198 protein-coding genes, 5 tRNA genes and 1 pseudogene (1 of these 204 cut by a window edge) are annotated in these 230,686 nt (G+C 58.7%); 77 read left to right on the forward strand and 127 right to left on the reverse strand.

The window, feature by feature from the left end; all coding sequences use genetic code 11:
- Window positions 1-332: 332 nt before the first annotated feature.
- The 21 genes from tyrS to uvrA all read right to left on the reverse strand — a co-directional run bounded on the left by tyrS (window position 333) and on the right by uvrA (window position 23,636).
- Window positions 333-1,592 (reverse strand): tyrosine--tRNA ligase, encoded by a 1,260-nt coding sequence (gene tyrS / locus QP909_RS03590; RefSeq protein ID WP_284766171.1) that lies wholly within the window; start codon window positions 1,590-1,592, stop codon window positions 333-335.
- A gap of 23 nt (window positions 1,593-1,615) precedes the next feature.
- A complete protein-coding gene (locus tag QP909_RS03595; RefSeq protein ID WP_005323252.1) occupies window positions 1,616-1,789 on the reverse strand; it encodes a Trm112 family protein in 174 nt (57 codons plus the stop codon).
- A gap of 56 nt (window positions 1,790-1,845) precedes the next feature.
- The gene (ocd, locus tag QP909_RS03600) at window positions 1,846-2,883 is read right to left on the reverse strand and encodes an ornithine cyclodeaminase (RefSeq protein ID WP_005323253.1); all 1,038 of its coding nucleotides are present in this window, start codon (window positions 2,881-2,883) and stop codon (window positions 1,846-1,848) included.
- A gap of 12 nt (window positions 2,884-2,895) precedes the next feature.
- A complete protein-coding gene (locus QP909_RS03605; protein WP_284766172.1) occupies window positions 2,896-4,413 on the reverse strand; it encodes an amino acid permease in 1,518 nt (505 codons plus the stop codon).
- A gap of 219 nt (window positions 4,414-4,632) precedes the next feature.
- Window positions 4,633-6,063 carry an argininosuccinate lyase gene (gene argH, locus QP909_RS03610; RefSeq protein ID WP_284766173.1) on the reverse strand — a complete coding sequence of 477 codons (1,431 nt, stop codon included), beginning with the start codon at window positions 6,061-6,063 and terminating at the stop codon, window positions 4,633-4,635.
- Window positions 6,064-6,069: 6 nt separating this feature from the next.
- On the reverse strand, window positions 6,070-7,290 hold the full coding sequence (locus tag QP909_RS03615; RefSeq protein ID WP_049378720.1) for an argininosuccinate synthase: 1,221 nt from the start codon (window positions 7,288-7,290) through the stop codon (window positions 6,070-6,072).
- Between the two features lie 81 nt (window positions 7,291-7,371).
- A complete protein-coding gene (locus tag QP909_RS03620) occupies window positions 7,372-7,854 on the reverse strand; it encodes an arginine repressor (protein ID WP_005323257.1) in 483 nt (160 codons plus the stop codon).
- Window positions 7,855-7,857: 3 nt separating this feature from the next.
- Window positions 7,858-8,778, reverse strand: coding sequence for an ornithine carbamoyltransferase (argF, locus tag QP909_RS03625; protein WP_284766174.1), 921 nt, complete (start codon window positions 8,776-8,778; stop codon window positions 7,858-7,860).
- Window positions 8,775-9,953 (reverse strand): acetylornithine transaminase, encoded by a 1,179-nt coding sequence (locus tag QP909_RS03630; protein WP_284766175.1) that lies wholly within the window; start codon window positions 9,951-9,953, stop codon window positions 8,775-8,777. Before QP909_RS03630 ends, argF begins: the two co-directional genes overlap by 4 nt.
- Window positions 9,950-10,885: an acetylglutamate kinase gene (gene argB, locus QP909_RS03635; protein WP_284766176.1), complete on the reverse strand. Its 936-nt coding sequence runs from the start codon at window positions 10,883-10,885 to the stop codon at window positions 9,950-9,952. The genes QP909_RS03630 and argB overlap by 4 nt, the downstream gene beginning before the upstream one ends.
- A gap of 13 nt (window positions 10,886-10,898) precedes the next feature.
- Complete coding sequence (gene argJ / locus QP909_RS03640; RefSeq protein ID WP_284766177.1) at window positions 10,899-12,068, reverse strand: bifunctional glutamate N-acetyltransferase/amino-acid acetyltransferase ArgJ; 1,170 nt, start codon at window positions 12,066-12,068, stop codon at window positions 10,899-10,901.
- A 15-nt stretch (window positions 12,069-12,083) separates the two neighbouring features.
- Entirely contained in the window at window positions 12,084-13,127 is a 1,044-nt protein-coding gene (argC, locus tag QP909_RS03645; protein ID WP_284766178.1) for an N-acetyl-gamma-glutamyl-phosphate reductase, read from the reverse strand.
- Between the two features lie 146 nt (window positions 13,128-13,273).
- The gene (pheT, locus tag QP909_RS03650; RefSeq protein ID WP_284766179.1) at window positions 13,274-15,787 is read right to left on the reverse strand and encodes a phenylalanine--tRNA ligase subunit beta; all 2,514 of its coding nucleotides are present in this window, start codon (window positions 15,785-15,787) and stop codon (window positions 13,274-13,276) included.
- 24 nt (window positions 15,788-15,811) lie between these two features.
- Window positions 15,812-16,858 (reverse strand): phenylalanine--tRNA ligase subunit alpha, encoded by a 1,047-nt coding sequence (gene pheS / locus QP909_RS03655; RefSeq protein WP_284766180.1) that lies wholly within the window; start codon window positions 16,856-16,858, stop codon window positions 15,812-15,814.
- Window positions 16,859-16,961: 103 nt separating this feature from the next.
- Complete coding sequence (locus QP909_RS03660; protein WP_239279288.1) at window positions 16,962-17,765, reverse strand: TrmH family RNA methyltransferase; 804 nt, start codon at window positions 17,763-17,765, stop codon at window positions 16,962-16,964.
- A gap of 108 nt (window positions 17,766-17,873) precedes the next feature.
- A complete protein-coding gene (locus QP909_RS03665) occupies window positions 17,874-18,326 on the reverse strand; it encodes a TM2 domain-containing protein (protein ID WP_284766181.1) in 453 nt (150 codons plus the stop codon).
- A 151-nt stretch (window positions 18,327-18,477) separates the two neighbouring features.
- Window positions 18,478-18,861 carry a 50S ribosomal protein L20 gene (rplT, locus tag QP909_RS03670; protein ID WP_005323264.1) on the reverse strand — a complete coding sequence of 128 codons (384 nt, stop codon included), beginning with the start codon at window positions 18,859-18,861 and terminating at the stop codon, window positions 18,478-18,480.
- A 55-nt stretch (window positions 18,862-18,916) separates the two neighbouring features.
- Window positions 18,917-19,111, reverse strand: a complete 195-nt coding sequence (gene rpmI / locus QP909_RS03675) for a 50S ribosomal protein L35 (protein ID WP_005323265.1) — start codon at window positions 19,109-19,111, stop codon at window positions 18,917-18,919.
- Between the two features lie 36 nt (window positions 19,112-19,147).
- Entirely contained in the window at window positions 19,148-19,669 is a 522-nt protein-coding gene (gene infC / locus QP909_RS03680; RefSeq protein WP_080970442.1) for a translation initiation factor IF-3, read from the reverse strand.
- 270 nt (window positions 19,670-19,939) lie between these two features.
- Complete coding sequence (locus QP909_RS03685) at window positions 19,940-20,788, reverse strand: serine hydrolase (RefSeq protein ID WP_284766182.1); 849 nt, start codon at window positions 20,786-20,788, stop codon at window positions 19,940-19,942.
- A 7-nt stretch (window positions 20,789-20,795) separates the two neighbouring features.
- Complete coding sequence (gene uvrA / locus QP909_RS03690; protein ID WP_284766183.1) at window positions 20,796-23,636, reverse strand: excinuclease ABC subunit UvrA; 2,841 nt, start codon at window positions 23,634-23,636, stop codon at window positions 20,796-20,798.
- A 65-nt stretch (window positions 23,637-23,701) separates the two neighbouring features.
- Here uvrA and QP909_RS03695 point away from each other — a divergent pair, with 65 nt between their 5' ends.
- From QP909_RS03695 to QP909_RS03710, 4 genes are all read left to right on the forward strand, one after another.
- Entirely contained in the window at window positions 23,702-24,304 is a 603-nt protein-coding gene (locus QP909_RS03695) for an MBL fold metallo-hydrolase (RefSeq protein WP_284766184.1), read from the forward strand.
- A 77-nt stretch (window positions 24,305-24,381) separates the two neighbouring features.
- Window positions 24,382-25,398, forward strand: a complete 1,017-nt coding sequence (locus QP909_RS03700; RefSeq protein ID WP_284766185.1) for a DoxX family protein — start codon at window positions 24,382-24,384, stop codon at window positions 25,396-25,398.
- A 163-nt stretch (window positions 25,399-25,561) separates the two neighbouring features.
- Window positions 25,562-27,787: a HelD family protein gene (locus tag QP909_RS03705; protein ID WP_284766186.1), complete on the forward strand. Its 2,226-nt coding sequence runs from the start codon at window positions 25,562-25,564 to the stop codon at window positions 27,785-27,787.
- Window positions 27,788-27,807: 20 nt separating this feature from the next.
- On the forward strand, window positions 27,808-28,824 hold the full coding sequence (locus QP909_RS03710) for an App1 family protein phosphatidate phosphatase (RefSeq protein ID WP_284766187.1): 1,017 nt from the start codon (window positions 27,808-27,810) through the stop codon (window positions 28,822-28,824).
- Window positions 28,825-28,894: 70 nt separating this feature from the next.
- Here the strand turns inward: QP909_RS03710 and QP909_RS03715 are convergent, their stop codons facing one another.
- The 5 genes from QP909_RS03715 to coaE form a co-directional block, all read right to left on the reverse strand.
- The gene (locus QP909_RS03715) at window positions 28,895-29,335 is read right to left on the reverse strand and encodes a universal stress protein (RefSeq protein WP_239279280.1); all 441 of its coding nucleotides are present in this window, start codon (window positions 29,333-29,335) and stop codon (window positions 28,895-28,897) included.
- Between the two features lie 83 nt (window positions 29,336-29,418).
- Window positions 29,419-29,871 carry a universal stress protein gene (locus tag QP909_RS03720; RefSeq protein ID WP_005323274.1) on the reverse strand — a complete coding sequence of 151 codons (453 nt, stop codon included), beginning with the start codon at window positions 29,869-29,871 and terminating at the stop codon, window positions 29,419-29,421.
- Between the two features lie 129 nt (window positions 29,872-30,000).
- Complete coding sequence (gene uvrB / locus QP909_RS03725; protein ID WP_284766189.1) at window positions 30,001-32,094, reverse strand: excinuclease ABC subunit UvrB; 2,094 nt, start codon at window positions 32,092-32,094, stop codon at window positions 30,001-30,003.
- A 40-nt stretch (window positions 32,095-32,134) separates the two neighbouring features.
- The gene (locus QP909_RS03730; RefSeq protein WP_005323276.1) at window positions 32,135-32,497 is read right to left on the reverse strand and encodes a DUF4259 domain-containing protein; all 363 of its coding nucleotides are present in this window, start codon (window positions 32,495-32,497) and stop codon (window positions 32,135-32,137) included.
- 90 nt (window positions 32,498-32,587) lie between these two features.
- Window positions 32,588-33,187, reverse strand: a complete 600-nt coding sequence (gene coaE, locus QP909_RS03735) for a dephospho-CoA kinase (RefSeq protein WP_284766191.1) — start codon at window positions 33,185-33,187, stop codon at window positions 32,588-32,590.
- Between the two features lie 103 nt (window positions 33,188-33,290).
- Here coaE and QP909_RS03740 point away from each other — a divergent pair.
- Window positions 33,291-34,632, forward strand: a protein-coding gene (locus QP909_RS03740) for an IS3 family transposase (RefSeq protein ID WP_284766192.1) whose coding sequence is annotated in 2 segments (ribosomal slippage) — window positions 33,291-33,736 and window positions 33,735-34,632 — 1,344 coding nt in all. Because the reading frame shifts where the segments join, the coding sequence is not laid out codon by codon here.
- A 75-nt stretch (window positions 34,633-34,707) separates the two neighbouring features.
- Here the strand turns inward: QP909_RS03740 and QP909_RS03745 are convergent.
- Window positions 34,708-36,759 (reverse strand): glucose PTS transporter subunit IIA, encoded by a 2,052-nt coding sequence (locus tag QP909_RS03745; protein WP_284766193.1) that lies wholly within the window; start codon window positions 36,757-36,759, stop codon window positions 34,708-34,710.
- 297 nt (window positions 36,760-37,056) lie between these two features.
- Window positions 37,057-38,517, reverse strand: a complete 1,461-nt coding sequence (gene rpsA, locus QP909_RS03750; protein WP_023021654.1) for a 30S ribosomal protein S1 — start codon at window positions 38,515-38,517, stop codon at window positions 37,057-37,059.
- A gap of 250 nt (window positions 38,518-38,767) precedes the next feature.
- Between rpsA and QP909_RS03755 the strand changes: the two genes are divergently transcribed.
- Together QP909_RS03755 and QP909_RS03760 are read left to right on the forward strand one after the other, a co-directional pair.
- On the forward strand, window positions 38,768-39,499 hold the full coding sequence (locus QP909_RS03755) for a class I SAM-dependent DNA methyltransferase (protein ID WP_284766194.1): 732 nt from the start codon (window positions 38,768-38,770) through the stop codon (window positions 39,497-39,499).
- A gap of 9 nt (window positions 39,500-39,508) precedes the next feature.
- Window positions 39,509-39,979: an RDD family protein gene (locus tag QP909_RS03760; protein ID WP_284766195.1), complete on the forward strand. Its 471-nt coding sequence runs from the start codon at window positions 39,509-39,511 to the stop codon at window positions 39,977-39,979.
- On the opposite strand, the gene QP909_RS03765 is transcribed toward QP909_RS03760, so the two are convergent.
- The 3 genes from QP909_RS03765 to polA all read right to left on the reverse strand — a co-directional run bounded on the left by QP909_RS03765 (window position 39,943) and on the right by polA (window position 43,967).
- Window positions 39,943-40,299 carry a hypothetical protein gene (locus QP909_RS03765; protein ID WP_284766196.1) on the reverse strand — a complete coding sequence of 119 codons (357 nt, stop codon included), beginning with the start codon at window positions 40,297-40,299 and terminating at the stop codon, window positions 39,943-39,945. The genes QP909_RS03760 and QP909_RS03765 overlap by 37 nt on opposite strands.
- Window positions 40,300-40,375: 76 nt before the next feature.
- Window positions 40,376-41,335, reverse strand: a complete 960-nt coding sequence (locus QP909_RS03770; protein ID WP_284766198.1) for a DNA glycosylase AlkZ-like family protein — start codon at window positions 41,333-41,335, stop codon at window positions 40,376-40,378.
- Complete coding sequence (polA, locus tag QP909_RS03775; protein ID WP_284766199.1) at window positions 41,319-43,967, reverse strand: DNA polymerase I; 2,649 nt, start codon at window positions 43,965-43,967, stop codon at window positions 41,319-41,321. The genes QP909_RS03770 and polA overlap by 17 nt, the downstream gene beginning before the upstream one ends.
- Window positions 43,968-44,117: 150 nt before the next feature.
- On the opposite strand from polA, the gene QP909_RS03780 reads away from it, so the two are divergent.
- Window positions 44,118-44,191: transfer RNA gene (locus QP909_RS03780), tRNA-Leu, on the forward strand.
- 52 nt (window positions 44,192-44,243) lie between these two features.
- On the opposite strand, the gene QP909_RS03785 is transcribed toward QP909_RS03780, so the two are convergent.
- A complete protein-coding gene (locus tag QP909_RS03785) occupies window positions 44,244-46,427 on the reverse strand; it encodes a LamG-like jellyroll fold domain-containing protein (protein ID WP_284766200.1) in 2,184 nt (727 codons plus the stop codon).
- A gap of 425 nt (window positions 46,428-46,852) precedes the next feature.
- Between QP909_RS03785 and QP909_RS03790 the strand changes: the two genes are divergently transcribed.
- From QP909_RS03790 to QP909_RS03805, 4 genes are read left to right on the forward strand one after another with little or no spacing between them, the layout of a single operon-like run.
- Window positions 46,853-47,689 (forward strand): DUF368 domain-containing protein, encoded by an 837-nt coding sequence (locus QP909_RS03790; RefSeq protein WP_284766201.1) that lies wholly within the window; start codon window positions 46,853-46,855, stop codon window positions 47,687-47,689.
- Complete coding sequence (locus QP909_RS03795) at window positions 47,689-48,576, forward strand: ABC transporter substrate-binding protein (protein ID WP_284766202.1); 888 nt, start codon at window positions 47,689-47,691, stop codon at window positions 48,574-48,576. The genes QP909_RS03790 and QP909_RS03795 overlap by 1 nt, the downstream gene beginning before the upstream one ends.
- Window positions 48,569-49,522, forward strand: coding sequence for an amino acid ABC transporter permease (locus QP909_RS03800; protein WP_284766203.1), 954 nt, complete (start codon window positions 48,569-48,571; stop codon window positions 49,520-49,522). Before QP909_RS03795 ends, QP909_RS03800 begins: the two co-directional genes overlap by 8 nt.
- A complete protein-coding gene (locus tag QP909_RS03805) occupies window positions 49,522-50,286 on the forward strand; it encodes an amino acid ABC transporter ATP-binding protein (RefSeq protein WP_005323289.1) in 765 nt (254 codons plus the stop codon). Before QP909_RS03800 ends, QP909_RS03805 begins: the two co-directional genes overlap by 1 nt.
- Window positions 50,287-50,370: 84 nt before the next feature.
- On the opposite strand, the gene QP909_RS03810 is transcribed toward QP909_RS03805, so the two are convergent.
- The 8 genes from QP909_RS03810 to QP909_RS03845 are packed head-to-tail and all read right to left on the reverse strand — an operon-like array spanning window position 50,371 to window position 57,590.
- The gene (locus QP909_RS03810; protein ID WP_284766204.1) at window positions 50,371-51,114 is read right to left on the reverse strand and encodes a sulfite exporter TauE/SafE family protein; all 744 of its coding nucleotides are present in this window, start codon (window positions 51,112-51,114) and stop codon (window positions 50,371-50,373) included.
- Window positions 51,111-51,584 (reverse strand): pantetheine-phosphate adenylyltransferase, encoded by a 474-nt coding sequence (gene coaD / locus QP909_RS03815; RefSeq protein WP_284766205.1) that lies wholly within the window; start codon window positions 51,582-51,584, stop codon window positions 51,111-51,113. Before coaD ends, QP909_RS03810 begins: the two co-directional genes overlap by 4 nt.
- A 26-nt stretch (window positions 51,585-51,610) precedes the next feature.
- Window positions 51,611-52,192, reverse strand: coding sequence for a 16S rRNA (guanine(966)-N(2))-methyltransferase RsmD (gene rsmD, locus QP909_RS03820; RefSeq protein ID WP_284766206.1), 582 nt, complete (start codon window positions 52,190-52,192; stop codon window positions 51,611-51,613).
- Window positions 52,193-52,405, reverse strand: coding sequence for a biotin/lipoyl-containing protein (locus QP909_RS03825; protein WP_049377113.1), 213 nt, complete (start codon window positions 52,403-52,405; stop codon window positions 52,193-52,195).
- A 19-nt stretch (window positions 52,406-52,424) separates the two neighbouring features.
- On the reverse strand, window positions 52,425-54,557 hold the full coding sequence (locus QP909_RS03830; protein WP_284766207.1) for an ATP-dependent DNA helicase RecG: 2,133 nt from the start codon (window positions 54,555-54,557) through the stop codon (window positions 52,425-52,427).
- A 2-nt stretch (window positions 54,558-54,559) separates the two neighbouring features.
- Window positions 54,560-55,903 carry a DAK2 domain-containing protein gene (locus tag QP909_RS03835; RefSeq protein WP_284766208.1) on the reverse strand — a complete coding sequence of 448 codons (1,344 nt, stop codon included), beginning with the start codon at window positions 55,901-55,903 and terminating at the stop codon, window positions 54,560-54,562.
- A 10-nt stretch (window positions 55,904-55,913) separates the two neighbouring features.
- Window positions 55,914-56,552, reverse strand: coding sequence for a uracil-DNA glycosylase (locus QP909_RS03840; RefSeq protein ID WP_284766209.1), 639 nt, complete (start codon window positions 56,550-56,552; stop codon window positions 55,914-55,916).
- Window positions 56,553-57,590 (reverse strand): thiamine-phosphate kinase, encoded by a 1,038-nt coding sequence (locus QP909_RS03845; RefSeq protein ID WP_284766210.1) that lies wholly within the window; start codon window positions 57,588-57,590, stop codon window positions 56,553-56,555.
- Between QP909_RS03845 and QP909_RS03850 the strand changes: the two genes are divergently transcribed.
- Complete coding sequence (locus QP909_RS03850; RefSeq protein WP_284766211.1) at window positions 57,538-58,437, forward strand: DUF3515 domain-containing protein; 900 nt, start codon at window positions 57,538-57,540, stop codon at window positions 58,435-58,437. The two genes, QP909_RS03845 and QP909_RS03850, sit on opposite strands and share 53 nt — an antisense overlap.
- Window positions 58,438-58,450: 13 nt before the next feature.
- Here QP909_RS03850 and QP909_RS03855 read toward each other — a convergent pair whose 3' ends face one another.
- Together QP909_RS03855 and QP909_RS03860 are read right to left on the reverse strand one after the other, a co-directional pair.
- Window positions 58,451-59,512, reverse strand: coding sequence for a D-alanine--D-alanine ligase family protein (locus tag QP909_RS03855; protein WP_284766212.1), 1,062 nt, complete (start codon window positions 59,510-59,512; stop codon window positions 58,451-58,453).
- A 22-nt stretch (window positions 59,513-59,534) separates the two neighbouring features.
- Window positions 59,535-60,533 carry an NAD(P)H-dependent glycerol-3-phosphate dehydrogenase gene (locus QP909_RS03860; RefSeq protein WP_284766213.1) on the reverse strand — a complete coding sequence of 333 codons (999 nt, stop codon included), beginning with the start codon at window positions 60,531-60,533 and terminating at the stop codon, window positions 59,535-59,537.
- Window positions 60,534-60,694: 161 nt separating this feature from the next.
- Here QP909_RS03860 and QP909_RS03865 point away from each other — a divergent pair, with 161 nt between their 5' ends.
- On the forward strand, window positions 60,695-61,693 hold the full coding sequence (locus QP909_RS03865) for an NUDIX hydrolase (RefSeq protein ID WP_284766214.1): 999 nt from the start codon (window positions 60,695-60,697) through the stop codon (window positions 61,691-61,693).
- A 104-nt stretch (window positions 61,694-61,797) separates the two neighbouring features.
- Here the strand turns inward: QP909_RS03865 and QP909_RS03870 are convergent, their stop codons facing one another.
- From QP909_RS03870 to leuC, 3 genes are all read right to left on the reverse strand, one after another.
- A complete protein-coding gene (locus tag QP909_RS03870; protein ID WP_284766215.1) occupies window positions 61,798-62,709 on the reverse strand; it encodes a hypothetical protein in 912 nt (303 codons plus the stop codon).
- A gap of 201 nt (window positions 62,710-62,910) precedes the next feature.
- Window positions 62,911-63,501 carry a 3-isopropylmalate dehydratase small subunit gene (gene leuD / locus QP909_RS03875; protein WP_284766216.1) on the reverse strand — a complete coding sequence of 197 codons (591 nt, stop codon included), beginning with the start codon at window positions 63,499-63,501 and terminating at the stop codon, window positions 62,911-62,913.
- 21 nt (window positions 63,502-63,522) lie between these two features.
- Entirely contained in the window at window positions 63,523-64,944 is a 1,422-nt protein-coding gene (gene leuC / locus QP909_RS03880; protein WP_284766217.1) for a 3-isopropylmalate dehydratase large subunit, read from the reverse strand.
- 52 nt (window positions 64,945-64,996) lie between these two features.
- Between leuC and QP909_RS03885 the strand changes: the two genes are divergently transcribed.
- The 4 genes from QP909_RS03885 to QP909_RS03900 all read left to right on the forward strand — a co-directional run bounded on the left by QP909_RS03885 (window position 64,997) and on the right by QP909_RS03900 (window position 71,234).
- The gene (locus QP909_RS03885; RefSeq protein WP_284766218.1) at window positions 64,997-65,680 is read left to right on the forward strand and encodes an IclR family transcriptional regulator; all 684 of its coding nucleotides are present in this window, start codon (window positions 64,997-64,999) and stop codon (window positions 65,678-65,680) included.
- Window positions 65,681-65,862: 182 nt separating this feature from the next.
- Entirely contained in the window at window positions 65,863-66,156 is a 294-nt protein-coding gene (locus QP909_RS03890; protein ID WP_225747034.1) for a hypothetical protein, read from the forward strand.
- A gap of 215 nt (window positions 66,157-66,371) precedes the next feature.
- Window positions 66,372-69,023 (forward strand): YhgE/Pip family protein, encoded by a 2,652-nt coding sequence (locus QP909_RS03895; RefSeq protein WP_284766219.1) that lies wholly within the window; start codon window positions 66,372-66,374, stop codon window positions 69,021-69,023.
- 3 nt (window positions 69,024-69,026) lie between these two features.
- Complete coding sequence (locus tag QP909_RS03900) at window positions 69,027-71,234, forward strand: YhgE/Pip domain-containing protein (protein ID WP_284766220.1); 2,208 nt, start codon at window positions 69,027-69,029, stop codon at window positions 71,232-71,234.
- A gap of 759 nt (window positions 71,235-71,993) precedes the next feature.
- On the opposite strand, the gene QP909_RS03905 is transcribed toward QP909_RS03900, so the two are convergent.
- From QP909_RS03905 to gltX, 4 genes are all read right to left on the reverse strand, one after another.
- A tRNA-Glu gene (locus QP909_RS03905) sits at window positions 71,994-72,069 on the reverse strand.
- A gap of 654 nt (window positions 72,070-72,723) precedes the next feature.
- Window positions 72,724-72,796 (reverse strand) — tRNA-Glu (locus QP909_RS03910).
- A gap of 39 nt (window positions 72,797-72,835) precedes the next feature.
- Window positions 72,836-72,907, reverse strand: a tRNA-Gln gene (locus tag QP909_RS03915).
- Between the two features lie 240 nt (window positions 72,908-73,147).
- On the reverse strand, window positions 73,148-74,641 hold the full coding sequence (gene gltX / locus QP909_RS03920; RefSeq protein WP_284766386.1) for a glutamate--tRNA ligase: 1,494 nt from the start codon (window positions 74,639-74,641) through the stop codon (window positions 73,148-73,150).
- Between the two features lie 232 nt (window positions 74,642-74,873).
- Between gltX and QP909_RS03925 the strand changes: the two genes are divergently transcribed.
- From QP909_RS03925 to QP909_RS03955, 7 genes are all read left to right on the forward strand, one after another.
- A complete protein-coding gene (locus tag QP909_RS03925) occupies window positions 74,874-77,252 on the forward strand; it encodes a choice-of-anchor M domain-containing protein (RefSeq protein ID WP_284766221.1) in 2,379 nt (792 codons plus the stop codon).
- A 90-nt stretch (window positions 77,253-77,342) separates the two neighbouring features.
- A complete protein-coding gene (locus QP909_RS03930) occupies window positions 77,343-78,890 on the forward strand; it encodes a choice-of-anchor M domain-containing protein (RefSeq protein ID WP_284766223.1) in 1,548 nt (515 codons plus the stop codon).
- Window positions 78,890-80,401 (forward strand): anchored repeat ABC transporter, substrate-binding protein, encoded by a 1,512-nt coding sequence (locus tag QP909_RS03935; RefSeq protein ID WP_284766224.1) that lies wholly within the window; start codon window positions 78,890-78,892, stop codon window positions 80,399-80,401. Before QP909_RS03930 ends, QP909_RS03935 begins: the two co-directional genes overlap by 1 nt.
- Complete coding sequence (locus tag QP909_RS03940) at window positions 80,394-81,272, forward strand: choice-of-anchor M domain-containing protein (RefSeq protein WP_284766225.1); 879 nt, start codon at window positions 80,394-80,396, stop codon at window positions 81,270-81,272. Before QP909_RS03935 ends, QP909_RS03940 begins: the two co-directional genes overlap by 8 nt.
- Window positions 81,259-81,993, forward strand: coding sequence for an anchored repeat-type ABC transporter ATP-binding subunit (locus tag QP909_RS03945; protein ID WP_502868600.1), 735 nt, complete (start codon window positions 81,259-81,261; stop codon window positions 81,991-81,993). The genes QP909_RS03940 and QP909_RS03945 overlap by 14 nt, the downstream gene beginning before the upstream one ends.
- Complete coding sequence (locus QP909_RS03950; RefSeq protein ID WP_284766227.1) at window positions 81,990-82,901, forward strand: anchored repeat-type ABC transporter permease subunit; 912 nt, start codon at window positions 81,990-81,992, stop codon at window positions 82,899-82,901. The genes QP909_RS03945 and QP909_RS03950 overlap by 4 nt, the downstream gene beginning before the upstream one ends.
- On the forward strand, window positions 82,898-84,346 hold the full coding sequence (locus QP909_RS03955) for a choice-of-anchor M domain-containing protein (protein WP_284766228.1): 1,449 nt from the start codon (window positions 82,898-82,900) through the stop codon (window positions 84,344-84,346). The genes QP909_RS03950 and QP909_RS03955 overlap by 4 nt, the downstream gene beginning before the upstream one ends.
- 78 nt (window positions 84,347-84,424) lie before the next feature.
- On the opposite strand, the gene QP909_RS03960 is transcribed toward QP909_RS03955, so the two are convergent.
- Window positions 84,425-85,540 carry a CE1 family esterase gene (locus tag QP909_RS03960; protein ID WP_284766229.1) on the reverse strand — a complete coding sequence of 372 codons (1,116 nt, stop codon included), beginning with the start codon at window positions 85,538-85,540 and terminating at the stop codon, window positions 84,425-84,427.
- 100 nt (window positions 85,541-85,640) lie between these two features.
- Here QP909_RS03960 and QP909_RS03965 point away from each other — a divergent pair, with 100 nt between their 5' ends.
- Window positions 85,641-86,744 (forward strand): isochorismate synthase, encoded by a 1,104-nt coding sequence (locus tag QP909_RS03965; RefSeq protein ID WP_284766230.1) that lies wholly within the window; start codon window positions 85,641-85,643, stop codon window positions 86,742-86,744.
- Here QP909_RS03965 and QP909_RS03970 read toward each other — a convergent pair.
- The 9 genes from QP909_RS03970 to QP909_RS04010 form a co-directional block, all read right to left on the reverse strand.
- On the reverse strand, window positions 86,741-87,262 hold the full coding sequence (locus tag QP909_RS03970; RefSeq protein WP_502868601.1) for a class I SAM-dependent methyltransferase: 522 nt from the start codon (window positions 87,260-87,262) through the stop codon (window positions 86,741-86,743). The two genes, QP909_RS03965 and QP909_RS03970, sit on opposite strands and share 4 nt — an antisense overlap.
- Window positions 87,263-87,308: 46 nt before the next feature.
- Window positions 87,309-88,118 (reverse strand): fumarylacetoacetate hydrolase family protein, encoded by an 810-nt coding sequence (locus tag QP909_RS03975; protein ID WP_005327736.1) that lies wholly within the window; start codon window positions 88,116-88,118, stop codon window positions 87,309-87,311.
- Between the two features lie 175 nt (window positions 88,119-88,293).
- On the reverse strand, window positions 88,294-89,313 hold the full coding sequence (locus tag QP909_RS03980; protein WP_284766232.1) for a 3-isopropylmalate dehydrogenase: 1,020 nt from the start codon (window positions 89,311-89,313) through the stop codon (window positions 88,294-88,296).
- A gap of 117 nt (window positions 89,314-89,430) precedes the next feature.
- Complete coding sequence (gene serA / locus QP909_RS03985) at window positions 89,431-91,017, reverse strand: phosphoglycerate dehydrogenase (protein ID WP_284766233.1); 1,587 nt, start codon at window positions 91,015-91,017, stop codon at window positions 89,431-89,433.
- Between the two features lie 63 nt (window positions 91,018-91,080).
- Window positions 91,081-91,986: a hypothetical protein gene (locus QP909_RS03990; RefSeq protein WP_284766234.1), complete on the reverse strand. Its 906-nt coding sequence runs from the start codon at window positions 91,984-91,986 to the stop codon at window positions 91,081-91,083.
- Complete coding sequence (locus QP909_RS03995; RefSeq protein WP_284766235.1) at window positions 91,976-93,766, reverse strand: GmrSD restriction endonuclease domain-containing protein; 1,791 nt, start codon at window positions 93,764-93,766, stop codon at window positions 91,976-91,978. The genes QP909_RS03990 and QP909_RS03995 overlap by 11 nt, the downstream gene beginning before the upstream one ends.
- Window positions 93,767-93,878: 112 nt before the next feature.
- On the reverse strand, window positions 93,879-94,892 hold the full coding sequence (ilvC, locus tag QP909_RS04000) for a ketol-acid reductoisomerase (protein WP_284766236.1): 1,014 nt from the start codon (window positions 94,890-94,892) through the stop codon (window positions 93,879-93,881).
- A gap of 99 nt (window positions 94,893-94,991) precedes the next feature.
- Window positions 94,992-95,510, reverse strand: coding sequence for an acetolactate synthase small subunit (gene ilvN / locus QP909_RS04005; protein WP_284766237.1), 519 nt, complete (start codon window positions 95,508-95,510; stop codon window positions 94,992-94,994).
- 2 nt (window positions 95,511-95,512) lie between these two features.
- A complete protein-coding gene (locus QP909_RS04010) occupies window positions 95,513-97,363 on the reverse strand; it encodes an acetolactate synthase large subunit (protein WP_284766238.1) in 1,851 nt (616 codons plus the stop codon).
- A 308-nt stretch (window positions 97,364-97,671) separates the two neighbouring features.
- Between QP909_RS04010 and QP909_RS04015 the strand changes: the two genes are divergently transcribed.
- From QP909_RS04015 to QP909_RS04025, 3 genes are all read left to right on the forward strand, one after another.
- Window positions 97,672-98,214, forward strand: a complete 543-nt coding sequence (locus tag QP909_RS04015) for a PH domain-containing protein (RefSeq protein ID WP_198492929.1) — start codon at window positions 97,672-97,674, stop codon at window positions 98,212-98,214.
- Window positions 98,215-98,268: 54 nt separating this feature from the next.
- Complete coding sequence (gene ilvD, locus QP909_RS04020; RefSeq protein WP_284766239.1) at window positions 98,269-100,122, forward strand: dihydroxy-acid dehydratase; 1,854 nt, start codon at window positions 98,269-98,271, stop codon at window positions 100,120-100,122.
- Window positions 100,123-100,202: 80 nt separating this feature from the next.
- The gene (locus QP909_RS04025; protein WP_284766240.1) at window positions 100,203-101,477 is read left to right on the forward strand and encodes a glycosyltransferase family 87 protein; all 1,275 of its coding nucleotides are present in this window, start codon (window positions 100,203-100,205) and stop codon (window positions 101,475-101,477) included.
- On the opposite strand, the gene QP909_RS04030 is transcribed toward QP909_RS04025, so the two are convergent.
- The 4 genes from QP909_RS04030 to QP909_RS04045 all read right to left on the reverse strand — a co-directional run bounded on the left by QP909_RS04030 (window position 101,452) and on the right by QP909_RS04045 (window position 104,241).
- Window positions 101,452-101,766, reverse strand: a complete 315-nt coding sequence (locus QP909_RS04030) for a transcriptional regulator (RefSeq protein ID WP_284766241.1) — start codon at window positions 101,764-101,766, stop codon at window positions 101,452-101,454. The two genes, QP909_RS04025 and QP909_RS04030, sit on opposite strands and share 26 nt — an antisense overlap.
- Window positions 101,759-102,337, reverse strand: coding sequence for a hypothetical protein (locus tag QP909_RS04035; protein WP_284766242.1), 579 nt, complete (start codon window positions 102,335-102,337; stop codon window positions 101,759-101,761). Before QP909_RS04035 ends, QP909_RS04030 begins: the two co-directional genes overlap by 8 nt.
- A gap of 11 nt (window positions 102,338-102,348) precedes the next feature.
- The gene (locus QP909_RS04040; protein ID WP_284766243.1) at window positions 102,349-103,299 is read right to left on the reverse strand and encodes a DoxX family protein; all 951 of its coding nucleotides are present in this window, start codon (window positions 103,297-103,299) and stop codon (window positions 102,349-102,351) included.
- Between the two features lie 69 nt (window positions 103,300-103,368).
- Window positions 103,369-104,241 carry a LysR family transcriptional regulator ArgP gene (locus QP909_RS04045; RefSeq protein WP_284766244.1) on the reverse strand — a complete coding sequence of 291 codons (873 nt, stop codon included), beginning with the start codon at window positions 104,239-104,241 and terminating at the stop codon, window positions 103,369-103,371.
- Window positions 104,242-104,311: 70 nt separating this feature from the next.
- Here QP909_RS04045 and QP909_RS04050 point away from each other — a divergent pair, with 70 nt between their 5' ends.
- Window positions 104,312-105,004 (forward strand): LysE/ArgO family amino acid transporter, encoded by a 693-nt coding sequence (locus tag QP909_RS04050; RefSeq protein WP_284766245.1) that lies wholly within the window; start codon window positions 104,312-104,314, stop codon window positions 105,002-105,004.
- Between the two features lie 19 nt (window positions 105,005-105,023).
- Here the strand turns inward: QP909_RS04050 and QP909_RS04055 are convergent, their stop codons facing one another.
- The 4 genes from QP909_RS04055 to gatB all read right to left on the reverse strand — a co-directional run bounded on the left by QP909_RS04055 (window position 105,024) and on the right by gatB (window position 110,439).
- Window positions 105,024-106,094 carry an aldo/keto reductase gene (locus QP909_RS04055; protein ID WP_284766246.1) on the reverse strand — a complete coding sequence of 357 codons (1,071 nt, stop codon included), beginning with the start codon at window positions 106,092-106,094 and terminating at the stop codon, window positions 105,024-105,026.
- 16 nt (window positions 106,095-106,110) lie between these two features.
- Window positions 106,111-107,538 (reverse strand): YkvI family membrane protein, encoded by a 1,428-nt coding sequence (locus tag QP909_RS04060; protein ID WP_284766247.1) that lies wholly within the window; start codon window positions 107,536-107,538, stop codon window positions 106,111-106,113.
- 203 nt (window positions 107,539-107,741) lie between these two features.
- The gene (locus QP909_RS04065; RefSeq protein ID WP_284766248.1) at window positions 107,742-108,794 is read right to left on the reverse strand and encodes an NAD(P)-dependent alcohol dehydrogenase; all 1,053 of its coding nucleotides are present in this window, start codon (window positions 108,792-108,794) and stop codon (window positions 107,742-107,744) included.
- Between the two features lie 139 nt (window positions 108,795-108,933).
- The gene (gene gatB / locus QP909_RS04070) at window positions 108,934-110,439 is read right to left on the reverse strand and encodes an Asp-tRNA(Asn)/Glu-tRNA(Gln) amidotransferase subunit GatB (RefSeq protein WP_198492920.1); all 1,506 of its coding nucleotides are present in this window, start codon (window positions 110,437-110,439) and stop codon (window positions 108,934-108,936) included.
- 57 nt (window positions 110,440-110,496) lie between these two features.
- Between gatB and QP909_RS04075 the strand changes: the two genes are divergently transcribed.
- The gene (locus QP909_RS04075) at window positions 110,497-111,282 is read left to right on the forward strand and encodes a DUF4261 domain-containing protein (protein WP_284766249.1); all 786 of its coding nucleotides are present in this window, start codon (window positions 110,497-110,499) and stop codon (window positions 111,280-111,282) included.
- Between the two features lie 14 nt (window positions 111,283-111,296).
- On the opposite strand, the gene QP909_RS04080 is transcribed toward QP909_RS04075, so the two are convergent.
- The 3 genes from QP909_RS04080 to QP909_RS04090 form a co-directional block, all read right to left on the reverse strand.
- Entirely contained in the window at window positions 111,297-112,265 is a 969-nt protein-coding gene (locus tag QP909_RS04080; protein WP_502868602.1) for a bile acid:sodium symporter family protein, read from the reverse strand.
- Window positions 112,266-112,345: 80 nt separating this feature from the next.
- Entirely contained in the window at window positions 112,346-113,377 is a 1,032-nt protein-coding gene (locus QP909_RS04085) for an ATP-dependent 6-phosphofructokinase (protein WP_284766251.1), read from the reverse strand.
- Window positions 113,378-113,401: 24 nt separating this feature from the next.
- Entirely contained in the window at window positions 113,402-114,778 is a 1,377-nt protein-coding gene (locus QP909_RS04090) for an MFS transporter (protein WP_284766252.1), read from the reverse strand.
- 47 nt (window positions 114,779-114,825) lie between these two features.
- Here QP909_RS04090 and QP909_RS04095 point away from each other — a divergent pair, with 47 nt between their 5' ends.
- Window positions 114,826-115,149 carry a hypothetical protein gene (locus tag QP909_RS04095; RefSeq protein WP_005323344.1) on the forward strand — a complete coding sequence of 108 codons (324 nt, stop codon included), beginning with the start codon at window positions 114,826-114,828 and terminating at the stop codon, window positions 115,147-115,149.
- 73 nt (window positions 115,150-115,222) lie between these two features.
- Here the strand turns inward: QP909_RS04095 and QP909_RS04100 are convergent, their stop codons facing one another.
- The 3 genes from QP909_RS04100 to gatC form a co-directional block, all read right to left on the reverse strand.
- A complete protein-coding gene (locus QP909_RS04100; RefSeq protein ID WP_284766253.1) occupies window positions 115,223-115,717 on the reverse strand; it encodes an META domain-containing protein in 495 nt (164 codons plus the stop codon).
- Between the two features lie 86 nt (window positions 115,718-115,803).
- Window positions 115,804-117,291, reverse strand: coding sequence for an Asp-tRNA(Asn)/Glu-tRNA(Gln) amidotransferase subunit GatA (gene gatA, locus QP909_RS04105; protein ID WP_284766254.1), 1,488 nt, complete (start codon window positions 117,289-117,291; stop codon window positions 115,804-115,806).
- Window positions 117,292-117,588: an Asp-tRNA(Asn)/Glu-tRNA(Gln) amidotransferase subunit GatC gene (gatC, locus tag QP909_RS04110; RefSeq protein ID WP_005327681.1), complete on the reverse strand. Its 297-nt coding sequence runs from the start codon at window positions 117,586-117,588 to the stop codon at window positions 117,292-117,294.
- A gap of 204 nt (window positions 117,589-117,792) precedes the next feature.
- Here gatC and QP909_RS04115 point away from each other — a divergent pair, with 204 nt between their 5' ends.
- On the forward strand, window positions 117,793-118,452 hold the full coding sequence (locus QP909_RS04115; protein ID WP_250410384.1) for an ACT domain-containing protein: 660 nt from the start codon (window positions 117,793-117,795) through the stop codon (window positions 118,450-118,452).
- 10 nt (window positions 118,453-118,462) lie between these two features.
- Here QP909_RS04115 and ligA read toward each other — a convergent pair whose 3' ends face one another.
- On the reverse strand, window positions 118,463-120,532 hold the full coding sequence (gene ligA / locus QP909_RS04120) for an NAD-dependent DNA ligase LigA (RefSeq protein ID WP_502868559.1): 2,070 nt from the start codon (window positions 120,530-120,532) through the stop codon (window positions 118,463-118,465).
- A gap of 45 nt (window positions 120,533-120,577) precedes the next feature.
- Between ligA and QP909_RS04125 the strand changes: the two genes are divergently transcribed.
- The 4 genes from QP909_RS04125 to QP909_RS04140 all read left to right on the forward strand — a co-directional run bounded on the left by QP909_RS04125 (window position 120,578) and on the right by QP909_RS04140 (window position 124,241).
- Window positions 120,578-121,249: a 3'-5' exonuclease gene (locus tag QP909_RS04125; protein ID WP_284766256.1), complete on the forward strand. Its 672-nt coding sequence runs from the start codon at window positions 120,578-120,580 to the stop codon at window positions 121,247-121,249.
- A gap of 40 nt (window positions 121,250-121,289) precedes the next feature.
- On the forward strand, window positions 121,290-121,787 hold the full coding sequence (locus QP909_RS04130) for an ArsR/SmtB family transcription factor (protein ID WP_284766257.1): 498 nt from the start codon (window positions 121,290-121,292) through the stop codon (window positions 121,785-121,787).
- A complete protein-coding gene (locus QP909_RS04135; RefSeq protein ID WP_284766258.1) occupies window positions 121,787-122,779 on the forward strand; it encodes a serine hydrolase domain-containing protein in 993 nt (330 codons plus the stop codon). The genes QP909_RS04130 and QP909_RS04135 overlap by 1 nt, the downstream gene beginning before the upstream one ends.
- Window positions 122,780-123,119: 340 nt before the next feature.
- Window positions 123,120-124,241 carry a DUF8462 domain-containing protein gene (locus QP909_RS04140; protein ID WP_284766259.1) on the forward strand — a complete coding sequence of 374 codons (1,122 nt, stop codon included), beginning with the start codon at window positions 123,120-123,122 and terminating at the stop codon, window positions 124,239-124,241.
- On the opposite strand, the gene QP909_RS04145 is transcribed toward QP909_RS04140, so the two are convergent.
- Entirely contained in the window at window positions 124,238-125,152 is a 915-nt protein-coding gene (locus tag QP909_RS04145; protein WP_284766260.1) for a uroporphyrinogen decarboxylase/cobalamine-independent methonine synthase family protein, read from the reverse strand. The two genes, QP909_RS04140 and QP909_RS04145, sit on opposite strands and share 4 nt — an antisense overlap.
- Window positions 125,153-125,229: 77 nt before the next feature.
- On the opposite strand from QP909_RS04145, the gene QP909_RS04150 reads away from it, so the two are divergent.
- Complete coding sequence (locus tag QP909_RS04150) at window positions 125,230-125,598, forward strand: PH domain-containing protein (protein ID WP_086588761.1); 369 nt, start codon at window positions 125,230-125,232, stop codon at window positions 125,596-125,598.
- Here the strand turns inward: QP909_RS04150 and mnmA are convergent.
- Window positions 125,591-126,676 carry a tRNA 2-thiouridine(34) synthase MnmA gene (gene mnmA / locus QP909_RS04155; protein WP_284766261.1) on the reverse strand — a complete coding sequence of 362 codons (1,086 nt, stop codon included), beginning with the start codon at window positions 126,674-126,676 and terminating at the stop codon, window positions 125,591-125,593. The genes QP909_RS04150 and mnmA overlap by 8 nt on opposite strands.
- Before the next feature lie 94 nt (window positions 126,677-126,770).
- On the opposite strand from mnmA, the gene QP909_RS04160 reads away from it, so the two are divergent.
- Window positions 126,771-127,607 (forward strand): spermidine synthase, encoded by an 837-nt coding sequence (locus QP909_RS04160; RefSeq protein WP_284766262.1) that lies wholly within the window; start codon window positions 126,771-126,773, stop codon window positions 127,605-127,607.
- Here QP909_RS04160 and QP909_RS04165 read toward each other — a convergent pair.
- Window positions 127,588-128,748 carry a glycoside hydrolase family 25 protein gene (locus tag QP909_RS04165; protein ID WP_284766263.1) on the reverse strand — a complete coding sequence of 387 codons (1,161 nt, stop codon included), beginning with the start codon at window positions 128,746-128,748 and terminating at the stop codon, window positions 127,588-127,590. The two genes, QP909_RS04160 and QP909_RS04165, sit on opposite strands and share 20 nt — an antisense overlap.
- Window positions 128,749-128,956: 208 nt before the next feature.
- Here QP909_RS04165 and QP909_RS04170 point away from each other — a divergent pair, with 208 nt between their 5' ends.
- A complete protein-coding gene (locus QP909_RS04170; RefSeq protein WP_284766264.1) occupies window positions 128,957-130,126 on the forward strand; it encodes an HNH endonuclease signature motif containing protein in 1,170 nt (389 codons plus the stop codon).
- Here QP909_RS04170 and QP909_RS04175 read toward each other — a convergent pair.
- From QP909_RS04175 to QP909_RS04200, 6 genes are read right to left on the reverse strand one after another with little or no spacing between them, the layout of a single operon-like run.
- Complete coding sequence (locus QP909_RS04175; RefSeq protein WP_284766265.1) at window positions 130,123-131,238, reverse strand: cysteine desulfurase family protein; 1,116 nt, start codon at window positions 131,236-131,238, stop codon at window positions 130,123-130,125. The genes QP909_RS04170 and QP909_RS04175 overlap by 4 nt on opposite strands.
- A complete protein-coding gene (locus QP909_RS04180) occupies window positions 131,238-132,179 on the reverse strand; it encodes an electron transfer flavoprotein subunit alpha/FixB family protein (protein WP_284766266.1) in 942 nt (313 codons plus the stop codon). Before QP909_RS04180 ends, QP909_RS04175 begins: the two co-directional genes overlap by 1 nt.
- An 8-nt stretch (window positions 132,180-132,187) precedes the next feature.
- Window positions 132,188-132,970, reverse strand: a complete 783-nt coding sequence (locus QP909_RS04185; RefSeq protein ID WP_225747081.1) for an electron transfer flavoprotein subunit beta/FixA family protein — start codon at window positions 132,968-132,970, stop codon at window positions 132,188-132,190.
- A gap of 24 nt (window positions 132,971-132,994) precedes the next feature.
- A complete protein-coding gene (locus QP909_RS04190; RefSeq protein WP_284766267.1) occupies window positions 132,995-134,128 on the reverse strand; it encodes a THUMP-like domain-containing protein in 1,134 nt (377 codons plus the stop codon).
- Window positions 134,125-134,952: an NUDIX hydrolase gene (locus tag QP909_RS04195; RefSeq protein ID WP_284766268.1), complete on the reverse strand. Its 828-nt coding sequence runs from the start codon at window positions 134,950-134,952 to the stop codon at window positions 134,125-134,127. The genes QP909_RS04190 and QP909_RS04195 overlap by 4 nt, the downstream gene beginning before the upstream one ends.
- A complete protein-coding gene (locus QP909_RS04200; RefSeq protein WP_239277977.1) occupies window positions 134,949-135,770 on the reverse strand; it encodes an ABC transporter ATP-binding protein in 822 nt (273 codons plus the stop codon). The genes QP909_RS04195 and QP909_RS04200 overlap by 4 nt, the downstream gene beginning before the upstream one ends.
- 58 nt (window positions 135,771-135,828) lie before the next feature.
- On the opposite strand from QP909_RS04200, the gene QP909_RS04205 reads away from it, so the two are divergent.
- Complete coding sequence (locus tag QP909_RS04205; RefSeq protein WP_284766269.1) at window positions 135,829-137,838, forward strand: maltotransferase domain-containing protein; 2,010 nt, start codon at window positions 135,829-135,831, stop codon at window positions 137,836-137,838.
- Between the two features lie 44 nt (window positions 137,839-137,882).
- The gene (gene glgB / locus QP909_RS04210; protein ID WP_284766270.1) at window positions 137,883-140,000 is read left to right on the forward strand and encodes a 1,4-alpha-glucan branching protein GlgB; all 2,118 of its coding nucleotides are present in this window, start codon (window positions 137,883-137,885) and stop codon (window positions 139,998-140,000) included.
- Between the two features lie 3 nt (window positions 140,001-140,003).
- Here the strand turns inward: glgB and QP909_RS04215 are convergent, their stop codons facing one another.
- The 19 genes from QP909_RS04215 to rho all read right to left on the reverse strand — a co-directional run bounded on the left by QP909_RS04215 (window position 140,004) and on the right by rho (window position 156,624).
- On the reverse strand, window positions 140,004-140,930 hold the full coding sequence (locus QP909_RS04215; protein WP_284766271.1) for a tetratricopeptide repeat protein: 927 nt from the start codon (window positions 140,928-140,930) through the stop codon (window positions 140,004-140,006).
- Window positions 140,931-141,239 carry a thiamine-binding protein gene (locus tag QP909_RS04220; protein WP_005323373.1) on the reverse strand — a complete coding sequence of 103 codons (309 nt, stop codon included), beginning with the start codon at window positions 141,237-141,239 and terminating at the stop codon, window positions 140,931-140,933.
- 10 nt (window positions 141,240-141,249) lie between these two features.
- Entirely contained in the window at window positions 141,250-141,534 is a 285-nt protein-coding gene (locus tag QP909_RS04225; protein ID WP_284766272.1) for an Rv1322 family protein, read from the reverse strand.
- Window positions 141,534-142,226, reverse strand: coding sequence for an endonuclease NucS (gene nucS, locus QP909_RS04230; RefSeq protein ID WP_179386385.1), 693 nt, complete (start codon window positions 142,224-142,226; stop codon window positions 141,534-141,536). The genes QP909_RS04225 and nucS overlap by 1 nt, the downstream gene beginning before the upstream one ends.
- 23 nt (window positions 142,227-142,249) lie before the next feature.
- Window positions 142,250-142,726, reverse strand: coding sequence for a DUF2550 domain-containing protein (locus tag QP909_RS04235; RefSeq protein ID WP_284766273.1), 477 nt, complete (start codon window positions 142,724-142,726; stop codon window positions 142,250-142,252).
- Between the two features lie 184 nt (window positions 142,727-142,910).
- The gene (locus QP909_RS04240; RefSeq protein ID WP_238801023.1) at window positions 142,911-143,279 is read right to left on the reverse strand and encodes a F0F1 ATP synthase subunit epsilon; all 369 of its coding nucleotides are present in this window, start codon (window positions 143,277-143,279) and stop codon (window positions 142,911-142,913) included.
- A gap of 10 nt (window positions 143,280-143,289) precedes the next feature.
- Window positions 143,290-144,735, reverse strand: coding sequence for a F0F1 ATP synthase subunit beta (gene atpD, locus QP909_RS04245; RefSeq protein ID WP_005323378.1), 1,446 nt, complete (start codon window positions 144,733-144,735; stop codon window positions 143,290-143,292).
- 3 nt (window positions 144,736-144,738) lie between these two features.
- A complete protein-coding gene (locus QP909_RS04250) occupies window positions 144,739-145,728 on the reverse strand; it encodes a F0F1 ATP synthase subunit gamma (RefSeq protein WP_284766274.1) in 990 nt (329 codons plus the stop codon).
- A 50-nt stretch (window positions 145,729-145,778) separates the two neighbouring features.
- Window positions 145,779-147,419: a F0F1 ATP synthase subunit alpha gene (gene atpA, locus QP909_RS04255; RefSeq protein ID WP_023021750.1), complete on the reverse strand. Its 1,641-nt coding sequence runs from the start codon at window positions 147,417-147,419 to the stop codon at window positions 145,779-145,781.
- A 60-nt stretch (window positions 147,420-147,479) separates the two neighbouring features.
- The gene (locus tag QP909_RS04260; protein WP_239191482.1) at window positions 147,480-148,295 is read right to left on the reverse strand and encodes a F0F1 ATP synthase subunit delta; all 816 of its coding nucleotides are present in this window, start codon (window positions 148,293-148,295) and stop codon (window positions 147,480-147,482) included.
- A 6-nt stretch (window positions 148,296-148,301) separates the two neighbouring features.
- Window positions 148,302-148,874 carry a F0F1 ATP synthase subunit B gene (locus tag QP909_RS04265; protein WP_179386381.1) on the reverse strand — a complete coding sequence of 191 codons (573 nt, stop codon included), beginning with the start codon at window positions 148,872-148,874 and terminating at the stop codon, window positions 148,302-148,304.
- Window positions 148,875-148,918: 44 nt separating this feature from the next.
- Window positions 148,919-149,161, reverse strand: coding sequence for an ATP synthase F0 subunit C (locus QP909_RS04270; protein ID WP_049361381.1), 243 nt, complete (start codon window positions 149,159-149,161; stop codon window positions 148,919-148,921).
- 103 nt (window positions 149,162-149,264) lie between these two features.
- Window positions 149,265-150,077 (reverse strand): F0F1 ATP synthase subunit A, encoded by an 813-nt coding sequence (gene atpB / locus QP909_RS04275; RefSeq protein WP_049361382.1) that lies wholly within the window; start codon window positions 150,075-150,077, stop codon window positions 149,265-149,267.
- Between the two features lie 458 nt (window positions 150,078-150,535).
- Window positions 150,536-150,913 (reverse strand): Cg1360 family ATP-synthase-associated protein, encoded by a 378-nt coding sequence (locus QP909_RS04280; protein WP_239273018.1) that lies wholly within the window; start codon window positions 150,911-150,913, stop codon window positions 150,536-150,538.
- 73 nt (window positions 150,914-150,986) lie between these two features.
- Window positions 150,987-152,162: an MraY family glycosyltransferase gene (locus tag QP909_RS04285; protein ID WP_239277970.1), complete on the reverse strand. Its 1,176-nt coding sequence runs from the start codon at window positions 152,160-152,162 to the stop codon at window positions 150,987-150,989.
- Between the two features lie 13 nt (window positions 152,163-152,175).
- A complete protein-coding gene (locus tag QP909_RS04290; RefSeq protein WP_005327639.1) occupies window positions 152,176-152,844 on the reverse strand; it encodes an L-threonylcarbamoyladenylate synthase in 669 nt (222 codons plus the stop codon).
- 32 nt (window positions 152,845-152,876) lie between these two features.
- Window positions 152,877-153,713, reverse strand: coding sequence for a peptide chain release factor N(5)-glutamine methyltransferase (prmC, locus tag QP909_RS04295; protein ID WP_284766275.1), 837 nt, complete (start codon window positions 153,711-153,713; stop codon window positions 152,877-152,879).
- A gap of 6 nt (window positions 153,714-153,719) precedes the next feature.
- Entirely contained in the window at window positions 153,720-154,796 is a 1,077-nt protein-coding gene (prfA, locus tag QP909_RS04300) for a peptide chain release factor 1 (protein ID WP_284766276.1), read from the reverse strand.
- A complete protein-coding gene (rho, locus tag QP909_RS04305; protein ID WP_284766278.1) occupies window positions 154,789-156,624 on the reverse strand; it encodes a transcription termination factor Rho in 1,836 nt (611 codons plus the stop codon). Before rho ends, prfA begins: the two co-directional genes overlap by 8 nt.
- A 354-nt stretch (window positions 156,625-156,978) precedes the next feature.
- Between rho and QP909_RS04310 the strand changes: the two genes are divergently transcribed.
- From QP909_RS04310 to mobA, 5 genes are all read left to right on the forward strand, one after another.
- Window positions 156,979-158,760 (forward strand): long-chain fatty-acid--CoA ligase, encoded by a 1,782-nt coding sequence (locus tag QP909_RS04310; protein ID WP_284766279.1) that lies wholly within the window; start codon window positions 156,979-156,981, stop codon window positions 158,758-158,760.
- Window positions 158,761-158,826: 66 nt separating this feature from the next.
- Entirely contained in the window at window positions 158,827-159,939 is a 1,113-nt protein-coding gene (moaA, locus tag QP909_RS04315) for a GTP 3',8-cyclase MoaA (protein ID WP_284766280.1), read from the forward strand.
- A gap of 10 nt (window positions 159,940-159,949) precedes the next feature.
- A complete protein-coding gene (locus tag QP909_RS04320) occupies window positions 159,950-161,149 on the forward strand; it encodes a molybdopterin molybdotransferase MoeA (protein WP_284766281.1) in 1,200 nt (399 codons plus the stop codon).
- A 9-nt stretch (window positions 161,150-161,158) separates the two neighbouring features.
- Window positions 161,159-161,638, forward strand: a complete 480-nt coding sequence (gene moaC, locus QP909_RS04325) for a cyclic pyranopterin monophosphate synthase MoaC (protein ID WP_284766282.1) — start codon at window positions 161,159-161,161, stop codon at window positions 161,636-161,638.
- On the forward strand, window positions 161,638-162,225 hold the full coding sequence (gene mobA / locus QP909_RS04330; RefSeq protein ID WP_284766283.1) for a molybdenum cofactor guanylyltransferase: 588 nt from the start codon (window positions 161,638-161,640) through the stop codon (window positions 162,223-162,225). The genes moaC and mobA overlap by 1 nt, the downstream gene beginning before the upstream one ends.
- A 218-nt stretch (window positions 162,226-162,443) precedes the next feature.
- Here mobA and QP909_RS04335 read toward each other — a convergent pair whose 3' ends face one another.
- Window positions 162,444-162,920: a molybdopterin-binding protein gene (locus QP909_RS04335; RefSeq protein ID WP_284766284.1), complete on the reverse strand. Its 477-nt coding sequence runs from the start codon at window positions 162,918-162,920 to the stop codon at window positions 162,444-162,446.
- 226 nt (window positions 162,921-163,146) lie between these two features.
- On the opposite strand from QP909_RS04335, the gene QP909_RS04340 reads away from it, so the two are divergent.
- Genes QP909_RS04340 through narI form a run of 5 tightly spaced genes read left to right on the forward strand, consistent with a single transcriptional unit; the run spans window position 163,147 to window position 171,434 of the window.
- The gene (locus tag QP909_RS04340; protein WP_239277959.1) at window positions 163,147-164,472 is read left to right on the forward strand and encodes a nitrate/nitrite transporter; all 1,326 of its coding nucleotides are present in this window, start codon (window positions 163,147-163,149) and stop codon (window positions 164,470-164,472) included.
- A 13-nt stretch (window positions 164,473-164,485) separates the two neighbouring features.
- Window positions 164,486-168,223 carry a nitrate reductase subunit alpha gene (locus QP909_RS04345; protein WP_284766285.1) on the forward strand — a complete coding sequence of 1,246 codons (3,738 nt, stop codon included), beginning with the start codon at window positions 164,486-164,488 and terminating at the stop codon, window positions 168,221-168,223.
- A complete protein-coding gene (gene narH, locus QP909_RS04350) occupies window positions 168,223-169,815 on the forward strand; it encodes a nitrate reductase subunit beta (protein WP_284766286.1) in 1,593 nt (530 codons plus the stop codon). Before QP909_RS04345 ends, narH begins: the two co-directional genes overlap by 1 nt.
- A gap of 8 nt (window positions 169,816-169,823) precedes the next feature.
- Window positions 169,824-170,645 (forward strand): nitrate reductase molybdenum cofactor assembly chaperone, encoded by an 822-nt coding sequence (gene narJ / locus QP909_RS04355; RefSeq protein WP_284766287.1) that lies wholly within the window; start codon window positions 169,824-169,826, stop codon window positions 170,643-170,645.
- Window positions 170,646-170,654: 9 nt separating this feature from the next.
- A complete protein-coding gene (gene narI / locus QP909_RS04360; protein WP_284766288.1) occupies window positions 170,655-171,434 on the forward strand; it encodes a respiratory nitrate reductase subunit gamma in 780 nt (259 codons plus the stop codon).
- Window positions 171,435-171,703: 269 nt separating this feature from the next.
- Here the strand turns inward: narI and QP909_RS04365 are convergent, their stop codons facing one another.
- Genes QP909_RS04365 through QP909_RS04375 form a run of 3 tightly spaced genes read right to left on the reverse strand, consistent with a single transcriptional unit; the run spans window position 171,704 to window position 175,316 of the window.
- Window positions 171,704-173,071: a multicopper oxidase domain-containing protein gene (locus tag QP909_RS04365; protein ID WP_284766289.1), complete on the reverse strand. Its 1,368-nt coding sequence runs from the start codon at window positions 173,069-173,071 to the stop codon at window positions 171,704-171,706.
- Window positions 173,072-174,250, reverse strand: a complete 1,179-nt coding sequence (locus QP909_RS04370) for a beta-carotene 15,15'-monooxygenase (RefSeq protein WP_239277953.1) — start codon at window positions 174,248-174,250, stop codon at window positions 173,072-173,074.
- Window positions 174,237-175,316: a DUF8744 domain-containing protein gene (locus tag QP909_RS04375; RefSeq protein WP_284766290.1), complete on the reverse strand. Its 1,080-nt coding sequence runs from the start codon at window positions 175,314-175,316 to the stop codon at window positions 174,237-174,239. Before QP909_RS04375 ends, QP909_RS04370 begins: the two co-directional genes overlap by 14 nt.
- 66 nt (window positions 175,317-175,382) lie before the next feature.
- Here QP909_RS04375 and QP909_RS04380 point away from each other — a divergent pair, with 66 nt between their 5' ends.
- The 4 genes from QP909_RS04380 to QP909_RS04395 all read left to right on the forward strand — a co-directional run bounded on the left by QP909_RS04380 (window position 175,383) and on the right by QP909_RS04395 (window position 179,012).
- Entirely contained in the window at window positions 175,383-175,643 is a 261-nt protein-coding gene (locus tag QP909_RS04380) for a DUF2249 domain-containing protein (RefSeq protein ID WP_239235769.1), read from the forward strand.
- A 68-nt stretch (window positions 175,644-175,711) separates the two neighbouring features.
- Complete coding sequence (gene modA / locus QP909_RS04385; RefSeq protein WP_284766291.1) at window positions 175,712-176,476, forward strand: molybdate ABC transporter substrate-binding protein; 765 nt, start codon at window positions 175,712-175,714, stop codon at window positions 176,474-176,476.
- A 4-nt stretch (window positions 176,477-176,480) separates the two neighbouring features.
- Window positions 176,481-178,313, forward strand: coding sequence for an ATP-binding cassette domain-containing protein (locus QP909_RS04390; protein WP_284766292.1), 1,833 nt, complete (start codon window positions 176,481-176,483; stop codon window positions 178,311-178,313).
- 39 nt (window positions 178,314-178,352) lie between these two features.
- Window positions 178,353-179,012: a helix-turn-helix transcriptional regulator gene (locus QP909_RS04395; RefSeq protein WP_284766293.1), complete on the forward strand. Its 660-nt coding sequence runs from the start codon at window positions 178,353-178,355 to the stop codon at window positions 179,010-179,012.
- Here QP909_RS04395 and thrB read toward each other — a convergent pair.
- The 4 genes from thrB to argS all read right to left on the reverse strand — a co-directional run bounded on the left by thrB (window position 178,999) and on the right by argS (window position 184,462).
- Window positions 178,999-179,928: a homoserine kinase gene (gene thrB / locus QP909_RS04400; RefSeq protein ID WP_284766294.1), complete on the reverse strand. Its 930-nt coding sequence runs from the start codon at window positions 179,926-179,928 to the stop codon at window positions 178,999-179,001. The genes QP909_RS04395 and thrB overlap by 14 nt on opposite strands.
- Before the next feature lie 24 nt (window positions 179,929-179,952).
- The gene (locus QP909_RS04405) at window positions 179,953-181,296 is read right to left on the reverse strand and encodes a homoserine dehydrogenase (RefSeq protein ID WP_284766295.1); all 1,344 of its coding nucleotides are present in this window, start codon (window positions 181,294-181,296) and stop codon (window positions 179,953-179,955) included.
- Window positions 181,297-181,471: 175 nt separating this feature from the next.
- The gene (gene lysA / locus QP909_RS04410) at window positions 181,472-182,809 is read right to left on the reverse strand and encodes a diaminopimelate decarboxylase (RefSeq protein ID WP_284766296.1); all 1,338 of its coding nucleotides are present in this window, start codon (window positions 182,807-182,809) and stop codon (window positions 181,472-181,474) included.
- The gene (gene argS, locus QP909_RS04415; RefSeq protein WP_284766297.1) at window positions 182,810-184,462 is read right to left on the reverse strand and encodes an arginine--tRNA ligase; all 1,653 of its coding nucleotides are present in this window, start codon (window positions 184,460-184,462) and stop codon (window positions 182,810-182,812) included.
- A 211-nt stretch (window positions 184,463-184,673) separates the two neighbouring features.
- Here argS and QP909_RS04420 point away from each other — a divergent pair, with 211 nt between their 5' ends.
- From QP909_RS04420 to QP909_RS04440, 5 genes are all read left to right on the forward strand, one after another.
- Window positions 184,674-185,459 (forward strand): (Fe-S)-binding protein, encoded by a 786-nt coding sequence (locus QP909_RS04420; RefSeq protein ID WP_198493254.1) that lies wholly within the window; start codon window positions 184,674-184,676, stop codon window positions 185,457-185,459.
- Entirely contained in the window at window positions 185,459-186,964 is a 1,506-nt protein-coding gene (locus QP909_RS04425; RefSeq protein WP_239278031.1) for a lactate utilization protein B, read from the forward strand. Before QP909_RS04420 ends, QP909_RS04425 begins: the two co-directional genes overlap by 1 nt.
- Window positions 186,961-187,581: a LutC/YkgG family protein gene (locus QP909_RS04430; RefSeq protein WP_284766298.1), complete on the forward strand. Its 621-nt coding sequence runs from the start codon at window positions 186,961-186,963 to the stop codon at window positions 187,579-187,581. Before QP909_RS04425 ends, QP909_RS04430 begins: the two co-directional genes overlap by 4 nt.
- Before the next feature lie 124 nt (window positions 187,582-187,705).
- Entirely contained in the window at window positions 187,706-189,286 is a 1,581-nt protein-coding gene (locus tag QP909_RS04435) for an alpha/beta fold hydrolase (protein WP_284766299.1), read from the forward strand.
- A 53-nt stretch (window positions 189,287-189,339) separates the two neighbouring features.
- Window positions 189,340-189,413: transfer RNA gene (locus QP909_RS04440), tRNA-Arg, on the forward strand.
- A gap of 89 nt (window positions 189,414-189,502) precedes the next feature.
- Here the strand turns inward: QP909_RS04440 and QP909_RS04445 are convergent.
- Complete coding sequence (locus QP909_RS04445; protein WP_284766300.1) at window positions 189,503-190,300, reverse strand: MerR family transcriptional regulator; 798 nt, start codon at window positions 190,298-190,300, stop codon at window positions 189,503-189,505.
- Window positions 190,301-190,398: 98 nt separating this feature from the next.
- On the opposite strand from QP909_RS04445, the gene QP909_RS04450 reads away from it, so the two are divergent.
- The 3 genes from QP909_RS04450 to QP909_RS04460 are packed head-to-tail and all read left to right on the forward strand — an operon-like array spanning window position 190,399 to window position 192,978.
- Window positions 190,399-190,905, forward strand: a complete 507-nt coding sequence (locus tag QP909_RS04450) for a hypothetical protein (RefSeq protein WP_284766301.1) — start codon at window positions 190,399-190,401, stop codon at window positions 190,903-190,905.
- 3 nt (window positions 190,906-190,908) lie between these two features.
- Window positions 190,909-191,808 (forward strand): ABC transporter ATP-binding protein, encoded by a 900-nt coding sequence (locus QP909_RS04455; protein ID WP_179386357.1) that lies wholly within the window; start codon window positions 190,909-190,911, stop codon window positions 191,806-191,808.
- 3 nt (window positions 191,809-191,811) lie between these two features.
- Window positions 191,812-192,978 carry an ABC transporter permease gene (locus QP909_RS04460; RefSeq protein WP_284766302.1) on the forward strand — a complete coding sequence of 389 codons (1,167 nt, stop codon included), beginning with the start codon at window positions 191,812-191,814 and terminating at the stop codon, window positions 192,976-192,978.
- Between the two features lie 56 nt (window positions 192,979-193,034).
- Here QP909_RS04460 and QP909_RS04465 read toward each other — a convergent pair whose 3' ends face one another.
- The 7 genes from QP909_RS04465 to QP909_RS04495 all read right to left on the reverse strand — a co-directional run bounded on the left by QP909_RS04465 (window position 193,035) and on the right by QP909_RS04495 (window position 201,714).
- Window positions 193,035-193,238, reverse strand: coding sequence for a hypothetical protein (locus QP909_RS04465; RefSeq protein ID WP_284766303.1), 204 nt, complete (start codon window positions 193,236-193,238; stop codon window positions 193,035-193,037).
- A gap of 108 nt (window positions 193,239-193,346) precedes the next feature.
- A complete protein-coding gene (locus QP909_RS04470) occupies window positions 193,347-193,646 on the reverse strand; it encodes a molecular chaperone GrpE (RefSeq protein ID WP_179386355.1) in 300 nt (99 codons plus the stop codon).
- A gap of 5 nt (window positions 193,647-193,651) precedes the next feature.
- Window positions 193,652-194,158, reverse strand: coding sequence for a MarR family winged helix-turn-helix transcriptional regulator (locus tag QP909_RS04475; RefSeq protein WP_284766304.1), 507 nt, complete (start codon window positions 194,156-194,158; stop codon window positions 193,652-193,654).
- A gap of 4 nt (window positions 194,159-194,162) precedes the next feature.
- On the reverse strand, window positions 194,163-196,748 hold the full coding sequence (locus QP909_RS04480) for an AAA family ATPase (RefSeq protein WP_284766305.1): 2,586 nt from the start codon (window positions 196,746-196,748) through the stop codon (window positions 194,163-194,165).
- The gene (locus QP909_RS04485; protein WP_284766306.1) at window positions 196,748-197,866 is read right to left on the reverse strand and encodes a metallophosphoesterase family protein; all 1,119 of its coding nucleotides are present in this window, start codon (window positions 197,864-197,866) and stop codon (window positions 196,748-196,750) included. Before QP909_RS04485 ends, QP909_RS04480 begins: the two co-directional genes overlap by 1 nt.
- Entirely contained in the window at window positions 197,866-198,687 is an 822-nt protein-coding gene (locus QP909_RS04490) for an SWIM zinc finger family protein (protein WP_284766307.1), read from the reverse strand. Before QP909_RS04490 ends, QP909_RS04485 begins: the two co-directional genes overlap by 1 nt.
- Before the next feature lie 3 nt (window positions 198,688-198,690).
- On the reverse strand, window positions 198,691-201,714 hold the full coding sequence (locus QP909_RS04495; RefSeq protein ID WP_502868561.1) for a DEAD/DEAH box helicase: 3,024 nt from the start codon (window positions 201,712-201,714) through the stop codon (window positions 198,691-198,693).
- Window positions 201,715-201,894: 180 nt separating this feature from the next.
- Between QP909_RS04495 and putP the strand changes: the two genes are divergently transcribed.
- The 3 genes from putP to QP909_RS04510 are packed head-to-tail and all read left to right on the forward strand — an operon-like array spanning window position 201,895 to window position 204,570.
- Complete coding sequence (putP, locus tag QP909_RS04500; RefSeq protein WP_284766309.1) at window positions 201,895-203,460, forward strand: sodium/proline symporter PutP; 1,566 nt, start codon at window positions 201,895-201,897, stop codon at window positions 203,458-203,460.
- 37 nt (window positions 203,461-203,497) lie between these two features.
- On the forward strand, window positions 203,498-204,076 hold the full coding sequence (locus QP909_RS04505) for an HNH endonuclease family protein (RefSeq protein WP_284766310.1): 579 nt from the start codon (window positions 203,498-203,500) through the stop codon (window positions 204,074-204,076).
- A 44-nt stretch (window positions 204,077-204,120) separates the two neighbouring features.
- The gene (locus QP909_RS04510) at window positions 204,121-204,570 is read left to right on the forward strand and encodes a DUF2269 domain-containing protein (RefSeq protein ID WP_284766311.1); all 450 of its coding nucleotides are present in this window, start codon (window positions 204,121-204,123) and stop codon (window positions 204,568-204,570) included.
- Between the two features lie 20 nt (window positions 204,571-204,590).
- Here the strand turns inward: QP909_RS04510 and QP909_RS04515 are convergent, their stop codons facing one another.
- From QP909_RS04515 to hutU, 4 genes are all read right to left on the reverse strand, one after another.
- Window positions 204,591-205,817: an HNH endonuclease signature motif containing protein gene (locus QP909_RS04515; RefSeq protein WP_284766312.1), complete on the reverse strand. Its 1,227-nt coding sequence runs from the start codon at window positions 205,815-205,817 to the stop codon at window positions 204,591-204,593.
- Window positions 205,818-205,965: 148 nt separating this feature from the next.
- Window positions 205,966-207,825: a DEAD/DEAH box helicase gene (locus tag QP909_RS04520; RefSeq protein WP_239235734.1), complete on the reverse strand. Its 1,860-nt coding sequence runs from the start codon at window positions 207,823-207,825 to the stop codon at window positions 205,966-205,968.
- A gap of 149 nt (window positions 207,826-207,974) precedes the next feature.
- Complete coding sequence (gene hutI / locus QP909_RS04525) at window positions 207,975-209,144, reverse strand: imidazolonepropionase (protein ID WP_284766313.1); 1,170 nt, start codon at window positions 209,142-209,144, stop codon at window positions 207,975-207,977.
- A complete protein-coding gene (hutU, locus tag QP909_RS04530; protein WP_284596961.1) occupies window positions 209,145-210,821 on the reverse strand; it encodes a urocanate hydratase in 1,677 nt (558 codons plus the stop codon). It abuts the gene before it with no gap.
- A 189-nt stretch (window positions 210,822-211,010) separates the two neighbouring features.
- On the opposite strand from hutU, the gene QP909_RS04535 reads away from it, so the two are divergent.
- Entirely contained in the window at window positions 211,011-211,802 is a 792-nt protein-coding gene (locus QP909_RS04535) for an SGNH/GDSL hydrolase family protein (RefSeq protein ID WP_284766315.1), read from the forward strand.
- On the opposite strand, the gene hutH is transcribed toward QP909_RS04535, so the two are convergent.
- Window positions 211,780-213,333, reverse strand: coding sequence for a histidine ammonia-lyase (gene hutH / locus QP909_RS04540; RefSeq protein WP_284766316.1), 1,554 nt, complete (start codon window positions 213,331-213,333; stop codon window positions 211,780-211,782). The genes QP909_RS04535 and hutH overlap by 23 nt on opposite strands.
- Before the next feature lie 78 nt (window positions 213,334-213,411).
- The gene (locus QP909_RS04545) at window positions 213,412-214,119 is read right to left on the reverse strand and encodes an IclR family transcriptional regulator (protein ID WP_005323462.1); all 708 of its coding nucleotides are present in this window, start codon (window positions 214,117-214,119) and stop codon (window positions 213,412-213,414) included.
- Between the two features lie 186 nt (window positions 214,120-214,305).
- Here QP909_RS04545 and QP909_RS04550 point away from each other — a divergent pair, with 186 nt between their 5' ends.
- Together QP909_RS04550 and hutG are read left to right on the forward strand one after the other, a co-directional pair.
- A complete protein-coding gene (locus QP909_RS04550; protein ID WP_284766317.1) occupies window positions 214,306-215,691 on the forward strand; it encodes an amino acid permease in 1,386 nt (461 codons plus the stop codon).
- Window positions 215,692-215,702: 11 nt separating this feature from the next.
- Window positions 215,703-216,635 (forward strand): formimidoylglutamase, encoded by a 933-nt coding sequence (gene hutG, locus QP909_RS04555; RefSeq protein ID WP_284766318.1) that lies wholly within the window; start codon window positions 215,703-215,705, stop codon window positions 216,633-216,635.
- 8 nt (window positions 216,636-216,643) lie between these two features.
- Here hutG and QP909_RS04560 read toward each other — a convergent pair whose 3' ends face one another.
- Window positions 216,644-217,990: a YjiH family protein gene (locus QP909_RS04560; RefSeq protein WP_284766319.1), complete on the reverse strand. Its 1,347-nt coding sequence runs from the start codon at window positions 217,988-217,990 to the stop codon at window positions 216,644-216,646.
- A 133-nt stretch (window positions 217,991-218,123) separates the two neighbouring features.
- Here QP909_RS04560 and QP909_RS04565 point away from each other — a divergent pair, with 133 nt between their 5' ends.
- The 7 genes from QP909_RS04565 (at window position 218,124) to QP909_RS04595 (ending at window position 227,357) form a co-directional block, all read left to right on the forward strand.
- Complete coding sequence (locus QP909_RS04565; RefSeq protein ID WP_200435155.1) at window positions 218,124-218,555, forward strand: (deoxy)nucleoside triphosphate pyrophosphohydrolase; 432 nt, start codon at window positions 218,124-218,126, stop codon at window positions 218,553-218,555.
- Window positions 218,556-218,685: 130 nt separating this feature from the next.
- Window positions 218,686-221,436, forward strand: coding sequence for a Z1 domain-containing protein (locus tag QP909_RS04570; RefSeq protein ID WP_284766321.1), 2,751 nt, complete (start codon window positions 218,686-218,688; stop codon window positions 221,434-221,436).
- Window positions 221,437-221,438: 2 nt separating this feature from the next.
- Window positions 221,439-222,431 carry a PD-(D/E)XK motif protein gene (locus tag QP909_RS04575; protein WP_284766322.1) on the forward strand — a complete coding sequence of 331 codons (993 nt, stop codon included), beginning with the start codon at window positions 221,439-221,441 and terminating at the stop codon, window positions 222,429-222,431.
- A 3-nt stretch (window positions 222,432-222,434) separates the two neighbouring features.
- Window positions 222,435-224,414 (forward strand): hypothetical protein, encoded by a 1,980-nt coding sequence (locus QP909_RS04580; protein ID WP_284766323.1) that lies wholly within the window; start codon window positions 222,435-222,437, stop codon window positions 224,412-224,414.
- The gene (locus QP909_RS04585; protein ID WP_200435151.1) at window positions 224,407-225,312 is read left to right on the forward strand and encodes a hypothetical protein; all 906 of its coding nucleotides are present in this window, start codon (window positions 224,407-224,409) and stop codon (window positions 225,310-225,312) included. Before QP909_RS04580 ends, QP909_RS04585 begins: the two co-directional genes overlap by 8 nt.
- Entirely contained in the window at window positions 225,313-226,077 is a 765-nt protein-coding gene (locus QP909_RS04590; RefSeq protein WP_284766324.1) for a DUF6339 family protein, read from the forward strand.
- Window positions 226,077-227,357, forward strand: a complete 1,281-nt coding sequence (locus QP909_RS04595; RefSeq protein WP_200435149.1) for an ATP-binding protein — start codon at window positions 226,077-226,079, stop codon at window positions 227,355-227,357. The genes QP909_RS04590 and QP909_RS04595 overlap by 1 nt, the downstream gene beginning before the upstream one ends.
- Here the strand turns inward: QP909_RS04595 and QP909_RS04600 are convergent.
- Both QP909_RS04600 and QP909_RS04605 read right to left on the reverse strand, forming a co-directional pair.
- Window positions 227,354-229,309 carry a DNA cytosine methyltransferase gene (locus tag QP909_RS04600; protein ID WP_200435148.1) on the reverse strand — a complete coding sequence of 652 codons (1,956 nt, stop codon included), beginning with the start codon at window positions 229,307-229,309 and terminating at the stop codon, window positions 227,354-227,356. The two genes, QP909_RS04595 and QP909_RS04600, sit on opposite strands and share 4 nt — an antisense overlap.
- 590 nt (window positions 229,310-229,899) lie before the next feature.
- Window positions 229,900-230,686 (reverse strand): annotated as a pseudogene (locus QP909_RS04605) (FAD-binding and (Fe-S)-binding domain-containing protein) (its annotated part continues 1,048 nt past the right edge of the window); the annotation flags it as partial.

The raw sequence follows: 230,686 nt of genomic DNA on the forward strand, positions 1-230,686 counted from the left end.
CAAACCAATCAACACACAACCATGCACACAAAAAATAAAAAGTACATTGGCACACTATTGAGTTCTCAAACATCATCCGCACGCCACAAAAAATTAACTTCCCGTTAACCTCTCGTTGGCGGCTCGTACAAACTTACTCAAATCATTGAACCCTGTCAAATCATCGAACCAAGCCCGTACAAAATTCGCAAAGAAGTAACCTCCCGGCTACCTCGCGGCGACTTGGATTAATGTAGCCCACCACAACCACACAACACAAACCCGCAGGACAGAATGCAAAAATGAAAAATGACGCCCTTCCAACGAGTGGAATGGGCGTCATCTATTGCTGCTTAGCTCAACTTAGCGCCAGCGAAGTTCTTCTTGCCTCGGCGCAGAACGAGCCAGCTGCCATGCAGGAGGTCGTCGGTAGACGGCTCCCACTCTGCCGATTCGATGCGCTGGTTATTGACGTAGGCGCCGCCTTCCTTGATAGTGCGGCGAGCAGCACCCTTGGAATCGGCCAAACCGCTGGCCACCAGTAGGTCAACAATGGTGCGCGGTTCGCCGGCGGCAATTTCCGCAACAGTAGTTTCCGAAAGCGCACCGGCAAGGGTCTTTTCATCAAGCTCGGAAAGTTCCGCCTTACCGAATAGTGCTTGAGCAGCAAGCTCGACAGCCTTGGTTGCCTGTTCGCCGTGAACCAGATCGGTCATCTCTTGAGCCAGGCGACGCTGAGCCGCGCGCTTATAAGGCTCTTCTTCCACCGCGCGCTCGTACTCCGCAATTTCCTGCTGCGTCAGGAAGGTAAACCAGCGCAGGTAGTCAATGACTACGGAGTCACCGGCATTGAGGAAGTACTGGTACCAAGAGTATGCGGAAGTCTTTTCCGGATCGAGCCATAGCTTTCCGCCGCCAGTAGACTTGCCGAACTTCTGTCCGGAGGCGTCGGTAACCAGCGGCACCGTAAGCCCATGTACCTTGGTGCCATCGATACGACGGTTAAGGTCTACGCCAGAGACGATGTTGCCCCACTGATCACCGCCGCCGATCTGCAATACACAATCTCGCTCGCGGCGAAGCTGCACGAAATCATTGGACTGCAGGAGCATGTAGGAAAACTCCGTGTAGGAAATGCCGTCACCCTCGAGGCGCCGCTTGACGGTATCGCGATCCAGCATCGTGTTAAGGGAGAAGTTCTTCCCTACGTCACGCAAAAAGTCGATAACGGACATATTCATGGTCCAATCGGCGTTGTTGACCATGGTGGCAGCCTGATCGCCGTCGAAATCGATGAACCGACGCAGCTGCCCCTTAATGGCTTCGAGGTTATGGGCCAAGTCTTCCTCACTCAGCATGGAGCGCTCGCCGACGTCGCGCGGATCACCAATAAAGCCAGTTGCGCCACCTGCCAGTGCAATTGGGTGGTGTCCCGCTTTTTGGAAGCGGCGCAGCATGATAAGCGGAACTAGGTGGCCTGCATGGAGGGAGTCACCCGTGGGGTCGAAGCCGCAGTACAGCGCGATGGGGTTCTCGCATGCCTCGCGCAGGGCCTCAAGATCGGTGGACTGGTTGATCAGTCCACGCCATTGCAGTTCATCGATGATATTCATGGGAGTCTTTCTGAGAGTCGAGGTTAAGCTGGCCATTTCTGGGCGTGGTCTACAAGCATCACTGGGATGTCATCCTCAATGGGATAGGCAATGCCCAGCCGCTCGTTGACGAGAACCTGTTTATCTTCCAGATATGTCAAAGGGCCCTTGTCTTGCGGACAGACAAGGACCTCTAGCAACTTCGGGTCAAGACTCATGCGTCTTATCTTAGCGGGTAGAGGAAGAAGTTGGATCCCCCTACCCCACTTTGGCCTTAGAGCAGGGACGGAACGTTTGCAACCAGGGAGAAGAGATCCTTGGGATCATCGGGGTTGGCGATGATGTCAATCTCGGACTCCAAATCGGTGCCCTTGACGGAATCGCGCAAGTAACGCAGGGCGGAGAAGTCGTTGATGGCGAATCCGACATCGTCGAAGAGGGTGATCTGCTCATCATCATCGCGGCCGGTGGCCTGGCCAGTGAGCACCTGGTAGAACTCGACAACCGGGAAGTCCTCCGGCTTCTGCTGGATTTCACCTTCGATGCGGGTCTGCTCTGGGAACTCTACGAAGACCTTGGACTTGTCCAGGATGGAGCTCTCCAGCTCGGTCTTGCCCGGGCAGTCACCGCCAACGGCATTGAGGTGGACGCCTGGAGCGACGTGGCGCTCAGCCAGAATCTGGTTTTGAGCCTTGTCTGCGGTACAGGTGGTGATGATGTCTGCACCCAAAACCGCCTCGTCGACGCTGGAGCAAGCAGTGATATTAAAGCCCAGTGGCTCCAAGTTGCGCTTGAACTTTTCTACCGCCTCAGGGTCGATGTCATAGATGGTGATGTCCTCAATTCCCATAACGCCGCGGAAGCCAAGCGCCTGGAACTCGGACTGGGAGCCGGCTCCAACCATGGCCATGCGCTTGGAATCCTTGCGTGCCAAGTGCTTTGCCACCATGGCGGACGTCGCGGCGGTACGCAGGGCAGTAAGCAGCGTCATCTCGGCTTCGAAGGTGGGGTAACCATTGTCGACGTCGGCAAGCACGCCAAAGGCAGTGACGGTCTGGAAACCGCGAGCCGGGTTGGAGGGGTGACCGTTGACGTACTTGAAGGAGTACTCCTTGCCATTGGAGGTAGGCATGAGCTCGATAACGCCGAACGGGGTGTGGGAGGCAACGCGCGGAATCTTGTCGAAGCGCTCCCACTCGCGGTAGTCGGCCTCGAGGTAGTCCACCATTCCGGTAATGATGTTTTCTACGCCTTCGCGCTGAATCCAGCGCGCCATATTCTCTACATCTACGAACTTAACTGCGTGGTTCATAAAAGTTCCTTTCTATTTCTTTGGGTGAAGGTCTGTTTGCGGTGCGGCCGGGAAGCTGGAGGTTGGCAGGTGCTTGGCCTTCTTCTCTTCCGCGATGGCGCGAATGCGGTCGCGCCATGCGTACCACATTGCCATAAAGACCGGAACGAGGAGCAGGGTCGACGCAAGTGCAAAAGTACCGATTGGATAATCAAAGGCCATCAAGATAATGACTAGGCCAATGAAGATGAGCACTGCCCAGTCTCCGCCTTCGCCAAACGGCGAGCGGTATCCCGGTCGGGTGTAGCTTCCACTCTTAGCCAGGCGCACAAATTTGAGGTGCGAGAGCGCAACTGCCGCCCAAGACGCCAATGTACCCAAGGCTGCCAGGTTGAGCACGATTTCAAACGCCATCTCCGGCACCACATAGTTGAGGAAGACGCCTACCAAGCCCACCATGGCCGCCATGACGATGCCTCCGTAGGGCACGCCAGACTTGGACATGCGAGCGCCAAACTTCGGGCCGGAGCCGGAAGTGGACATGTTGTACATAATGCGGCCGGTGGAATACAGGCCGGCGTTGAGCGAGGAAATCGCAGCGGTGATAACGACAAGCTGGAAAATCGGGGCCGCCGCACCTACACCGAGGGATTCAAAGAAGGTCACAAACGGCGATACGTCAGCGACGTAATTGGTGTACGGCAGCGCGAGCGTGAGCAGCAGCACGGAACCGAAGTAGAAAATCAGGATGCGCAGCAGCACGTTGTTGACTGCACGCGGAATGTGCTTTTCTACGTTCTTGGTCTCGCCGGAGGTGGTGCCGACAAGCTCAATGCCGGCATAGGCGAAGACGACGCCCTGGATGACGATCACGGCAGGCATCAAGCCATTAGGCAGCCAGCCGCCGGTATCAGAAATGAGACTAAAGCCGGTCGGGTCGCCACTCGGGTGGCCAAAGATGAGGACGCCGATGGCCACAAACATGAAGATGAGCAGCGCGACGATCTTGATCAAGGAGAACCAGTACTCCAGCTCGCCGAAGATCTTCACGGAGAGCATATTGAACAGGAGGATGCCGCAGATGACCACGAGCGCAAGTGTCCACTGCGGGACGGAGTCGAGCCACGACGTGTACTGACTAAACCACTTGATGTAGATGGCGACGGCTGTGCCATCCGCCACAAGAGTCATGGCCCAGTTTCCCCAGTACAACCAGCCGGTGACGAAAGCGGTCTTCTCGCCATAAAACTCGCGAGCATAAGACACGAAGGAGCCGGAGCTGGGGCGATAGACGATGAGCTCGCCAAGTGAACGCAAGATGATGTAGCCAAAGAAGCCACATACGAGGTACAGCACGGCGAGGAAGGGGCCCGCGTCTTGCAGGCGGCTGCCGGTGCCCAGGAGAAGGCCAGTACCGATTGCGGAACCGATGGCGATCATCTGTAACTGGCGATTGCCCATTCCCTTTTGCAGGCCGTGGTCTTCCGAGGCGTAGACCGCCTTTTCATTCTCGTGTGGCCCATCTGGGGACGGCGGAGAATTTACTGTCATAGGAGAGATCGTCCTTTCATTACGGTGAACGAGTCTGTTAGGTCACATTCCCTGCAAGAATACTAACGCACCACACTGTTACCCATGTCACCGGTACCCCCATTGTGTTCAACAACGCAGTTGAAGGGTTGGGAATGGGGGTCAATCTCCCACCCCCGCAGCGAGACAAAAAAGAACCGCATGGCCAAAGACCATGCGGTTTTTAAAGCGCACTGAGAATTAGCGCAGCGGCTTCTGCGCCCACGCGCGAGCAGCCGCGGCACGCTCGCGGACAGTCTCGCGCTGCTCAGCCACGCGGACACCAGCGGTGCCGCCCTTGGTGGCACGAGAGGCCACTGCCCCGTCGATAGTGAGTACTTCACGGACGCTAGGCTTCAGCCGCTTGTCGACGTCCGCCAATTCCTCATCGGTGAGCTCCACCAGGTCAACTCCCCGCTCCTCAGCGATGCGCACGCAGGCGCCGGACGCTTCGTGCGCCTCGCGGAAAGGAACGCCTTGGCGAACCATCCATTCGGCCAAGTCGGTAGCCAGCGTGAACCCGCGCGGGGCAAGTTCGCGCATGCGGTCCTCGTGGAAAGTCAGCGTGGACACCAACCCCGTCATTGCCGGCAGCAGCAGGTTAAGCTGCGCCACCGAATCAACGATGGGCTCCTTATCTTCCTGCAGGTCGCGGTTATAGGCCAGCGGCTGTGCCTTTAGCGTGGACAGGAGACCGGTGAGGTTACCAATAAGGCGGCCGGTCTTGCCGCGGGTAAGCTCCGGCACGTCCGGATTCTTCTTTTGCGGCATGATGGACGAGCCGGTCGACCATGCATCATCCAGGGTGACGTAGCCGTATTCCGGCGTACACCAGTAGATAATTTCTTCCGAAAGTCGGGACATATCGACGGCAATCTGCGCCAAGACGAATGCCGTCTCGGAGGCGAAGTCACGAGCCGCAGTGCCATCCAAGGAGTTCTCCGCGGCGGCATCAAAGCCGAGTTCCTCTGCAATGGCTTCCGGATCTAGCTGCAAGGAGGAACCGGCTAGAGCGCCAGAACCATAGGGCGATACAGCCAAGCGCTTATCCAGATCCTGCAGACGCTCAATATCGCGCAGAAGTGGCTGCGCATGGCCCAGTAGCTCATGCGCCAAAAGAACTGGCTGTGCCGCCTGCGAGTGAGTTTTGCCCGGCATAATGGCGTCCGGATGTGCTGCTGCCTGATCAGCCAAGGCATCCACCAAGTCGCTCACCTGAGCCGCGGTATCGCGAATGGCATCGCGCACCCACATGCGAAACAGCGTCGCGACCTGGTCATTACGGGAACGGCCGGCGCGCAGACGACCGCCTACCTCTGGACCCACAATCTCGATGAGCCCGCGCTCCATCGCACCGTGGACGTCCTCGTCCGTGGGCGCTGGGCGGAACTCACCGGAGGCCACTTTCTCCCCTAGCTCGGTGAGGCCGGAGAGCATGGTGTCCAAGTCGACGTCGGAAAGCAAGCCAGCTTTGTGCAGCACCTTGGCATGCGCCTTGGAGGCTAGTACGTCATATGGTGCCAGCACCCAGTCAAAGTGGGTAGATACAGAGAGGGCAAACATCGCCTCAGATGGACCACCCGAGAAGCGGCCGCCCCATAGGGCACCCTCATTAGTCTTATGCGGTTCCATGTGCTCCTACTTCTGCGCGCTGGTAGGGAAACCGCCGTCGCGGTCGCGCTGGTTGGAGATCTGGGTGGACAGGCCGTGCAGCTGCACAAAGCCTTTAGCAGCGGTCTGATCGAAGGTATCGCCAGTGTCATACGTAGCCAGGTCAAAGGAGTACAGCGACTGGCCGGAACGGCGGCCGGTGACTGTGGCGGTACCGGCATGCATGCTCAGGCGGATATCACCGGTGACGTTTTCCTGGGACTCCTCAACGAAGGCATCCAGGGAACGCTTCAGCGGCGAGTGCCAGAGACCGTCATAGACCTCCTCGGACCAGCGGGCATCGGTCAAGCGCTTGTAGCGAGCCAACTCGCGCTCCACGGTGACATCCTCCAGCGCCTCGTGGGCCTGGATGAGGACCATGGCGCCTGGAGCCTCATAGACCTCACGGGACTTAATGCCTACCAATCGGTCCTCCACCATATCCAGACGGCCAATGCCCTGCGCACCAGCGCGGCGGTTGACCTCTTCAATAATCTGCAGCGGGGACATCTTCTGGCCATCGACTGCCACCGGGATGCCCTTCTCGAAGGAGATGATGATTTCATCCGGGGCATTACCCAGGCTCGGGTCCTCGGTATAGGCGTAGAGATCCTTTGTTGGCGGGTTCCACAGATCCTCAAGGAAACCGGTCTCTACCGCGCGGCCCCACAGGTTCTGATCGATGGAAAATGGTGAGGAAGCGGACTGCTCAATCGGCAGGTTGATCTCTTCCGCGAAAGCGATGGCCTTATCGCGGGTCCAGGCATAATCGCGCGCAGGGGCGATGATTTCGAGGGAAGGATCCTGGGCGCGGAAGGAAACCTCGAAGCGTACCTGGTCATTACCCTTGCCGGTGCAACCGTGCGAGACGTGGGTGCCGCCGAATTCCTGGGCCGCTTTCACCAGGTGCTTGGTAATGAGAGGGCGGGAAATAGCCGATACCAGCGGGTACTGCTTCATGTACATGCCGTTTGCCTTGATGGTGGGCACGCAGTATTCCTCCGCAAACTCATCCTTGGCGTCGATAACGATGGACTCTACGGCACCGCAGTCAAGTGCACGCTGGCGAACCGATTCCATATCTTCGCCGCCCTGGCCCAAGTCCAGGGAAACGGCGACTACGTCACCACCGGTCATTTTTGCCAGGTATGGGATGGCAACGGAAGTATCAAGGCCACCAGAGTAAGCCAAGACTACGCGTGCGGACATGGTTAATCTCCTTGTTCTATTGGAAACAATTCATCTAAGTACATAATATACGATGGTGGTCTGGATTGCCACCACCGCCGTCTAAATATTCCGCGTGGTAAGTGTCACTGCCAGATCTGCTCCCGTGACGCCCTCGCGCGCCAAGACGAAGATGGTGTCATCGCCGGCGATGCAACCAATGACATCGTGTAGCCCCACCCTGTCAATAAAGCTGGCAAGGTACTGGGCCGCACCGGCTGGGGTGCGCAGCATGGCTATATTGCCGGAAGAATCATGGGAAACCACGAGCTCATCGAGCATGCGGCGCAGCTTTTCACGGGGACCGCCCACCTGGTCTTCAAATTGCTCCAGCTCACCGCCGACCACGTAGTAGGAACGACCACCATCGCGCTTTACCTTCTTCGCTCCCAACTCATCCAAGTCACGGGACAAAGTGGCTTGCGTGATGTCGATGCCGTCTGCGAGAAGAAGCTCGGATAGTTGCACCTGGCTGGTGACGCGATTGCGATCTAAAATCTCCAAGATCTTGGCCTGCCGAGCATTGCGGGTGGTCGGGGTGTTCATTACTTAGTTGGTCTCCTTATTTATTTCGAGCAACCAGACAAGAAGCGCTTTCTGCGCATGCAGGCGGTTTTCCGCTTCATCAAAGACGCGCGACTGTGGTCCATCAATTACCTCAGCCGTGACCTCATTTCCACGGTACGCCGGCAAACAATGTAAGAATATTGCATCCTTATGCGCCTTGCTCATTATGGTCGAATCAACCTGATATGGCAGAAACGGCGTACGCCTATCGCGGCCATCGTTTTCCTGCCCCATAGAGATCCAAGTATCTGTGATGACTACGTCTGCGCCTTCAACTTCATCGACGTCATCAGTAATGGTGATGTTGCCCCGCTTGCGCGCGCGGTCGACGAATTCCTGCCGCGGCTGGAATCCTTCGGGCGCGATAATAGAGACGTCCATGCCGGCCGTGGCGAAACCAATCATGTAGGAGTTAGCCATATTATTATCACCATCGCCCAGGTAGACGGCCTTTTTACCTTCAAGGTCACCCAAATTCTCGCGACAGGTCAGCAGGTCAGCCAAAATCTGGCAGGGATGCAGGTCGTCAGAAAGCGCATTCACCAGAGGAACGGTAGCAGTCTCCGCCATCTGGAGGAGATTGTCATGGTCAAAGGTGCGCCACACGATTGCCTCCACGTACCGCGAAAGCACCGCGGCCGTGTCTTGGTAGGACTCCCCTTTGCCCATCTGAGTCGTAGAAGTATCGACGGTAATGCCCTTGCCGCCCATATTCGCTACTGCGGTTTCAAAGGAAAAACGGGTCCGCGTAGACGTTTTATCAAAGAGCACCGCCACGGTCTTAGGCCCCTCTAGTGGGCGCTCTGCAAAGGGATCCTTCTTGAGCCTTTCAGCTAGATCCAAAACGGTTGCTTGTTCTTGTGGGCTGAGATCGTCGTCAGCCAGAAAGTGTCGCAGGCTCATGCCAGTTCCTCTACTATCGTCCGGAGTGTTGTCAATGCTGTGTCTAGTTCATCGTGGGAAATAACCAAGGGTGGGGTGAGGCGGAGAATTTGCTCACTGGGGGCGTTGAGGATGAGCCCCTGTGCAAGCCCATCGCGCACGGCCTGCTTAGCCACCGGTTTTGCTAATACAATGCCGAGCATCAAGCCGCGGCCGCGCACGCGTTCTACAAGCGACAATTTTTCAATCTCTTGCCGCAGATAGTCACCCTTACGGGTAACTTCCGCAAGAAAGTCCGCATCCACGGTGTCAAGTACTACGTTTGCTGCAGCACAGGCCACGGGGTTTCCGCCAAAGGTGGAGCCATGGGAGCCAGGTTTAAACAAATCCTTGGCGCGACCTCGGGCAATGGTCGCACCGATGGGTACTCCGGCGCCCAAACCCTTTGCCATGGTGATGACATCCGGTTGAACGCCTTCTACCTCGTGGGCGAAAAAGGTACCCGTACGGCCCACGCCCGTCTGCACTTCATCCACCATGAGCAAAATGCCGAATTCATCGCACAGCTCGCTTACCTTCTGCATGAATTCCGCAGGGGCCGGAATGACGCCGGTCTCTCCCTGAATGGGCTCAAGGATGATCGCCGCGGTATCGGTGGGATCTTGCTCTACCACCTGACGCAGGTAGTTCGCGTCCCCGAACGGGTAGAATTCGACCCCGCCCGGTAGTGGGTGGAAGGCGCGCTGCTTATCGGGCTGGCCGGTCAGGGCAAGCGCACCCATGGTGCGGCCATGGAAGCCGTGCTCCGCCGCGAGGATTCGGCGCCTGCCAGTCAAGCGGGCAAGCTTAAATGCGGCCTCGTTCGCTTCGGCGCCAGAGTTGCAGAAGAAGACGCGGGCACCGCTATCCCCTACCCGCCTAATCAACTTCTCCCCGGCGTCGACCACCGGCTGCGTGGCAAAGAGGTTCGAGGTATGCACCAAGGTGCGGGCCTGGTGCGAAACTGCCTGCGCCACCTGCTCATTGCCATAGCCCAAAGAGTTGACAGCAATCCCAGCGAGAAGGTCGATATAGCTCTTCCCCTCCTCATCGGTAAGCGTTGCTCCTTGGCCGGAGACGAGGCCTATCGGTGGCGTGCCGTAGGCATCTACAATCGTCTCCGACCACCGTGTGGTCAAGCTCGGTGGCTTGTTCATGCTGCATCGTCCTTCCTGAAGATGGTCCCTTCGGGGTAGTCGTGTTTGTCATAGTCATCTGGCAGCACCATGGTTCCGACGCCGCCAGGGGTAAATAGTTCTAAAAGCACCGAGTGTCCAATCCGGCCATCAATAACGTGGGCGGCCGATACCCCAGCTTTTACCGCCTTAAGGCAGGACTCCATTTTGGGAATCATGCCGGAGTCCAAGTGCGGCAATAGATGGGATAGCCGGCCACATTCAATCTTTGATACCAAGGACTCACGGTTCGGCCAGTCCGTATATAGCCCTTCTACGTTGGTAAGGATGATTAATCGCTCAGCCCCAATCGCGCTGGCCAAGGCGCCAGCCGCACTATCGGCGTTGATGTTATAAATAGCGCCATCCTCTCCCGGTGCAATGGTCGAGACCACAGGGATGCGTCCGGCCTGGATAATATCCATGACGGCTGCAGGGTTGACCTCTACGATGTCGCCGACCATGCCAATATCGGTAGGTTGTCCATCGATCTCCACCAGCCGTTTCGTAGCCCGAAATAGTCCTGCATCTTCTCCTGAGGTCCCCACTGCATAAGGACCATGGGAATTGATGAGGTTGACCAATCCGCGGCCCACCTGCCCAAACAGCACCATGCGCACGACGTCCATGACTTCCGGCGAGGTCACGCGGAATCCGCCCCGAAACTGCCCTTCAATGCCGAGCTTCTGCAGCATAGAGTTGATCTGTGGCCCGCCACCGTGGACCACCACGGGATGGACACCGACGGTGCGCAAAAAGACCATATCCGCCGCAAAGGCCGCCTTGAGCTCCTCATCCACCATGGCATTTCCGCCATATTTCACCACCACTATGGTGTCCCGATAGTGCTGGAGCCACGGCAGTGCATCTGCCAAGACAGTGGCCCGCTCGTGGTCCCTAAGTCCGCTAATCATTCTCATCTCCTCCCTAGGAGCTATACGCCGAATTGATTTCCACGTAGGCATGGGAGAGATCCGTCGTGCGCACGAATGCCGACCCCGCGCCTCCCGTGCCCAGATCCACGCGAACATCAATATCGGCGCCGCTCAGGTCCACCTCGCGTGCCCCCGGCGTGCCCGTTGATGCTAGACAGACCGGCTGGTCATTGAAATAGACGGAGATGTTGTCCGGATCCATTTCTGCATCTGCCATTCCCACAGCGGCGAGGACACGTCCCCAATTAGGATCGGAACCAAACATGGCGCACTTAAATAGGTTGTCGCGGCCCAAGGTGCGCGCGGCATTGAGGGCCTGGTTATCCGTAGCCGTGCCCTCTACCGTGATTTTGACGCGCTTAGTCACGCCTTCCGCATCCGCTTGCAATTGGTCCGCAATGTCCGCGCACACCGCGAGCACCGCCGCATCAAGGTCTTCTTGGCTGGGTGTAATCCCCGATGCCCCAGAAGACATGAGGATTACCGTGTCATTGGTGGAGGTAGACCCATCTACGTCGAGGGTGTTAAAAGTCTTGGCTGCGGCCTTGTCTAGGGCGCTGTGGAGTGCGGGAGCACTCGCGGCGGCGTCGGTAGTAAGGCATACCAACATTGTTGCGAGAGAAGGAGCCATCATGCCTACTCCCTTGCCCATGGCCCCCACCGACCAGCCGTCCGTAGTATAGGTGGCTTCTTTGGTCACGGTATCGGTGGTCATAATGGCTGCGGCTGCCGCGTGTGCGTGTTCCGCACTCGTGCCAAGGCCCTTCACTACGTCGGCCGCACCAGCCAACAACTTGTGCATTGGCATGGGCTCACCGATAAGTCCCGTCGAACAGGCGGCAATGTCTCCCTCGGGAAGGCGCAGGGAGTGAGCGACCTCGGCTACCAGCGCAGCGGCGTCCTTGTCGCCCTGCGCACCATTGCACGCATTGGCGTTTCCAGAATTGAAGATGACCGCAGCCAATTGACCATCGCTGATCGCTTTGCGGGAGAGTTTCACCGGCGAGGCCACCACGCGGTTGCGGGTAAAGACTGCCGCCGCGTCGAAGCGAGGTCCGTTATTGACCACCAAAGCCATATCGGGCGTGCCGGAGGGCTTAATCCCCGCTGTAGTTGCGCCGGCGCTAAAGCCGGCGGGGCCGGTGATCCCAGCTGTACTCATTGTATTCTCCTAGTGTTATGGGGCTACGGCCGCTTGCGGCAGGCCCGAGGTTTCATCCCAGCCAAGTGCCAGGTTCATGCATTGCAACGCGGCGCCAGCCGTTCCCTTGCACAGGTTGTCTAGCGCTGATGTGACAACGAGCCGTCGGGCGCGTTCGTCCACGTGAGCTTGGATATGGACCATGTTGGTGCCCACGACGTTCTGGGTTTCGGGTTGCTGCCCGGTGGGAAGGACGTGGCAAAAGGGCTCTTGGGCATAAAAGTCGCGGAATGCTGTCTCCACGTCACGCTTGCCGACGCCCCCTTTAAGCCCCGCCGTAGTCGTCGCCAAAATCCCACGGGGCAAGGGCGCGAGAACCGGTGTAAAGCTAACGGAGAGCTTCTCCTTGGCAAAAGGCTGCAGGTTTTGCAGGATCTCTGGGGTGTGCCGGTGCGTCCCGCCAGGCTTATATGCTTTGAGGTTTCCCATGGTCTCCGCGCCAAGCTGCGCTACAGAAGCTTTCTTCCCGGCACCAGAGACTCCGGTGATAGCAATGACCGAAAGGTTTGGCTCAACGAGCTCGTGCGCCACGGCCGGGAGAACCCCAAGGGTGACCGCCGTAGGAAAACATCCCGGTACTGCTATTCGGTGAGCACGCCGCAGCGCTTCTCTATTGCCGGGCACCTCCGGAATTCCATAGGGCCAGCTTCCGGCATAGTCGCCGCCGTAGAAAGCATCCCAGTCGGACTTGCTACGAAGGCGAAAATCGGCCGCACAATCGATCACGGTGGTCTGCTGGCCTAGTTGTTGGGCGATGTCAGCAGAGTACCCGTGCGGTAGGCCGAAAAAGACAACATCATGCCCACGGAGATTTTCAACGGTCGTCTCTTCAATAACGCGACCCGCCAACTGAGGCAGGTGCGGCATGAGCTCACCTACCGTCTTCCCGGCGGTGGAATGTGCCGTCAACGCGCCAATGCGCAAGCCCCCGCAGAGATAGGCCGGGTGAGATAACAGCAGGCGCAGAATCTCGCTTCCTGCGTATCCGGTGGCGCCTGCTATTGCTACTGAAATCGTCATAGGAGCGACTATAGCAATAAATACACCCGGCCGTATGTTATTCATCCAATTTGGGGATATTCCCTGGTTAAGGCAGCACCAAAAATGAAAAAATGTATGAAAAAAGGGGCGGTGAGCTAAATCTCACCGCCCCTCCGTGGGGAAAGCTATGCGCGCATCACTGCGCCCAAGCGCTGCTTAGCCAGCTCCGCTGCCGCTGTGCGGTGCTCGTTGACTTCCTCATCGGTCAACGTGCGATCCGCTGCACGGAACAGAAGCTGGAAGGCCAAGGACTTCTTGCCCTCGCCCAACTGCTCGCCACGGAAGATGTCGAAGAGCTCGACGGACTCGATAAGCTCGCCCGCTCCCTCTTCCACGGTGGCGCGCACGCGCTCTGCTGGGACGTCTTCATCCACCACGAGGGCAATGTCCTGGTGCAACGCCGGGAAGGAGGACAGTACCGGCGCAGGGAACTTCTCTTCCAATGGCATAGCGGTAACGTCCAGCTCCATAGCGCAGGTGCGCGCCGGCAGGTTCAGCGCCTCCAAAACCTGCGGGTGAAGCTCACCGGCATGGCCCAGAACGATGTCAGTGCCAGCCACCTTCACGGCAGCACAACGGCCTGGATGCCAGGGAAGAGCCTGCGCTGCCTCCAACTCGATGTCCACACCGGCGGCGCGGGCGACCTGGCGGGCGGATTCGATAGCGTCGGCATAGCTATATGCGCGACCCTCGCCCCACGGTCCCTCATGCTCAATATTGCCGGTGGCCACCGTTGCAACGTGCAGCGGTTGCTCAGGAAGGGTATCCAGAAGTTCGGAAACAACCTGCTCAGAAGGTCGTTGCTCTACGGAAGGCATGGGCGATGCCTCAGCGCGCTTAAACGCCACCTGCTGCAGCCCGTACAGAGCAAGGTCGCTGCGGCCGCGAGCAACATTGCGCCCGATGGCCTCCAGCATGTTCGGGAGCAGAGTCGTGGACAAGATGGCCTTATCTGCCTCAAGCGGATTCTGCACCTCTACGGTGCGGCGGCGAGGATCATCCTTGTCCAGGCCCCACACATCAAAGGTGTCGTTCGCCACGAACGGGGCCGGCAATACCTCTGCATAACCGGCATAGGCCAAGCCGTGACCAATAGCGCGGCGACGCTTCTGCGCTGGGGTGAGACCGCGACCGCCGGCCGGAGTAGGCAGGACGGTAGGAATGTCCTCCAAGCCCTCAAGACGCAGGACTTCCTCAATGAGGTCAACATCCATAGAGATATCGGTGCGCCACGATGCAGGCGTTACCTGCAGCATGTCGCCCTCATCGGCGACAGTGCAGCCGACTTCCTCGAGGCGGGAAATCACGGTCTCACGGGAATAGTCAACGCCGGCATACTCGCTGGCCTTTGCGGTGCGCAGGGCAATGGGCTCGCGCTTGGCGACGTCCCCGATTAGCGTCCGGCCTTCCTCAATGGTGCCGCCCGCCAGCTGCTGCAAGAGCGCACATGCGGTGTCTAGAGCGACCTCGACAATCGCAGGGTCCACGCCGCGCTCGAAGCGGCGGGAGGACTCGGACGACAACTTATGGCGGCGGGAGGTGCGCGCCACGGTGATCGGATCCCAGATAGCGGATTCGAAGACCACATCAGTGGTCTCCGCGGAGATTTCGGAGGTGGTACCGCCCATGACACCGGCCAACGACTGGATGCCGTTGTCATCGCAGATGACCACATCTTCTGCAGAAAGCTCACGCTTTACGTGATCCAAGGTCTCAAACTTCTCGCCTTCGTCCGCATTACGGACAACGAGACTTCCTTGGATAACGTTGGCGTCAAATGCATGCATCGGGGCACCCAAAAGCAACATCACATAGTTAGTAATGTCCGTGGGCAGGTTCACGCTGCGCTGGCCGCAGAGCATGAGCTCGCGCTCCAGCCAGAACGGGGTGCGCGCCTGCGGGTCGATGCCAGAGACCTTGCGCAGGCCGAAACGCTGCGCCTTGGTCGCGGGGTCTAGAGTGACGTCGATAAGCGAGCCCTGCGCCTCCGGAACAGCAGAGGTATCAATGCCAGCAACCGACGGCTCCTCGGCAATATCGGCAAATTCCAGATCGAAAGCCGAGGCAATCTCACGACTCAAACCGCGCGCGGACAGGGCGTAGCCGCGATCCGGGGTGATGTTGACGTCAAAGTCGGTATCGTGCAGCCCAATAATCGGGCGAGCGTCCTCGCCCACCTTATCGGCGACGTCATCGCCCAAGACGATGATCCCGTTCGCTTGTGCACCTAGACCGAGCTCAGCGCCGGAGCATAGCATGCCATTGGAGATGTGGTCGTAGGTCTCGCGAGCCGCAATTTTGAAGCCACCTGGCAGTTCCGATCCAGGAAGAGCTACGACGACATAGTCATTCAGGCGGAAGTTGCGGGCACCGCAAATGATTCCCTGCAGCTCGCCCGTACCATTAGCCTGGCCCACGTTGACTTGGCAGTAGCGGATGGGCTTTTTGAACTGAGTAAGTTCCTCGATCTCTACCACCTGGCCGATGACCAGCGGACCGGTGCTCTCCGGAACGGCAGCATAACCTTCGGTTTCAAAACCGACGCGCACGAATCCGGAGTCCATATCGGCAGCGGAAACATTCCAACCAGGATTCTTAGCGCCCAGGATGCGGGTGACCCAGTCTTGGGAAATAAGCATTAGTGTGTCTATCCTTTCTGGGTTTTAAGCCTGCACGCCAAACGGCAGGGTGAAGCGGACATCGCCTTCGACCATGTCGCGCATATCGGTCAAGCCATTGCGGAACTGCAGCGTGCGCTCGAGGCCCATACCGAAGGCAAAGCCCGTGTATTCCTCTGGGTCAACGCCTACGGCGCGCAGCACATTGGGATTCACCATGCCGCAGCCGCCCCACTCGATCCAGCCGGCCCCGCCCTTCTTATTAGGGAACCACACATCAACCTCGGCAGAGGGCTCAGTGAACGGGAAGTAATTCACGCGCATGCGCGTCGTGGTCTCCGGGCCGAACAGCACCTTGGCCAAGTGCTCAAGGGTGCCGCGCAGGTGAGCCATGGTCAGGCCCTTGTCCACGGCCAAACCCTCTACCTGGTGGAAAACCGGGGTATGGGTGGCATCCAGTTCATCGGTGCGGAATACGCGACCTGGGCAAGCGATATACAGCGGCACATCGCGCTCCAGCATCGTGCGCACCTGTACCGGAGAGGTGTGCGTGCGTAGCACCTGCTTAGAGCCCTCGCCGGAGACGTGGAACGTATCCTGCAGGGTACGTGCTGGGTGATCGGGCTTAAAGTTCAGGGCGTCGAAGTTAAAGTACTCCGCCTCCACCTCGGGGCCATCCGCGATTTCCCAGCCCATGCCGACGAAAATATCCGCAATGCGTTCCGACAATGCGGTAATCGGGTGAAGGGCACCAGTCTGAGTGCGGGTGGTAGGGATCGTGACATCTACGGTCTCTGCTCGCAATTGTTCTTCGCGAGCCTTCTGCTCCAAGACGTCCTTAACCTGGGCAAAGCGCTTTTCCATCTTCCCGCGGGCCATGTTGACAGCCTTGCCAGCGCTCTTGCGCTGCTCCTTGGGCAACTGCCCCAAAGACTGGCGTGCCTGCGGAATATAGCCGCCATCTCCTAGGTGCTCGCGGCGGGCTGCAGCAAGCTCATCGAGCGTTTCGGCTGCGTCGAAGGCTGCGATAGCCTTATCGGCCGCGGCCCCGAGAGCCTCTTCGGTCAATTCGATCTGCGGTGTATCGGACACGTACTTCGTACCTTCTTCTCGCGCGAAAACTAACGCGTGCAATCTTACTCTGTCCCGGCTAGTCCAACCGCCCCAGGGACCCCCTTTTCATTCGGGGTTCTGCTTAGCTGTGCTCTTGGGCCTTTGCTGACTCATAGAGACAGATACTTGCCGCGGTCGCTAGGTTGAGTGACTCTGCGCGCCCGCGTAGCGGAATACGCACCCGCATGTCGGCTTCTTCCAGTAGCTCCCCCAACCCATGGGCCTCGTTGCCAAAAAGCCACGCCGTTGGCTGTGATAGATCTGCCTCTGCGAGGTCTACTTCCCCATCGGCGGCCGTCGCCACAATCTGCATGCCCGATTTACGCAGCTGCCCCAAAACGTCTTTGATATTGGGATCCCGCGCTACCGGGACATGAAAGAGCGAACCGGCTGAAGCGCGCGCTACCTTGCAGCTGAGGGGATCGACCGTCTCGCCCGCAAAAATTACTCCATCCGCGCCCATGGCGTCGGAAGTTCTAATCAACGTGCCTGCATTGCCCGGCTCCGAGGTGAGCACGGGAACAGAAACCAAACTTGGCTTGCCGTTAAGGATTTTACCCGCGGACCACAGCACTGGCTTGCATAGCGCGAAAAGCCCCGTGGTGGTGGCGGTATCAGATAGATGCTTAGCCGCCCTATCGGTGATGGGATGTACGTAAACCCCCATGTATCCACACGCGGTAATAATGTCACCGAAGCGCTCTGCTGCCTTTTCAGTGACGAAAACATCGACAGCAGCGCCAGTAGACACTGCGGCATCTACGGCGTTTTCTCCCTCAATCAGGAATTGCTTCGCCTTTTTCCGGTTAGCCGCGCGGTGCAGTTTGGCTGCGTTAACAATGCGCGGAGTGCGTTCAGTAAAGGCAGAGTCAAAATCCAAATTCATGGCTCCTACCCTACCTACTAGTTGCCTCGCCCCAGACTCAGCCCCAGCTGCGTAGGCAAAACAAAAAATCCTGTTGCCGGTAGGGCAACAGGATCACAATGTTCGGTGCTACTTAGCTAGTGGCACGCCGCGGGCGTCCTTATCGTAATCACCGGCGCCGGCAATGATCATGATGAACTCAATGAAGACCCAGATTCCGACGATGGCCCAAAACGCGAATCCGAGCAAGAACCAGAAAGTAGCCCAGCCCAGGATATTAAGCACCAGCTGCGCTACGCCGAAGGTCGTGCGGCCGGTATAGAAGTTATGCGCGCCAAACCAGCCCAAGAAGAAGCACAGAAGCAAAGTAGCGATCCAAGACTTTTGCTGTCCCTGCGCCACATACTGCTGCTGCACCGGATAGGAACCCATATTCGGTTGTGGTGCATAGCCTTGGTTGTATTGCGGCTGGTAACCGGCCTGCTGGTTATAGGGGTTGTACTGCTGGCCCTGGTTGTTGTCATAGGACTGGCCAGAATACTCGCCGGTTTCTGGCTGGTAGCCGCCATTCGGGTTTGTCACAGGAAATCTGCTCCTCGGTCTCGGGGTCACTCGGGGTCTGGACTCAATGTAACATGCGAGTCCGAGCTCACTGGACAGATAGATGCAAAACGAACAAGGCCCGCTTCGCCCGGCACATAAGCCGGAGAAACGGGCGTTGTATTCCTAGTAACTAGGCAGCCTTAGGAGCGTTAACGTCCTCAGGCAGGGCAGCCTTAGCAGCCTCGCACAGTGCGGAGAATGCCTCGAAGTCATTGACAGCAAGCTCAGCCAGGATCTTGCGGTCCACCTCGATCTCAGCCAGGCGCAGGCCGTGGATGAGACGGTTGTAAGTGATGTCGTTCATGCGGGCAGCAGCGTTGATGCGCTGGATCCACAGCTTACGGAACTCAGACTTACGAGCGCGACGATCGCGGTAAGCGTAAGTCATGGAGTGCAGCCACTGCTCCTTCGCCTTACGGTACAGGCGGGAACGCTGGCCGCGGTAGCCCTTAGCGGACTTCAGAATCGCGCGACGCTTCTTCTTTGCGTTAACTGAGCGCTTTACTCGTGCCACAGTGATACTTCCTTAATTCAGATTGTGATGGCGGATGTGGGTTGATTCGGCGCTATTATGCGCGGCCGAGCAGGCGCTTGACGCGCTTGGTGTCAGGCTGTGCGACTGCCTCGGTGCCCTTCAGGCGACGGGTGCGCTTGGACGGCTTGCCCTCCAGCAGGTGGCGGCGGCCAGCCTGCTCACGGCGCAGCTTGCCGGAACCGGTCACCTTGATACGCTTTGCGGTGCCCTTGTGGGTCTTCTGCTTCATGAGTATTAAGTCCTTAAATCCTACGTGGAATCTGGTCTACTTCTTGCCCTTGCGAACCGGACCCAAAACCATGGTCATATTGCGACCATCCTGCTTGGGGCGGGACTCAACAACGCCAACTTCAGCGACGTCATCGGCCAAACGCTCCAAGAGGCGGAAACCCAGCTCCGGACGCGATTGCTCACGACCACGGAACATGATGGTTACCTTGACCTTGGATCCCTTCTCGAGGAAGCGAACTACGTTACCCTTCTTGGTCTCATAATCGTGATCATCGATCTTCGGGCGGAACTTCTGTTCCTTAACCACGGTCTGCTGCTGGTTCTTACGGGCTTCGCGAGCCTTCTGAGCCTGCTCGTACTTGAACTTGCCGTAGTCCATGATCTTGGCCACTGGGGGCTTTGCCTTCGGGGCTACCTCAACCAAGTCAAGGTCAGCCTCGTACGCAAGCTTGCGAGCATCATCGGTACGGACGATGCCCACCTGTTCACCACCGGGGCCTACCAAACGGACCTCGGGTACTCGGATACGCTCATTGATGCGAGCTTCAGCGCTGATTGTGGTTCTCCTCGATTAGGGGGTGTATGAGTAAGTAGTTCACCTACCGGGACCACAAACGAATCAAACCCGGTCTGCCAAAGACAGCCGGGAGTTCTCACAGTGCCAAGCACAAGTGCTTGGTTACCTTTACCTTTATCCTACGAAACATGTTCGCGGCATCGGGTGGGAGAGACTCCGCTTGTGACCCACGAACCTTGAAAAGGCGTCATGGGCGGTAGTGGCTTTGAGCATAGCAGTTTCTACCCTTTCCACCAAATCGCAACTCGCCTAGCGATCCTCGCATTGGGCTGCTGGCTCAATGTTTCCCTTCTCTACCTCAGCATCAACAATGTCGACCAGCTGATGTGCAAGGTCCTTTACTGCAGGTTCGGCTTTGGGATAGTCCTCGCCATCGGTAACCACAGATAACGCGACGCCGATGCGCTTGCCGGCCACCTCGTGGACACCAAATTGGCGGTAGGTGTATTCGTTGTCGTCCTCATCCAAGCCCCAGCCGCTCTTGGCGCGTGTTCGCTTCTCTTTCGACAGGCCAATTTTCTGCCAGGACACAATGTCTTTGAGCACCTTGTGGACGTAGTCCGCCTCCTCAATGCACGGAAGTGCAGCTCCGAAGACTGCTTGGTCTTTCAATGACCACGTGGAATAGCCGAAGGCGGTGTCGTGGATATCCGCGTGCGACCCATAGTCTTCGAGCAATTCCTCTACTGCCTTATCAGCGGAGCCTTCGTGCCATTGCACTTGGGACCACAAGGAGTAGGCGGCATCATTATCTGATTCCTTGATTGCCAAGTCAACCAGGCTTGTATCCGCGCCGTCTTTAAGCGCGGCGATGGCGATAGGCACCTTGATGGTTGACCAGACAGGGCCCTTGCCCTTATCGCCGACAGCAATGGTGTCATCGCCGACCGAAATAGCAACCCCAACCTTGGCGTGGTACTTCCTTGCGGTCTTGTCTACTGCACGGTCAAGCTGAGTGCGCACTGAGTCTGGGTCGGGCACCGGAGAGCTAGTCGACGGCGCTGGGACGTTCTCAGTTTCAGGATCGCCGGAGCAGGCGCTCACCGTAAACAGGGTGAGCGCTGCCAGCAGGCTAACGCCGAGGCGGTAACTATTCACAGTGTCCCTACTTCAACATGTCCTTTAGGTACCTTCCGGTATAGGAGCCTTCCACCTGCGCAACATCTTCCGGGGTGCCCTGCGCGACGACGGTGCCGCCGCCGGCGCCGCCTTCCGGCCCCATATCTACAATCCAGTCCGCAGCCTTAATGACATCGAGGTTGTGCTCAATGATGAGCACCGAATTGCCCTTGTCAACGAGGCCTTGGATAACCAACATCAGCTTGCGGATGTCTTCAAAGTGCAGACCAGTGGTCGGCTCGTCCAAGATGTAGATGGTCCTACCGTTGGTACGCTTTTGCAGTTCCGAGGCGAGCTTAACGCGTTGCGCCTCACCGCCCGAAAGCGTGGTAGCGGCTTGGCCGAGGCGAACGTAGCCCAAGCCGACGTCGACAAGCGTGGCTAGGTAGCGGTGAATCGAGTTGATGGGTTCGAAGAAGTCCGCTGCCTCTGAAATCGGCATGTCGAGAACCTCGGCGATGTTCTTTCCCTTGTAGTGCACTTCCAGGGTCTCGCGGTTATAGCGAGCGCCCTCACACACCTCACATGGGACATACACGTCCGGCAGGAAGTTCATTTCGATCTTGATGGTGCCATCGCCTTGACATGCCTCGCAGCGTCCACCCTTGACGTTGAAGGAGAAGCGGCCGGCCTTGTAGCCGCGAACCTTAGCCTCCTGGGTTTCGGCAAAAAGGTTTCGGATCTTGTCAAAGACGCCAGTGTAGGTCGCTGGGTTGGAGCGCGGGGTACGGCCAATCGGGCTCTGGTCTACCTGGACCAGCTTATCAAGGTGCTCCACGCCCTCGACGCGCTTGGCACGGCCGGGGACCTGGCGGGCACGGTTGAGCTTATTGGCCAAGGTCTTGGCCAAAATCTCATTGACCACGGTGGATTTACCCGAGCCGGAAACGCCGGTAATGCACGCCAGCACTCCCAGCGGGATTTCGACGTTAATGCCCTTGAGGTTATTCTCGCGTGCCCCCACGACTTTCAGGGTACGGTCCTTGTCGATTTCACGGCGATGATCCGGTACGGCAAGCACCTTTTTGCCAGAAAGATACTGGCCAGTAAGTGATTGCTCTACCTTTTCAATTCCTGCCGGCTCGCCTTGGTAGACGACCTCGCCACCGTATTCACCGGCACGCGGGCCCACATCGACGAGCCAATCGGACTCCCGGATTGTGTCTTCATCATGTTCGACCACGATGAGGGTGTTGCCAATATCTCGCAGACGCTGCAGCGTCTTAATAAGGCGCTGGTTATCGCGTTGGTGCAAACCAATGGAAGGCTCATCGAGCACATAAAGTACGCCGGCCAAACCGGAACCAATCTGCGTGGCTAGGCGAATACGCTGTGCCTCGCCGCCCGAAAGCGTGGACGCGCCGCGATCCAGGGTCAGGTAATTCAGACCGACGTCCAGAAGGAAGCGCAGCCGGGCCTGGGTTTCCTTGAGTACCGCACCGGCAATGATTTCCTCGCGGTGCCCCAGCACCAAGGAGTCCAAGAATTCGGAGGCGTCTTCAATCGAAAGCGCACATAGACCCGCAATGGACTGCTCACCGTGAGTAGTAGAAGCCAGGCGGACGGCCAAGATCTCCGGCTTCAGGCGGGTGCCCTTACAGGTGCTACATGGCACGCGGCGGGTGTATTGCAGCAGGCGATCCTTTTGGGACTGCGAATCGGTCGTTTCCAACTTGCGGTGAATGAAACCGGTCGCACCCTCAAACGGCGCGGTCCAATTGCGCTGCCGCCCGTAGCGGTTCTTGTATCGAACCTGCACCTCCTCATCCGTGCCATAGACGAGTGCATGGCGCTGTTCCTTGGTCAATTCACTCACTGGGGTCTTAGGGTCAAAGCCCATTGCCTTACCCAGACCCTCCACTAGCTTGACAAAGTAGCGGGAGTTGGGAGAGGAGTGCCACGGCTGAATCGCATCAACCGCCGGCGCATCCGGATCCGGGATAAGCAGGTCAACATCGACTTCCAGCTTGGTACCCAAACCATCACACACCGGGCAAGAACCAAACGGGGCATTGAAGGAAAAGGCACGGGGTTCATACTCTTCAATGGTCAACGTGTGGCCATTAGGGCAGGCGGCCTTCTCCGAGTACGTGTGGGTGAGCTCTTCCCTATCCACAAACTCGATGGTGACCAGGCCATCCGCTAGGCGCAGAGCCGTTTCCACCGAATCCGTTAAGCGTTGCTTCTGCGAGGCTTTGACCTGCAGGCGGTCAACCACTACTTCAATATTGTGCTTGATCTGCTTCTTGAGCTTGGGAGGATCGCTGAGCTGATGGGTCTCTCCATCCACTCGCACGCGGGAATAACCCTGAGCCGACAGATCTTGAAATAGATCCACAAACTCGCCCTTGCGCTTTCGCACTACCGGTGCAAGCACCTGGAATTTCAGCTTTTCTTCTAGTTCCAGCACCGCATCCACAATCTGCTGCGGCGTTTGGCGCTCAATCACCGCATCGCACTTTGGGCAGTGCGGCGTACCAGCACGGGAAAAGAGCAAGCGCAGGTAGTCGTAGATCTCCGTGATCGTGCCCACCGTAGAACGTGGATTATGGTTGGTGGATTTTTGATCAATGGACACCGCGGGTGACAGGCCATCAATAAATTCCACGTTGGGCTTATCCATCTGCCCTAAGAACATGCGGGCATAAGAGCTCAAGGATTCCACGTAGCGGCGCTGGCCTTCAGCGAAGATGGTGTCAAAGGCCAGTGAAGATTTACCGGAGCCGGATAGGCCGGTAAAAACTACCATTTTATCGCGGGGGATATCGATATCCACGCCCTTGAGGTTGTGCTCGCGGGCACCGCGCACCACCAAACGATCAGCCACTGTGCTCAGACCTCCAGTACTAGGGATTGCAATCTTCCCTCGAATGTACCCGTAGGCTAGGACACATGACTAACGAGCTTCAGCTACATCAGATTTCCGTGTCTGAAATGGACAACAACTGCTACCTCCTCCAGGTGGGCGAAGAGGGCTTGCTTGTCGACGCCGCCGATGACGCCCCCGCAATCCTCGACATGGCCCGCAAAGCCGGCGTGAAAATCACCGCGGTGCTTACTACCCACCGCCACTGGGACCACGTGCGCGCACTCGAGGAGATTTTGTCCGAAACTGGCGCTACACACTACGCCTCTTTCCTCGATTCCCCCGCCATCCCAGCAGAGGTGGACGTAGAGCTGCGCGAGGGCGATTCCATCGAGTTCGCGGGCCTTCAGCTGCCCATCATTATCTTGCGCGGCCACACCCCAGGCGGGGCGGCTCTTGTTGCAAGCATCGATGGCGTCACCAACCTCTTCGTAGGCGATTCCCTCTTCCCCGGCGGCCTAGGCAAGACCACCTCTGAGGGTGACTTCGTCCGCCTATATAAGGATGTCACCGCGCGCATTTTTGATGAGTTCCCCGACAATACGATCGTGCGCCCGGGACACGGCAAGTCCACGACCTTGGGCGAGGAGCGCCCCAAGCTTGATGACTGGTGGGAACGCCGCTGGTGATCCAAAGGCGGTTTTCCGCGTACAATGGTCTAGCACAGGATAGGTCTAGAACAACGAGCTAAGGAGCTTTAAGGACTATGATTCGCAAGCTTGCCCGCCCCATGCTGGCATCCGTTTTTGTATGGGAAGGCGTAGACAACCTGCGCAACGCGTCCGAGCACGTGAAGGAAACCGAGGGTTTCCTCAAGACCGTGCGCAAGGCCGTTCCTTCTGAGTACCAGGGTTACATCCCGAATGACCCAGAACTAGTTACCCGCGCCATTGGCGGCGCAAAGGTAGGCGCCGGCTCCACCTTGGCTCTGGGCAAGGCACCGCGCACTTCCGCTGCAGTTCTGGCCGCCGCTACCCTGCCCAACTTGATTGGCAAGAACAACTTCTGGGCTGCGGACAATAAGGAAGACAAGGAATCCCGCCGCAACGGATTCGTTACCAATACCGCTTTGCTCGGCGCCCTGTTTATCGCTACTCAGGACACCGAGGGCAAGCCTTCCCTGCGTTGGCGTGCACAGAAGGCCGGCAAGCGCACGAATAAGAAGATTCAGCAGGCACTGCCTACCAAGTCTGAGTCCGAGCAGAAGCGCGAAGAGCTTTCTGCCCGCGCTAACGAACTGTCTTCCAAGGCCGGCGACTGGATCAACGAGACCTCTGCTAAGGCACAGGCTTATGTAGACGACAACAAGGATGACTGGCAGTCCACCGGCCGTGGTCTGCTAGACACCGCAAAGTCCTATGTTGACGATGCCAAGACCTACGTAGAGGACAACAAGGACGATTGGCAGGAGTCTGGCCGCGGCTTGCTGGGCAATGCCAAGTCTTTCATTGAGGACTCGGTCGACAACGCCAAGACTTACGTTGAAGATAATAAGGGTGACTGGCTCGAAACCGCACAGGCAAATCGCGAGATCGCCCGTACCCGTGCTGTGAAGGCAGCTACCAAGGCTCAGGCACGCGCCGACAAGGCCGTCGCCAAGCTGGATGGTGCCAAGTCCAAGCGCGCAAACAAGAAGGCCTCCAAGCACGCTGACAAGCTGCAGCAGGAGGCAAATAAGAAGATTGAGGCAGCTATCAAGAAGCTGGAAAAGCGCTCTAAGTAGCCACATTTTCCTCGGCCGAGTATCTCGGCGATGTCTCAACGGCCCAGCCTTATGCTGGGCCGTTGTTCTTTGTCACAGCAGGGTCTAAACTCATCTCTCCCCCTCGCCGGACAGCGTGCCCGGCAGCTTCCTCCCCATCAACGCCCAATCACCAAGGAGTCACGTGAACTCAGCATCCCAAAAGCACGCGGCGGCCGCAGGTTCCTCGGAGCGCGAAGCCATCGCTACGGAGCAAGATTATGTGGACGGCCTTTTCGCCCGCCTCGACGATGAGGTGGCTGCTGCAAATGAACGGCTCAATGAGGTGCAGGCGGACGTTGATCCCTCCACCCCGGACGCGGATGCCTTGGTACGCCGCGAAACGGAATACCACGGGCTCCAAGCCAAGCTGGATCGTCTCAATGTGGCCCAAATGGGATTGGTCTTTGGCCGCATCGACATCGACGCCCCAGGTGACAATCCCACCCCGGAAGGCCTAGACCGCCGCTACATCGGCCGCATGGGACTCGATGCGCGTGAAGAGGATTATCGGACGCTACTGCTTGACTGGCGTGCCCCCATGGCACGGCCGTTCTACCTCGCTACCACCGCCCAGCCAGAAGGCGTGCACACCCGCCGCCAAATCCGGACTAAAGGGCGCACCGTCACTGGCATTCATGATGAAGTCCTTGCTGGCCCCGGCGTGCGTGAAGAAGAGGCCGGCGTAGCGAGCGAATCCGCTCTCTATCACGCCATGCAGCGAGCCCGCACGGGTCACATGGCCTCCATCGTGGAGACCATTCAGCGGGAGCAGGACGAGATTATCCGAGATAACACCCGCGGCGTGATGGTGGTAGAAGGCGGCCCCGGCACCGGTAAGACCGCAGTTGCGCTGCACCGCGTTGCCTATCTGCTCTATACCCACCGCGAGCTACTTTCTGCCACCGGCGTACTTATCGTGGGCCCCAATAGCAGCTTCTTGGACTATATTTCGCGCGTGCTCCCAGAACTGGGCGAGACCGGCGTGGTGCTCTCTACCATTGGTGGGCTCTTCCCTGGAATTGAGCCGGACCACGAAGAAAACCTCGTGGCTCGGGAAATCAAGGGTAGCGACGCCATGGTGGAGATCCTCTCCACTGCGGTCAAGGATTACCAGCTACTTCCCGACGACCCGCGTGAACTGGTAGTCGACGGCCTAGCCTTAGAGGTGACACCCAGCATGGTGAAACGCGCCCGTACACGGGCGCGTCGCTCGCGCAAACCACACAATGAGGCGCGTGGTGCCTTCATTGAGCACCTCGTAGAAGACCTAGCCCAGCAAATGGCAGAAAAGGTCGGTGCCGATCCGCTTGGCGGAAAGAATCTCCTTTCGCGCGCCGATGTCGATCAATTCCACGATGACCTTGCTGAGGACGCGGCCGTTACTGCCTTGATCGATGAGTTTTGGCCCGAACTACACCCCACCGATGTACTTGCTGCTTTAGTCTCCGCGCGCGAGCGCATCGCTTCTGCCGCGCACGGGTATGATGAGGAAACCCAAGAAGCGCTCTACCGCGCAGAGGGACGAGCATGGACGGATTCGGATGCGGCCTTGCTAGACGAGCTTGCCGTCCTCATCGGCCTGCCCAACCCTGAAGAAAAGAAGGCAGCCGATGATGCCGCGTGGCGCGAGCAAGTGGCTGATGCGGAAGACGCATTGGATATCTTGTCCTCCTCCGAGTCCACAGATAATGACGATGACATGTTTGAAGCAGAAATCCTCTCTGCCCACGATGTCATTGACGCCGAGACCCTGGCCCACCGCCAGGAGGTGCGCGATAAGCGCACCACCGCCCAACGCGCCCGCGAAGACCATACATGGGCTTATGGTCACATCATCGTGGACGAAGCCCAGGAATTAACGCCTATGGAGTGGCGAATGCTCTTCCGCCGCTGTCCATCACGGTGGATGACTTTGGTGGGTGATACCTCCCAGACCGGCTCCCCGGCAGGTGTTGATGACTGGGGCGAGGCCCTCGAGCCTTTCGTGGCTCAACGATTCCGTCACCACTTCTTAACCGTCAACTATCGCACCCCGCAGCCCATTACGGAATTGGCCAATGGACTTTTGGAAATGATTAACCCTGATGCCATCCCGGCGACAGCCATCCGTGATGGAGTGCAGGTGCGCCGGCTTGAGCAGGGTACCTACACCCCTGGAGTGCACAGCGAAGAGGATGGCAGGCTCACAGCGGTTATTGACGCCGCCACGGCGGAGCGCTACAAGGGCCTCGAGTTTGACCACGTGGTCGTGCTCGATCCGCAGCGCATCGTGGATGCCTCCCCACAGGGATTGCAGAACCTCTATGTCTGCATCACTCGTGCCACTCAATCCCTCACGCTCGTTGGTGACTGCGGCGAAGTTCTTTAGGCTCCCGTAAGCTTTGTGCCATGGCCTTATCTGACATCATGCGCAAAGCTGAAAGCTCACTTAACTCCATTACTTTGAAGCGCTCCCAACGCCGTGGATGGCAGCCCCTGATTGTGGGATATACAGGTTATGGCACCAACGATCAGGTGAGAATCTTCGGCCGCGTACTGATGCATGATCCTGATGAAGGCAAGAGGGATACGTGGGGTGAGCGCGGCTACCAGCAGTTTCTTACCATTCAAGTAGGACACCACGACGTTTCGGTAACTGTTGGAGAAAAGACTGTCACCGGCACCACCGATCGAAACGGATACATTGACTTACTAGTCCATGACCACGAATTAGAGCCTGGATGGCATACGGCAACAATCGAGGCCGCAAACGCGAATGCCGTGGAAGTCCAACTACTTATCGTTGATCCGGCGGCCAAGATCGGCATCGTTAGCGATATCGATGACACGGTGCTTGTCACGTGGCTGCCCCGCGCGCTAACGGCGGCGTGGAATTCCTGGGCCAAGCGCCCTAGTAAGCGACAGGCCGTTCCCGGAATGGCCGAATTCTATGCTCAGCTGCAGCAGCGCTTCCCCCAAGCCCCAGTGTTTTATCTTTCTACAGGCGCTTGGAATACCTTTGGCTCGCTCAAGAAATTCCTGTCCCACCATGGTTTCCCCGCGGGTCCCATGCTGCTGACGGACTGGGGCCCTACGGAAACGGGGCTTTTCCGCAGTGGTCAGGAGCACAAGCGTGTTCAGCTGCGCAATCTACTCATCGCCTACCCGGATATGCAATGGATTCTCATTGGCGATGACGGACAACATGATCCATTGACCTACGGCGATGTGGCTAATGAGCATCCGGACCGGATTCACTCTGTGCTTATCCGCAATCTGAGCCCGCAGGAGCAGTTGCTCTCCCACGGCTCCCTTAGCCCTTTGGCCGATGCCAATGAGGAGGGCCACTTCTCTATCCCCTTGATTCAGGGCGCAAACGGCAACGCCATTGCCGCCGCATTCAACGCTGCACACCCTACGGAGTAAGCTGCGCTTAACGACGAAACCCGCCTTGGTCTTTTCAAAGCAAGACCAAGGCGGGTTTTAATTGCCGTTCTTAGCTGACGGTGTGAACAATCATTACGTCGCAGTCGGACTGGCGAGCAACGTCTGCCGGCACGGAGCCCAGCAGGCGGCCGGTGAGAGAGTTGATGCCGCGGTTGCCCACGATGAGCAGGTCAGCATCGTTGTCGTTGACGATGGACATCAGGGCCTGTACCGGGGTGCCCGGGCGAACAGCGGTTTCGACCTTGGAAGCACCGAACTTCTCAGCGTGTGCCTTAGCGTCCTTGAGGTTTGCCTCGGCCTTCTCATCGCCCAAGATGGTTACGGAATCCTGGCGCAGGGTCTTGGAAGCCTGCTCCTGGTTCTCGTAGTAAGCACAACCGATAATCAGAGTGGAATCGAATGCGGCGGCGATCTTAGCTGCTCGCTCTACAGCGAGGAGAGAAGACTTAGAACCGTCAGTACCGACAACGATCGTGTTGTAGTCGCTCATGATGACCTTTCTTTGTGGGTGTGTACCCAGAGTGTTTATTTAGCCTACAAAGGCTTTACTGCCAGTGTAACAACGAAAAATGTTTAACGTTTCTCGCTGGTATTAACTACGACGACGTCTACCTTTGACTTGTGGGTTAGTTCTGTTGGCACAGAACCGAAGACTCGACCACGAACGGAGTTCACGCCGCGGTTGCCCACCACGAACAGGTCCACATCATAGTCCTGGCCTACCTCCAACAAGGCTTTTACTGGGTCTCCAGATTTGCCTACGATTTCAATGTGTTCCGCACCCTCCGACTCGGCGATACGGGTGGCATTGGTCAGGTAGGTACCGGCCATGTCCTCACTTACAACGGGCAGACCGGCTTCGTCGCCCCGCGGAGCACCAAGCATGGATCCAGCGTGGTTATAAAAGGCTGAAATGATAATCAGCTTGGCGTCGTACGCCCGTGCCATGGACGCCGCAGCGCGGACCGCGCGCAGGGAGGTTTCAGAGCCATCGGTGCCGACGGCAATGTTTTTATAAGTAAGCATTATTCTCCTTGCAGTTGAACTATTCCACAGTGACAACTAAACGGCGCTTCTGGCACTTATCCAGTATAACTAGCGCAGCTCTTGAGAGAAGCACCCGCGGAGCCATTCATCACTTTCAGGGGGAGAAAACTAAATTCCCGCTTCCTTCAATCCACGCAATTCCTTCTTTAGATCAGCGATTTCATCACGTAGTCGACCAGCCAACTCGAATTTGAGCTCGCGCGCGGCAGCCCCCATTTGGGCCGAGAGGTCGTCGATAAGCGCCTGCACCTCATCGGTAGCCATGCTGGAAATATCCCGCTTCTCCACCACTGCAGAGGGATCAGAGTTGGACTCCTCTTCCCCGCCGTCTTCATAGACCTGGTCAAGAATATCGGCAATTTTCTTCCGCAAAGGCTGCGGGTCAATGCCGTGTTCCTTGTTATAGGCAATCTGCTTTTCGCGGCGTCGCTCCGTCTCCTCGATTGCCTCTTGCATCGAATCGGTGATTTTATCGGCATACATAATCACCTCGCCAGAGACGTTACGGGCAGCACGGCCAATGGTCTGGATGAGCGAGGTCGTAGAGCGCAAGAATCCTTCCTTGTCCGCATCCAAGATGGCAACGAGCGATACTTCGGGAAGGTCAAGGCCCTCACGCAGAAGGTTAATGCCCACCAGCACATCAAACTCGCCAAGACGCAATTGCCGCAAAAGCTCGACGCGCTGCAAGGTATCGATATCCGAGTGCAGGTAGCGCACCTTAATCCCCTGTTCCAACAGGTAATCGGTGAGGTCTTCTGCCATGCGCTTAGTCAGCGTGGTCACCAGTACGCGCTCTTGCTGGGAAATGCGGGTGCGCACTTCATCAATAAGGTCATCAATCTGGCCCTTTGTGGGTTTGACGGTAACCTTCGGATCCACCAGACCAGTCGGGCGAATCACCTGCTCCACATACTCACCGTCCGAAGACGTAAGCTCAAAGTCGCCAGGGGTGGCAGACATGTAGACGGTTTGTCCCACGCGTTGTTCAAACTCATCGAAGGTCAGCGGGCGGTTATCCACTGCGGAGGGCAGCCGGAAACCGAATTCCACCAGGTTGCGCTTGCGGGACATATCGCCCTCGAACATGCCGCCAATCTGTGGGACAGTGACGTGAGACTCGTCAATAATGGTGAGAAAATCCTCTGGGAAGTAGTCCAGCAGCGTTGCCGGCGCGGAACCGGCTGGGCGGCCATCGACGTGGCGGGAGTAGTTCTCGATGCCGGAGCAAAAACCTACCTGCTCGATCATCTCCAGATCGTATTCGGTGCGCATGCGAAGCCGTTGTGCCTCCAGCAGTTTACCGCGGTTTTCTAGATCTTCCAGGCGCTCGGCCAATTCCTCTTTGATGGCAGCCACAGCTTTTTCCATGCGTTCGGGCCCTGCCACGTAGTGGGTCGCGGGGAATATGCGCACCTCATCTACTTCCTCGATGACATCACCAGTGACGGGGTGAATGTAGTAAAGGGAATCGATATCATCGCCGAAGAATTCAATGCGCACCGCGCGCTCCTCATAAGCCGGAATGATATCGACCGTGTCACCCTTGGCGCGGAAGGTACCGCGGGTAAATCCCACGTCATTGCGTTCGTATTGGATATCCACCAGCAAACGGAGGAAGCGGTCCCGGTCCAGCTCCTCATCCACGGAAATAATGACCGAACGATCCAAATAGGACTGCGGAGTACCCAAGCCATAAATGCAGGACACGGAGGACACAACCACCACGTCTCGGCGGGACAGCAGCGCCGAGGTGGCCGAGTGGCGCAGACGCTCTACGTCCTCGTTGATGGACGAGTCCTTTTCAATATAGGTATCCGTCTGCGCAATATAAGCCTCTGGCTGGTAGTAGTCATAATAAGACACGAAGTACTCCACCGCGTTATGCGGCAGGAGCTGGCGCAGCTCGTTCGCTAGCTGCGCTGCCAGGGTCTTATTTGGTGCCATCACCAGCGTGGGGCGCTGCTGTTTTTCAATCAACCAAGCGGCAGTAGCGGATTTACCAGTACCGGTAGCACCCATGAGTACTACATCGCGCTCATCGCGGTTGAGGCGTTCGTTGAGCTCTGCAATAGCAGCGGGCTGGTCGCCGGCCGGTTCGTATTCAGAGACAACCTGAAACTCACCTGGGGTGCGCTCGACCTCGCTGACGACGCGGTGCTCGGAATCTGGAATAAGAGGATGTTCAGCAGCAAAAGCCATGCCCACTACTCTACTGCTTATATGGCGCGGCTAGCTATGTTCACGGCAAGGAGTCCTGCGCGGTGCGCAGCCACTCTTCCAGCTCGCCGGTAGTCTCCCACAGCGCATAAACAGAAGACGTCTCTGGACGCATTGCACTATTAATGCGGCGGCGCAGCCACGCTTTAGACTGCGGCGTATACAGGGGCGCAAGATCCTCGCGGTGAATTCCTTCCGGCAGTGCATCAGCTTTCAGCTTTAACAAAGCACCCAGTGCGATCATGGTTTCCGCGTCATCGGAGTCCATGGGCTCTTCGGCGCATGACTTCTGAAAGGCTTTGAGATCGAAAGAGCCATCACGCAAGCTAGCGAGCAGTTCTCGCGCTGCGTGATTATCAAAAGGCCCTGTATCCCACGTTCCCACGGCGAGTAGCTTAAGACGCGAAAGTTAACACAACTTCTAAACTGCGTAAACTCTAACCGCCCAATGGTTAAAGTTTGGGTGACTCCGCGCCTAGGACTCCGCTTCTATACGGTTCATGACCTCGGCCGCTCGCGCGCGCAGCTGCTCCAGCGTTCCGTTGTTGTCAATGACGTGCGTGGCTGCGGCTAGTCTCACCTCATCAGGTACCTGCGCTGCTATGCGACGGCGCGCATCCTCCTCTTCCAGCCCGCGTGAAGCAACGAGGCGACGGACGCGCTCTTCAACGGCCACGTCGACCACGATGACGTAGTCCATGTCTTTGTCTAAACCGTTATCCACCAAAAGCGGCATATCGTAAACGGCAAAGTCATAACCCTCTTCACGTGCCTCAGCGAATTGGCGCTGCGTTTCCGCTTGGATGCGTGGATGAGTAATGGAGTTCAACAGTTCGGTATGTTCCTTGTCCGCAAAGGCTCGCCGAGCCAATTCCTTGCGGTTGAGGCTGCCGTCCGACAGCAAAATATCTTCTCCAAATGCTGCCGCCAGCTCCGATAGAGCGGGCTTGCCAGGCTTGACGACGTCGCGGGCAATGCCATCGGCGTCAACCACACGCCACCCCCGTTCGCGGCAGACCGTTGCGACTGTTGACTTACCACTGCCAATACCGCCTGTAAGGCCAATGAGTTTCATGGCAGCCACCCTACGCGAAAAGGAACCCCGCCATACGCGTTGATGAACTGCTCCCCATTAGTTGGACTGAGAAATCAGTTACCTACTAGTGGGGAGCAGTTGTATGCATACACGTAGTTCGTTGTCGGCGGGGCAGCGGGAAGAATTGGTGGCCCTTTTCGAGCAGGGTTGTAGTTACTGGGCTGCAGCGCATCATGTCGGTGTTGGTGTTTATCCAGTTCGCGCTTTGTTTCGTCGGTTCTTGCTCCATGGCAAGCTGTGTCTTGTGGAAAAGCCTTCAAAGCAGCAGTACTCCTTCGAGATCAAAAAGGAAGTTGTCCAACGCCATCTCACTGGCGAGTCAAAGATGAGTCTTGCCCGTGAGTTTGGCCTGTCGTCAGACCAAGTGGTTGGATATTGGTCGCGGAAATGGCGCAAAGGCGGCGATGACGCCTTAAAACCGAAGCCGAAGGGCAGGCCTAAAGGTTCAGCTAAGCCGAAAGTGCTTTCTGAAGAAGATAAGCTACGTCGCGAAAACGAACGGTTGCGGGCCGAAAATGCCTACCTAAAAAATTGCGGGACTTGAGGAATCAGGGACGCGCCTGAAAGTCCAAGCGATCGTCATCCTCAAGTCTCACCACCGCTTGGAGTACCTCCTAGAGGCAGCCGGTATGCCGCGGGCGACATTCTTCTACCACCAGAAACGACTCAGCGAGCCAGATAAGCACGCTGCGATCAAGGACGCTATCCGGGAAAGCTTCGAGGTTAACAAACATCGCTACGGCTATCGGCGAGTGTTGCTGGACCTGCGCAACAAGGGCTGGGTGGTCAACCACAAACTCGTTTACAAACTCATGCGCCAGATGGGGCTTCGGGCCAAGATCCGCCAACGCAGACCGTATATTTCCTACGCAGGAACTAAAAGTCGCATTGCTGACAACAAGCTTGACCGCAAGTTCACCCCAGACACGCCAAACACCGTCTTTGTCAGCGACGTCACCGAGTTCAGGGTCGCAGGCCGAAAAGTGTATTTGTCACCGGTGATGGACTTGTTCGACCGCTCAATCGTCGCTTACACCGTGGCTACATCGCCGACGGCAGCGTTTACCGCCGAATCCTTGACTAAGGCGATTGCAGCCTGCGCGCCGAAGCCTGGGTGGATGATGCACACCGATCAAGGCTTCCAGTACCAGCATTCCTCCTGGCGTAACCTGATCAGTGACAACGGCGGTGTCCAGTCAATGTCGCGAAAAGCCAACTGCTACGACAACGCAGTAATGGAGAGCTTCTTTGGCCACTTGAAAACCGAGATGTACCACGGAGAAGTCTTCGACACCGTCGAGGACTTTAACCAAGCCATCGAAGACTACATCCAGTGGTACAACACCGAACGCATCCAACAACGACTCAAGGGCCTGACCCCGATGCACTATCGGAATCAGGCCCTTGAGTCCCTCACCGCCTAGAATTAAACCAGTCCAACTTTTGGGGGCCAGTTCATGATGCGGGGTTCCTCTGTCGCTATAGGTGTCAGCGTTTCTTTATTCCGCTGCTTCCTCCGGCTTCGGCGGAATGCGGAGCAAATCATCACTCGGGGTAACCTGGCCGGCTTCACCGGAGACCGCGCCGAACTTGGTGGCGTTAGTGACCACAACCGGAGTAATCAGGTTATAGCCCTTGGAACGGATGAAGTCTGGGTCAAAGCTAATCAACTTATCGCCCGCGGCAATACGTTGCTTCTTTTCCACATGAACTTCGAAGCCTTCGCCGCCCAGTTCCACGGTATCGAGGCCTACGTGGATGAGCAGTTGCACGCCATTGTCGAGGCTAAGGCCTACCGCATGGCCGGATTTTTGAACGGTGAGCACCTTGCCGTCGGCAGGCGCATAGACGGTAGTGCCAGTTGGCTGGACTGCCATGCCAGGCCCCAGCTTCGCGCCTGCGAAGATAGGATCTGGGACCTCTGAGAGGTCCACTGCCTCGCCCTCTAGAGGGGAATCCAACACGATGTCGTCCTTGCCAGCCTGCTTGGCGGCAACACCAGTAGCAGCAGCGCCCGCAGCGCCAGCAGCAACGGCGCCACCCGCATTCGAGGACTCTTCCTTCCCAGCATTGGTGGGCTTAAACTCCGAACGAGCAGCTACGTCCTCCACAGATTCGCCCTGTTCGCGGGCGATGCGCTCCAAGTCTGCCTGCTTTTCCTCTGCAGTACGGTAGCCGAAGAACAGGGTCAGGAAGAAAGAGGTAAGGAACGCAGCCGCGATACCAAGTACGTAACCCAGCTGCGGGGTCATAGCGCCAGTGGTCAACGCAGAGGTAAAGACGAAGGCCTCAGCGCGGACATCGAAGAGACCGATGATGGCGCCGCCTATCGCACAACCTGGCAGCAACCGGTAGTAGCTGCGGCGGAAGCGCAACAAGATGCCGTAGAGGGAAGGCTCCGACACGCCACCAAGCATGCCCGCAGCGAAGGCACCGATAGAAACCTGGCGCATGGCATTGTTCTTCTCCCTGAAGGAGATAACCATGACCGCGCCTACGACGCCGAAGCAAGCGAAATTCCATGCGCCCATCGGGCCCTGAATGAAGTCGTAGCCGTAGGTTGCGATGTTCTGAATCATGATGACATTCAGCGGCCAGTGCAGGCCCATCGGAACGAGGAACGGGTACAGCAGCGGAATAACGATAGCCAGGATGAACGGCGAGAAATCATTGATCTGGTACAGGATCCAGGAAATGCCGTTGCCCACGCCAATGCCGAACGGGCCGAGTAAGAAGGCCGTTGCCGGAATCATGATGAGCAAGGAGAAAAACGGCACGAAGACCATATGAACTGCGCTCGGGATGATCTTCTTTAGGCCCTTTTCCACCCAGTACAGGCCGATTGCGGCCAAAATGGGCGGGAAAACCTGGGAGCCATAAGAGTTAATAACCAGCGGCAGGCCAAATACGTTGACCGTATCGCCTTGCTCACCCAGCGACATAAATTCAGGAGTCAGCAGAGCTGCGGGAATAGCCGCGGAGACCCACATATTCGCACCCAACTTTTGGGCCGCGGTCGCACCGACCATCACCGGCAAGAAGTAGAAGACCGACTGGTACATGGCGTGAGCCAAGCGGAAGCCTTCCGGCTGCTCCTCCAGCGGTGCACGGAAATCCTGGATGTGTGCCGTGTCCGCCAGGATGAGCAGCATGATGATGAGCGAGGCGCCGAGCAATGCCCACAGGACGGGGCGGAAAGTATCAGAAAGAAACTCGAAGCAGTAATCTACCCAGTCATACTTACCGCGAACACCGTCATACTCCTTCTTGGAGGACGCTTCTTTGTCGCCGGAAGCATGCACACCGGGCTGCTTGATGATCTCGTTGTAGTAGTCAGCAACGCCGCCGCCCATGACTACTTGGTAGCCGTGAGCGCCCTGGGGCACGGTTCCAAGCACCGCTGGTTCGCTATCGAGCTTTTCTTGGTCAACTTTCCCCGCATCGGCCAGTTGAAAGCGCAGGCGCGTAGCGCAGTGCGTCAGCGACGTGATGTTGTCGGCGCCGCCGATACTTTCAATGATGTGGGTGGAAGTGTCCTTGATAGATGCCACTTCTTACTCCTCAGTTCAAATACCACTTATAACCAGTACTGCACTGGCTATAACGTCAGGTTTGAGTATAAGAGGATTCCCACATGAACAAAAGCCCGTTTTGTGGACTTGCCAGGGAGTTTTTCCACTTGTCACTGCTTGTCCGCTGGTCAACCACCTAAAGGCAACGAACATCCTGGCAAACGATTGCACAAACTGTCTAAAAGATCACAAAAGCCGCGCCCACCCCATCTAGGTGATGAAGTGGGCGCGGCCGTGAGCCAAGCTTTCAGGCTTAGCGGAAACTAAGCGGAAGCTTTAGTTGCCAGCGAGCTTGTCGCGCAGTGCGGCGAGCTGCTCGTCGGAAGCCAGGGAGCCGCCAACCTCTGCCTGAGTCTCGGATGCCGGAGCTGCATCGGAGGAATCAGAGGAGTAGTTGGAGGACTCAGCAGACTCAGCAGCCTCAGCGGCTGCGGCGCGGTTGCGCTCGATCTGAGCGGTGTGCAGGTTGAAGCGACGCTCGGACTCTGCGTAGCGTGCCTCCCAAGCCTGACGCTGCTCGTCGAAGCCTTCCTTCCACTCGTTGGTCTCAGGGTCGAAGCCCTCAGGGAAGACGTAGTTGCCCTGCTCGTCGTAGGAGTCAGCCATGCCGTACTTGGACGGATCGAACTCTTCGGTGTAGTCCTCGTCTGCCTGCTTAACGGACAGGGAGATACGACGACGCTCGAGATCGATGTCGATGACCTTGACCATAACTTCCTGGCCAACGGTGACAACCTGGTCCGGAACCTCGACGTGGCGCTGAGCCAGCTCGGAGATGTGAACCAGGCCCTCGATACCCTCCTCGACGCGAACGAAGGCGCCGAACGGAACGAGCTTGGTGACCTTGCCCGGAACGATCTGGCCCACAGCGTGGGTGCGGGCGAATACGCGCCACGGATCTTCCTGGGTAGCCTTCAGGGACAGGGAAACGCGCTCGCGGTCCAGATCAACGTCCAGAACCTCAACGGTTACCTCGTCACCAACGGTGACAACCTCGGATGGGTGGTCGATGTGCTTCCAGGACAGCTCGGAAACGTGAACCAGGCCGTCGACACCGCCGAGATCGACGAAGGCGCCGAAGTTGACGATGGAGGAAACAACGCCCTTGCGGACCTGGCCCTTCTGCAGCTGGTGCAGGAACTCGGAGCGAACCTCGGACTGGGTCTGCTCGAGGTATGCACGGCGGGAGAGGACAACGTTGTTGCGCTGCTTGTCCAGCTCGATGATCTTTGCTTCCAGCTCCTGGCCGATGTACGGCTCCAGGTCACGGACGCGACGCATCTCAACGAGGGATGCAGGCAGGAAGCCACGCAGGCCGATATCCAGGATGAGGCCGCCCTTGACAACCTCGATAACGGTACCGGTAACAGGCTCTTCCTTGGCCTGCAGCTCCTCGATGGCGCCCCATGCACGCTCGTACTGCGCACGCTTCTTGGACAGGATCAGACGACCTTCCTTGTCCTCCTTGGTGAGAACAAGTGCGTCAACCTCATCGCCGACCTCAACAACCTCGTCCGGGTTGACGTCGTGCTTGATGGACAGCTCGCGGGAAGGGATAACACCTTCGGTCTTGTATCCGATGTCCAGCAGTACCTCGTCGTGGTCAACCTTGACGACAGTACCCTCGACAATGTCACCATCGTTGAAGTACTTGATGGTGGCGTCTACAGCTGCGAGGAAGTCCTCTGCGGTTCCGATATCGTTAATCGCAACCTGCGGGGTGTTAGAAGATGGCATATTGAAAAATGCTCCGAATAAATGTAGGAAATCGAAATTGGACAACTGCGCGTCTCTCGAAAAAAGCTTGCTAAGCTGCACAAATGCAGCTAAAAAGAGAAATAATCGATCCCGCCTCGTGATTGCTTAAAGCCTTCCTACAGGGGCTTAGAACAACCCGCGGCATAGACACGCCCGTTTAACACTACATCTGTCCAGCTAAAAGGGCAAATACGCGGACCAACTATTTCGCAAAGGAATTTCTTCCACCGTGACTTCCCCCTCGCACGCAAACCAGGCCTACTGGGATAGCGACGCCGCCAACTACCACGCCGAGCACCCCGACTACCTATCTTCCTTTTACTGGTGCCCAGAAATGCTGCACGAAGACCAAGCGCACTTGCTAGGCGACGTCTCGGCTTCCTCCGTCCTCGAAATTGGCTGCGGCTCCGCCCCGTGCACCGAATGGCTGCAGTCGCGCGCACACTTCGCCACCGGCTTCGATATCTCCCGCGGCATGCTTAACCACGCTGCACCCGGACTCCCCTTAACGCAGGCCGATGCACTGTCACTCCCCTACGCCACCGGCTCCTTCGACGCCGCATTTTCGGCGTTCGGAGCCTTTCCCTTCCTTGCCAACCTTGACTTAGCCTTAGGTGAAGTCTCCCGCGTTCTTAAACCATCCGGTCGCTTTGTCCTTTCGGCCAACCACCCGATGCGCTGGATTTTCCCCGACGACCCCACCGATCTCACCGCCGGTATCAGCTATTTCAACCGCGCCTATGTGGAACAAGACCGCGATGGCAACCTCACCTATGCGGAGTTCCACCGCACCATCGCCGACTGGTTTAAGGCCTTACAGGGCGAAGGCCCCTACCTGATAGAGGACATCATCGAGCCCGAATGGCCAAGGGAGCTCACCACTACGTGGGGCCAATGGTCACCACAGCGAGGCGAAATCTTTCCCGGCACGATTATTTTCGTCTGCCGCAATTCCCGCTAACCTATAGACATGGTTTTGGACCGGATTGGCTTATTGATACGACGTGGCATTGCCTGGTGGATTGATAGTTTCCTAGCCGCTGCCATCGTCATGGTAATGCGATGGGTAGTAAACGCGGTAGCCGACCATCCACTCACGGGAGAGACCTTAGAACTCTATAATGCCATTGCCGCCGCCGTGGTCTTTTACGCCTATCGAGTATGGGTGGAAGCCACGAAATCCACCTCGCTAGGTAAATGGTCCCTGCAGCTAGAAATCATTGCTACCCACCCAGGATTCTTCACCGCTTGCCTGCGCAATTCCTGGCTATTGCTAACAATGCTTACGCTGACAGGCTGGCCCGGAGTCATGCCGCTACTTTTAGCAATTCTCAGCATAAGCATGCTCGCTTTTGGTCAAACCCCTTTCGACATGCTGGCCAATTGCCTAGTGGAGCGCCGACCTCAGATGGATACGCCTTCTTTGCGTGGCCAGAGGTAATAAGCAAGTGCGAAAATAACCAACGCGGCAAACATCCACGCGGACGGAAAGAGAAACGCAAGCGCCGTGGATACGACCATCACCCCAGCAGCCGTTAATCTCCTAACCTTAGGGTTTGGCGCCACGCGCGCTATGATCATGGCCATCAAAAAGTAAGACCCGGCAAAAACCGGGTACGAAATTGCAGAGGCTTTATGCTCTTCAAGAAATTGGGCTAGCCCGAGGTCATTAATATCGGCTGCAAGAAGATTCACTTGAATGGCCCACAGGCTTTCAAAAAAGCGGAGATTCCATTTATTCATTTTCTCTTCCAGAGTCACTGAACAATATTTCCCTTCTTAGTTTCTCCATTTGCACGCATAAATTCCTCCGCACAGAAAAGGCTACCTAAAAAACTTAGCGCGCATTCCGCCACAGTTTCTGAACTTTCCGCTCAGCATAGCCCGGTATGCCCAAATCCTCGATAGCTTGCTTATTCCACGTCCCACAAACTTGGCTGTCCACCACAATGGCGCGGCGAAATACACCGCGGTTTCCAGGGGCAAGTATCTCGTGAACCTCTGAAGTCATTGCGAATAACCGATCTCGGTATCCCAAGATGTACTCGTCGAAAGCCCCCAACAAGAACACCGAACGCTTTCTTCGCGCCTCGGCCATATCTATTACTTCTAACGAGACAAAGTCCTGGGATTCTTCCCCACACCGCACGATATCCGGCGGAAGGTTTTCAGCTGCTGGCTTTATTAGTCTTTGCGGTAGCTTTGTCCACCAAGCAAAGTCCGGCAGCGTCGCTGGGCCATGAGTGCGGAAATACCGGACCATTATGTCAGCGGTAGCTGCGACCTTGTCTCCATTGAAAGCTTCGTCTATCCCCGGCAGCTCCACTGGTGTGATGAGCTGCTCGGCTCCACAGTAGACGGCGTGACCGCTTTCCATTGCTACGCGCACAACGTGCCAGAAGGGCACTTCAGGCAACGCTGTGGTCGCCCGTTCCTTAAGCTCGGCACGCGAAAGCGGACGATCGATGAGCTCGGCCACCTTTGCTCGCAACTCTGCGTCCCCCTTGCGCCCTTTAGCGCACAGTTCAGTTATCCAGCCTATGTCCTTGACAGAAGCCGCGAAAAGGGTATTGCGCATGGGATATCCACGCACAATATTCCCAGCATCCGAGTGGTCTTCCGCCCGCAAAGCAAGTGAGCGCCGTATGGAATGCAGGTCTTGGCCTTGCATGACGCCGAAGGAACGGACTACTTCCTCAGCGCTCTTCCACCGCTGAACGGTTAGGCCTTGAGAGGCAAGCCTAAGGCGCGCCTTTTCTCGGCGGGAGAAAGAAACCGCGCTAGTGGGCCGCGGCATCCCAATCCTTGCCGGCACCAGCCGAGACCTCTAGAGGCACGTTGAGCTCGATGGCAGAGTCCATCTCTCGTTCGAGAATTTCACGGACCTTGTCAGCCTCACCGGGGGCGACTTCGACTACCAATTCATCGTGCACCTGAAGCAACACGCGAGACTTCATTCCATGCAGTGCGCGGTCCACGCGAATCATCGCCACCTTAATAATGTCTGCGGCAGTGCCCTGAATCGGTGCATTAAGCGCTGCGCGCTCCGCGTTCTCGCGCGCTAGGCGGTTATCGGAGTTGAGCTCTGGCAAGTAGCGGCGACGGCCAAAGAGCGTTGCCGTGTAGCCATCCTTGCGGGCTTGGACCACGACTTCATCGAGGTACTTCTTCACGCCGCCAAAGCGCTCAAAGTAGCTTTCCATGATGGACTTTGCCTCCCCCGCCGGAATGCCTAATTGCTGGGATAGACCGAAAGCGGAAAGTCCGTATACCAACCCATAAGACATGGCCTTAACCCGGCGGCGCAGCTCGGGTGTCACTTGGTCAACGGGGACGTCAAAGACTCGAGAGCCAACATAGTTGTGTAGGTCTTCGCCTTCCTTGTAGGCCTCGATGAGGCCCGGGTCAGCGGAGAGGTGCGCCATGACACGCATCTCAATCTGCGAGTAGTCCGCGGTCATAAGTTCTTCGTAGCGCTCGCCTACGACAAACGCGGAGCGAATCTGTCGCCCAGCTTCTGTGCGCACCGGGATATTCTGCAGATTTGGCTCGGTAGAAGACAGGCGGCCAGTCGATGTCACCGTCTGATTAAACGTGGTGTGGATGCGCCCATCCGGCTGCACGGTTTTGATTAGACCTTCGAGGGTGGTCTTCATCTTCTGGTACTCACGGTGAGCCAAGAGGTGGTCTAAGAACGGGTGGGGGTTCTTGGCCGCGAGCTGTTCAATCTCCTTGGCCGCGGTGGAATAGCCGGTCTTTGTCTTCTTGGTCTTGGGCAGTTCGAAGGTCTCGAAGAGAACGGTTTGCAGCTGCTTCGGCGAGTTGAGGTTGAGTTTGTCATCGCCGGCAAGCTCACGGGCGGCGCGCTCTTGTTCGGCGACCTGCTCTACAAAGGCATCCTTTTGCGTTTCGAGAATGTCAACGTCAACGGCGATTCCGGTAGCCTCCATTCGCGCCAGGATGGTTAACAGCGGCAGCTCGAGGTCGGTATAGAGCTCGAAAGAGTCAATCTCCTGCAGCTCCGCAGTGAGCCGTTCTGCCAGCTCCATAATTGCCGCGGCCTGGTCCACTAGAGAGGAATTATCCAAAAGGGACAGCTGCTCCGTGGCGGCGCCGAGGGTCTTTTGGAGGTGGCGCTGGTAGACGTCGGCAAGCGCATAAGTGCGCTGACCAGGGCGAAGCAGGTAGGCAGCAAGGGCCGTGTCATGAGCGATGCCGGCAAGCTCAATACCGCGGCCGGCAAGCATATGGAAGGCCGCCTTTGCCTCGTGGAAATACTTCGGCGCATCGGAGGCCAACCACTGTGCAAGGACCTTATCGTCCTCGGCAGTAAGATCGCCCAGCTCCACTTGCAGGCCGTGGCGTTCTTGGTCCACGAAAGCAATCGCCGAAGCATCACCCTGCCCCGGGTTTCCCTCGCCTTGGACATAAACTGCAACGTGCTTACGGCCAGGCAGCCACTGAGACAATGGCTCATCGTCGATGACTGTTTCTAGCTCTTGGACTTCCTCGGCTTGCTGCGCTGCCTCAGCACCATCATTGGGAATGGCGGCGAGTACGCGATCACGCAGGTTGGTACCGAACTCTAGGTCATCGAACTTGGCGGCAACGTCGGCGACCTTGGCTTCCTTAAAGGCCAAGTCATCTGGACCGACCTCTAGGTCCATGTCCGTGATCATCTGGGTGAGTTTCCGGTTCATCTGCACCTGCTCGATGCGCTCGCGGAAGTTATTGCCCACCACGCCCTTAATTTCCTCGGCGTGCTCTACCAAGGATGCCAAGTCTCCATACTTGACTATCCACTTGGTGGCCGTCTTCTCGCCCACCTTTGGGATGCCCGGCAAATTATCAGAAGGATCGCCACGCAGCGCGGCAAAGTCCGGGTATTGCGCGGGGGTGAGACCGTACTTCTCTTCTACCGCGGAAGGGGTAAAGCGGTGGAGCGTGGATACGCCCTTCATCGGATAGAGCACCGTCGTAGACTCATTAACCAACTGCAGGTAGTCACGGTCTCCAGTGACGATGAGAGTCTCATAGTCCTGTGCCTCGGTTGCGAGAGTAGCCAGAATGTCATCGGCCTCGTAGTTCTCACGAGAGAGGGTGGTAATGCCCAGCACCTCGAGCACCTCGCGAATGAGGTCTACCTGACCCTTGAATTCCTCCGGCGCGGCCTCGCGCTGGGCCTTATATTCCGAGAACATCTCAGTGCGGAAGGTCTTGCGCCCCACGTCGAATGCCACCGCAATGGCGTCGGGGGTCTCTTCCGCCACGATATTAGAGAGCATCGATAAGAATCCATACACGGCATTAGTGTGCTGACCTCCTGAGGTGGAGAAATTATCCACCGGCAGGGCATAGAAGGCACGAAAGGCCATAGAGTGGCCGTCAATGAGCAGAAGTCGAGGCTGATTAGTAGTCACCTGCCCCATCCTAGAGAACCAGGCCGACATCCGAACACCCCGGTGTAGATACTGTGGATGACGTGGGCATTCCCCCGCCGCCCCCTACCCAATTAGGAATTCGCCTAGTGCCTGCGCTACTATTTTCACAGTCAAAGGCAGTTCGCCTTTGGAGAGTGCGCCCCTGTAGCCCAATTGGCAGAGGCAACGGATTCAAAACCCGTCCAGTGTGAGTTCGAGTCTCACCAGGGGCACGACTAGCAAAGACCTCGGTTTCCACTAAGTCAGGAAACCGAGGTCTTTGCTTTAGCCCAGTTCAGGCAGGGTTGGCAGGTGATACTTGCGCAGGAGCGCGTTGATTTGCGGGATCGAAGTCTTCAGTTGCGGCAGGGCTAGGCCGATGAGTCCGGCCACGCCCGCGATGCCGAGGATTGCTCCCAGAACTGCGGGCTTGGAGCTCGCGTCGCTGCTCGAAGCGGAGCTACCTGCGGCCGGCTGCGTAGTATCGGCCGGTTTGCCGTCCCCGTGTGCACGGGCGGTAAGCCATTCCTCCTTGCCCAGAACACCCTGGGTCAGGCGGGTCTCACCGATCCAGCCGTACCACGGGTCCTGCGGGCGCTGGTTATCAAAGCCGCCGCCCATAACCCACTGCAGGTCGCGCGGGAGAAGGCCTTCGGCGCCTACCGCATTGCGCAAGATGGGCGCGCCGTTGATAAACATTTCCACGCTATCGCGCTGCGGATCATTGACCACGGCAATGTGCATCCATTCGTCCTTGGGCACCTCGTGGGACCATACGGTAGAACCGCTTCCCTGCTTCGGCTCCGCCCACCAGCGCAGCTCGCGGAGATTGGAGATACCAAACATGACGGTGGGGTCCGTGTCATCAGAGCCGTCCACCAGCTTATTAATGGCAGAGTCGCGGCTAAGCGCACTTCCCCAGCCATGCTGGGCACCATTGAAGTCTTTAGGAATCTTGACGAAGGATTCGAAGGTATACCCCTTGGTGGTATCGACGCTATTGGCTGCCGCGCCCTTATCGGTGCGGAACTCGGCATTGCCTACCTTGCCGGCAGGGTCGGACCAGAAGAGGGATCCGGCATCAGAGGACAGCGGGTGGTGATCGGAGCTATAGGTCACCCGATCACCTAGCATGGCGCCAGAACGATGCAGGTCGCTGCCGGAATCGCTGGCAATATCGGGGATGGTGGTGCCACGGCCGGCAGGGGCGCCGTCGGCAAGCGCATGCCCGTCCTTGTCCTGGGCCTGGCCCGGGCGCCAGTGGAATACCGTGCGATCATTCTTGGCAAAGTCATCCGCGCCCTTGGGCAGCTCATCCTCCGCGATGGTATAGGGCCTATAGCCTTCCGCGGCGATGTCGCGCGCACGCTGCGCCAGGTCCGGCTGGTGGCCCTCACCCACGGTGAAATCCGGGGAAAAGGAGGAAAAACGCTGCTCAAAGTCGAACGGAATGGCGTAGCTATCGCCCTTACCATCCAGGGTGAGCTTGTCGAACTGCGTCAGCTCCTCGTGCGGCTTCTGCGCCACCCACGGAGAGAGCGCGGTCATCTCCAGCTGCTTGCCGGAAAGGTCGAACTCGAGCACGCCTAGCAATCCATTGCCACCCTGATAGGCCATTTGATAGTCCTGCAAGATGGAAACGACGTCATGGCCGGCATCGTTTTTGTCCACGCGGTAGCCCGCACCGTGGTGGTGGCCGCCCATCACCAGGAAGATCTGGTCGTTGCGCTTGATGAACTTATCCCATAGGCCCTTGCCATAGTCATCGGAATAGAAAACGTTGCCCTCGCCATCGATATTGAGGGCTTCGTGCGTCGTGACGATGACGGGGAGGTTGGGGTGCTTATCGATGATGCCTTGCGCCCACTCAATGGCTTTTTCATCGGCGCGCCAGCCCAGCGCAAGGTTGAGGTACTTCTGACCCTCAGCCTCAAAGATGTGAGCCTCGGAGTCATTATTGACCGCAGTGTAGCGCTCTTGGAAGGTCTCCGGGTTTGCGGCCTTGGCGCGATCGGCGCTAAACCACTTGTCATACGGGTGGGCCGCCGCACCCTCGACGTCCATGTCGTGATTGCCGGGCAGGATGGAGTAGTTCAGATCCGAGTCGTCGAGGACCTGCATGGCCTTATCGGCTACCTGCCATTCGCCCTCCACGTTCCACTGGTCTACAACGTCACCCAGGTGGGTGACGAAGTCCATGTTCAGCTCGTCTTGGTGGTCTACCAACCATTGAGTTTGGGCCAAGTAGGGTTCGCTTCCGTAGCGAGCTTGGGCCAAGTTGCCCGTCTCCGGGGTGGAATAGCGCGAATAGAACTGGGTATCCGGTAAGACGCCGATGCTGAAACGAGAGCCCTCGCTTGGCGACGCCCCCTCGGCCCCAACCTCCGCAGCGCTTGCGGCCGGTACAACAATGAGGTTTCCCACCACCGCGGTTGCAGTTAGCGCAGGCAGGACGAAACGATTTTTCATAGAGAGTCCTTTAAGAATGGAAAGGAATGCTTGCTCAGGGAAGATGGCGGGAATACGCAAGGGATTCTAGGACGTGAAGCTTTCAGCTAGTTGAAGCCCGCGTAAACAGGAGACTGAATAATGGGAAACTTATGGTTGCCTCTGGAAGAGACATCTTCTCGTGTGAGATTCCGTATAACCTGCCCCAAACTGCATAGTTGCATTGGGGTGCATTAAACTGACAGAATATTCATGAATGGGGTTTTACCTCTACGGTTAGGGAGAAGACCCTCCCCTAGCGCGGCAGGTAGATCACCGCCCTCTAATGAAAGATATGCATTACGATTCACAGTGGTTCGCCTAGCCTCCCACTTCGGCACTTTTCTGCTGCCTTGCTAGGCCAGTCGCCCTCCGCACCAGCCCCCTCCCAGGTAGATTTTTATTTTATGCAGTACATTTTGAACGCTATCCGCGGCGCCCTCATCGGCATGGCCGAGCTCGTACCGGGCATCTCCGGTGGCACCGTGGCGCTCATCGTGGGCATTTATGAACGCGCAGTCCACAACGCCAACGATCTCATCTCCGGCCGCTTCAAGAAGGTGGAATGGAGCTTCCTCATCTCCGTAGCGATCGGCATGTTCATCGCCGTCTTCGGAATGTCCACCGTGCTTTCTAACTTCGTAGATAATCACGTATCGGCTTCCGGAGCGCTCTTTTTGGGCATGGTTGCCGTGTCCATTTTTGTACCGCTATCCATGCTTTCTAAGCAGGAGAGGCTACGCCCCTCGTCCATCATCGCGTTCGTCGTTGCCACGATTGCCATCTTCTTTATCACCGGATTCACCTCCGAACCGCACGAGAACCCCAGCCTTATTGTGGTCTTCTTCGCCGCCGCCATCGCGGTATGCGCACTCATCCTGCCTGGCATCTCCGGCTCGCTCATCCTGCTGACCATGGGCCTCTACCAGCCCATCATCGGCGCCGTTTCGGATCGTGACCTGGGCACTATCGCCGTCTTCGCGCTGGGTGCCCTGTGCGGCCTGGCGGCATTTATCAAGGTGTTGAACTTCCTGCTGGATCACCACCGTGCCCCCACGCTGATGGCCATGGCAGGCTTCATGCTCGGTTCTCTGCGCGCACTGTGGCCCTGGGGAGCTGACCAGGATGCCTCTAGCGGCATCATCATCGGCATGTTCATCCTCGGTGCGCTTATCGTCTCCGCGTTCATCTTCGTAGACTCGAAGAAGGCTCGCGCTATAGATGAAAGGACGGCGCAAAAGTAATGTCGCGCTCGTTTTCTCGCCGCGCGATTATCGCCGCGGTCCTCGTCCCCACGCTGAGCCTGGGCGCCTGCGTCACCAACGAGGAAGATTCCACTCCGGACGGCTGGGAAGAACCCCATACCGCAATGGTGCCGGAAATTGCCGCCATGTATGACGACAACGATGGCGTCCTCACTGCCGGTACTAACCCGCCCTATGCCCCATTTCAGCTTAAGGATTCCCACGGGGCGCTCCAGGGCGTTGAACTCGATCTTGCTCGCGCCGTTGCCGGTGTCTTGGGACTCGATTTCCAGCCCGTGGAACAGGACTTCTCCATGATCTTGCCCGCCGTGCAATCGGGCCAGATTGATATGGGCGCATCCGGATTCACGGATAACCCCGAGCGCCGCAATGAATTCGACTTTGTAGATCACCTCTACGCCGGCATCCAGTGGGCCGAACGAGTAGACGGATCTAAAAAGGTTGACCCGGATAATCCTTGCGGCTTGACCGTTGCGGTGCAGCGCACCACGGTATCTGAAACCGACGATGTGCGGCCCAAGAAGGATGCGTGCAACGGCGATCTCACAGTCTTGTCTTATGACACCGGTGACAATGCCGCGCTGGCGGTACTTATGGGACGCGCAGATGCCCTGTCCGCAGACTCCCCAGTAACGGCGTGGGCTGTGAATCGCTCCGAAGGAAAGATGCGGCAGGTAGGCGATATGTTCCAAGCATCGCCCTATGGCTTTGCCGTACCCAAGGATTCCGATTTGGGCAAGGCCTCTGCCGCGGCACTGCAACACCTCATCGAAACCGGTGAGTATGCAGAAATTTTGTCCCGCTGGGGCATCGAGGATGGCTTAATAGACCAGGCAATGATTAATGAAAGGCCGATCAATGGTTAATGAAAATGCGGCGACGCCAGCTACGGCAGAGCCTAAGGAAAAGCCCGCCAAAATCGAAGCGCGGCCTCTACGCCACCCGTTGCGCTGGGTATTCGCCGGCCTGCTTATCGTGCTCGGCGTGTGGTTCATCATCGCCTCCGCGCGCAACGAGGCTTTTGGCTGGGACACCTACTTCCAGTACCTCTTTGATAAGCGCATTGCACTTGCCTCCCTCCACACCATCGCCATCACAATTTTGTCCATGATCATCGGCGTTGTCGGTGGTGCCATCCTTGCGGTTATGCGCATGTCCCCCAACCCGGTGCTGCGCAGCGTTTCCTGGATATTCCTCTGGGTCTTCCGCGGCACGCCGATCTATGTGCAGCTGGTGTTCTGGGGCCTGCTCTCCGCCATCTATCAGTCCATCAACCTGGGCTTTACCGAGGTATCTTTGCAGACGATCCTCACCAACGCTTTCTTCCTTGCGGTGATGGGCCTGGGGCTTAATGAAGCTGCCTATATGGCCGAGATTGTGCGCTCCGGTATCACCTCCGTTCCCGAGGGCCAGAAGGAAGCCTCCAAGGCACTGGGCATGTCCTGGTGGATGACCATGCGCCGCACCGTCCTTCCGCAGGCCATGCGCATTATCATTCCGCCCACAGGCAATGAGTTCATTTCCTTGCTCAAGACCTCTTCCCTCGTGGTGGCCATTCCTTATACCGAGGAAATCTTCGGCCGTTCCACGGATATTTCCGCCGCCCTCTTCCAGCCCATCCCGCTGCTGCTGGTCGCAGCGTCCTGGTACCTCGTGGTTACTTCCCTGCTGATGGTGGGTCAGTACTTCCTGGAGCGCCGCTTTGAGCGCGGTGCCACCCGCGAACTCACCGGCCGCCAACTTGCTGCGCTGGCAGACGCTGAAGGAACCATCCCCCGCAACGTATCCGTGATTTCGGAGGCTAAAAACTAATGGCTACTCCCATGATTTCCGCCCAGAACGTCCATAAGTCCTTCGGACAGCTCGAGGTCCTCAAAGGCATTGACCTTGAGGTCCAGCCCGGCGAAGTGGCCTGCCTACTAGGCCCCTCGGGCTCCGGCAAGTCCACCTTTCTGCGCTGCGTTAACCACCTTGATAAGGCGACGGCGGGCCGACTCTACGTCGACGGCGAGCTGATTGGCTACCGCGAAAAGAACGGCACCCTGTATGAGATCAGCGAGAAGGAAGCCGCAGAACAGCGCTCCGATATCGGCATGGTCTTTCAGTCTTTTAACCTTTTCCCCCACCGCACGGTGATTGAGAACATCATTGAGGCACCGGTGCAGGTGAAAAAGATTCCGGAAGAGACCGCCCGCGCCCGCGCTATGGAGCTGTTGGAGGACGTTGGACTTGCTTCCAAGGCCAATAACTACCCGGTACAGCTCTCCGGCGGCCAGCAGCAGCGCGTGGCCATCGCTCGTGCGGTGGCTATGGATCCTAAGCTTATGCTTTTCGACGAACCTACGTCCGCCCTCGATCCAGAGCTCGTCGGCGAAGTGCTGCGCGTTATGAAGGACCTCGCAGCTGAAGGCATGACCATGCTCGTAGTCACCCATGAGATGGGTTTTGCGCGCGAGGTAGCCGATAAGGTCTTCTTCATGGATGGCGGCGTGGTCATTGAGTCCGGCAGCCCTGCTGAGGTGCTGGATAACCCGCAACAGCCACGTACCAAGGACTTTTTGGCTTCGCTGCTCTAATTCCCGCAGCACTCCGCAGAGTGCCTTCAGCCCGCCGCCCTCTTCCGCGAAGAGGACCGGCGGGCTTTGTCGTAGCTCACTCGTCTACGAAAGCGTCAAAATGCCCCGAATGAGTGCGCTGGCCGCGCCCAATCCGGCAACACTGAGCGAAAGTACGCGAGCCTTTTCTCGTGGGACACGCTGGGCAATCCGGGTGCCGGCCCAAATTCCGACGAACATACCTAAGACTCCGGCGGGCCACATCACCCAAGGCAGGCCATCAAAGTGGGCCGCACCAGTAAGCGTCTTGGTCATCACGGAAAAGAATCCGCCTACGACAAAAATCGGCTGCAGCGTCGCAGCGTAGACATGTTGGGGCCACTTTGCTGCCTGGGCGTAGACGGTAATAACTGGGCCTGCCACACCGGCCAAGGTATTGGTAAAGCCGCCGAGAATACCGGCGGAGATGGCAGGGCCTTTGCCCTCCATCGGCGGGACAAACTTCTTTCCAAATGTCACTACGGCTAATGCGGCCAGAAGCGCAGCGCCCACCACGATCATGAGCCCTGCCGTGTCCATGCGCCTAATGAGCAGCGCCGCGCCCAAGGAGCCAATCACCATAACTGGGGCGATCAGGCCGAACTTCTTCCAGCTCACATTCTCACGCACGGAATAGGTGGTCATAATCGCATTTATGCAGGCCAGAACGTTAATGACGAGGATTCCTTCGACCGGCCCCATAATGAGCATGAGGATGGGACCGCCGATGAGACCGAGTCCCATTCCGGATACCCGCTGCAGTGTCGAACCAACGACAACGACGAGGAAAATAACCAGTGCGAGACTCACTGCCGGTATTTCTCCTTTACCGCACGACCTACGGATTCGGGGAACATCCCCGTTACGTCACCGCCAAACTTTGCTACCTGCTTACACAGCGAGGAGCTGATATAGCCGTACTTCTCGTCCGTGAGTAGGAAGACAGTATCGATTCCCGAAAGGCGCCGGTTCATCTGCGCCATGGGCAGCTCATATTCATAATCCAGAGAGCTACGCAGCCCCTTCACTAGAACGTCTGCCCCATGCTCCGTGGTGTAGTCCACCAACAGCCCGGAGCAATAATCCACCTTGATGGAAGAATCCACACTCTGGCGGATAAGTTCCATGCGCTCCTCGACGCTAAAAAGCCCGGAGGGCTTGTCGGGATTACCGGTTACCAACACGGTGACCTCATCAAACATCTGGTTAGCGCGGTTGATGATATCGACGTGACCTAAGGTAATGGGGTCGAAGGATCCAGGGCAGACTGCCTTAGTCATGCTACTTTCACTTTCTTTTCAGGGGTTTAGTCTTCGGCGTCCTCGCTGCCGGGACGAGTATAGACCGCCATATCCATGCGTGCGATGCCAAAGGTGCGCTTCTTCAGCTTCTGGCCGGTAGGCTCAAAACCAGCAGGCCACACCGTATCCGCGGAATCAACGTGGCGCTCAATTACTACCATTGCGCGGTCGGTAAGCACTGGTTCGATGGCAGCAATGAGTGCATCCACCTCATCAAAAGCATAGGGCGGGTCCGCCAGCACCAGATCGAAGTGCTTGCGCGGGGCACTAGCCAGGTAAGTGCCTACCTTCATCTCTTGCACGCGCACGCCGGGATGCTTGACGACGACCATGTTATGCCGGATGATCTTCACCGCATCGGCCGAAGATTCCACCAGTACTGCTTCCTCTGCCCCTCGGCTCGCTGCCTCAAGACCTAGGGCACCAGAGCCGGCAAAAAGGTCGAGCACTGAAGATCCAGCAAAGCCCCACCGTGCAGTGAGGGATGAAAACAGCCCTTCGCGGGCGCGATCTGCGGTAGGCCGAGTTCCTTCTGCAGGCACTTTAATGGTGCGGCCGCGGGCTTCGCCGGCAATAATGCGCGTCATTTATGCTTCTCCAATCTCCATCAAAAGGTCTCCGCCCAGCACGTCACTAAAATCAGAGACCACGATACGGTAGACCTTTCCTGGTCCCGGGCTTTCTACGGGAGCCTCAAGCTTCGTGGCTTCAACGGTCGCAAGCGGTACTCCGGTATCAACAGTGTCTCCCACATTCACATGGCAGCGGACGATGCCCGCGAAGGGGGCGTAAATTTTCATGCTTCTAGGTTAACCCCTCTTAGTTCTTCTCCAAGTATTCCTGTTCGCTTTCGCTCAAATTGCGTGTGAGTTCCTCAGCCAACTCGGGATTGCGCATCACCATGGCGCGCGCATCCGCATGGGTGCGCTCCACAATGTCTTGGTCATCCGCCAAGTTCAGTAGCCGCAGTGTGCGATGTGTTCCGGACTGCATGGTGCCCAAGATGTCGCCTTCTTGGCGCTGGCGCAAATCAAGCTCGGCCAGTTCAAAACCCGAGGAAGTTTGGGCGATCTGAGTGATACGACGGAAGGATGGAGTGTTATCGGCTGCCGTTGTGTGCAGAAGACAAATGGAGGCATTGCCGCCTCGTCCCACGCGCCCGCGCAACTGGTGCAACTGGGAAACGCCGAAATGCTCGGACTCGCGGATGAGCATCACCGTGGCATTGGGAACATCCACACCTACCTCGATGACCGTAGTAGAGACCAAGATATCGATCTCTCCCCTAGCAAATGACGTCATTACCTCATCTTTATTGGGCATCTTTCCATGCAAGATGGCTACGCGCAGTCCCTTAAACGGTCCGTTTTCCAGCTGCTGCGCAAGCTCTAGCACTCCGCCTTTGCCTTCAATGCGCGGGCAAACGATATAGGCCTGATGGCCGTGGGCAACCTCCTCGCGTATCCGCTCGAGTGCGCGTAGCACCCAGGTAGGCCGCCACTCGGCCACCACCGCTGACTGAATAGGTTTTCGGCCACCGGGCAGCTCGGCCAGCGTTGATACGGCGAGGTCGCCAAAAACGGTCATCGCAATGGTGCGCGGAATCGGTGTTGCTGTCATCACCAGTACGTGGGGGCTGAGGCCTTCACGTGCCTTTAACCGCAGGCTATCGCGCTGCTCTACACCGAACCGGTGTTGCTCATCTACGACGACCAATCCCAGGTTAAAGAACTCCACGGTGTCTTGGATAATCGCATGGGTTCCAATGATGATGTCCGCGTCACCGGAGACAATATCCAATAAAGCCTGCCGCTTGTCCGCCGTACGCATGGAGCCGGTCAGGAGTACCACCTTGACCCCTTCGGGAACCGAGGTTCCAATGGAGGCAGCGTGTTGGGAAGCAAGTACTTCCGTAGGCGCCAACAGTGCGGCCTGCGTTCCTGCGTCGACAGCCTGCAACATAGCGCAGGTAGCCACCATGGTTTTGCCCGAGCCGACCTCGCCTTGCAGCAATCTCATCATGGGCAGCGGACGAGCAAGATCGTCTTCGATCTCGCTAATGACGCGACGCTGCCCTTCGGTCAGGTCAAAGGGCAGATGGCTCAGCAGTTCCTCGCGATAGCCACCTAAGGTAGCCGGCATGGTAGAAGCAGTCCGGGCTTCGGCATCTCGCTGGCGCAATGCCATCACCAGACCAATAGACAGAGCCTCGTTGTACTTCAGCCGCTGAATCGCACGGTAGGGGCCTGCTTCCCCTGGCTCATGGATTTCCCGCACTGCCTTGTCGAGGCTGATAATCATCCGATAATCCAGCGGTTCCGCGATCGGCGGGGTCTTAGATAGGACGTAGTGGATGGCGCCCATGATGTACCACGAGGTCACCTTGGACGTGGCTGGGTACACCGGTATCCATTCACGTTCCAAGAGGAGCTGGTCGAGCCTGCCAAACTGCGACAGGTTCCGCAGCGAGCCGGTGGCTTTTGGGCGGTGCTTCTTGCCAGACCCAGCCGCTGACTGCCGGTAATCATCCAGTTCGCCATCGGGGCGGCCGAACGCATCGATCTCTACAAAGTCCGGCTGCTGCAACTGCGGCTGGTTGCGAAAGAACTTAAGCTTGCCGCTCATCATGACGCGCTGTCCGCGGTGCAACATCCGCATCACGTAGTTGGCATTGAAAAAAGTCGCAACGATGCTGCCATCGAGCTGCACATTGATGATGGTGGTCTTGCCCGAGTCATGGCGGGTGAATCCGGTAATGGTTCCGGTAACCGTGACGATATCGCCCTCAGCAGCATCTCCTAGGCCGACGTCTTTGTTGTGGCGGATATAGTCTCGCGGATAGTGAGCTAAGAGCTCGCCGCAGGTTTCATAACCCAGTGCTTTGGTAATCTTCGCGGCGTCCTTCGCCGCAAGCACCTCTGTCAAAGGGCGGTTGTCCTGCCAGCCGAGCATTGCTATTCCACTCCGATTTCTGTTGCGATATCCGGTACCTTCAGTGCCATAACATCCACGCGAAGTTGTTGCGCCAAATCCTCCTGGTCTAGGTCAAGGGCGCTTAGGACCGTGACCTGCTCACCGCCTTCTGCTAAGAGATCGCGGCAAGTGGCAATGATTGATTGCGGGGTTTCCTGGCTCGGGTAAGCCACTCGCATGGACTTGGCAGCATCACGCATGGCGGCGACGACGGCACCAGTATCTGGGTTATCCGGTTCATAGACGGAGATCGCGGCTAAGGCTGCAGCCAGGGATTCCGCGGGCACTACTCGCCCAGCAGCGGTCTGCGAACTCACGCCGGTAGCAAGAACGATGTCCTCGTGTTCCGCCGCAATGGGATCATCCGGTGGCACAACGCTCACCCCCGCAGATGCCAGAAGGTCAGTGATGGGCCCGGCTGGTGCGGCGGCAAACACTCTACGAGCAATCGGCTCTCCGGAGGCAGCTTCGGTGTGAGGAGGCAGGACCTCAAGGTGCAGGTTGGTTACTTCTCCTCTACCAAAGGCGGTTTCAATGACCTTGCCGGCCTGCCGGGAGTGGATATGTACATTAGCGCTGTCCTCGGTGGCTCGAGCGATAACGAGGCTATCTCCCAACGGTTCAATTGCTACCTGCAGCGTGTCTAAATCTCCGTCGAAGAAAAAGACCACTTCCAGTTCAGTTTCCGGCTCCGGTTCGGGCAGGCCTGTGTGCCCGGTCGAGCCTTCGATCTCAGCAAGGAGAGACTCTAAAAGGATAACGAGGCCAGCGCCGCCGGCATCCACCACTCCTGCCTCGCGCAGGGCTGGCAATTGCGAAGGAGTGCGCTCGAGGGCCGTTTCCGCGGCAGTGATTGCGGCGCTGACAATACTGTGCAAGGTTGCGCCTGACTGCGCTTCAGCGTTGTCGGCGGCCTCAGCTGCTGCCTTCAGAACCGTAATAACTGTGCCTTCCACCGGCTGGGCGATGGCTCGGTCCACCAGCTCCACGGCCTGCTGCAGGGAGCGGGCAAAAACGTCGCCATCGATAACTGAGTCCACAGTTGACTCGGCAACGCCGCGCAAAACCTGGGACAGCACCATTCCCGAGTTCCCGCGGGCACCACGCACCGCCCCGAGCGCAAGGGAGTCGGCGACATCGCCGCCATTGTCCAGCTCCGCAACCGCCGCCTCCATGGTGTGCGCCATATTCGAGCCCGTATCGGAATCCGGTACAGGAAAGACATTAAGCGCGTTGATCTCATCGCGACGATGGGCTAATTCCCCCACGGCGCGGGTGGCCCAATTGCGCATTCCGTGGGAATCCAGCGTGCTGGGGTAGGACATGCGCAATAGTTTACAAGCGCCAGTCTATTTCCTGTGCGCCTTGGTCCCGCAAAAGGGCGTTTGCCCGGGAAAAGGGCTGAGAACCAAAGAAACCGCGGCTGGCAGATAGCGGCGAGGGATGTGGGGACTTGATACAAGGGACGTCTGGAAGAAAGCGCTCACACGCTTGCGCATCCCGGCCCCAGAGAATCGCGACCATGGGGCTGCGGTTGAGCGCGCGAATAGCAGCCTCGGTAATCTCTTCCCAGCCGATGCGGCGGTGCGATCCAGCCTGGCCTGGCGCTACCGTAAGCACTCTGTTGAGCAACAGCACTCCCTGATCCGCCCAGGCGCTCAGGTCACCATCCTCCCGGCCGTTGATACCCAGATCATCGTGCAGCTCGCGGTAAATATTAACCAAGGAACGCGGCGGTTTCACACCTGGGCGGGTGGAAAAGGCCATACCCATGGCGTGTCCTGGGGTGGGATAAGGGTCTTGGCCCACGATGAGCACGCGGACCTTATCCAGCGGCATGCGCAACGCGCGGCAGACGTCCTCAGCCGGGGGCAAATAGTCCTGCCCCTCAAGAGCGTGGGAGATCCGTGGCCATTGCTCTTCTACTACCGGCGCCAGCACCGGTTCCCAGGAAGGGTGGTAGGTGGGGTGCATTTAAAAGCTCAGCCAGCCTTTCTGATAGCTCGGTGTGGTGCCTCCCAGCGTAACCCCGCAGCCGCGGGTTACGGTGCCAATCTTTCGGAATCCCGAGGGCGCGTCCTTTGCGGTCGTGCCGATGAGGGTGTGGTCTTCGCCGCCGCTGAGTACCCATTCCCAGGGATCGCAGCCGAGTAGATCCGCGGCCTGGCACAGCAATTCTTCCGGTTGCAAGGCCTGCGGATCCAAGTCCATGTGCACACAGGAGTGCTCGGCCATCGTCGTGCAGTCTTGAATCAGACCGTCTGAGTTATCGGTCATTGCGGTCACCCCCGCGGCACGGGCAATGACGCCGCGGCCGGGGTTGAGCCAGGGGGCACAGTGGGCGTCGATAAGCGGCTGCAGGTGCTCATGCCCTGCAGGAAGGTTCCGGCCAAAGCGCTCCAACAAGGCCAAGCCGGCGGCCGAGTGGCCGATCTTGCCGTGCGCTACTACCTGCTGGCCTGCCCGCGCCCCGTCCAAGGTCAAGGCAGGAAGGCTGCCACCGAGGAAGCCTACGGCCGTGATATTGATGACCAAGAGATCGGACTTCGTAAGGTCGCCGCCTACCAACTCGGCGTTATAGAAAGAGCTATGCTCCGCGATTCCCTCGGCAATGCCGCGCACGAAGGGCACCGGGGTATCGCCTGGCGCGGCGATTGCAAGGAGGGCGGCAACCGGGCGGGCACCCATAGCTTCCACATCGGCAAAATTGCGCAAGATGGCCTTCTTGCCAATCTCGCGCGGGGTAGACCACTCGCGCAGGAAGTGACGTCCCTCCACCATCAAATCGGTAGCCGCCACGGTGCGGGAATTCGGCGGCGCACTGGGCAGAACCGCGGCATCGTCTCCATTGAGCCCACTGGAGGCCACGGAGGTAATTTCCCGGATAGCGGCGCGTTCTCCCACATCTGCGAGAGTCTGAGTTAAGTTCACCAGCTTCCTTTCGATACTATGAGCCCTTATGACATCCCAATTTAACCGCACCGCGATCTTCATTTCACTTGGGTTGTCCATAGTGATGGTTCTGGCGGTCCTTTTCGGCGCAAAATACGTATTCAATAACGTCGCCAAAGCACCCGTGGCGGTCTCCCCCGTGGAGTCTAAGGAGGCAGACTCGCAAGCATGCCGCAGCTTTATCGACGCCCTTCCAGAACAGGTCATGGATAAGCAACGTGCAGATATTGCCGAACCCGTGCCTTCCGGTGTCGCAGCTTGGGCCGCTACTTCAGACGATAAGGTCACCGTGCGCTGTGGCGTGGATATGCCTTTCCAGTACACCGAGTACTCCCAGACCCAGGACGTGGAGGGCGAACAGTGGTTCCAGGTGCGCGATGCCACCCCTGGCTCCAACCTCACCACCTGGTATGCGCCGCAGCGCTTCCCCATCGTCGCGGTCACTGCCTCCGCTGATGCAGAGCCGGGCGAGCTGAACGACGCCCTTTCGTCCCTCGAGAAAAAGCCAGCCACCGCGCACGAGGCGCCACTCAAGGCACTCAAGCCGGGCGATGCCCAGATGTGCGCCGAGGTGGACAAGGCCCTGCCCGATTCGGTGGCTGAGGGCTACCGGCGCCGCGAGGTTGAGGATAAGAATACCTATGTTTGGAGCGCCGAAGGCCGCGAAGACATCGTTGCGCGATGCGGCGTAGCCAAGCCGGAGAACTATCGCCCCGGCGTCAAGCTCCAGCAGGTTAACGATATTCCGTGGTTCGAGGACACCACCTTGGCCCATGGCACGACCGCAGGCACGTGGTTTGCCCTCGGTCGCGAGGACTACCTTGCGCTACACGCCCCACAAGATGCTGCGCAGGCGGCACTGGTGGAAATCGGCGATGTGCTCGCAGAGCACACGGCCGAAAAGTAGGCGGCGCTTGGGTCTACTTGGCTAGGGCCTGCTCGATAAGCGCCTCGAGCAGCGCTGGGTACTCGACGCCCGAGGCCGCGAGCACCTGCGGGTACATGGAGATCGGGGTAAAGCCCGGCAGGGTATTGATCTCGTTGATGTACACGGAGTCCTCGGTGACGAAGAAGTCGACTCGGGACAGCCCCTCACAGTTGAGGGCCTCGAAGGCGCGGATTGCCATGCCTCGTAATTTCTCGGTTAGCTCAGGTGCGAACGGCGCCGGGATTTCGGCGGTAACCACATTGTCGAGGTATTTGGTGTCGAAGCCATAAAAGCCCTCGTCCGAGTCATCGATACCGGCGAGCAAGGCCGGGACGGAGGCCAGCAAGGTGCCATCGGCATAGTGAAGTACGCCGATTTCTACCTCTTGGCCAACGATTTCCGGCTCCACCAGGATCTTTTCGTCATCCTCTAGCGCCAAGTCGACGGCTGCGGGGAATTCCTCCCAAGTAGAGACCTTGGATACGCCAATGGAGGATCCACCGCGTGCGGGTTTTACAAAGACGGGCAGGCCTAGTCGCTGCTTGTCGTCCTCGCTTAGCTCGGTGCGGCCTTTGAGGATGACCTCGGGCGCTACTGGCAGGTCTGCGGCCGCCAGCACCTTCTTGGTAAATTCCTTATCCATGCCCACCGAGGAAGCCAAGACCCCTGGGCCTACATAGGGCAAGCCGGAAAGCTCAAAGAGCCCTTGGACCGTGCCGTCCTCACCAAAGGGGCCATGCAGAATGGGAAATACCACGTCGACCTCTGCGAAGAGCGTGCCGTCGGTGACGTTGTGGAACTGTCCCCTGGCATTGGGATCAAGAGAAAGGGTCAGTTCCGCACCTGGGCTGACCTCCGGCATGACACCATCGACAATTTCTAAACCCTCAGTGGTGCCGGGCGTCCACGTGCCCTCACGGGTAATGCCGATGGGCACCACCTCGAATTTCTCTGGGTCCAGGTGGTTCATGATCGCGCCTGCGGATACGCAGGATACGGAGTGCTCAGTGCTACGGCCGCCATAGATAACGGCCACGCGGGTCTTTTCAGTCATGCCCGCAGATTTTACCCTCGACCTACTCCGACTTCTTGGACCGACCCATCAAAGCGATGATCATATCTTCCACCGCCATACCCTCGTAGCACACGCCATAAACCGCGTGCGTGATAGGCATCTCAACTCCGGCCTGCTGGGCGAGGCGATAGATGGAGTCACAGGAGTAGACGCCCTCCGCGACCTGGCCATTGGTCGCAGCCTTGGCCTCTTCAATCGTGCCGCCTTGGCCCAAGCGGTAGCCAAAGGTGCGGTTGCGCGAGAGTGTCGAGGTGCATGTTGCCACCAAGTCGCCCATGCCTGCGAGGCCGGAGAAAGTAAATGGATCCGCCCCCAACTCCACGCCCAGGCGAGTAATTTCCGCCAAACCGCGGGTGATGATGGTGGCCATGGTGTTATTGCCCAGCCCTTTGCCGGAGGCGATACCACAGGCTAAGGCGATGACATTTTTACAGGCGCCACCGATTTCAGCGCCGATGACATCGGTATTGGTATAGGGCCGCAGGTACGGCGCGGCGACCGCTGCTTGCACGCGCTGAGCGCGGTCTTCATCGGAGCAGGCAATCACCGTGGCGGCCACTTGGCCGGCAGCAATCTCCTTGGCCAGGTTCGGGCCAGACAGTACTGCCACGCGGTCTGCTGGCACGCCCGCCGCATCCATAATGACCTCGCTCATGCGCTTGAGCGTGGCGGTCTCTACGCCTTTCGAGATAGACACCAGGGTCGCGTCCTCTGGCAGGTGCGGCGCCCACTTTTCCACGTTGGCGCGCAAGGTTTGGGAGGGAACGCCGAACACGACGACGTCGGCAAGCGCCAGCGCTTCGACATCATCATGGGTGGCCCGCACCGCGGCCGGCAGCCGGGTATCCGGCAAATAGTCCGGATTGATGTGCGTCTCGTTGATGGCCTGCACCAATTCCGTGCGGCGCGCCCACAAGCGAACGTCATTTCCGGCGTCCGCAAAGACCTTGGCCAAGGTAGTGCCCCAAGAACCAGCACCCATCACGGCAATATTAACCATGGTGACTCCTCCAATCGTGCAAATCTATAACCTCAACCTTAAAGCATGCCTGTCCCCCGTGGGGCGAGGATGCACAACGCGCCTTACCCGTGGGATAATGGGCGCTTAGACGTTGTTTTCATAAACCCAATTTCTGTGGAAAGGTCCCGTGGAGGCAGACGATGCCCAATATTAAAAAGATGCACGAAACCGACAAGGATCAGCAGCACGAGGAATTTATTTCCGGCCGCCATCAGGAAATCCCGGTGGACCCCGCCAAAGAATTCCACCGCACTACCCTTGCTGCCGGCGCCGTGATCTGGCGCGGCTCCCCGCAGGACCCAGAAATCGCGCTCATCCACCGCCCCCATTACGATGATTGGTCCCTGCCCAAGGGCAAGGTTGATCCGGGCGAGTCCCTACCTACCACCGCAGCCCGGGAAATCCTGGAGGAAACCGGCTTTAACGTGCGTCTAGGCAAGCTCATCGGCAAGGTAACGTACCCAGTCCAGGGCCGCACTAAGGTGGTCTACTACTGGGTAGCCAAGTACCTGAGCGGAACCTATTCCGCCAATAGTGAAACCGATGAGCTACGGTGGCTGCCCATCGACGAGGCGCAGGACCTCCTGTCCTACGACGTTGATACCGCGGTAGTGGCCAAGGCGGCTAAGCGCCTACGCATCGCGCCCGCTACCCGCGTGCTCTATGTGCGCCACGCACGCGCGCATGACAGCGGTAGCTGGGAAGGCGATGACAACCTTCGCCCACTGGATAAAAAGGGCCGCCGCCAAGCAGAGATGCTGGTGCCAATGCTGAGTGCCTTCCACCCCACCGCCATTTACTCGGCCTTGCCCCAACGCTGCCAGCAGACTGCTGCCCCGCTTGCCGACGAACTAGGCAAGGACATTTCCATCAACAGAAACTTTGGTGACGAGGCTTGGGAGAACTACCCAGAAGCAGCCAAGAAAGCTTTCCGCCGCGTGGTCAACGAAGGCGGCGTTCCCGTCATCGTAAGCCAGGGCGCCACCATTCCCGGCATCATTGAGGATCTTGCCCCGAAGTTCCTCAAGAAGCCCGTGGACAAGCTGAAGTTTAAGAAGGCTTCTGTATGGGTCTTGTCCTTTAACAACGGCGAGCTGACCGGCGCCGATTACCTGGCTAGCCCACTGCCGGTGCGCTAGTTTCCTAGTTCCTCCCCGACCAACAATTAAGGCCCTGCCTTCCATCTCATGCGGCGGACGAGCAGGGCCTTACTTGCGCAACTATCGTGCGGCTGCGGGGTTTTCTAACCGCGCAAGCCGAGCGTGCGACGGACGAAGAGGACCAAAATGAGGGTGTTCAGTGCTGGGTACACAAACATGCCGACTAGGGTAAAGCTCAACACTGCGTACAGGACGACACTCAGGACGACTACCAAGATGGTCACTCCGACATTCTTCTTCGCTACCTCGATGGAAGCCCCAAAGGTCTCGCCAACGGATAGCTCAGGACGTACGGCCTTAACAGCCGGCATCCAAGTAAAGAAGAAGGCGGCGAAGAGTCCCGGAATAATCAGGAGAACGAAGCCCAGGGAAATAACCAGCCACGAAAGCACATTCACCGCCATGAGACCGGCGACATTTTTAAAGCTCAGAAAGTCCTTTATCTCCAGCATCCCGGTATCAACCTGTTTATTAGCAGCCTTGTACCAGGTGCTAATGGACCAAATAAACACTAGGAACATGGCGATAATAGCTAAGAACATTACCGCAATTAACCCACCAGTAAGTGCGGCATCGGAACCCGAGCCACTATTGGCTAGGGCATCAATGGATGTACCGCTGCCTGCTAGGACGAGGGTCAACAGCAAATAGAGAATGGAGACAATTACGATCTGCACCAGTGGACCGAAAATCCACTGCGCCCAACCGCGGCCGAAGTAGCGGAAGCTATCCGCGAGTACCTGAATGGCGTCTACGTCGCGCCCAAACAGGGAATCGTCTCCCGGATACGAGCTTCCGGCATATCCGGGTTGGCCGTATTGCTGCTGTCCATACTGTTGCTGGCCAAACTGCTGTTGACCAAAGTGCTGTTGGCCGTAGCCAGGCTGACCATTCGCATCGTGCCCATGAGAAGCAGACTCATTGCCGGCTCCGGGATACTCTGCCCCGTTGTTTCCTGAATTGAAGGCATCATTATTCGAATAGGGATTGCTCATAAGTCTAAAGCTAGGGGGATACTTTGTTGCAGGAAACTGGAGCAAGCAATTGTTACCTATACGTTACGGAGTTGTACCCCCACCTCTACCCCAAGGCGGAAGCTTGAGGTTCACGTATGAACGCACGGCGCCCCTACAGCCGCTTCGCGTAGCAGGACTGTAGGGGCGCTGCTGACCCACCGATTTCAAGCGGTTTTTCTGTTATTGAGCGTGAACAGCGGGCTTGAAACTGGGGCGGCGCGATTCGTATGCAGCGATTGCATCTTCATTCCGGAGGGTAATGCCGATGTCATCCAGCCCTTCCATCAACCGCCAACGGGTGTAGTCATCAATATCGAAACGGTAAGTATTTTCTTCTACCGTGACCGTTCGAGCCTCCAGGTCCACGGTGACCTGAGTTTCTCCAGATTCGAGCTGCTTCCAGATGAGCTCGATATCTTCTTGCTCCATCAACCCAGTAAGCAGTCCAGACTTTCCAGCGTTACCGCGGAAAATATCTGCAAAGCGGGAAGAAAACACGGCGCGGAAGCCGTATTCACTCAACGCCCACACTGCGTGCTCCCGGGAGGAGCCGGTGCCAAAATCACTACCCGCAAAAAGCACCGAGCCATCCTTGAATTGCGCCTGGTTGAGCACAAAATTGTCATCGGAGCGCCAATTAGAAAATAGGCCTTCTGAAAAGCCGGTACGCTTGACAGACTTCAAGTAGCGCGCGGGGATGATCTGATCAGTATCCACATTGGAAGCGCGCAGGGGCACGCCCGTTCCCGTATGGGTAATAAATTTCTCCATTGTCAATGCCTTTCTAAGCGCTTAATCCAGGTCTGCAGGGCTAGACAGGTAGCCGGTCACGGCAGTTGCGGCAGCCACCTGCGGGGAGACAAGGTGCGTGCGCCCACCAGGACCTTGACGGCCCTCGAAGTTGCGGTTGGAGGTGGAGGCGGATCGCTCGCCCGGAGCCAATTGATCTGGGTTCATGCCCAAACACATCGAGCAACCGGCGGTACGCCACTCCGCACCGAACTGTCGGAAGACCTCGTCGAGGCCTTCCTCCTCCGCTAGGGCTTTGACCACGGCGGAGGACGGCACGACCATCATCCGCGTATCGGCAGCGATGGTGCGTCCCTTCACCACGTCGGCCGCAGCACGCAGGTCTTCGATGCGGGCATTGGTACAGGACCCGACGAAGACGGTATCGATCTTGATATCACGCAGTGGAGTACCTGGCTGCAGGCCCATATACTGCAAGGCCTTTTCCACAGTGGCCTTTTCATTATCGTCACCACAGTCTTCCGGATCTGGGACCTTCTCCCCTAACGGAAGGCCCTGCCCAGGATTGGTTCCCCAGGTAACAAATGGGGTCAGCGAGGAGCCATCAATTTCCACGACGGTATCGAATTCTGCGCCTTCGTCCGTGGGAAGCGTCTTCCAATACTCCACTGCAGCATCCCAGGCTGCTCCTGTGGGAGCGAACTCCCGCCCCTTGACATACTCGAAAGTCGTCTCATCGGGAGCGACCATGCCGGCGCGGGCTCCTGCCTCAATAGACATATTGCAGATGGTCATGCGCGCTTCCATGGACATCTTGCGAATGGCCTCACCGCGGTATTCAATGATGTGACCTTGCCCGCCACCGGTACCGATTTTGGCGATAATGGCCAAGATGAGGTCCTTGGCAGATACCCCCTCTTGCAGCTCGCCGGTCACCTCAATAGCCATGGTTTTAAATGGTTTCAAAGAAAGCGTCTGCGTGGCCATGACATGTTCTACCTCAGAGGTGCCAATACCCATGGCGATAGAACCAAAGGCGCCGTGCGTGGAGGTATGCGAGTCACCACACACGATTGTCATGCCCGGCTGGGTGATTCCCAGCTGCGGGCCAACCGTGTGCACAATTCCTTGCTGTGCATCACCCATAGAGTGCAAGCGCACTCCAAATTCCTCGCAGTTCTTGCGCAGGGTCGATACCTGGGTGCGTGAAACCTCATCCTTGATTTCCAAGAGGTTTCCGGTCTTGATGCCTTGCGTGGGAACGTTATGGTCTTCGGTGGCCAAGTGCAGCTCAGGGTGACGCAACGTGCGGCCGGCCAGCCGCAGGCCATCAAATGCCTGCGGACTGGTAACTTCATGTAGTAGCTGAAAGTCAATAAAGATGAGGTCTGGCGCCCCAGCATCGCCGTGTTGGACGACGTGATCGCGCCACACTTTTTCTGCCAATGTCAGCTTCTGGTTCATAAACATCTCTCCACACTTGAAATCTCATAAGTTGGGACGTAGATTTCATTGTATGGGAGAGTATAGCGCAGTTTCCGGAATTAAGGTGTTGGATCGAGCAATGGCCATTATGATGGCCGCCGCCAACCGCCCCTCCACCCTCAATGAATTATGCGAAACCACGGGGCTACCTCGGGCGACGGCACATAGATTGGCCACCGCGCTCGAGGCACACCGCATCCTCGTTCGCACCCCCGATGGAAAGTGGAAGGCCGGCCCTGCCCTTCCCGGCAACCGCGATCACCTCCTCGAGGCAGCGGGACCAATCATGGAGAAACTGCGCGAACACACCGGAGAATCCATCCAGCTCTACGAGGTCACTGGAAATACCCGCACCTGCATTGCCACTAAGGAGCCGGAATCCGGCCTCCACAACGTCGTGCCAGTCGGGCGCCAGCTACCGCTTAGCTCCGGCTCTGCCGCACGCATCATTGCCGCATATGTAGACATCAATATCGAAGATGCCTCGTTTACCCAAGAAGACATTGAGGCGGCCAGAAACCAAGGTTATTCCGAGTCTATTGAGGAACGCGAAGCCGGCTTAGCCTCCATCTCCGCGCCGGTTTTCGATGGTTCCGGCACCCTCCTCGCAGTATTGTCGATTTCCGGATCTACCGAGCGCTTCCAACCTTCCCCGGCCCAGAAATACGCCGACATTCTCACTTCCGCCGCACGCGAATTGAGCAATCTCCTTTAAGGCCTTCCCTAGCTTTACGACGCCCGCCTCCACCTAGCCCCAAGGAGGCGGGCCGATTTATTTCCCAAACCAGAAAAATAAGAGAAACACGCTCGCGCCTATTGAAACCGAAATGAAAATGCGGTTTAATGAAAACACACTGAAAACAACGGGGCTTCCCCCACCAGAGAGGATCAGACATCATGACCCACACCACCCACGAAGACCATGCCCACACCCATGGCGCCGATTGCGGCCACGTTTCCTTCCCACACGGCGACCACACCGACTACCTCCACGAGGGCCACATTCACCGTGAGCATGATGGCCACTGGGACGAGTGCGAGACGACTGAGCACGTTGAAGCCGAGGCGCACGGCGACCACACCCATGGTGAAGGCTGCGGCCACGTAGCGATCCCGCACGGCGACCACGTGGACTACCTGCACGACGGCCACCGCCACGCCGCACACGGCGATCACTACGACGAACACTAAACGCCTATCGGGGCCCAGCCCCACGTGCTTGCCGCCTAGGCCCCTTGAACTGTGGGGCTAGGCGGCCTTTCTATCCCCACGACTACTGTTGAAATCGTCCCCGAAATTCACACCAGAAACATATCTGCAAGCTCGACAGGACGCGCTCTCTCGTTTCTGTTAAAACTGACAGTCAGACTATTAGTTCTTTCCGTTTGGGTGCTACGGTTCTTCGAGTGATTACTAGTTGGAAGATTTTTCTCCAAGATTTTGTCCGCTTGTGGCGGACCCCGCAGGTCTGGGTGATCCTCATTGGTTTGATGATCACCCCAGCCCTGTATTCCTGGGTAAACATCTCCGGTTTCTGGGACCCATACGGAAACACAGAACACCTCAAGGTCGCCGTAGTTAATGAGGACAAAGGCGCATCCTCGGAGATGACCGGCCACTTAGACGTTGGCGGGCAGATGATTGACAAGCTGCATGACAATGACAAGCTGGGCTGGCAGTTCATGGACCGCCAGGAAGCCGAAGACGCCGTCAAGAAGGGTGACGTCTTCGCCTCGGTGATTGTCCCCGAGGACTTCTCGGCCGATTTCGTTAGCCTTTTTAAAGGTACCTATTCTCAGCCCACGCTGGAATATCACGTCAATGAGAAGCTCAACGCCATTGCACCAAAGATTACTGATACTGGCGCTTCTACCCTAGACACCACTATTAGCTCTACCTTCAATGAGCAGGTAGCGGATTCGGTGGCTACGGAGCTAAAGAACTCCGGTGGCGATTTGAGCCAGAAGATTAACAGTACCGCAAGCAAGACCGCGGATTCTTTTTCTGAAACCGCAGATACGGTAGCTAACTCCCGCAGCCAGCTTGCTGACGTGCATTCCACCATCGAAGACGCGCGTCCTACCATCGCGCAAGCCCGCGAGTCTTTGGGCACGGTGCAAAAGACCGTCGACGATGCGCAGACCGCCTTGGATGAGCTGAACTCTATAACCGCAGAGGTCCAGCGGGAAGTCACTTCTTTCTCGGACGATGCCACAGCTGCCTATGTAGAAGGCACGACCGCCATGGCGGACGGCACCGCCTCCGCCAATGCCACCGTGGGCTCAGTCTCCGGCAAGCTGCGCGGCGCACTCAATCGCGTAGGTGCCGCATCTGCGGGCGCGTCAGGAATTGTCGGTGAAGCTGACCGGGCAATCGATCAGCTCGATAAGCTTGCGTCTTCACCGGCCCTGCCCCCACAGGTTTCCCAACAGATTAAGGATCAGGTAGGAGACCTCCGCGAACGCAATGACCAAAATAAGGCCGTTCTCGGTGACTTAGATACTCTCAACGGCGATACGAACGACACCATCGATTCGCTCAATAAGACCACGGGCATGTTGGAAAAGATGGCCGCCCAAACGCGCGATGATTCCCACGCGCTGCGCGATAATGTGGCCGAAGGCCTGCCCAAACTCAATGCTGCGCTTTCCGACGTCACCGCTACCACCGGCAAGCTTTCCGCCTCACTCGAAAGCCAGCAGGCACTGGTAGGGCAAACCGATGGGCTCTTAGGCGGCGTCGACGAGCAGCTAAGCCAGGCCCAGCAAGTAGTCGAGCGCTTTTCTGTGGACCTCGACGGCATTGAGGAGGGGCTTCGTGCCTCCCGCAGCGACGTGATTGCGTTGAGCAATACCGCCAATAGCAATTCCATCCTGCAGTCCGTCAAGGGCCTCAACACCGATGAGGTGTCTTCCTTCCTTGCCTCCCCTGCAGAGATGGAAAGCCACGCCGTATTCCCTGTAAAGCATTACGGTTCCGGCATGTCCTCGCTCTTTATCAACCTCACGCTGTGGATCGGCGCGTTCATGCTCCTCATCATCTTCCGCGCTGAGGTAGATCCGCAGGGCCGCAAGAACCTCACTATTACCAAGGCTTACCTTGCCCGGTTCCTTTTGCTTTCCTTCTTTGCCATTGCACAGGCACTCATCGTGTCCATCGGCAACCTAGCCATTGGAGTTGAACATGCCAATGCATTCGCCTACGTCGCAACCGCAGTCATCGTGGGCCTGTGCTACCTGAGCATTACCTATAGCTTGGTTTCTACGTTTGGACACGTAGGCCGCGGCATCGCAGTGGTCTTCGCCTTCATCCAGATTCCGGGCGCATCCGGTCTCTACCCCATTGAAATGACGCCGGACTTCTTCCGCGCGGTACATCCCTTCCTGCCCTTTACCTACGGCATCGATGCCATGCGCGAGACCGTCGGTGGATTCTACGGTAACCACTATGCACGCGACCTTGCCGCGCTCATCGGCATGGCCGCGATCGCTTACCTCATCGGTACGGTGTTGCGCCGCGGCCTGTCCAACGTGAACATGCTGGTCAACGACGAACTGCATAAGGGAGGTCTCGTTATCAATGAGCAGGTCCATCTGGTCGGCAGCCGGTACCGCTTCACCGACCTTCTCTATGCCTTGAATGACCGCGAGGCGTACCAACAAAGCTTGGAGGATAAGTGGAGCATGGCCCGCAGGAATTACTCCCAGCTGATGAAGATCACGGTTGCGGTAGGCCTAGCATTGATTGTCGCCTTGGGCATCTACTCACGTATTAACCCTGAAGAAAAGGCCATCATCTTCGGCCTGGCCTGCCTGGTTACACTCATTGCGGTGGGCGTTATCTGCTCCCTTGAGTACGTCAAACAGAGCATCGCGCATGATACCCGCCTGGCGGATCTCAGCGATGAGGAAATCCAGGAGCACATCGAGCACCAACAGGAACACCCAAACCGCTACCTCCTAGAGGACTTAGACGAGGAATCCACACCTTCTAATACCAGCGAGACCAAGGAAATGCCCGCCGTTGATGGCGATGACACCGGAAAGGGAGGCGAGTAAGTCATGAAGAACATTCTGACCATTCTCCGCGATGACCTCCACGCCATTCGCACCAATGTGATGACCGCCGTCATCATCTTTGGCCTTGCCATCATCCCGTTGCTTTTCACGTCCTTCAACGTGCTGGCTAGTTGGGATCCCTTTGCTAATACCAACCAGCTAAAGATTGCTGTGGCCAGCGAGGATGAAGGCCACGAAAGCGACCTCGCCTCCCTGAAGCTTAATCTGGGCGATGAGGTGCTCTCACAGCTCAGCCGCAATCACGATATTGATTGGGTCATCACTGATAGCGCCGATGCGGTTGAAGGAACAAAGTCTGGCGAATACTATGCCGGCATTGTCCTACCCAAAGACTTCAGCGCGGATCTCCTCACGTTCTATGTAGAAGGAACCGAGCCAAGCAAGCTCAACCTCTATACCAACGAGAAGAAGAACGCGCTGTCTACCACCATCACGCAAAAGAGCGCGGACGGCGTCATCCAGAAAATTGACGAGTCTTTCACCCGAGTGGTATCCAATGTCGGCCTTGGCGTCGTCTCGGATCTTGATCAATACCTCAATGAGGACGATACCCAGACTGCACTCAATAACCTGCACAATCGCGTCAACAACGTCAGCACCCGCCTCGATGCTGCAGCTGGCACCGTAGGTGCACTAAGCAATCTGGTCGACTCCACCCTGCCGCTTACGCAGGCAGCGGACAATATTCTCGCCGAGGCTGGCCGCCAGGCTACGGAGACAGACAATGACCAAGGCGAAAACCCCATCGACGTTCTGCGCTCTACTCTCAATGACTCGGCTGGTTCGCTCGACGCTTCCTTGGCGGCTACAACGCAAAGCTACGATGCGCTCTCTGCCCAGGTCGATGAGTTGCTCAATAATGCAAGCAACACCAGCGCACAAACGGCGCAGACCTACCGCACCGCTGCTGAGCGGGTGGATGAGCAAACTCAGGCCTTTGAGGGAGTTCGCGCCTCCATCAAGGACCAAGCCGATAAGGTAGCTCTACCAGCTCCGGTCGCGGGTGGATATAAGGCGATGATGGGCCAGCTTGATGCCTCCATTGCGCAAAGCAAGGCACTGCATGATTCGCTGGTATCTACCGCCGATGACCTTGAGCAAGGCCGTGGCACGTCCCAAGACTCCCGACAGCGCACTAAGGATGCCATCGCTAATGCCAAGCAGGCTGCTGAAAAGGCACGCAATTCCTATAACGAGAACCTCAAACCGCAGCTAGATCAGCTCAACCAAAGCGTCTCGGTGGTCGCGGACGATATTGATGCTGTCAAGCAGGACATCGCAGGCATTCGCTCTTCGGTTTCCCAGGATGACGGGTCGGCACAGCAAAGCCTGGCGCGCGCCCGCGATACCACCGCCGGCCTTGCCGGCACCCTGCGGGAGCAAAGCGGCCGTTTTGCGGACATGGGCCGCAAGATCGATGAGGTGCGCCGTGGCGGCGATTTGGACAAGTTAGCGGATATTGTCGGCAACGATCCAGAACTGCTCGCCTCCCGCATTGCCGCTCCCGTGGCTGTAGACCGCCAGCCGGTCTACCCTGTCGCTGCCTTTGGCGTGGGTATGACGCCGTTCTACCTCACCTTGTCACTATGGGTAGGCGCCCTTCTGGCATGCGTGCTGGTGCATACCAACGCCGAGCGTAAATACTTGCGCAAGGACGAAAACGGGAAGTACGACGAGAGCGAATTCACCCGTGGTCAAGCGTTCTTCGGTCGCTTTGCCACACTCGGCCTGGTCGGCCTCGCGCAGGCCACCTTGGTAGTCCTCAGCCTCATCTTCTTCGTCCAGATCGAGCCCGCCCACCCATTCATGCTCATGTTTGCCGCATGGATAGTCTCGCTGGTGTTTATGCTGATCATCTATTCACTCGTCATCACGCTCGATAGTGCCGGCAAGGCTTTGGCGGTGTTGTTGCTCGTGATACAAGTCTCTGGCTCCGGCGGCGCGTACCCGCTGCCTTTGCTGCCTGAATGGTTCCAAAACGTGAGCCCGTGGCTGCCAGCGACGTACGCCATTGATGCTTTCCGCAGCGCCATTGCGGGCATCTATCACGGCGATATTTGGCGCGAGTTGGGCATGCTACTGCTCTTTACCATCCCGGCACTCATCGTCGGCCTCATTCTCCGCCGCGCTATGGATGCCTACCACAAGCGCCTCCAGAAGGCGATTAAAAAGACGAAGGTCATGGCTTAGCCGCGCTGGGCGGCGTCTCCCCTTCCGCACTTCTTACACCGCCCACCAAGCCCTTTTTTCACGGCTTGGTGGGCTTCTTTCATGCCTTGGGACAAAAGCTCACACTCCGAAGTCACTGTAGTGTGTGAGAGAGCCGTGTGCGCTTCAGTTAAGGAGGATGTGGTGATTGCTCTGGCCCTAACGATTGCTGCCGTGCTCGGCTTAAGCGTGGTCGCAAATACCGCCGATACTGCGTCCATAGGATTCGTCCTCACTGCAACTCTCCTATCACTGGGACTAGCTCCCTTTGTGGGCGATTCCTTAGAGCGCTACATCCCAGCTGCAGCATGGCATCGTGTCTCCCTCTCACCTACCGCATACCGCCGGTTGGGAGCTCCCTTATATAATTCCGTGCTCTCGGCCTCAGGCTGGAATCGGCTCATCTACGACATGCGGGCGCGCGACCGTTCTATAGCATCCGGAAACACTTCTAAGCGACCGCTACGAGCATCAGCAGTAGGTCATACTTGGGGGCTTCTACTCCACGGTGCCACAGCAGGGTGGGCCGCTGCATCCGGAGATTGGCAGGTGCCCTTAGCGCTCGTAGCCATAGGGGTGTTGGTACATCTCTACCCAATTTTGATTCAGTTCTATGTTCTGACCGCTAGGCGAAATTCCTAGCCTGCGGTTTCGAACTGGCTCTACATAACGCCAGACCGAACACCATGCCTGAGGCAGGCAAAGAAAAAGCTGCGAACCAAGTGGCTCGCAGCTTTCCGTTGGTACCCCGTACGGGATTTGAACCCGTGTTACCGGCGTGAGAGGCCGGCGTCCTAGGCCGCTAGACGAACGGGGCGCGTTCGCAGCAATCGCACGCTGTGCGTTGCGGACTTGTTAAGAGTAAACGATGGGTTAATTCAGCACAAATCGCGCGGTCAACGACGGTTTTGAGGGCAGGCGAAGGAAAACGCAAAAATTCCCGAGTCCGGTACTGCAGTGAGGGTTCTTCGTGGCCGAGGTGCGGGTCGAATCAGTGGTTATTCCGCAAGCAATCTGTGGATAGTCCGTGGCCGAGAACGCTGTGCTAGTAGGACTCGGGATGGCGCTGTGCGTCGAAGAGCATATGCAGCAGGCTCCTATACTTCGTACAAACGTTGGTGGGAAGGAAGTTGTGGATTATAGCGTTACTACCTGGCTACGCTTTCGGGCTGTGCGCCTTGGCTGTGGTGCGTTTCGCTTTCTGTCACCCGCTCTCCTTTCTGTTTGTTTTCTGCTGTACTTGCAGTTTATGCCTGCACGTGCAGGACAGGAAGGGTTTTGCACAACTTCGCGGTGGTCTTAACCCTGGTTCCATTGGCAGGACGCGGCTAACTGCACGGACGAGTCCAATGGTCTGGGGGTAGGTTATAACCAGTTTTATTTGCCCCGTGGTCGCACCCCACGCTGGCGCTAGAAAAAGACATTTCCCCGGATATGAAAAATCCTCCAACCTAAAGGTTGGAGGTCTTTGTACCCCGTACGGGATTTGAACCCGTGTTACCGGCGTGAGAGGCCGGCGTCCTAGGCCGCTAGACGAACGGGGCATAGAACTAGTGAGCCTGCCGTTTAATGCATTTTCACTGCTGGCCTACCAGGACTCGAACCTAGAATGGCGGTACCAGAAACCGCTGTGTTGCCAATTACACCATAGGCCATTTGCTAACTTGCGCTGGAAGCTTACTGCCTTCCGGCTTCGCTCCCTTGCTCGCTGCAACGTGTAATAACTATAATGATCAACGCGTAAACTGCCAAATCGCCAGCACACACGCCATTTTCAGGCCAGTAGAGTGGTTAATAAAAAGGCGGCGAATGACAGCGCTGTAGTTCAGCTGCCATTCGCCGCATCGAAGATGCGGGATTAGATATCTATCGCCGCCTTACGGAAGGTGCTCCTCCTACTGTGTCGCCGGCACGTAGGGAGTCACTTCACGGGCCGCACGAAGGCGGGCCAGGGTGGACTCCTTACCCAGCAGCTCCATGGACTCAAAGAGCGGTGGGGAAACCTGGGCGCCGGAAATAGCTACGCGCAGTGCGCCGTAGGCCTTACGGGGCTTCAGTTCGAGGTCTTCAATAAGGGCCTTGGATAGTGCCGCCTCAATGTTCTCGGTCTTCCACTCCGCAATGCCCTCGAGGGTCTCAATACCCACCTCGAGCGGCTGAATGGCCTCTTCCTTGAGGTTCTTCTTCGCTGCCTTCTCATCGAGTTTTAGGTCGGCATCCGGGGTCACCAAAAAGCTCATGAGGCCATAGGCATCAGACAGAGTCTTGATGCGGGTTTGGACAAGGTCTGCGGCGAAGGCGAACTTCTCGCCGTCATAGTCGGCCGGGAAATCCGTGTATTCGGTTAAGTAGTTACGCAGACGGAAGGCGAATTCTTCTGGGTCCAGCTGGCGGATGTGGTCCGCATTGATGGCCTCGAGCTTCTTCTGGTCAAAGCGTGCGGGGTTACCCAACACGTCGTGGACGTCGAAGTTTTCTACCAAGTCATCCATGCTGAAGATGTCCTGGTCCGCGGACAGCGACCAGCCCAGCAGGGACAGGTAATTGAGCATGCCCTCCGGGATGATGCCGTTATCGCGGTGATTAAAAAGGTTGGACTGCGGGTCGCGCTTAGACAGCTTCTTATTGCCCTCGCCCATCACAAAGGGCAGGTGGCCAAACTCTGGGGTGAACTCGGCAACGCCGATCTTCTTCAGGGCATCGTAAAGCGCGAGCTGACGCGGAGTAGAAGAAAGCAGGTCCTCACCACGCAACACGTGGGTGATGCGCATCAGGGCGTCATCAACCGGGTTAACCAGGGTGTAGAGGGGCGCACCATTGGAGCGAGCCACCACATAGTCCGGCTGGGTCTCAGACTTGAAGGTCATCTCGCCGCGCACCAGGTCAGTCCAGGTCCAATCCCGCTCCGGCATGCGCAGGCGCCAGACCGGCTTGCGGCCCTCAGCCTCGAAAGCGTCGATCTGCTCTTGGGTGAGATCACGGTCGAAGTTGTCATAGCCTAGCTTCGGATCACGGCCAGCAGCCTTGTGGCGCTCCTCCACCTCTTCAGCGGTGGAGAATGCCGGGTAGACAAATCCGCCGTCGATAAGCTTGTCTAGGACCTCTTTGTAGATGTCCATGCGCTGGGACTGACGGTACGGCTCGTGCGGGCCGCCAACATTGATGCCTTCATCCCAGCCCAAGCCGAGCCAGGTCAGGGAATCAATAATGGCTTGGTAGGACTCCTCAGAGTCACGGGCGGCATCGGTGTCTTCAATGCGGAATACCAGCTTGCCGCCGGTATGGCGGGCGTAGGCCCAGTTGAACAGCGCGGTGCGCACCATGCCTACGTGCGGCGTACCGGTTGGGGATGGACAGAATCTAACGCGTACTTCAGTCATGCCAACCATCGTAGTGGAGCCGCCGATTCCAGTCCGCACCAGCCCAAGCGCCCCTGAATCCTGCCCGGCGCGCAGCGGCTTGCAGTCTATTCCTACACGCAAATTGGGGTAATTGGAAACGGGTTTCACTACAAAGCCACTGGTCGGTGAAATCGGTTTCCATTACGGCTAGCAGGTTATGGGATTCATTTTCTATAGTTTCTGGTGAACTTGTGAGAACTGTAGAAAGGCCTTCCCAACTGTGGCTTCCCCACGCACCCGTTTCCTTGCCACGCTGAGCACTTTGGCACTTATCACTCCCGCCACGGCTGTCGCAGGCCCCGATGATGGCAAGCACATCGCTACCAATACCCACGTTGACTCCCCCAAGTCCTTCTGGGAGAACAACGATTTCGTCCTGAAGTCCGAGTTTGGCGGTCAAGAGCCCCCGATTGCAGACACTGTTGCCTGGGTGGGCAGGGGCTACAGCGCTATGGACGGCCGCAATCAGTACCTCTATACGCTTCCGGCAAACGGGACCCAAGACTACATTGGGGCCCCTGGCACGACTTACTACACAGCGCCGCACCAAGTATCCGGTAATACTTCGCCCATTTGGCTGGGCTTTGGCGCAGATGCTTCCCTGCCCACTGACAAATTTCGGGATGACGTAGCCTTCCTTGACTTGCTCAGCGTCGATGGCCCCGGCGAGGTGGAGCTTTTTACCAATAAAGATGATGAGGACGGCACCCAGCTGCACCGCATGCTCGGGTCCTTCCCGGATTCGCCGCACTCTGCCTACATTGTTGCCGGCACACATACGCACAACTCCACTCTGTTTACCAAGCCAGGACGATACCGCCTGACCTACCGCACCAGTGCGCGCGGAAAGGATGGCCAGCTCATAGCCAATGAGCCACAGACCACCACCATCCAAGTTGGCGGGCAAAAGCCCAAAGAGGAAAAAACGCCGAGCCTTAAGGAGCGCTTCGCACAGTCCGCAGCTGGCGACGCCGCTGCTGCTGGCTACAGCCTGCGCATGGCCCCCAAGTCCAATCCCGAAAAAGACGGCGACGACAAGCTCACCACCATTTCCTTCGACGCCAAGAACAAGGCACAAGGCACCCTCACGCTGCTTATCGACGGCTACTTCCTCACCGACCTCCCCGTTAAGGACGGGCATGCTCAGTGGGATGAATATATGGGCCCCGACCCGTCCCAGGTACAGGCCGTCTTTACCCCTGAGGGCGATTCCCCACGCTGGATATCCCAGCCCCTTGACTTCCAACCCGGCAAATCCAGCCACACCGATTCTTCTGCCGCCGCTGATACGTGGCAGGAAACCTCCCAGCCGCGCCAGCTGGCCCCCACCGAGGAAACCGAGCTAAAAGAGCTGGGCTACACCATCCGCATGCGCAAGCAGGGCAAGGGCGGTACCAAGATCGTGGTCGATACCGAGGATAAGAACTTCAACGGCCTTCTCACCGGCGGTCTTTATGATGCCAAGGATTCCAAGTACCCCACCGTGGATCTTGAAACCCCCATTACCAATGGCCACGGCGAGGTTGCCTTTGACGAGGGCGAATACTTCACCGGCTCTTATGCCAAGGTGAACCTCTTTCCACATTCCACTGTGAAGGCCGGGCATGCAAGCAGCGTGATTACCGAGTCCTTTGCCTTCGGCGAAAATTACGAAACCACGGGGCGGTTCTCCACTTCCAACGAAGAACCTGACACGACTCCCGGCAAGGAAGACTCACCTTCGCAAGCGCCGCAGCCAGGCGCAGATGAAGCGGAAGCCGACACGCACCAGTGCAGCGAGAAATACCTACTGGACCGTGGGCACGTTGACATCAAGGCTCAGCCTGCCGAAGGCGGCTTTACTACCGTTCTGCGCGATGACACGGCACAGGTGGATAAGAAGTCCGTCGACCGCAAACTTGATGACGTGGTGCTCGGCGTACACGATAATGCGCTCACCCGGCGCAACGACAAGCTTGCGGGCAAGGAGTTCGATTTCCTCGGAAAACCCGGTGAGCGCTTCTATCACCTGCCGCAGACCCAGAATCAACACATTATCTGGCCGGGTTATAACACTCAGGACCTGGATTATTCCGCGACCAAAGACAATGCCGTCAACCTCAACCTGAAGCCCACCTCCACCCCAGACGGGGCCGAGTGGGGCGCCTTTATCGACGCCTCCCATGGCAAGGGCTTTTCGGTCTTGGCGAACTCCGCAGCCGAGGACTACACCATCGAGACCAACTTTCCGGCCCACACCCACACACACTGGGCCTTTTCCAAGCCTGGCCTCTATACCTTCGAGGCCACCTATACGGCCACGGGGAAGGACGGCAAGGAACTTAAGTCCGAGCCGCAAACTCTGACCTTTGCCGTGGGCGATAAAACCCTAGATTCTTGTTCCTCCCGCAGGCCGAGCGAGTCCGAGGGCGAGACCCCCAGCGAGAGGCCGACCGAGAAGCCGGACGATGCCGCTAAGCCCGAAGAGCCAACGGGATCCTCGTGGAGCCCGTGGAGCTTAGTCCTCCCAGCAGTCCTCGTGGTGGTCTTCAAGGCCTTCTATAACTTCTTCCGCGATAACGAAGACCTCATCCGCCGGCGCTTCGGCCTCAAGTTCTAACCCACCCCAACCCAACTGACTAGACGGGACACCACAATGCATCAATCCCACACTTCCGCCTCCCGGCGCGCTCTACAGCGGCGTCGGTTCATGTCGGTACTTGCTGCTGTCTTTGCCGCAGCTTTAGCCTTCTTCTCCCCCGGCGCAGCGTTGGCCTTCGATGAGGTCTTTGATTCCGGGCACGTCGACGCCTTCTACGTCACGGCCCCTGATGGCACGCTGCACCTTTCTATGAAGGAAGACATCACGGGGTCTGCCGTTCCGCGCTCTGGCGATGACGTAGTGCTCAAAGTCGTCGAGGATGCCTGGTCCGATGCCACCGAGGGCGTGCCAGAAATCGGCCAACCCACCTATTTCCTGCCACAGGCCCAAGACCAGCGCATCATCTGGCCGGGCTGGGATACCCAACCCGTCCGCGATGGCGGCTTCGAAAGCGTTGATCTGGAATTTGCCGAGGTCTCCGGCCCGGGCTCCGTGTATGTCTTTGAAACCAGCAGTTTTGGTGGCATCAATGCCGTGACTGATTCCGGTTCCATGGAGCTCACCAGCGGTGAGGTCATCAACCAGCCCCATCCTGCCCACAAGCACGTCAATTGGGCTTTTAGCGAGGCCGGCACCTACACCATGACGGTGCGCGCCCATTCCAATGGCGAGTCCAGCAATGCGGTGACCTACACCTGGGAGGTAGGCGACGGCGGCGATGCCTCCACCGCGGATCGCGCGGCTGACTCCGGCGATGGCACCACTGACCAGGAAGCTGCAAGTACACAGCGATCTGCAGGCAAGAGCGACGCAGCAGGCTCGGGCACGTCCGGCGCAGCACCAGGCGAAGAATGCACCCCGGGCATGACCCCGCAAATCAAGGACGATACGGTCTCGCCCTCCGAGTGGCGCGATGCCGATGGTGCCACCTTCTACCTCTCCGATAAATCCAGCGTGGATCTCCCCCAAGAAGTAGGACCAGTGCCAGCAGGAAAGGCCTGGATGATTGGTTCTACCCAGGTCGACGGTGTTCCGTGGTTAGGGGCGAATACCCAAAGCCCATCGATGCGCGAGAATATCCCCGGCGATGTCACCTGGGAGTTGGTGGGCTTTAAAGGGCCCGGCCCGATGATGGTCTACTCCCAAGGCGGGCTGGGCAAGGTCGTTGGCGAGGAATGGTTCCGCGGCAATGCTGATGCGGCGGAAGGCACCCATTCCATCGCCCCGAATACTCACGTGCACCCCAACTGGGTCTTTGGCGCCCAGGGAACCTATGACGTCACCATCCGCCAAGTGGCTCAAACCGGTGAGGGAAAGCAGGTTGCCGGTGAGGCAACTCTCCATTTCGTCGTCGGCGGCGATGAACCGGCCAAGGCGTTTGATAACGGGCACTTCGACCTGGGAGCTGCCGTGAATCCAGACGGCGGCGACTGTGGGAATGGCGCGGCGGCAGGTGGGTCGTCGGCAAGCGCTAGCGGCTCTACCTCACACACCGGATCCAGCAACGGTCAGTCGGCGCAGGCACAAGGCACGGGCGGTTCTTTAGCCAATACTGGGACCCCCATCGTGCCCCTCGGCATCGGGGTGTTGGGCCTAGGCATGCTCTTCCTCGGCCTGGGCATTGCGCGGCTGGCCGTAGCTAAGGCAGCGGACTAATGGGGCATTCATGTTCCCACAATCGCCGGCGCCTTACCGTAGGGGCAATTCTGGGCTGTTGCCTGCTCACCGCTGGTTGTGCGTCCTCGGCCGCACATGATGCTGGAACCGGAGAAGGAATCAGCGTGGTGGCTACCACCCCAATCCTGGCAGACCTAGCGCGCAACGTGGCAGGAGATGATGCCCAGGTCAAAAGCCTCATCCCCAGCGGCAAGGATCCGCATACCTTCGAGCCAACGCTGCGCACGGTGCGCGATATTGCCAATGCCAACCTGGCGCTAAGTAATGGCTACCTGCTGGAGCCGCAAGCTCTTATCGATACGCTGCACGAATCCACCGACGCCCCCGTGGTGGAGGTCGCCGACGCTGCCTCCACCCGCGGTGCCACCCTGGTGCCGCTGGTAGAAGATGTCTCCTTGGATGCCATTTGGCTGGGCCTGCGCATCAGCGGCGCCGCGCCACACTCCTCCGGAGTGGACTTTCGCATGGTCTCGGCCGACGGACCGGGCGACGTGGCGGCCTATGTGGTCTCCGCCTTCGGTACCCCGGAGGTCCTCTTTAACTCGGCTGATGGCGTCGATGGCAAGGAAGACGCAGTAACCCTTCCTGCCAACGCCCACACCCACGTCTCTTGGGGCTTTTCCCAACCTGGGATCTACCGCCTTGGGTTTCAGGCCGACGGGACCGAAGTCCAGCATCTCACCGTGGCCGTGGGCGTCAACCCGCCTAAAGGTATGCAGGCAATAGATTCCGGGCACTTGGACATTGAGGCAAACCTGGCCCAGCACCGCATTGACCTGCGCGACCAAGACAAGCGCTTTGCCCCCGCCACCACCGCGGTATCTATCCCCTCGTCAGTACTGCAGCCCATCCCGCCGGATCCGGCCTACCGCTTCCTCGGCGCGCCGAACTCGGATACCTACCTCTTGCCGCAGGCCGTGCTGGGCAAGCACATCCACGGCGAGGTGGATCCACACTTGTGGCACAACGTGGACAACGCTATCGCCTACGTGGATGTCATTGCGGAGGAGATGGCGCAAGCAGATCCCTCCCACGGTGCCGCCTACCGGCAGCGGGCAGCGGCCTATACCAAGCGCCTGCGGGACACGGATTCCTATGTGGACCGCGCCATTGCCTCTATCCCTGCCGAAAACCGGCACCTAGTGACCACGCACCATGGCTATGCCTACCTCGAGCAGGGCTATGACATGTCGGTGGCAGGATTCGTCACGCCTAACCCAGCCATCGAGCCTTCCCCGCGGGAGGTCATAGCCCTGCGCCGCACACTGGAGAACCTGCATCTACCGGCCGTCTTTGTCGAGCCCGTACAACAGGCCAGCGCCGACACCCTTACCCAGGCTGCCGCGGAACGAGGCGTGGCACTGTGCCCCATCTATGGCGACACGCTGGACGGCACTGTCGGCTCCTATATCGACCTCATGAAGTTCAACGCTGATTCCCTCCAGCGTTGCCTGAACCCCAATTCCACTGATGGAGAAAACAATGCATAAATTAGCTACCCGTACCGCTATTCGCACCGCCGCCTGCGCCCTAGCTGCCGGCCTTGCTTTTTCTACGAGCCCTGCCTGGGCCGGCGACCTCGCGCAGGTGGTCGGCGCCGAGGAACAGATCGCCCCACAGGGCGAGGACAAGGTCATCGACACCGGCCACGTTGACGTTGGCGCTTTGCTCGACGGCACCGATTCCGAACTCATGGCCCGCGATGATGCCGGCGACAAGCCCGTCTGGCGCCACCTAGATGATCTTGTCTTTGCCGTGGGCGATAAGGCGCAGCAAACCCTGCCGGAGACCGATGACTTTGGCTTTGTTGGCGCCGATTCCGGCGAAAAGGTCTGGGTAGTTCCCCAAACCGAGCAGGTCGGGGTTCCCTGGCTGGGTTGGAATACCCAGGCGCCCTCGCTTGTCGACGGCGCCGATCGCGGAGTCACCATGGAATTCCTCGGCCACTCCGGTCCTGGCGACTTCTCTCTTTTCTTACAAAACGGCGGCTTTGAAGCACCACAGCTGTTGTGGTCTACCGCGCAAAAGAGCGACGAAGAATTCTGGGTGGACCTCAATACCCACACCCATGCCAATTGGACGTTTACAGAGCCAGGCACCCATCAGGTAGGCATCAGGGTCAAAGGTAAGACCAAGGATGGCGCCGATTTCAGTACCGATGGCGTGCTCACCTTTGCTGTGGGCGATGATGCCGACGTCCAAGCGGCCCAAGAAACTACTTGGAATCCAGACGATGCCCAGACCGCAGGCTCTTCCATCCCCACTTGGGTCTTTATCCTCGCCGGCGTGGGTGCCGTCGTACTCCTGCTGGCCCTTGGCCTAGTACTGCGCTCTTCCAAGCGAGGCGATAGCCGTGGCTAAACCGCTCATTTCCGTTGCCGACCTAGAAGTATCGCTATCCCACCGGCGCGTAATCACCGGTGCGAACCTAGAGGTCCACCCGGGCGAATTCATTGGGCTTCTCGGACCCAATGGCGCGGGCAAGACCACGCTCATGCGCGCCATTTTAGGACTCATCCCCTCCTCCGGTACCCGAGAGATCGGGGGAATCGTAGGCTACGTGCCCCAGCGGCACGAGGTGGAATGGGGCTTTCCCATCAATGTCTACCGCACCGTACTCAGCGGGCGCACCGGCATCATTGGCTGGCTCAAACGGCCACGTGCCGCGGACCACGCCGCGGCGACAGAGGCTCTTCGCTTGGTAAACATGGAAGATTTTTCCACCCGCCCCATCGAAGAGCTCTCCGGCGGTCAGCGCCAACGCGTCCTCATCGCCCGAGCGCTCGCCACGCAACCAGACGTGCTGCTGCTCGACGAGCCCTTCACCGGCCTCGACGCCCCCAATACCGAATCACTACTCGAGCTATTCGAAGAGCTCTCCCAGCGCGGCAAGGCCATCCTCATGTCCACCCACAATCTGTCTGAAGCGGCGCACTCCTGCCACCGCTTGGTCCTCTTTAACGGCACCGTGGTGGCCGATGACTCCGCTCCGCGCCTTCTTCACCAGACCGCTCCGTGGACGCAAACCTTTGGCGTACGCGCCGGTTCTCCCCTGCTTTCTGCCATTGGAGTCTCCGCATGATAGAAATTTCCTTCCTCGATTTCCTCCGCGACCTGGCTAACCCCCACCTCGACTTTCTCGCCCGCGCGGTAAGTATTTCTGTGCTTGCGGCCATCGTCTGCGGCGTCGTCGGCTGCTACGTGGTGCTGCGCGGCATGGCCTTTATCGGCGACGCCGTCTCCCACGCGGTCTTTCCCGGCTTGGCCATAGCCTTCGCTTTGCAAGCCTCCGTGCTCGTCGGTGGCGCGGTGGCCGGTGCGGTTGTGGCGTTGCTCATCGCCGCCTTTTCGCAGCGCCGCCACGTACGGGCAGATTCCATCATCGGCATTTTCTTCGCCGCTGCCTTTGCCTTAGGCATGGTGATCATCTCGCGCACCGATGGCTATAGTGCTTCGCTGACCAGCTTTCTCTTCGGCTCGCTCACCGGCGTATCCCGCAGCGATATCATCGTCGCGGCCAGCGTGTGCGCACTGGTTATCGCCGTCGTCGTAGCTTTTGGCCCCCAGCTCAACGCCACCTGCCTGGACCGGGAAACCGCCCGCGCCATGGGGCTTCCCGTTGTTGTGCTCGACATCATGTTGTACCTGTGTGTCACCGCCGCCGTGGTCATTTCTGTGAGCACCATTGGCAATATCTTGGTCCTCGCGCTTCTCATCACCCCGGCCGCGACGGCACGCCTACTTACCACGCATCTTGCGACCATGATGTGGCTTTCCGCCCTCATCGGCACGCTGTCCAGCTTCCTCGGCATCTACCTGGCATGGGCCATTGATCTTCCGGCCGGCGCCACCATCGTGCTCACGCTCACGGTTATCTTCTTAAGCGTTTGGGCCGTACATCCACTCCTCGGCGCCCGCAAGCACGCCGGTGCCTCGCTTTCCGACGCCCCACGTCCCGATACCCCACGAAAGGAATCCGTTACCTCATGAAACCAGTCTGCCGCACCACGGTGGCCCTAGGCGCTGCCAGTCTCATCGGCCTCGGCTCACTTTCAGGGACGGGCGTAGCCGGCATAGCCCCCGCCTCCGCCCACGCAGAAGAGTCCGCCACGGCCTGCTCCGCCAGCGACTTCGATCTCATTACCAAGGGCCACCAAGACATGGCGCTTAGCGGCGATTCCGGCGACCTCAGCTTCACCGTCAAAGACGATGACAAGGGAATCAAGCATGACTCTGAGACCTTTGCTATTGAGGTGTCCGATGGCTTGAAACAGCCGCTATCTGGGCTCGGCGATAGTTCCCTTCCTGAAGAAGGCTGGGTGCTGCCTCAAACCCAAGACCCCACCGCTCCCTGGCTGGGCTTTAACACCCAGGAGCTATCCCAAGACCTACTCGCTGCTGATGACACTGCGACCTTAAGCATGGCGATCGCACAGGGCCCAGAAGATGGGCGCATTGTGGCCTACCAGGCGGAGCTAGGCGAAGCCACGGTGCTCATGGACACTGAAGATGGATCCGCCTGGGATTACCCAGGCAATTCGCATTCCCACCCGGCATTTGCGTTTACCAAGCCCGGAACCTACGCGGTGAGCTTTACCTTTGAGCTTCCTGACGGCTCCCGCCACCACCTCCATGCCGGCTTCCTCGTAGGAAAGCAAGCTGAGGCGAAGGACCTGTGCGGCGTGGACTATTCCGAAGCGGACGCGGCCACTGGTTCTGACAACGGCGCGGATAGCCGCCCCAAGCAACTGGAAAAGGACATCAAAGATGTAGACAAATCCATCGCCGGGTTAGACAAGGAACTGGAGAAGACCCTGCAGGAAGGCCAAAAATTCCTTGACGGCGGCGCACCTGACGAAGCGGAAAAGGGCAAGCACTCAACACCCAAGAAGCCGGCGAATACTGAAAAGTCTAAAGCGCCACAAAAGTCCCACGCTCCGACATCAACCCAATCCACTGCCCCTGCGCAAAAGTCCAGTTCTGGTTCACAAACTACGACCCACCACTCGGCTAGCCGTGTCAACGAATCTGCCTCCACCGCAAAATCAGGCAAGAGCACGTCATCTGGCTCGCACCGCTCCGCTTCCACCAGCGGTTCTTCCCACTCGACTGCGAAGAAGTCCGCCAGTAGGAAGGACACAAAAACCTCGTCCCGTGCGAAAGCAAAGTCCGCCGACGCACCCCGTGCACAGCATGTTCCAGATGCAACCGACACAGAGAATACGGACAGCAAGAATGTGCTGACCGATGCCGCTGCCTATACCACTACCCTCGCACAAAGCAGCTTCTGGGCGGGGATCCTGGCCGGACTGGGCGCATTCGCCTTAGCGCTCGGCATCGGGCTATTGGTCTATGTCCAGTTCTTCCGCAAAAAGAAGACACCACACCAGCACCAGGCCAATGATGCCACGTCGAACATCCCGGGCGTCGATTAGCGCAGGCCTGGCTTAAGAAAACAAAATGCCCAGAGGATCTCTCCTCTGGGCTTTAGCGGTGGCTAAGAGCTCATGCTTCTATACCCGAGTCTTGGACGACAGGAAGTCCCAGACCACGTTCGGCGTATCTGGCTGCCAGAACCAGGTGTGGTCTTGCGGAACCTTAACCAGTTGCACATCCTTTTGGCAGCCGTTAAAGCTCAAGCGTTCTGAACCGCCAGCTTCCGGAGTGGACTGGAAGGTCATATCGCAGCGATTTCGCTTCAGATAGCCGCCGAGCACCGTACGCACAGGGAGGTATCCAGCCTCGTGTCGGTCACCGCCCTCATAGGTCATCATCTTGTCGTTAACGCCGTGCATGATGAGGGTATTCATCGGCGCATCGGCACAGTTGACCTCAACCGGGTTGTAGAAGGCACCTGAAACCATAGCTACGGCAGCAAAGGTGTCCTGTGCGTGGCAGCCAAGCACCGAGGTAAAGCCGCCTCCATTAGACATACCCATGGCGTATACGCGGTTTCGATCAACGTGGTAGTCCTTGTCTACCGAATCGAGAATGCGCTTGATAAAGCGGATATCCTCCCCATCGCGCGTCTTAGCATAAGGCGCCGCCTCCCAAGCTCGCTCAAATCCCTCTGGATAGACGATAATGGCCTCCTTATTGGCCTCAGTGGTCTGCATGCGTGCATAGCTGGAGTAGTTCTCCGGGGAATCTCCCCACCCACCAAAGCCGAAGAGAACGGGCGCCGCCTTTTCCGGCGAGTAGTGGTTTGGAATACGCAACAAGTACCTGCGAGTCTTACCCTCATGCTCCATCTCTAGGGACTGCATGGAACCCGGCTTAAACGGCGGGTTGGGATTGATGCTGGTATCAACCATTGCCGGCCGCGGCGCTGGCTCGGGAAGAGATGATCCCTCAGGAACTGGCGCTGCACTGTTATCGCTGCTGCCATTTTCTGCTGGCGCCGGGGTGGACTCCTTAACACCTTCTGGAACTAGGTGGGACCCATCGGGCTGCGGAGTAACGGGCATTGCGTTTTCGGGAGCAGGTACTGGAGCTGGGGCCGGTGCAGGAGCGGGGGTTGGCCCTTCTTGTGCATGGGCAGGCGCAGCACACACAAGCGCAGCGCTAGCCAGCGCAGCAGCGAGGATTAGGTAAAGGGAACGATAAAGAAACTTAGTAACATTAGCCACAAGGTTAAAATTAACCACATCATTCACTTGATTCACTGTTTACACGCCCAGTGCACACTCAATTCTGTAAGAAAAGCCCAAGGCACTAAGCTAGATCCCCATGCACGAAGACAGACCAAACACCGCCCCCGATTTTTTGCTTTCGCGAGCAACGGGGTCTGTCCGTACCCAAGGTGCGCGCCACACTTTTAATGACACCGACGCGGCGATTTCCGCCCTGCGCAGCAAAGATGTTGACATGGTCGTCGGTGCGATTCCGTTCGACTCTGACACGCCCGCCGCGCTAACGGTGCCGGAGGCCATCATCCGCGAAGAGGGTCCGCTGGAACCGCACGCCTACTACCGCAATAAGAGTTTGAGCTCCCGCGTGGTTGGCTTCGATCCAGAGCCCGAGGAGCACCTGCGCCGAGTTGAAGCGGCCATCGGCACGATCGAGACCTCCAAACTGGAAAAGGTGGTTTTGGCACGCGCCGTAGATATCGAATTCCCTGAGGCTATTGATCCGCGCCTCGTGGCGGCTCGCCTTATCGACCTTTCCGCCAACCGCGATGGCTTCATTGCCGATCTCTCCCCCGCCGGGCGGCCGGGCGCGATGCTGGTTGGTTCTTCTCCAGAAGTTTTGGTCAAGCGTCAGGGCTCGACCGTTTCTGCTTTCCCCTTGGCCGGATCGTCACCGCGCCGCACCGCAGCGGCTGAGGACCACATCGCAGGTCAAGATCTCTTGCATTCCGCCAAGGATCTCCACGAGCATTCCTTCGTAGTGGAACACCTGCGCCGAGTGCTTAGCCCGCTATGCGAGCAGCTAGACATTCCGGACGCCCCGCATCTCATTAGCACCAATGAGATGTGGCACCTTGGCACGCCAATTTCCGGAGCACTCAAGGATAAAGGCTTGACCGCTCTTGAGCTTGCCCTGGCGACACACCCCACACCGGCCATCTGTGGCACCCCTGCAGAGGCCGCCCAAGCCCTCATTGAGACTGCAGAAACGGACCGTGGATTCTACGCCGGAGCGGTCGGTTGGTGTGATAGCTCCGGCGACGGCGAGTACATGGTAGCCATTCGCTGCGCAGAAGTGGCCGGCGATGGACTATCGGCGCGTGCTTGGGCCGGCGGTGGCATTGTGGGCGATTCCGATGCCCACGCCGAGTTGGAAGAAACCACGGCCAAGCTGCGCACCATTTTGAAGGCGCTTAGCCTCTAAGCTGCACGCTTGGCGACGAGCACAACATCGCTTTGGTGGTGCGCCCCCGCGCCTTCAGTCAAGTGGCGTTCACGACGAGTTAGCTCGACCGTTTCCAGCTCACGCAGGTTTTCCGCGAGCCATTCCGGCATCGCTGCCTCTGCCGACTCCATATCGTGATGGACATAGAGCAGTGTTCCGCCTGGAGCCACCAATCGCTCTAGCTTTTCCACCTCTTCTGGCGTGGCGCGTACCCCGCCATAGTGGACGCTGACCAAGTCAAAGGACTCATGGCTAAAGTCACTAAACGTTGCGACCTGCGCCGCGACACCGCGGGCCCTAGTGCGTGCGACGGCAGTCGGGGCGAAATCAATGCCCAACACATCCCAGCCGTGGTTCTTTAGCCAGAGCGCATCCGCGCCTTCTCCACACCCGATATCAAGGGCAGTACCAGGGGTCAGCTTCGCAGCATAATCAACAAGGGTCTCATTGGGATTGCCCGACCACACCCGCTCGGTACTCCGGTAGCGTTCCTCCATTTCCTCGGAGGTGGGTACGCAGGCGCGGTGTTCTTGGTGGCTCGGGTTATGCACGGTGGATGGTATTGCGCAGGGTGCCGAGGCCCGGGATCTCGATTTCGATGGTGTCACCTGGGACCATAGGAGCGGTGCCAGCCGGGGAGCCGGTGGTGATGACATCGCCGGGCAGCAAGGTATAGGCAGCGGAGATCTCCTCCAAAATGCCGCCCATCTTCACAATCATCTGGTCAGTATTGGAATCCTGCTTTTGCTCGCGAGAGCCCTCGTGCGTCAGATAAGCATTAATCTTCTGATCGTCTAGATTCAAGCTGTCCAGATCGGTTTCGATCCACGGACCGAGCGGGCAGAAGGTGTCAATACCCTTGGCCCGAGCCCATTGACCGTCTTTGAACTGCAGGTCGCGGGAGGAAACGTCATTACAGATGGTGTATCCCAGCACGTGGTCTTTCCAGTTCTCGGCCTTGATGTTTTTCGACGGCTTAGAAATAACCACGGCAAGCTCGCCTTCAAACTCGACGTTGGTGGCATAGTCCGGAATCTTGATTGCAGCGTCCGGGCCAATGACCGCGGTAGATGGCTTGATGAAGATGGTGGGAGGAAGACTATCAGCAGACTTTTTGAAAACCTCGGCAACGTGGTCCGCATAGTTGCGTCCAAGCGCTACCACCTTGGTGGGAAGGGTCGGCGCCAAGAGGCGAACCTCGTTAAGTTTCCACTCGCGGCCGGTCGGCTCCGGTGGAGTAAAGGGCGTGCCGGCAATTTCCTTTGCTACTAGCTCTTCCATTGGGGCATCTTTTGGCCCATCGATAATGGCGAAACAGATTCCTTCTGGGTGTGCAATTCGTCCTAAACGCATAGCGGTAATCCTACTCAATAGCCACCTTCACATGTGTGCAAAGGATACGGTGTTAATTAGTTAATTTGAGTAAATTCCCATTGTCCTTTAATCACCGTTGCTAACCCCAGTGCGGACTACGCCAGGACGCGGGGGTTGGGGACGTCGGCAAGCGCCCAGCGCAAAAAGCCCGCTTCTATTCGACGAGCAGCTTGGCGATTCGGTCACCGACTTCGACGGTGTTTATTGGTTCGGCACCGCGGTCCGCCACATCCTGTGCCACCGCATCCTCAATACGCCGCGCATTGGACTCATCGCCCAGGTGACGAAGAAGCATGGCGGCGGACAAGATTGCCGCCGTTGGGTCTGCTATCCCCTTACCTGCAATATCTGGCGCAGAACCATGCACCGGCTCGAACATGGAAGGATTCGCGCCTGAGGCATCGATGTTTCCGGATGCAGCAAGGCCAATACCGCCAGTTACCGCGCCCGCCAAATCGGTGAGAATGTCTCCAAAAAGGTTATCGGTGACAATGACGTCATAGCGCGCCGGATCGGTCACCATATAAATGGTTGCAGCATCAATATGCTGGTAATCCACCCGAACCTCTGGAAACTCGGCGGCGACTTCATCAACGGTGCGCTGCCACAACCCACCAGCATTGACCAAGACATTTGTCTTATGCACCAAGGTCAGATGCTTACTGCGCTGCGCTGCCCGCGCAAACGCATCGCGCACCACACGCTCCACACCGAAACGAGTATTTTGCGATACCTCGCTGGCCACCTCGTGCTCAGTTCCCTCTCGCAAGGTACCGCCGTTTCCGCAGTACAACCCCTCGGTACCTTCGCGCACCACAACGAAATCGATATCACCCGGTTCAGCGAGCGGCGAGGAAGCGGTGGGATAGAGCTTGGACGGGCGCAGGTTCACGTGATGATCCAGCGCAAACCGCATCTTAAGCAACAGCCCTCGCTCCAGCACGCCTGGTGGCACCTCACCGGGGGCGCCGATCGCCCCCAACAGGATCGCATCGTGTTCGCGCAGGCTCTTCAAGTCAGCGTCCGTGAGAAGCTCCCCATTGCGCAGATAACGGCGCGCGCCGAGATCATAATCAGTGGTCTCGATATCGGAGCGAACGGCTCGCAGCACCTTGAGCGCCTCGGCCGTCACTTCTGGCCCAATTCCGTCGCCGCCAATCACCGCAAGTTTCATTATGTAGGATTCCTTTCTCACAGAGTGGATATGGACTTACCCTACCAAAAGAAACCCGCGCGGCGCAGGAAATTACCTAACACCACGCGGGTTCAGACTCTGTTGCAGTCCGCAGCCTTATGCTTCCATGTCTAGCTGTTCGCATTCAGCTCCCAAGGCCGCATTAATGTCGGCGATGAGATGCTCTGGCACCTCGGCCTCCACGCGCAGAATCAGCACAGCATCAGATTCCTGTTTACCGTGCGTAAGAGCGGCTGCCACGATGTTGATTCCCGCAGCACCCAACTTGGTTCCTACCGTCCCCAATGCACCTGGGGCGTCCGCGTAGCGGAAGAAGAGGTTGCGGCCGGTCGCACGCATATCTACGCCGCGGCCGTTGATGCGAATAAACTTTTCGGTTCCATCGATGCCGATAAGTGCGCCGGTGAGCGAGGAGCTCTCGCCATCGGCGCCAATAACCTTCACCTGCAGGGAAGAACGATGCCCCTTGGACTCCGTATTAGTAGTTACCTCCACCTCTACCCCGCGACTTTTTGCGATCTGCATTGCATTGACAAAGGTCACCGGCTCCGAAGTAACGCCGCTAAACAGTCCTCGGACAGCAGAAAGTCCTAGCACTTCTACGTCTTCGGTAGACAACTCGCCGCAGGCCTCCACCTCAACGGCAACGGGAGCCTGACCCAAAAGGCGGCCAGCAGTAAGTCCTAGCTTGCGGGCGAGGTCCAACCAACCAGCAACCTCTTCTCCCACTGCCCCGCCAGAGACGTTGACCGCATCCGGCACAAACTCTCCTTCGAGAGCCTTCAAGACCGACTCCGCTACATCTGTTCCCGCACGGTCCTGAGCTTCTACAGTGGATGCGCCTAGGTGCGGGGACACGGTGACTTGCGGCAGCTTAAAGAGCGGAGAATCAGTGCACGGTTCCGTGGAATAAACGTCAAAGCCCGCACCTCGATGATGTCCCGACTCGATAGACTCAGCCAGGGCCGCCTCGTCTACCAAACCGCCTCGCGCTGCGTTAATGAGAATCTGTCCTCGCTTCGCCTTGGCCAAAAGTTCTCTATCAAACATTCCGGCAGTCTCGGGAGTCTTTGGCAGGTGAATGGTCACGAAATCGGAACGCGACATCAGTTCTTCCAGCTCAACCAATTCCACGCCCAGCGCCGCCGCGCGAGCCGGGTTGGCATAGGGATCGTGCGCGACAATGGTCGCCTCAAAGGACTTCAGACGCTGGGCAAAGAGCTGGCCAATGTGTCCGAAGCCGACAATGCCGATGGTCTTTCCGTAGACCTCTACGCCCTTGAAAGAAGAGCGCTTCCACTCCCCTTCGCGCAGGGACTGGTCGGCCGCTGGTATCTGGCGCGCCGTCGCTAAGAGCAGTGCAACTGCCTGTTCACACGCAGAGTGAATATTCGATGTTGGCGCATTGACCACCATGACGCCCTTGTCTGTGGCCGTCGGAATATCGACATTGTCCAGTCCTACCCCGGCACGGCCCACAATCTTGAGCTTTGTGGCCGCTTCCAATACCTCTGCATCAACGGTTGTGGCAGAGCGCACCAGCAAAGCCTCTGCATCCGGAACCGCAGCGAGGAGCTCCGCACGGTTCGGCCCATCTACCCAACGAACCTCAACGGAATCCCCCAGGGCCGCAACTGTAGATTGAGCTAATTTATCGGCAATGAGAACTACCGGCTTCGACATATCTTCCTTCGCTTAAGTGAAATGCGGTGCACGCGGGATGTCCGCGTGTCAAGGAAGTGTAGTTCAGTCGGGGTTGCCCTGCTTGATTTTTGCCTTAAATTCTTTCACTCGACCGAATTCCGGCCCCAGGGCCACTAGGGCGCCATCCTCTAGGCCGGCAACAGCGGCCATACTGTGTTTATCCTGCAACGGATCGGCAGTCGGCATCACCAAAACCCTTCCACCGTAGGCCGCCGCCGTAATGACGTTTGCGATGGGGCTATCTTTAGTTGCGACGATATTCGGCGCCATTTGGCCGTCCCTGCGGGACTGCGCTGGTATGGGGTTCTTCTTTTTCTCATCAGTGCGCGCCTCGCCTTCATACGGCACCCACGCAGGGCGCAGCTCCACTTGGGGAGTCTTATCCAAACGCGCGATATCCTTCACCATCTGTTCTGGGGAAGCAACCACCTTGGAGCCGTACTGGAATGCCGTGAACTCCCCCAATGCTTTATGCGTTCCCGGATCCTTGATCACGTTGAAGTCCCCAGATGTTTCCGTCCACGGCACGTCTCCAATAACCACCAAGCGACTTACCCCTAAGTCCGTGAGCAGCTTATGGATTTCCAAACGCCTATCATCGTCATACTGCACCGCCGGCAAATGCTGGTTTACCGCCAAAGTCGCTGCTCGAAGGGTTGATTTATCATCCCCTGCGAAAAGGACCAGGGAATCCGAGTCTTCAAAAAATAGGCGGCTGGCTTCAATCCCAATGGTGTCATCGACAATGACAAACCTTTGATCAAATTTCGGATCAATGAGCCGATTTTGGTTTTCCGCCTTGGCCTTGTTGAGGTCAATTTCAGACTCGTCCAAATCGGACAAACCACGTTTGACCAGCCTGGATTCTGTGACCGAAGTGCCACAGGCTGATAGCGCTAGTGCAGCAACCAGCACTGTGGCTGCCAAGCGCACAGATTTAGCGATCAAAAGCTTGCGGACCTTCCTCTCCACCACAAAGGTTTGTTTCATCCACATCACGAATAACGGGTTTACCTAAAGCATATTCCACGATGTCCAAGAACCTATGGCGGCGATCCGCAAGGAATTCACGCGGCTGTGATGCGCGCAGATAATCCAGATTCATTTCGTGAGATGCTAGCACCTCATCAAATTGCACATCTTCCATGATGGACTTGGACTGAACGCGGGGAAGGTAGCGGTTAGGAGCGAAACCGTCGAGCACCACCTCGGTACGCTTGCCCATCGGGGTGTAGTTCATGACTGACTCTGCCAAAACGGGATCAACTCCGTGGCGCTTACACCAGTTCAGAGGAAACACGGGGAAGAATCCTGGCTTCAGCTCTTCAAACGTATGGCGATTGAAGGCCTTTCCGGTGCGCCAGTCCTTCGCGCCGCGCGCCATGAGAAGGGCGTAAAGGCCATGCCAGACACCGTCTTTGTCATCTACGGAAAGCAGACGAGATTCACGGAAGGCGGCATCGGTGACAGTTTTCGGAGCTTCATCCGTAGCACCGGCTACCCATTCGGTGACCTCATCGACGTCGCGAGCAGCGCGCAGCTGCACCGCAGAAGAACCGTAGAGCTCGCCAAAGACACCACACCAGAACCACTGGTTGATGCGGTCCCACGACTGCTGGGTAGACAGCGCTCCCCCGCGCTTAGCCAACCGGGCGATGATGACTGCCAGGGGAACGATCTGCTCATTAAACGGAACTTGGTCCATGCTAAGGATGCAGCGCTGCGCGAGGAACTCGGAGACTTCGCGGAAAGTAATGCGCAGATCGTTGGCCGCCGACTTGTACTCCGCCAAAGACAACTTCAAAATATCCTCGCGCTGGCCACCGGCACAGCCCTTTTCGCCGGAGACCAGAAGCGATACTGCGGAAAGAAACTCGGTGCGCCCAATTCCGTCCAAGGCTGGGGACTTACGCAGGTCCTTTTCCACTTCCTGCCAATCAGCGGCCAAGTGAAAGCTGGGGTCCTCAGAGGCGAAAACGGCAGTAAGAAGGTCAAATACGTCCATCTGCAGGCCGGCCGAGTTTGCTTGGGCAAAAATCGAGCCGATGCCGGCTCGCTCCGTCTCGCGGGAAAGTCGAATCATTGGCAGGTCATAACCGGACAATGGCCGAATGATGCGATTATTAAAAGCCGCCAGTTCTGCACTGTATTCCTGCTTGGTTGCTGCAAGTTCAAAGAGCATGCTGACGCCGTCTTCGCTCAACAAAGAAGCTACGGGAATGCACATATTCTCTAGTGCATCTTCACGCGATAGGATGTCGCCCTCAATTGCCGGTGCGAAGTGCGAACGAATCTTACCGTCTTGATTGACCGCGAAGATGGCGTCATCCGGCATGAGATCACCGCGCACGGCCGCGCGAATATCGATGAAAAAGCGGCGGTGAATCTTCTTCTTGCGGAAGTCCGTGGTGTCTACGAAGCCTTCGCCGTTGAAGCAGTGATACAGGGTGGTCAGGCGTTGTTGCCCGTCCAACAGGAGCAAGCCGGGGTCGACGCCAGTGTCAGGTGCGCCCGCAAGGGCACGGGGACGAAAGCGCATCTTTTCGTTTCGGGTGTCAAGAGCCATGAGCGCGCCGATGGGATAGCCGCGCAGCACGGAAACAATAAGAGATCGAATACGATCTTCATCCCAGGCATAACTGCGCTGGAAGTCAGGTAGCTGGATATCCCCGCGATCAATTCGTGCAAAAAGGTCTTTGAGATCATAGCTTGGCGTCGTAAAACCCATGGCCCTCATCCTACTCCCCGCACCGGAGTTTTACCTGACACAAATAAAGCAAAACCCACGGTAAACATGCCTGTTCACCGTGGGTGTGCGCCACAGACGCCGCCTGTTATTCCTAGGCAGTAGCATCCAGCGGGTTCTTGACCCAGCTCATCAAATCGCGCAGCTTGGTGCCGGTCTTTTCGATTTCGTGCTGCGCAAATTCCTCACGCAGACTCTCCAGCTCCTTGTTGCCGCCCTCAATATTGGCCAGCAGGCGCTTGGTGAAGATGCCGTCCTGGATATCGGACAAGATATCCTTCATGCGCTGCTTGGCATCGGCATCAATAACACGAGGGCCAGAAATATAGCCGCCAAACTCGGCGGTATCAGATACCGAGTAGTTCATGTTGGCGATGCCGCCCTCAAACATCAGGTCCACGATGAGTTTCATCTCGTGCAGTACCTCAAAGTAGGCCATTTCCGGCTCGTAGCCAGCCTCAGTCAGAACCTCGAAGCCGGTACGAATCAGGAACTCTACGCCACCACACAGGACGGCCTGCTCGCCAAAGAGGTCAGTAACCGTCTCTGCTTCGAAGGTAGTCGGGATAACGCCGGCACGCGCACCACCGATAGCTGCTGCATAAGACAGGGTCAGATCATGGCCTTCGCCCTTAGGATCCTGTTCGGTAGCAATCAGGCACGGAACGCCCTTGCCGTCAACGAACTGGCGGCGAACCAGATGTCCAGGGCCCTTAGGGGCAACCATGCCGACAGTGACATTGGCCTGTGGTTCAATCAGCTTGAAGTGAATATTCAAGCCGTGTCCGAACAGCAGCGCATTGCCATCTTCCAGATTGGGGGCAATTTCATCTTCAAAGATCTGCTTCTGAGAGGTATCTGGTGCCAGCAGCATGATTACATCCGCCCACTTGGCAGCCTCTGCAACGGTCTTGACCGCAAAGCCTGCCTCCTCAGCCTTTTCGGCCGACTTGGAGCCTTCACGCAGACCAATAACAACCTCCACGCCGGAATCGCGCAGGTTCTGCGAGTGCGCGTGCCCCTGGGAGCCGTATCCGATAACGGCTACCTTACGACCCTGAATGATAGACAAATCCGCATCATCGTCGTAAAAGGTTTCAATAGCCATGTTGTAGTCCTCAATTCTGTAGTGATTGTAAGTTCAATGAATCAACGTCCCACCTAGCACTGTACCACTGCATGAGACGCTATGCCCATATGATGGGATTTAATTTCGCGGGGGTGCCATCGCCTTGGGACCACGCCCCAAGGCCACGTCACCAGACTGCACCAGCTCGAGCACACCGAATGGCTCCAGGACATCGAGAAGCGCCGCCAGCTTTCCAGGGGTGCCGGTAGCCTCCACGACCACCGATTCTTGTGCCACGTCTACCACGCGGGCACGGAAGATATTAACGGCATCGACCACCTGCGGCCGGTTGGCATTATTCGCAGCCACCTTGACCAGCATCAGGGCTCGCGCCACGGTCGAGTCCGTTTCGAGCTCCACCACCTTGATGACCGGCACAATCTTGTTGAGCTGCTTGGTCACCTGTTCCATAATCCTTTCGGAAGCATCGACCACGATGGTCAGCCGGTTAATCCCTGGATTTTCCGTTTGGGCAGAAACCAGCGAAATGATGCTGTATCCACGTCGGGAAAACATGCCCGTCACGCGCGACAAAATTCCCTCTACGTCTTCTACCAGGACCGACAGGGTATGCCGGGAAACGTCACTGGGGGCCATGCCTATACCTCCTGGATAGTCTCGTCGATATCGGCAGGAGTTTCTGCTGCCGATTCATTTTCATCAAACAGCGGGCGCAAGCCGCGGGCATACTGAATTTCCTCGTTAGACGCCCCACCACCGATCATTGGCCAGACTTGGGCATCCTCACCAACGATGAAGTCAATGACCACGGGGCGGTCATTGATTGCGCGGGCCCGTTCAATGGCCGGCACCACTTCTTCCTCACAGGTGACGCGGATGGCCTCGCACCCCAGCGCCTCTGCTAGTCGTACGAAGTCTGGGGTATAGACATCCCGTTCTCGCAGCTTGGTATTGGAGTAGTTCTCATTAAAAAACAGTGTCTGCCACTGACGGACCATGCCGAGGTTGCCGTTATTAATGACGGCAACCTTAAACGGAAAGCCCTCCAATGCCGCGGTGGTGAGCTCCTGGTTGGTCATTTGGAAGCAACCGTCACCGTCAATCGCCCACACCTCCTTATCCGGGCATGCTGCCTTGGCACCGAGGGCCGCCGGCACGGCATAGCCCATAGTTCCGGCACCGCCGGAGTTGATCCAGGAGCGTGGGTGTTCAAAGTCAATGAACTGTGCCGACCACATCTGGTGCTGCCCCACACCGGCACAGTAGATAGCCTCAGGACCTACGGTTTCACTCAGCTTTTCCAACACAAATTGGGGATTGAGCTGCCCATCCGGAGTGGGTTCATAGCCACGGGGGAACCGTTTCTTGAGCCTATCGAGGTAATCTCGCCATGGGCCTACCTGCGGAGAATTCACCGCGGAGTTTTTGCGGTACTCCTTTAAGAGACCTGCCAACACGTTGCGGGCATCACCCACGATTGGCACGGCAACGTCGCGGATTTTCCCAATTTCAGCCGGGTCAATATCAGCATGAATTACCTGGGCCCCAGGGGCAAAAGTGGAGGTATCACCGGTTACTCGATCATCAAATCGCGCGCCGATAGTAATCAACAGGTCAGCTCGCTGCATGGCCGCAACTGCAGGGACGGTGCCATGCATGCCCGGCATCCCCATGTGCAGCGGATGAGATTCCGGAAAGGCACCTAAGGCCATGAGCGTAGTCACGACGGGGATTCCGGAAAATTCCGCAAACTCGCGCAGCTCCTTGGCCGCCTCAGCCTTGATGACACCGCCACCGGCATAGATGACCGGCTTTTCTGCCTGTGCAATGAGCTCAACCGCTTGCACGATCTGGCGATGATGCGGCTTGGTCGTCGGTTTATATCCAGGCAGATCAAACGTAGCCGGGAAGGAATATTCCAATTCATCGTTTTGCACGTCCTTTGGGATATCCACCAAGACCGGCCCCGGACGGCCCGTAGAAGCCAGATGGAATGCGGCTGCAATGGCAGCTGGAATCTGGCTAGGTTCTGTCACGATGTAGTTGTGCTTGGTAATCGGCATCGTCACGCCGCGGATATCGGCCTCTTGGAAGGCATCGGTTCCCAATAGGTTGCTGCCCACCTGGCCGGTGATGGCGACGATGGGAACGGAGTCCAGGTTTGCGTCGGCAAGCGCTGTCACTAAGTTGGTCGCACCCGGCCCGGAGGTGGCAATGCATACGCCTACCTTGCCGGAAGCTTGGGCATAGCCTTCGGCAGCGTGGCCGGCACCCTGTTCATGGCGGGTGAGCACGTGCCGCAGCTTGGTCGAGGTGTGCAAAGCATCGTAAAGAGGAAGCACGGCACCGCCTGGAATGCCGAAGACGAGATCGGTTCCCAAGTCTTCGAGAGTGCGGACAATGGCGTGGGCACCACTCATCCGCTCCGGAGCGTGGGCGCGTGAGGCCGCAGCCACCGAAGCGGGCGTGGGCGAAGTTGTCGTAACCACGGTTAATGTGCTCCTTGAATTGGTCTTTTACAGGTCCTGATCATCATCGATACCGGCCCCAGATATGAACAAAGCCCCCGCGGGCTTGTCTGTCTGCGGGGGCGAAATGCGTCGACGTCATCGGTCGTCGCGGTCACCACCGCGTTGGTACTACCTGAAGTCGAATAATGATCATGGGCATGACTATACACTGATAGGTATTGCGCACGTGCCGATTACCCCCTTTTGGGATCACATTCCCATGTGATGGGACACGCCTGAAAAATAGGTTCGCCCTTGCCCGCCTAAGTGAATTAGGCTTGCACACTATGACTCCACCACCTAAGGACAATAAACCTCGTCAGTCCACCACCCAGGCAGAGGTTTTCAAGCCATCCCGCGACCATATCCTGGGCATCCTCATCCTGTCCGCCATTGCTCTGCTGAGCATCGGATGGGCCCCCAAATACCTCGCATGGCTGTTCATTATCCCCATCCTCGGATTGTGGTGGGTCATAAAATCCCGCACCAAAGTCTCCGAATCCGGAATCGCTATCTCCTACGCCTTCCGGAAGAATATCCAGATCGCATGGGACGATTTTGCCGGAATCGGCTTCCAACGCGCCCGCGCCTTCGCCCGCACCAAGGCTGGTGCGGAGCACAGCCTGCCCGGCGTTACCTTTAACTCGCTCCCGCGACTTTCGGAGGCCTCCCGCGGCCGCATCCCTGACGCCCTTACCCAGGGCCGTGAAGCGGCAGATGACAAGGTGGTCATTGTCCACCGTGACGGCCAACAAGTCCTCCTCAGCAAGGAAGAGTATGAGGACTACCTTGAGCGCCACCCCGAGCTCAAGCCTTCGGCCGAGAACTAAATACGCCGCCTACGCTCTCCCCCACATCCCTTGAAGGAATGGTGACTGAAAACCATGTTCCCGCTGCGCTCAAAAGTAACTACCGTCGGCCGCCAAGCCTCTGGTGCCCGCGCCCTTTGGCGGGCCACCGGCACCAAGGAAAATGACTTTGGCAAACCGATTGTCGCCATCGCCAACTCCTACACCCAATTCGTCCCCGGCCACGTACACCTTAAAAACGCTGGCGATATCGTCGCCGACGCCGTGCGCGAGGCCGGAGGCGTACCCAAGGAATTCAATACCATCGCCGTCGATGATGGCATCGCCATGGGTCATAGCGGCATGCTCTACTCGCTGCCTTCACGCGAAATCATCTCCGATTCCATCGAGTACATGGCCAATGCCCACACTGCCGACGCCCTGGTGTGCATCTCCAACTGCGATAAAATCACCCCGGGCATGCTCAATGCGGCGCTGCGCCTTAACATTCCCACCATCTTCGTCTCCGGCGGACCGATGGAAGCCGGCAAAGCCGTCGTAGTTGATGGCGTTGCCCACGCCCCCACCGACCTCATCACCGCCATTACCGCCTCGGCCAATGACGCGGTATCCGATGAAGGCTTGACCCAGGTGGAGGAATCCGCCTGCCCCACCTGCGGCTCCTGTTCTGGCATGTTTACCGCCAATTCCATGAACTGCCTGACCGAGGCACTCGGCTTGGCACTGCCTGGCAACGGCACCACCCTGGCTACCCACACGGCCCGCCGCAGCCTATTTGAAAAGGCCGGCTCCACCATCGTCGATATGTGCCGCCGCTATTACAGCGAGGAGGACGAATCCGTTCTCCCCCGCAAAATCGCCACCAAGGAAGCCTTCACCAACGCCATGGCGCTAGACATGGCCATGGGCGGATCCACCAACACCATCCTGCACACGCTCGCAGCCGCGCAGGAGGGCGAGGTGGATTTCACCCTCGATGACATAAATGACATCTCCTACCGCGTGCCCTGCCTGTCCAAGGTCGCGCCCAATGGCACCTACCACATTGAGGATGTCCACCGCGCCGGCGGTATCCCCGCTATCTTAGGAGAGCTTCGCCGCGCCGGGCACCTGAACTTGAAGGTGCATACGGCGCTATATGACAACGCCGAGCAGTGGCTCGATGACTGGGATATCCGCAACCCACATGCCACCGATGAGGCCCGCGAACTGTACTACGCCGCGCCGGGCGGCGTGCGCACTACCGAACCATTTTCCCAATCCAACCGCTGGGACGAGCTCGATACTGACACCGCTAATGGCTGCATTCACGACGCCGATCATGCCTTTTCTTCCGACGGCGGCCTGGTTGTCCTACGCGGAAACCTGGCCCCCGACGGGGCCATCGTGAAGGCAGCGGGTGTGGAAGAAGAGCTGTGGACCTTCTCTGGACCCGCCCGTGTGGTCGAATCCCAGGAGGAGGCCGTATCGATAATCCTGAACAAGGAAGTTCAGCCGGGCGACGTGGTGGTCATTCGCTATGAAGGCCCGTCCGGCGGCCCTGGCATGCAGGAGATGCTCCACCCAACCTCCTTCCTGAAAGGCGCCGGTTTGGGCAAAGCATGCGCCTTGATTACCGACGGCCGTTTTTCCGGCGGCACCTCCGGCCTTTCCATCGGCCATATCTCCCCGGAGGCAGCCCACCAGGGCCTTATCGGGCTCATCGAAAATGGCGACACCATCACCATCGACATCCACGAGCGCCAACTCACCCTGGATGTGGACCAGGACGTGCTGGAGCGCCGCCGAGCCGCCCAGGAACAGCGCGAGCAACCGTGGACTCCAGTGAACCGCAACCGCCCCATCACCAAGGCGCTGCGTGCGTATGCAGCCATGGCTACCTCTGCCGATCGCGGCGCGGTGCGTGTGGTCGATGGCCATGTAAATTAGCCAGTATTAACTGCTAAATCCCTGTGAGCCTCGGTGGGGTGCACGCCCGTTTACCTGCAGATCGCATAAAGTGTACTGCTATGAAACTCGCGCGCACCCCACTTTTTCGTTATGCCCTAGCTCTGCTGGGCCTCATTTTTGGCGCCTGGAAGATTATTCAAGACACTCGCATCACGGACTTTCCCATTGACATGGTGGTCTACCGCGAGGGCGTCAAAGCCTTCCTTGAGCACCGCTCCGTCTATAGCGAGCCCATGCTCGCCGGGGATATTGAACTTCCCTTCATTTATCCACCCTTTGGCGCGCTCGTCATGGTTCCACTCACGGCCTTTGACGGCATTGACCACGATATGGCGGGCGACATCATGGTCGTCCTCTCCGATCTACTCCTGCTCGTCTGCCTCTACTTCGTTTTCAGGGCGGTGCTGAAGAAGCCGGATTTTCTCCTGCCAGTTACCGCCATTGCCTGGGCCATTGCCTTGCGCTTCGAACCGGTTGATCTCAACAATGGTTTTGCGCAGATCAACATCGTGGTGATGGCGCTGGTTATCCTCGACCTCGTTCCGCGCAAGCGCTTCTTGCCGCAAGGTGTCTTGATTGGCTTGGCCGCCGCTATCAAAATTACCCCGCTGGCGATGCTGCTCTACTTCCTCGTGCGCAAGGAATGGAAGCAGATTGCCACGGCCTTCCTTTCCGCAGTCGCTGCCACGCTGCTTTCCGCGGCCTTCCGCTGGGACGCGTTCGTGGAGTTCTTCAGCTCTAAATTGCTAGATATGGGATCTGGCGGCAACTTCGGCGTGGCAACCGACTACCAGTCCAATAGTTCCATCAAGGGAGCCATTCAGCGCATGTATTCTTCTTCGGAAGCCATGGACGCCAATGGATTGACCATCAACCTCGCGTGGCTCGCAGCTTGCCTAGTGGTTATTGCCTTTGCTGCGTGGCTTATCAAGCGACTGTGCGAGGAGCATCTGCTTGTCGACGCCCAATTGGTCACCGCCCTCACCCTCCTCCTCATCTCCCCTGTTTCCTGGTCGCACCACTGGGTCTGGCTCACGCTCATCATCCCGGTCTTTGTCTACCGCGCGTGGACCTGGCTGCCGTCTGGATGGGCTGCGGGCAGCCTCCTGACCGTCCTTATCGCTTGGGCAGCCATGCTGCTGACCGTCCCTCCTAAATGGTGGTGGGGCGATCAAGTCGATGTCCACGCCATGGAGCGCTACCAAAAGTTCTGGGTGGATGACTTTGTCTGGCTCACCGTGCTTACCGTCGCACTTTTCGCAGCCGCTTTCTATGCCTCCCGGCGCAATAACCGGAACACGAGTACCGCTACTCCTGCCCCGCTAGTGTCTTAAGCGCTGCAAGGTGCGAATCGAATGCGGCCTTACCTTTTGCCGTGAGCATCACCCATACCGTGTCCTTGCCACGCGAGGACCCGTACTCGCGAAAGCGACTGATATACCCCTCTTTTTCCAGTGCGCTTAGCTGCTTAGACAGCGTGGCATCGGATTGATTCACCTTCTCTCGAATTGCGGCAAAACGCATCTCTTTGTTGATGGCGCCTTCCACTGCTCCAGCCGCGTTGAGCACCGCACAAATTTTAAACCGGTTAAGCGGGTGGATTACTGGGTCGAGCTCATTCATCGCCGCTTGCCCGCTTGCCACTTGCACTGTCCCGCGTGGACAGATCCATCGCACCGGAATTGAAAACCCAAAATACAGCGATGCCCCACAGCGTGAATACTACAGCCGCAGTGGCCAGGTGTCCTTCGAGGAAGATCTGGGGGAACGTAGGGCAAAATATCAGAATGATTCCGAAATAGTATTTCTTATCCGGCTGCGGCTGGGCGAAGGGATCTTGCCTATAACCTGCGCGCACGTTGCGCTTCTGAGCGCCAACCCAGAGAGCCACTCCCACGCAGACCACCACTAAACCAAGGGACAACCACCACGGTATGCCATTCCCCCATTGGCTCAAGATAAACCAAAGTACCGCCAACGCTGCAGCAAACAAGGCATTAAGCGCAGTCTTCCGTCCGTCGCTTTGCTCCTTCTCCACTTCCTCGTTGAAGGACAGTGCCTCGTGCACGCTTTCATCCATTCTCGCCGTTCCTTTCACCTTCGACTTTTCGTTGTTTTCCACTTTAGAAAGTATCATACTTTCCGCCATGGAAAGCAAGAGCAAAAGAAAATCCGCCGCTATTGCGACGGACAATCTATTAGCGCCTAGTTCAACGGATTAACGCCTGCGCCGAAGAACCAGAGTGCGGCGAGGATGGCGATGCCGATGAGAACAAAGGCCCAGGAAGTACCCAGTGGGCGGCGCGCCCAAGAGCGCTTGAAGTCAAGGGAGATAAAGCCTGGACCGGTAAACTGCAGGCCTACTGCGATGACAAAGAGAACCAAGGAAAGCCATACGGATTCCGGCCAGCTAAAGACGTCTAGGCCGGCATCGGTCTGGGCTAGCTCGTGGACGGCGGTAAAGCCGGTCACTACCAGGCCAATCATGGCCGCCAGCGGCGTAATGAGGCCGAGCAGCAAGAACACACCAGCGATAAGCTGCATGGTCGGCACCGCGATGGACAGTGCAGAATCCCAAGCATAGTTGGCAAAATCGCCTTCCAGGCCGGACAAGCCTTCGCTATCGCCAAGCGTGAAGAAGGTCTTTGCTCCCGCAACGATCAGGTAAGCGCTCAGCGCCAAGCGGATGAAAAACAGGCCGAAATCGATGGTGCCGCGGCGACCATAGCGCTGGTAGCCCTCCTTTTCCTCCTGCTCTGCCTGCAGGCGTGCCTCGCCCTCCTCTGCGGTTTCGGTGCTGAGGGTGCTCTCTACGGGGGCGTCGGCAGTAGCAAGTGCCGTTTCTTGCTCTGGGGTAGCCGGCGTGGTGGAGTCCGGCTGCGCGAAGGCTACGGTCTCCTCGCCGGCGCCACCATCCTGACGTGCGGCTTCATTTGCACTGGAATAGGACAGTACCTCGGTTTCAGGGTGGTTCTGCTGCGCCTGGGAAGGCTTGATCTCCTGCGGCTCGGCGCGGCCGGCGCGCTCGAAAAGACCGGGCTTCGACTTTTTCTGGCCGGAGACAGAATCCTTGCTAGCGGGCTTCGCGTTGTATGTAGGCACGTCCATATCCTCATCAAACGGGGTGGCTTTATCCGGTTGCTGCTTATCGCTCATAGCTCCAACTTAGGGCACGTGCCTGCACTTTTGTGGTACCCACCACGGCGCGCCGCACGAGCTTGCGCGCTATGTGGCCACCAAGCCGCTCGCAGCTTCGATGACCGAACGCGTAAGTTCACCCAATACCTCCGATTCCAATCGCCAACGCTGCCAGTAAAGGTCGATATCGAGCGGGGAGTCGTCGAGAAGCACCAGCTCTTTTGCCGCCAGTAGGGGCAGCGCTTGAGCTTGGGGCAGCAATCCCCACCCCAGGCCAACGCGAACGGCCTCGAGGTAGCCCTCGGACGAAGGGATCTGTGACACCCGGGCACGCACCACGGACGAATCAATGAAGCGCTCCCGCATCGCATCGTCCAAAACCTGGTCGTTAGGCCCATATCCCACCAGCGGCATGGTTTCCCAGGTCAAGCGGCCACTATGAAAGCTTTCTGCAATATGCGGCGCCGCGACTGGGAAGTAACGCATCGTACCCAAAAAGCTAGACTCACACCCTGAGACCGGTGTGGCTTCCCTCGTTACCGCGCCAAGCACATCTCCACGCCGCAACATGGCCAGGGTGCGGGCCTCATCCTCAATCCGGATGCGCAGGGCGACATCACCTCGCCGCGCGGTATCGCTAAGCACCCTGCGGAACCATGTCGCTAGGGAATCCGAGTTCACAGCGACTGAGAGCGGGACCCGGGCCAAGCGGTGGCCTAGGCGGGCATCCGTCTCTGCCTGTACCAACGCCATGCGGCGTGCGGATTGCACCAGGATCTCCCCTGCTTCTGTCGCAGTTACCGGGGTGGCACGGCGAAGGAGCACTCGACCGGTGCTCGATTCTAGGGCCTTGATTCGTTGGCTTACCGCAGACGGCGATATGCCGAGCACGGCTGCGGCAACATCGAAGCTGCCTTCATCCACGATGGCGAGCAAAGTTTCTAGGTGCACCGGGTTCATGAAGCTATTCTAAACCAACTGTAGATTCATTAACTGGACTAATTCAGACCGGGAATTCACACTAGAAGGCATGTCCATCGTGCTTGCTGGTTTCTTCCTGGGGTTATCGCTCATCGTGGCCGTCGGTCCGCAAAATGCCATGCTGCTCAAATACGGCATCCGCCGCGACCACATTGGCCTCATTATTGTCGTCTGCGCGCTTTCCGACGTCATCCTGATCACCTCCGGCACGGCCGGCGTGGGCTATTTGGTAGAAAAGTTCCCCAACGCCCTGCAGGTTTTGAAATATGTTGGCGCCGCTTACCTGGCGTATTTCACCTTTACCTGCTTCCGCGATGCGTTCAAGACCAAAGGCGAGGCCATCGAGGTGGAATCCACGCAGCCGAAGGCACCGCAGGAAGTCGCTTCCTTCGATGGCTCTAGGGCGCGCAGCACGACCAAGACTGCAACTCGCGTCGAGATCAAGCGCTCCCCTTCATGGGTTAAGCCGCTATTGACCGCCCTGGCCTTAACATGGCTCAACCCAGGCGCCTACGTAGACGTAGTGGTCATGCTCGGCAGCATTGCTAATCAATATGGTGAATCGGGGCGCTGGCTTTTCGCCGTGGGTGCAATCTGCGCCAGCTTCACCTGGTTCCCCTTCATCGGCTTTGGCGCGGCGCGCTTCTCCCACGTGCTGTCCCGACCCACAGTGTGGCGCTGGATCAACTTCGGCATCGGCGTCATCATGATTGGCCTAACGCTCAAGTTGCTCCTGCTCTAGGGAACGAGCACCACTGCGCCTAGTCGCCGCGAACGCGGGAGGCGGTGGCGCCTGCCCAGCGGTTGATGCCGGCGTCATGGGCGGCGTCGTCAATCGCAGCCAGCTCCTCCGCACTGAAGTCAAGCTTGTCCAGCGCGCCCAGGTTGTGCTCGAGCTGCTCCACAGAAGAAGCGCCCAACAGCGCCGAGGTAAGCGTGCGATCCCCCTGGTCACGCAGCACCCACGAGATGGCCATCTGAGCCAGAGACTGACCGCGCTCGCCTGCAATATCGTTGAGCGAGCGGATCATGGAAAGGTTTTCCTCATTGAGCCAGTCCTTTTCCAGGGTCTTATTCTTCGCCGCTCGCGAATCTGCAGGGATGCCGTCGATATAGCGGTCCGTCAGCATGCCCTGCGCCAACGGGCCGAAGCCGATAACGCCCAGGCCGCTGCGCGCCGTAACGTCAAGCAGCGACTCACCGTCTTCGCCCGGGCGCTCAATCCAGCGGTTCAAAATGGAATAGCTCGGCTGATGAATCAGCAACGGGCAGCCTTCATCTTCCATAAACTCCACGGCCTCTGCGGTGAGCTCCGGACCATAAGAGGAAATACCCACATACAGGGCTTTGCCGGAGGCTACGATATCGCGCAGTGCATACAGGGTCTCTTCCAGCGGAGTGTCCGGGTCCGGGCGGTGGTGGTAGAAGATGTCCACGTAATCCAAACCCATGCGCTTCAGGGAAGCGTCCAAGGAGCTCACCAGGTACTTGCGAGAGCCGCCGAAACCGTAGGGCGAATCATTCATTACCCAACCCGCCTTGGAAGAAATGATCATTTCATCGCGGAAGGGGCGGAAATCGCGGGCAAAGATGCGGCCGAAGTTGTCCTCCGCGGCGCCTGGTTCAGGGCCATAGTTATTGGCCAAATCGAAATGAGTAATCCCCCGGTCATACGCCGCGCGCAGGATTTCGCGCTGCGTGGCCAGGGGACGGTCGTCGCCGAAGTTCTGCCATAGGCCAAGGGAAATGGCCGGCAGCTTCAGCCCAGAGTTGCCTACTCGGCGGTACTCCATCGAATCATAACGGTCAGATGGGGGTGCATAGATACTCATGGCACCCATTGTCCGCTTAATTCTTGGAATTGTCAGCCTTTGGCAGCTCCTCATCTTCTTCAGGGTCGCCGGATGCGCCGGTTTCTTCGACCCACTTTTCAATTTCTTCCGGGGTGCGGTCAGTTTCTACCGCATCACGCTCGGTGTAGTAGGAGTAATCGTGGCGCTTTTGTTCGTACTTTTCCTTGTCAAAGTCCACGTCGTCGTCACCATCGAGCTCCTCGGTGACTTCCTCGACCAGCTCATCGTAGAGGGCCTCATTGTCCATATTGGAGTCCTCGATGTGCTGGCCAATTTCATCGTCATAGCGCTCAGCATCATATGCCTTGTCCGGGTGCAGCTTCAGGTGCATGAGGGCACGTACACGCTCACGGCGCACAGCCTCATCCTGGATCTGAGACTGGCTGCGGAACCAAGCAAAGACCAGGATGGCCACCATCAGAATGCCCATGTAGCCGATGACGGGGTAGATGTAGTTCATCAGGGTCTTGAAGCCGGCGAAGGACACGGCGAAACCAGCCAAGCAGCCAATAACGAAGATAACCGGGAACCGCTTCTCATGACCGGCAGACAGGCGCTTGCCCAAAGCGTAGAACATGCCGATAGCAGTATTGAAGATCATCAAGTAGATGATGACCGCCATGATGGAGCCGAGCGTCGGGTTAACGCTATCTACCAGAGACAGCATCGGAATATCGGAGCCTTGTGCCTTGTCCGAGTTCATCAGCAAGGAGAATCCGGCAAGGCCCATCATGATGGAGTAGATGACGCCGCCTACAACGCCGCCCCAGCCGGCCTCGCGTGGGCTGATATTGTCGCCGCCGATAACCAGGGACATGGACACGGCGAGCATCAGGGCAAGGCCGTTGTAGTTGAGTGCTGAAATGAGCCAGTTACCAATCGGGGTGTCGATCTGGCTGGAGGCGTCCATAGCGGCACCGATGTCATCCGGCATATTGAGGCCGGTGTAGATGGCTACGCCAATGACCGCAATGATGATGGTCGGTGTTACAGCACCGATGACCTTGGATACCTTATCCACGTCGAGCATGCCCACGATAAGCACCATTACCAGCATGAGCGTGGAGCCGATCCAAGTCTTCCAGCCAAACTGCTGCTCCATATTGGAACCCGCGCCGGCCAACATCACAAAGCCAATAGCAAAAAGGGTGATGATGACCGCGACGTCCAGCAACTTGGAGACGATCGGGTGAGTGACATTGCGGAATACGGTGTTGTGTTCAGAAGCGTGGAAGTAGCTGCCCAGCTGCAAGAACACGGTACCGGCAAGGGTCATGATGAGTGCGGCGATAATGATTCCGGGAATACCCCAGGAACCAAAGGCGGTGAAGTACTGCACCACCTCTTGGCCTGTGGCAAAGCCGGCGCCGACCAGCAAGCCCACGAAGGACATAGCGATGGCGATAATGTTTTTAGAAGACACAGTTGCCTAACTTTTGTAGCGAATATCTCTCGCATACTGGTGCGCGCGGCCCCTTGTCCCCCACTCCCCCAGCACGTGGGCAACACAACACCGATATGCGTTCCTTAAGGAATGGTACGTAAGTGACGCGTTAAACACCTACTGACACATACCGATGTTGTGATAAATCACATTTGGGGATGCAGCGAAATCAACCTAACGCTTTAGTCGTCGAAGCTCGCGGTATCAATCACGAAGCGGAACTTTACATCGCCTTCCACCACGCGCTCATAGGCGTCATCAACATCGTTGACGCCGATCTTTTCAATAACGGCGCCGATGCCGTGCTCGGCGCAGAAATCCAGCATTTCCTGGGTCTCTGCAATGCCGCCGATGTTATTACCGGTTAGCACCTTGCCGCCGCCGACAAGGCTGCTCATGTGTACTCCCAGCTCCTCCGGTGGAAGTCCGACAACGGACATGATGCCGCGCGGCTTCAGCAGCTGCAGGTAGTCATTGAGGGAGTACTGGGCAGAAATGGTGGACAAGATGACGTCGAATTCGCCACGGTGGTTGTCAAAGAACTCTTCGTCCTCACCGGTGGCCAAAATGTGCTTAGCACCCAGCTCATAAGCTTCCTTTTCCTTGCGCAGGGAGCGGGAAATCACGGATACTTCCGCGCCCTTTGCCGCAGCGATCTGCACACCCATGTGGCCCAAGCCACCAAGGCCCACTACGGCAACCTTGTCGCCTTCCTTGACCTGCCAGCGAGCCAGCGGCGAATAGGTGGTGATTCCGGCGCACAGCAGCGGGGCGGCTACGTCAAAATCAATACCCTCTGGAATGGTGCACACAAAGTTTTCGTTGACTACTACCTTCTGAGCATAGCCGCCTTGAGTAATGGTGCCGTCTACATCTTCGGAGTTATAGGTGCCCACATTGCCGTTCAGGCAGTTCTGCTCCTGGCCATTGCGGCACTGTTCGCACTCGCCACAGGAGTTCACCAGGCAGCCCACGCCAACGCGGTCGCCTACCTTGAACTTGGTGACCTTATCGCCCACAGCTTCCACAACACCGGCGATCTCATGGCCCACCGTCAGGGGAAAGTGGGCCTGGCCCCACTCGTTGCGGATCGTGTGAATATCGGAGTGGCAGATGCCTGCAGCCTTAATATCAATGACCACGTCGTCTTCGCGCGGATCGCGGCGCTCAATTTCTACGACCTTGAATGGTGCTTCAGGGTTTTCCTTTTGCAATACTTTGCTCTTAATTGTCATGCCCACGACCCTACGCGTAACCCCACTGGCCTCGCCTAACGAAAATAATCACCAACTTTAACGGGGAAGGAAAACACAAAAAGCCAGCCACGCCCCTCTCGTTGAGGTGGGATAGACGCGGCTGGCTATTTGGGGGGTCTTAGTTCAGCTTCTCTGCGATGAGCTTATTGACCTGGCCCGGATCGGCCTTGCCCTGGGTGGCCTTCATGACCGCACCCACGATGGCACCGGTGACCTTCTTATTGCCGGCACGGTACTTTTCCACAATGTCCGGGTTGGCGGCCAGCGCGTCATCTACGGCCTTCTCGATGGCGCCGTCATCGCGCACGACCTCCAAGCCGCGCTTTTCGACGACCTCGTCGACGTCACCCTCGCCCGCCAACACACCATCGACGGCCTTGCGTGCGAGCTTGGTAGTCAGCTTGCCCTCGTTGACGAGTGCGATAACGCGCGCCACGTGCTGCGGGGTAATGGACAGGCCAGCAAGATCGGTGTCCTGCTCGTTGGCCTTGCCGGCCAGGTAAGAAACCCACCAGGAGCGTGCCTCGTCCGGCTTCGCACCGGCCTCGACGGTATCCACGATGAGGTCGAGGGCACCGGCGTTGACCAAGTCGCGCATCTCCTCATCCTTGATGCCCCACTCTTCCTGGATGCGCGCACGGCGAACCCATGGCAGCTCCGGAAGGGTCTGACGCAGCTCTTCTACCCACTCGCGCGGAGCGATGACCGGCGGCAGGTCCGGATCATTGAAGTAACGGTAGTCCTCGGCTGTTTCCTTCGGACGACCCTTTGAGGTGGTGCCATCAGCCTCTTGGTAGTGGCGGGTTTCCTGGTCAATGGTGCCGCCATCTTCGAGCACCTGCGCCTGGCGCTGCATCTCGAAGCGAACCGCCTGCTCCACGGAACGCAGGGAGTTAATGTTCTTGGTCTCGGTACGGGTACCAAACTCTTCCTGGCCCACTGGGCGCAGAGACAGGTTGGAGTCCACACGCATGGAGCCTTGATCCATGCGGGCGTCGGAAACGCCCAGAGCTGCAACGAGCTCGCGCAGGGCGGAAACGTAGGCCTTTGCCACCTCCGGCGCGCGCTCACCGGCGCCAATGATCGGCTTGGTAACGATCTCAATGAGAGGAATGCCCGCACGGTTGCAATCCACCAGGGACGCCGTGGCGCCGTGAATACGGCCATCCGCACCACCGAGGTGGGTCAGCTTGCCGGTGTCTTCCTCCATGTGGGCACGCTCGATTTCCACGCGCCACTCGGTGCCATCTTCCAGCACAACATCCAGGTAGCCGTCATAGGCAATCGGCTCATCGTACTGAGAAATCTGGTAGTTCTTCGGCTGGTCCGGGTAAAAGTAATTCTTACGGGCAAAGCGAGAGGACTCCGCAATGGAGCAATTAAGCGCCAGGCCAATCTTGATGGCGCCCTCCACGCCCTTGGAGTTAACTACCGGCAGCGCACCGGGCAGGCCCAGGGAGACCGGGTCAACGTTGGAATTAGGCGCTGCGTTGAAGTTCGTAGGAGAGGTAGAAAACATCTTGGTTTCCGTATCCAGCTCTACGTGGACTTCCATGCCCATTACCGGTTCGAACTTTTCTAGGACCTCATCGAAGTCCATCAGGTCATACATCGCAGCAGTCATGCGTGCCATCTTAATACGTCCATGCGCCCGCGCGCTCACGCCCCTAAGCTGAATATTATGACTACACCACATAGCGTTGATGCCGCGCTTATCGATGCCCCGTTGATCAACATCGCAGTCTTCCGCACTGCTCCTACCCCTGAAGAGGTAAGCGAGCGCCTGACCACCACTTTTGGCGATCGCCTGGGAGATATCACGCCGGGCAAGAATCCGGGAAGCATCATGGTCGAGCTGGATGATTCCTTCTTATTGCACTACCAAGCCGTCGATACTCCTCCCACCCGCGATAGCTATGGCCTCCACCCCATTTTGAGCGCGGATGCCCGCGGCCTCGATTCTGCCACCGCACAAATCCTCGTGTCCGTGCTTCCCCGTGAGACCGAACATGAACGCGCGAAGCAATTCCGCGAGACCCGCCGCGATCACCTTGAGCTACTCTCCAAGGCCACTGCGGTGATAGCCGAACACCCCGACTGCCTGATAGTCCATAACCCGCGCGGCAACGTTTCTATCGCGCCGAATACTTTCCTCGAGGCTTTTCGGGATAACCTTGCCCCAATGCACATCGCTCCGGTGTGGCTTACCCAAAAAGAAAACAAAATCTTGGGTTATACCGTTGGGCTGGTCCAAGCCGGACACCCTGAAGTCCAGGCGGCCACCGAATCCATGGATCCCACCGATCTCTATTACAAGCTGGCCAATATCGCAGACCATGTTCTGCAAGGCGCCACCGTCAAAGACGGCGACACCCTATCTTTCGAGCAAGACCAGCCCCCTCTGACCGTGCAGAAAGAGCCCTGGTACGTAGACGAGTCCTATCCCGCGGTCACGATTAATTTTTAGCGGGTTTCCCGGTCCTACTTCCGGGAATCCGAATAGCGGCAGATGGCTGCCAGCACCGCACCAGAGAGGTTGTGCCACACCGAAAAGACGGCACCTGGCAGGGCGGCCAATGGGTTCATATAGGTCGATGCCAGGGAGGTGGCCAAGCCGGAGTTTTGCATTCCCACCTCGACGGCCATGGTGCGCCGTGCGGCGACCGGCTGCTTGGTCAGCATTCCGGCTAGGTAGCCCAAGCCGTAGCCGCAGCCATTGTGGATTACCACTGCGGCAAAGACGAGTGCGCCGGCGGTAGCGATGGTGTCGTGCGCGCCGCCGACCACGATGCACACAATGGCGGAAATGGCCGCAACCGAGATCCACGGCAATGCCGCGTTAATCTTTGCCACCACTCGGGGAATCATCATGCCGATGAGAATGCCGGCGACAACCGGAATGAGCACGACCTTCACAATGGACCACGCCATGGCGGAGGCGGAGACCGGCATGTACTCCCCTGCCAGCCACAAGGTCAGCAATGGGGTAAGAACCGGCGCCAACAGGGTGGAAATGGACGTCATGGTCACCGACAGAGCCACATCACCGAGCGCAAGGTAAGACACCACGTTGGAACTCGTACCGCCGGGCGCGCAGCCCACCAAGATAACGCCAGCCGCTACAGCATCGGGTAGATCCATCACCGCGACCACCAGCAGCGCCACCAGCGGCATGATGACGAACTGCGCTACTACTCCGATGAGAACGGGCAGCGGACGGCGTGCCACCAAGGCAAAATCCACCGGCTTGAGGGTTAGGCCCATACCGAACATGACAATACCCAGCAATGGGGTGACCTGCGGGGCGAAGGAAGCTGCGGTCTCTGGCGCGAGGTATCCCACCACGCCACCGATAATCACGAGCACGGGAAAGCCTAGCGCTGCAATGAGCGCTTGGCGGTCTTGCGCTGAGGAGGGCGCAGCAGGCGCCTCCACCCGATTATCTGTCATGCTATCGATACTCATGGGCAAAAGAATACGCTCCCACCCAGTGGGAGCGCTATCTTAATATTCGAAAAGAAAGGGCTTCTCTAGCCAAAGAGCGCTTGGGCGTTGCGGTAACGCGTTTCCGGCACCGTCTTCAACGTGCCCACGGCATCTTCCAGCGGGACGAGGTCAATATCCTCACCATGGAGGGCAACGCACATGCCAGACTTGCCTTCGTGGATGGCGCGCGCTGCGTGCACGCCGTAGCGAGTAGCAAGCACGCGGTCATATGCCGTCGGCGTGCCGCCGCGCTGGATATGCCCCAGCACGGTCGTACGTACGTCATACCCGGTGCGAGCCTTGATTTCATCGCCGATTACCTGGCCGATGCCATTGAAAGTCTGGTGCCCAAACTGATCGACGCCGCCGGCCTCGAAGTCCATCGTCCCTTCCTTTGGCAGGGCGCCTTCTGCCACGCAGATAATGCCGTACTTCTCGCCCATCTGGAAGCGGCGTTCCATCGCCTTCGTAATCTCCGCGATATCGAAAGGCTCCTCCGGTACCACGGTGTAGTGCGCACCACCGGCCATGCCCGCATGCAGGGCAATCCATCCCACGTGGCGGCCCATAACCTCCACGATCAGGATGCGGTTATGGGACTCCGCGGTGGTGTGCAGACGGTCGATAGCATCGGTGGCCACAGAAACGGCGGTATCGAAACCAAAGGTGTAGTCGGTGGCATTGACGTCATTATCGATGGTCTTCGGCACGCCCACTACCGGCACGCCGTTATCAGAAAGCCACTTTGCGCCCTTGAGGGTACCTTCACCACCGATGGCGACAAGGGCATCCACCCCGGCATCCGCCATGTTGGACTTAATCTGGTCAAGGCCTGCTTTAAACTTATCCGGATGCAGGCGGCCGGTGCCCAGGATGGTGCCGCCGCGCAACAGAATACGGTCGATTTCCGCATCGTCATAAAGATCACGCCGGCGGTCTTCCATCAGGCCCACCCAGCCGTCTTCATAACCTACAACGGTATCTCCAAATTCATTGGACGCGGTACGCACTACCGCACGGATTACAGCATTGAGGCCGGGGCAATCGCCGCCGGACGTTAAAACACCTAGACGCATATCTACCAATCTAGCGCGCGATTTTTAGGCCTGCAGAGTGTCCCTAAAACCTAGGGCAGAAACCAGGCCCACCACCAGCGCAGCCACGATGACGAGCAGCGAATTAATAATTGCCGCCTCTGGGCTACCCGTTTGCATAACTGCGGATACCAGGGCAACTCCCACCACAGAGCCCACCTGACGGGAGGTGTTGTACGCACCGGAGGCAGCGCCCATAAGTTCCGGTGAGATATCGCGCAAGGTGGTGGCTGCGTTGGAACCCCAAATGAACGACTGCCCCACCCCGAGGCCGGCGATAGGCAGCCCGAGTACCCACGGAAGGGCATCGACGTGCATGACCCACCATGCCGCAAGGAGCGAAAATATAAGAATAGAAAATCCCATTACCCCAAGAATCCGCGGATTGACGTGATCCGCCATGATTCCAGCCAGCGGAGATATCAGGAGAGACACCAGCGCCATAGGAGCCACGATGATGCCGGCTTCGCCCGCAGGCACTCCCTGCATGGTCTGCAGCCACAGCATGATGGGCAGCATCACCGCAGCAGCCATAAACCCCATTGCGATGATGCCTACCGAGCCCGCCAAATAATTGCGGTCACTAAATAGCGCCAGCGGCACCAGCGGACTCGACCCGCGGGCCTGGGCAGTTGCCTGCAATCGAATAAACCAGACGCTAGCGGCAACTCCGGCGAGCAGGATCAGCCAAATGGTCCATCCCCAGCCAAGCACCGGGCCCTGCTGAATACCAAAGACGATCGCTGCCAAGGCGATGAGCGAAACGATGGCCGAGGGCGCATCGATAGACTGCGCGGTCGTGGGTAGCTCAGGCACCCACAGCAGCGCGAAGACAATGGCTAGCACCACGAAGGGAATGTGTATCCAAAAGGCGGCCTGCCACCCAAAGTGCCCGACCAGAAAGCCACCGGCGAGTGGACCGGCAAGTGCCGCTACCGAGCCGATCACACCCCACACGCCCAGTGCGCGCCCACGGCGCTCACGCGCGAAGATGCGATTGATAACAGACATAGTCTGCGGCATCTGGAGGGACGCACCCACGCCTTGCACGACACGCGCCGCAATGAGCACTTCCACAGTGGGCGCCACGGCACACGCCACTGCTCCCAGCCCGAAAATGCCCACGCCCAAACAGAACATCCGGCGCTGGCCCAAAACATCACCCACGCGTCCGGTAAAGAGCAGCGGCACCACCACAGCCAACAAATAGGCCGCGGATACCCACATGGTGTGGTTTACCCCTGCGTTCAGCTCACGTTGCAGGTCAGGCAGCGCCACCGCCACCATGGATTGGTCCAGCAGAGATACAAAGAATCCGAGGGACAGTGCAAACATGGCGCGCCATGCTTGGCGCTCGGGCGGCAGATGCGTCTCCACAGTCATGGCCTTAGAGTCTAGCGGGCCGAGAAATGTCGACCTAGACTGGCTGCATGTCCATGATCGATATTAAAAAGCCCCAAGACGTTTCTACCGCCACCACTGTCACCCTCGGCCTCATCGGTGGCTGGGTCACGGCCCGCGAGACCGGCATTCGCCCGCTGGGTGGCGTGATCCTCGCCGCTGCCGGTGTATGGGCGGGTCGCTCTTGGGCCAAGAAAACCACCCCGGCTACCACCGCCGGCCTGTGCGCACTCTACGTGGGTGCATTCGGCGCCTCCCACCCGCTGGCCAAGAAGATCGGAGCGTGGCCGGCAGTACTCAGCGTCACCGCGGCTTCGGCGGGCGCGGCTTATGCGCTTTCCGACGCCAAATAGTCCCCACCCACACAAATGCGCACCACGTCCCTAGACATGGTGCGCATACTTTTATCCTGCGTGTCGCTATTTTCTACTTGGCCACCGTGAACTCAACCGCAGCATTCTCGCTACCCAAGGCAACGGTGCCGCCGGGGAGGTTATAGAAGGAGGGGTTGGATTCGAGGAGGCCACGGAGGGCGTCGGAAAGCTGCTGCGTATGCTCGTCGCAGGCCGCGCGGGTGGAATTGAACTCGCCCACGCTGATGGTGCCATCCTTGGCCACCTCGTAGGTAGTGGTGTAGGTATTGCAGCCATCATTGACCGCCAAGGTGCGATCCTTGGCAAAGGTGACGCTCAGCTTGCCATCTTCCTTAACGGAGTGGAGCTCGCCGGTGATGGTCTGGCCTTCAATTTGAGGCTCCAGCTTCTCTGCTCCCTCCGGGAGCGGAGAAATCAGGTCAGTCTGAGTCGGCGCGGTCATGCTAAACCCTGGATCGATGTCGGGGACCTGCGCAGCGTTGGCAGCTCCAACGCCCATCAGCGCAGCGGCGGACAGCGAAAGTAGTGCGATCTTTTTGAAATGCATACCCAATAATTTACCCCCGCCGAATTTAAATTCAACGGGGGTAAAGAAACCCTTATGGAATCGTCAGGGACTCCACAGGCGGCGATTTACTTATCGCGGCCAGCCTCATAGGCAGCGCCCACCTTATAGAGGCGGTCATCCTCGAAGGCCGGCGCCATGATCTGCAGGCCAGTCGGCAGGTTGGTATCGCTAGCCAAACCGGACGGCACGGACATGCCGCACAGGCCGGCCAGGTTCAGCGGCAGCGTACACAGGTCAAAGTTGTACATTGCCATGGGATCCTCGGCCTTCTCCCCCAGCTTGAATGCGGTGGTCGGGGTAGTCGGGGAAACGAGCACGTCAACCTGCTCGAAGGCACGGGCAAAGTCCTGCGCAATAAGGGTACGCACGCGCTGCGCCTGCAGGTAGTAGGCGTCGTAGTAGCCCACGGACAGCGCGTAGGTGCCCAGCATGATGCGGCGCTTTACCTCGGGGCCAAAGCCCTCCGCACGAGACTGGGACATGACCTGCTCCGCAGAGTGGGAGCCGTCATCGCCCGCACGAAGGCCATAACGCATGCCATCGAAACGTGCCAAGTTGGACGAGACCTCACACGGCATGATCAGGTAGTACGCCGCCAGTGCGTCATCGAAGTGCGGGCAATCAACCTCAACAATTTCGGCACCCTGCTCGCGCAGCTGATCGACGGCGGCGTGGTAATTCTCCATCACGCCTTCCTGCCAGCCATCGCGCTCAAACTGCTTGATGAGGCCCACCTTGACACCAGAGAGGTCGCCCTTGGCACCTTCGCGGGCGGCGGCGACAACCGGTGCTACCGGCTTATCCACGGAGGTCGCATCGAAGGCATCGTGGCCGGCGATGACCTCGTGCAGCAACGCGGTATCCAGGACCGTGCGGCCACAGGGGCCGGCCTGATCCAGGGAAGATGCAGCAGCAATAAGGCCGTAGCGGGACACGGTGCCGTAGGTTGGTTTTACACCCACAGTATTGGTCAGCGCGGCTGGCTGGCGGATAGAGCCGCCGGTATCGGTACCGATGCCAAGCGGCGCCTGGCCGGAAGCAAGTGCAGCGGCGGTACCGCCGCCCGAGCCGCCCGGGGTGCGCTCCGTGTCATAAGGGTTATGCGCTGGGCCAAAGGCGGAGTTTTCATTGGAAGAACCCATGGCAAACTCATCCAGGTTGGTCTTGCCCAGGATGGGAATTCCAGCCTCGCGCAGACGCTTGGTCACGGTGGCGTCGTAGGGAGAAACGTAGCCTTCCAGCATCTTGGACGCCGCCGTGGTTGGCGCATCGGTGGTAACGAGCAAGTCCTTCAGCGCCAGCGGCACGCCTGCCAGACCAGAGGCAGGCTCTTCGCCGGCATCGAGGGCCTTATCCACGGCGTCGGCAGCCGCGAGGGCTTCTTCCGCCCCCACGTGCAGGAAGGAATTTAGCTCCTCATTGGTCTCTGCGATGCGGTCCAGGAAGGCCTGAGTTACCTCGCGGGAGGTAATTTCGCGGGAGTGAATCTTTTCCGCCAGCTCGGCGGCGGTCAGGGAGGTCAAGCCCTCCGCAGGAACGGTCAGGTTAGACATTTATTCTCCTCCCAAAATCTGTGGCACGACGAAGCGCTCATCTTCTACGGCCGGCGCCTGATCCAAAGCCTGTTCTGCAGTTAGGGTGCGCACAATAACATCCTCGCGCATCGGGGCGTCCACGGAGTGCGGGTGGCTCATCGGTTCCACACCCTCGGTATCCACGTTTCCTACCGCGGAAACGGAATCAACAATTTCATCAATCTGCGTTGCAAACTGGGCTAGCTCTTCCTCGCTGAGGGCCAGGCGGGAAAGCTTGGCGAGGTGGGCTACCTCATCACGCGAAATCTCAGACACGCGAACTCCATCCTTTATCTGCATAATCGACATGCGCGTGAAAAATATTCACACTAAGCATGTACTATGTGAATTGCTAACGACCCATGGTACTGCACCTACCGCGGCGGCTGCCGCGTCACCCCAAATTTGCGTTGCTTGAAGCCGCCATTGTGACGCACGTATCATGTTCGCGACTACAAACAACCGAAAGCGTGCGAGACCATGTCCTTTTTGATCCGTGTACTGCTCCCCGATTCCCCTGGCAGCTTGGGCCAGCTTGCCGACGCCTTTGGACTCGTCGACGGCAATATCCAGTCAGTCGACATCGTAGAAAACTTCCCCGACGGAACGGTCATGGATGACATCGTCATTGAGCTACCCCAAGGCGCCATGGCCGATGTGCTTATCACCGCCGCCTCCTCCGTCGACGGCGTGGAAATTGACTCCATCCGCCCGTTTAGCGGCCGGGTAGACCGCCGCGGCCAGATCGAGCTGCTCGCGCGTGTAGCTCATGCCACCAATGTCACTGCGGCTATGGAAGAGGTTGTCGCGGCGATCCCGAAGGCACTCACCTCCACCTGGTGCATCGTCATTGATAATAACGAGCCTATCCGCCGCCTGGCCTCGTCCAACGCAGCGCCAGAAGATGACGGCACCGTTCCCCACGACATTGAGGTAGAAAGCGCCCGCGTCCTCCAGCCCGAGCGCGACGAGTGGGTGCCAGAAAGCTGGTCACTACTTGACTCCGCACTCGCCGCCGCCCCACTCGGCGATACCGGATTGGTCATCGCCATGGGGCGAACCGGCGGCCCTGACTACCTCGCCTCCGAGGTCGAGCACCTGGGCCACATCGGCACTATCTTGGGCAGCTTCCTAAAGTAACTGGAGCTAATTAGACTTCGCCGGTTTCTAGTAGTTGCTGGAATTGCGCCTCGTTGAGGATCGGGATTTCTAGCTCGCGAGCCTTATCCTCCTTCGAGCCAGCCTTTTCGCCGGCAACGAGGTACGAGGTTTTCTTCGACACCGAACCGGTGGCCTTGCCGCCGCGAGAGACAATCGCTTCTTTCGCGGAATCCCTGGTGAAGTTCTCCAAGCTGCCGGTAACCACAATGGTCAAGCCCTCGAGGGTCTGCTCCTTGTGATCCTCGGCCACTACCTCCATGGCCACGCCCGCAGCAGCCCATTTGTCCACAATCGTGCGATGCCAATCCACCTCGAACCAATCGTGGAAGGATTGCGCGATGGTCATACCGACGCCATCGACCTCTGCAAGCTCCTCCGTCTTCGCAGCGCGCAGCTTGTCCATGGATCCATAGCGGGAAGCAAGCGCCCGGGCCGCAATCGGTCCCACGTGACGTATGGACAGCGAGACCAAGACGCGCCAGAAGTCGCGACCCTTGACCTCCTCCAGGTTGTTCAGCAGGTTCTGGCCTGCCGTATTGACTTTGACGTTGCCCTCCTTTTTGGAGCGCTTGTCTTTGGTGTCCTTCTTTGCGGTATAGACATCTGAGGCCAAGAGCTTTTCCGCCGTGAGCTCAAAAAGCTCCGACTCATCGACAAGGATGCCGTTGTCGATCAGATCCATCGCGCCCTTCTCGCCCAAGGCCTCAATATCCAACGCCTTGCGGGAGGCCAGATACTCCAACCGTGCCGAGAGCTGCGCCGGGCAGGACTGCGTATTGGGGCAACGCCAATCGGCATCGCCGTCCTTCTGTGGGGCCAATTTCGTGCCGCACGCAGGACAGTTCTCTGGGAAGGTCCACTCATATTCGCTACCATCGCGCTGCTCGCGCACCGGCCCGAGGACCTCCGGAATAATTTCGCCCGCCTTGCGGATAATGACGGTATCCCCGATGAGCACGCCCTTGCGCTTGACCTCGGATTGATTGTGGAGGGTTGCCATGGACACCGTTGAACCGGAGACAAAGACTGGCTCCATGATGGCAAAAGGCGTCACTCGCCCGGTACGGCCTACCCCCACTTCAATGTTCTTGAGCTTCGTGGTCACTTCCTCCGGCGGATACTTATAGGCAATGGCCCAGCGCGGCGCGCGGGAGGTCGAACCAAGTGCGCGCTGTGAAGCCAAGTCATCGACCTTGACCACCAGTCCGTCCATCTCAAAAATGGCATCGTGGCGATGCTCTGCCCAATACGCGACTTCGTCTTGGACTTCCTTGGCCGAGTGCACCTGCTTGGTATACGGGGACACGGGCAGGCCCCACGCCGCAATCGCTTTATAGGCATCGTGCTGTGAGGTCGGCGAAAATCCCTCGCGCGCACCCAAGCCGTGGCACACCATTTTCAGGCGGCGTTTTTTCACTTCGGCGGGATCCTTCATACGCAGTCCACCTGCCGCGGCGTTGCGCGGGTTAGCAAATTTTGCTTTACCGTCAGCTGCGCGCTCCTCGTTGATCTCCGCGAAGTCCCTGGGGCGCATGTATACCTCACCGCGAATCTCAATAAGCTCAGGGACCGGATATTCAGCAGTACCAGTCAACTCGTGCGGAATGTCCTCGATAACACGAGCATTAGCAGTGATTTCCTCGCCCACCGTGCCGTCGCCACGAGTAGCAGCGGTAGTCAAGTGCCCATCGCGATAGACCAAGTCGATAGACAGACCATCGATCTTCAGCTCGGTGAGATAGGTCTTAGCCGGGGTTCTATCCAGCCAATCCTGCATCTCGCCAGCACTAAAGACATTGTCCAGGCTCATCATGCGCTCAAGGTGCTCAATATCCTCGCCGGCGCTCGGGGCAGCACCAACCTGCTGGGTGGGTGAATCGGGCACGGCAAGCTCTGGGTGCTCTTCTTCTAGCGCAAGAAGGCGCTGGAAGAGGGCATCAAAGTCGGCGTCGGGAATAGCCGGCTCACCGTTGTAGTACAGGTTGCGGTGGCGGCGGACTTCCTGCGCGAGGTCATTCCATTCACGGTGCAGATCAACTGGATTAGTCACGCTGCCCAAGTGTAGCTATCCCTCGTGTCGGGGCTAGCTACTAAGGTATGGATCATGAATTTCGACGCCTCCCGCATGCTCGCCTTCGACCTTGAGACCACCTCGGCCAACCCTAAAGAAGCCCGCATTGTTACCTCTGCCCTAGTCCGCATTGACGGCCGCGATGTGCAAAAAGTAGAGCACCTTGCCGATCCCGGAATCGAAATTCCGCAGGAAGCGACCAATGTCCACGGAATCACTACGGAAAAGGCTCGCGCCGAGGGTCGCCCGCACGAGGAGGTTCTAAAAGATACGGTCGACGCAATCAAGGCCGCCTGGGAGGATGGCCTCACGCTGATCGTCTACAACGCAGCATTTGATCTCACCGTATTGCGCAGCCTGACCGGAGATTTTACGGTGACCGGCCCGGTCTATGACCCCTACATGATTGACCGTGTCAGCGATAAATGGCGCAAGGGCAAGCGCACCCTCGGCGCCGTCTGCGAGCACTATGGCGTTGAGCTTGGCAATGCCCACGAAGCTACTGCCGACGCCCTCGCCGCCGCCCGCGTGGCGTGGAAGCAGGTTCGCCAGCACTACCCCAACCTGGCACAGATGGATGAGAACGAACTCATGGAATTCCAGGCCGTCAAGTGGTACGAGGACCGTATCGCCTTCAAGAAGTACTTGGAAGGCAAGGGCCGCGATGCCTCGGATGTCTCGACGGCGTGGCCGCTGATTTCTTAAACCCGTTGCCAAAGTTCTAGAGTTTTGGAATTCTAGAACTATGGAATCTATAGAATCCCGAGTTTTAGCCCTCGAGAAGCGCGTCGCCAAGCTCGAACAACCCATACCGGCCCCAGTAGAAGCTTCCGCAGGCGATTCCACCATGTGGCTTGCGGACGCCCTCGAGCCTTCTGAAGAGCTTCCCGAGGGGTCCGTAATCTTTGGCGGCAACCTCACTATCGGCGAGAGCTCTTATACCTACCAATGGCAGCGACCAACTGGGGCAGTAGCCAATGGAGACTGGTCCGAAAACCTCGATCGCCTTGCTGCTCTGGCCCACCCCAATCGTGGCGAGATCCTGCGCCGACTCCTTACCGCACCGGCCAGCGCCACAGAACTTGTCGAAGAAGAAATCGTCACTTCCACCGGCACGGCCTATCACCACCTCAGCGCCCTCACTAGCGCGGGTTGGACCACCAAAACAGGCGGAAAATTCGCACTTCGCCCTGCCCGAGTGGTTCCCCTCCTGACCATCATTACCGCAAGCGAGGCTCACTAATGCGCAGAATAGCCCTCGCCGCCGTCGTAGCCGTGGTATCGGCCGCCTTCTTACTCATCGTTGGACCCCAGCGAATCTCGATAGCCGATACCGCAACCGGAGATCCAGAACTCTCCACACACCTACGGGAACACTCGGTAGCTGGTTTCAACAACCTCACAGCCTTCACACTTGATCAGGGAAAGGCCACCTTCGCCGGACTCGGCGCCAATGAACACACCGAAGTAGAGATCGGTTCTGTCACCAAGATGTTCACCGGAGAAATTGCCCACCAACTAGTAGAAGAGGGAAAAATTCGCCTCGACACCACGATGGGTGAAGTCCTCGAGGTCGGTGACTCACCAGTCTCCGACGTAACAATTCGGGAGCTACTCGATCACACCTCGGGTTTGCCCAGACAGGCAAAAGCCATGACTTTCTCTTCTGCTGTCTCTAGCATCACCGGTTCAAACCCGTACGCAGGTGTATCCACACAAGATATCGTAGATTCAGCAACCGAATCGAAGCTTGCAGATCGTGGCACAGAATCCTATTCCAATTTGGGATACGCGCTACTCGGCCACGCATTAGAAACGGCTGCCGATACGCCATACGAACAATTGCTCCACGAGAGAATCCTAAAGCCCGCCGGAATGAAGGAAACCTACCTCATGACACCAGGTTCCGTCCCCGACAATGCCCCTCGCGGACTCACAGCCGCAGGCCGAGAAGCTGAACCTTGGGAAATGGAAGGTTGCTCCGCCGCAGCGGGAGCTCTTCGGTCCACTGCCCATGACATGGCGGCTTTCGCTACATGGTTTATGGAACATGGCGACACTAGCTATGGATGGCAGAAGAATGATGACGGCAAGAGCTTTTGGCACAACGGCGGCACCTACGGCTACTCCACAATGCTCATCATTGACCCGAAGGAAAATCGCGCAGCCTTCGCAAATAATGACTCGCCGGCGGGAACTGAAGACCTCACAGAAGCGCTTTTCGAGAGGATTTAGGAAACCACAATGCTCCTCACGTTAATCCCTGCCGCTATCACCGCGTTCGAGCTTTGGTCTGCATGGAAGACCCTCAGGAAGCCAGTTTCCTGCCCTATGCTGGTTATAGACGCAATCTTCACAATCGCCATCATTACGCTCGTCGGCATTGCAATGCCGTGGTACAGAGCAGTAGATTTTGGATGGTGGTACGCATTTGTAGCCGCTGGCTCTCTCCATATCGGTGCCATCGCCTGGGGCCTAAGCTCTCTCCACACCAGGAAACTTACAAAGTCTCCCAAATCTCCACTTCGAGCCGAAAGTCTCCCAAATCTCCGACAAGACCGGTTACACTAGCCGCATGGACAATCCATTCCGCCCGACATTCGGCGCCCCTCCCCTGTTCTGGGTCGGCCGCGGCGTCGTGCTCGATAGTTTCCGCACCGCCCTGGATGGCTCGGCAGGCAATGCCTCCCGCTCCATGGTGCTAAGCGGCGCTAGGGGCATCGGCAAAACGGTCCTCATCAACGAGTTGGAAGACCTTGCTGAAGCGCGCGGTTGGGTAACGCTGCGCGCCTCCGGGCGCTCCACCATGGTGGAGGAACTGGTCAACACCACGATTCCGAGGCTTCTCGAGCGGCTCTCGCCCAGCGATAAAAAGAAAGTCAGCCGCATCGGCATCGGCGGCGTAGGATCGATTGGCTTCGACCACCAGAAAGAAGACCGCTTCACCCCTACATTGAATACTCGCCTCCGCGAGCTTTCCTCCGAACTGAACGGAACCGGCATCCTCCTTACCATCGACGAGGTTCAAGACGCCGACGTCGAAGAGCTCACCACCATCGCCGTGGCCTACCAAGACTTGGTGCGCGATGAAATCGATATCGCCTTGGTCGCCGCTGGCCTACCGCAGGGAGTCAACCACTTGCTGGACCTGCCCGGGGTAACCTTCCTGCGCCGGGCCCAGAAATTCGTGCTCGGCCCCTTGTCGCCGGCCAATGCGGAGCAGGCGCTCGAACATACTGCCTCGGGCTCAGGGCTGGAGTTTAGCCACGAAGCGATTACCGACGCCGCCGCGCTCACCCGCGGCTACCCCTACCTCGTGCAATTGGTCGGCTCACTGGCGTGGGAGCGCAGTCGCCGGAACCAAGAAAGCGGCATTTCCCAGCAGACAATTGCCTCCATCGCCCCGGATGCAATATCAATCATGGGCGCGCAGGTGCACCAGCCTGCGACGCTAGCCCTGCCGCCGGCGCAGCGGGAGTTCCTGGAAGCGATGGCCGCAGTCGAAGTCGATGGCATCGCCACCATCGCAGACATCGCGGGCCACATGGACCGCACGGTGCGCTCTTTGTCGGCCACCCGCCAGCGGCTTATCGACGCCGACCTCATCGAACCCACCGCACATGGCAAGCTACGCTACGTCATTCCCTATATGGGCGAATACTTCACCACCACGGATAGCCGCGGGCGCGTCGATTAAAGATCGCCGGCATCGCGGACGAGGATGCCCGCCACCTCAGCGGCAAAAGAATAGCTGTGCGCGGCCTTTTCCACCGGCCACGGGAAGATATCAACCTGCCCTGGAATTCGCTCCCGCGATAGTCCCATGCGGTCGAAGTGCTGTGCTATAGAAATAGCCTCCGCGCGAGCATCGCACCCTGCCACGCCGAGACCAACGCGACCGCCGCCATCAATCCATTGCCCCAAGCCATCGAGATGCTCTGGCGAGCCTAGACCAGCGAAATCGAGCAGCACCGTCTTCGCCGCTACTTCCCATAGTGGCTCGCGAAGCCGTAGGTAGTCCGCGTCAAACTCCGCCAGTGTCGCATTGACCTGGTCCGCGGGAACAGCCCTAATCGTATCGAAGTCGGTGGTACCTGGAAGGGTGCCCGACAGGACGTCGGCAAGCAGGGGCTCGTCCAGCTGGACCCGCACTTCTGCCCCAAAGCGCTGTGCCACCTGCGCCGTGTGTTCCTGAATCCCGGCCAATAAAGCACCACACAGGTCCCGGAAAGCACCCGAATCAGTAAGCGCGCGATGCCCGTTTCCTAGCTCCACAGCGGCCGCCAAACTCCACGGGCCTACCGCTTGGACCTTGACACGCGGAACTGACTCGCCCCACACCTCCTGAATCTCGTCCAGATCCCGGCTCATCTGGTCACCAATCCGATGGGAGATGAGCTGCGGCCGATCACTGAGCACCCACGATCGCGGACCGCGGTCAATGGAGACTGCTTCCAACAAGCCCGCTGTTCGCCCAATGGCCCCAGCTTGAATCCCGCGGTCCGGCAACTGCGGAAGGTGCGGAAGACCACCCGTCTCGCCCATCACGATGTCTGCCGCCTCACTCATGGAGTATCCCGGCATAGGGCCTAAGCCAAAAGCGTCCATATTCACCTCGGCGCTAGTATTATTTCTCAGAACTATCTACCCGATACGTGACGTATCACTTGGAAAGGAACCTTACTATGGGCGTGGAAAAATACTCCGGCTGGACCTTCTACAACGAGTGCGAAATCCCTCAGGACATCTCCACCGTCTTGGCTGAACAGGAATATCCTGTCTGCGCCTTCAAGACCGTTCGTGATGCCGCCGTATTTACCAATAGACGCCTCATCATCCGAGACGCACAAGGCCTGACAGGCAAAAAGGTAGAGATGTACTCCCTGCCCTATTCCTCCATCAACATGTGGTCCACGGAAAACGCGGGAAAGCTTCTTGACTTCAATGCGGAGCTGCAGCTGTGGACTAGGGCCGGCGAATTCAAAATCAACATTGGCCCCAATATCGATGTCCGAGCGCTAGATCGGCTCATTGCCAACTGTGTGCTTAATTAGTTCCGCAGATGGTGCCGGAGCCAATGACGATGTCTCCCAGCTCGTCCGGCGAAGGCAAGTACAGCACCGCCGCTTGGCCGCGAGCGACACCGGATAGCGGCTCCTTAAGCTCGAGGCGCATCTCGTCCGCCTCGCGGTCAACGTGGGCGATACAGGGCACCACGGAGCCATGTGCGCGCACCTGAACCTCGCACTCGAAGTCCCCATCCATGCCTGGGTGGAGGTACTTCAGGCGATCTGCCTGAATAGAGGTCACGGCCAAGTCCTCGCGGGCGCCGACGGTAACCGTGCCGGTAGCAGCATCAATATCGGTAACGTAGCGGGGGCGGCCGTCGGCAGCCGGCGCCTTGATGTCCAGGCCCTTGCGCTGGCCGATGGTGTAGTTCCACGCACCATCGTGCTCCTTGAGCTCCGTGCCCTCTTGATCCACGATCATGCCGGGGCGCAGCCCAATGCGGGCACCCAAAAAGGCCTGCGTATTACCGTCTGGAATAAAGCAGATGTCGTAGGAATCTGGCTTTTTCGCGGTGGAAAAGCCATGCGCCGCTGCCTCTTCGCGGATCTGTGGCTTAGGGGTGTCGCCGATGGGGAAAAAGCAGTGCTCCAACTCCTCGGCCGAAATCACGCCGAGCACATAGGACTGATCCTTATTCTCGTCCAAGGAGCGGCGCATATAGCCGTCCTCGTCGATAGTGGCATAGTGGCCTGTCGCAACCGCATCGAAGCCAAGCGCCATGCCCTTTTGCAGCAGCGCTCGGAATTTAATCTTCTCGTTGCAGCGCAGGCAGGGATTGGGAGTTTCGCCGCGGGCGTAGGAATCCACGAAGTCCGTGATGACCTCTTCTTTGAATTCTTCCGAAAAGTCCCACACATAAAAGGGAATTCCTAACTTATCGCAGATGCGGCGGGCATCGGCCGAATCCTCCAATGAGCAGCATCCGCGGGCTTTTTCCCTAGTCTGCTGCGCGTCTTTGTGCAGGGCGAGGTGAACGCCAATCACCTCGTGGCCGGCTTCTACTGCACGCGCGGCGGCAACCGATGAGTCCACGCCGCCGGACATGGCAACCAATACTCGCATTGTGCTCCCCATTTCACCTTGACTACAGGCCCGAAAGTCTACTCCCTAGCCCCAACGCGGTTTAAATCGAATCCATTCCCTAAGCTTGTGTGACATGGGCAGAAAGCGAGCTTCCACCGATCCGGGAATCACCGGCACCTACGAGATTTCTACCGGCACGGCCGAGGTGGTGCCGGATGAGTTCCGCGACGGTGCCTATATTCTCAACGTTAATGGCGTGCCGAGCAGCCATATTGTGCTCGGTGAGCCAGAAGAGCTGGAGTTTGAGTACATGCGCTGGATTGCGGCGGCGGTTGAGCACCTCAATTCTCGGCCCGCGAATAAGCTCCGCGTCACCCACCTAGGCGGCGCGGGCTGCTCCCTTCCTCGCTACTTCGCAAGCAAGCTTCCGGGCAGCCGCCACACAGTGGTGGAGCTGGACGCCAAGCTGGGCGAATTGGTGCGTACGCTTTTCGACGTCCCTCGTTCCCCCACCGTCAAAATCCGCGCCGGCGAAGCACGCAAAGAAACCGAGGGGTTCCTTCCGTCCAGCCGCGACATCATCATCCGCGATGTCTTTGCCGGCGACAAGACACCGGCCAACCTCACCACCGTGGAGTTCTTTCAGGCTGCTAAGCAGTCGCTGGCGCCGGGTGGCCTCTACGTAGCCAACTGCGGCGACCATTCCGATCTACAGCTGGCAAAGAGCGAGCTGGCGGGCCTAGATAAAGTATTTGACCACCTCTCCGTCATCGCGGACCCACCGATGCTCAAGGGCCGGCGCTACGGGAACATCATCCTGGTGGCCTCAGATACAGAAATGCCAGCCGAGGGCTCCATGGAAGCCGCCCAGCTGGCAAAGACACTCTTAGGCGGGGCCGTGCCCGCCCATTACAAGGACGAGGAGTGGACCCGCACGTTTTTCGCTGGCGCTACTGCAGCACGCGATTAAGCAGCGTAGCTACCTGCGCCGCATCGAAATCGGGAACGTCAGCGCCGGCGTTCTTGGCGGCATTCTTAGCTTCCGATACCTCCGACTCGGAGACGTTGCCAGATTTCACGTTGTTTACGTGACCGGCATTGTCCAGCAGGATAGCTAGGTCGCTGACGGAGAAGTTGCCCTTGGCCATATCGCCTAGGTCCTCCACCGGAAGAGCATCCTTGTCCTTAAGGGTCTTGACGAAGCCAGCCAGGCCCTCCGCCGCTTGGGGATCGAGGCCGGACTTTTCGGCGGCGTCGGCAAGCTGCGGCAATGCAATCAACCCCGCCGCCAGTGCCAAAATAGCACCGATGAGCGGCGTACTATCGGAGCTCAAGTCAAGCCCATCGCTGACAACCAGCTGCTCTAGCGCGCCGCCGACGTCGACGTAGTTGCCGTCACTGAAAGACTGCAACTGCTGCTTGGAACCATTAAACAGGTTCATGTCGACGTCGGTAGAAATGCCTGCTACCTTGCCAGAACCAGAACGCTGCCAGAAGGAAAGTTCCTTCCATCCGCCCACCGCTTCAGGCGCCTGGTCCTGATAAGCCGCAAGCCACAGTGGCATATCCGAGAACTTCTGGGAGTTATTCATCTGCCCCATCCAGAAGTACTTGTAGGTGTAGATCATGGGCGTGCGGCCGGTAAGACGCTTGAGCTCGCTAGTAAATTCTTCAATCCACTGCTCCAGCTGCGCCGCGGACTTTCCTTCCGCCACCTCTATATCAAGTGCAGGAGGCAATGTCTGATCCGGGGCAAGGGCGATCTGCGCGGCAAAATTGGCCGCTTGAGTCTTGGCATCGCCAGCCGGACGTGCATAGTGGTACGCACCAGTCTTGAGTCCAGCCGCATTAGCCGCCTGAATATCCTCTACATAGTGTGGGTTTACCCAATCCCCACCTTCGGTAGCCTTCACAAATGCAAAGGACTGGCCGTCGGACCGCACTTTAGACCAATCGATGGGCGTGCCGCCCGGATGCTGGTGCGCCGCCACGTCAACGCCCTTTGGCGCACCAAAGTTCACCGCCTGGGCAACAGCGGTTCCACTTACAGCTAGTGCAGCCACGGTGACCACCGCAGTAATGCTCTTTCGGAGTGCCTTCTTTGAAGTCATGCGCGTGAGTCTAGCAACGCCTTCACTCCCACCACATCTTTAACACGCACCACTTGAGATATTTTTCTTTACTTCCGTTTCCCCCTTCTGGGAATACAACCTTTTAGAACACATATTTGCTCATAACCCTTGCGGAGCGGCAGGGCACAGCTTAAAATGAACACCATTAAACTACGCACACTAGTTCTACTATTCGGGGGATTTAATCTTGGACACCTACTACATAGTCAATGACCCCAACGATCCGATAGCAGTAAAAGCCACAGAAATAAGAAAACAAGAATACCTATTCTGGAATGAGGCGAAGCCAGAACTAGAAGAAGATTTCGATATATCTTGCCACACACTTTCCACCCGCACCGGTTTAAGCGAGCGGCGCACGCGAGACATAATAATGGCCCTATATCGACTCACAGAGCTACCACTCACAAAGGCACTCCAGGAAACCTATTACTTCCTGGATTTCTCTCGGCTTATTACTATCGACGCCGTGTTTAGCAAGCTGGGTGACATCCCGACCGAAATTCTCGAGCGGATAGACCAAGAGCTTGCGCGTTACCTAACCCCCACGAAGCCCGGCCAAGTACTGCCTTCGAATACGAATTTGCGGCGAAAACTAAATGGCCTCATCGCTGTTGAGGACTCACACTCCAATGAAGATACAGAGCCTGATGCAGGGAACGACTCCTATTTCACCTACCACAGTTTCGGCGGCAAGGCCGGGCTAGCAGCGGAATTCGATGAAGCTACCATGCTAGCCATCGATGAACACGTCAGTAAGGCAGCCGAAGAGCATAATCTCACCAAAGCTGAAGCCCTAGCCAAGTTGATTCTGGGCAAAATTGAGTCGCGGGCAAAAGTGGTTCTTCATATGTACCGAGCCCACGACCAGGAGGCTGCTCCCGCATTTATCCGGGGATTCGGATGGGTAAGCCCTGAGACCGCTGACAGTCTGCGTCCCACGCAGACGCGGGATATGGACCTTGCAAAAAGGATGGAGAGCGAAAGCTACGTTACTCCCCCGCTCATTGGCGCCTACGTAGAAGGCCGCGATGGCGTGTGCCGCTGGCCAGGTTGTAATCGCCCCGCAGAAAACTGCCAAAAGGACCACCGGATTGACCATGCACAGGGAGGGAAAACGGCGGGAAGCAACTTGGCATCGCTTTGCCAGCACCACCACAACATCAAGACCGATGGTGGTGCCTTCTACATCATGGATCCGCATACTGGGGACATAGTGTGGCTCTTTGACGATGGCCGCTGGGAATACGACGAGCCCCAAGGACCGCTAGCGCCCAAGAACAAGAACTGGGCGCTAACGGTTGGCCAAGCTATCGCCGCTCGGCGGGCGGCGGCGAAGGAAAGGAATGATAGCTAGACGGAACGGGCTCGGGAAATGATCTCCGGAAGATGAGCCAAGACGTAGTCAACGTCCTCTTCCGAAGTAAGCCTGCCGAGAGTAAAGCGCAGGGAACCGATTCCTTCCGCCTCACTTACGCCCATTGCCTCGAGGACATGAGACATGCGGTTTACCCCTGCGCTGCAAGCACTGCCGGTAGAGGCCTCGATCTGCAATGAATCCAGAAGCATGATGAGGCTATCGCCGTCAGCACCGGGGAAAGAGACGTGCAGGTGGGAAGGCAGGCACGGCTCGGCGGAATTGACCACTACGTCATCGATGGTGGCGAGAATTCCGTCGCGCAGCTTGTTGCGGAGAGCAGCTATTCGCTCACCCTGGGCAGTGATTTCGGAGACTGATTCCTCCAACGCCGCAGCAAGACCGGATGCGCTCGCGACATCCACGGTGCCAGGGCGGATGCCCCGTTCTTGGCCGCCGCCGTAGGCAATCGGCTGTGGCGCGGGGCTCCGCTTGGCCAAAAGCAGACCGATGCCGCGGGGGCCGCCGAACTTGTGGGCGCTGGCGGCGAGGCTGGTGATCCCTAGCGAGGAAAAGTTGATGGGAACTTTGCCCACGGCTTGGACCGCGTCGACGTGCACGGGCGTGCCTGTCGCATTCGCTCGGGCTGCGATCTCTTCGATGGGCTGAATGGCGCCGGTTTCGTTGTTGGCCCACATGCAGGTAGCGACGTCGGCAAGCGTGTTTAGGGCAGACAGATCTGCGATGTGCCCAGAACGGTCGACGGGAAGGATATCGACGGCTGCTCCGGTTTTCTCCAGCTTAGAGACGGTATCGCGCACGGCCGGGTGCTCAATATCGGTAGAAATAATGCGGTTTGTTTGCCCAGCCGCGTAGAGCCCCTGGATGGCGATATTGTCCGCTTCGGTGCCAGAAGAAGTAAAGATGACTTCGATGGGCTCGCAACCGAGGAGGGAAGCGACCTTCTCGCGGGCATCATCCAGCACGGACCGAGCCTTGCGGCCAGAACCATACTGCGCGCCGGAATTGAGGGAGCCGGCCGCCGCCACCCACGCGTCAATTGCGCTCTGGCGCATCGGCTGGGTAGCGGCATAGTCAAAGTAGTGCGGCATTACTGGCGCGCCTTCAGTTCCTCGGTCAGGGCTGGTGCGATTTCATGCAGGTCGCCCACGACGCCGAGATCAGCGATCTGGAAGAACGGCTCATCCTGGTCTTGGTTGACCACCACAATGGTGCCGGAAGTCTGCATGCCAGAGGTGTGCTGGATAGCGCCAGAGATACCCAAGCCGATGTAGAGGTCGGGCGAGACGGTAACACCGGTCTGGCCGATCTGATAGGCGGCGTCATAAAAGCCTTCATCGACGGCGTCGCGGGTGGCGCCGACTGCGGCCCCGAGGGCATCGGCAAGCGGCTCGACGACGGCGCCGAAATCGTCGCCCACGCCACGGCCGCCGGCGACGACTGCCTTGGCCTCGGTAATTTCCGGTCGTGCGGACTTCTGTGCTGGAGTAAAGGAAGTTACCTTGACGTCTTTAGCCGTGGCGGCCGGCAACGGCATCGGCGCCGGCTGCGTCTCCACCTGCTGTGGTGCAGCCTCAACCGCGCCTGGGCGGAGGGTATAGATGGGGCACTGGCCAGCCGCGGTAGAGGTGGTCTCATAGGAACCACCGAAAATGCTCATCTGGGCGGAGCCATCGGCGGCGATGCCATTGACATTGACCAGTGCGCCAGAGGCGAGGCGAGCCGCGAGACGGCCGGCAATCTCGTTATTGGCCGGAGTTGCGGCCAGCACGATGGGCGCTGGGTTCGCAGCGCCAAGCGCATGCAGGGCATCGACCTCAGGGGTAAGGAAACGCTGGTCATAATCCTCGGCCGTTGCCTGAACTACCTGTGCGGCACCGAGGCCAGCAAGGTCGGCATCGAACTTATCGGCCTGCTTGCCGACGACCACTGCGGACACCGTACCCAATTCCCGCGCGGCCGTAATCAGCTCGCCGGTAACGGGAAGGAGGTTGTCCGCGTCGTGCTCAACTAGTACGTAAACGTGCGACATATCTACTCCTAAATCAAGTTCTTTGCGGACAGGAAATCAGCGATTTTCTTCGCTGCATCTTGCGGGTTGGGCTCCGAAATAACTTCGCCGGCGGTGCGGGGTGGGCGCTTCTCAGCGGCCGAGACAGAGGTCGTCGGCGCGATGGCCTCGATGCCCAGGTCAGCCAGGGTGAAGGTGGTGATTTCTGCCTTCTTAGCTGCCATCAGGCCCTTGAAATTGGGGAATCGTGGCTTGTCACTCTTATCGTTCACCGTAACGATCGCCGGCAGTGGCGCCTCGAGTTCCCAGGTGCCGCGCGCGTCATCGCGGGTGCCCTGCACGGTGCCGTCAGCTAGCTCTACTTTGTGCAAGCCGGTAAGGGCCGGCAGCTGGCGGTATTCGGCAAGAAGGCCGGCAAGCAGGCCGGTGGAGGCATCGGAAGCCTCGGTGCCGGCGGTGATCAGCTGGACGTCGTCAAGCTTATTGAGCGCGGCGTTGAGGGTCCAAGCGGTCGATAGCGCGTCCGCTCCGGCCAAGGAATCATCGGAGACGAGCACGGCATCGTCGGCACCCATGGCCAATGCCTTACGCAGTGCCTCGTCGGCCTGGGCCGGCCCCATGGTAAGTGCTACGACTTTGTAGCCCGCATCGGGGTTATTGTCGCGCAGTCGCAGGGCTTGTTCCACGGAGTACTCATTAACCTCATCAATGACGTTATCCACGGAGGTGCGATCCAGGGTGTGGTCATCGTTCAAAGACTTGGTAGACCACGTATCCGGCACGTGTTTGACCAGAGCCACAATAGTTGGCATTGGGCACTCACCTTTCCGATATATTTATGTTGCGTAATTATCCTCGGACGATGATACTCGGGGTTGACACAGCAAGGCGATTCCCTGTGAGCCAATTCGCGTAATGATGACCGCAAATGGTTTCTTTCCCTTCAGCTTCATCTTCTTCCGTAGCTGGTCAGGGTCCACCTCTACCCCGCGTACAAGGATTTCTAGGCTTCCCGCGTCATAGGATTTAAGTACGGATTTTAATCTCTTTAGGGGTACTTTTTCTATGAATGGAAATCCCGAAGTTCCCTCCGGAATCCTCTCTCCTGTCAGGTATGCGATGCGCGGATCGATTTGATGCAACCCTTCCCTGGCCGCGTAGTGCTGGACCAACCCCGCTCGCACAATGGCCCCATCCGGGTCGATGAGGTAACTGCCAATGCCTCCTGCATCGGGTAGGTCGTCTGCGTGGTCATCGAGGACATCCAGCTTGTTTCCTCGAATCATTACCGCTCTTCGGCCGCTGCCAAGGCCTGGGGTATAAAGGCAGGCTTCTTTTACCCCGCCATCGACGCTCGCGACGGTGACGAGGCCGTCCCACTCGCTGAAATCAAGGCCAGGCGCGCACTTGATGGCCAGTTCCTTATCGCGATGCTTTTCGACGACCTCCGGGAGCGGTGGCACCAAATCCTCCGGCCGCGTGATTCGCCTGCCACCGGCGCGGCGGGCCGGGTCTGCAAGGAGAACATCGGCAGTGGTAGTAGTCGTCAGCGCATCCGCGCGGAAAATCTTGGCGGAAGAAAGGTTATGCCTCGCCATTCTTACCCGGGATTCATCCAGGTCCGAGCCACAATAGTCGAGCGGAGAATTATAGCCTTCCGTGCCGATGGAACAGGTGACGTCGTGGACGCTGCGCACGCCTTGTTCGGCGAGGAATTTCGTCCGATACGCCGCCACTTCAATGGGGGTTGCTTGCTGGGCGGAGTCTGCATCCATAAGCCAATCGTGCGGGAGCTTGCCGGAACTGCGGGCGGTTACCAGCTCCATGACCGCGCGGCCATATTCACCGAACTTAGCTTTGAGGATTTCAGTGTCTTTGAGCCGAGAAGCCTTGGTTAAGGTGAGGTCGAGGTGTGCTATTTCCTCTTGATGTTCGGCAAGGAAGTCGACTTCTGCGGGGGTATAACTCATATTCGGTCTAAAGGGGTGGTGGAAAAGAATTCGCGGTAACGGGGGTCTTCGCGTGGATCCCCAATGACGGGGCGCAGGTCCGAAAAGGACGCATCATCTAGGACCTCTTGGACGGAGGAATACTTGCTCAACCTTTGCATCTGTGCCCACGTGGGGATGGCAAGGCGCACCAGCCCGGCGCGCCAGCCGTCCAGGATGAGCTGCGGGGGGAACCATCCGGCATCGTCTGCTTCATCGGTATCCCCATCGGGTTCTTGGCCGGAGGGCAACACGCCAACAAAGAAGAAGGTGTCGAACCAATGGCTTTTCCCCTTTCCTACCCAGCGCGCCCAAGGAAGGAGCATATCGGCGTCGACGCGCATTCCGTTATTGCTAAGGAATTCGGTAAAGGAAATGGTGTGGTTTTCTAGGAGTTTTCGCTCTTTGTGATAACGCCGCGCATTGGAGACAATGCCGTCCTCGCGGATGGCGAAAAGGGTGCCGGCCTCTTCGAAGAGCTCGCGGGCAGCGGCGAAAACGAGGGCGTGGGCTTTGTACTTGGTCACGCCCATCCGGCGGGCCATGGAGATGACAGACTTTCCGGCCCATAGCTCGCCCGAGTCCCAGGCACGCGGCGGAAAGTCACGTGGGTCTACACCGCCGCCGGGAAAGACTGAATGCCCCGGGTAGTTGTGCATGGTGTGGACGCGCTCTTGTACCCACACTTCAAGACCGTCAGCGCCGTCCCGCAGGAGCAGGACGGTTGCCGCCAGGCGCCCACCGTGGAAGCCGGTGGTATCGCTGGCGTCAATGGCATCGAGACGGTCATGAAAAGGATTGGTCATAGAGAAGCTCGGCGGGCGAAGTATCGCTGTCCAATGCGGTCCACCTGAATAGGCTGGTGGAAGGCGCGAGTCAGATTTTCGGAGGTGAGGACGGAATTAATCAGCCCTTTTGCCACAACTTTACCCTCATCCAACAGCATGGCGTGGGTGAAGCCATAGGGAATCTCCTCCACGTGGTGGGTGATCATGACAATCGCTGGGGCATCGGGATCCATAGCGAGATTGCCTAGGTATCCTACGAGGTCCTCGCGGCCTCCTAGGTCCATTCCGGCGGACGGCTCATCGAGGATGAGCAACTCCGGGTTCGACATAAGTGCGCGAGCGAGGACGACGCGCTTCTTTTCTCCCTCAGACAGAGTTCCCCAGGTGCGCTCTTTGAGGTGGGTGGCGCCAACTTGCGCCAAGATGTCATCCGCGCGGGAGAAATCCATGTCCTGGTATTCTTCGCGCCAGCGGCCCAACACAGCGTAACCGGCGGAGACAACTAGATCGTCCACGCGTTCAGTGTCCGGGATGCGCGATTGCACCGCCGCGGAGGAGATGCCGATAAGCGCGCGCAGATCGCGCATGTCGGTTTTGCCGATTTGCTCTCCCATCACAAAGGCGGTGCCTTTCGAGGGGAACTCTTCGGCCGCGGCCATGCGCACCAGCGAGGTCTTGCCCGCGCCGTTGGGGCCGATAATGACCCAGCGCTCATCGAGCTCTACTTGCCAGTCCACGGGTCCGACGAGGGTCTTGCCGCCGCGGCGCAGTTCGACGCCGCGAAAATCTACGAGCCAATCTTGATCAGTGGGAGTTACGTCGTTCACGCCTTCCATTGTGACTGATTTGTTCTTTGCCCGGTGAAATTGACACAGCTGCATTAGTCTTATGGGCATGACTACTCGCCTTGGTATTGACGATGTCCGCCCGCTTATCTCCGCCGGTTCTGTAGCCTCCAAAGCCGTTGTAGGCGAGGTAATTCCTGTCACCGCCCTAGTCTGGCGCGAGGGCCACGACGCGGTCTCGGCAACCCTGTCTGCGTGGGCGGCACGGACCACGGCTACCTCCTCCGTCACTATGCAGGTTGATCCCGATGACCAGGATCGCGTACACGGCGTATTTACCCCGGGCACCCAAGGCACCTGGTACTTCCGCGTCGATGCCTGGTCCGATCCCATCGCCACGTGGAAGAACGCAGTAACCAAGAAGTTGGCGGCTGGACAATCCGCTGCTGAGCTTGCCAATGACCTGCAACATGGCGCGGATTTGTTTTCTCGCGCGGCTCTGCAAACCCCGTCGGATGTGGTGGAACCGCTCTTTGTGGCTGCTCGGGATTTGGAGGATGAGTCCTTGGACGTCGATAAGCGCGTGCAGGTAGCTCTCTCGGAAGAGGTAGCAGGCATCCTGCACTCGCATCCCTTGCGCGACCTGCTGGTAGAGGGCGCAATCCACGAGGTATATGTGGAGCGCCGGGCCGCGCTCTATAACTCGTGGTACGAGCTTTTTCCCCGCTCCACGGGAGGCTGGGATGAAGAGGGAAATCCAGTCCACGGCACTTTTGACACCACTGCCAAGGCACTGGAGCGGGTGGCCGATATGGGCTTCGATACGGTGTATTTTCCGCCCATTCATCCCATCGGCAAGGTACACCGCAAAGGAAAGAATAATTCGGTCGTTGCCGAGCCCGGCGATGTGGGAAGCCCCTGGGCCATCCAAGACCACTCCACCACCCATCCGGACTTGGGCACCATGGAGGATTTCAAGCGATTGGTCTCTCGCGCCCAGGAACTCGGCCTAGAGATAGCACTCGATTTCGCGCTTCAGGCATCGCCCGATCACCCGTGGGCTAGCAGCCACCCAGAATTTTTCACCGTCCTTCCAGATGGCACCATCGCCTATGCCGAGAACCCACCGAAGAAGTATCAGGATATCTATCCACTTAACTTCGATAACGCTCCTGATGCCATCTACCACGAGATCTATGAGACCTTGATGATTTGGGTGGAAGCCGGAGTGAATACATTCCGCGTGGATAACCCACACACCAAGCCGGCAAACTTTTGGAACTGGCTGATTACCCGCGTGCATGCCACCCATCCGGATGTCATCTTCTTGGCCGAGGCCTTTACCCGCGCGCCTCGCCTCTTCGGTCTAGCGAAGGCGGGTTTTTCCCAGTCCTATACCTATTTCACCTGGCAGACCTCTAAACATGCGCTCACCCAGTTTGGCCAGATGCACGTCGACCAAGCAGATATCTGCCGCCCCAACCTCTTTGTTAATACCCCGGATATCCTGCACGAGTCCCTGCAGACTGGCGGGCGTGCGATGTTCGCCATTCGAGCGGTCCTAGCCGCCACCATGTCGCCTCTATGGGGCGTGTACTCCGGCTTTGAACTCTACGAGCACACCCCGGTAGCCCCAGGCTCCGAGGAGTACCTCGACTCTGAGAAGTACGAACTGCGCCCGCGCGATTTTGCGGCGGCGGTTGCATCGGGAGATTCCCTTGAGTCCTATATCCGGCTGCTCAACCAAATCCGCCGCGATAATCCCGCTTTGCAGCAACTGCGCACCCTGCGGTTCCACGACACCGACAATGAAGCCATCATTGCCTATTCGAAGGCGGATCCAGCCTCCGGCAATGTAGTCCTCGTCGTGGTCAACCTGGATCCGCGCAACGCGCAGGAAGCCACCGTCACAGTAGATATGCAAGCTATCGGCCGCCACCCCGGCGAGTCCTATACCGTCCAGGACACGATTACCGGCTCTGCCTACCACTGGTCCGAGCGCAACTTTGTGCGCTTAGAGCCGCTTCGCGACGTCGCCCATGTCTTCGTCCTTCCCCCTGCCGACCACGCCCTCCAGGAACAGCTCACCTGGCGCGTAGTTAGCGACTATCGCCCGTAAATATTCGCCCACCGGACCACACCCGAACTAGGTACTCTGATTGTATGACTATCCCGGCCGCTGACCTCGCTCGCCTCAATGACTGCCGCCACCATGACCCGCACGGTTTCTACGGCTGGCACGAAGGTACCGTCCGCACCCGCCAACCAGGCGCTTGCGAGGTGCAGCTGCACACTCCCACGCAATCCGTGTCCATGGAATTGGTCGGCGACGACATCTGGGAGGCGGAAATTGGCGATAACTGCGATTACCGCTTAGAAATCTCCTATCCGGAGGCCCCTAGCCGCACCGTGGCAGACGGCTATCACTTCCTTCCCACCGTCGGATCGCTGGATCTGCACCTGATTGGAGAAGGCCGCCACGAGCGTCTCTGGGATGTCCTCGGCGCCAACCTGCGTTCCTATGACACTGAGATGGGTACCGTATCCGGCGTCTCCTTTGCCGTGTGGGCTCCTAATGCCCAGGGCGTTGCCGTAGTAGGCGATTTCTGTGGCTGGAACCCCACCCAGTATCCGATGCGTTCACTAGGCTCTACCGGTGTGTGGGAGGTCTTTGTTCCTGGTATCGGTGCTGGCGAGCACTATAAGTTTGCTATCTTTAGCCACGAGGGCCGCAAGGACAAGGCCGATCCCCTAGCCAAGCGCACCGCCTGCCCGCCGGAGACGGACTCTATCGTGGATTCCACCAGCTTCGCCTGGTCCGATTCCGCCTGGATGGACAAGCGCACCGGCAACCTCGATGTGCCCATGAGCATTTATGAGGTCCACGTTGGCTCGTGGAAGGTTGGCGCCAACTACAACCGCTTGCGCGAGGAGCTCATCCCATACCTCAAGGAGCACGGTTTCACCCACGTCGAGCTCTTGCCCGTGGCCGAGCATCCCTTCGGCGGGTCCTGGGGATACCAAGTCTCTGGCTATTACTCGCCTTCTGCGCGCTGGGGCTCGCCGGATGAATTCCGAGAGCTGGTCAATGCCCTGCACGAGAATGGCATCGGCGTCATCGTGGACTGGGTGCCGGCACACTTCCCCAAGGATGATTGGGCCCTTGGTCGCTTCGACGGCCAGGCTCTCTACGAGCACCCCGATCCCCGCCGCGGCGAGCAGGCCGATTGGGGCACCTATGTCTTTGACTTCGGCCGCAATGAGGTCCGCAATTTCCTCGTGGCCAACGCCCTATACTGGGCCGAAGAATTCCACATCGACGGCCTGCGCGTAGACGCCGTGGCTTCCATGCTCTACCTGGACTATTCCCGCGATGAGTGGCTGCCCAACCAATATGGTGGCCGCGAGAACCTAGAGGCGGTGCAATTCCTCCAGGAAACCAACGCCACCCTCAACCGCACGCATCCAGGCGTACTCACCATCGCAGAGGAATCCACTTCCTGGCCGGGCGTTACCGCCCCCACCTCTGAAAACGGCCTGGGCTTTTCCCTGAAGTGGAATATGGGCTGGATGAATGACACCTTGGAGTACTTCAAGCACGAGCCCATTCACCGTTCCTATCACCACGGCGAGCTCACCTTCTCCATGGTCTATGCCTACTCCGAGCGCTACGTACTGCCGTTTAGCCACGACGAAGTTGTGCACGGCAAGGGCTCGCTGTGGGAGCGCATGCCTGGCGACGACTGGAATAAGGCCGCCGGACTCCGCGCCCTCTATGGCTACATGTTCTCCCACCCCGGCAAGAACCTGCTTTTCATGGGCCAGGAATTCGGCCAGACTACTGAGTGGGCCGAGGGGCATTCCGTGGACTGGGGTAACCTCCACGGTTGGGGTAGCGAATGGCACCAGGGCATCAAGCGCCTCGTACGTGATATTAACCTCGTCTACCGCGATACCCCAGCGCTGTGGAGCCAGGATTTCAACCAGGACGGCTTCCAATGGGTCAAGGCAGATGACTCGACCAATAACGTTCTGGGCTACGTCCGCTACGGCGCAGACGGCTCTGCTCTACTCGCCGTGTGCAACCTTTCTGGTTCGTCCATTCCCAACTATGGCCTCTGGGTTCCACACGACGGCGAGTGGCGGATGGTGCTCAACACTGACGACGCCGTTTATGAAGGCGCCGGAAATCCACTTCCCCAGCGAGTCCGCGTGGAGAACAACTCCACGACGCTGCATCTGCCGGCCAATTCCGTGCAGTGGTATGTGCTAGAGCGCTAAGTCCTAGTACAGGGCGCTCGCCAGCTTGGTGCGGGCGTCGAGCACGCGCGGGTCATTGCCCTCAAAAAGCCCAAAGAGCTCCAGCAGGCGCTCGCGCACGCGGGACTTCTCGTCGCCGGCCGTTGTCTTCATCGTCTCGATGAGGCGATCAAAGGCCTTTTCTGGGGCTCCGGCTACCACTTCGGCGTCGGCAGCCCGCATTTGCTTATCGACGTCCCCCTTATCCCCTTCCGCGGCCGCAATCGGATCCTCGGTCTGGTTGGCAGGGTCGAGGCGCTTGAGCAAGACCGTGGTGTCACGCGCCTGCTTAATCTGCACATTATCGGGCTCGGATTCCAAAATGGAGTTGTAGACGTTGAGCGCCCCATCAAAGTCGCCGGCGTTCAAGAAGCTTTCTGCTTCCTGAAGGCGCGGATCCTCTTCTTCCTCCTGCGGCTGTTCCGATGCCTCATTGCCTTGCAAGCCCTTCAGCTGTGGACCAACATTCTGCACCAGGGTGTCCACCCATTGCTTTAGGGCTTCTTTGGGTTGCGCGCCCTCAAAATTGGTCAGTGGCTGGCCAGCGCCCAATGCCACCACGGTCGGCAGGTTCTTAACACCAAAGGCCTGCGCAACCTGCGGAGTAGCATCCGCATCCACGTAAGCAACCAAGAAGCTCAAGTTTCCTTGCGCGGCCAAATCCGCAAGGTCAGTTTTCAACTGCTCCGACTGGGTAGAGCGAGCAGTGCCGATGAGGACCACGACCGGAACTTCCGTAGAACGGCGAACCACATCTTGGTCGAAGTTGGCCTCGGTCACCGTGAAGAAAGGCTGGACGCCGCCGGCACTTGTCTGCGGCGATTCCTGCGCCTTCTGCCGGGCCTCGGCTCGCGCCTTGACCTGGCTGAGGTCAAGTGCTCCTCCTACATAAGCATTATTTGGTGAAGTCATCTAGTCCTCCTTTGCAAGGCGGCGGTTAACCGCATCTACCTTGTCCGTTAGCTGATTAGTTACGCCTTCGCGAATATCGGCTTTGACCACCAAAGAAGTGCGCGGGGATACCGCACGCACTGCATCGGTGGCCTTCTTAATCGTGTCAAAGACCTCGTCCCATTCGCCTTCAAGCAAGGTGAACATGGCATTGGTCTCGTTGGGCAGGCCCGACTCGCGGACTACGCGCACGGCCTCGGACACGGCATCGGCCATTTCTTGGGAGTCATTATTGACCACCGCAGGGGCTACAGAAAATGCAACAATCATGCCCGCCAGTCTACCTACGCTCCCAGCAGTGGCGGTGCCAGTGCCGGCGATCGTCGCCCTGGCGGCCCACGTCCCGCGGCCAGGCGACGATGTGTGCCACCCCGGGCGGAATGTTCTGGTTACAGCCAGGGCACACGTAGTACTTCTGAGCGCGAGCAGAACCGATATGCCGCATGACATAGGGCTCGCCATGAGTCCAACTTGGTCCCTCGACAGTTTGCGAACCTAGAAAGGTTGAACCGTCTTTGGGCAGGGACCGGACTTCCACGGGTTTGCGCCTATTTCGCCGTGGCATTAGAACAGTCGCAATTCGTTCGACTCGAGCCCGCGTAGCTCCTGGTAATCCAGTACGACGCACCGAATGCCGCGGTCCTCAGCCAAGGTACGCGCCTGCGGCTTGATTTCCTGGGCTGCGAATACACCAGACACAGGGGCGAGAAGCTCATCGCGGTTAAGCAGCTCCAGATACCGTGTCAGCTGCTCTACGCCATCGATGCCGCCGCGGCGCTTTACCTCGATGGCGACGTTATTATTGTTCTCATCCTTAGCCATGATATCCACAGGACCGATGGCGGTGGGATATTCGCGGCGCACCAAGGTGTAGCGCTCGCCCAAGGTATCAATCTGGTCTGCCAAGAGCTCTTGTAGGTGAGCCTCGACGCCATCTTTGACTAGGCCTGGGTCCTCGCCCATGTCATAGGAGATTTCTTCATGAATCTCGGCAATGGTGATGCGCAACTGCTCGCCCTTAGGGTTTTCCACCAGCCACAAAACCTCGCCTGTGTCTTCACCGTCGAGGTCCTCAATCGCGGACTCCTTCAAGGTGCATGGAGGCGTCATCCAGTTGAGTGGCTTATAAGCGCGGTCGTCGGCATGCACGGACACGGAACCGTCCGCTTTGACGATGAGCAGGCGGTCTGCCATCGGCAGGTGGGCATCCAAGCGGCCCACGTAATCTACTGAGCATCGGGCGATTACTAAACGCATGCTCTCTACCCTAGCGGGTGGGCCTATCGCTTGGATTGACGGGTAGCGCGCTCGCGCAATTGCCGGAAGTCAAAGCGCTGCTGGCGCTTGGATGGAGCGGCCTCTACCCAGGCTCCAAAGGCCATGATTCCGTGGGCGTCCGACGCCAGCTCATATTCTCTTCCCTTGGCCCGAAAGCGAACGACTTCGGTGGCAGCGGACATAAAAGAAGCCTCGTCATCATCTAGCGGACGGGTGCTCACTACTTCGATGTCGAGGCGGTTGATGCGCAGATCGCAGCGCGGAGAGACAGAGCGGAGCTTGAAATACTCCACAAATTCACCCTCATATCGCAACGAACCATGGCGCCAGGAAAGGGAATTCTTAGCCGGAACTCGGCGCAGGAGGACGGAAGTACCGCGCGATCGCACGGTGAAAAAGCGAAGCGCAGCCAGAAAAATAACTAGCAGCAGGGCCACTCCAAGGGCCCACAGAAGCACTGCAAACACCGTTGAATTCATGGGCCTTTCACGCCATCCTCGCTCTGTGGAGAAACTGATTCTTTGGATTGTAGCGCCTTGAAGGCCCCACACGCCAATAAGAAAAGGCAAAGAAAAACGAAGAAGGCGCACCGGCTATAAACCGATGCGCCTTAAGAGAGCAGGAAGGGCGGCTATTGCTGCCCTCTCCTACCAATCCAAGGTATTAAGCCTTGGCGCGGCGAACTGCACGCTGTGCGGCCTCGCCACGGGACTTGGTGAGCTCGTGCTCAGAAGCGAAATCCTTCTGAGCCTTCTCCTCATCCACCTCATCGGACCAGATGGCCCAATCAGCGAGGACGGTGATCTTGTCCTGGGTAACGGAGAGGAAGCCACCCTGCACGGCGGCGACGCGGCGCTCGCCGTCCACTGGGTGGATGGTCACCACGCCATTATCGATCAGCTGACCGATCATTGGCTCGTGACCGGGAAGCACGCCGATCTCACCCTCGGTGGTCTCAGCCGTGACCATGGAGGCCTGTCCAGACCACAGCAGGCGCTCGACGGAAACCAATTCGGCGGTGATGTCAGCCATGTGCCTCTCCCTACTTCTCGTTCAACTTCTCGTATGCAGCCTTGACGTCGTCCAAGCCACCCAAGCCGTTGAAAGCCTGCTCTGGGTAGTGGTCAAACTCGCCATCGCAGATGCGCTCGAAGGCATCGATGGTCTCAGACAGCGGCACGTAGGAGCCCGGCAGGCCGGTGAACTTCTGTGCGACGAAGAAGTTCTGGCCCAAGAAGCGCTCGATACGGCGGGCACGCTGAACGGTGACCTTGTCCTCCTCGGACAGCTCGTCCATACCAAGGATGGCGATGATGTCCTGGAGTTCCTTGTTCTTCTGCAGAATACCGATGACGCGCTGTGCAACCTCGTAGTGCTTCTCGCCAACGATACCCGGCTCGAGGATACGAGAGGTAGAAGTCAGCGGGTTCACTGCTGGGTAAATACCCTTGGAAGCAATAGCACGGTCCAGCTCGGTGGTGGCGTCCAAGTGAGCGAACGTCGTAGCCGGAGCTGGGTCGGTGTAGTCATCGGCAGGAACGTAAACGGCCTGCAGGGACGTAATCGAACGGCCCTTGGTCGAGGTAATGCGCTCCTGCAGAACACCCATCTCATCAGCCAGGGTTGGCTGGTAGCCCACAGCGGAAGGCATACGACCCAGCAAGGTCGAAACCTCGGAGCCGGCCTGGGTGAAACGGAAGATGTTGTCGATGAACAGCAGCACGTCCTGGTTCTGCACATCGCGGAAGTACTCCGCCATGGTCAAGCCGGACAGAGCCACGCGCATACGGACTCCTGGCGGCTCATCCATCTGGCCGAAGACAAGTGCGGTATCTTGCAGCACGCCCATTTCTTCCATCTCCAGGAAGAGGTCGGTGCCCTCACGGGTACGCTCGCCGACGCCGGCGAAGACGGAGGTACCGGAGAACTCACGGGCGATACGGGTAATCATCTCCTGAATGAGAACGGTCTTACCCACACCTGCGCCACCGAAGAGGCCAATCTTGCCGCCCTTAACGTACGGGGTCAGCAGGTCAATGACCTTAATGCCGGTCTCCAGAATCTCGGTCTTACCCTCGAGCTGGTCGAACGCTGGCGGCTCGCGGTGGATGCCCCACTGCTCACCATCGCGGCCGAGACCCGGCTCGTCGAGGCAGTCACCGAGGGCGTTGAAGACGTGGCCCTTGACGACGTCGCCGACCGGCACGGAAATTGGCTTTCCGGAGTCGATGACCTCGGCACCGCGGACGAGGCCGTCGGTCGGTGCCATGGAGACGGTACGGACAAGGTTGTCACCGAGGTGCTGAGCGACCTCGAGGGTGACGGTCTTTGCAACAGCTTCGAGCTTAATGTCGACGTGCAGTGCGTTGTACAGGGCCGGCAGTGCCTCACGTGGGAATTCCACGTCCACAACCGGACCGATGACGCGCACGACACGACCGGCGACTGCCGAAGACTGTGCATTCTGCTCTTGCAGAGCTGTAGTCATAATCTAGTCACTTTCTGCGCTGTCAGATAGCGCGCCAGCGCCACCGACGATCTCTGAAATTTCCTGGGTAATCTGTGCCTGACGGGCCTGGTTAGCCACGCGAGAGAGGTCCTCGACCATCTCGGTTGCGTTGTCAGTAGCAGACTTCATAGCTGTACGGCGTGCAGCGGACTCGGAAGCAGAAGCTTCCAAGAACATAGCAAACAGGATACGCGAGACGTACTGCGGAAGCAGCGCTTCCATCAGCGTATCTGCGTCTGGCTCAAACTCGAATCCTGCGGCAACATCGTCCGCAGACTCGGCGTCAGTCAGAGCGGAGTCACCGAGGTGATACTCCTCATCCTGAATGACCGGCTGAACTGGCAACAGCTGCTGAGCACGCGCGGTCTGGGTCAGCATGGACTCAAACTCGGTGTAGACAACGTGTACCTGGTCAAAGCCACGTACACCGGCGCCCTCACCCTGCGCATGCAGGCCGTCGCGGCCCTTGGTAGTGCCATGAGAACCAGCAATAAAGCCATCAATCAAGTGACGGCGCACATCGTGGGTGGTCTCCCAGGTTGGATCCTGAGAGAAACCGCCCCAGCTGCCCACTACTTCGTCCTCGCGGAACTTGTAGTGGCCGATGCCCTTATTACCAGTAACGTAGCGAACTACCTCGTAGCCCTTGCTTTCCAGGAGAGCCTGCAGCTGTGCCGCCTTCTTGAAGACGTTGTTGTTATAGCCACCGCACATACCACGGTCAGAAGTGACCACGAGGATGGCGGCGACGTTTCCGTCTTCACGCTCACGCAGCATGTCATGCTCCAACGTAGAAGCCGCAGCCAGCTTGTTCATCATGCTGGTCATCTCAGCCGCGTACGGCTGAGAGGCCTCTACCCTAGCCTGCGCCTTGGTAATGCGCGAGGTAGCAATGAGCTCCTGGGCCTTGGTGATCTTCTTAGTCGAATTGACGGACCGGATGCGGTCACGTAGTTCGCGAAGATTAGCCATCGTTTCTCCTCCCTTCTTTAATCTAGACGGTTAGTTGTGAGTTCTGAACTCTACTTAGCCGTCTTGCGGGAGACGTTGAGCTCGGTGTTCTTTACGTCGCTTTCGTCCAAAGGCTCTACCGGTGCCTCGGAGCCCAGGTTATGGCCCTCGGAGGTGCGGAAGGTCGGCTGGAAGTCCTTAGCTGCCGCAACCAATGCGTCCTTGGACTCATCGGTCAGCGGCTTGCCACCGGAAATCTGCTCAAAGACCTCTGGGGTATTGGCGTTGAGGTACTCGTGTACCTCGTCCTCGAAGCGGCGGACGTCTTCAACGGGAACGACGTCGAAGATGCCAGCCTCGGCGAGGTAAATGGACACCATCTGGTACTCCACCGGCTGCGGGGAGGACTCGGACTGCTTCAGCAGCTCGACCAGACGGGAACCGCGCTCCAGCTGAGCCTTGGAAGCGGCGTCCAGGTCAGATGCGAACGCAGCGAAGGCCTGCAGGTCACGGTAGGAAGCCAGGTCCAGACGCAGATTACCGGCGACCTTCTTCATGCCCTTGGTCTGTGCAGCGCCACCGACACGGGAGACGGAAACACCGACGTTAATAGCCGGGCGAACGCCCTGGTTAAACAGGTCGGACTCCAGGAAGACCTGGCCGTCAGTAATGGAAATGACGTTGGTCGGAATGAAGGCGCCGACGTCGTTTGCCTTGGTCTCGATGATCGGTAGGGCGGTCATGGAGCCAGCACCCATGTCGTCGGAAAGCTTTGCAGCACGCTCCAGCAGGCGGGAGTGCAGGTAGAACACATCGCCTGGGTATGCCTCGCGTCCCGGCGGACGGCGCAGCAGCAAGGAAATGGCACGGTAGGCCTCAGCCTGCTTGGTCAGGTCATCATAGATAACCAGGACGTGGTTGCCCTGGTACATCCAGTGCTGACCCAGCGCTGCACCGGAGAACGGTGCCAGCCACTTGAAGCCGGCGGAATCGGAAGCCGGTGCGGCCACGATGGTGGTGTAATCCAGTGCGCCGTGCTCCTCAAGGGTGCGGCGCACGCCAGCGATGGTCGATCCCTTCTGGCCGATCGCGACGTAGATGCAGCGTACCTGCTTATCCTTGTCGCCGGACTCCCAGTTAGCCTTCTGGTTCAAAATGGTATCGATGCAGACCGCGGTCTTACCGGTCTTACGGTCACCGATGACCAGCTGGCGCTGGCCGCGACCGATCGGGGTCATTGCGTCGATAGCCTTGATGCCGGTCTGCATTGGCTCTTCAACCGGCTGGCGCTGCAGCACGGATGGTGCCTGCAGCTCGAGGACGCGCTCCTCTTCAGCGTTGATTGGGCCCATGCCGTCGATCGGCTGACCCAATGGGTTAATTACGCGGCCGAGGAATTCCTCGCCCACTGGGATGGAGAGAACCTCGCCGGTCCTCTTAACCTCGTCGCCCTCCTTGAGGGACTCGAAGTTGCCCAGGACCACAACACCGATGGAGTTGGTGTCGAGGTTCTGTGCGACGCCAATCACGCCGCCTGGGAACTCGAGCAGCTCATTCGCCATAACGGATGGCAGGCCAGAAACCTGCGCAATACCGTCAGCTGCCGAAATGACCACGCCGACCTCCTCACGGGAGGCCTCCGCGGAGTAGCTCGAGGTGTAGTTCGCAATCGCACTACGGATCTCGTCGGAGGAGATCGTCAGCTCCGCCATGTTCTTCCTGCTCTCGGTAGTATCTTCCAGCACTTACTTAAATCGTTTCTGTCGTTTCGGCTACGCCATCTGGGCACGCAGGCGGGCAATCTTGCCTGCCGTGGAGCCATCAATGACTTCATCGCCGACGCGGATGCGCATGCCACCGAGGAGGCTGGTGTCAACCTCAGAGTGAATGGACATCGCACGACCATAAATTTTGCCCAGCTTCTCAGCGAGTACTGCTTGCTGGCCTTCGTTTAGTTCACCCGCTGCGGTAACGCGCGCAATGGTGCGGTCCTGCAGATCAGCTGCAGTATCGGCCAGTGCGGCTACGTCATCGATCGGGTTCTGCTCTGGGCGGGAGATGGCCTGAAGCACGAGGGCCTCAGTAAACATCGTGACCTTGCCGTAGAGCACGTTTGCCAGCAATCCGCGCTTGCGGGCGGAATCAGCAGTTCGGTCGGAAAGCAGCTGGGTGAGCTCGCCCTCACGGTCAAGGATCTGAGACAGGCGGAAGAGCTCGTCTTCTACCTGGCCCAGCTGACCCTGCGCCTCAGCACCGCGCAGCAATGCGCGGCGGCCCAGGGACACCAATCCCTTGACAAAGTCCTTCGGGGTGGACCACTGTGCGGCCGCAGCTTCCTGGATGATGCGCAAGGCGCCATCGGAAATCTTGGAGCCGAACAGGGTCTCTGCTAGGGACTTGCGTGCCTCGCTCGGGGCGGCGATATCGGTGAATGCGACGCGCAATTCGCGGTCAGCATCCAAGACATCGACAACCTCAAAGATATCCAGGCCCGCCTGCGCGGCGGTGGCGACGTTGTTGTCGCCTGCCAGGATTTCATCCAAGCGGGTTTGTGAGGTTGCGAGTGCTTCGCGGCTAGCTGCCTTCATAGTTGCCTACTTTCCGGCCGGTGCCACAGAGTCGAGCTCGGACAAGAAGCCATCAATGGTGGAGGACTTCTTAGAGGCGTCGGAAAGCTCGCCGCCCAGAATCTTCTCCGCCAGGTTGATGGAGTTCTGGCCCATTTCGGAACGCAGCTCAGTAACAACCTGCGAGCGGGAAGCCTCCAGCTGCTTCTCGCCATTGGCGACGATGCGGCGGGACTCTTCTTCCGCGTTGGTCTTAGCCTCGGCCTCAATCTGCTTACCGCGCTCGCGCGCCTGCTCGCGGATCTCGGCTGCCTCTGCACGGGCGTCGGCCAGCTGAGCATTGTACTTTTCCAGAGCGGCCTTAGCCTCGGCCTGCTGGGCCTTGGCACGCTTCAAGCCGCCCTCGATCCGGTCTTCACGCTCCTGCAGCATCTTGTTGTACGCCGGAAGAACAAACTTCCAGAACACAATCAGGATGATGGCGAACGGAATGATCGACCAGACCAAGTCGTACATCTTGGGCAGGAGGATGGAGTTGCCGCTCTCCAGCGGCAGGTGCTCACTTCCTTCTGCTGCAAGGTAGTAAATGACGTTGTTCATGGGTCTCCGTTCTTAAAGTTCGATTTACTTGTGTAAAGCGTTCTTTAGAACAGGAAGCCTGCAACGAGGCCGATGAGGGCAAGTGCCTCAACGAAGGCGATACCCAGGAACATGGTGGTACGCAGCTGGCCGGCCATCTCAGGCTGGCGTGCCATGCCCTCAACGGTCTTGCCAACGAGGATGCCGATGCCCAGGCCCGGGCCGATGGTGGCCAGGCCGTAGCCGAGGGACTGAAGGCCGTCGAAGGAGGTGGTTGCTGCGTCCTGAGCCAGGATGATCTCGTTCATGTGAAAGTCGTTCCCTTTCAATGTATATCCCGCGGGAGTGTCCTGCGGGGCGGTGTTGGTTTGATTTTGGGGTATTTAGTTAACCGCGAGGTTCGCGTTGTTGTTAGTGCGAATCTGCATGCAACGACAATTCGATGTATACCGCCGTCAGCAGGGCAAAGATGTATGCCTGCAGGAAGATGACGATAAGCTCGTAAAGCGTGAACAGAACCGCTGCGACCAGGGTCAAGCCACCCACTGCGGTCCAGGCGTTGAACTGGAAGAAGAAGAAGTTCGTAGCCGAGTACAACAGGACCAAAATGAGGTGACCAGCCAGGAAGTTCGCCATAAGACGAAGAGCCAGGGTGACTGGGCGCATAACAAACGTAGAGAAAGCCTCAATCGGCACGACAAGAATGTGCAAGGCCGGCGGCAGGTTAGGAATAACCACCGAGGACTTGATGAACTTGCCAAAGCCATAGCGCTTAGCGCCGGCGTAAATCATGGCGATATACGCGACAGCTGCCAAGACGATTGGCATACCGATACGGGCGTTCGGAGAAATGTTCAGACCCGGCACAATAGTTGTGAGGTTCCAGAACAAAACTGCAAAGAAGATAGAGGCCAAAAGTGGAAGGAAGCGACGTCCTTCCTTCTTGCCCAAGATGTCTTCTGCGATCTGAACTCGCACGAAGTCAATCGCATGCTCGCCTACGTTTTGAATTCCTTTAGGAACCAGCTTGGGGTTCCTGAAGGCGACAACAAATAGGAGCACCAGCACGGCCGCCATCAGAAGGCGAACGAGCATGATGCGATCCAAAGCGAACCAACCGTTGGCAAAATCGCTCAACCAGAGGTCAACGACTCCGCCATCATCGGTTACGTGCCCCGGGAAAAATTCTGGGTCCAGTTCGGGTGCGTGGAAGCTACCCTTCATGGCCAATGTTGTAACGCTCAGCGTTCTCTCCCGTGTTCGGGCCACACAGCTTGTCGAAGGCCGTGTGGTGCGATGGACGTCTCAAACTCTCTGCCTCACACACGGACTCCGTCGCACATCAGCGTGCGCAAGACAGGGATTCACCGCTGCGAAAGCCAGCTTTTGCGCTAGCCCGCGGTAACCCGAAGAAAAGCGTATCAGTTAGATCAAGAGTTTTCGCACGTGGGGGGCCACTAACGAGCCCAGTTTCGCCACTGTGGGCTCAATTCCGCCACAAATTCACAACAAAAAGGCCACATTCTGCCTAAATCCTGCTACGTGGAGTTCATCACACTTGCCTATTTCCCCACCTTGACGGGGGTAACCACGCCAGAAACGATTGCATGAGCACACAGCAAAAGGGCCCACCACCTTTCCTTCCAGAAAAGCGGTGGGCCCCAACAAAGGCCACTTCCCTGCTACGAGACGTACGTGACCCGCGAGGTGACGACGGCCCACACCTCCGTGCCCAAAGTGGCAAAAAGTGCCAGCATGACGGTTACAAATAGCGCCAAGGTGTCATAGAAATCCATATCTCGGATTACGAGAAGCACCATGACCAAGACGATGACCTTGAGCAGCCAACCGCCCAGCACCACGGCCATGGTGTTGGCAGGAGTGGTATTGGCGGTCAGCAAGACCGACAAGGCGGTAAACAAGACGAAGCCGCCACCGATAGCGGCACCGACCAGGACTCCCCAAATGCCGGGGAGACCACTGATACCGCCCCAGACGGCTAAGGAGACCACCGTGATAACCAGCAGGGCTAGGCCGCCCAGCTTGACCGCCCTTTGCATGGGACGGCGGTGGTCATCAAATTCCGAGGGTTGCGTAGTCGCTTGTGCTTCACTCACGGCTACACACCCTACCTCACGAGGGCTCGGATTCCTTCACCACGACGGTCTCTCGCGCGGCAGGCCCAATCTTTCCTTGGCGCAAAGGCACGAGGGTCGCCGCGAACGCGAGGAGCAAAGCAACGATGGTGACGCCAATGGCCACGGGTGCGGGCACGATGGAAAAGGACACCGCGCCGAAGGCTACGGCGGAGACCCACAGGTAAAGAACCAGCACGGTCCGGCGGTGGGTATGGCCGAGCGAGAGTAGGCGGTGATGGATGTGCGCCTTATCTGCAGAAAACGGTGAGCGCCCTTGGGACAGGCGGCGAATTACAGCCCAGACAAGGTCCAGGACTGGAATAAACACCGCCGCGACCACCACGATGATGGGCGACATCAAGGCAACAATGTCCACCGTGCCGTAAAGCGACATGTTGATCTTGCCAGACGCGGAAGTCGAGGCCGCAGCGAGCAAGAGACCAATAAGCATCGACCCAGAATCCCCCATGAAGATGCGGGACGGTTCAAAGTTATGCGGCAAGAAGCCGGCGCACATACCCACCAGCGCGGCACTGATAATGGCCGGCGGATAGGCCGATACCGCACCACCCTGGTCATGGAGAACGGTCAAGGAAAAGACCAGAATTGCCCCGCCCGCAATCATGCCAAGGCCTGCCGCTAGGCCATCGAGGCCGTCGACAAAGTTGATGGCATTGATCAGCAGAACGGTAAAGAATGCGGTAAGCAGGGTGCTTTGCAATTGGTCCAGGACGACCGTGGTGCCGCCGCCAAAGGGGATGAAAAGCAGCGTCCAGGTAAGGCCCAGCCCGCTCATCAAGGTGGCCGCAAAGAGCTGGCCAAAAAGCTTCACTATGGCACTCAGTTCCACCAAGTCATCAACCACTCCGACAAGGACGAGCGCTAGGGCCGCCCAGAGCACCGCATTCATCTCCGGAGTGACGGGCATAAAGCCCCGAGTCAAGGCTGGAAGCTGGGCTGCGAGGAATATCGCCGCGGCGAAGCCGGTAAACATGGCCACCCCACCCATACGCGGGGTGGGCTGCGTGTGGGCGTCGCGCAGGCGAATCTCCGCCACGCGGCCGGTGCGCACCAAAACGGAGCGCACCACGCCGGTGGTGAGATACGTAAATGCTGCTGCGACGAGGATGACGAGGGCCAGCTCGCGCAGCGGTACACCACTGCCGCTCACGCGCATTCCTCCCTTAAGCCTGTGGGCGGGTACGCAGGGTCTGCGCGTCGACGCCAATGACCTCGCCGATTTCCTCGGCCGAGAGTGCCCCTTCTCGCAGCAGATACGGGCGCTCGCCGGAGAGATCAATGATGGTCGAGGGCTTACCGACGGCCGTCTCTCCCCCGTCCAAGTAAACCGTCACGGCTTTACCAAGCTGCTGCTTGGCCATAAGCGCCGTGGTTGGCGGCTGGTGGCCAGAAATATTGGCGGAGGAGACAGCCATGGGGCCAACCTCGCGCAGCAACTCGATGGCAATGGGATGCAACGGCATGCGCAGCATCACGGTGCCGCGGGTATCGCCGAGGTTCCACGGCAGGGACGGCGCTTGCGGGACGACGATGGACAGGCCACCGGGCCAGAAGGCCTCCACCAAGTCACGCGCAGTATCCGTATAGGAAGCAACCAGACCGCGAACGGTATCCCAGGACCCCACCAAAACCGGCACCGGCATATCCGGGCCGCGCTGCTTGGTGGCCAAGAGGTTGGCTACGGCATCATTATCAAAGGCATCGCAGCCGAGGCCGTAGAGCGTATCGGTGGGCATGACCACAAGGCGACCGGATTGCGCAGCCTTGACCGCAATATTCATGCCCTCTTCGCGCTCGGCATCATCGGCGCAGTTAAAAATCTTTCCTTGCATAATCTTTTCCCCTTCTTGCCCTTAATGGTGTCTTAGTCTACCCCGCGCACCGCAGTGACAAAGCGGGGCGTTCCCGTCAGGTCCTGCAGCGCGGCGATCTGTTCGAAGCCGCCGTGTCGGGCCAATGCGGCTTGGACGGCCTCGCTCGTGGAGTCGTCGTGTTCGATGGCTAGCTTGCCGCCCGGGCGCACAAGGCGCGCAATGGTCGGGATGAGGCCGGTGATGACCCCCATCCCATCCGCTCCGGCAAAAACCGCGTTATGCGGGTCATGATAGACCTCGGGATCAAGATCCGGGGTCTCTGGCACGTAGGGCGGGTTGGTCACGAGCAGGTCCACGGTCCCATTCCAGTCCGCCAAAGTATCGTCGGCCGTGGCATCGGCCTGAATGACCTCTACCCCGGTGTTACGGACATTGGTGTGGGTGTAGGCCAGGGCGGCGTCGGCAAACTCCACTGCCTTCACCTGCGCGTCAGGCAGATAGTGGTGGAGGTAGAGCGCCAACGCGCCCGTGCCGGTGCACAGATCTACCAGCCGCGGGCCGTCCGCGTTGCGCACCGCCCAGTCCGCCATAACCTCGGTCTCCGGCCGCGGGATGAACACGCCGGGGCCCACCTTGAGCTCCAGCGGTCCGAACCAGGCGCTGCCAAGGACGTACTGCAAAGGCTCGCGGGCTTCCCGGCGGCGCAGCAGCGCATCATAGGCCACGTCGAAGCCGGGCATAGGAGCCTGATCGAGCGGGATATCCATGTGGCCGCAGTGGATGAGGTGCGCGGCCATGATGCGTGCATCCCACTCAGGGCTGGCCACCCCGGCAGCACGAAGGCGCTGCACCCCGCGGCGCAGCGCCTGTCCATACGTGTTATCCACGCTGGTTTAGCCCTCGGCCTCGAGGCGCTCGGCGCGCTCTTGGTCCTGCAAGGCCTTAATAAGGTCATTCATGTCACCGTTCAGCACAGAGTCCAAGTTATTGGCCTTGTAACCAATGCGGTGATCCGTGATGCGGTTTTCCGGCCAGTTATAGGTGCGGATGCGCTCGGAACGGTCCATGGTGCGCACCTGGGAGGCGCGCTGCTCGCCGGCCTCGGCCTCGCGGGCCTCGCGCTCCATTTGATCCAGACGGGCCTGCAGCACCTGCAGCGCACGCGCCTTATTCTGAATCTGGGAACGCTCCTTCTGGCAGGTCACGATAAGCCCGGTGGGCAGGTGGGTAATACGCACCGCGGAGTCGGTGGTGTTCACGCCCTGACCGCCCTTACCGGAGGAACGGTAAACATCGACGCGAATATCCTTGTCATCGATATTGACAGACTCGACCTCTTCCGGCTCCGGGTAAACCAGCACGCCGGCGGCAGAGGTCTGAATGCGGCCCTGGGATTCGGTAACCGGTACACGCTGCACACGGTGCACGCCGCCCTCAAACTTGAATACGGACCATGCACCATCGCGCGACGGGGACTTGGAGCGGAAGGAAATGGTCATATCCTTCACGCCGCCGAGATCGGACTCATTGAGGCCCAAGACCTCCCAGTTAAAGCCCGTCTTATCCGCATAGCGCTCGTACATACGGGCCAAGTCGCCGGCAAAGAGGGCCGCTTCTTCGCCGCCCGCGCCGGCCTTAATTTCCATAATGATGTCCTCGGAATCCTGCTCATCGCGCGGCGCGAGCAGGTCAGCGAGCTTTTCTTCCAAGCTCTCCACGGACTTTTCTAGGCGGTCTGCTTCTTCCTGGAAGTCATGGTCCTCATAGGCCATCTCCTTAGCATCAGCGAGATCCTCGCGCGCCTGAGCCAGCTCATCATTGACCATGATGATGGGTCGCAGCTCCGCGTAGCGCTTGGAAAGCTTGCGGAATTGCTTCTGGTCGCCGGCAACTTCCGGATCGGCCATCTGCATCTCAATGCCCTGGTACTCGGACACGATGTCATCAACGAGCGAAACCTGATTAGACATAATCTTCTTCATCCTTATCCGCAGCCATCGGGGCCGAGGAGGCCACCTGCATCAAGAACTCACCATTGGAGCGGGTCTTCTTCAGCTGCTTAATGAGCAGGTCAATGGCCTGGTGGGAATCCAGGGCGGAGAGGATGCGACGCAGCTTGGTCATGATGCGTGCTTCCTCTGGTACGAGCAGCAGCTCGTCCTTACGAGTACCGGAAGGGTTAACGTCCACGGCTGGGAAGACGCGGCGCTCAGAGATGCCACGGTCCAGCTTCAGCTCGGCGTTGCCCGTTCCCTTGAATTCCTCGAAGATGACGGTATCGCCGGTAGAGCCGGTCTCCACCATGGCGGTGGCGATAATCGTCAGCGAGCCGCCTTCTTCGATATTGCGGGCGGCACCCAGGAAGCGCTTTGGCGGGTAGAGCGCATTGGAGTCCACACCGCCGGAGAGAATGCGGCCAGAAGCCGGAGAGGAATTGTTATAGGCGCGGCCCAGGCGGGTAATGGAATCCAGCAGGACCACGACGTCCTTGCCCTGCTCCACTAGGCGCTTGGCGCGCTCGATAGCCAGCTCCGCCACGGAAGTGTGCTCTGATGGCGGGCGGTCAAAGGTGGAGGCAATAACCTCACCGTTAACGGAGCGCTGCATGTCCGTAACTTCCTCAGGGCGCTCGTCTACGAGAACGACCATGAGGTAGCACTCCGGGTTATTGGTAGAAATCGCGTTGGCGATATTCTGCAGAATCGTCGTCTTACCGGCCTTTGGCGGGGAGACGATAAGCGCGCGCTGGCCCTTACCAATCGGCATGATGAGGTCAATGACGCGGGTGGTAAGGATCTTCGGATCCGTTTCCAAACGCAAGCGCTTATTCGGATACAGCGGGGTGAGCTTATTAAAGTGCGGGCGCTGCTTTGCGCCTTCCGGGTCGATGCCGTTGACGGTATCGACCTGTACTAGCTGGTTGTACTTGCGACGGTTGCGGCCATTGCCGTGCGTATGCGTTGGTCCGGAAACCTTGACCTGGCCGGTGATGGCGTCACCGGAACGCAGGCCTAGGCGGCGGACGATGCCGTTGTTGACAAAGACGTCGGAAGCCGCGGCGCGGTAGCCCGTGGTGCGCAGGAAGGCGACATTATTGTCTACGACGTCCAAGATGCCGCCGACGGCCTGCAGCTCATCGCCCTCGCGAACCTGCAAATCGTTGCCGCCATTATTGTCATTGTTATTGCCGCGGCCGCGGCGGTTGCGGCGGTTGCGGCGCCCACGGCGGTTGCCGCGCTCGTGGTTATTGTTGTCCTCATGGCGGTTGCCGCGCTGCTTATTATCGCCACGGTCATTCTTCTCGCCCTGATTATCGGAGCCGTCCTGGGAGTTATTATCGCGGTTGTCCTTTGTGCCGCCCTGCTCCTCGTTGCGGTTACGCTCCTCGCGCTCTTGCCGTTCCTGGCGCTCTTGACGCTCTTGGCGGCGGGCGCGGTTGCGGCGAGCGCGGCGGGCCTGGGAGCGCGACTCATAGCGCTGCTCCTCGCCAGAGCCCTGCTGGCGGTTATCCTGCTTCTCGCTGGATTCTTCCTGCTTTTCCGCCTTGTGCGGCGCATTTTCCTGCGGCTTATCTGCCTTCTCAGGCTTCTCTGCCCTTTCCGCCTTTTCTACCTGAGCGGCCTTTTCCACCTTGGCCTTGGCCTTAGGCGGGACCTTTCCGGTCTTGATGGCGGTGATGAGATCCCCCTTGCGCAGGGCAGAGACACCACGTAGGCCGCGCTCTGCGGCCATTTTGCGCAATTCCGGCAGCTTCAGGGATGCAAGATCCTGTGCTGCGGTGTTGTCCGTTTCGCTCACGGATATCCTTTCGTTGCTTGACCAGGTCCGATTATGCGGGAGCCGCCGCAGCCTATGCTCGCGGCGTTGCACTGGAAGCCAATGTGTATTTTTCTAGGACTTCTCGCCCTCGTGCCAAGGCGCATGCGCGCCCTGCCGGGCAATAAGTATGAGGCCTCTTCCGTGTCCTTGTGGAGACTTCGCACAGCTAGTGCGCGAACCGGAAGAAATCAAGAAACGACTGCGGGCAAAATACTTCTCTGGGCCCGAATGCATAGGAAAGGGGAGCTAAAACTTTCCGGTTTCCTACCAGTCGCGAACAAGTATAACGCATAGGGCGCAACGCCCGCACCATGACACCGCTACAGTAGAGGCATGCTTTCCACGATGATGGATATCCCCCTCTCCCTGACCCGCATTTTGGAATACGGTGCCTCGGTACACGGGGACACCACGGTTACTACTTGGCACGGTGAGGGCACCGGCTCGGAATTCGATCCGGCCGAGGAAGTTACCTTCCGCGATATCGCTGCCCGCGCCGCCGCGTTCGCCCACGCCATTCACGATGAATTGGGTATCACCAGCGATGAGCGCGTGGGCAGCTTTATGTGGAATTGCGCCGAGCACTTGGAGGTAATGTTCGGCACCGCCTGCAAGGGCGCGATTTTTGCCCCGCTGAATAAACAGCTGATGAATGACCAGATTCGCCACATTATTAACCATGCGGAAATCTCCGCCATCGTGTGCGATCCCCGCTTAGCGCAACAGCTAGGCAAGGTGCTCGTGGGCACCGACTCCGTGGGAAGCGTCATCATCACCGGCGCCCAACCAGCGCAGCAGTTTGCCCACCTTTTCCCCCGCGGGGTTGAGGTGTATTCCTACGAGGCTCTTATCGACGGCCGCTCTACCGTCTATGACTGGCCCGAGCTAGATGAGCGCACGGCCGCGGCGCTGTGCTATTCCACGGGCACCACGGGTGCCCCCAAGGGAGTGCTGTATTCGCACCGGTCCCTCTATTTGGAGGCCATGCAGCTGCGTTCCTCGGACTCGCTGTGCATTACCCACGGCGAGACCTTCCTGTGCTGCATTCCCATCTGCCACGTGCTCAGCTGGGGCGTTCCCTTCACCTGTTTCATGACGGGCACCCCGCTGGTGCTTCCCGACGCCGACGTGTCCGCCCCCACCCTTGCCAAGGCCATCGCCGCTACCTCTCCGCGCGTGGCACACGGCGTGCCTACCATCTGGATCCAGCTCTTTGTCCACTACATGCACCATCCACCAGAGCGCATGACGCTCACCGAGATCTACGCCGGCGGCTCCCCCGTCCCGCCGACGCTGATCAAGATGTGGGAGGAGCGCTACGGCGTCGATGTGGTCCACGTGTGGGGCATGGTGGAAACCTCCACCGTGGGCAGCGTTGCCCGCCCGCCCCAGGGCGCCTCCGGCGATACCCGCTGGGCCTACCGCGTATCCCAAGGTCGCATCCCCGCCTCACTGGAATACCGCGTGGTCAACGATGGGCAAGTCGTCGCCCGCACCGACCGCAATGCCGGCGAGCTGCAGGTGCGCGGCAACCTGGTCACCGGTTCCTACTACCACTCGCCCACCGCTGAGCCGGGCGAAATCGCCTCCGAATTCCGCGGCAAGCAAGTCGAGGCCGCGGAGGATAAGTTCACCGCCGATGGCTGGCTGCGCACTGGCGACGTCGGCTCTGTTACCAAGGACGGCTTCCTTACCGTGGAGGACCGCGCCCGCGATGTCATTCGCTCCGGCGGCGAATGGATCTATTCCGTACAGCTAGAAAACCTCATCATGTCTGACGAGCTTGTCGTCGAGGCCGCCGTGATTGGCTACCCCGATAAGCAATGGGTCGAACGCCCACTCGCCGTCACAGTATTGGCCGAGGGCGCCTCGCCCACCATCGAAACCGCAGAGCGCCTGCGCGCCAGCATGCGCAAGGAACTGCCGAGCTGGATGCTGCCGGAGTATTGGACCTTTGTGAAGTCCATCGATAAGACATCCGTGGGCAAGTTCGACAAGAAAGACTTGCGCGCCCACCTGGCAGAAGGCGAGTACAACATCATCCGGCTCAAGGGCCCAGGTGAATCCCAGCGCCTCGATGCCACCAACGCCACCGATTTAAGCCGGGAAAAATAGGAATAAATTCGCATCAGTCGCCGTTGCAGCTTGGTGTACCTCGTCCCCTCTCTTAGACTGGCACCAATGACCTCTTCCTTCCAGCAGCCCGTGGTTCCCCTGCCCCTGCCTACCGTGGGCCGAGCGAAACCGCCGGCGGATCTGCCTGCACCGGCCACTGATGGCACGCGCGCACTGTTGGATCGCTATGGGCGCCAGGCCCGTGACCTGCGCGTCTCGCTGACGGATCGCTGCAACCTGCGCTGCACCTATTGCATGCCGGCCGAAGGCTTGGAGTGGATGCCCACAGAACAAACCTTGAGCGATGAGGAAACCATCCGGCTGATCCGGATAGGCGTCGGCAAGCTAGGCATCCGCCAAGTGCGCTTTACCGGCGGCGAGCCCCTGCTGCGCAAGTCGCTGGAGAAAATTATTGCCGCGACCAAACAGCTGCGCACCGACCAAGGCCGCTCCCCATCCACTGCGCTGACCACCAACGGACTCGGTTTGGAAAAGCGCGCCGGCGCCCTCGCCGCGGCCGGGCTCGACCGCATCAATATCTCGCTCGACACCATCGACCGTGAGCGCTACGCCGCGCTCACCCGCCGCGATCGGCTCGACCACGTGTTGCAGGCCATCGCCGCCGCGGATGCCGCGGGCCTGCATCCCATCAAGATCAACGCCGTAGTCATGCCCGGGGTCAACGAAGAAGACATCGTTCCACTGGCGGACTATGCCGTCCACCACGGCGCCCAGCTCCGCTTCATCGAGCAGATGCCGCTTGGTCCCCGCGAGCAGTGGCGCCGCGAGGACATGGTCACGGCCGAGGATATCCTCGCCCGCCTGCGCACCCACTTTTCTATGGCGCCGGCACGCGAACCACGCGGTTCCGCCCCCGCCGCCCTATGGGAGGTCAGCGCTCCGGACGGCACGCGCGGCACGCTGGGCATCATTGCCTCGGTCACCCACCCCTTCTGCGGCGATTGCGACCGCACCCGCCTTACTACCGACGGCGCCATTCGCAATTGCCTCTTTGGCAATTCCGAAACCCCACTGCGAGCCCTGCTGCGCTCCGGCGCGAGCGATGAGGACATCATGGAGGCTTGGGCCGGGGAAATGTGGAGCAAAAAGCCCGGTCACGGCATCGACGACGAGGGCTTTCTCCAACCAGACCGCCCGATGTCCGCCATCGGCGGCTAACCTGAGTCTTATGTCCACGCCCCGCAGCATCTCCGCGCACCTCGACGCCGTACTCGCGCTGGCTTCCACGCCACCGGCCGAGTCCGCACCAGTCGATGCCTCCCTCATCGGCCGCATCCTCGCCGCCGACGCCACCGCGCGCTTTCCCGTGCCACCCCATGCCAATTCAGCGATGGATGGCTTCCTCGTCCATGCCGCGGATCTTTCTTCCTCCGCACCGTGGACCCTCCCCGTCGCCGGCGATGTACCGGCCGGCGCGGCTCCCATCGATGTGCCCGCCGGCCACGCCGTCCGCATCATGACCGGCGCCCCCGTGGCCGATACCGCAGGGATGCTCGTCGTCCCAGTCGAAAACACCACCACCCCGGCCGGCCCCGTAGCACTTCCGGACGAGGTCACCATCACGGAGGCCCCCGCCAAGTCGCATATCCGCCCCGCCGGCGAGGACATCCAGCCCGGCGCGCCAGTCGCCACCGCCGGCACGCTTATCGATGCCGCCGTCATCGCCGCCCTCAACTCCGCCGGCGTATATTCCGTCGCGGCCTACCGGCGCCCGCGCATCGCGGTGATTTCTTCCGGCGAAGAACTCGTCTCTTCCCCAGCGCAGCTCGCCCCCGGCCAGCTGCCGGATTCCAATGGCCCGATGCTCTCCGCTCTCTCTGGTGCAGACGCACACGTCCACGTGGGTGATGCCCCTGCGGACCTAACCTCTGCGCTGGATGAGCTTGCCACCTCCCACGACCTCATCATCACCTCAGGTGGAGTATCAGCCGGCGCCTTCGACGTCGTCCACACCGTACTCGGGCGCACGGAATCCGCGTGGTTCGGGCACGTCGACCAGCGCCCGGGTGCCCCGCAGGGCTACTCCCTGTGGGATGACGCCCCGGTTCTGTGCTTGCCCGGAAACCCTGTGGCAGCCTTCGTCGATTTTCAGCTCTATGCCCGTCCCCTTATCGCCGCACTTTCCGGACACCCCGCGCCACGCCAGCGAGTCAACCTGCGCGCCCGGGTGGATTCGCCCCTTCCCGCCTCCCGCGGCCGGCCGACCATTGTTCCGGTCACCGTAGACTTTCAGGCAGCGCCCGCCATCACCTCGCACCTGCCCCACGGCAGCCACCGTGTTGTGTCGCTGGCCGGCACCAATGGCTTTTGCCTCATCGACTCCGAGCCGCCGGCCATGGGCGAGGACATCACCGTTTATCTGTATTAAGGAGCAACCATGGAATTTACCCACCTGAACACTGACGGCGCCGCCTACATGGTCGACGTCACCGAGAAGCAGCCCACCGTGCGCACCGCCACCGCTGAGGGCGAGGTCGCCTGCTCCCCGGAGGTCATGACCGCCTTGCGCGATGGCACCGTGCCCAAGGGCGATGTCCTCGCAGTAGCCCGCATTGCTGGAATCTCGGCCGCCAAGAAGGTCCCCGAGCTACTTCCGCTGGCACACACCATCGGCGTGCACGGCTGCGCGGTAGAGCTCACGCTTGCCGACGACCACGTGTCCATCTCCGCCACCGTCCGCACCGCCGACCGCACCGGCGTGGAAATGGAGGCGCTGACGGCCGTGAACGTTTCCGCGCTCGCCATCATCGACATGGTCAAGGGCGTGGACCGCTCCGCGTATATCCGCCGCTGCGGAATCGTGGCGAAATCCGGGGGCCGCTCCGGGGACTGGTCCCGCACCCTCCCGGAGTCCTAATGCTCGGCGCGGTCATCCTCGCCGGCGGCCACGGCAGGCGCATGGGCGGCGCCGATAAGGCCTCCCTTTTTGTCCACGGCACGCGCTTTATCGACCGCCTGCTCGCCCAGCTTCCCTACGGCACCCCGACCGTGGCCGTCTCCCCACATCGCCTCGGCGTGCCCCAGGTATGCGAGTCACCGCTCTACGGTGGTCCCGTCGCCGGCATCGCGGCCGGCGCCCAGGCGTTATCCCATTGCTCCGAGCTCGCCCTCTTCGCCGTGGATGCCCCCGATTCGCCGCTACTGCTTCCCCGCCTGCACTCGGCCCTCGTCTCCTCCTCGGCCGATGCCGTCCTCACCCGTGCCGCCGACGGATCCCTCCAGCCGCTGTGTTCCCTCTGGCGCGCTCGCGCGCTCCACTCTCAGCTCGAATCCCTTCCTACGACTCGGAACGTCTCCGTCCGCCGCCTCATCCGTGGCGCCAACTTCATCGAGATTCCCGGCACCGGCGCCGAACGCGACTACGACACCCGTGCGGAGCTGCGCGAGGTTCCTGCGTTCCCTCCCCACACCGCCCTTCGCGCTCACCGGCAGCCGCTCGGCTAGTCCTCCACTTCCGCCGGTGACCGCCAAGGGAGAAGTCTCCGCCTCCCCTCCCTTCGCGCTCACTGGGAGCCGCAGCAAGCGCGAAATCGCCGCCCCAGTGAGCGCGAGGGGTGGACAATCTCCCGTCGATACACAAACCCGCCCTTTGCGCTCACGGTGGACATGAAATGTGACCACGAACGGTCGCTGGTGAGCGCGAAGGGCGGGATCGAGCGCAACTATCGACAAGACCGGAAGATGTCCGGCAGCAGAGGCAGAACCACCCCGAGAGTGTCCTCAACCGCCCCCACTGAGGATGCGGTATTGACCACAAGGCTGCCTCCACCGTGCTCGGTCATCCCGATAATTCCTCGCGAAAGCCCCGCCTTCGCGGATGACTCTAAGCCGCGCAAAAGCACTTGCGTCTCCAGACCGTGTAACCGGGCCGAGATATACTTCTCGGTCACTTCCGGGGTGAAGTTAGTACGGCCAAGTCCCGTTCCGCCAATGATGACAATGACGTCGCTGCCTGCGCGAAGAGCAGTCTTCAACGCGGATTCCACAGGCCCTGCGCCTTCTGGTACTACCTCAACCGCCCGTACAGAAGCGGAAAATTCTTCACACATCTCCCGCGCGCGTTCCCCCGCCTTGCCCGATTTTTGCCCGGACAATACACGGTCGGAACTAAGAATTATGCTGACGCTTGTCCGTTCCATATTTGTCTACTTCTCTCCCCCATCTCACGGTGACAAAATTCACAAACCCTAGTCATGCACGCAATCCAATACTACGCGGCGGGCTAACCTGCAATGACCATTCGGGGCCAGAATTACGCAACATCAATATGCCGTAATTAAAACGGTGTTTTCCGGTTTATTTTACTCCCCACAGCTTAGCTGCAGGTAGATTACGAGTCACAGACCTACGACTTGTGAGGAACTCATGACTACTCTCGATACCTCAGGCAAAGTCATCCAAGGCTGGGATCCAGAAGATTCCGAGCACTGGGACTCCAAAATTGCCTGGCGGACTCTCTGGATTTCTACCTTCGTTCTCATCATTGGCTTCGCCACGTGGTACCTCGTATCCGCGATTGCACCGCAGCTAAACCAAATCGGCTTCGATATCTCCAAGGGTCAGCTCTACTGGCTGACAGCAATTGCGGGCCTGGCCTGCGGTATCTTCCGCCTCATCTTCATGTTCCTGCCCCCGATGATTGGCACGCGCAAGCTGGTCTTTTTCTCCTCGCTCTTGTTTATCATCCCGATGCTGGGCTGGTTCTTTGCAGTGCAGGATACATCCACCCCGTACTGGTGGCTGCTAGTACTGTCCTTCATTTCCGGCATCGGCGGCGGCGTCTTTTCCGGATTCATGCCCTCGACCGGCTACTTCTTCCCCAAGCGCCTGTCTGGCACCGCGTTGGGCATCCAGGCCGGCATTGGTAACTTCGGTATCTCTTTCATCCAGCTGGTTGCCCCGTGGCTGATGGGCTTTACCCTGCTCGGCGTAGGCATGGTGGCCCCGCAGCGCACCGATAAGGGCGATATTTTCGTCCACAATCCAGCTATCTTCCTCGTGCCGTGGGCTATCGTCGGCGCCATCCTGGCATGGATGCTGCTCAAGGACGTGCCTGTTAAGGCCAACTTCCGCCAGCAGATCGATATCTTTGGCAATAAGAACACCTGGATTCTCACGATTGTCTACTTCATGACCTTCGGTGCATTCTCTGGCTTCGCCGCACAAATGGCGCTGCTTATCAATCAGACCTTTGGCGAGGGATCGTCGTTTGCCGGCAGCTTCGATGACCTGCCGAATGGCGCGGCTTATGCCTTCCTTGGACCACTTATCGGTGCGCTAGTTCGTGCACTCTGGGGACCGCTGTGCGATAAGTACGGTGGCGCTATCTGGACCTTCATCGGCTGCCTTGGCATGACCGTCTTTACCGCCGTATCCGCGCTGTTCTTGAACCCGTCCAGCCCGGATGAGTTCTGGTGGTTCTTGGGTTCCATGCTCATCATGTTCTTCTTTACCGGTCTCGGCAATGCCGGCACTTTCAAGCAGATGCCCATGATTTTGCCGAAGCGCCAAGCTGGTGGCGTCATCGGCTGGACCGGCGCCATCGGCGCATTCGGCCCCTTCGTCGTCGGCGTACTGCTATCCATGATGGCACCAGCCGTGTTCTTCTGGGGCTGCGTTGTCTACTTCGCAATCACCACCGTCCTGGTGTGGATTTACTACGCCCGCCCCAATGCACCGTTCCCAGGCTAATTAGGAGCACCCTTTGACTACTCACGTCTCCCCCGAAAACGGCAAACTGAATCCGTTGTTCAAGCTCGGCGCCTACCTGCGCAAGGGCGAAGCCACTGACTCTGGCCAGCAACTCTTCCTCAAGGGCGGGCGCCAGGCGGATGTCTTTTACCGCAACCGCTGGGCGTTCGACAAGATGGTGCGCTCTACCCACGGCGTGAACTGCACCGGTTCATGTTCGTGGAAGGTCTACGTCAAAGATGGCGTCATCACCTGGGAATCCCAGGCAGTGGACTACCCCACCACTGGCAATGACATGCCAGAGTACGAGCCACGCGGCTGTCCTCGTGGCGCATCCTTTTCGTGGTACACCTACTCGCCCACTCGTGTGCGCTACCCGTATGCCCGCGGCGTACTGGTAGACATGTTCCGCGAGGAAAAGGCCAAGCACGGAGACTCCGTCTTGGCGTGGCGCGCGATCCAGGAGGATCCGGAAAAGCGCCAGGCCTATATCTCCCAGCGCGGCAAGGGCGGGCTCATCCGCATCTCCTATGAAGAGGCCATTGACATTGCCTCGGCCGCGCACGTGTACACCATCCGCAAGTACGGCCCTGACCGCATCAATGGCTTCACCGTGATTCCGGCGATGTCCCAGATTTCTTATGGCGCGGGCATGCGTTTCTTGCAGTCCATCGGTGGCGTCGCCCTGTCCTTCTACGATTGGTATGCCGACCTGCCGCCGGCGTCCCCGCAGACCTTCGGCGACCAGACCGATGTTCCAGAATCCGGTGACTGGTACAACTCGTCCTACCTGATGATGTGGGGCTCCAACATCCCTGTCACCCGTACCCCGGATGCACACTTTATGGTCGAGTCCCGCTATAAGGGCACCAAGGTAGTGGTGGTCTCACCTGACTTCGCGGATAACACCAAGTTCGCCGATGAGTGGGCCCGCATCGAGCCGGGCACTGATGCCGCCCTCGCCTTTGCCATGGGCCACGTCATTCTCAAGACCTTCCATGTGGACCGCCAGGAACCGTACTTCCTGAACTATATGCGCAAGTTCACCGATTCACCGTTCCTCGTCGCCCTCGATGACCACGGCGACGGCACATACACCCCGGGCAAGTTCCTCACCGCTGCCCAGCTTGCCGACGCCTCCCTCAACTCCACTCCCAATTCCACTCACCGTGGCCTCGTGATGGAGGAAGACGGTCGCGTCGTCGACCCAGGCGGCACCGTGGCTGACCGCTGGGATAACGAATCTTCCAAGTGGAACCTCGCGCTCGATAACGCCGATCCGGTAATGTCCATCGCAGAGACCGACCGCTTCGACACCGCCGAGGTGCTCTTCCCGCGTTTCGACTTGGACACGAATCCGGAAGATGTGGGAACCGGCAAGCCGATTGGCGCGGGCGTCGTCCACCGCGGCGTGCCGGTGCGCGAGGTAGATGGCAAACTGGTCACCACCGTCTTCGACATCATGCTTGCCCACTATGGCGTCAACCGCGCCGACCTCAACTTGCCGGGCTCATGGCCGAAGGACTTCCACGACGCCAGCGAGGTCGGCACCCCTGCCTGGCAGGAAGAACTTACCGGCGTTCCGGCGGATGCCGCCATCCGCATTGGCCGCGAGTTTGCACAGAATGCCGCGGATTCCCAGGGCCGCTCCCAAATCATCATGGGCGCTGGCGTCAACCACTACTTCCACGCCGATACCATCTACCGCACCTTCCTGGCACTGACCTCTATGTGCGGCACCCAGGGCGTCAATGGCGGCGGCTGGGCGCACTATGTGGGCCAGGAGAAACTCCGACCCGTCAATGGCTGGACCCAATGGGCGATGGCGACGGACTGGCAGCGTCCGCCGCGCCACATGATCACCACCGGCTTTTACTACTTCGCCACCGAGCAGTATCGCTACGATAATTCGCGCGCCTCGCACTTGGGATCGCCCCTGGCCTCGCGCGATTCCATCGGCGATAAGATGGTCTCGGACACCATGGCCGAGGCCATGCGCCGCGGCTGGATGCCGGCCTACCCGCAGTTCAACCGCAACTCGCTCTTCCTCGCTGACGAGGCCGAGGAAGCCGGCATGGACATCAATGACTACGTCGTCCAAGAGCTAGAAAGCGGCCGCCTCGAATTCTCGTATGACAACCCGTCTGCAGAAGAGAACTGGCCGCGCATCCTGCTTAATTGGCGCACCAACCTGCTGGGTTCCTCGGCGAAGGGCACGGAGTTCTTCCTCCGCCACCTCCTTGGCATCGACTCCGACGCCACCGCAGAAGAGCTCGCCCCAGAGGATCGCCCGCGCACCATCAAGTGGGTCGATGAAGCACCTAAGGGCAAGCTCGACCTCATGATGACCACGGACTTCCGCAATACCTCCACCACGCTGGTATCGGATCTCATCTTCCCGGCCGCTACCTGGTACGAAAAGCACGATATGTCCTCGACGGATATGCACCCGTACCTGCACTCCTTCAATGCGGCCATTAACCCGCCGTGGGAGGCGCGCTCTGACTACGAGGTCTTCCGCGATCTTGCAGCTGCGCTTTCTGATAAAGCCACCAAGTGGCTCGGCGTGCAGCGCGATGTCATCACCCAGCCCAGCCACCATGACACCCCGGATGAGCTAGGAATGCCCAACGGTGTGGTGCCGGACGTCGATAAGCAGGGGCTCATCCCTGGTGTCACCATGCCGAAGCTGCATGTTGTGGAGCGTGACTACACCAAGATTTATGAGAAGTGGGCGCACCTCGGCCCGCTGCCGGCCAAGCTGGGCACCGGAGTCCATGGCACGAAGTTTAACGTGGAAAAGCAGGTCAAGGAGCTGGAGCTCATCTGTGGCACCTCTGAAACTTCCATGGGCGAACTGGTGGACCTGAGCAAGGACACCAAGGTCATCGACGCCATTTTGCACCTTTCGGGTGTATCCAATGGCGAGCTAGCCAAGCAAGGCTTTGAATACCTGTCTTCCCGCACGGGCAAAGACCTCACCCCGCTGGGCACCGCCGATGAGGATGTGCGCATCACCTGGGATGACATCAAGGAGCGGCCGAAGGAAGTCATTACCTCGCCGGAATGGACCGCGGATAAGCGCAATAAGCGCCGCTACACCGCTTTTTCCATCAACGTCGAGTTCGAAAAGCCCTGGCACACGCTCACCGGCCGTATGCAGTACTACATCGACCACGATTGGTACATGGACTACGGCGAATCCCTGCCTATTTTCCGCCCACCGTTGGATCACGTACACATGCACGGCGAGTTTGCCCCAGGCGAGACCCTGCGCAACGACCGCGGCGAAGCCGAAGTCACCCTGCGCTACTTGACCACGCACAATAAATGGTCCATCCACTCGCAGTACTTTGACAACCTGCACGTGCTATCCATCTCCCGCGGTGGCCAGGTGGTCTGGATGTCCAATAAAGATGCCGAGAAGATTGGCGTGACCGATAACGACTGGGTCGAGGTTTATAACCGCAATGGCGTTGTCTCCGCACGTGCCATCGTCTCCCACCGCATTCCGGAGGGCACGATGCTGTGCAACCACGCGCAGGAGCGCACCGTCGGCACCCCGCTCAATGAGCACACCGGCCGCCGCGGCGGCACCCACAACTCGCTGACGCGCATCTCCATCAAACCGGTCCACATTGCTGGCGGCTACGGCCAGCTGACCTACCACTTCAACTACATCGGCCCCACCGGCAATAACCGCGATGAGGTCACCCGCGTTCGCCGCCGTTCCCAGGAGGTTTCCTACTAATGAAGGTCATGGCCCAAATCTCCATGATTATGAATCTGGACAAGTGCATCGGCTGCCACACTTGTTCGGTCACCTGCAAGCAGGCATGGACCAACCGCGAAGGCACCGAATATATCTGGTTCAATAACGTCGAGACCCGCCCCGGCGTTGGCTACCCACGCACCTGGGAAGACCAGGAAAAGTGGAAGGGCGGCTGGGAGCGCACCAAGTCCGGCAAGCTCAAGCCGAAAGCGGGCGGCCGACTGAAGAAGCTAGCCACCCTCTTCCATAACCCGAACCTGCCCACCATCCAGGACTACTACGAGCCGTGGACCTACCAGTACGAAGATCTGATGGGCGCTGAGGCCAGGCAAAAGACCCAGCCCACGGCCAAGCCGGTATCTCAAATCGATGGTCGCGATATCAACAAGATCGAGTGGTCTTCCAACTGGGACGATAACCTGGGCGGCTCCACCGCCACCCTGGATAGTGACCCAGTCCTGCATGAGATGAACCTCGAGGTTAAAAAGGAAATCGAGGATTCGTTCATGTTCTATCTGCCGCGCATTTGCGAGCACTGCATGAACCCCACCTGCGTATCTTCCTGCCCGTCCGGCGCGATGTACAAGCGCACCGAAGACGGCATCGTGCTCGTAGACCAAGATCGCTGCCGCGGCTGGCGCATGTGCGTCTCTGGCTGCCCCTATAAGAAGGTCTACTTCAACCACAAGACCGGCAAGGCCGAAAAGTGCACCCTGTGCTACCCGCGCCTCGAGGTGGGCCAGCCCACCGTATGCTCCGAGACCTGTGTGGGCCGCCTGCGCTATCTCGGCGTCATCCTCTACGACGCAGACCGCGTAGCCGAGGCCGCCGCTACCGAGAACGAGCAGGATCTCTTCGAGGCACAGAAGTCCATCATGCTCGATCCGCATGACCCGGAGGTCGTTCGCGCCGCCGAGGCCGAGGGAATCCCGCACTCCTGGATCGACGCTGCACAGCAGTCCCCCATCTACGACCTCATCTTCAAGTACGGCGTGGCCCTGCCGCTGCACCCGGAGTACCGCACCCTGCCGATGGTCTGGTACATCCCGCCGCTGTCCCCCATCGTGGACAAGGTGACCGCCACCGGCAACGACGGCGAGGACCACAAGATCCTCTTCTCCGCGCTGTCGAATATGCGCATTCCACTGGAATACCTCGCCGGCCTTTTCACCGCCGGCGATACCGTGCCGGTAGAAAAGTCCCTGCGCCGCCTCGTCGCCATGCGCTCCTATATGCGCGATATTAACCTGGGCAATAAGCCGCAGGAGGAGATCGCCCAAGCCGTGGGCATGACCGGCAAGGACATTGAGGCTATGTACCTCCTGCTGGCTATTGCCAAATACGATGACCGCTACGTCATCCCGACTGCCTCTCCGGAAACACCCCGCGGCATCGCGAACCTGGATCCCTTCGGCGACGTCGACCCTGCTCAAGCGTCCGAGGACGTCTTCCACGACCTGGGCATGGGCGCCCCCGAGGCCTGCACCCACAGTTCCGCGCCGCAGGGCAAGGTGTCGCTGCTGTCGTGGACCGGTGACCGCCCCGATGCGATGTTCCCACCCAAGGACTAGGAGCAACCATGAATATTCTGGATAAGCTCCGCAAACGCCAAGCCACGCTCGCGCCCAAGCCCCCGCTTGCCGACGCCCCCGTGGCCGGCTTCGGCACCCCAGCCGGCATTGGCACGATGGGCGGCGCCAAGGACGTCGAAAAGACCCTGCGCACCCATACCGGCAAGGTACCGCACGAGTTCGTCACGCCTGTACACGTCACGGAGGAGCAACGCCGCATTGTTGCCATGTCCGTCTCCGTCCTGCTGGACTACCCCGGCGCGGACATTATGGACCGCTTAGCCATCGTGGAGGAGCAGGTGGATCAGTTGCCACTGGCCATCGCCAGCGATTTCGTGGACTTCGCCGAGTGGGCCCGCAGTGTGGGCCCGCGCGGGCTCGAAGAACACTATGTGGAAACCTTCGATCAGCGCCGCCGCTGCTCGCTGTACCTGTCCTATTTCGCTGTTGGCGATACCCGCCAACGCGGCATGGCCATCTTGTCCTTCCGCGAGCAGCTGCAATCCCTCGGTTTCCATATTTCGGATGACGAACTGCCGGATCACCTCTGCGTAGTCCTTGAGGCGCTGGCCATGACCGAGGGCGCCGAGCATGACCGCGCTGTCGAGCTCGTCGCCAGCTACCGCGAAGGCATCGAGGTGCTGCGCGCTGCGCTGTCACACGTTGGTTCGCCCTATATCAGCCTGGTCGTCGCGCTGTGCAAAGCTTTGCCGGAAATTGACACCGATACCGCCCAAAAGTACGTGGACCTCATCCGCACCGGCCCGCCTGCCGAGATGGTAGGCATCGCCGATCTTCCCTTCCCCACCACCCAACCTGACCTCGTCTAAGGACACACTATGTTTGATAACTTCCTCTGGGGTGCGTTCCCGTGGCTGGCCATCGCCGCATTTATTGTGGGTATTTTCTGGCGGTGGCGCTCCGACCAATTTGGCTGGACCACCCACTCCTCTCAAATCTATGAGTCCAAGCTGCTGCGCTTGTCCTCCCCGCTCTTCCACTGGGGCATGGTCTTTGTCATCATCGGCCACCTCATGGGCTTGGCATTCCCCAAGTCGTGGACTCGCGCCGTTGGAATCAACGATCACGCCTACCACCTGCTCGCGACGATTCCAGGTTCCATCGCCGCTCTGGCCGTCCTCCTCGGCTTCGCCGGCCTGCTCTACCGCCGCCTGAAGAACCGCTCTGTGTTCTTGTCCACCTCCACCTCGGACAAGGTCATGTACGTCTTCCTGGCCTTGGCACTGATTTCTGGTTCCTTTGCCACCTTTACGCTGCAGCTTTTCGACATCGCCGGTACCGGCGGCTACGACTACCGCGAGACCATCTCTCCGTGGCTGCGCCAACTGCTCATCTTCAATATCCAGCCGGAGCTCATGGCCGATGCCCCGTGGCAGTTCAAGGTCCATGTCCTCGCGGGCTTCACCATCATCGCGGTATGGCCTTTTACCCGCCTCGTGCATGCCTTCTCTGCACCGGTTGGTTACGTCACCCGCCCGTACGTGGTCTACCGCTCCCGCGATAATCGCACCACCCCGATGCGTTCTAATACCGCGTGGGAACCCATCCGCTCCAACCGCAAGCAACTCGAGGGCGAAACTCCGGGACACGGAGCCTAACTAAACCCCTCACATTCAGCCGCCGCGCCGTCTCTCGGGACCCGCGGCGGTTTTCTCATACCCTCCCCTCGCGCCCTCGCCCTCCCCATCGCCCTTCGCGGTCACTGGGAACCGCAGCAAACGCGAAACTGCCTCCCCGGTGAGCGCGAGGGGTGGACGAATACGAAAACCCGCCCTTCACGCTCACGGTGGGCATGAAATATGACCAAGAACGGTCGCTGGTGAGCGCGAAGGGCGGGAGGAGCGGGAGGGGCCGAACCCCGGGAGGGCTACTCGGTAACGATGAACTTGCCGTGCTGGCCTTTCTCCGCGTTAGTCATGATGTGGTTGACAAAGGAATAGGTACCGGGCTCGTTGAAGGTCATTTCGACGAATCCGCCTTGCGCCGGGAGGAGGTCAAGGGCTTGTGAACCGGTGGAGTCTTCATTCTTGATGAGGTAGGCGCCTTCCTTGTAGGCGGTATCGAATTGTTCGCCTACAACATGGAAGCTCAGCGGCTGGTCGGGGCCTAGGTTGGTCAGCCACAGACGGACGGTATCGCCTACCTTGGCCTTGATGGGCTCTGCGTCATACTGGCCAGGGTAGTAATTGAAGGCCATCAGGTCGAAGCGGCCGTCGGCAACGCGCTGGGCGTCGGCGCCGGTGGATTCCTCGCCGAGGAAGATGTCGGTGGCCATGAAGTTATACTCCGCGTCAACGGGCTTAAGGTCCGGCGGATCGATGATGACGTTGCCGGCCATGCCGTTGGCGATGTGTAGGGACATGGGCATCGTGGAGCAGTGATACATCCAGATGCCGGAGCGGTTCGCGGTGAACTTGTAGGTCAATTCCTCGCCCGGCTGGATGGATTTCATGGTCTTATCTGGGTTGACCTCGCCGGCGTGGAAGTCAATGGAGTGGGCCATGGAGCCCTCGTTCTTGATGGTGATTTCGAATTTATCGCCCACCTTGCCGCGCAGGGTGGGACCAGGGGCTTGGCCGTTGAAGAGCCAGCGCATCTGCTTGATGCCGGGGGCGACCTCCACGACTTCCTCGGTCATCGTCCAGGTCTCTTTGTGCGTCTTCGTCTCAGCGGCCGGCTGCAAAGAGGCGTCGAAGGCGGAAAAATCGTCGCGTTGTGCGCCGAGTTCGGCGGCGGTTGGCACGTCTACGTGCGGGTTGCTAGCAGAGGACACCGCATGGTCATGTCCTGCAGCAGGGCCATCTCCTACGTTGACCTGGAAGGTCATGCCCTGCATCTTGTGGCCGGCGATGGTGCAATAGCCTTCCACGGAGGAGTCGATGACTCCGGCGTCGAGTTGAACGGTCTCGCCGGGGTCGACGCGGCCGGTCTCGGCGTCGCCAATCTTGAGGTCATGGACTTGGTCGCCGGAGTTGGTGAAGTTGACCACCAGGTGGGTGCCGGGGTCGATATCGATGGACGAGGGGGTAAAGGCCATACCATCTACGCCCACGTCAATGGTCTGCGTTTCGCCGGAGGATACCGGTGCCGCAGACTCCGTACCCTTGCCGGTGGAATTGACCACCGCGAGCGCGATGACCGCCGCCAGCGCGATGCCGATGAGCAGCCACGAGGCCCAGGAGGAATCTTTGGGTGCGGGTTTGTCCGCAGGTTGTGAGGAAGAAACGCTCAGCATTTAACTCTCCAGTCTTTTCTTAAGGTAGATGGCTCGGCCGACGGCGATAACGTTGGCGGCAAGACCTATCCCCATCATGATAAGCCCGGCCACGGTAGCGCCCAGCAATGTCAGCAGTCCGCCCACGTTGATGAGCAGCAGACGGGCGTAGCCGGTGCGCTCCGCGGTATTAGGACGCGCGCCGGTAAGGATCGGTAGCAAGTGGTGCAGGACCCCGGTGACCAACTGCAAGAGGCCAGCACCGAGGAAGGCGGGCAACAAAACCAGCGTGATGGTGCGCGGGTAGGCACCCACCGCTGCGGAAATAGCGTCACCGGCACACAGCGCCAGCATCCACAGCAGTCCGGCGATAACGGCCACGGTGGCGGTGGTCAGCCGCGGCGAGCGACCCATAACGGTGGCAAGCACCGGCTGGATAATGAGCACCGCCGCCAGGACCACAAGCAGTTGGGCCATGCCTGCGGCGCGGGTAAGGCCCACCGCGTACAGCGCCATTGCCAGGGACAGACCAACGCAGTGCACGATGAGCGCGCGAGTACACCGCGCGCGAGCGGTGGGCGAAATCGCCGTGGCCGATAGCGTGGGGAGCAACGTGACCACCGTGCCGATGACGGTAAGCCACGCGAAGCCCCAGACCATGCCGCGCGAGTGGGCGCCGACGAGGAGGGAGTACTCGCCTACCCCATTACCGCTGAGGATGACAAGCACCACGGAGGCAATCATGAACACAGCCGCCGCGATATAAAAGGGCACGGTCACGGCAAAAGAACCAGACAATGAGCCGCGTAGGCGCCGCGCGATGAACCACAGGTGCCAGGTGAGGGCGGTGATGATGAGGGCAGAGGCGGCGTCGGCAAGCGGGCCCCAGTCATACCCCGCCCTATCAATGAGCAGCAAGATAAGCCCGAGCTGCACTAGGCCCACGCGACTGCCGACGCCCCGATAGTCCCCGCCCGCAGTCCGGGTCAAGGCCTCGGTGAAGTGAGTGGAAAAGACGATGATTGCCGTGGTCAGCGCACCAATGGTGAAGGGATGGATGATATCCCACCACACCACCGGAGCACCCAGGGAGCCAGCGATGAGCAGGCCGAGGCCGGTAAAGATCCACAAACCGATAATGGCGGCGCTCAGGGTATGCCAGCGGCCGCGCGCGGCCAGGGATACGTCATGAATGCGCACGTCGCGCCTCCTTCGCAGTCAAGGCAATGCCGCAAGCGAGAAAAATTAACACTGCGAATATCGTAACCACCCCGCCGGTGTGGAGGGCAGTGGTGTGCTCGGCGCAATCGGCAAGGATGCGCAACGCGAGGCCGCCATGTAAGAGCGCCACCGGCACATAGAGCACTGAGTGGTACGGCAATCGGCGGCGGATAACGGAGGTGAAGATGATGGGTGCGTGCGCAAAAATCATGGACATGACAAAGCCCAAGAAGATGGCGTGCACTGAGGCATCATAGGCAAAGCCGGTGGACTGTCCGTGTAGCAGCCAGAGGTAACCGCCGAGGGCGAGCCAGCCGTAGCCGGCCAACATGCACGCCGCCGAGTAGCGCGGCAGGCCGTGCGAGCGCACCAGATTCTTGGCCACGTCCACCCGCGCGGTGGCCGCAGCGATGGCGATGAGCACCAAGCCCATCGCGCGATAGCCCACCGCAGGGGCAAGCACGTAGATGACGCTGGCCGCCGCCAGCCCCAGAACCAGAAGGGTCAGGTGGTTTTCGGCGCGGGTTCCGGCCATGGTGACGCGCGCTAGTTCCATGCGCTCGCCGATGATGGTGGCCACGGCGTAGAGGACGCACAGCGGCATCGCCGCGGCGAACCCCGGGCCCATGGCCCATAGGGCAGCTGCTGCTATTCCCCCGATAACTCCGGCTGCCTGCACCAAGATCGCAAGGCTCGCCTGACGGCGATAGATGGTGGCGTAAATGAAGCCAAGGACAAGGAAGCTCGCGGCAAAACACACGGCCGGGACCGCCCGCGGCAGGCCGGCGAGAATGCTCAGCACGCCGGCGACGTGGAACACGGGCCCGGCCCATGCCCAGGAGGTGCGCACGGCAACGGTGCGCTCAAGGCCGATGGCTCCGCCCACGAAACCGAAGACCATGAGCGGTCCGTGGTCGGCGGCGAAGGACGCTCCCGGGGTAACGTTCAGCCCCAAGAGGGTGGCACCCGCAACCAGACCTACCAGCAGGGACAGTCCTGCGAAGGCGAGGAAGATGAGGCGATGCGCCACGCTATTGTTTTGCACGGGTTTTATCGTACTAATATTGCTAACAGAGCGAAACTCGCACCCCTTAAGAAAGGACCACTCGCTATGCAACTACCCATCTCCGATGCCAATAAGCCACACTCCATCCCAACTCTGAATGCCTCCGAAATTCCGCACGCCGTTCGCCACGGCGCCATCCACGGCGCACTCGGCACCCTCAACGTGGGCGAAGCAATGATCCTCATCGCCCCGCATAATCCGGTTCCCCTGCTCAAGGAGGTCGAGGCTCGCGAGGAGAACTTCGAGCTGGACTACCTCAAGGAAGAAGAAAACGACTTCCACATCAAGTTCACCCGCGTGAGCTAAACCCTTCGCGGAGCGGAGGGCTATCCTGGATAGGTCACACTCTCCGCCGTAGAAGGAGCCCTCCGCAGATGAAGAAGCGCGCCGCCGCACTCCTCGCCGCCATCGCATTCGCCCTTGCGGCCTGCGCTCCCCCAACGTCAACGACCTCCGCCCAGGACGCGGATGCTCCCACGCTCAATGTCCTGGCTGCATCCTCCACCCGCGTCATCAATGACGAACTCACTTCGCGCGCAGGCCAGCTCACACCGCCGGTAAATCTGAACTTTGAAAATGGCGGCTCCTCCGATTTGGTAAGCAAGCTGCGCGAAGGCGCCCCGGCTGATCTTCTCCTCACGGCATCGAAAAAGACCATGGATAAGGCGGTGCAGGATGGCACGGTTGCCACGCCCGAGGTGCTTGCCACCAATGTCATGGTCATGGTTGTACCCAAGGGCAACCCGGCGGGAATCCAGTCAGTGGAGGATCTCCCCCACTCCCACCACTTCGTGCTGTGCGATCCCCAAGTTCCCTGTGGCGATATCTCCTCCCAGATCATCGACGATAAGCACCTGGACGTCCACCCTTCCTCCCAAGAGCGCCAGGTGGCTGACGTATTAGGCAAGGTTGCCTCGGGCGAGGCCGATGCAGGGTGGGTCTACTCCACCGATGCCGCCGCGGCCGGCGACGATGTTGAGGTGATTGACCTTCCTGGGGCAGAGAAATTCTCTAACCAGATCGTGGGCGCCGTAGCCAAGGATGCGTCCCACCCCGATCAGGCTCGCGCGGTGCTCGATATCTTGAGCGGCGACTTTGCGTCCACCTGGCGCGACCGCGGCTTTAACCCGGCGGAGTAGTTCTGTGTCCTCACCCCAGCCGATTCGCCCCAAAGCCCCGCTTCTTATCGGCCTTATTGGCCTCATTGCGGTGGCGACCATCATCGTCCCCGTTGCCGCTCTTGGGCTGCGCGTGCCATGGGCGCGCATTAGCGACTACCTCGCGCGCGACGAGATCCGGGATATGCTGCTCATCTCAGTGGCAGCCGCTTTCCAATCCATGATCCTTGCGCTCGTGCTGGGCTTGGGGCTGGCATTGTGGGTGCAGCAGCTCGGCCGCGGCAGCTCCGTAGTGCGCCTCTTGGTCTACCTGCCCTTGGCCATGCCACCGGTGGTGGGCGGCTTGGCCCTTACCGCAGCCTTTGGCCGCAAGGGGTACCTGGCCCCGCTTCTCGACGCCCTAGGCATCCACCTCGCCTTCGCCTTCCCCGGGGTCGTTATGGCGCAGACCTTTGTGGCGCTGCCCTTTGTGGTGGTCGCGGTTGATTCGGCATTGCGCCAGCTGGACCAGGAAATCCTCGCCTCTGCGCGCGGCGTGGGCTTGGGCCGGTGGGAGGTCCTGGGCAAAATTACCCTTCCCTCCATCGCCCCGGCCTTGGCTACGGGCGCGGGATTGGCCTTCGCGCGCTCGCTGGGCGAATTTGGCACGACCCTGACCTTTGCCGGCTCGCAGCCGGGGGTTACCCGCACCATGCCGATGGGTATTTATCTGGAGCGCGAGGTCGATGCGGATGGCGCGTACGTGCTCTCCGCGCTGCTTATCGGGTTGGCCTTGGCCTGTCTGGCGCTGGCGGGCTTGCCTGCCCTTCGGCGGCGAAGCTACCAGCCGCAGGCCAGGAGGTTGCATGGGATGGACGTCGATAAGCTCCGCGCCCTTACCCGTCCCACTGATGCGCCGGTGCTGTCCGTGACCGTCGAGGGGGTGCGCACGGATTTTTCCCCGCGTGCCATAACGGCCGTGGTGGGCCCGAATGGTTCCGGCAAGACGACCTTGATGGGGCGCATTGCCGGGCGCCTGAGCGGCGGGAAGATCTCCCCGGAGCACGCCGACATCGTCTTGCTCACCCAGCGTCCGGGCTTGCCGCCAAGGTCGACGGCCGTGCAGGCGGTAGCCATGGTCACCCGCGATAAAGCCCGTGCGCAGGAGCTCCTGGCGGCGGCGGGATTGCACGAGCTTGCCGACGTCCCCGTTCCCGCCTTGTCTGGCGGCCAGGCCGCCCACGTGGCGCTGGTGCGCGCGCTAGCCGCACGGCCGGCGGTCTTGATTGTGGACGAACCCCTTGCCGCAGTCGATGTGACATCGGCCGAGAGGTGGCGCCGCTTCTTGCACGCGGCCCGCGCAGACCGTACCACGCTGCTTGTTACCCATGATGCGCTCGATATCGCGCACCTAGCGCAGGACATGCTGGTCATGGAATCCGGCCAAGTGCGGGCCCACGGCGCAACCGCGCGTCTGCTTGAGGCACCGCCGACAGGCTTCGTTGCGGCGCTAGCGGGTCTCAACCGCCTCGAAGGAACCGTAACCGAGATCGGCGCGTCCGCCGTAGAAGTTGCGTGCGGCGATATTACCGTTCTGGCCACGACGGACCACGCATCTCTTACACTCGGACAGGAGGTGGCGGTGACCTTTGACCCGCATGCGGCCACAATTGGCGCAGCGCCAGAGGCCTGCAATCAATGGGCAGCGCGCGTCTTGGCCGTCGAGGCCACCAGCCTCGCAGCGGCGCAGCTGCGCGTTGATCTGGGCGGCCAAGAGGCTACAGTACCGGTAGACCGCGAGTTCGCTTTAGGCGTCGCGGTGGGTAACATCGTATCCTTAGCGATATCTACAGCACACGTTTTTGCCCACCCCAACTAGTTTTTCTGTATTCGCAGACCCCCAAGGCGGATTTCTACCATGCCTGATTCACTTCCCCGGCCCACCACCGAACTTTTTCCCGAGGCCCTCAACCTCTCACCCAAGCAGCGCGAGGTCCTCACCGCTGTGCAACGCCACCCCGAAGGCGCCAAGGCCGGCACCGTAGCCGAGGAACTAGGCATGCACGTCAACACCGCTCGCGGACACATCGATGAACTGGTCAACGCTGGGGCCGTCAATGTAGTATCCGCGCCGAGTAAGGGCCGCGGGCGCCCCTCCCTCATATTCCAAGCCCGCGTACCGGATAATAAAGCGGTGGCAGAGGAATACATCACGTTGGTGGAAGTGCTGACCACGATGCTGGCGGATAAGGAAGAGCTTGATGACGCCGCCTCGGCCAAGGCCCTCGAGATCGGGCGACGCTGGGCGCGCGCCGCAGGCGCGGATGCCTCCGATGGCGCACTCGATACGCTTTTTGGCACCCTGCGCGATATGGGCTTTGATCCTGCCACCAAACCCGATTCAACCGACATCGAGCTTCATGCTTGCCCGTTTGTCTCTTCGGGTCTCGAACCTTCGCCGTTTCTGTGCGCGGTACACGCTGGCTTCCTGCAAGAAACCAGCGATGATGACACCTCGATCACCTTGGTGCCGCGCCAGCACCCCAACGTGTGCCGTCTAAAAATTAAGCCTGCGTAAGCTCCACGCGGACGGGGCCGGCCACGGTGAGGTCGATGACGCGGAGGTTCTGCTCGCGGGCGTCGGCAAGAATGCCCTCCTCAATATCCTCGGTGTGCAACACCATGACGGTGGGGCCGGCGCCGGATAGGTAGGCCGCATAGCCGCGGTTGCGCAGGCGGTTGACCCACTCCGCGGTCACGGGAAGCACATCCGCGCGGTACGGCTGGTGCAAGCGATCGCGGGTTCCCTCCCACAGGAGATCCGGGTAGTTCTGCAATGCCGCCACCTGGACCGCGGTGCGCGAGACGTTGAACGCCGCATCCGAATGCGTCACGTGCGAGGGCAGGACGCGGCGCACCGCCTGGGTAGAGGCGTGGAAATCAGGCACGAGCGCGGTGGCGCGGATATCTTCGTGTACCTTGATGGACGCGGCGCGGTAGTCCGGCAAAGAATGGCCGTCGACAGGGACATTGGTCCACGACACCACGGCGTCACCCAACACGGAGGCGGCCGCATTATCGGGGTGGCCCTCAAAGGCGGAAGAAAGCTGCACCACTTGCTCTTGGGTCAGCGGGCTTCCCGCCAGCGCATTGCCGGCGGCCACGCCCGCCACCGCGGCGGAGGCGGAAGAGCCCAGGCCGCGCGACTGCGGGATATTATTATGCGAGACCACGCGCAGGCCGGGCACCGTGGCGTCGGCCGCCGAGAGTGCGGAGCGAATCGCCTTGACCACCAAGTGGGAGCCATCGCGCGGAAGGTCTTCTGTGCCCTCGCCGAAAATTTCCACCGTAAGGCCCGAGGCGGTTACCTCTACCTCGACGGTGTCATACAGGCTCAACGCCATGCCCAAGGTGTCATATCCTGGGCCAAGGTTCGCCGTGGAGGCAGGAACGGTCACGATGGCTTTAGTGCCGACTTCAACTTCGATGCTCATAGCTGTCCAGTCTATTTGGCCGGGCTAGCTGCCGAGGCGGATTACGGAATGAACGGCCTTGACCTCTTCGAGCTCGCCCAAAGCGGCCACAATGGTCTCCAAGGTGGCCTCCTTCGCGGCATGGGTGACCACGATGAGGCGGGCGGTGTCCTCGCCGTCTTCCTGACGCACGGTGCGGAGGGAAACGCCGTTGTCAGCAAACACTGCGGAGATGGCGGCTAGGACGCCGGTGCGGTCCTGGACCTCCATATCGATGTGGTAGCGGGTGTCTACCTCACCAAAGTCTGCAATGGGCAGGTTGGCATAGGTATTCTCGCCCGGTGCGCGGCCGCCGTGGACAATATTGCGGGCTGCCCCGACGACGTCGCCAAGCACGGCAGAAGCCGTAGGATTGCCGCCCGCGCCGTTGCCGTAGAACATCAGGGAACCTGCGGCCTCGGCCTCGACGAAGATGGCATTATAGGACTCGCTCACGGAGGCCAACGGGTGCTCCTTAGGCACCAACGTGGGGTGCACGCGGGCATTGACCGCCTCGGAGCCGTCCTCACGCTGGAGGCGCTCGCAAATGGCCAGCAGCTTGATGGAATAGCCGGCATCATTGGCCGCGGCGATATCCGCGGCGGTGACCTTGGTAATGCCCTCGCAGTGGACGTCCTCGAACTTTACGCGAGTGTGGAAACCCAAAGACGCCATGATGGCAGCCTTGGAGGCGGCGTCATGGCCCTCTACATCCGCGGTGGGATCGGCCTCGGCATAGCCCAGGCGAGTAGCCTCCGCCAGCGCTTCATCATAAGAAGCGCCCGTGGACTCCATCGCGTCCAAGATGAAGTTGGTGGTGCCATTGACGATGCCGGAGATGCGCTCTATCTGATCGCCGGCCAGAGAACGACGCAGCATGCCCACCACCGGAATCGCGGCGGCTACGGCAGCCTCAAAGTAGAGATCTACACCGGCACGGTCGGCGGCCTCCGCGAGCTCGTCTGCATGCGCAGCAACCAGGGCCTTATTGGCAGTCACCACGGACTTTCCGGAATTGAGTGCGGCGAGCACCAGCTCGCGCGGGAAGTCAATACCGCCGATGACCTCAACCACGAGGTCGATATCATCGCGGGCGACGAGCGCCTTGGCGTCATCGGTCAAAAGCTCCTGGGGCACGCCCGGGCGCAGCTTATTCTTATTGTGGATGGCGATGCCGCGAATCTCGGCTGGACCACCGATGCGGTGAGCAAAGGCATGAGCATTCTCCCCCAGCAGGCGAAAGACCTCGGCACCAACGGTGCCAAAGCCCAGCAGCGCGATACCAACGGTCTCGCCCTCGCCCTTGCCGGAATACTCGTGTGCCTGAAGCTCGCTAGTCGATGCAGCCATAGTCCGTCTCCATTGTGCGGTTGGGGTAAAGGTGTTGTGCCCGCTAATTGCGGATACAGGACACTATACAGAACAAGCTGTCTACTTTCGCCCTAAATAGAGCCATTAATAGAAAAGTCCCCGTCACAGGGCGTGAATTAAATTCCGCCATGTAACGGGGACTGAAGGATGGAGGTTAATCCACCTCTAGGGAGAGGAGGTCCTCGACGGTCTCGCGGCGCAGCATGGGCTTGGTCTGGCCCACGCGCGTGGCGACGACCGCTGGGCGCACCGCACCGTTATAGCGCGAGGACATCATATACTGGTAGCCGCCAGTCGCCGCAAAGGCGATCAAGTCTCCCGGCTGGATATCATTGGGCAGCTCGCCGTCTTCAAGGAGAATATCGCCGGACTCGCAATGGAAGCCCACAACGCGGGAGGGTACCTCTTCCCCATCGCTAAAGCGGTTGACTACGCGCACATCATAGGCCGAACCGTAAAGCGCAGGCCGGATATTGTCTGACATTCCACCATCGACGGAGATGTAGCGACGCAGCGGCAGATCCGACTTGCCAGTTTCTACATCCTTAACGGTACCCACGCGGTAGACGGTCACCGCCGATCCGGCGACCAAGGAGCGACCCGGTTCCACCAAGAGGAAGGGCGCCTCAATGCCCAACTCCTCTGCGGTGTGCTTGACCGCGCCGAGCATATCGCCGGCCACGCGCTCAATATCCAGCGCCTCCTCATAGGGCATGTAGGGAATACCAAAGCCGCCGCCTAGATCGAGCTCTTCCAGCGTCACGCCCAGCTCGGTGTAAATCTGGCGGTACAGCCCCATGACGCGCTCCGCGGCAAGCTTGAAGCCTTCCGCGTTGAATACCTGGGATCCCACGTGGCAGTGCAGGCCGCTCAGGTGCAGGTTGTCCGCCTCCAAGCAACGCTTGGCCGCAGCAAAGGCCGCGCCCGTGGCGAGCGAAATGCCGAACTTTTGATCCTCATGCGCCGTGGCGATGAATTCGTGCGTATGCGCATCAACACCCGGCTTGACGCGGATCATCACCGGCTGGACCTTGCCGGCCTCGCCCGCAATGCGATTAAGTTCTTCCAGCTCGAGCTCGTTGTCAATGACCACGTGGCCCACGCCGGCGTCTACGCACAAACGCAGGTACTCATCGTCCTTATTGTTGCCGTGCGTGGTGATGCGCTCGGCTGGAAACTCTGCGGCTAGGGCAATCTTGAGCTCATTGAGCGAGGCCGCGTCCAAGCACAGGCCTTCCTCATTGACCCAGTTCACGATCTTCTTTGAGATGAATGCCTTGGAAGCATAGTGCACGTGCTCGGGTCCACCGAAAGCGCGGGCCATGTCCTGGCAGCGGGACCGGAAGTCATCTTCATCGAAGACATAAAGTGGGGTCTGGAATTCCTCCGCCAAATCTGGCAGTGGAACGCCAGCAATGGTTACCACGCCGTCTTCCTCGCGCTGGGCATTGCGCGGCCAGACGTGGGCCGGCAGCTCATTGAAATCCGCCACTTACATCTTCTCCGGGGTGCTCACGCCCACCATGGACAAGGCATTGGCCAGAACCACGCGGGAAGCCTGCGCCAGCGCCAAACGGGCCCCGTGGATTGGTGCTTCATCCTCGCCAGCCTTGGGCAGGACCTGGCAGGAATCATAAAAGCGGTGGAATACCGCGGCAAGATCCTCAGCATAGCGGGCGATGCGGTGCGGCTCGCGCAGCTTCGCTGCTTCCTCCACTACTGCTGGGAATTCACCCAAGGTACGAATCAAGTCACCCTCGCGCTCGTGGGTAAGCAGCGAGAGATCCGCACCTTCCGCGTCGATGCCGAGCTCGGCAGCCTTACGGGCGATGGAACATAGACGGGCGTGGCCGTACTGCACGTAGTAGACGGGATTATCGGAAGACTGCGTCTCCCACAGGCCCAAGTCAATATCGATGGTTTGGTCCACGGAAGAGCGCACCAGGGAATAGCGCGAAGCATCCACGCCAATGGCGGCGACGAGATCCTCCATGGTGATGACCGTGCCTGCGCGCTTAGACATGCGCACCGGCTTGCCATCACGTATGAGGTTAACCAGCTGGCCGATAAGAACCTCGACGGCATCGGCGTCGTAGCCTAGGGCAGCCGCTGCCGCCTTCAAACGCGGCACATAGCCGTGGTGGTCTGCGCCCAGCATGTAGATATTCAAATCGTGGCCGCGATCAAACTTATCGGCCACGTAAGCGATGTCACCGGCAATATAGGCTGCATTGCCATCGGATTTCACCACTACGCGGTCCTTGGAATCGCCGTAATCGGTGGACTTGAGCCACCAAGCATTGTCCGCCTCATACATGTGGCCTTCGGCCTTGAGCTTTTCCAACGCTGCATCCACAGCACCGGAGTCAAAGAGGGAGTTCTCATGGAAGTAGACGTCAAAGTCCACTCCGAACTCGTGCAGGGACTGCTTGATCTGCGCAAACATCATCTCTACGCCGTCTGCGCGGAAGGTCTCTTGGACTTCTTCATCACTGCCTTCAAGGGCAGACGGATTCTTCTCTACCACGGCCTGAGCAATGTCCTGGATATAAGCACCGCCGTAGCCATCTTCTGGGGTTGGCTCACCCTTCGCCGCTGCCACGAGCGAGCGGGAGAAGCGGTCAATCTGGCCGCCGTGGTCATTGAAGTAATACTCGCGGGTAACCTCTGCGCCGGATGCCTCCAGCACGCGGCCTAAAGAATCACCGACGGCCGCCCAACGGGTGCCGCCAAGGTGGATCGGGCCGGTCGGGTTCGCGGAGACAAACTCGAGGTTAACCTTCTTTCCCGCAAAGGAACCGTTAGAACCGTACTCCTTGCCGGCGCGGAGGATCTGAGCGACGATCTCTCCCTGGGCGTCGGCAGCAAGGCGAATATTAATGAACCCAGGTCCGGCAATGTCAGCCTCGGCAACGGCATCATTGTCTGCCAAGGCCTCTGCCAACCAGCCGCCTAGCTCGCGCGGATTAGCACCGGCCTTCTTGGCCACCTGCAGCGCCACGTTGGTGGCATAATCGCCGTGCTCAGGGTTGCGCGGACGCTCAACGGTTACCGTTTCTGGCAAGACAGAGGAATCAAGATCATGGTCATCCATGACCTTGATTGCGGATTCTTTAATCAATGTGGCCAAATCAGCTGGAGTCATGTCGCACGATTCTAGTTCACTGAAAAGACGAGTGTGAAAAGGGCTATATCAAAAAGTTCGCCTTTGCAGCACAAACGGTGGATAGCAGTTTTCTACAACACTAATATTGCGAAATAATTGCTGGTCAAGCGGGGGACGCATTACGCACGTACTGCTTAAAAGGAGTAGGGTTATGGCTACCCCCATGTAAAAAATCAACGAGGAGCACCGTATGCGCATTGCGCTATTTTCCACTTGCATTGGTGACGCCCTTTTCCCGGACGTACAAAAGGCAACGGCACTGGTTCTCTCCCGCTTGGGCCACGAGGTGGTCTTCCCGGAGGAACAGACCTGCTGCGGCCAGATGCACATCAATACCGGCTATCAGAAGGAAACCCTGGGAATGATCCGCTCCTATGCGGATGCCTTTGCCGACCCCTCCATTGATTATGTCGTCGCGGCCTCCGGCTCCTGCGTCGGCGCCGTTCGCGAGCAGCACGAGCGCATCGCTGACCGATTTGGCAACTCCGCCGACGTCGACGGCGCGCGCAAGACCACTCAGAAGACCTTGGATCTCCCGGAATTCCTAGTGGATATCGCCGGTGTGACCAATGTCGGCGCATTCTTCCCGCACCGCGTGACGTACCACCCCTCCTGCCACGGCCTGCGCTTTTTGAAGCTGGGAGACCGCCCACTGCAGCTTCTCCAGGAAGTAGAAGGAATTGACCTAGTCACACTTCCCAATAAGGAAGAATGCTGTGGCTTCGGCGGTACCTTCGCCATCAAGAATGCAGAGGTATCCCGTGCGATGGTCACCGATAAGACCCGCCACGTCAAGGAAACCGAGGCTGAATACGTCACCGGCGGTGACTCTTCCTGCCTGATGAACATCGGTGGTGCCCTCAGCCGCCAGCGTTCCGGTATTCGCGCCGTTCACATGGCTGAGATCTTGGCTTCCACCAAGGAGCACCCATGGACTCCTACCTCCGCCGCTTACTCCAAGGAGACGATGCTCTAATGACCTCTTTCCTCGATACCACCCCACCGCGCGCGCCGGAAGGCTACGGCAACCTGCGCGGCAGCAAGGCCTTTGTTCCCCTGGCACACGTTGGTCTGAATAACGCCACCCAGCGCCACAACCTGCAACACGCCACCACCTCCATTCGTGAGAAGCGCTCCAACGCTGTGGAGGAGCTGGACGATTGGCAGGAGCTGCGCGCTGCGGGTTCCGCCATCAAGGAAGATGTTGCCGCTCGCATGCCAGAACTGCTCGAGCAGTTCGAAGAGGCAGTCAAGGCTCGCGGCGGCATCGTCCACTGGGCACGCGATGCCAAGGAAGCTAACCAGATCATTGAGGGTCTGATTCGCGCTACCGGCGAGACCGATGTGGTCAAGGTTAAGTCCATGGCCACCCAGGAAATCGGCTTGAATGAACACCTGGAGGCCGCGGGCATCAATGCTCGCGAGACCGACCTGGCCGAGCTCATCGTGCAGCTAGGTGAGGATAAGCCGTCCCACATTCTGGTTCCGGCTATCCACCGCAACCGTGCGGAGATTCGCGATATCTTCGTCAACAAGATGCCGAATACCGATGACACCCTGCAGGCTGAGCCGGCAGAGTTGGCCGAGGCTTCCCGCCAGTTCCTGCGCGAGCAGTTCATGCAGGCCAAGGTTGCCATTTCCGGCGCCAACTTCGGTGTAGCAGAAACCGGCACCATCAACATCGTGGAGTCCGAGGGCAATGGCCGCATGTGCCTTACCCTGCCGGAGACCCTCATTACCGTGATGGGCATCGAAAAGCTGGTTCCTACCTTCCAGGACCTGGAGGTCTTCCTCCAGCTGCTGCCGCGTTCTTCCACGGCAGAGCGCATGAATCCATACACCTCCATGTGGTCCGGCGTTACTGAGGGCGATGGCCCGCAGAACTTCCACTTGGTGCTGCTGGATAACGGCCGTACCGCGGCCCTGTCCTCCCCGATTGGTCACCAGGCTCTCAAGTGCATCCGTTGCTCGGCTTGCCTGAATGTTTGCCCAGTCTACGAGCGCGCCGGCGGCCACGCCTACGGCTCTGTCTACCCTGGCCCGATCGGTATTTCCCTGACGCCGCAGCTGACCGGCATGAAGGACCACAACGATCCTTCCGCCAGCCTGCCTTATGCGTGCTCGCTGTGTGGCCGCTGCGACGAGGTGTGCCCGGTGAAGATTCCGCTTTCCGACGTCATTTTGGAAAACCGCCACCAGAAGGTTACCCACGCCACCCCACCAATCGAGCCGAAGCTCTTCAAGACCATTCAGCTTCTGTGGAGCAACCCGAAGCTGTGGAACAAGGCAACCCACATGGTCGCCTTGGGCCGCATCTTGGGTGGTACCAACAAGACCATCGAATCCCTGCCACTGTTTATGTCCGGTTGGTCTGAAGGCCGCGACACCGCGGTTCCGCCAAAGAAGTCCTTCCGCCAGTGGTTCGAGTCCGAAGAAGGCAAGGAGCTTCTTGCCGAGGCCCGTGAGGAGTCCAAAAAGTGAACGCAAAGCAGGAAATCCTAAGCCGCATCCGCTCCGCCCAGAAGCAGGCTGGTCTGCCCGACCACGTTGATGCCCCGCGCGACTACCACCACGAGGGCACCCTGAACGCGGACGAGCTGCGCGATATGCTCATTGACCGACTCGAGGATTACAAGGCCGAGGTGCACGTCACCGAGGAAAGCGAGCTCAAGCAGACCATCGCCACGATCCTCAAGGACCGCGAGTGCAACGACATTCGTTACGCCGAAGGCATGGACGCCACCCTCTTCGAGGGCTTCGACGCCAAGCCGGACGATAAGGCTGTCGATCCGCGCACCCTGAACGAGACCGACGCTGTGGTCACTTATTCCCACGTCACCTCCGCGCAGACCGGCACCATCGTGCTCGAGTCTGACGAGCGCTGCGGCCGTCGCGCACTGACCCTGGTTCCGGACCGCCACCTGTGCATCGTCCACCAGAATGAGATCGTCTACGGCATCCCCGAGGTCATCTCCCGCATGAACCCGGAGAAGCCAGCGACCTGGATCTCCGGCCCGTCCGCTACCTCCGATATCGAGCTCACTCGTGTCGAGGGCGTACACGGCCCGCGTGACCTCATCGTTGTCATCGTTAAGTAGTACTGCGTAGCCCCTCTCCTGCCCCGGCCGGTGAGGGCACCCACCTACTGTGAATATGATGCCAAAAGCATCAAGAAAGCATAGGCTAGGTCTACCAATTACTTTTATTCTGGAGACCTAACCTATGCTTTTTTCTTCTAAGCTTGCGGCCACACTCGGTGCTGCTGCGGTCGCCATTGGTGTCACTGCGCCGATTGCCACAGCCGCGCCAGCCCCCGCGCCGCAGGACACCAAGCCCGCCATTTCCTGGGAAGACTGCCCCGAGCAGGTAGACGTCGCCAATGCCGAGTGCGGTCGCATCGACGTGCCTACGTACTACGACAACCCACAGGCCGGCACCATTAGCGTCGGCTTCGTGCGCGTTCCCGCCGCCAACCCAGGCGCCCGCCGTGGCGCGTTGTTTACCAACCCTGGTGGCCCAAGTGGCGATGCCTATGGATGGGCCGGCAATACCGCTGTTCCATGGCCACAGGCCGTACGCGATGAGTGGGACACCATCGGTGTACAACCGCGTGGCCTGCCCGGCTCCACGCCTGTAAAGTGCGATGCCACGGCCACCAGTAATCCGCTCCAAGGCAGCCTCCAGGTAGGTAAGCTCACCCGCGATGCCTGCGAAAAGCACACCCCGGGCTATACCAATTCGCTGACCACCGCGAATACCCTGCAGGACTGGGAGATGGTGCGCCGTGCTTTGGGTGAGGAAAAGATTGACATCGCCGGCACCTCCTATGGCACCTACCTCGGCTCCGCCTACGCCACCAAGTATCCGGAGCATACCGGCAAGGTCCTGCTGGATTCGGGTATGAGCCCCAAGCTGGCGTGGAATGGCATCTTTGCTTCGCAACAGCGCGGCTACGAAAAGGGACTGCACGACCTCTTCGGTTTTATTGCCAAAAATGACGCCAAGTACCACCTTGGCACTACCCCACTGCAGGTCTATGAAAAGTGGTCACAGAAGGTAGCCCGCGAGGCCGGCGTTCGCCCCACGGTCTTGCCCCCAAATGCCAAGATTGGTGACCTCCCGCCAGGGCTCGAATTTGCCGGACAGCCTGGCGCGGACATCATGACCGCCACCGGCCCGCTGCGGGTGCAGGCGGAGTTCCTCAGCCAGAAGATTCAGCACCCCAATGCCGTGCAAGTGTCCTCCCCGCTTTTGGGCATGACGCGCGTCGTTGTTCCGGTTCCTGCGCAGTGGGATGCCTTTGCCAAGCACTTGAATGGCAGCGAGCCTTTGGATTCCGATCAGTCCGATCCGGAGGCAGTGCGCAAGGAGCAAGAAGCCGTGGCTCAGGCGATGAATATGCAAAACCTCATCGTCTGCAATGAAAACACCGTGCCGGGCAATCCGCTGCTGTACCCAAGCTACCTGTGGACCAACTTCGTCAGCCTTGATCCCTTCACGCTCATCAATTCCCTCTACGGCTCCGGCGCGGGTTGTGGCGGCCGCACGCCAGTGACAGGCCAGGCACCTCTCGACGGCTCCAAGTTGGCCACCAAGCCCCTCCAGATTCAGGCTACGGGCGACCCACAAACGCCGTATCAGTACCACACCAGCCTCTCGAAGCCGATGCAGTCTCGAGTTGTCACCGTCCATGGCCCTGGCCATGCCCACTTTGCCTCTAAGAACAAGGTCGTTGATGACATTGGCGTGCACTACCTGCGCACCGGTGAAGTCACTACTTCCGACGCCCCCGGGTTGATTTAGTCCCCCACTAACCCATGCGCTAGAATCACATCGTTGGGAATTCTCCCAGAGATGTCTCCGTAGCTCAGCGGATTAGAGCATCGGTTTCCGGTACCGAAGGTCGCAGGTTCGATCCCTGTCGGGGACACACTCACCGCTGACCACCAAGATTTTCTGGTGGTCAGCGGTTCATTTTCCCTCCGGCCAGCTAGTCTTTCCTGGCTGAACACGAGCCTTCTATTGCCACTCCGGGTTGTCGGTATCCACCCCTTGCGCCCTAGCGGCATGCTCAATCGCGTCTGCAAGCCACTGCGCCAACCCCTCCTGCTGCGCCTCATAGTGGGCACGGAAGCGTTCATCAGCCACATAGCCGCGCGAGATTAAGAAGTGTTTCGCTGATGTGACGGGAAAGAAGGCGCTGAGTGCTGCGCGGTGCTTGTCGACGAGCCCCTGGGCCTCCTCCGACCCCGCAGCCACACCGCCTGCTACGGCTTGGGCCAGCTCCTTTTCCACCTCAGCGACGCCGGCTTGCGCATCGCTCCAGTTTTCCTTCGACCAGCCGGCAGTGCGCTGCTGATACATACCCCAATCCTCGCTCGATCCGTAGGCTTGCTCGGCTTCTTGTTGATGCGCGGCGAAGTTGGCATCGCCGACAATCTGCCCAATTTCTTCAGTGGTGAGCTTTCGGTTATTCATTGCATCCTCCATCAAGGTGTCAATTGCTGCCAGCATGTCGCTAAGACTGTCACGCTGCGCGAGCAGGCTTTCTCTTTGCCTCCGTAAATGTTCCAGATCGGAAGCATCGCCATCCAGCAGCCGTTTAATATCGGTCAATTTCATACCGGTAGCGCGGTAGATCAGAATCTTCTGCACGCGGGCGCAGTCTTCCTCGGTATACAGCCGGTAATTGGACCAGCTGCGCCACGTGGGAGATAGCAAGCCTTGTGCCTCCCAGTGGTGCAAGGTGCGCACCGTAATGCGGAAGAGCGCTGCTACCTCGCCAACGGTATAAAGAACTTCATCGATGTCGTCCATGGCTTCATTGTCGCGCCTAACGCCACGTCAGGGTCAACCTCAGAGAAAATCTGCAGAAACTGTTGCCAGAGTGTTGGGTTTATGCAACACTTGAATGCATGACAGCAAACGACGCCCCTGTTTCAACAACGATCCGCGCCGAACGGTTCCGCAGGCCCGGCCCCACCCGTGGATTAATCGCGGCAATGTATGGCTGCGTGGCCGTATCCGCGATTTTCCTCATACTCGCACTGGCGCTTTCTTCTTACTGGGCACTGTTAGGAATGTCTATCGCAATGGTGCTTTCTTGCATCCCCTGGACCATTCTGCGGGTGTCCATTGATTCCAAAGACCGCAAGCCGCTGTCCTCTCTTGATGAGTACGAGGCCCGGGTTCTCGACCAGTGGCGCCGGAAGGCTTTCCAGCTGTCTAACGCGTTTCTTTTTGCCGGCGGTCTTGTCACCCTTCTCGTAGGCAATTGGTTCCTAGGCGGAGGAATTACCGGCACTATTGGCACCAAATATTTACTTGGAGCTGGCTACTACTTGCTCTTTAGTTACTTCATCTCTGCCACCCTGCCCGCTGTCGGCTACGCACTGACCTTCAACCAGAACTCGGAGGACTAACACATGCCCACCTTGACCATTGACCACCTCAATAAGTCCTTCGGGGAGACTCAAGCCCTGCGTGATATGACCTTTAGCGTTGGTGACGGCGAAATCTTCGGCTTCGTCGGATCCAACGGCGCCGGAAAATCCACCACCATGCGCATTGCACTTGGTGTGCTGGCCAAAGACTCTGGCGAAGTCTACTTCGATGACGCCCCGATCAATGACGATAACCGCCGCCGCATTGGCTATATGCCGGAAGAGCGCGGGCTCTACGGCAAGGAGCCGCTGCTTAGCCAACTAGTCTTCCTCGGTACGCTGCACGGCATGGATAAGCCCGCCGCCAAGCGCGCCGGAACTGAGCTCCTAGAACAGTTAGGTCTGGGCGAGCGCATGGACGATAAGCTCGATGACCTCTCCCTAGGCAATCAGCAGCGAGTACAGCTCGCGGCCTCCCTTATCCATGACCCAGACATGCTGATTCTGGATGAGCCATTTTCCGGGCTGGACCCGGTGGCGGTCAACGTCATGTCAGACATGCTGCGCGAGCGCGCCAATCGCGGTGTGCCCGTCATTTTCTCCTCGCACCAGTTGGACCTGGTGCAGCGCTTGTGTGACCGCGTGGGCATTGTAACGAAGGGGCATATGGTGGCCGAAGGGGGCGTCGATAAGCTGCGCAGCCAAGGCCCTCCCCGTTTTGAGGTCGCTACCCCAGCGCGCGGCTGGTATCCGGAAGGCACGGAGCTGGTGGCAGAAACTGCCGATGCCGTCGTGCTCGAGGCCGATGAAACCATCGACGACCAGGCAATCCTGCAGGCAGCCCTAGCCGCAGGCCCGGTACATTCCTTCGGACGTAAGATTCCGGATCTCACCGAGCTATTCCAAGACGTCGTCACCAGCAACCAGAACGAGGAGGCCTAAGCCATGCAGTATTCCACAATGAAGACCATCGGGGTCGTAGCCAAGCGTGAGATGGCGGTCGCGCTGAAGTCGAAGATGGTGGTAGGCACCATGCTGCTGCTCATCCTCGGTGCCATTATCGCCCCTATCGCTATCAATTTCTTCAGCGGCGATGACGAACCGGATTCCGTAGCCGTCGTGGGGATGGAAGCGTCTGCTTTTGATGATTCCGGCATCGATGCCACTGCGGCAAATGACCGCGCGGAAGCCCAGCAACTGGTGGAAAATGACGAGGCCGATGCCGCCCTGGTGCCGGCCGAGGATGATGGCTGGGATCTCGTGAGCAAGGGGGATGCCCCAGCATCCGTGTCCACTACCGTCAACCAAATCGTGTCTTCTCAAGCACAAGCAACGGCGCTGAATAAGCTAAATATCGACCCACAGGACCTAGCAGACGCTACCCCATCCACCACGGTCAATCAGGTGAACTTAGAAGAAGAGGACGGCACGGAACAAAAGATGGCCGGCGTAGCCACGGTCCTCATTGGCGCAATGGTGGTCGTCTTTTCCGTCATGACCTTCGCCGGCCTCATTGGCGGCCGCGTCACGGAGGAAAAGTCGTCCCGAGTGGTGGAAATTATCTTGTCTTCCGTGCGTCCGGTGGACTTTTTGGCCGGCAAGATTCTGGGCAATACCATCGTTGGATTCCTAGCCACGCTGCTCATTTTGGGCGGCGGTGCAATCTCGCTTGCTGCGACCGGCCTGGCTAGTGACATCGAGCTGGACTATGGCTTGGTAGCCGTGCTCCTTGTTGGCGAGATTCTAGGCCTGCTCTTCTTTGGCAGCCTCTACGCTGCAGCCGGCTCGATGGTGCAGCGCACCGAGGATCTCCAGTCCACGCAGGCACCTATCCTGTTCCTCGTCTTTGCCACCATGTATGTACCGATGTTCGGCTGGATGCACCTGGACGCCACGTGGATGCAGGTCATGACCTGGTTGCCGCCAGTCTCCATGCTGGTCGCTCCGCTGCAGGTGGCCGGAGGCAACCTCAGCTGGCTAGGCCTTGCCGCAAGCTACCTACTGATGGCCTTGACCACTGCACTTATTATCGTCATGGTTGGCCGCATTTACCGCCGCGCCATTTTGAACAATGGCCGCAAGATGACCTGGCGCCAAGCACTGAGCAAGTAAAAATAATCCGGCTCCCCGCCGATTGTGTGGGAGCCGGATTCTTTTATGTGCCGAAGCTACTGAGTAATGAACTCGTTGGTGATCGGCTGGGTGATGTCCAAGGTGCCGTGCTCGATGTAGTACATACCGAAGAACATGGCTGCCAGCATCACTACGGATAGCAGCATGGAAGGGATCCATTGAAGGAATACGGGAACCCAGCCATTGCCCTTATCGCGAGCTGCCGCTTCGCGCTGTTCCTGAGCCTCACGCTCGTTCATAATGATAAAACCTTTCGATCCACCGAGGATTAACTACGGATATCTTAACAGTTAAGTGCTTACAAGGCCGCATTCCTCGCACTTTTGATTGACACCGAAAATCGGCGATTAAATTCCTGGGTCCTCATCATTGAGCAGCGCCTCTACGAAGGACTCGCGGTCACCAAGCATGCGCTCAATGTCCTTTTCCGCGCCGACGATCCACAGCTCAGTGTCTTGGTCATAGGTGAGAGCGGAATCTGGGTAGGCCTCTAGTGCCTCCTCCATGGCGGCAACCTGGTCCTCGCTAGCTGCGTCGTCCAAGTGCACCTCTGGATCGCCGATGCGCGGGCTAAGCTCCTCCAACGCGGTGATCCCGTAGGTCTTATATTGCTTCTTCGGGTGCTCAAAGAGCTCTTGTCCCATCATGGAGCTTAATCCTTTCCGTGTAGTAGCGAATCGGGCACGTACCCCTCATAGCCCGGGATGTTTTTGACCTGAAGAACTCCGGTGAAAAAGCGCCGCAGCGCCGGTACGTCTTCGGGTTGCAGATGGTCAAAGACCATACGGCGCACGGATTCCACGTGCTCCGGAGCGGCACGCCGCAGGTGTTCTAGGCCAACGTGGGTCACGCACACGTTGATGCCGCGAGCATCTTCCTCGTCCGGTTCTTTAGTGAGCAGGCCGCGCTTTTCCATCCTGGTTACTTGGTGGGAGGCGCGGGAGCGATCCCACTCCAACTGCGTGCATAGCTCGTGCAGGCGCAGGCGTTGTTCCGGTGCCTCGGACAGGGCTACGAGCACGGCGAACTCGGAGGCAGATACCTCACCGCCGGCCTTAAGCGTCTCATCCATTCCCCTATCGATCTTGCGCACGGCGCCAAGGAGCAGGCGCCATAGCTCCTGCTCTTCGTCGTCTAACCAGCGAGTTTGATAAGGCATGGCACTAGGTTACCCCTTTGAGCGCGGCAATGTCGCGCTCACTGCGTCCCGGTACGCGGGAATAGCGTTCCGGCATGCAGGTAAAGACCAATACCTGATTGTCCCGGCCCACATGGGAAAACAGCGTGGCCATAAGTTGCAGGCGGTGTGCATCAGTAGAGCCCAACGCGTCATCCACAATGACGGGAACCGACTCCGCCCCCACTAATTGCGCAATGGCAAAGCGGGTGAGGATGGCCAATTGCTCGCGGGCACCACCGGAGAGGCTGGCTAGGCTCACCGTCTCATTGTCCTGGGTACGGGTGGTCACGCGGAGGTCGTCATCGAGATCGAAAGTGATGTCACCGCCGTACACAGTGCGGGCCAGCCGCGACAGTGCAGCCACGAAGGGCGCGGCGTAGCGCTGCCGGGCGGCATCGCGATGCTTGAGCAAAAGTTCTCGCAGATAGCGGGCGGCTTGCGCACGTTTGTCCACGCTTTCATATACCGCCCGCGCCATCTCCACCGCCGCGGTGGCCTGTTGGGCGCGCTCGGCGGCACCGGAATGGAAATTCACCTCGCTAGAAAGCCGGCCAAGATCCACCTCGCAGCGTTGGATGCGGTCGGTGAGGTAATCCAGGTGGGACTGCGCGCCTTCTACCAGGGACTGCGCGGTAGCAAGGTCAACGGCTTCCATTTCTTCGAGCTGCCCGCGCAGGTCTCCCACGACACCTTCTAGGCGGGTGACCTCGGCACGCAGGTCCTTGTCGGCGGCGCGTTCGCGCGCGGAGGCAAGGTCTCGAGTCACGCGCTGCGCGTTTTCGCGGGCCGCGGCAAGTTCGGCATCGAGGCGCACAGCCTCGTGAGCCAGGCGGCTTTCGCGGTACGGCACGAGTTCGCGGTCGAGCGCATCGACCTTTTCGCTCGCGGCTTCCTCCGCGGCTTCGGCGGCGGCGAGGTCTACCTCTTCCACGTCCGCAAGGTCCGCAATCTTCTCAGCTAGCGCAGCATGCTGGGCGCGTAACTCGCTCAAATCATCCGGTCCCAGTTCCGCGGCAAGGGCACGGGTGGCGGCATCGAGGGCATCGTTCTGTGCACGGTGCGCCTCATGGGCTTCCTCGGCCGCGGCCACTGATTCTACGCCGAGGGTATCGAGCAGATCCCGCAGCCGCGTGCGCGCCTGTTTCACATCACGCTGGGTGTCCTCCGCGGAATAGGAACCGGCCGAGAAGCGGGCAGTGATATCGCCGATGGTGATTACACGGGAATCGACAAGCTCGACGGCGGTGTCCTCCCCCACCTCGATGTCCTCGCCATCGACTCGGATGCTGGAGCCAGCAGGCCCCGAAAAATGCACCTTGGCGGCGGCAGCTTCGTGCAGACGCTCGGCTACCGACAACGCCGAATCCGCTTTATGCAGGCCGGTGATATCGGCCCCGGTGACCTCGCGGCCGCGCTGAGCGATGGCCGCACGTGCCTGGTCTACCTCGGCGGCTAGGCCGTCAAGCGATTCCAGACGGGTGCTGAGCTGCTCAAACTTCTGCTTATCTTGCTGGCGGCGCGCTTGCTTAAGTGTGCTGCGGGCCGCCGCATAGTCCTCTTTGGCCTCCGCCAGGCGCTTTTCTAATCTTTCCTTCTCCTCGGCCTCCTCTTTAGCCTTGTCCTGCGCGGCGGTGAGCTTGTACTGGGCAGCCTCGGTAGCCCTGGCAGATTCCTCGGCGGCGGTAACGAGCTCGCCGCGCTCGGTGACTGCGGATTGCGCACGAGCGAGATCGTCCGAGGCGCGCTCAAGCGTGGCTTTATGGGAGTCCAGCTTGGCCTGCGCGGTGGCGGCTTCCTTGGCCTGCGCCTGTTTGTCGGTGAGATCGGCGCGGGCGGCGGGGAGCTCTGCTTCAGCGGCGACTTGGTCGCGCTCGAGTTGCTCGTAACGCTCGACCACGGAATCGAGCTCGCGCAGTACGCGGGTGGCTTCTGTGTATTCCTCTTCGGCGCGAGCTAGGGCTGCGGCGGATTCCTTGTACTCGCCTGCCGGATTACCCTTCGCTGCAGTGAAGTAGCGCTGATATTCCTTATCCACTCGGGCCAACAACGCGGAGTCATCGCCAGAGACTTCTTCCTCAGCCAGGCCGGATTCGCGCTCTAGCGCCCGGGTTAGGCTAGGGATGCCGACGGCAGAAATGGCCTCGCCGGTGTCGTCTTGGCGCATAAAGAGGGCGTCGACAAGCGAGCGATCCAAGTGCTCCGAAAGGATGCGATCCAGCTCATCGTCGGCTTGGCTGCCGGTAAACTGCGCCGGCCGGGGTGCGGTGATATTCAGCTCGCAGGACTTCTTGGATAGCCAGCGTTTGGCAATGCGGAAGCGGTACTCGCCTACGCTTAGCTCGGCCGTAACTTCCGGGGCAACGTCCTTGCCCACCGGCTGCAGGGAGCGAATGCGCTTGGAGCGGCCGCTGTGCTTTTCGGTGAGCACCACGTCGAGTGCCTCCACGATGGTGGACTTGCCGGCTTCGTTCTCGCCATGGATGACCACGACGCCGGTCTCGGGAAGCTCATCGAGGACCAAGTGCTCAATGCCGCGGACGTTGGTGAGTTCTAGGCGGTGTATGCGCATTAGGACTGTCCCTCCAGGCGGAATAGCAGGTTGGCGGCGTCGCGGGCGACGGGATCCTCGCGGTTTTCCAACAGTTCATGCAGCGCCTCGGCCGCGTAGCCGGAGATATCGAGGCTGGCTAGTTCTTCCTCGTTGGGCTCCAAGTAGAGATCCATGGTGCGCTCGCGCGGGCGCAGGGAGGCAAATACGGCTTCGTACTCATCCAGGCCACGCTGCAGGCGGGCGTGGGCCTCGACTCCGAGCGTGCCGCGCAGACTATATTTCACGGCTGTGCGTACCTTATCGGGGTACTCGCCTAGGCGCGCGAGGAAGCGTTCCACGTCTTCGGCGGAATCCACGGCGGCATCAATGGTTTCAAAGGTCCAGCGGCCAATACGGCGCTTGTCGACGTCCACCTTATCCCCCACGCGCACCACCAACGCATTGCCGGAATCGGCCTCGCCACCGCCGGTGCTCGTTTCCTTATAGTCCGTGGTTTCCGGACTGCCGGAAAACCACACCCGGCCGGTGGTGCCGAGGCTGGCGGTGGAGTGGGTATCGCCCAGTGCCAGGTAGTCGATCACCCCGCGGTCCAGGCAGCCCTCGACAAAGGCAAGGTCGATGGTATCGGCGTCATCCTCGCCGGAGCGGGAATCCACTTGGCCGTGGCCGACGGCGATGCGAATGCCCGCGGCCGGCTCCAACGCTTCGAGCGCTTGGCGGACCAAGTCGTGGTTCGCGCGCTTGGACAGGTACGGCGCGCCGACCAGCTCCACGCCGGGTGCGACCTCGATGGGCTCTGAGTCTGCGATGACGTGGACATTCTCCGCGCTGGTCTTATAAAAGACCGAATCCGCCACCAGCGGGTCGTGATTTCCCGGCAGGACATAGACCGGCACCGGCAGGCGCTTAAACATCTCCGTGGCGCGGGCAAGGATGTCGCGCGAGAGGGCATTGTGCTCAAAGACGTCGCCGGCCACGACGATGAACTCCGCGCCGGTCTCCTCGGCCAGCTCGCCTAGCCGCACGATGGCGGCCTCGCGGTCATCGTTAAAACGGCCTTGTGCTTCCCCCTTCAGAAACCACCGGGTCATGCCCAGCTGAAAATCGGAGGTATGGATAAACGTGGTAGCAGTCATTAGTGCGAGAGGTGGTAGTAGAGGTCTTCAATATCGGATACCGCGCGCAAGAGATCCAGGTTGGTATGCGAGACCGAGCGCATGGCCTTGCGCAGCAGGTCCGGATCGGAGTCATCGATGGCCGGGGCGACCTTGGGCTGCGGCAGCTTCGGCAGCTCGCGGCCGTTCCAGAAAATGTCATTCTTTTCTTCCTCGGACAGGTCGCTCGGGGTGAAGCTTTCGCGGCTTACCGCCTTGGCCTGCTCTAAGACCATACGTTCCAGCCGGGCAAAGTCCAGCCCGCGCATATTAAAGATGACGGCCGGGTCCGCATCGGCGCGAGTGGCGAGCTTATCGCCCACCGCCACGATGTGCTTGCATACGTACTCGCCGTCGGGGCAGTCACAGGTCAGGCGCAAGTCTTCGGCCTCGTGGGCGAAGAGGGTGTCTAGGGCGGCGTCGGAAAGCATGCCCTTGCGCGCATTGGCCACGGAATTGGGGGTGCGGGCGAACTCGGTGGCTAGCTGGGCAATATCGTCGTTATTGCGGTACGGCAGCTGGATGAGCACCGCAAAGGGCTCGTTCTGGGAGCCGGCCACGCGGCCATGGATGGCGCCGTTGCGCACCTCGAGGCCCACGACGTGACCGCCCTCCGCGTACTGGCGGCCGCGGGTAATCCGGCCGCGATCCGCGCCATGCGAGGTAAAGGCCGCGATCCGCGAAGCCGTAGTGGACAGGATGCGCCCGCTGCGGTCTACGTGATTGACCTCGGCCGGGGTGCTTACTCGTTTGCGGGTGCCAAAATTGGCATAGATGACATTGTCGTCGCCTTTGACGGCCATGGATTACTCCCTCCCCCGATAGCTCATGAGTGCGGCCAGCTGATCTGGGTCTAGCTCGGTGAGCCAGCCCTCGCCTTCGCCCACCACGGCGCCGGCCAGCTGCGTCTTACCGTCCAAGATATCCTGGATGGATTCCTCCAGCGTACCTGCGGTGATCATCTTATACACCTGCACATTGCGGCGCTGGCCAATGCGGAAGGCACGGTCCGTCGCCTGGTTTTCCACCGCCGGGTTCCACCAGCGGTCCATGTGCACGACGATAGAGGCGGCCGTGAGGTTCAAGCCAGTGCCGCCCGCCTTGAGCGACAGGATCATCGCCGGCGGGCCGTTTTCGGACTGGAAATCTTCCACCATCTGGTCGCGCTTATTCTTGCTTACCCCGCCGTGGAGGAAAGGGATCTCCCGGCCGAGCTGGTCGCTTAGGTAAGGCTGCAAGATGTCACCAAAGGCCTTGTACTGGGTAAACACCAGGAGACGCTCGCCGGATTCGGTGGCCTCGTCCACGATGCGCATGAGCTCTTTGACCTTGCCGGAGCGGTGCTTTCCCTTGAGCGCCACCGGTGAGTTATCGCCTAGGTAGTGCGCGGGGTGATTACAAATCTGCTTGATGCGGGTCAGCGAGGCTAGCACGAGCCCGCGCTTATTGATGCCCGTCGCCTCCTGCAGGTCCTTTTTCACCTGGTTGACCAGTGCCTTATATAGGGCGGCCTGCTCGGTGGTCATGGATACGGTGAGGATCTGCTCGGACTTTTCCGGCAGGTCATCAATGATATTCGGGTCCGTCTTGACGCGGCGGAGGATAAACGGCGCGGTGAGCTGGCGCAGGCGCTCGGACATTTCCTCGTCATTATTGCGCTCGATGGCCTTAGCAAAGTGATTGCGGAAGAAGGAGGCGGTGCCCAGCACGCCGGGGTTGCAAAAGTCCAGGATGGAGCGCATCTCCGAGAGGCGATTTTCCACCGGGGTGCCGGTTAGCGCCACGCGGTGTTCCGAGGGCAGCGAGCGCACGGCCTTGGAGGAGCGCGTCGCGGAGTTCTTGATGGCCTGGGCCTCATCGAGGACTACGCGCTGCCAGCCGACTTCGCCCATGTCCTTAAAATCGCGGCCCACGGTGCCGTAGGTGGTAATCACGAGGTCGGATGTGGCGGCAGCCTGGGCGAAGTCCTCACCACGCGGGCGGCTGGGACCGTGCTGCACCATGACCTTGAAGTCTGGGACGAAGCGTTGGGCCTCGCGGGCCCAGTTGCCCACCACGGACGTTGGTGCCACCACAAGCGTGGGACCGGTCTGCTCACCGCGGTCCTTCTCTACCGCGAGGAGGGACAGTAGTTGGAGGGTTTTGCCGAGCCCCATGTCGTCGGCAAGCACTGCCCCTATGCCACTGCGCGACATCCAATACAGCCAGTCGACGCCGCGGCGCTGGTACTCGCGCAGCTCCGCGTGTACGGATGCGGGAATCTCCACGCGCTCTGGGGCAACCTTGTCCACCCCGCCGAGCAGCGCCGTGTGCCAGGTGCTGCCGGTGAACTCAATGGGCTCTTGGGTCATGGACTCCAGCGCCAGCTCGCGCAGCTCGGCGACGGTGACCTGCTCGTGCTCCTCACCGCCCTCGTTGAATTCTTGGCGGCGGCGCTCCACATCCGCCATCAGGGCTTCCCACCCTGGCTGGTCGAGCTGCTTGGCCATCTCCGCGGAGGCGGCTAGCTGCTCGAGCTCCTTCTTCTTGCGAGCTATGGCCTTCTCCCGCAGCGCGTCCATGTAGCCGGAGACTTGGGAGACGACCTGCTTATCGGCCATGACCCACTTGCCGCGCAGCTGGATGAGGCCGGACTTGGAATTGACCAGGTCCTCCATCTCTTCCTCGGTCAGCTCCACATCGCCCACGGACATGCGCCAGTTATAGTCCACCAGCTTATTCATGCCGATGTGCTTCTTCGTGGCGGCCTCGGCCGGATCGCGGGCCTCGTGGGTTTCCAGCTTGGCCTTAGTCTCCATCTGCGCCCATGCTTTGGGAAGCATGACGGTCACGCCGCTGGCTTTGAGCTTATCCGCCTCGTGGGTAATAAAGTGGGTGAGCTGGTGGGTTTCAAGGTAGACGTCCCAGTCGCCGTCGCCAGGCTGCGGCAGTTGCGCGGTCTCCCCCAGCGTGGGTGCGATGCGCACGGCTTTGCGGTGGGCCTCGCGCAGCTTTTCCACACTCGCCCTATCCAAACTCTGCGCCGACACCGGCCGCGGAGAATCCGTACCCGAGCGAACCCGCACGCGCACTGGCCACTTGGCCGTATCCGGGTCATCGTCAAGCGGCTCCTCCACGATGTAGACCAGCTGGAGCTCTACCTCGTAAATGGAGTTCTTCCACTCATTGAGCCCGCGCAGCAGCTGCGATCGCCCCCGTCGGATCGGCCGCGTATCGAGCAGGGCGCGAGCAAACTCGTGCCATGGCATCGGCCGCGGCGCCTCCGCCACGGGCCGCAGCTCGCGGAAGGCAATCCAGTGGGTGAGCTCATCGGCCATATCATCCGACAGCGCACGGTTATTCACGTGCAAGATGCCCGGCGCGGCCGCCATCATCTCCGCGAGCCAGCCGCGCTCGCCCAAGCCGGAGGCCAGCTGCCACATGGGGAACCACTCATTGGCCTGGTAAGCCAGCCGGAAGGTCACCCGCCCAGCGCGCACGAACTTGCACAGGCCGCTGTAGGCATGGATCAGCCACTGGAGGTCGGGGGCAATGGTGGCGGGCGGCTTGTGGTTCAGGTGCTCCATTTGGGCAAGCGCCGCCACGGCCTCTTCTGGGCCAAACATCGCCATCGGCACCATCAGGGAGACATCCTTGCCCTTGGGCGTACGCAGGGAAACCCGCGCCCGATTGCGGAAGGACTTTTTCCCCAAGATGGACTCCACCGCCGGCGGAAAGGTGCCCTCAGGAACAGCGTTGGGCATGACGATCTTGTGCCCTTCTACCTGTTCAATCCATAGACCTAGTCCCGTAACGGGGAGCCACAGTCCATGCACGAGGTAAGAAGCCATAGCCGCCAGCATAGCAGCCCATTTGATTTTGTTACACGCTCGTTATGTTCCGTTCTTTTCCCAGTTGAACGACAGAAAATCCAAACGGAGATCTGCGCCACACCTGTATTTTCGCTTGGGTTAACCTTGTGACCTCGTTAACGTAAGAATGTCCTTTACAAAATCTACAAGGAGCAAAACGTGCAAGAATCAACTTGGTACGTCATTGCGATGATCGTGTATCTCCTCGCAATGGCAGCCATTGGCTATTGGAGCTACAAGCAAACCGATCAATATGACGATTATGTTTTGGGCGGCCGTGGCCTGCACCCATTCGTAGCGGCACTGTCTGCCGGCGCCTCCGACATGTCCGGCTGGCTGCTCATGGGCTTGCCAGGCGCACTCTTCCTCTCCGGCATGTCCGAGCTATGGATGGCCATCGGCCTGCTCGTTGGCTGCTGGGCAAACTGGAAGTGGGTCGCGCCGCGCCTGCGCTCCTACTCGGAGATTGCGGCCAACTCAATTACCGTGCCGTCCTTCTTTGAAAACCGCCTGCACGATAAATCCCGTCTGCTGCGCATTATTTCCGCAGCCATCATCATCTTCTTCTTTACCTTCTACGTCTCCTCCGGCATGGTCTCCGGCGGCCGCTACTTTGAGTCCACCTTCGGTGGCGACTACCTCACCGGCATGCTTGTTATTGCAGCCGTGACCATCTTCTATACCTTCGTCGGCGGCTTCTTGGCGGTGTCCTACACGGACGTCGTCCAGGGCGTGCTTATGTTCGTCGCCTTGATGATCGTGCCAATTATGGCAATCGTCTCTCTCAGCGATCCTGCTTCCATCTTCTCTTTCGCAAGCAATAATGCCTACGGCACCGATGGCGTAGTGGAAAATGACAACTACTTCTCCATGTTCGCGGGCGTTTCCGCTGGCGTTATCATCGGCAACCTTGCCTGGGGCCTGGGCTACTTTGGCCAGCCGCACATCATCGTGCGTTTCATGGCGCTGCGCAAGCCTTCCGACGCCCGCCAGGGCCGCTTCTACGGCGTCACCTGGATGGGCCTATCCGTCATCGGCGCTATCTTCGTCGCCCTATCCGGTACCGTTTACTTCACCCAGACCGGCCACAGCATCACCGACCAGGAGAACTTCGAAACCATCTTCCTGGATATGGCGCAGGCCATGATGCACCCACTGCCCGCAGGCTTCGTCTTGACCGCGGTTCTGGCCGCCATTATGTCCACCATGTCGTCCCAGATGCTCGTCGTCTCTACTTCCCTCATCGAGGACCTCTTCCTCATCTTTGCTAAGAAGAAGCCAGGCGAGCAGGTCCTCATTAATCTCTCCCGCACCGCCATCGTCGCCATCGCGGTCATTGCCGCCCTGCTAGCAATCAACCCATCTGACTCCATTTTGGGTCTGGTTGGCTTCGCTTGGGCAGGCTTTGGTTCTGCCTTCGGACCGATCATCCTGCTCTCTCTGTACTGGAAGCGCCTCAACTCCGCCGGTGCCATTGCCGGCATGCTTACCGGTGCCATCGTTGCTATTGGCTGGGGCATGTCCCCGCTTTCCGACGTCCTCTACGAAATCGTCCCAGGCTTCTTCCTGGCCCTCATCGTGGCGGTTATTGTCTCCAAGCTCACGAAGGAGCCTAAGCCAGAGGTTGTTGCCGAATTCGAAGAGTCCACCAAGCTGGCCAAGCTCGTGGAAAATAACTCCAACCTCGACTTCGAGGAAGCCGCAGAAAAGGTCACCGATAAGTAATCGGAACCAACGCGGACTCCTCGCAGTCCAATAGGACATGAAGTCCTATTACCTGGCCGCGCTATCATGCATCACCGTCCTCATCGGTGCATGGTATGCGTGGCCTTTTCCGCGTTTTGACGTCACCACGCTCCCCTCCCGCCCCGAAGCCGCCGGCTACAACCGTGAAGACTTCGGCATCTGGCAACCCCATGGTGCCTGCACCACCCGCGAGGTCATTCTAGAAAGCCAATCCAGCGATCCCCTCCACGTCTGCCACGCCCGCAGCGGGACTCTGTATGACCCCTATAGTGACACCACCATTCCCGCTACCTCGCCTATTGAGATCGACCACATCTTTCCCCTCTCCGCGGCCTATGACCTTGGCGCGTCCGAGTGGGACCGCGAAACCAAGGTCCGCTTTGGCAACGATCCGCTCAATCTCGTAGCCACCAGCCGCGAGCTCAACCAAGAAAAGTCAGACTCCCTCCCTGCGGATTGGCTTCCTCCGGCCAATCGTTGCGACTATTCGCGCCGCCTCGCCGACATCGCCCGCAAGTACGCCCTTCCCCTCCCTTCCAAGGACGTGCGGGCGATGCAAAGGCAATGTCGGTTAGCCGTACTCACCGGAAATTGATTAGGGTTGACGTGGCAACTTTCCGCGATTGAAGGGTTCTTTCAATGACTTCTTTCCTTGTATTCCTCCACGTGGCCGCAGCCATTCTATTGATCGGCCCGGTATGCGTATCCACCTCTAGCTTCCAGACCCAAATGGCCAAGGCAGCACAAGGCGACCACGCGGCGCTCGGCTCCGCTCGCGCCCTGTATAACATCACCAATACCTACGGCTACATCTCTGCCATCGTGCCTATCCTCGGCCTCGGCGTATTCCTGTCCGATATTGACGCTTACAAGTCCGCGGTCAATTTCCACATCGCCATTTTGGTTGCCATCATTGCATGGTGCCTGCTCTTCTTCGTCATTCTGCCAAAGCAGAAGAAGGCAATGGCCGCCCTCGAGTCCACTGAATCCTTCGACTACGCGGCAGCAAAGAAGCCGCTGTCCGCATTCGGCGGCGTGTTCAACCTGCTGTGGATTGTCTGCCTTATCCTGATGTACGTCAACTTCTAAGTGGCCTTCTAGAAAGCCATTTACTCCTCTGGGACAGTGTCTTCACTGTCCCTTTTCTCGTTTTCTAGCTCTTCCTTCAGCTTTTGCGCATCCTCGTGCACATTTTGCCGACGCCGCTGCGTCGCCTGTGCCACAGTCTGCGCCCATCTCCGATTCTTCGGCGCGAGCGGTCCGCTGGCTTCGTCATAGACCCAAGTCGAGTCTTCAAAGAGCCAGACGACGTCCCCGCTAATCGGGTCTTTGATATAAAACGCCCGCCCATCAGTCTTAATGTTGTGGTGATGTTGACACAGGCAGGTCAAGTTCGCCGCCGAAGTAGGTCCTCCGTCAGCGAAATCATGCCGATGGTCCATCTGGGAAGCCATCGCCGGCCGCGTACATCCGGGCCACCGGCAGGTTCCATCGAGCCCTTCCACAAAGGCGCGAATATGCGGCGGCGTGACGTAGTTTCCGCTTTCATCTTCTGCGGCCTTCTCCATGTCGCGGACGGTCGTGGCCCGCGATTGCATGTCATCGGCAACCTCCGGTGAAACCCACCCCAAGCTTTGGACGAAGGCCGGAGCATCCGGCAGATCGCAGCGGTACATATTGAGCACCACCTTCGCCTTGGCTTCGGCCTCGCCGGTGAGCAACTCGACCGCAGCCTGAGCCAAGGAAATGTCCTTCTCCGTGGCCACACCGCGAATATTTCGGTCGATGATTTCGGCAGTCTCTAAGCCCACATCGAGGCAAACGGCGGCCCACTCCCCGCCCGTGGGCTCGAGGTGATAAGTCTCTTTGCGGCGCGGGTCGCGTGCGGCGATGGTCGGATCAAGGCGGACAATGAGTTCCCGCAGCTTTCGCCGCAGGTTGCGATGGGACGGTAATTTTTGGTTAGGGCGTTTGGGGGTGAGGTAGGTGGTTAATTCGGCGTCGATAAGCAGGCATTGTTCGGCGTCAACCTCGCCCAACTTGGACAGCGTCTGGTCGATGGTAATTAAGCGATCTAAATCTAAGTGGTAGTGCTCTTCCTGCCGGGCTTTAAGGCGCGGCAGCTCCTGTAATCGCTCAAAGGCGAAAATGATATTTCTAATTCGGGACTGCCGCGTTCCGGTGAGATCTGACAGTGATTGGCTAATTATTTCGATATCATCATCCGGGTCTGGATGCAGGCGCTTCCAGAGGAGGTATTCGGCCTTGCGGATGTCTGTTGCTGCTTGTGAGGTGGAATTTGCTGGATTGGTATTGGCAAAGTAGGGCGCATTCATGGACTTCCCCCGCAGAAGTTTCTCTAGAACATGTTTGCGCTTTCAGTATACAAAACCCCTCCGACACCCTACCCCCGTTTATAGTAAAAACGCAGGTCAAAGGGCACGAAAAAATGGGCCTCCGAAGAGGCCCATTGAGTCGAAATTGCTAATCGCGCCAGCGTCCACCGCGCTTGCGTCCGCCACCATGGTCACGGCGTGGCGGGCGGCCGGTGTCCTTTTGAATCTTGATCAGCTGGCCGGAAATGCGGGTATCCTTCAGGCGATCCAGCACCGCTGGGTCGAGGTTCTTTGGCAGGTCAACCAGGGTATGGCCCACCGCGATGGTGATGCGGCCGAAGTCCTTGGCTGACAATCCGCCTTCATTGGCGATGGCACCCACGATAGCTCCCGGGCGCACATTTTGCCGCTTGCCGACATCCAGTCGGTACGTCTCAAAGTCTCCGTCCGGCCGCTTGGGGCCGCGGCCCTTGCCGCCGCCCTTGAAATCACGCTTGCGATCGTCGCGGCGGTCGCGGTCTCGCTTCGGCTTAGGAAGCGGCTTGTCTTCCATCAGGAAGTTCTTGCCACCCTGCAGCATGACGGCGAGGGCTGCAGCAATGTCATCCATGGCCGCGTTATTGTCCTCGGAGTACTTGCGCACCAAGGTGCGGAAGAAATCCGCCTGCTTATTGTCCATGGAGTTGGTAATGGACTGCGCAAACTTTTCCTTGCGCTTTTCATTGACCTCATCGACGGACGGCAGTTCCATCTCTTCCAGGCGGGCGTTGGTCACGCGCTCGATGGAGCGCAACATGCGGCGCTCGCGCGGGGTGACAAACAAGATGGCTTCGCCGGAGCGTCCCGCGCGGCCAGTGCGGCCAATGCGGTGCACGTAGGACTCGGTATCGTTCGGGATATCGAAGTTGACCACGTGGGTGATGCGCTCAACGTCAAGGCCACGGGCGGCGACGTCGGTAGCCACGAGGATGTCTAGGCGGCCATCCTTAAGCTGATCGACGGTGCGCTCACGCTGCGCCTGGGCGATATCGCCGTTGATGGCGGCGGCGCTGAAACCACGGTCACGCAGGGTCTCAGCCACTTCTTCGGTCTCGTGCTTGGTGCGGCAGAAGACGATGATGGCGTCGTAATTGATGACCTCGAGGATGCGGGTGAAGGCATCCATCTTTGCCCGGTGCGGGATGAGGAGGAAGCGCTGCGTGATGTTGTCATTGGTGCGGCGCTCGGACTTCACCGTGACCTCGGCGGGGTTGTCGAGGTACTGCTTAGAAAGGCGCCGGATAGCGTTCGGCATGGTGGCCGAGAAAAGCGCCACCTGCTTGCGGTCCGGGGTGTCCTCCAGGATGCGCTCGACGTCTTCCTGGAAGCCCATGTTCAGCATCTCATCGGCCTCATCGAGGACGAGGAACTGCAGCTGGGACAGGTCCAGCGAGCCCTTCTCCAGGTGGTCGATGACGCGACCTGGGGTACCCACGATGACCTGGGCACCGCGGCGCAGACCGGACAGCTGAATGCCATAGGCTTGGCCGCCGTAGATAGGCAGCACCTCGACGCCCTTGAGAGACTCGGCGAAGGATTGGAAGGAGTCCGCCACCTGCAGGGCCAGCTCGCGGGTTGGAGCGAGCACGAGGGCCTGCGGATGGCGGGCTTTGGTGTCAATCTGCGACAAAACCGGCAGCGCAAAGGCTGCGGTCTTGCCGGTACCGGTCTGGGCAAGGCCGACAACGTCGCGGCCTTCCATCAAGATTGGGATGGTTTCTTCCTGAATGGGGGAAGGCTTGGTGAAGCCTACTTTCGCAACGGCCTCCAGAATTTTCTCTGGCAGGCCAAGATGCGCGAACCCCTGGGAGTTGTCGTTGGCTGAATCTTGGGACTCAGCGCCGGTGTCCTCAGAAGTATTCGCAGCCCTGGTGTCCTTGGTGACACCTTGCGAGTTGTCCTGAGATTCCGACTTATTAAAATCTTCCGGCTCGTTGACGCCGCCGGTGGCGTTATCGGTAATGCTCATTGCTTCACCAACCCTACGCGATTGCCGGCCCAAACTCCATTGCGCAGCTCCACGGCATACTTGGCCTAGGCTTCTTGCAATGTTCGATGTAGTTCTAGAGCAAAAAGGCCGCCGGCTAATTCAGATAGCGGCGGCCATTTGGAGGAACGCTATGCTCCCGCGACGAAAGTGCGGTAGCTCAGTGGCATGCCTGGGCGGTAGGCCAGGTGCACGGCGCTGGGTGCGTCGAGCACGTGCAGGTCCGCGGCGGCGCCCTCCACGATGGTGCCCTTAGCGGGGCGGCCCTGCGGGTCAAGGCCGTTGCCCACATTGTGGCGGCGCAGGGCGGTTGCTCCGCCGGTGGTGGCGGCGTGGATGGCCTCGTCGACAGAAAGGTGCTGCTGGAGGACCGCGGTGGTCACGCAGTAATTCATCGAGGAGGTATAGGACGTGCCGGGGTTGAGGTTGGAGGCGATGGCGAGGGTGGCGCCGGCGTCGAGAAGCGTGCGGCCCGGGGCGAGCGGCTCGCGGGTGGACAGGTCACAAGCCGGCAGCATGGTGGCCACGGTATCGGAATTAGCCAGCAGCTCTACGTCCTCGTCGCTGAGGTAGTTGACGTGGTCTACCGAGGCTGCGCCCAGTTCGACGGCGAGGGAAACGCCCGGCCCCTCGCCCAGCTGGTTGCCGTGCACGCGCAGGCCCAGGCCCAACTTTTTACCGGCCTCCAGCACGCGGCGGGATTGTTCCTCGTTGAAGGCGCCGCGCTCACAGAAGACGTCGATCCACTGCACGTAGGGAGCGACGCCCTCGAGCATGGGGCCAACGACCTCGTCGAGGTACTCCTCCGCATCTGCTCCCGGCGGGACCAGGTGCGCGCCCAAGAAGGTCACGTCATCGACGTGGCGGGAGGCTACCTTGGCGGCCTCCACCTCGGACTCGGTATTGAGGCCGTAGCCCGTCTTGGTCTCGAAGGTGGTGGTACCACCGCGGCGGCCGGCGGCCACGCGGTCCGTCACCAGCTTGTCCAGGCGGTCGGTGCCAGCCTGGCGGGTGGCATCCATGGTCACCGCGATGCCGCCTGCCTCGTAGGAGCCGCCGGAAATGCGAGCCTCGAATTCGGCGGAGCGGTCACCGTCAAAGACCATATGGGTGTGCGAATCTACCCAGCCGGGCAGGACGGCGCGGCCCCCCAAGTCCACCTTCTCGTCGGCCGCCGGCGCCTCGGAGGCTGGGCCGACCCAGGCGATGGTGCCGGATTGGGCGATAATGGCGGCGTCGTTAAGCGTGCCACGCTCGCTGACCGTACGGAGTTCTGAAATGCCGGTAAAAAGTGTGCTCATCTAGTCCCTTGCCTTGAATTCCATCGGAATGCGGACGCCGCGCTCGTCGGCGACCTCCTTCGCGCGAGTGTAGCCGGAATCGACGTGGCGGATAACGCCCATGCCCGGGTCATTGGTGAGCACCGCGCGCAGCTTGGCCGCGGCGAGCTCGGTACCGTCAGCAACGGTGACCTGGCCGGCGTGGATGGAGCGACCCATGCCCACGCCACCGCCGTGGTGGAGGGAAACCCAGGTCGCGCCAGAAGATACGGCTGTCATGGCATTGAGCAGCGGCCAGTCAGCCACGGCATCGGTGCCATCGAGCATGGCCTCGGTTTCGCGGTACGGGGAGGCCACGGAACCAGAATCCAGGTGGTCACGGCCGATGACGATCGGCGCCTTGATCTTGCCCTCGCGCACCAGGTCATTAAAGAGCAGGCCGGCCTTGTGGCGCTCGTTGTAGCCCAGCCAGCAAATGCGAGCCGGCAGACCCTCAAACTCGACGTACTCCTCGGCGGCGTCGAGCCAGTTGTGCAGGTGCTCATTGTCCGGGAAGAGCTCCTTGAGTGCTTGGTCGGTGACCTTGATGTCCTCCGGGTCACCGGAAAGCGCGGCCCAGCGGAAGGGGCCCAGGCCCTCGCAAAAGAGCGGGCGGATATAGGCCGGAACGAAGCCCGGGAACTCGAAGGCGCGCTGGTAGCCGGCCTTGCGGGCCTCATCGCGGATGGAGTTGCCGTAGTCGAAGACCTCGGCACCCTCATCCTGGAACTCGACCATGGCCTGGACCTGGGCTGCCATGGATTCGCGAGCCTTCTTGGTAAAGGTGGTCGGATCCGCCTTGGCCTCGTTGTGCCAGTCTTCCATGGTGATTTCAGAAGGCAGGTAGGACAGCGGGTCATGTGCGGAGGTCTGGTCTGTGACGATGTCTACGGTAAATTCCCCGGCGCGCTGGCGGCGCAGGATCTCCGGGAAGACTTCAGCGGCGTTGCCCACAAGACCGACGGACAGGGCCTTCTTGTTTTCCTTGGCGTCCAGGACCAGCTTGAGGGCCTCGTCGAGGTCGGTGACAACCTCATCCAGGTAGCGCTTGTGCTGGCGACGCTTCAGGCGGGTCTCGTCCACGTCCACGATGAGGCAGGCGCCGCCGTTGAGGGTAACGGACAGCGGCTGTGCGCCGCCCATGCCGCCGCAGCCACCGGTCAGGGTGAAGGTGCCGGCCAGGCTGCCGCCGAAGCGCTTCTTCGCCACGGCAGCGAAGGTCTCGAAGGTGCCCTGCAGGATGCCCTGGGTGGCGATGTAGATCCAGGAGCCAGCCGTCATCTGGCCGTACATCATGAGGCCCTCGTCCTCGAGCTTGCGGAAGTGCTCCCAGTTAGCCCAGTCTCCCACGAGGTTGGAGTTAGCGATGAGCACGCGCGGTGCCCACTCGTTGGTCTTCCAGATGCCCACCGGCTTGCCGGACTGCACCAGCAGGGTCTCATCGGACTCGAGGTCCTTGAGGGATTCAACAATGGCGTCGAAGGCTTCCCAGCTGCGTGCTGCGCGGCCGGTGCCGCCATAGACCACAAGGTCCTCGGGGCGCTCGGCAACCTCGGGGTCGAGGTTATTCATGAGCATGCGCAGGGGCGCTTCGGTCTGCCAGGACTTGGCGGACAGTTCGGTTCCGCGCGGCGCGCGTACTTCGCGTGGTTGAGACATGGGCTTCCTTTCGTCGTGCTTGTTCGACGCCTTCCCAAGCCCCCTAGGCCGGTGTCCCGGGGCTGTCCCCGAGGACTTGTTCAGCGTCACATGTCACAAGGTACTGTGACCTAACCCTGTGTACCATGCCACACAAACCCCAACTGTCTCGTATATGAGACACCCGCGGAATGATCTACGATGGCCTGCATGCGTCGGTTCATCCCCCTCCTTTCCGTGGCCCTCCTCGCCGCTTGTTCCACCCCCGCCGAGGAACCGCAGCCGCCCCACTATGTGGCGCTGGGAGATTCCTATGCGGCCATGGGCTCGACCACGCTGCCACTGGATCCGCCCAATACCTGCGTGCGCGCACAGGATTCCTACCCCGAGCTCGCGGCCAAGGAAATGGACGCAGAGCTCACCAACGTCGCCTGCCAGGGCGCTAGCACCCTCGACATACTTTCCTCGGCCGGCGAGCACCCCGCCCAGGTGGACGCCCTACGCGAGGACACCGACCTGGTGAGCCTATCCATCGGCGGCAATGACGCCAGCTTCGTGCGCCTTACCCAGTGCGCCACGGACGATATCTGCCAGGCGCAATCCGGCGCGCAGATTGATCTGGAAATCCGCGATCTGCCCCGCCGGCTCGACAAGGTTTACGAGGAGATTCACCGCCGCTCCCCTAATGCGAAAATCCTCGCTACCGGCTACCTACCACTCATTAAACGTGGGGAGACCTGCCCCTACATAGAAAAAATCCCGGCCAGTGACCGGGATTGGTTGGCAGGCTCCATCGAGCGCATCAACCAGGCGGTGCGCGAGGCCGCCGAGCGCAATGGGGCTACTTACGTGCTTGCCGACGCCGCCCCTGACCACACCGCCTGCTCCCCCTCGCCGTGGGTGGATTTTACGGGCGAGGACACTAATTCCTTTCCCATGCACCCCACCCACGCAGGACAGGTGGCGATGGCCCAAGCCCTTAGCCGCGCAGCTTTCCAGTAGCGTCCTCGACGGAGTCGATAAGAGCGCCCTCCTTGACTAGGCGTACAGTCTCCTCGATTTCCGGGGACAGGTAGCGGTCCACGCCGGGGCCCTCCACAGTCTCGCGCAGCTTCTCAATCACCGCGCCGGTTCCCTTGGCCGGGGTACCCTCGCGCATATCGATGGCGCGGGCGGCGGTGAGAATTTCTACGGCGAGCACGCGCTGCAGGCCATCAACGGCCTTGCGCAGCTTGCGGGCTGCGGACCAGCCCATGGACACGTGGTCTTCCTGCATGGCCGAAGACGGGATGGAATCGGCCGAGGAGGGGTTGGCCAGGCGCTTCATCTCACTGACGATGCCAGCCTGGGCGTACTGGGCAATCATGTGGCCGGAGTCGACACCGGGGTCATCAGCAAGGAAAGCATTCAACCCGCGGTTGCGCGCCGGATCCAGGAAGCGGTCGGTGCGGCGCTCGGAAATGGACGCCAAGTCCGCGGTGACGATGGCGAGGAAATCAAGCGCATAGGCCACCGGCGCGCCGTGGAAATTGCCATTGGAGACTACCCGGCCGTCCTTGGTCACCACCGGGTTATCCACGGCGGCGGCCAGTTCGCGCTCGGCCACCTGGGCGGTGTGGGCCAAGGTATCGCGGAACCCGCCGGCAACCTGCGGTGCGCAGCGCACGGAGTACGCATCCTGCACCTGGTTCTTCTTGAACTCCTCGAGCGCGGCCTCCAGGATCTCCGAGCCTTCAGCCACCTGGAGGATATTCGCCGCGGCATCGGCCTGGCCTGGGTGCGGGCGAAGCTGCTGCAGGTCATCGGCAAAGACCACGAGGGTGCCGAGCAGTCCTTCCACGGTCATAGCAGTAGCGATATCGGCGGTCTTTGCGGCCGCGCGCAGGTCAGTAATGGCCAGGCAGAGCTGGCCGAGCATGCCATCGGTGCCGTTAATAAGCGCAAGACCTTCCTTCTCGCGCAGCTGCAACGGCTCGATTCCGGCAGCGGCCAGGGCGTCGCCCGCATCCTTAAGCTCTCCGTTGACACGCACCTCGCCCTCGCCCAGCAGGGCCAGCGCGCAGTGAGCCAGCGGCGCCAAGTCGCCAGAGCAGCCCAGCGATCCGTACTCGCGCACCACCGGAACGATGCCAGCGTTCAGCGCCTTGGCATAGGTTTCTACCACCACGGGGCGCACGCCGGTACGACCGGTACACAAGGTGGACAGGCGCAGCAGCATAAGCGCGCGGATGACCTCTTCTTCCACCTCCGGGCCAGTTCCCGCAGCATGCGAGCGCACCAGGGAAAGCTGCAGCTGGGCGCGCATCTCCTCTGGGATATGGCGGCGAGCAAGCGCGCCAAAGCCGGTGGAAATGCCGTAGACCGGGGTGGGATCTTGTGCTAGTTCTTCCACGCGCTCGCGGGTAGCGGCTACCTCTTCTAGGGCTTCAGGCGCAATCTCCACCTGCGCGCCATAGCGGGCAACGGCAACAACATCCTCGATGCTCAGCGCGCCGACGTTTACGGTCACGGTGGTTGGGTAGGCGTTAGGCATGGCAAATACTCCTCTAAATAAGGGATCAACAATTGTGATGTGTCGCGCGACAGCCTAACGCGATGAATGTATGCTACCTCACTTTTTGCGATTGCGGTACATTTTGGCCGCGACCTTGTCCGATACCTCTAGCAAGGCCCGAATAGCGGCGTCCACCTTCACATCCGGCGTCCCAACCGGATACGTCACCGCCACCGCCGCTGCAGGGCGGTCCAAGTGATCCAGGATGGGCGCCGCTACAGAGGCCTGACCGCGAGTAATCTCTTCGATCTCTTGATCCCACCCGCGTGCAGCCACCAAACTCAAGCGCTTTTTCAATGCAGCAAAGCCGCTACCTCCCGCAGTATCAAAGGCGGCGCGCACCTCCGCATCAGGCAGATGCGCCAGCATCACGCGCCCGGACGCCGTTTTATGTGCCTGCAGGCGCACACCCACCTCAGTGACCAAGGAGGTAGCACCCACCGCACGCACCTCTTGCAAATACAAGATTTCCGAGCCTGCCATACGTGACAGGTGCCCCGATCCACCCACCAGCGCCGCACACTGTTCCAAATCCCGAGTGGCCATGCGCACCAAGGGCTGCTGCGTTACATAGGCCGAAGCCATGGAATACGCCGCCAGACCCAGTCCATACGTCTTGTGTTCCGGCAAATGGGCTACAAAACCAGCATCAACCATCTCCGCCAGCAGGTGGTACGTAGATGAGCGCGGCAGGTTGAGCTCACCTTGGATGCGGGCGGCGGATATAGGGACGTCGATGGTGGATAACAGCTTGAGAATCTCCATCGCATGACGCGCCGCAGGGACTCTGTTGGTACTCACGGAGGGCAATTTTAAACACCATGGCGGCGGTTATCAGTGCAGCACACGACCCCAAGTCTGAAATTCCAGACAAGTAAATATGCTGCAGACCACACTTTTAACAAATGGAGACTTAGACTACATAAAACCTTTCATACGTTAGGAGATGCCATGTCCCAACACGGCCTTAAACACAGGCACCTGCACTTCATCGCCCTTGGATCCGCGATCGGCACCGGACTGTTTTATGGTTCAGCCGGCGCCATCCAAGCCGCCGGCCCCTCTGTCCTCGTCGTCTATCTCCTCGCCGGCGCGGTGGTGTATTTCATGCTCCGCGCCCTAGGCGAAATGGCCGTTCGCCACCCCATCACCGGCTCCTTCGCCGGCTACGCCCGCATGTTCATGGGCGGATGGGCCGGATACATCACCGGCTGGATGTTCGCCTTTGAGATGGTCATCGTAGCGCTTGCGGACCTCACCGCCATCGGCGTTTATATGCGCTTTTGGTTCCCAGACGTCTCGCAGTGGGTTTGGGTTGCAGCCACCTTGCTCATCGTGGGCGGCGCAAACCTCGCCACCGTCAAGGCCTTCGGTGAACTAGAATTTGCCTTTACCATCATCAAGGTCGGCGCCGTACTCGCCATGATTGCCGGCGGCCTTGCGGTATTAGCCTTTGGGCTTTCTGATGCCCACACCACCGGCCCCGTCAACCTCGTCAACGACGGCGGCTTCTTCCCCAACGGTCCCACGGGCATGATCGCTTCTTTCATCCTCGTCCTCTTTGCCTTTGGCGGCACCGAAATCATCGGTGTTGCCGGCAGCGCCGCCCAGCACCCAGAAAAATCCGTCCCCAAAGCAATCAATACGGTGCCCATGCGCATCCTGCTTTTCTATGTCCTTGCCATCGCCGTCATTCTCATGATCACCCCATGGCGCGACATCACCGGCGAGCAGTCCCCCTTCGTCCAAATCTTTAATACCCTTGGCGTTTCCTGGGCCGCAGGTTTGCTCAACTTCGTGGTCATTACCGCCGCTTTATCGGCCATTAACGCCGACCTCTTCGGTGCAGGACGCGTCATCACTGGCCTTGCCCACCAAAAGCACGCCCCTAAGTTCATGTCCAAGGTAGTGCGTGGCGTACCCGTAATGACCACCATCATCCTCATCGCCACCATGATCATTGGCACTATCCTCAATGCCCTCCTGCCGGAGAATGTCTTCGAGGTCATCGCCTCGTTAGCTACCTTCGCCACCGTGTTTGTCTGGCTTATGATTCTGCTCGCTCACCTATACTCTCGGCGCGGAATGAGCACACAAGACGTAGCGAACCTCAAATACAAAGTTCCCTTCTGGCCCTATGGTCAGTACCTGTCCATCGCATTTATCCTCATGACCTTCGGCATCATGGTCTGGCAAGAGGAATACCGCATTTCCCTCGTTGTGGGTGTGGCCTTCATCGCCATTATGACGGCGGTTTATTTCCTCACCAACCGGTACGAAGTAACACATGAGGATGAACCCACCGAAGAGCCAGAAGAACTCGTCGTTTCCGCCTAACATCGAAAACCATGAACACTGAAAAAGCTGAACTTTTCACCCTCGCCCCCGAATGGTCCGGCCGCTCCGATGGCCCGGGACCAGAGCACGCGCGCTGGCATAGCGTTATCAATCAATCCACCGACTCCCCCGCCCCCGTAACCCTCCTAGGGTTTGCCTCCGATGAGGGCGTGCTGCGCAATGGCGGCCGTCAGGGTGCAGCTGCAGGCCCGGCCGCACTGCGTTCCGCGCTGGGTTCCTTGGCGGTACACCATGCGCATGCGCTTGCCGACGCCGGCACAATCACCACCCAAGCCGACAACCTCGAAGGCGCCCACGATGCGCTCTCCGATAAGGTGCAGGAACTCGTCGAAGCCGGCACCCTCCCCATCATTCTGGGCGGCGGTCACGAGACCGCCTTCGGCTCCCACCGCGGCCTCTACCGCGCGGTAGGCGCCACCAAAATCATCAACCTGGACGCCCACTTCGATCTACGCCGCGCGGACCACGCCACCTCCGGCACCCCGTTCAAGCAGATTTCGGAGCTCACCGATGACTTCGACTACACCGTGCTGGGCATCTCCCGCCCCAATAACACCGCGGTGCTTTTCGACGAAGCCGAGTCCCTCGGTGTGGCCATCACCCTAGACGAAGAGCTGGTCAACCTCTCCCCGGCCGAATGCGGCGAGCTTGCCGCCCGAGCCACCGAGGGCAAGGACAAGGTCCACCTATCCATCGACCTCGACGTCCTGCCAGCATCCACCGCGCCGGGCGTATCCGCCCCGGCGTCGCTAGGCGTCAGCTACGAGCGCATCCGCGCCATGGCCGTGGCTATTGCGCGAACGGGCAAGCTAGCCCTGGTGGACGTCGTCGAGCTCAACCCCACCTTTGACATAGATAACCGCACCGCCAAGGCAGCGGCGCGGCTTATCGATGACATCGTCACGGCCCACCTCGGGGCCTAGCGCTTAGCTCAAAACAGCAGGTGGGCAATCGGCGTGGCGATGAGGATGGTCAGCGCCACGCGCTCAAACCAGATGATGACCAGGTGGGTGAGCTTCACCGGAATCTTGGTAGCCAGGATGCACGGCACCAGCGCGGAGAAGAAGATGATGGCGGAGACTGCCACCACGCCGATGACGAACTTGACCACCATGTTGTCGCTGTCTGCCACCGCGGTGGCGGGCAGGAACATCTCCGCAATACCCATGGCCGCGCCCTTGCCGGCCTGTACCGGCTCCGGCAGCTGCACCACCCACGCGAATGGGTAAAACAGGTAGCCAATCCACTCGAAGATGGGCGTAAAGCGCGCAAGCAGTAGGCCAATAAGGCCCACCGACATGATGGAAGGCACGATGGCCGCCGCCATGCGCACGCCATCGCGCAGGTTCTCCCAGATGGACTCCCACAAGGACGGCGCGCGCTGCAATGCCAGCATTGCTTCGCGCCACGCGTTCTTGATGCGCGAGCCCTCCACCGGCTTTTCCGGGTCTGGGTGTGCTTCTGCAAAGTACTCATCTGGAATGGTGCGTAGCGGCGGAATGCGCACGGTAATGGCCGTCACCACAAAGGTCACGATGAGCGTGACAATAAAGTAGGTGCCCCAGATTTTCATCAGGTCAAGCTGCTTGGCCACAATGACCATGAAGGCCGCAGAGACCGTCGAAAAGCCGGTGGCAATAATGGCCGCCTCGCGCCCGGTATAGCCGCCCTTTTGGTAGACGCGGTCCGTCACCAAAATGCCCAGCGAGTACGAGCCCACAAACGAGGCCACCGCGTCAATGGCGGATCGTCCTGGCGTCTTCCACAGCGGCCGCATGATGGGCTGCATGAGCACGCCGACAAATTCCAGCAGGCCAAAGCCAATGAGAAACGCCAGGAAAGCACCACCGATAGGCACGATGAGCCCCACCGGAATCGCGATGGAATTCCACAGGAACGGCACTAGGTCTTCATCGCCCAACACCCACGGCAGCGCATCGATGACCATGAGGAAAGAGATCACCGCACCCACAATGTTGAGCACCGCAAAGACCGCCTGCAGCGCACTTTCCTTAAACGCTCCGGTGGTAAAACTGCGCACCGTGCCATAGACGGCAAGAGCAAAGATAATCCACGGCACCGCCGCTGGAATCCCCTCGCGCACCATGGTGACCATGTGGTCCAAAGGAATGGAGCGCTTATCCTGATACGTCACCGGCAGGAAGAATACGAACGCGCCGATGGCGCTATATAAAAAGAGTTTCCACCGTCCCCCAGGCTGCGGGATTTCCCCGTCATGGCTCTGGTGCGAGGTGTAGACAGATTCGGTAGAAGTCACAGTAAAACCGTCTCCTCAAGCTTGCATACAAAAATCAAGCCCGCGTGACAGCCTTACGCGAACATTGGGGATATGTTATCTAAGTAACAGCTCACTGTCTAGATGTTTCCGAGATCCAAGGCACAATGGAGTCATGTCTAACCCCATTCGCGTCGTTGGCGCCGTCTTCGTTGATGAAGAACGCACACAGCTTTTAGCCTTCCGCAAGAAGCCTGGCACTTCCCTTGCTGGCATGTGGGAATTTCCCGGCGGCAAGATCGAACCTGGCGAAACACCAGAACAAGCACTCGCGCGCGAACTTAAGGAAGAACTCGGCATTTCAGCCACCGTCGGCGAAGAAGTAACGACCACCGTTCACCATTACGATTTCGCCACCATCGAGCTCACCACCTTTTACTGCACCACCACCGCCTCTCTGCTAGCCGACAATCTCAGTCTCACCGACCACGACGCCACGCGCTGGGTCAACATCTCCGACGCCCTCGAACTCGAGTGGGCTCCGGCGGACGTGCCTGCGGTAGAGCAGCTCTGGGCAACGCCGCCCAAGCAAACAGTGTTTATTTAGCAAAATAATTATGTAGAAAAGGCCACAAAATAATTTGAATAATTGCCTGTGGGCTATTTAAACCACCGCTAATCTTGAATTGTCTTAAAGCAAGTTTGCTAAATTTGCTCACCAATTCCCCGGAGAAAAAATGACTGATAATTCGACTACTGCCCGTGACCTCAAAATCGAATGGCTTTTAGAAGAAATTCGAAATGCCGTCCGTACGGGAGTTTCTGTAGATGCGGCAGTAGAAAGGATTTCCAACAATCCTTTCGTCAAGCCCCCAGAAGAGCTCCTCAACGAAGCACGAATCATCTTTCTCCAGAATGCCGGGCAAATCTCAAAGTTTAAGGCTGTCGACTCCCTAATTCAGGATGAAGTGGATTCCGGCGATTGGTATGACGGCCCAGACTACGACAACCACATTTATTGGCCGCATGTAAAGGAAGTACTTCAACCCAAACTCGGCAGTGCGCTCGACGAAGTCGACAAAGCATCGAGCAAAGTGCTTTGCTCACTTCGGCCGCCCGCTGAAGATACGTTCGATGTCCGTGGCCTAGTACTCGGCTTCGTTCAAAGCGGCAAAACTACGAACTTCATATCTTTGATTTCTAAGGCCGCAGATATCGGATACAGGCTAATCATTGTCCTGGCAGGTATGACGGATAATCTCCGTGTTCAGACTCAGAAACGTATCAATGAACAACTCATCGATGAAACACCGAACTGGGTAAAACTCACCGATATCGATAGCGACTTCAATGCTTCGCAGTTCAACGCGAACAATCGGAATTCGGATACCCTTCTTGGGGCGCCGGCGAACCGACATATCGCAGTTGTGAAGAAGAACGGCCATATTCTTACTGCTCTGAATAATTTCCTCCAGGGCGCAAAAATTGCTACTAAAGATCTTCCTATTCTCGTCATCGACGACGAATCTGATCAGGCTTCTATCAATGTATCCCCCAAGGCCAGAGCCGAAGCCTCAAAAATCAACGCCCAAATCAAAACGCTTCTGCGGAATCCTAAGACGGCATACGTCGCGTATACAGCGACTCCTTTTGCCAATATCCTTATCGATCCAAATGACACCACTGATCTCTATCCAAAGGACTTCATCCATGTACTACCCAAACCGGAAGGATATTTCGGCACAGAGACTATCTTTGGCCGTGAGCCACTAAATGGCGAAGACGCCGAAGAGCTGGATGGTCTGTCTATGGTGCGGACGATCGACGAAGATGAAATCGGTGCGACACGACCTCCAAGTGGAAAGAAGGGCTTCGAAAACTGGGAGCCTGAAATTCCTAAGTCCCTCGATGAAGCAATTCGCTGGTTTATCCTCGCCACTGCAGCTCGCCGTGCGCGTGGGCAAAAAGATGCGCATTCATCGATGCTGATTCACACTGCAGTACGCACCGCTGCCCATGAGATCTTGCACGAATTAGTTCAAGAACAAGTGAAGTTCATCGCGCGAGCGCAGGACGACCCAGAGATGCTTAAGCTTCTCGAAGCACAATGGGTTTACGAGACCGAGCAAGTTTCCGCAGAAGCACTGGGATACGAGACTCTGACATTTGAGGAAATCAAGCCACAAATTTCAGACGCCCTCAAAGCAACTGAAGTAGTAATGGACAATGGTATATCCGAGCAACGACTTCAATACGAAGACGGGAAGCCGAAGACTGTTATTGCAGTCGGCGGCAATACTTTGTCCCGAGGTCTGACTCTAGAAGGCCTCGTCTGCAGCTATTTCGTTCGAAACGCTACTGCCTACGACACCCTTCTTCAGATGGGACGCTGGTTCGGTTTCAGAAACGGATACGGTGACCTTCCGCGAATTTGGATGACCGAAGATCTCGAGAATTGGTTCCATGACCTTGCTTTGGTGGAAGCGGACTTGCGAAAGGATCTAGCGCGTTACGCCGATGACGGCGAAACCCCGCTTACATTCCAAGCCCGAATCCGCACGCATCCGTCGATGGAAGTTACGGCTCGTGCAAAGCAGCAGAATAGTCGCCCAGCAGTAGTCAGTTATTCAGGCCAGAAAGTCCAGACGATTCTCTTCCGCCACAAGAATAAAGACTGGCTATCCCAAAATATTCAAGCGTCGGAATCCTTGGTCCAGGACATTCAAGGCAAGGGTCTAAAAGAGCATCAAAAGAAGAACGGTACTAAGTTCTTCAAACAAGTCCCTCCAAGCGTCGTTGAAAAATTCCTAGACGAATATGCCATCTACGAGGAATCCACTCTTGGCCGAAACAATGCGGAGCTGCTCAAGGCATATATCAAGAAGGAACACTCAACAGGCTCTATCCGAGCATGGGATATTTCCTTCTTCGGTAGGTCTGGCTCAGACAATCCTAAATCCATCGATTTAGGATTGACCAGCGAACTCAACTTGCTCAATCGTTCCCAGATGGTGGTTTCAGCAAGCCCGGATGTCGCTAACATTAAGACCCTCGTCGGTTCGCTGGATCGCTTAAATAGTGCCGATCTGGATAAGCCGGCGTTGCAGGAACTAATCGACGAGTTTGAAACACAGTCGACCAAAGCTGAAACTAAACTCCTGAAAGCGTACGAAGCAGCTGTAGGCACTGACGTCGCCCATTTAGGCATCTATGCCATCGATCCAGATTCAAAGACAAGTCAGTCGTCCGACTTCGTACACAAGTCCGGCAAAAACGTTGGAAAACTCATCACTCCGAGAAATCGACGTAAGGATTTGAATGCTGAGGACGTAATGATCGGCATCGGTCTCTTCTTCCCGACTTCGAGCAACCCAGATCCTGACGCTGAATATGTAAGCGCCCAGGACTTCCTCGATGCCGAAACCATGGAACAAGTCGCCGAAGCTGAAAGCGAAGTTCTTCAAGCTATCGAAGGTGAGGAGGCCTAGAAATGTCAGTTTTGAGCAAATCAGAATTTCTATTTCAGGCGGTTTCGAAGGATCAGAACCTCAACAATGGCGAGGAATGGGCACTAAGTACTGGTGTAGAAATTTCTGCCGGCGCCGTTCAATGCTTTTCCGATTACTCGGGAAAAATTGGCCTGATTATACCTACTTCCCAGGAGGAATTCGACACCTTCGTCGATGACAGGAAGAGCAAGGCAATTCATCTGACTCGTCGAAAGGTCGTCAACAATGGAATCGACACCGACTTCCAAGCACGACTGATTCTTCGGGATTTGAATCAACGAAGCATCTTTTATTTCTTTGTAGATGAGCTTCTAGGTTTCCTCGACGGGAAAGAAAACGCATCAATCACTGATGTGTCGGCTTTCCTTGCGAAGTGGCGTCACTTCTTCTCCAGCGATAAGCAGTTCGTTATCGATCCGCAGGTTGAAGTTGGGCTCCTCTGCGAACTAGAAGTGCTGCTCGGTTTGCTTCATGATGAAGTGCCCAATGCCGTCGAATCTTGGTACGGCCCAGAAAAGACGCGTCACGACTTCCTGCTTAACGACTGCGCGATTGAGTGCAAGGGAACGGCATCTGCGGACAGAATGTTGGTATCTATCCACGGCAGGAACCAGCTGGAAACCCCTAACAATAAACCGCTATACCTCGTATTTCGTCGATACAATCGCCATCCTGACGGAGCGCTATCGATTCCGTCCCTCGTTGAGGAGCTTCAGACATACTCTGCTTTCAATATTGAAAGCTTCACTGAAAAAATGTACCTCCTCGGGATAGATGTTTTCGATGAAGCACATTCGAAAGCCTTCAATAACTATTTCGCGGTTGACGTCCATGAATTTGAAATCACTGAGGAGTTCCCACGAGTGGAGGTCAAAGACCCCGCGAACCGAATCTCCGACCTCCAATACAAAATTGACCTAGCCGGCCCAAGTTCTATCCCTGGATACCGGCCAATCCCCTCATTCATTAAGTAACTCATGCCTTTTCACCACAAAAAGCCATTCGATCCTTCCGGCGATGTCTACGCAAACTCCGTAACTCGAACGATGAAAAGCCAGGCTCTTTCTGCTTGGGACATGTTCACCCGCGAGACTTTGCAAAACAGTTGGGATGCCCGCGATCGTGCATCCCACGATGACGGCGTCACTTTCGCGATCGATTTTGTAGAGCTGAACCAACATCAAATCGATTGTTTAAAGAACGATGTCTTTGGCAATGACTTTGTCGGAATTCCGCAGCTTGAATCCGCGCTTGAGTCAGGCAGTCTGTCCGCACTGACTGTTAGCGATTCTGGAACGTACGGGCTTCGCGGCCCGAGTATTGCAACAGCTGCGGTAGACGGACCTACCGATTTCAACTCATTCGTTAGGAACATCGGTCGAAGCGACACCAAGAAGGTAGCCGGTGGTACTTACGGCTTCGGCAAAGGCGTCTTCTTCATCGCCAGCGAAGTTAAGACTATCGTCGTCTACACGCGAACCATCGATGAAAATGGTCAGCGTGTTAATCGACTCATCGCCATGTCTAATGCCGATGACTTTCAAGCTGACAATATCGCTTACACCGGCCGGCACTGGTGGGGAGAGCACGCCGTTGAGGAAACCGGCACTGACCGCACCGAGTTTGCTGAACCCTATACAGGCCAAATTGCCGATGCAATTGCAGCAGTTTTGGGCCTCGACAGCTACTTCACCGAAGATCGGCAGACCGGTACTTCAATCATGATTTTGAATCCTGATCTCTCTGTCCAAGAAGACCAGGTTAAATCCGGCCTAGACAGCGGCCGCATTGTTCTTCAACAAATCGCAAGTTCCCTTACTCGTTGGGCTTGGCCACACATGATTGATATCGACACGGGTATGGATCCGATCGAATTCAGTGTTTCCTACAAGCGTGAGCAAATGAAAATTCCCGACCCAAAAAAGGATCAAGGCCTCCGTCCTTTTGTAATGGCCTACTCAGAGGCAGTTTCTAATCCAAAGCCGCCGTCAAATGTCTGGAATAACAGCTACTTTGGTCGTCTAACGACGATTTCGGGCAAGCGTCCTAAGAAGGATCTAGGCACGCTGGCGATCGTGAGTTTGAACGATGCAATCTCTTCTGAGCAAACTGTCATCGGACAGGATATTTCCAACCACGTTGCCACGCTGCGAAATCCCCGAATGGTCGTCGAATATTACCAAGCTCCAGAAGCTGCAAACGGAAAACCGTATTGTGGAGTCTTTTTGGCAGACCCCGAGGCTGACCGCGTATTTGCCCGAAGCGAGCCGGCTGCGCACCACCAGTGGAACCGTGAGACGATTGCCCACGATGTAGAGCTTCTAAAAGAGTTTTGGGGAAGCACAAACAACCCTGTCAGTGTCTTCTTCACGAGACTGCGAGAAATGCTTCAATCAGTCGGACTTGAGAATGCCCGTCCCACTCGAAGCCAACACTTTCGCTCAGCGGCGGAACTGTCTAGTTCCCTAGGCACGCTAATTTCTAATGCAGAAGGCGGTACCAGCAACCGCTATATCAAGCCAAAGCTGAAAACTGTTCAACGCAAGAAATCCTCCTCGCGCGCGACTGCAAACTCTGAAATCGATTCCATTCGAAAGGCAGAAGGCGGAAAGCACACAACGTTCAGCGTCGATGTACAAATTCCGTCTAGTAAACTGCCCGCGGGATTGACGATTCAACCCGCAGTAAACTCCGATAAAGGTGACCTTTACGAACAGTTGTCGAAACTAGGCGTACCTGTTCCGAAGATTGAAAAGATTGCCTTTACGGCAGACGAAGAAAATACAGCATCAAATGCATTAGCTTCCGCTGATGCACCGATCCTGCTCGAATCGCCAGAGGCTTCGTTGCTAGTCGACGTTTGGCAACCAAACGACACCGCCGTCTCACTTCGATTTGAGTTCGAGTACAACCTAAAACCTAATTCGATTGTGATTGGAGAAAGCACAGATGAGTAACGCAGTCAGTTTTGGCTACAACCGTCCTTCCCAAGACTCCATCGAAATAATTGATTTCAAGGTCGTAATCGACGGAGAAGCATTCGACAGCAAAACGGAAGAGCTCCCGACTTGGGATTATGAATCCAAAGTGGAAGTCTTCGCAGAATTAGATTTCGACTTCGAGCGGTTTACCAAGGAAGCGGGGTTCATTTCTTTCGCTGCTGATGAAGACTTACCGGAATATTCAGGGCTAATCTCTTGGTCCTGCAACAAGACTAGGCAACGCGGTGCAAGCCCTCGCCAATCGCTTCATGATGGCAAAAATACGCTGCACTTTGAGCTGGACAGTTTGTTGCTCGGCGGAGAACTTCAGATTGCAATCAACGTCGACCTCGAGACTCCAGGCGTAGCCTACGAGGACTTAATTCCGCCAGAGCGTCCTGGGTCGCGCCTATGGGCCAGCTATCCACTTCGGATTCGGTTAGAGGGCGATGGGTCACAAATGTCCATCACTCCCCTGGATTTCAAAGAAACCGGAATTCGCCCGCAAATGGCAATGTGGAAAGTGCAGGTTTCTCCTGACGTTCTCCTGCCTGTTCAAGCAGGCCTGAGAATCCTCATCAACACAGCTCACCCCACTAGCCGCAGAATGCTTGAAAAGGGTTCTGGCAAAGAAAAACAGATGTGGGAGCGTTATCTCCAAACCGACATTGTTACGCAGCTTCTCCTGCGCGCTCCAAGCTTGGACGAAATCGAAAACTTAGAAAGTCATAGCCTGTTTTCTGGCTCGCTGGCAGAAAGCATTTTCAATCTCGCCCAGGCACTATTCCCGGAGAAGCCATACGCCGACATCGCCAACGATCCATCCACCCTTTTCGCGACTGTCCAAGCGTTTACTTTCAAGGAATCCAAATAAATGGCAATCACGTATTTCCCACGACTCACCAACTCGGTCGCCATTTCGTTAATCGGGGATTTCTCTCGATTTAACGACCCAAGTGAACTTACGCAATTTGCCGCCACGCGACATGAAATGCAGTATCACGATCCACTTGCGACCTTACTCGTCGAAGAGTCGGAGCTGTCAGAGGTACGAAAGAAAATTGTTGCGCTCGCAAACGAACTTGGTTTTCCAGAGCAATTGGGGCGTCAGGCGGTAAGAAGCTTCGACCAACCAGCGGCTGACATTCTCTACAACAGTATTGATCTAGTTCCCGCCGAAGCAGCGAACGGAGAGATCTGGAACTTTCTAACTCTAGCGCTGCTTCCTGACATAGCTGCTTGGCGCTACCCAAATGTCGATGCAAAGTATGATTTCGAGCGTTGGCTCGGCGGTGACCGAAATGTTTTCCGTAAACTCTGGTGGCGACAAGCCACGCTAGGAAAGACCCTTAACGAAAAGATTGGTGAGGACGAAGCCGTAGGCGTCATGGAGCGTCCGAGCTTGTCTGCCAATCCTATAAATGCGCGCGCAATCATTTCGGCTTTCGATGAGGTTTACAAGCATCACACGCAACTTGCTCGCTCCGAGGTCATGCGTCTGGCCGCTCTACACGTCCGGCGCCTAGTGCCATTGATAGACTTTGATTTTTACAAGGAAGACGAACTGCGAGAGTTACTAATTCCAGTGATCGAAAATTCCTGCGTTGAATACGAGAACGAAAAGCGGACAAAGGAATAATGAATCAGATTTCTATCGCTCCCTCTGCACGCCGATTGACTACCTCCCTGAGAGATATCGGATACAGCTTTGAATCTGCAGTTGCAGATATTGTCGATAACTCAATTGCTGCCGGCGCCACAAAGATAGCAATCGATATCGAATTCGACGGCAAAAATTCCTCAGTCATCATTAAAGACGACGGTGATGGAATGACTGCGCAAGCAATCGACGAAGCTATGCGATTTGGTAGCCGACGTAGCTATGCCGACCAAGAACTGGGCCGTTACGGCCTAGGCCTGAAGACAGCATCGCTCTCGCAATGCAAGCGTCTTTCAGTCATCAGTAAGTCGAGCAACGCTCCACTCCAAGCAAGGATTCTTGATCTGGATTTCATCCAGACAGTCGACGACTGGGTCACACTTGATCACAGTGAAGAGGAAGAAGTAATTGCTCTCGCCGCTGAGCACTTCGGTGAAAGCGGAACGTTCGTCATATGGAACAAACTAGACCGACTGCTGCCAGCCAAGTCTCCTGACAGTGGTTGGGCAAGGCGCCGTATCGAAAACCTTGCTCCAAAACTTTCTTCCTACTTGTCGATGGTTTTCCACCGATTCCTTTCCGGCGAAGCCTACGCAAAGGTGGAGATTCAAGTTAACGGAGAATCGCTGAATCCTTGGGATCCTTTTGCACGCTCCGAGCCTCACACTCAGGAGCTCGATTCAGACGAATTTGAAATCGAACACGGTGACATCACAGGCACCGTCACGGTCAGGCGATTCCTTCTACCCCAGCGAAGCGAATTTAGTTCTCGCGAAGCTTTCGATGCTGCCTCCGGTATCGACAAATGGAACAAGCAGCAAGGTCTATATATCTATCGAGCTGACCGCTTGGTCCAATGGGGCGGATGGTCCAAAATCCGCACGATTGATGAGCACACCAAGCTGGCTCGGGCATCTGTCGATTTCGGCACCACCCTTGACGACGCGTTCAACATCAATGTCGCCAAAATGCGGGTGAATCTTCCGGGCCAGTTACGCAAAATGCTTGCAAGGCCAGTCAATGAGCTTTGCATTGCAGCAGACGCTGCTTACCGTCGTGAGAACGCGCGGAAACTGGTAGACGAGGAAAAACTGCCTGAATTCAAACCTGACTTTGGTGGAAGTGAGTCCGGTGAATCTATCGGCCTAGCTCTCCGAACCGCGGCAGCTAGAACCGGTAACTTCAAGGCTTTGGAAGCAATCTCTGAGCTCCTCAAGGCTGAAATGCCGGAACTAGCGAAGCACCTCGGTTTCGATTAAAAGAGAACGTCAGCTGAGCCCGTTGCAGTGCGTGCGTATTCGCACCACCGCTGCAAGGGACACGAGCTACACCGCGGACCTTCACTTACGCACACGGTTCTACCTAATTCGAACAGAGCCAAATGAGCACTGCGAGAATTTTCATTTAGGCCAAGCAGTCTTGCGATGCTGATTCGCCCATCGGATTGTTTGTTACGTGACTCTGTATCGGTTCCCTGAAAACGCGATGTAACACGCAAAACACCCTTCGCGACGATAACCGGCTCTTCGCTCTTACCTTCCACACCGGCATCAGGCGAGGAGAGCTCAAGGATATTTCGTAGCGCAGGATTAGTCGCAGGAAATACGTCAGGATCGATGCTTGGCTTCCAAAACTCTGCAGGTTTTTCGTTAACTTGTTCTACGATTTGTGAGAACTTCTCACGACGTTTCTCAAAACGCTCGCCTTGGAACACACCCACGACCGTCCTAAAAGAGCTTTCCGGGACGCCAGATTCCCGCGTTGGTCCTTCCAAACTTTGAATCAATGGCCACAACATTTGGACTTGACCGCGCGTTGCTCGTTCTAGGAAGATTTCACAGATCAGAACGTGCCAACGATTGCCTTCTCGAATCCACGGCCACATGAGGTTAGCTTCGGGCTGTTCATTGTACCACTTAGCAAGGGTTTCCGAGGTCGCGATTGAGTCATAGGGCTTACTCGTATTTCGCTCTAGAGAATCGAGTACAGACTTTCCGATATTTTCGCCCAATCGAACTGGGACGGCGTTACCAATTTGTTTGAAAGCAGCACTCGGCGGACCGCTGAAGCGGAAGTCATCTGGGAAGGTCTGCAGTCGCGCAGCTTCACGTACGGTTAGAGTCCGAGACTGGCGTGGGTGGATGAAACCATAGCCATCTTTAGCGATATGCGCAGTGATCGTCCTTGAAAGATCATTTTCGTCTAGCCGCTTGTACTTATCGTTAAAAATGTCTGATCGATAGCGCTGAAGATGAGCTGGAAGATCCGAGTACTTCGTATCTGAAGTCATCATTTCAAAAGCGAGCTTGTCATCCTCACGTACAGGTCGTGTGATGTGGTCGTAGAGCCTGCTAGCGTCCGCGTTCGAAACACCTCGGCGAATATACTTCTGGAACTCAGTCTTCGGACCTGAATATTCAATCCATCCATCAGCGCCTCCCTCAGGACGCCAACCACCTTCTACTTCAGGCATATCGCCAATTGCATTCCAGACAGTAACCTTTTTCGTTACTTCCTCTGGCCAATCGAATTTAACGCTGTCTCTAAGAGCTACAAGAATATAGCGCTGGCGGAATTGAGGAACCCCGTAACGCCATGTATCAATAACACGGCTTTCAACGCTGTAACCGGCTTGTTCCAGTTCCTCAATCATGCTTCGCATGATGAACATTTCATCGTCCAAAGCCATGTCTGGAACATTTTCCATGACAACGGCTTTCGGACGAGCAAGGAGGGCTACTTCCAAATACGCACGCCAAAGGTTTCGACGCTGATCGTCAGGATCACGCATACCTTTCTCAACAAGATAGCGAATGCCATTACGCCCAGCTTTAGAAAAAGGCTGACATGGCGGTCCGCCCGCTAAGACATCGATGTCAGTTTCTTTCATCAAAGAGGCAACTCGTTCAACGCTTTCAGGAGTTGATAGATCCCAAGTTGCTGAAATTCCAGGGAATCTAGCAGCGTGAGTCTCGACTGCGTAGTCGTAGTGATCGACTCCGAGCACAACTTCAATGCCCGCGTTAGTTAGCCCTTGGCTCAAGCCTCCGGCGCCAGCAAAAAGATCGACGCCGAGGACTGCTCCCTCTGCTTTCCTCCTCTTGGCGTATTCCAAAAGCTGATCGACTGTCTCGCAGTGATCCGGATGCTTCGGAAGCTTCACATAGGGGCCGCGGATTTGTTTGACGGCGTATTCGTCGACAGTTTTCACATGAATAATTTAGCTAGTCAAAGGCCTCTCCCACCAATCTAGATTCAATATCTACACCCATATCCAGACAACAGAGCGAAGACCTGGCGCTTTGTCGCGCCAGCGCTTGTGCGACACCCCCATCAGTAGCCCGCAATCTTTTGCAAACCACAGATTAATACCCCATTAATACTTCAACATCCGACGCTTCCAATTCCACTGATGGATTCCACCCGATAGATGAATAAATTTATCTGAGTGACGGTTGTGTCACTCCAATCGTATTCTGGGAATTACTTAACGTAATCTTATGGTTGGCGGTTTTGAATAACTTAGCGGTTTCCGTGGTTTGAGATATGCCACCTAAATGAAAATCTCTCTCACCGTCGAGGAAAAATGAATCACTCATCTAAGCGTGCTTACACGCCTTTTCGTGAAATTGCGTTCCGTCCTTCACGTATCGCACCGAAACATCTCAGGGTCCACTGCACCGGTTTCAAGCGCCGTCGTCCGCACGAACCTTATGGCTCGGCAACACCTCGTTTCTAATTAAAAACTTATAATCTTCGTTGGATGGTGGGCTAGCTTGAGATCACCATCTCTTAGTTGTATTAGGTCGCCTCATCCAAGATTCCGCGGACTATTTCCGCGATGTGCTTGGCATCGCTTCCTGTTCCCTGCTCAATCTGAGTGCGGCAGGAAAAGCCATCAGCGATGACAACCTTGCCTTCCGTGGCTGCCTTCCTCACCTTCGGGAACAGTTCGCGCTCCCCAGCGCCATGGACACTTCAGCGCGGCCTTTCTCAAAGCCCCAGTTTCCGGCCAGGCCGCAGCAGCTGGTAGCGATCTGTTCCTCGTTGATCCCCAATGCCCGCAGCACGGCAGCAGAATGTTGCGGGTCGCCTAAGGACTTTTCATGGCAATGCACCTATGTCAGCGCGGAGACATCGCCCGGCGCGATGACGCAGGCGGCGACGAATTGCTCAAGGCGCTTGGCAATAAGCTCGCTAAACGAGTGAGTGTTGCGCGCCCGGTGCTTAATCACTGCGCCGTATCTAGGGTCGTCGCAAAGCTCAGCGGCTTCATGTTGCAGCATCACGGTGCATGAGGGCTCCACGCCAATCATAGGAAGCCCGCGGTCCAGGTAGGGCTTCATCACCTTTGCCGTTTGCCGCAGCACGCGATTTACCATGTCGAGCTGCCCAGTCGAGTGCCAGGTCAGGGTGCAGCATACGAACTGTTGCGGTATGACCACCGTATAGCCGATTGCTTCGAGAACCTCCACCGCGGCCATCGCTGGTGAAGTACCCAGTGAGGAGTTGAAGGAATCCGGCCACAGCACGACCGTCTGCTCGTTGTCGGCCAGCGGCGGTACCGTCGCCTTGTCATTGTTGTTCG

Source organism: Corynebacterium sp. MSK195 (assembly GCF_030228885.1).
GTDB lineage: Bacteria > Actinomycetota > Actinomycetes > Mycobacteriales > Mycobacteriaceae > Corynebacterium.

Excerpts from the sequence above, each read along its gene's own strand:
- QP909_RS03620 (WP_005323257.1), bottom strand. The coding sequence starts at position 7,854 with ATGAACACCCCGACCACCCGCAATGCTCGGCAGGCCAAGATCTTGGAG.
- QP909_RS04515 (WP_284766312.1), bottom strand. The coding sequence starts at position 205,817 with ATGAATGCGCCCTACTTTGCCAATACCAATCCAGCAAATTCCACCTCA.
- QP909_RS04125 (WP_284766256.1), top strand. The coding sequence starts at position 120,578 with ATGAATTTCGACGCCTCCCGCATGCTCGCCTTCGACCTTGAGACCACC.
- coaE (WP_284766191.1), bottom strand. The coding sequence starts at position 33,187 with ATGAAACTCATTGGCCTTACAGGCGGTATTGGCAGTGGTAAGTCAACA.
- argF (WP_284766174.1), bottom strand. The coding sequence starts at position 8,778 with ATGAGCCTGCGACACTTTCTGGCTGACGACGATCTCAGCCCACAAGAA.
- QP909_RS03770 (WP_284766198.1), bottom strand. The coding sequence starts at position 41,335 with ATGCCGCGGCCCACTAGCGCGGTTTCTTTCTCCCGCCGAGAAAAGGCG.
- QP909_RS04065 (WP_284766248.1), bottom strand. The coding sequence starts at position 108,794 with ATGACAATTAAGAGCAAAGTATTGCAAAAGGAAAACCCTGAAGCACCA.
- QP909_RS04565 (WP_200435155.1), top strand. The coding sequence starts at position 218,124 with ATGTCTAACCCCATTCGCGTCGTTGGCGCCGTCTTCGTTGATGAAGAA.
- hutU (WP_284596961.1), bottom strand. The coding sequence starts at position 210,821 with ATGTCTCAACCACGCGAAGTACGCGCGCCGCGCGGAACCGAACTGTCC.
- QP909_RS03965 (WP_284766230.1), top strand. The coding sequence starts at position 85,641 with ATGCACGAAGACAGACCAAACACCGCCCCCGATTTTTTGCTTTCGCGA.
- QP909_RS04250 (WP_284766274.1), bottom strand. The coding sequence starts at position 145,728 with ATGGCTAATCTTCGCGAACTACGTGACCGCATCCGGTCCGTCAATTCG.
- QP909_RS04570 (WP_284766321.1), top strand. The coding sequence starts at position 218,686 with ATGACTGATAATTCGACTACTGCCCGTGACCTCAAAATCGAATGGCTT.
- QP909_RS04470 (WP_179386355.1), bottom strand. The coding sequence starts at position 193,646 with ATGATGGGACAAGAGCTCTTTGAGCACCCGAAGAAGCAATATAAGACC.
- QP909_RS04150 (WP_086588761.1), top strand. The coding sequence starts at position 125,230 with ATGGGCGTGGAAAAATACTCCGGCTGGACCTTCTACAACGAGTGCGAA.
- hutI (WP_284766313.1), bottom strand. The coding sequence starts at position 209,144 with ATGAGCACACTTTTTACCGGCATTTCAGAACTCCGTACGGTCAGCGAG.
- QP909_RS03760 (WP_284766195.1), top strand. The coding sequence starts at position 39,509 with ATGGTTTTGGACCGGATTGGCTTATTGATACGACGTGGCATTGCCTGG.
- QP909_RS03835 (WP_284766208.1), bottom strand. The coding sequence starts at position 55,903 with ATGTCCTACCCCAGCACGCTGGATTCCCACGGAATGCGCAATTGGGCC.
- QP909_RS04175 (WP_284766265.1), bottom strand. The coding sequence starts at position 131,238 with ATGCCGCACTACTTTGACTATGCCGCTACCCAGCCGATGCGCCAGAGC.
- QP909_RS04585 (WP_200435151.1), top strand. The coding sequence starts at position 224,407 with ATGAGTAACGCAGTCAGTTTTGGCTACAACCGTCCTTCCCAAGACTCC.
- QP909_RS04550 (WP_284766317.1), top strand. The coding sequence starts at position 214,306 with ATGTCCCAACACGGCCTTAAACACAGGCACCTGCACTTCATCGCCCTT.
- modA (WP_284766291.1), top strand. The coding sequence starts at position 175,712 with ATGAAGAAGCGCGCCGCCGCACTCCTCGCCGCCATCGCATTCGCCCTT.
- QP909_RS04185 (WP_225747081.1), bottom strand. The coding sequence starts at position 132,970 with ATGCCAACTATTGTGGCTCTGGTCAAACACGTGCCGGATACGTGGTCT.
- QP909_RS04335 (WP_284766284.1), bottom strand. The coding sequence starts at position 162,920 with ATGGAACGGACAAGCGTCAGCATAATTCTTAGTTCCGACCGTGTATTG.
- QP909_RS04395 (WP_284766293.1), top strand. The coding sequence starts at position 178,353 with ATGCCTGATTCACTTCCCCGGCCCACCACCGAACTTTTTCCCGAGGCC.
- QP909_RS03720 (WP_005323274.1), bottom strand. The coding sequence starts at position 29,871 with ATGCTTACTTATAAAAACATTGCCGTCGGCACCGATGGCTCTGAAACC.
- rsmD (WP_284766206.1), bottom strand. The coding sequence starts at position 52,192 with ATGACGCGCATTATTGCCGGCGAAGCCCGCGGCCGCACCATTAAAGTG.
- polA (WP_284766199.1), bottom strand. The coding sequence starts at position 43,967 with ATGGGGCAGGTGACTACTAATCAGCCTCGACTTCTGCTCATTGACGGC.
- ilvC (WP_284766236.1), bottom strand. The coding sequence starts at position 94,892 with ATGGCTATTGAAACCTTTTACGACGATGATGCGGATTTGTCTATCATT.
- QP909_RS03845 (WP_284766210.1), bottom strand. The coding sequence starts at position 57,590 with ATGGACAACCCAAGTGAAATGAAGATCGCGGTGCGGTTAAATTGGGAT.
- rpsA (WP_023021654.1), bottom strand. The coding sequence starts at position 38,517 with ATGCCATCTTCTAACACCCCGCAGGTTGCGATTAACGATATCGGAACC.
- QP909_RS04215 (WP_284766271.1), bottom strand. The coding sequence starts at position 140,930 with ATGACTTCACCAAATAATGCTTATGTAGGAGGAGCACTTGACCTCAGC.
- glgB (WP_284766270.1), top strand. The coding sequence starts at position 137,883 with ATGACTATCCCGGCCGCTGACCTCGCTCGCCTCAATGACTGCCGCCAC.
- QP909_RS04475 (WP_284766304.1), bottom strand. The coding sequence starts at position 194,158 with ATGCCTTATCAAACTCGCTGGTTAGACGACGAAGAGCAGGAGCTATGG.
- argS (WP_284766297.1), bottom strand. The coding sequence starts at position 184,462 with ATGACTCCAGCTGATTTGGCCACATTGATTAAAGAATCCGCAATCAAG.
- narH (WP_284766286.1), top strand. The coding sequence starts at position 168,223 with ATGAAGGTCATGGCCCAAATCTCCATGATTATGAATCTGGACAAGTGC.
- QP909_RS04490 (WP_284766307.1), bottom strand. The coding sequence starts at position 198,687 with ATGGCCGTCAAAGGCGACGACAATGTCATCTATGCCAATTTTGGCACC.
- QP909_RS04190 (WP_284766267.1), bottom strand. The coding sequence starts at position 134,128 with ATGAGTTATACCCCCGCAGAAGTCGACTTCCTTGCCGAACATCAAGAG.
- QP909_RS04235 (WP_284766273.1), bottom strand. The coding sequence starts at position 142,726 with ATGAATTCAACGGTGTTTGCAGTGCTTCTGTGGGCCCTTGGAGTGGCC.
- QP909_RS04055 (WP_284766246.1), bottom strand. The coding sequence starts at position 106,094 with ATGAGTATCTATGCACCCCCATCTGACCGTTATGATTCGATGGAGTAC.
- QP909_RS03840 (WP_284766209.1), bottom strand. The coding sequence starts at position 56,552 with ATGCACCCCACCTACCACCCTTCCTGGGAACCGGTGCTGGCGCCGGTA.
- ocd (WP_005323253.1), bottom strand. The coding sequence starts at position 2,883 with ATGAACCACGCAGTTAAGTTCGTAGATGTAGAGAATATGGCGCGCTGG.
- QP909_RS03595 (WP_005323252.1), bottom strand. The coding sequence starts at position 1,789 with ATGAGTCTTGACCCGAAGTTGCTAGAGGTCCTTGTCTGTCCGCAAGAC.
- QP909_RS04015 (WP_198492929.1), top strand. The coding sequence starts at position 97,672 with ATGACTCCACCACCTAAGGACAATAAACCTCGTCAGTCCACCACCCAG.
- QP909_RS03615 (WP_049378720.1), bottom strand. The coding sequence starts at position 7,290 with ATGTCCGCACGCGTAGTCTTGGCTTACTCTGGTGGCCTTGATACTTCC.
- QP909_RS04080 (WP_502868602.1), bottom strand. The coding sequence starts at position 112,265 with ATGACAGATAATCGGGTGGAGGCGCCTGCTGCGCCCTCCTCAGCGCAA.
- prfA (WP_284766276.1), bottom strand. The coding sequence starts at position 154,796 with ATGTCTAATCAGGTTTCGCTCGTTGATGACATCGTGTCCGAGTACCAG.
- QP909_RS04575 (WP_284766322.1), top strand. The coding sequence starts at position 221,439 with ATGTCAGTTTTGAGCAAATCAGAATTTCTATTTCAGGCGGTTTCGAAG.
- pheT (WP_284766179.1), bottom strand. The coding sequence starts at position 15,787 with ATGCTTATTTCCCAAGACTGGGTCACCCGCATCCTGGGCGCTAAGAAT.
- QP909_RS04450 (WP_284766301.1), top strand. The coding sequence starts at position 190,399 with ATGACAGCAAACGACGCCCCTGTTTCAACAACGATCCGCGCCGAACGG.
- QP909_RS04025 (WP_284766240.1), top strand. The coding sequence starts at position 100,203 with ATGAAACTCGCGCGCACCCCACTTTTTCGTTATGCCCTAGCTCTGCTG.
- QP909_RS03805 (WP_005323289.1), top strand. The coding sequence starts at position 49,522 with ATGGCTACTCCCATGATTTCCGCCCAGAACGTCCATAAGTCCTTCGGA.
- QP909_RS04135 (WP_284766258.1), top strand. The coding sequence starts at position 121,787 with ATGCGCAGAATAGCCCTCGCCGCCGTCGTAGCCGTGGTATCGGCCGCC.
- QP909_RS03850 (WP_284766211.1), top strand. The coding sequence starts at position 57,538 with ATGACATCCCAATTTAACCGCACCGCGATCTTCATTTCACTTGGGTTG.
- uvrB (WP_284766189.1), bottom strand. The coding sequence starts at position 32,094 with ATGGCTTTTGCTGCTGAACATCCTCTTATTCCAGATTCCGAGCACCGC.
- QP909_RS04220 (WP_005323373.1), bottom strand. The coding sequence starts at position 141,239 with ATGATTGTTGCATTTTCTGTAGCCCCTGCGGTGGTCAATAATGACTCC.
- QP909_RS04225 (WP_284766272.1), bottom strand. The coding sequence starts at position 141,534 with ATGCCACGGCGAAATAGGCGCAAACCCGTGGAAGTCCGGTCCCTGCCC.
- QP909_RS04510 (WP_284766311.1), top strand. The coding sequence starts at position 204,121 with ATGACTTCTTTCCTTGTATTCCTCCACGTGGCCGCAGCCATTCTATTG.
- moaA (WP_284766280.1), top strand. The coding sequence starts at position 158,827 with ATGACCTCTTCCTTCCAGCAGCCCGTGGTTCCCCTGCCCCTGCCTACC.
- QP909_RS04505 (WP_284766310.1), top strand. The coding sequence starts at position 203,498 with ATGAAGTCCTATTACCTGGCCGCGCTATCATGCATCACCGTCCTCATC.
- QP909_RS04270 (WP_049361381.1), bottom strand. The coding sequence starts at position 149,161 with ATGAACGAGATCATCCTGGCTCAGGACGCAGCAACCACCTCCTTCGAC.
- QP909_RS03605 (WP_284766172.1), bottom strand. The coding sequence starts at position 4,413 with ATGACAGTAAATTCTCCGCCGTCCCCAGATGGGCCACACGAGAATGAA.
- QP909_RS03975 (WP_005327736.1), bottom strand. The coding sequence starts at position 88,118 with ATGCGTTTAGGACGAATTGCACACCCAGAAGGAATCTGTTTCGCCATT.
- QP909_RS04435 (WP_284766299.1), top strand. The coding sequence starts at position 187,706 with ATGCTTTTTTCTTCTAAGCTTGCGGCCACACTCGGTGCTGCTGCGGTC.
- ilvN (WP_284766237.1), bottom strand. The coding sequence starts at position 95,510 with ATGGCCCCCAGTGACGTTTCCCGGCATACCCTGTCGGTCCTGGTAGAA.
- QP909_RS03825 (WP_049377113.1), bottom strand. The coding sequence starts at position 52,405 with ATGAAAATTTACGCCCCCTTCGCGGGCATCGTCCGCTGCCATGTGAAT.
- atpB (WP_049361382.1), bottom strand. The coding sequence starts at position 150,077 with ATGAAGGGTAGCTTCCACGCACCCGAACTGGACCCAGAATTTTTCCCG.
- QP909_RS03950 (WP_284766227.1), top strand. The coding sequence starts at position 81,990 with ATGATAGAAATTTCCTTCCTCGATTTCCTCCGCGACCTGGCTAACCCC.
- QP909_RS04100 (WP_284766253.1), bottom strand. The coding sequence starts at position 115,717 with ATGCATTTCAAAAAGATCGCACTACTTTCGCTGTCCGCCGCTGCGCTG.
- hutH (WP_284766316.1), bottom strand. The coding sequence starts at position 213,333 with ATGCCTAACGCCTACCCAACCACCGTGACCGTAAACGTCGGCGCGCTG.
- QP909_RS04265 (WP_179386381.1), bottom strand. The coding sequence starts at position 148,874 with ATGAACAACGTCATTTACTACCTTGCAGCAGAAGGAAGTGAGCACCTG.
- narI (WP_284766288.1), top strand. The coding sequence starts at position 170,655 with ATGTTTGATAACTTCCTCTGGGGTGCGTTCCCGTGGCTGGCCATCGCC.
- QP909_RS04340 (WP_239277959.1), top strand. The coding sequence starts at position 163,147 with ATGACTACTCTCGATACCTCAGGCAAAGTCATCCAAGGCTGGGATCCA.
- QP909_RS03710 (WP_284766187.1), top strand. The coding sequence starts at position 27,808 with ATGGCCTTATCTGACATCATGCGCAAAGCTGAAAGCTCACTTAACTCC.
- argJ (WP_284766177.1), bottom strand. The coding sequence starts at position 12,068 with ATGAGTACAGCTGGGATCACCGGCCCCGCCGGCTTTAGCGCCGGCGCA.
- QP909_RS03630 (WP_284766175.1), bottom strand. The coding sequence starts at position 9,953 with ATGAACAAGCCACCGAGCTTGACCACACGGTGGTCGGAGACGATTGTA.
- QP909_RS04115 (WP_250410384.1), top strand. The coding sequence starts at position 117,793 with ATGTCCTTTTTGATCCGTGTACTGCTCCCCGATTCCCCTGGCAGCTTG.
- QP909_RS04310 (WP_284766279.1), top strand. The coding sequence starts at position 156,979 with ATGCTTTCCACGATGATGGATATCCCCCTCTCCCTGACCCGCATTTTG.
- QP909_RS04535 (WP_284766315.1), top strand. The coding sequence starts at position 211,011 with ATGCGTCGGTTCATCCCCCTCCTTTCCGTGGCCCTCCTCGCCGCTTGT.
- argB (WP_284766176.1), bottom strand. The coding sequence starts at position 10,885 with ATGATTAGCGGACTTAGGGACCACGAGCGGGCCACTGTCTTGGCAGAT.
- QP909_RS04320 (WP_284766281.1), top strand. The coding sequence starts at position 159,950 with ATGTCCACGCCCCGCAGCATCTCCGCGCACCTCGACGCCGTACTCGCG.
- QP909_RS04425 (WP_239278031.1), top strand. The coding sequence starts at position 185,459 with ATGACCTCTTTCCTCGATACCACCCCACCGCGCGCGCCGGAAGGCTAC.
- QP909_RS04545 (WP_005323462.1), bottom strand. The coding sequence starts at position 214,119 with ATGGAGATTCTCAAGCTGTTATCCACCATCGACGTCCCTATATCCGCC.
- QP909_RS03860 (WP_284766213.1), bottom strand. The coding sequence starts at position 60,533 with ATGGTTAATATTGCCGTGATGGGTGCTGGTTCTTGGGGCACTACCTTG.
- QP909_RS04260 (WP_239191482.1), bottom strand. The coding sequence starts at position 148,295 with ATGAAGGCAGCTAGCCGCGAAGCACTCGCAACCTCACAAACCCGCTTG.
- QP909_RS04075 (WP_284766249.1), top strand. The coding sequence starts at position 110,497 with ATGACTACACCACATAGCGTTGATGCCGCGCTTATCGATGCCCCGTTG.
- gatB (WP_198492920.1), bottom strand. The coding sequence starts at position 110,439 with ATGACTGCTGCGATGTATGACCTGATGGACTTCGATGAGGTCCTAGAA.
- gatA (WP_284766254.1), bottom strand. The coding sequence starts at position 117,291 with ATGTCTAACCTGACCGTTCCTGCGGAGGGCTTGACCTCCCTGACCGCC.
- QP909_RS03660 (WP_239279288.1), bottom strand. The coding sequence starts at position 17,765 with ATGAATTTGGATTTTGACTCTGCCTTTACTGAACGCACTCCGCGCATT.
- argH (WP_284766173.1), bottom strand. The coding sequence starts at position 6,063 with ATGGAACCGCATAAGACTAATGAGGGTGCCCTATGGGGCGGCCGCTTC.
- QP909_RS03800 (WP_284766203.1), top strand. The coding sequence starts at position 48,569 with ATGGTTAATGAAAATGCGGCGACGCCAGCTACGGCAGAGCCTAAGGAA.
- atpA (WP_023021750.1), bottom strand. The coding sequence starts at position 147,419 with ATGGCGGAGCTGACGATCTCCTCCGACGAGATCCGTAGTGCGATTGCG.
- QP909_RS04165 (WP_284766263.1), bottom strand. The coding sequence starts at position 128,748 with ATGACTTCAAAGAAGGCACTCCGAAAGAGCATTACTGCGGTGGTCACC.
- QP909_RS04200 (WP_239277977.1), bottom strand. The coding sequence starts at position 135,770 with ATGGAAGGCGTGAACGACGTAACTCCCACTGATCAAGATTGGCTCGTA.
- ilvD (WP_284766239.1), top strand. The coding sequence starts at position 98,269 with ATGTTCCCGCTGCGCTCAAAAGTAACTACCGTCGGCCGCCAAGCCTCT.
- QP909_RS03930 (WP_284766223.1), top strand. The coding sequence starts at position 77,343 with ATGTCGGTACTTGCTGCTGTCTTTGCCGCAGCTTTAGCCTTCTTCTCC.
- QP909_RS03695 (WP_284766184.1), top strand. The coding sequence starts at position 23,702 with ATGACTAACGAGCTTCAGCTACATCAGATTTCCGTGTCTGAAATGGAC.
- QP909_RS04045 (WP_284766244.1), bottom strand. The coding sequence starts at position 104,241 with ATGAACCCGGTGCACCTAGAAACTTTGCTCGCCATCGTGGATGAAGGC.
- QP909_RS03870 (WP_284766215.1), bottom strand. The coding sequence starts at position 62,709 with ATGAGCAATCCCTATTCGAATAATGATGCCTTCAATTCAGGAAACAAC.
- tyrS (WP_284766171.1), bottom strand. The coding sequence starts at position 1,592 with ATGAATATCATCGATGAACTGCAATGGCGTGGACTGATCAACCAGTCC.
- QP909_RS03935 (WP_284766224.1), top strand. The coding sequence starts at position 78,890 with ATGGGGCATTCATGTTCCCACAATCGCCGGCGCCTTACCGTAGGGGCA.
- QP909_RS04090 (WP_284766252.1), bottom strand. The coding sequence starts at position 114,778 with ATGACTGTGGAGACGCATCTGCCGCCCGAGCGCCAAGCATGGCGCGCC.
- QP909_RS04050 (WP_284766245.1), top strand. The coding sequence starts at position 104,312 with ATGTCCATCGTGCTTGCTGGTTTCTTCCTGGGGTTATCGCTCATCGTG.
- QP909_RS04405 (WP_284766295.1), bottom strand. The coding sequence starts at position 181,296 with ATGGCTGCATCGACTAGCGAGCTTCAGGCACACGAGTATTCCGGCAAG.
- QP909_RS03855 (WP_284766212.1), bottom strand. The coding sequence starts at position 59,512 with ATGACTGAAAAGACCCGCGTGGCCGTTATCTATGGCGGCCGTAGCACT.
- narJ (WP_284766287.1), top strand. The coding sequence starts at position 169,824 with ATGAATATTCTGGATAAGCTCCGCAAACGCCAAGCCACGCTCGCGCCC.
- QP909_RS04030 (WP_284766241.1), bottom strand. The coding sequence starts at position 101,766 with ATGAATGAGCTCGACCCAGTAATCCACCCGCTTAACCGGTTTAAAATT.
- atpD (WP_005323378.1), bottom strand. The coding sequence starts at position 144,735 with ATGACTACAGCTCTGCAAGAGCAGAATGCACAGTCTTCGGCAGTCGCC.
- mnmA (WP_284766261.1), bottom strand. The coding sequence starts at position 126,676 with ATGCGAGTATTGGTTGCCATGTCCGGCGGCGTGGACTCATCGGTTGCC.
- gltX (WP_284766386.1), bottom strand. The coding sequence starts at position 74,641 with ATGGTTGGCATGACTGAAGTACGCGTTAGATTCTGTCCATCCCCAACC.
- QP909_RS03795 (WP_284766202.1), top strand. The coding sequence starts at position 47,689 with ATGTCGCGCTCGTTTTCTCGCCGCGCGATTATCGCCGCGGTCCTCGTC.
- QP909_RS03890 (WP_225747034.1), top strand. The coding sequence starts at position 65,863 with ATGACCCACACCACCCACGAAGACCATGCCCACACCCATGGCGCCGAT.
- QP909_RS03715 (WP_239279280.1), bottom strand. The coding sequence starts at position 29,335 with ATGAGCGACTACAACACGATCGTTGTCGGTACTGACGGTTCTAAGTCT.
- QP909_RS04485 (WP_284766306.1), bottom strand. The coding sequence starts at position 197,866 with ATGACTGCTACCACGTTTATCCATACCTCCGATTTTCAGCTGGGCATG.
- QP909_RS03830 (WP_284766207.1), bottom strand. The coding sequence starts at position 54,557 with ATGCTCGGCTGGCAGGACAACCGCCCTTTGACAGAGGTGCTTGCGGCG.
- QP909_RS04240 (WP_238801023.1), bottom strand. The coding sequence starts at position 143,279 with ATGGCTGACATCACCGCCGAATTGGTTTCCGTCGAGCGCCTGCTGTGG.
- QP909_RS04495 (WP_502868561.1), bottom strand. The coding sequence starts at position 201,714 with ATGGCTTCTTACCTCGTGCATGGACTGTGGCTCCCCGTTACGGGACTA.
- QP909_RS03790 (WP_284766201.1), top strand. The coding sequence starts at position 46,853 with ATGCAGTACATTTTGAACGCTATCCGCGGCGCCCTCATCGGCATGGCC.
- QP909_RS03970 (WP_502868601.1), bottom strand. The coding sequence starts at position 87,262 with ATGGAGGAACGCTACCGGAGTACCGAGCGGGTGTGGTCGGGCAATCCC.
- QP909_RS04455 (WP_179386357.1), top strand. The coding sequence starts at position 190,909 with ATGCCCACCTTGACCATTGACCACCTCAATAAGTCCTTCGGGGAGACT.
- hutG (WP_284766318.1), top strand. The coding sequence starts at position 215,703 with ATGAACACTGAAAAAGCTGAACTTTTCACCCTCGCCCCCGAATGGTCC.
- QP909_RS04365 (WP_284766289.1), bottom strand. The coding sequence starts at position 173,071 with ATGCTGAGCGTTTCTTCCTCACAACCTGCGGACAAACCCGCACCCAAA.
- coaD (WP_284766205.1), bottom strand. The coding sequence starts at position 51,584 with ATGACTAAGGCAGTCTGCCCTGGATCCTTCGACCCCATTACCTTAGGT.
- leuD (WP_284766216.1), bottom strand. The coding sequence starts at position 63,501 with ATGGAGAAATTTATTACCCATACGGGAACGGGCGTGCCCCTGCGCGCT.
- QP909_RS04195 (WP_284766268.1), bottom strand. The coding sequence starts at position 134,952 with ATGACCAATCCTTTTCATGACCGTCTCGATGCCATTGACGCCAGCGAT.
- QP909_RS03940 (WP_284766225.1), top strand. The coding sequence starts at position 80,394 with ATGCATAAATTAGCTACCCGTACCGCTATTCGCACCGCCGCCTGCGCC.
- QP909_RS04380 (WP_239235769.1), top strand. The coding sequence starts at position 175,383 with ATGCAACTACCCATCTCCGATGCCAATAAGCCACACTCCATCCCAACT.
- leuC (WP_284766217.1), bottom strand. The coding sequence starts at position 64,944 with ATGAACCAGAAGCTGACATTGGCAGAAAAAGTGTGGCGCGATCACGTC.
- QP909_RS04595 (WP_200435149.1), top strand. The coding sequence starts at position 226,077 with ATGAATCAGATTTCTATCGCTCCCTCTGCACGCCGATTGACTACCTCC.
- serA (WP_284766233.1), bottom strand. The coding sequence starts at position 91,017 with ATGTCGAAGCCGGTAGTTCTCATTGCCGATAAATTAGCTCAATCTACA.
- QP909_RS03785 (WP_284766200.1), bottom strand. The coding sequence starts at position 46,427 with ATGAAAAATCGTTTCGTCCTGCCTGCGCTAACTGCAACCGCGGTGGTG.
- QP909_RS04420 (WP_198493254.1), top strand. The coding sequence starts at position 184,674 with ATGCGCATTGCGCTATTTTCCACTTGCATTGGTGACGCCCTTTTCCCG.
- QP909_RS04160 (WP_284766262.1), top strand. The coding sequence starts at position 126,771 with ATGGGCAGAAAGCGAGCTTCCACCGATCCGGGAATCACCGGCACCTAC.
- QP909_RS04145 (WP_284766260.1), bottom strand. The coding sequence starts at position 125,152 with ATGGACGCTTTTGGCTTAGGCCCTATGCCGGGATACTCCATGAGTGAG.
- QP909_RS04140 (WP_284766259.1), top strand. The coding sequence starts at position 123,120 with ATGGACAATCCATTCCGCCCGACATTCGGCGCCCCTCCCCTGTTCTGG.
- mobA (WP_284766283.1), top strand. The coding sequence starts at position 161,638 with ATGCTCGGCGCGGTCATCCTCGCCGGCGGCCACGGCAGGCGCATGGGC.
- QP909_RS03700 (WP_284766185.1), top strand. The coding sequence starts at position 24,382 with ATGATTCGCAAGCTTGCCCGCCCCATGCTGGCATCCGTTTTTGTATGG.
- QP909_RS04085 (WP_284766251.1), bottom strand. The coding sequence starts at position 113,377 with ATGCGTCTAGGTGTTTTAACGTCCGGCGGCGATTGCCCCGGCCTCAAT.
- QP909_RS03980 (WP_284766232.1), bottom strand. The coding sequence starts at position 89,313 with ATGAAACTTGCGGTGATTGGCGGCGACGGAATTGGGCCAGAAGTGACG.
- QP909_RS03885 (WP_284766218.1), top strand. The coding sequence starts at position 64,997 with ATGGGAGAGTATAGCGCAGTTTCCGGAATTAAGGTGTTGGATCGAGCA.
- QP909_RS04130 (WP_284766257.1), top strand. The coding sequence starts at position 121,290 with ATGGAATCTATAGAATCCCGAGTTTTAGCCCTCGAGAAGCGCGTCGCC.
- rpmI (WP_005323265.1), bottom strand. The coding sequence starts at position 19,111 with ATGAAGCAGAAGACCCACAAGGGCACCGCAAAGCGTATCAAGGTGACC.
- QP909_RS03900 (WP_284766220.1), top strand. The coding sequence starts at position 69,027 with ATGAAGAACATTCTGACCATTCTCCGCGATGACCTCCACGCCATTCGC.
- thrB (WP_284766294.1), bottom strand. The coding sequence starts at position 179,928 with ATGAGCATCGAAGTTGAAGTCGGCACTAAAGCCATCGTGACCGTTCCT.
- QP909_RS04040 (WP_284766243.1), bottom strand. The coding sequence starts at position 103,299 with ATGAGCGATAAGCAGCAACCGGATAAAGCCACCCCGTTTGATGAGGAT.
- QP909_RS04480 (WP_284766305.1), bottom strand. The coding sequence starts at position 196,748 with ATGCGCATACACCGCCTAGAACTCACCAACGTCCGCGGCATTGAGCAC.
- QP909_RS03995 (WP_284766235.1), bottom strand. The coding sequence starts at position 93,766 with ATGGGTTTTACGACGCCAAGCTATGATCTCAAAGACCTTTTTGCACGA.
- QP909_RS04180 (WP_284766266.1), bottom strand. The coding sequence starts at position 132,179 with ATGTCGCACGTTTACGTACTAGTTGAGCACGACGCGGACAACCTCCTT.
- QP909_RS04290 (WP_005327639.1), bottom strand. The coding sequence starts at position 152,844 with ATGCAAGGAAAGATTTTTAACTGCGCCGATGATGCCGAGCGCGAAGAG.
- QP909_RS04465 (WP_284766303.1), bottom strand. The coding sequence starts at position 193,238 with ATGAACGAGCGTGAGGCTCAGGAACAGCGCGAAGCGGCAGCTCGCGAT.
- QP909_RS04205 (WP_284766269.1), top strand. The coding sequence starts at position 135,829 with ATGACTACTCGCCTTGGTATTGACGATGTCCGCCCGCTTATCTCCGCC.
- QP909_RS04580 (WP_284766323.1), top strand. The coding sequence starts at position 222,435 with ATGCCTTTTCACCACAAAAAGCCATTCGATCCTTCCGGCGATGTCTAC.
- QP909_RS03865 (WP_284766214.1), top strand. The coding sequence starts at position 60,695 with ATGCCCAATATTAAAAAGATGCACGAAACCGACAAGGATCAGCAGCAC.
- QP909_RS04445 (WP_284766300.1), bottom strand. The coding sequence starts at position 190,300 with ATGGACGACATCGATGAAGTTCTTTATACCGTTGGCGAGGTAGCAGCG.
- QP909_RS03955 (WP_284766228.1), top strand. The coding sequence starts at position 82,898 with ATGAAACCAGTCTGCCGCACCACGGTGGCCCTAGGCGCTGCCAGTCTC.
- QP909_RS04095 (WP_005323344.1), top strand. The coding sequence starts at position 114,826 with ATGTCCATGATCGATATTAAAAAGCCCCAAGACGTTTCTACCGCCACC.
- QP909_RS04520 (WP_239235734.1), bottom strand. The coding sequence starts at position 207,825 with ATGAGCATTACCGATAACGCCACCGGCGGCGTCAACGAGCCGGAAGAT.
- argC (WP_284766178.1), bottom strand. The coding sequence starts at position 13,127 with ATGACGATTTCAGTAGCAATAGCAGGCGCCACCGGATACGCAGGAAGC.
- QP909_RS04280 (WP_239273018.1), bottom strand. The coding sequence starts at position 150,913 with ATGCAAAGGGCGGTCAAGCTGGGCGGCCTAGCCCTGCTGGTTATCACG.
- QP909_RS04460 (WP_284766302.1), top strand. The coding sequence starts at position 191,812 with ATGCAGTATTCCACAATGAAGACCATCGGGGTCGTAGCCAAGCGTGAG.
- nucS (WP_179386385.1), bottom strand. The coding sequence starts at position 142,226 with ATGCGTTTAGTAATCGCCCGATGCTCAGTAGATTACGTGGGCCGCTTG.
- moaC (WP_284766282.1), top strand. The coding sequence starts at position 161,159 with ATGGAATTTACCCACCTGAACACTGACGGCGCCGCCTACATGGTCGAC.
- QP909_RS04590 (WP_284766324.1), top strand. The coding sequence starts at position 225,313 with ATGGCAATCACGTATTTCCCACGACTCACCAACTCGGTCGCCATTTCG.